This window comes from Pseudomonas sp. AM4(2022) (assembly GCF_036346515.1).
Taxonomy (GTDB): domain Bacteria; phylum Pseudomonadota; class Gammaproteobacteria; order Pseudomonadales; family Pseudomonadaceae; genus Aquipseudomonas; species Aquipseudomonas paracarnis.
Map to the genome: position 1 here is coordinate 225,913 of NZ_JAOTNW010000004.1, position 167,661 is coordinate 393,573.

Below are 167,661 nucleotides of genomic sequence, written 5' to 3' on the forward strand. Positions count from 1 at the left end.
AGCGGCCCGCTCTGTAAATAGAGCGGGCCGTTGTCGTTTCTGCGGTTTAATTGTTGAAACGTTTTGCATAAACCCCGCAAAATTGAGTGACCTGTGAGTCATAAAGCGCATCTTCACTGTATCGTGTGAAAAGGATAAGCCGTCACAGGGCCTTCATTGGGCGGCTTTCAGCGGGATTTTTATGGGGTTATCCCCTTTATTGTCAGCACTTCCGGCGCAGCCCGAGGGGTGTTCTCCAGCTATTTAGTATTGGGAAGCCACAATGATTGGCATAAAAAGCATCGCCAGTTACGTGCCGGCGGATGGGATCGATAACTACGCCCAGGGTGCCAAGTTCGCCAAGGATGAAGAGTTCATCATCGGCAAGATCGGCTCGGCGTTCCTGCCGCGCAAGGAAGCTGCACAGGAGACGTCCGATCTGTGCGTCGAAGCAGTCAACGCATTGTTTGCCAATAACCCGGATTTGAAGCGCGAGTCCATCGACGCGCTGATCGTCGTCACCCAGAACGGCGATGAAGAGGGCTTGCCCCACACCGCTGCAATCGTCCAGGACAAACTGGGCCTGCCCACTCACGTGGCCGCCTTCGACATTTCCCTGGGCTGCTCCGGCTACGTTTACGGCATCTACGCGATGAAGGGCTTCATGGAAGCCGCTGGCCTGAAAAACGGCCTGTTGATCACCGCCGACCCGTATTCGAAAATCGTCGACCCGGAAGACCGCAACACCACCATGCTGTTCGGCGATGCCGCCACCGCCACCTGGATGGGCGAAGACGCACCGTGGCTGCTGGGTAAATCCAAGTTCGGCACCGACGGCTCTGGCGCACCGCACCTGAAGGTCAGTGACGGCGTGTTCTTCATGAACGGCCGCCAAGTGTTCAACTTCGCTTTGCTCAAAGTGCCGGCGCACTTGCACGAGCTGCTCAAAGAGTCGGACCTCAAGGCCGATGACATCGACGCCTTCTGCATCCACCAGGGCAGCGCGGCCATCGTCGACGCCGTGGCGCGCCGCTTTGAAGAAGCGCCGGTGGACAAGTTCATCAAGGACATGGTCGAGACCGGCAACACCGTGTCGTCGAGCATCCCGCTGCTGCTCGAGAAGCACGTGATGGACGCCACCTGGAAGCGCGTGGCCATCAGCGGCTTTGGCGTGGGCCTGTCATGGGGCTCGGCGATTCTCTATCGTCCGTGATGCTTTAGCAGCTGTACAAAAAAACGCCGATGATCCCACGATCATCGGCGTTTTTTTTGCGCCAGTAACCCGTGATTACTGGCGTTTCACGCCGCTATAAGGCCTTGAAATACAAGGGCTGGCACAGGGCTACTAAAAAAAATCAAAAAAATCCTCAAGCAACCGGCTACCACGACGATAACTATTACGTAGGTTCTCTAGGCCACACCCGGCGGTCGCCAGGGCCGGAAGCCGCAGTATCCAAACCACGAGGATTTCGTCATGGCATTATCAGTAAACACCAACATCACCTCCCTGGGTGTCCAGAAGAACCTGAACAAAGCTTCCGACGCTCTGAGCCAGTCGATGAACCGTCTGTCCTCCGGCCTGAAAATCAACAGCGCCAAAGACGACGCTGCCGGCATGCAGATCGCTAACCGTCTGAACAACCAGGTCAAAGGCCTGAACGTTGCCATCGCCAACGCCAACAACGGCGTGTCGATTGCCCAGACCGCTGAAGGCGCGATGCAAGAATCCACCAACACCCTGCAGCGTCTGCGTGAACTCGCCCTGCAAGCTTCCAACGGTGATAAAAGCGACGCTGACCGTGTTTCCCTGCAACAGGAATTCACCGCTAAAGTGGGCGAACTGAACCGTATCGCCAGCACCACCACCTTCGGTGGTCGTAACCTGCTGGACGGCTCGTTCAGCAACGTAGCCTTCCAGATCGGCGCCAACGCCAACGAGACTATCTCGTTCGGTATGACCGACATCAGCTCGACTGCGCTGAAGGGTAACTACAGAGAAGCTGCTGTAAACGGTACTGCAATGACTGGCCTGGCTGCTACTGCCACTGGTTCGGTTGTGACTGATAAAGCTGTTACCACGGGTACTGCTGCTGCTGGTGTTCTGGCTGGTGAAGCCATCAACATCAACGGCACCGATATTACTCTCGGTTCGGGTGCTGCTGGTACCGCTGCAGCTACCTCTGCTGTCGCTGCCATCAACGCACAAACTGCAACCACGGGCGTAACCGCCAGTGCCGATGCTACCGGTAAAGTCAGCCTAGTTTCCGACAAGGCGATCGTTCTTGCAGCACCGACTGCCGGTACTGACGGTCTGACCGCTCTTGGGTTGACTGCGGGTACTAAGGCTGTCTCCACTGACATGACCTCTGCCGGTTCGATCACTGTAAACGGCAACGCTGTAGCTTGGGGTGTTGGCGATACCAAGGCTTCCCTGCTGACCAAACTCGAAACCGCAGCGGGTGGTACCGCCACCGGTGCTTCCGCCACTTTCGGTGCAGACGGTCGCTTCAAGGTAACTTCGGGTAACGGTGCTGACATCAAGCTGGCTAACACCTCCGCCGGTTCCCTGTCCCAACTGGGCCTGTCGGCTGGTACTACCCAAGCCAAACTGACCGCTGACACCTCCATCGATGTGAACGGCGTTGAAGTCAAGTTCAAGAAAGGTGACACCGCTGACGCGATCGTTTCTTCGATCAACAGCGCCAGCACCGGTGTTCAAGCCAGCAAAAACGCTGACGGCACCCTGAACCTGTTCGCTGACAAAGACATCACCATCAAGGATGGTAGCGCCGGTACTGGCCTGGCTGCACTGGGTCTGACCACCGTTGCTGCTGCCGGTACTAAAACTGCTGTCACCATGGAAACCAGCGTTTCCGACCTGAACATCCTGACTGCCGCTGCTTCGCAGCAGGCTACCCAGGCTCTGGACGATGCCATGCAGCAGATCGACAGCCAGCGTTCGCAGCTGGGTGCCGTACAAAACCGCTTCACCAGCACCGTCGCCAACCTGCAGAGCATTTCGCAGAACTCCTCCGCTGCCAAAGGCCGCGTAGAAGACGCTGACTTCGCTTCTGAAGCGGCTGAGCTGACCAAGCAACAAACCCTGCAACAGGCTTCCACTGCGATCCTGTCCCAGGCCAACCAACTGCCATCCGCTGTACTGAAGCTGCTTCAGTAATAGCGCTAGCGGTTAAATAACGGGAGGGTGCGTTTAACGACGTGCCCTTCCGTTTTTTCAGTTTGGAGGTGGTGACATGGACATGAGCATCAAGCTGACCTCGTCTTACCCCGCGGCCACGGCGCAGGCCAACCTGGGCGCAGTGGTGACCCAGGCCAAACCTGCGGCCAGCAATGAGCCGACCAAGAGTGAAGAGCCTCAGCGCGTGGCGCTGGAAAAGGCTGTTACCGATATGCGTGAGTTTGTGCAGGCTTCACAGCGCAACCTGGATTTTTCCATCGATGACTCCACCGGCAAGGTAGTGGTCAAGGTGATCGCCACTGACAGTGGTGAAGTGATTCGACAGATTCCATCGGAGACCGCGCTGAAATTGGCGCAGAACCTGAGCGATGCCGGCAGCCTGTTGTTTGATAGCAAGGCTTGAGTTGGCACGAAACATGTTTCTGATTGCGGTCTAGGCGTTTAAGCGCCAAAAAAACGGCCGCCGCAGGACAAGGAGAATGAAAAATGGCTAGTTCAACGATTTCCGGCCCTGGTTCGGGCTACGACACGCAAGCTATCGTCAAGGCGTTGGTGGGGGCTGAACAAGCGCCTAAACAACAGCAGATCACCAACGAGCAGAAAACTGCCACCGTCCAGTTGTCGGCAGTTGGTTCGATCAAGACGGCGTTGGAGGCCTATCAGGCGGCGATCACCAAGTTGAATAACCCCTCCGCGTTCAATGGGTTGGCGGCAAGTTCTTCGGAAGAGAAAAACGCCAAGGTGACTTTGGGTGACGGAGCATCCAGTGGCAAGTACGTGTTGCAAGTCGATAACCTGGCAACCGCTTCAAAAGTTACCACTGCGGTGAATGCTGAGGGTGCCTCGGGCAAGGCCAACACTACAGACGAAGACCAGACGCTGACCATCAACCAGTCGGGTAAAAGCTTCGATGTGGTGATTCCAGGTGGCGCGACCCTGCAACAGGTGCGAGAGTCAATCAATACCCAGCTTTCGTCCCAGGGTATCAGTGCCAACGTATTGAGCGACTCCAATGGTGCGCGACTGGTACTGACCTCGACCAATATGGGCGAAGGCACCGACATCACCCTCAGCGGTGATTCGCAACTGGCCAGCGGGTATGACAAAGGCACGCCGCCGACCAACGCCAAGTACTCCATCGACGGCATTGCAATGTCATCCAGCAGCAACAAAATCACGTCGGCGATCAGTGGCGTCACGTTGGAGCTGTTGGACACCATTGATGTGAAAAAGCCGACGACCATTACCGTGGCCAGTAACACTGACACGTTGAAAACCTCGGTACAGTCCTTCGTCAGTGCGTACAACACGCTGATGACCGCCATCAATACCCAGACCAAAGTTACTGCAACCGGTGACGCGTCGACTACCACTGCCGGTGCGTTGACCGGCGATGCATCAATGCGTCAATTGGTGAACAGCCTGCGTTCCGAACTGGTCAGCGGCTCCGGCGCGGGCACCATGACCAGCCTGGCCCAGATGGGTATCACCACCGATCAGAAAACCGGCCTGCTGAGCCTGGATGACAAGACGTGGGACAAGGCGGTAGTCAAAGGCGCTGGCGATATTGCCAAGCTGTTCACCGGCGACACTGGTTTGATCACGCGCATGAACAAGGCGACGAAGAGCTACGTGGGCACCACCGGTACCCTGGCAACCCGGGCGACGGATCTCAACAACAAGTTGACCGACTTGACCAAAGAGACGGCCGACCTGACACGACGTATGGACGCCTTGCAAAAATCCCTGACCGCCAAGTACACGGCCATGGACACCATGATCGCGCAGATCAACGCCAGCAGCTCCAGCATCCTGACCACCCTCAACTCGCTGAACAATCCGAAATCGAACTGATGGGCGGCGCGCTTTCAGGCCCTGATTCAGGGCCTTGGCGTATGGTTGGGGATTAAAGTTTTCGTCGCCACGGTCGAAAAACTGGTTAAGCAAACCTATTCGATTGTCGCCAGTAACGAGGTAGCAACATGAACCCGATGAGAGCCCTTCGCCAATACCAGAAGGTCAGTTCCCATGCCCAGGTCTCCGAAGCTAGCCCGCACCGCCTGGTGCAGATGCTGATGGAAGGAGGCCTGGATCGCATGGCGCAGGCCAAGGGCGCATTGAACCGTGGGGATATTGCCCAGAAAGGGCTGATGCTGGGAAAGGCGATTGAAATTATCTCTGGCCTGCGTGACGGCCTGGAGCCAGAAAAGGCCGAAGATCCGGCAGCAGTGCACCAGTTGGACGCCTTGTATGGCTATATGAGCAATCGTTTGGTCGAGGCCAACCAAGTCAATGACGCCGAGATAATCGACGAAGTCGCCCGCCTGCTGATCACCGTCAAGACCGGCTGGGATGCCATCGCTCCACAATAAGGCCGATCGCCTTGAGGTACACATCATGAGCCACGCACTGCAACGCATCGACGAAACCCGCGAAGCCCTGATCGGCGCGCTGGCCGAGCGCAACTGGGAAGCCGTTGGCGAGTTGGACCTGGGGTGCCGGGCGGTGATTGATGAGGTGCTCAGCGAGGCGCCGGTAGATGAGGATGCATTGCGCGAGAAGCTTGAAAGTTTGTTGGTGGTGTATCGGCAGTTGCTGGAGGTGACGACCGGCGAGCGCCAGGCGATTTTCGAAGAGATGTCGCAGATCAACCAAGCGAAAAATGCGTCAAAGGTTTACCATCTGTTCGGTTGAACGGGCGCAGTTAATCCGAACGGCGCGTCATATATTTGACTGTGCCAGCATTTTTGACTTAACTAGTGCTGTTTTCAGATTTCAGACGTCTAGAAGGTAAGAAATCTTACAGACGTCTAGATTGCCCTCATTCCGGGGCAGGAAGTTTTACTAGGGAAGTTGCTATTGCATGTGGCGTGAAACCAAAATTCTGCTGATCGATGACGATAGCGTCCGCCGCCGCGATTTAGCGGTGATTTTAAATTTTCTCGGTGAAGAAAATTTACCCTGCGGCAGCCACGATTGGCAGCAGGCGGTCAGCTCGTTGTCGTCGAGCCGTGAAGTCATTTGTGTATTGATCGGGACGGTAAACGCTCCTGGCGCAGTTCTGGGCCTGTTAAAGACACTGTCTACCTGGGATGAGTTCCTTCCGGTGTTGCTAATGGGCGATATTTCTTCCGTGGACCTGCCGGAAGACCAGCGCCGCCGTGTGTTGTCCAACCTGGAAATGCCGCCCAGCTACAGCAAATTGCTCGATTCCCTGCACCGCGCCCAGGTCTATCGCGAGATGTACGACCAGGCCCGCGAGCGCGGCCGTCACCGTGAGCCCAACCTGTTTCGCAGCCTCGTCGGCACCAGCCGTGCCATCCAGCACGTGCGCCAGATGATGCAGCAAGTGGCCGACACCGACGCCAGCGTGCTGATCCTTGGCGAGTCAGGTACCGGCAAGGAAGTGGTCGCGCGCAACCTGCACTATCACTCCAAGCGTCGCGACGGGCCCTTCGTGCCGGTCAACTGCGGGGCGATCCCGGCAGAGCTGCTGGAAAGCGAATTGTTCGGCCACGAGAAGGGCGCCTTTACCGGGGCGATCACCAGCCGTGCCGGGCGCTTTGAGCTGGCCAATGGCGGCACCCTGTTCCTCGACGAAATCGGCGACATGCCGTTGCCGATGCAGGTCAAGCTGCTGCGCGTATTGCAGGAGCGCACCTTCGAGCGCGTGGGCAGCAACAAGACCCAGAGCGTGGACGTGCGCATCATTGCCGCCACCCACAAGAACCTCGAAAGCATGATCGAGGTCGGCAGCTTCCGCGAAGACCTGTACTACCGCCTCAACGTATTCCCAATCGAGATGGCCCCGCTGCGCGAGCGCGTGGAAGACATCCCGTTGCTGATGAACGAACTGATCTCGCGCATGGAACACGAAAAGCGCGGCTCCATTCGTTTCAACTCTGCGGCAATCATGTCCCTGTGCCGCCACGGCTGGCCGGGCAACGTGCGTGAGCTGGCCAACCTGGTGGAGCGCATGGCGATCATGCATCCGTACGGGGTGATCGGCGTGGTCGAGTTGCCGAAGAAATTCCGCTACGTCGACGACGAAGACGAACAGATGGACAGCCTGCGCAGCGACATGGAAGAGCGCGTGGCGATCAACGGCCATACTCCGGACTTCGGCGCCACCGCGATGTTGCCGCCCGAAGGCCTGGACCTTAAGGACTACCTCGGCAACCTGGAACAAGGGTTGATCCAGCAGGCCCTGGACGATGCCCACGGCATCGTGGCCCGCGCCGCCGAGCGCCTGCGTATCCGTCGCACCACCCTGGTGGAAAAGATGCGCAAGTACGGTATGAGCCGCAAAGAAGGTGATGAACAGGCGGATGATTGACGCCTGTTTTTCAACTACTTGATTTATAGGTAGATTTTTTTCGGCACGGGTATTGCTACAGCCCTCGCAACGTTCCGTTTAACTGACGGTCAGCCAAGCGAGAGAGCATCATGCCCCACGCCGCCCAACTATCTTCGGCCCCTGCCATCCAGGGGCTGGTTTCGCCTGTAGAACCGCCGACCCGCCAGGGCCTGGAACAGGCGTTCTCGCAGTTCAACCAGATGTCGAGCCAGCTGACCGACTCCTACAGCCTGCTTGAGGCCCGGGTTTCCGAGCTTAAAGGCGAACTGGCGGTGGTCAGCGCCCAGCGTATGCAAGAGCTGGCCGAGAAAGAACGCCTGGCTAACCGTCTGCAAAACCTGCTGGACCTGTTGCCCGGTGGCGTGATCGTCATCGACGACCAGGGCCGCGTGCGCGAAGCCAACCCGGCGGCCTGCGACCTGCTCGGCCTGCCGCTGGAAGGCGAGCTGTGGCGTGAAGTCATCACCCGCTGTTTTGCCCCCCGTGAAGACGACGGTCACGAAGTCTCCCTCAAGGATGGGCGCCGGCTGTCTATCGCGACCCGTTCCCTGGACGCCGAGCCGGGCCAGCTTGTGCTGCTCAATGACCTGACAGAAACCCGGCACCTGCAAGATCAGTTGGCTCGCCATGAGCGGCTGTCGTCCCTGGGCCGGATGGTCGCTTCCTTGGCCCATCAGATTCGTACGCCGTTGTCGGCGGCATTGATCTACGCCAGTCATTTGACTGACGAGCAATTACCGGCGGCCACCCACCAACGCTTTGCCGGGCGCCTCAAGGAGCGCCTGCATGAGTTGGAGCACCAAGTGCGCGACATGCTGGTGTTTGCCCGTGGCGAACTGCCGCTGACGGATCGCGTTACCCCTGCCGGCTTGATGCAGTCCCTGCAAGCGGCAGCGGCGGCCCATGTGCAGGAGGCCAACCTGCGTTGGCAGTGCGACAGCCACCAGGGCGAATTGCTGTGCAATCGCGACACCCTGGTGGGTGCGCTGCTCAACCTGATCGAAAACGCCACCCAGGCCAGTGGCTCCGGGGCGCGGCTGAAAGTGCACCTGTACACCCGCGGGCAAACCCTGCGCCTGTGCGTCAGCGACAGCGGTAGCGGTATCGCCCCGCAAGTGCTGCAACGCCTGGGCGAGCCGTTTTTTACCACCAAGACCAACGGCACTGGCCTGGGCCTGACCGTGGTCAAGGCAGTGGCCCGTGCCCATCAGGGACAATTGCAGCTGCGTTCCCGCCTGGGGCGTGGCACCTGTGCATTGATGACCTTGCCGCTGTTTTCCAGCGCGGCAAGCGCGGAGTAAGAGGATGATGGCTATCAAGGTTTTATTGGTGGAAGACGATCGCGCCCTGCGTGAAGCATTGGCTGACACGCTGCTGTTAGCAGGCCATGACTACCGTGCGGTCGGCTCTGCCGAGGAAGCCTTGGAGGCGGTCGAACAGGAGTCCTTCAGCCTGGTGGTCAGCGACGTCAACATGCCCGGCATGGACGGCCACCAATTGCTCGGCCTGCTGCGGGTGCGCCAGCCGCAACTGCCGGTGCTGCTGATGACCGCCCATGGCGCGGTGGAGCGGGCGGTGGATGCCATGCGTCAGGGCGCGGCGGATTACCTGGTCAAGCCGTTCGAACCCAAGGCGTTGATCGAACTGGTTGCTCGGCATGCCCTAGGTGTGATGCCGGCAGCCGAGGGTGATGGCCCGATTGCCTTTGAGCCGGCCAGCGCGCAATTGCTGGAGCTGGCGGCGCGGGTGGCGCGCAGTGATTCCACTGTGCTGATTTCCGGCGAGTCCGGCACCGGTAAAGAAGTGCTGGCGCGGTATATCCACCAGCAATCGGGCCGCGCCAAGCAACCGTTCATTGCGATCAACTGCGCGGCGATCCCCGACAACATGCTCGAGGCCACCTTGTTTGGCCATGAAAAGGGCTCGTTCACCGGCGCCATCGCGGCCCAGGCCGGCAAGTTCGAACAGGCCGACGGCGGCACCATCCTGCTCGACGAAATCTCGGAAATGCCCCTGGGCCTGCAAGCCAAGTTGCTGCGGGTATTGCAGGAGCGTGAGGTGGAGCGCGTGGGCGCACGCAAGCCGATCCAGCTGGATATCCGCGTGGTCGCCACCACCAACCGCGACCTGGCGGGCGAAGTGGCAGCGGGGCGCTTCCGTGAAGACCTGTTCTACCGACTGTCGGTGTTCCCGCTGGCCTGGCGCCCATTGCGTGAGCGCCCGGCGGATATCATCCCCTTGGCTGAGCGCCTGCTGAACAACCACGTCAAAAAAATGAAGCATGCCCAGGCGCGTTTATCGCCCGAGGCCCAGGCCTGCCTGGTCAGTTACCCATGGCCGGGCAACGTGCGCGAGCTGGACAACGCGATCCAGCGAGCGTTGATTTTGCAGCAGGGCGGCTTGATCCAGCCCCAGGATTTTTGCCTGGCCATGGGCAATGGTGCTGCGCCGTTGCCCAGCCTGGCGCCAGCGCCGGTGGTTGCCGAGGCAGAATCGGCCGGTGCCCTGGGCGATGACCTGCGCCGCCGTGAATTCCAGATGATCATCGACACCCTGCGCGCCGAGCGTGGCCGCCGCAAAGAAGCGGCCGAGCGCCTGGGCATCAGCCCGCGCACCTTGCGCTACAAGCTGGCGCAGATGCGCGACGCCGGTATGGATGTGGAAGCCTATCTTTTCGCCACATGACCGCGCGCCAATACCGTTTGTTTGCAGGAGCGAGCTGGCTCGCGAAAAACGTCAACGATAACGCGTGCTTCCTGGATGCTCGCGGCGCCCATGAGTTCTTCGCGAGCAAGCTCGCTCCTACAAAAAAACGTGCGGTAACAAGTTCGACAAGCTTTGTCGCCTTTTCTTACGAGTTGCTCCAGAGCTGGCACCCTTGTTGCTACCACCCCTAGTAACCGCTGCGTAGTGTCAAAAAATTGCGGGTCGTCGGAGAGAGAAGGTCATGAGCCAGGGTATTGAGTTCAATCGGTTGATGTTGGATATGCGCGCCATGCAAATGGATGCCATGGCTCAACCGAAATCCGTCGCGCCAGCGCCGGAATTGGGCCAAAGCAATTTTGCCGACATGCTCGGTCAGGCAATCAATAAAGTCAGCGATACCCAGCAGGCGTCCAGCCAGTTGGCGACGGCTTTCGAGATCGGTAAAAGCGGCGTGGACCTCACCGATGTGATGGTCGCCTCGCAAAAGGCCAGTGTGTCCTTCCAAGCCTTGACCCAAGTGCGTAACAAGCTGGTTCAGGCGTATCAAGACATCATGCAGATGCCGGTTTAAGGACGAGATTTAAGTCATGGCAGAAGCACTCTCCGACAACCTCCCCGCCAAGGCAGACGGCAAGCCGCCGTTGTTTGGCCTGTCGTTCCTGGAAAACCTCTCGCAAATGACCATGCTGCGTCAGGTGGGCCTGATGGTGGGCCTGGCAGCCAGCGTGGCGATTGGTTTTGCCGTGGTGCTGTGGTCGCAGCAACCCGATTACCGCCCCCTGTACGGCAGCCTGTCGGGCATGGATTCCAAGCAGATCATGGAAACCCTCGCCGCCGCCGACATCGCCTACACCGTGGAACCCAACTCCGGCGCGTTGCTGGTCAAGGCCGATGACGTAGCCCGCGCACGGATGAAACTGGCCGCCGCTGGCGTGGCGCCGTCCGACAGCAATATCGGTTTTGAGATCCTCGACAAAGACCAAGGCCTGGGCACCAGCCAGTTCATGGAAGCCACCCGCTATCGTCGTGGCCTGGAAGGTGAGCTGGCGCGCACCATTTCCAGCCTCAATAACGTCAAGGCCGCCCGTGTGCACCTGGCGATTCCGAAAAGCTCGGTGTTCGTGCGTGACGAACGCAAGCCCAGCGCCTCGGTCTTGGTCGAGTTGTTTGCTGGCCGCTCCCTGGAGCCTGGCCAGGTACTGGCGATCGTCAACCTGGTGGCCACCAGTGTTCCCGAATTGAGCAAGTCGCAAATCACCGTGGTGGACCAGAAGGGTAACCTGCTGTCCGACATGGCCGAAAACTCCGCACTGACCCAGGCCGGCAAGCAGTTCGACTACAGCCGCCGCATGGAAAGCATGCTCACCCAGCGCGTGCACAACATCCTGCAACCGGTATTGGGTAACGACCGCTACAAGGCTGAAGTGTCGGCCGATGTGGACTTCAGCGCTGTCGAGTCCACCTCCGAGCAGTTCAACCCCGACCAGCCGGCCCTGCGCAGCGAGCAGTCCACCAGCGAACAACGCACCGCCAGCAATGGCCCCCAAGGTGTGCCGGGCGCCCTGAGCAATCAGCCACCCGCGCCGGCCTCCGCACCGCAAACCACCGGTGGCGCCGCCGCTACCGCTGGCGCGATCCAGCCCGGCCAACCATTGCTGGACGCCAACGGCCAGCAGATCATGGACCCGGCCACCGGCCAGCCGATGCTTGCGCCATACCCTGCGGACAAGCGTAACCAGTCCACCAAGAATTTCGAGCTCGACCGATCCATCAGCCACACCAAGCAGCAACAGGGCAAGATCAATCGCCTGTCGGTGTCGGTGGTGGTCGATGACCAGGTCAAGGTCAACCCAGCGGACGGCGCCGTCACTCGCGCACCGTGGACGGCTGACGAACTGGCACGTTTCACCCGCCTGGTGCAGGACGCCGTTGGCTTCGACGCCAGCCGTGGCGACAGCGTCAGCGTGATCAACATGCCGTTCTCCGCCGAGCGCGGTGAAGTGATCGCTGACCCTGCGTTCTACACCCAGCCGTGGTTCTGGGACATCGTCAAGCAAGTGCTGGGGGTGTTGTTCATCCTGGTGCTGGTGTTTGGTGTACTGCGCCCGGTGCTCAACAACATCACCGGTGGCGGCAAGAAGCAACTGGCGCTGGCCGGTGGCGACGTCGAGTTGGGTGGCATGGGCGGCCTGGACGGTGAACTGGCCAACGACCGCGTCAGCCTTGGCGGCCCGCAAAGCATCCTGTTGCCAAGCCCGAGCGAAGGCTATGACGCTCAGTTGAACGCAATCAAGAGTCTGGTGGCAGAAGACCCGGGCCGTGTGGCTCAGGTCGTGAAAGAGTGGATTAACGCAGATGAATGATCGAGCCGCTGTGGCCAAGCTGTCCCGGGTCGACAAAGCCGCCGTGCTGCTGCTGTCCCTGGGTGAAACCGACGCTGCCCAAGTGCTGCGCCACATGGGCCCTAAAGAGGTCCAGCGAGTGGGCGTGGCCATGGCGCAGATGCGCAATGTGCACCGTGAGCAAGTCGAGCAGGTGATGAGCGAGTTCGTCGAAATCGTCGGCGACCAGACCAGCCTGGGCGTCGGCTCCGACAGCTACATTCGCAAGATGCTCACCTCGGCCCTGGGCGAAGACAAGGCCAACGGCCTGATCGACCGCATCCTGCTGGGTGGCAACACCAGCGGCCTGGACAGCCTCAAGTGGATGGAACCGCGGGCAGTGGCCGACGTGATCCGCTACGAGCACCCGCAGATCCAGGCGATCGTGGTGGCCTATCTGGACCCAGACCAGGCCGGCGAAGTGCTTGGTCACTTCGACCATAAAGTGCGCTTGGACATCATCCTGCGTGTGTCATCGCTCAACACTGTGCAACCGGCGGCGCTCAAAGAACTCAACACTATTCTGGAGAAGCAGTTCTCCGGCAATTCCAACGCCTCGCGCACCACCCTGGGTGGCATCAAGCGCGCGGCCGACATCATGAACTTCCTCGACAGCTCGGTCGAAGGCCAGTTGATGGACTCGATCCGCGAGATCGACGACACCCTGTCCGGCCAGATCGAAGACCTGATGTTCGTGTTCAACAACCTGGCCGATGTCGACGACCGTGGCATCCAGGCGCTGCTGCGCGAAGTGTCCTCGGACGTGCTGGTGCTGGCGCTCAAGGGCTCGGACGAAAACGTCAAAGAAAAGATCTTCAAGAACATGTCCAAACGCGCCTCGGAGCTGTTGCGCGACGACCTGGAAGCCAAGGGGCCGGTGCGCGTCAGCGACGTGGAAACCGCCCAGAAAGAAATCCTCACCATTGCCCGCCGTATGGCCGAAGCCGGAGAAATCGTTCTCGGCGGGAAGGGCGGCGAAGAAATGATCTAAGGCGCCTTGCATGTCGAATAAAGATGAGGCGCCCAGCGATCTGATTCGCGCGCGGGATGTCGGCGGCTTCGACATCTGGTCGCTGCCCAGCTTCGACCCCCATGTGCCGCAGCCCGAGCCTGAACCGGTGGAGGAACCGCCGGCGGAAATGGAAGAAGTGCCGCTGGATGAAGTCCAGCCACTGACCCTCGAAGAGTTGGAAACCATTCGCCAGGAGGCCTACAACGAAGGCTTTGCGGCGGGGGAAAAAGACGGTTTTCGCAGCACCACCCTCAAGGTTCGCCAGGAGGCCGAAGCGGCGCTGGCCACCAAGCTGGGTAGCCTGGAGCGCCTGATGGGCAACCTGTTCGACCCTATCGCCGAACAGGACTCGCAGCTGGAAAAATCCATGGTTGGCCTGGTGCAGCACATCGCGCGCCAGGTGATCCAGCGCGAGCTGGTGCTCGATTCCAGCCAGATCGAAGGCGTGATGCGTGAAGCCCTCAAGCTGCTGCCCCTGGGCGTCGGCAATGTGCGGCTGTACATCAACCCGCAGGATTTCGAACAGGTCAAAGCCCTGCGCGAGCGCCATGAAGAAACCTGGCGCATCGTCGAAGACGCTTCGTTGCAGCCCGGTGGTTGCCGTGTCGAAACCGAGCACAGCCGCATCGATGCAACGGTAGAAACCCGTATCAGCCAGATCATGGCCAAGTTGTTCGATCAACTGCATGAACAAGCCCTGCACCCCGCCGAGCCGGACCTGAGCGTTGACCTGGACGCCACCGATGCGCCTTGATCGCACCAGCTTCGCCAAGCGCCTGGGCAGCTACGCCGAGGCCACCGAATTGCCCGGCCAGCCGATCCTCGAAGGGCGCCTGTTGCGCATGGTCGGCCTGACCCTCGAAGCCGAGGGCCTGCGCGCCGCCATGGGCAGCCGCTGCCTGGTGATCAACGACGACAGCTACCACCCGGTGCAAGTCGAAGCCGAGGTGATGGGCTTTTCGGGCAGCAAGATTTTTCTGATGCCGGTCGGCAGCCTCGCCGGCATTGCACCCGGCGCCCGCGTGGTGCCGCTGGCCGACACTGGCCGCCTGCCCATGGGCATGAGCATGCTGGGCCGCGTACTCGACGGGGCCGGCCGTGCGCTGGACGGCAAGGGCGGCATGAAGGCCGAAGACTGGGTGCCGATGGACGGCCCCACCATCAACCCGCTCAAGCGCAACCCCATCAGCGTGCCACTGGACGTGGGTATTCGCAGCATCAACGGTTTATTGACGGTCGGTCGCGGTCAGCGCCTGGGCCTGTTCGCCGGTACTGGCGTGGGTAAGTCGGTGTTGCTGGGCATGATGACGCGCTTTACTGAGGCCGACATCATCGTGGTGGGGCTGATCGGCGAGCGGGGCCGCGAAGTGAAGGAGTTCATCGAGCACAGCCTCGGTGAAGAAGGGCTCAAACGTTCGGTGGTGGTGGCGTCACCTGCGGACGATGCGCCCTTGATGCGTCTGCGTGCGGCGATGTACTGCACACGCATCGCCGAATATTTTCGCGACAAGGGCAAGAACGTCCTGTTGCTGATGGACTCGCTCACGCGTTTCGCCCAGGCCCAGCGCGAGATCGCCCTGGCCATCGGTGAACCGCCCGCGACCAAGGGTTATCCGCCATCGGTGTTCGCCAAGCTGCCCAAACTGGTGGAGCGTGCCGGTAATGCCGAAGCCGGCGGCGGCTCGATCACCGCGTTCTACACCGTGCTGTCCGAAGGCGACGACCAACAGGACCCGATTGCCGACTCGGCGCGAGGTGTGCTCGACGGCCACATCGTGCTGTCGCGCCGCCTGGCCGAAGAAGGGCACTATCCGGCCATCGACATCGAAGCGTCCATCAGCCGGGTGATGCCGGCGGTGGTCACGCCGGAGCATATGGCCCGTGCCCAGCAGTTCAAACAGTTGTGGTCGCGTTACCAGCAAAGTCGCGACCTGATCAGCGTCGGCGCCTATGTGGCCGGTGGCGACCGCGACACCGACCTGGCCATCGCCCTGCAACCGCAACTGGTGACCTACCTGCGCCAGGGTCTCAACGACAAGATCACCATGGGCGAGAGCCAGTCGCACTTGCAGTCTATCTTCGCCCCGGCGCCGGGCGGCTAAGCCATGGCCAACAGCCGCGCCGCCCGCCTGGCCCCGGTGGTGGACATGGCCGAAAAGGCCGAGAAAGCCGCCGTGCAGCGCCTGGGCTACTTCCAGGGCCAGGTGCGCCTGGCCCAAAGCAAACTGGGCGACCTGGAGCGCTTTCGGGGCGAGTACCAGCAACAGTGGATCGAGCGCGGCAGCCAGGGTGTATCCGGCCAGTGGCTGATGGGGTACCAGGGCTTTCTCAATCAGCTTGAAACCGCCGTTGGTCAGCAACGCCAGAGCCTGGCCTGGCACGAGGCCAACCTCGACAAAGCCCGCGAGGCCTGGCAACAGGCGTTTGCCCGGGTCGAGGGGCTGCGCAAACTGGTGCAGCGCTACATCGACGAAGCGCGAGCCATCGAAGACAAGCGCGAGCAAAAACTGCTCGATGAACTCTCCCAGCGCCTTCCCCGCCCAGAACAGTTCTAACGCACCAATGTCATCGTCTTCTGTAGGAGCGAGCTTGCTCGCGAAAATCGTCAACGGTAACGCGTGCTTCCTGGGTGAACGCGGCGCCTGTGAGTTTTTCGCGAGCGAGCTCGCTCCTACAAAGGGTATTTGCTGTGTTGCTTGGATGCGGTTCAACTGCTACACCTTGTGTCTAGTGCAATGACAAGGAAGCAGTCACATGTCAGTCGAGTCAGAAGTATCCCTGGATGGGAAGAAGTTGACGATCGCAATCAAGGGCCGGTTCGATTTCGGCAGCCACCAGGCGTTTCGGGATGCCTACGAGCGTTACTACAAGGTGCCTGAGACCTATATCGTCGACCTCAAGGAAGCCACCTACATGGACAGTTCAGCCCTCGGCATGCTGCTGTTGCTACGGGATCATGCCGGCGGTGATGACGCCGAGGTCCGCGTGATGAACAGCAATTGCGACGTGCGCAAGATCCTCGCCATCTCCAACTTCGACAAGCTGTTCGACATCAGTTGAGCGCCTTGGCCCCGGTCCTTGAAGCGCTGACCATCCTGATCGCCGAAGACAGCGCCGCCGACAGCCTGTTGCTGGCGAGCATCATCCGCCGTCAGGGCCATCAGGTGCTGACTGTCAGCAATGGCGCCGAAGCGATTGAGGTGTTTGCCCGCGAGCGTCCGCAACTGGTGTTGATGGACGCGCTGATGCCGGTGATGGACGGCTTCGAAGCCGCGCGGCAGATCAAGCAACTGGCGGGGGAGGCGCTGGTGCCGATCATCTTCCTCACGTCGCTGCGCGAAAGCGAAGCCCTGGCCCAGTGCCTGGACGCCGGTGGCGATGACTTCCTGCCCAAACCTTATAACCCCTTGATCCTGGCGGCGAAGATCAACGCCATGGACCGCCTGCGCCGCCTGCAGGCCACGGTTATGCAACAACGTGACCTGATCGCCAGGCACCACGAGCACCTGATGCATGAACAGCGGGCGGCGAAGGCGGTGTTCGACAAGGTCGCCCATTCCGGTTGTATCAACGCCGCGCCGAATATCCGCTACCTGCAATCGCCTTATGCGCTGTTCAACGGTGACCTGTTGCTGGCGGCTTACACACCGTCCGGCGATATGCACGTGCTGCTAGGGGATTTCACCGGCCATGGCCTGCCGGCTGCCATCGGTGCCATGCCACTGGCTGAGGTGTTCTACGGCATGACCGCCAAGGGCTATGGCCTCACGCAGACCCTGCGGGAAATGAACGCCAAGCTCAAGCGCATCCTGCCGGTGGACATGTTCTGCTGTGCCACCTTGCTGTGCCTGAGCGCCCAGCGGCGGGCGGTGGAAGTGTGGAACGGCGGCATGCCCGAAGGCTATGTGCATGAAGTCGCCACGGGCAGGCGTACGCCGTTGATGTCGCGGCACCTGCCCTTGGGGGTGTTGGCGGCAGAGGCGTTCGATGACAGCACCGAGGTCTGGCCCATGGCGCTGGGCGACCGGGTATTCCTGCTCTCAGATGGTGTGCTGGACACCGCTGACGCCAACGATCAACTGTTCGGCGCCGAACGCTTGCAGCAGGTGTTCGCCGCCAACCGCGAGCCCGACCGCCTGTTCGCGGACATCGAGCAGGCCCTGGCGGCCTTTCGCGGCCAGGCGCGCGATGACGTCAGCATGGTCGAGATTACCTTGCAGGCGGGCCAACCCTTGCGGGCGGCCGAACCGATGTATGCCGACAGCGGCCAGTCGTGCCCGCTGGATTGGTCGGTGAGTTTCGAATTTCGCGCCCAGACCCTCAGGACCTACAACCCGCTGCCATACCTGCTGCAACTGCTGTTGGAGATCCACGGCCTGCGGGAGCAGAGCGGGGCGCTTTACAGTGTGATGGCCGAGTTGTATTCCAATGCGCTGGAGCATGGCGTGCTGGGCCTGGACTCACGGCTCAAGCGCGATGCCCAGGGATTTGCGCAATATTATCGCCAGCGTCATGAGCGCCTGGCGCAGTTGGACAGTGGTTATGTGCGCGTGCATGTACAGGTGGTGCCCACCGACAAGGGCGGCAAATTGAGCTTGCGCCTCGAAGACAGCGGGCAGGGTTTTGATGTGGAGCAGGAGCTGGCACGCCCCGTGGACATCGACCGTCTGTCTGGTCGGGGCCTGAGCCTGGTGCGTCAACTGAGCAACGCGGTACGCTGGTCTGATGGTGGGCGCAGTGTCTGCGTGGAGTTTTGTTGGGAGGCTCTGGCATAATCCGCCGATTCTTGATCAAGGAGCGAGCAAGTGGCTGAGCATCATTTGGACACCAAGGTATTATCGGATTTACAGGAAGTCATGGAGGGCGAGTACCCCATGCTGCTGGACACCTTTCTGAATGACTCTGAAGAACGCGTCAACGCGTTGCGCAAGGCGCGGGACGACGCCAAGGCGTTGGGGCAGATAGCGCATAGTTTCAAGGGCAGCAGCTGCAATCTCGGGGCGGTACGGTTGGCGAAGTTGTGTCAGCGCTTGGAGACAGCGTCCATCAAGCATGCTTCGGACTTGGGGGCGTTGGTGGATCAGATTGATCATGAGTTTGCGCTGGTGCGCCCGCTGTATGAGCATGAGCGGGAGCGGTTTTCTGGGGTTTGATATTTTATCGGCCTGACTTGGCCCGACTCTTGCTCTAACTCCACAGACTGCATCCCCGACCCCATGCAGTGGAGACCCTTACTTATGCCAGTCGCCCCCAATTCGCTCCTTCAGGCTGCCACCGCGGCCAAGCCTCAAGCGCCGGCCGCCACGCCTGCGGTAGCGCCAGCGGCCCCGCGGGACAAGGGCGCTGGCTTCGCTCAAGTGTTTGCCAAGCAAGCTACCAAGCCGCAGGCCAAGAGCGACGACGCGCCGGCCAAACCGGTGCGCGACAAGGCGTCTGATGCCAGCGCCAAACCGGCCACCGGTAGCGATAAACCTGCCGCCAGCGCGCCCGCCGTTGCCGATAGCGGCAATCCCTTGCCTGCCAAGCCGGCCAAGAGCGATGACCACGCTGACAGTGAGGGTGAGCAACCTGCCGCCCCGTCCCTGGCGCAGCAACCGGTGGCCGACCCGGCGCTGGTCGCCGCCGTGACGCCCGTGGCGGTCCCTGTGCCCGTACAAGCGCCTGCCGTTACTGTCGCAGATGACAACGCCCAGCCGCTCATCGCGGTAACCGAGGAGCCCAAGCAGCCGGCCTTCGACCCGCAGGCTGATCCCCTGGATTCGATGCCGGCCGTGCGCCTGGCGATGGAGCAGGGCGGTCACGTCTCGGCCAGCAGCCAGGCGCCGCAGAAAGCCGCGCCCACCACCCAGGACCAGCCGACTGCCGCGCAGAGCTTTGCCGCCGGCCTGGCCAACATGGTTGACCAGCAAGCCACCAAGGACAGCACCGACCAGGGGGGCGACAAGGCCTTCGGCGCGCTGATTGATGACGGCCTCAAGGACCTCAAGAACGCCAGCAGCGACACCCGTGTGGATGACTTCGCCAACCGCCTGGCTGCGCTGACCCAGGCGGCCACGCCGAAAACCGCGAATGCTTTGCCACCTGTCGCCAACGCGCCCCTGGCCATGCACCAGAGCGGCTGGACCGAAGAGGTGGTCAACCGCGTGATGTACCTGTCCAGCGCCAACCTCAAGTCGGCCGAGATCCAGTTGCAGCCCGCTGAACTGGGGCGCTTGGATATCAAGGTCAATATGACGGCGGACCAGCAAGCCCAGGTCAACTTCATGAGCGGCCATGCGGTGGTGCGTGAAGCGCTGGAAAGCCAGTCTGGGCGCTTGCGGGAGATGTTTGCCCAGCAGGGCATGGGGCAGGTGGATGTGAACGTGTCCGACCAGTCACGGGGCCAGGAGCAGCAGCAACAGCAGGGCCAGGCGCGGGGCGTCAGTGGCAGCGGCAGGCGTACTGACAGCGGCGACGCCGGTGGCCCTGTGGACGTGGCCGAGGTGGCGGCGCCAGTGAGCCAGAGCGTGATCGGCTCCAGCGCGGTCGACTACTACGCCTGACTTCCTGCTCAAACCCGCTCAGTGTGGGAGCTGGCTTGCCTGCGATGGCGGTGGAACAGTGACACACATGTGCACTGACCCACCGCCATCGCAGGCAAGCCAGCTCCCACATTTGATTTCGGTTGTCTTGGCCTAAGCCAACTCTGGCATAACACTTGCTCTTGCCTTGCCATAGATCTACGAATCCCCGAATAGTGACGGATTATTGGCATGGCGAAGAGTGACGACGCAGCAACTCCCCCCGCAGGCAAAGGCAAGCTCAAGCTGATCCTGTTGATTGTACTGGGCCTGCTTCTGGCCATCGGTGCCTCGGTGGGCGGCACCTGGTACATCATGCACAGCAGTGCGAGCAAACCGGCGCCCGCCGCCGAAACCGCCGCGAACGTCAAGCAACCGGCAATCTTCGAACAGATGCTTCCGGCCTTTGTCGCCAATTACAACCAGAATGGTCGTCAACGCTACCTGCAGGTGAGCATCACCTTGCTGGCGCGCAACCAGGCGGACCTGGATGCCCTCAAGGTGCATATGCCGGTGATCCGCAACAACCTGGTGATGCTGTTCTCCGGGCAGAGCTTCGACAGCCTGGCCACGCCAGTCGGCCAGGAAATGCTGCGCCAGAAGGTCACTGCCAGCGTGCAGGAAGTGGCCCAGAAAGAACTCGGCAAAGTCGTGGTCGAGCAGGCGCTCTTCACTAACTTCGTATTGCAGTAGGATCACGACATGGCCGTGCAAGACCTGCTGTCCCAGGATGAAATCGACGCGCTGTTGCATGGCGTGGACGATGGTCTGGTACAGACCGAAATGGCTGCCGAACCCGGCAGCGTCAAAAGTTACGACCTGACCAGCCAGGATCGCATCGTGCGGGGACGCATGCCGACCCTGGAGATGATCAACGAACGCTTTGCCCGCTACACCCGCATCAGCATGTTCAACATGCTGCGCCGCTCGGCGGACGTGGCCGTGGGCGGTGTGCAGGTGATGAAGTTCGGTGAATACGTGCACTCGTTGTACGTGCCCACCAGCCTCAACCTGGTCAAGATCAAGCCGTTGCGCGGTACTGCGCTGTTCATCCTCGACGCCAAGCTGGTGTTCAAGCTGGTGGACAACTTCTTCGGTGGCGACGGCCGTCACGCCAAGATCGAAGGGCGTGAATTCACCCCCACCGAACTGCGGGTGGTACGCATGGTGCTGGAGCAGGCCTTCATCGACTTGAAGGAAGCCTGGCAGGCGATCATGGAAGTCAACTTCGAGTACATCAACTCGGAAGTGAACCCGGCCATGGCCAACATCGTCGGCCCCAGCGAAGCCATTGTGGTGTCGACCTTCCACATCGAACTCGATGGCGGTGGCGGCGACCTGCACGTGACCATGCCGTATTCGATGATCGAACCGGTGCGCGAAATGCTCGACGCCGGTTTCCAGTCTGACCTCGACGACCAGGACGAACGCTGGGTCAAGGCCTTGCGCGAAGACCTGCTGGACGTCGACGTGCCGTTGAGCGCCACCGTGGCCCGCCGCCAGTTGCGCCTGCGGGATATTTTGCACATGGCGCCTGGGGACATCATCCCCGTCGACTTGCCGCAAGAGTTGATCATGCGCGCCAACGGCGTGCCGTCATTCAAGGTCAAGCTCGGTTCCCACAAGGGCAACCTGGCGCTGCAAGTGGTTGAGCCGATCAACCGCCGCTGATTCAACCCTAATTCATGATTGTTTGCTGCGCCGAGGACATGTAATGGCTACCGAACACGAAAACACTTCCGCCGAAGACCAGGCCCTGGCTGACGAGTGGGCTGCGGCCCTGGAAGAAACCGGCGATGTTGGCCAGGACGACATCGACGCGCTGCTGGCCGCCGACGCCGCCACCGCGCCGGCCGGCAACCGCCTGGCCATGGAAGAATTCGGCAGCGTGCCGAAGAACAACGACCCGGTGAGCCTCGATGGCCCGAACCTGGATGTGATCCTCGACATCCCGGTGTCGATTTCCATGGAAGTGGGCAGCACCGAAATCAACATCCGCAACCTGTTGCAGCTCAACCAGGGCTCGGTGATCGAGCTGGACCGCCTGGCCGGCGAGCCGTTGGACGTGCTGGTCAACGGCACCCTGATTGCCCATGGTGAGGTGGTGGTGGTCAACGAGAAGTTCGGCATCCGTCTGACCGACGTGATCAGCCCGAGCGAACGCATCAAGAAGTTACGCTGAGATGAAGTACTCGATGGCGGGACTGTTGCTGGCGCTGCCATTGAGCGCCCTGGCGGCGGAGCCGGTGGCGCAGGTGGCTACGGCGCCAGCGGTCGGCAGCGTCGGCGGGCAGTTGACGCAACTGGTGCTGGGCCTGTTGCTGGTGATCGGCCTGATCTTCGTGCTGGCCTGGTTGATGCGCCGCGTGCAGCGCATCGGCCCGGGCAACGGCCAGGTGATCGAGCTGGTGGGCTCGCGCGCCCTCGGCCCGCGTGACCGGCTGGTGCTGGTGCAGGTGGGCGAGGAGCAGATCCTGCTCGGCATCACCCCCGGCCGCATCACCCCGCTGCATGTACTCAAGACCCCGGTGGACGCGGTCAAGACCGAAGCCGCCACGCCAGAATTCGCCCAGCGCCTGATGGAGTTGCTGGGCAAGGATCAGAAGGATAAGAAGTAATGCGCGTTTTGTTGACGCTCATGCTGTTGCTGGCCGCGCCGATGGCCCTGGGCGCCGACCCGTTGTCGATCCCGGCGATCACCCTGGGCACCAATGCGGCGGGCGCGCAGGAATATTCGGTCAGCCTGCAGATCCTGCTGATCATGACGGCGCTGAGTTTTATCCCGGCGTTCGTCATGCTGATGACCAGCTTTACGCGGATCATCATCGTCTTCTCGATCCTGCGCCAGGCCCTGGGCCTGCAGCAGACGCCGTCGAACCAGATCCTCACCGGCATGGCGCTGTTTTTGACGCTGTTCATCATGGCGCCGGTGTTCGACAAGGTGAACCAGCAAGCCCTGCAACCTTATCTGGCGGAAAAGCTCACGGCCCAGGATGCGATCGATAAGGCCCAGGGCCCGATCAAGGACTTCATGCTGTCGCAAACCCGCTCCAGCGACCTTGAGCTATTCATGCGCCTGTCCAAGCGCACCGACATCGCCACCCCGGACCAGGCGCCGCTGACTATTCTGGTGCCGGCGTTTGTCACCTCCGAACTGAAGACCGCGTTCCAGATCGGCTTCATGATCTTTATCCCGTTCCTGATCATCGACCTGGTGGTGGCGAGCGTGTTGATGGCCATGGGCATGATGATGCTGTCGCCGTTGATCATCTCGCTGCCGTTCAAGATCATGCTGTTTGTGCTGGTGGACGGCTGGGCGCTGATTATTGGCACGTTGGCCGGCAGTTTCGGAGGGGTATAGCGCTATGACGCCAGAAGTCGCTGTCGACCTGTTCCGTGAAGCGCTGTGGCTGACCACCCTGATGGTCGCCGTGCTGGTGGTGCCGAGCCTGTTGGTGGGCCTGCTGGTGGCGATGTTCCAGGCCGCCACCCAGATCAACGAACAGACCTTAAGCTTCCTGCCGCGCCTGCTGGTGATGCTGGTGACCCTGATTGTCGCCGGCCCGTGGCTGGTGCAAACCTTCATGGAATACATCCTGCAGTTGTACGGCAGTATTCCGCAGTTGATCGGCTGAGCCGATGCAATCCTTGCTGGCCTTGACCGACACCCAGATCAGTACCTGGGTGGCCTCGTTCATCCTGCCGCTGTTTCGCGTCACGGCCATGCTGATGGCCATGCCGGTGTTTGGCACCACCTTGGTACCGCGTCGTGTGCGCCTGTATTTCGCGGTGGCGATCACCGTGGTGATCGTGCCTGGCCTGCCGCCGATGCCGCCGGTGAACGCCCTCGACCTGAGCGCCTTGCTGCTGATCGCCGAACAGATTCTGATCGGCGCCATGCTGGGGTTTTCCCTGACCCTGTTTTTCCAGGCTTTCGTGGTCGCCGGGCAAATTATTTCGATCCAGATGGGCATGGGCTTCGCGTCCATGGTCGACCCCACCAACGGCGTGTCGGCGGCGGTGATCGGGCAGTTCCTGACCATGCTGGTGACCTTGCTGTTTCTGGCCATGAACGGTCACCTGGTGGCGTTCGAAGTCTTGACCGAAAGCTTCACCACCTTGCCGGTGGGCTCGGGGTTGGTGGTCAACCATTTCTGGGAGCTGGTGGGGCGCCTCGGTTGGGTGTTGGGCGCAGCGCTGTTGCTGGTGCTGCCGGCGATCACGGCGCTGCTGGTGGTCAATATTGCCTTTGGCGTGATGACCCGTGCGGCGCCGCAACTGAACATCTTCTCGATTGGTTTCCCGCTGACCCTGGTGTTGGGGATGGGGATTTTCTGGGTCGGCCTGGCTGACATTCTCAATCAGTATCAACCGCTGGCGACCGACGCCTTGCAGTTCTTACGTGACCTGGCACGGGCGCGCTGAGCCATGGCCGAGAGCGAGAGTGGTCAGGACAAAACAGAAGATCCCACGGAGAAACGTAAAAAGGACTCCAGGGAAAAGGGCGAGATCGCGCGCTCCAAAGAGCTCAACACCTTTGCCACCATGATCGCCGGCGCAGGCGCCTTGCTGATCTACGGCGGTGGCCTAGCGCTGGACCTGCTGGAGATGATGAAGCACAACTTCAGCTTGCCGCGCGAAGTGTTGCTCAACCCCGATGCCATGGCCCAGTACCTGCTGCACTCGGGCAAAATCGCGCTGCTGGCGGTGCAGCCGATCTTGATCACCTTGCTGCTGGCCGCGCTGATCGGCCCGGTCGCCCTTGGTGGCTGGTTGTTTGCCGCGGGCAGCATGGCGCCCAAGTTCAGCCGCATGAACCCGGGCGCGGGGCTCAAGCGCATGTTCTCTGCCAAGGCCCTGATTGAATTGCTCAAGGCCCTGGCCAAGTTTTTCCTGATTCTGTTCGTGGCCTTGGCGGTGTTGTCGTCCGACATCGACGATTTGCTGCGCATCGCTCATGAGCCGCTGGAATCAGCGATCATCCACAGCGTGCAAGTGGTGGGCTGGAGTGCGCTGTGGATGGCCCTCGGACTGATCCTCATCGCCGCCGTGGATGCGCCGATTCAGTTGTGGGAAAGCCACAAGAAACTGCTGATGACCAAGCAGGAAGTGCGCGACGAGCACAAGGACCAGGAAGGCCGTCCCGAGGTCAAGCAACGCATCCGCCAACTGCAGCGGGAAATGTCCCAGCGCAAGATGATGGCCTCGGTGCCCGACGCCGACGTGATCATCACCAACCCGACCCACTACGCCGTGGCCCTCAAGTACGACCCCGAGAAGGGCGGCGCGCCGATGCTGCTGGCCAAGGGCAGCGACTTTACCGCGTTGAAAATCCGCGAAATCGCGGTGGCCAACGACATTCTGTTATTGGAGTCGCCAGCATTGGCGCGCTCGATTTTCTACTCCACCGATCTGGACCAGGAAATCCCGGCCGGCTTGTACCTGGCCGTTGCCCAGGTACTGGCCTACGTTTACCAGATCCGCCAATACCGCGCCGGCAAGGGCAAGCGGCCTGATCCGCTCAAAGACCTGCCGATTCCGCCGGACCTGCGTCGCGATTCCTGACGCCGCACCGCTTTTGTGGCGAGGGAGCTTGCTCCCGCTCGGGTGCGCAGCGCCCGCCGCTTTTTTGGGGCCGCTTCGCAGCCCAGCGGGAGCAAGCTCCCTCGCCACTGATGTCTTTGCACCAGGTGTGACCTGTTATCGGCAACCGCCTTTACCTGTCAACTTTGACAGTAGCCATTACGCCGCCTTCACTGTCTGATACAGCGATGAGGCGCGCAACCGTGCGCGGCTCGGGAGGCGGTGATGGATAGGGGTTCGGTCAGGTGGTTCGATGCGGTCAAAGGCATCGGATTTATTGCCCGGGATCGCGATGGCAACGCGGTTGCTGTTCAGTCGGCAGGCATGCAATGCAGTGAAGTGCTACCCACCCCTCCCAAGCCGCGAAAACCCCGCAAGCGCAAAAAATCATCGGATACATGATCCTCCTGTTGCGCCAGCCTTAGCACCTCTCGGCAAGGTGCGTCTACCTGTCAACTCTGACAGTAGCCAAAGCACATTTCCCGTTGTTCTATGACTGAACCAAACACTGCACGTATGTAGTTAACGAGAGGCAGGGAGAGCGGGATTGAAGGTGGCCACAGGGATTGTCAAATCCTATGACTGGATCAGGGGCGATTGGCTGATCGAATTGGATGAAGGGACTGAAGAGGTCTTCATCAATCGCAAGGATTGGCGATGGACGGCGCTTTGGCGGGGGAGGCGCATGAGGTTCCAAATGGTCCACCGGCCCAAGGGCATCTACGCGTTGCCGATCAGGGTGCATCACCGAGGTGGGTTGGGTTCTGAGTAAGGGTAAGGAGAGCTGCAATGGCAACGGGTACTGTGGAGTGGTTTAACGAGGCGAAGGGGTTTGGTTTTATTAAGCCCGACGATGGAAGTGAGCACATTTTTGCCCATTTTTCGGAAATTCAGTCGGACGGGTTCAAAAGCCTGAATGAAGGTCAGAAAGTAGAATACGAAGTTAAGGCAGGGACAAAAGGCCCGCAGGCCGTGAATATACGTGCTGTTTGATCGTTCCCACGCTCCCGCGTGGGAACGCATCGCGTGACGCTCTGCGTCACCCTTGCAGAGTGCTCAAGTCGTGCGCCTGGCTCGGGACGCGGAGCGTCCCAGGCGGCATTCCCACGCGGGAGCGTGGGAACGATCGGCATCGCAAGGATTGGCGCTGCACCGCGCTGTCGGTGGGTAAGCGTCTGAGGTTTCAAATGGTCCATCGGCCCAAGGGCATCTATGCGTTGCCCGTCAGGGTGCATCACCGGGGTGGGTTGGGTTCTGAGTAAATGTAAGGAGAGCGGCAATGGCAACGGTAACGGGTACTGTGAAATGGTTTAACACGGAGAAGGGGTTTGGTTTTATTGCTCCGGATGATGGGAGTGCGGACGTGTTCGTCCATTACTCGGCTATTCAGACGAGCGGGTACAAGAGCCTGGATGAGAACCAAAAAGTAGAGTTTGAAGTCACACAAGGTCCAAAAGGCCCACAGGCTGAGAATATACGACCTGTTTAAAGCGCACCCAATCATCCCCAGACAGAACACAGACCAAATGTGGGAGGGGCTTGCCCCCCGATAGCAGTGGCTCAGTCAATGAATCTATTGCCGATACACCGCCATCGCGAGCAAGCCCCTCCCACAGGTGGGCCGTCACCCGAATACATCCTCGTCAGAAATTTCTCTTTTTACCGCTACCTAGCCGAACGGTCAGTTGTTTGGCCTTGCACGATTGCGCAGCATCCCCAGACGTTTATAGCGTGCAAGGAAATGTGTCATGTGGGAGCGGCTTATCCGTCCTCGAGATCGTGAGCGGTTAAACATTGGCTTTGAAAAAATTGAATCACCTTTTTTTGCCAAATCTTATGTGCGCCAATCCCTAGAGGGATACGGCGGCCCGTTCGGGCTGGATGAGCTTAAAGCCGAGTTTGGCTGCTACGGCCGCGATACGCACAACCTCAGCGAACCCCAAAAGCGGAAGATGCTTGAAGCGGTAGAGCGCGGGGATTGGTTACTGGTGCTGGATGAACCCTTCAGCCCTTTAAGTCGCGACGCTTCCAACCGGTATGGTGCCATCACGGGAAAACGCGTACTGGAGAGTATTTACCAGTCTCCACAAGCCTTGGAGAAACCGCTGCAGTCGCGTGTTGAAAATGTGCAGGCACCGCGCAACCCCGTCGCCGAAAAGCAACTGCACTGTACATTTACCAAGCCTCGCACATTGCCTGACGGCACGATTGATTACACCGACTCCGGTAGCCCCATTCCCACCTGCGCTGTAGGCGATTACGGCACCTTCGCCCTGTTGGGCGGCAATGAAACAGACAGCGCGGGCAACGTCGTTCTCAAGCAGATCCGGGGCGAACGACTGCCTGCCGCGCTCGGTACGCTGGCGCTGGGTGGGGCTGCGGTGGCGGCTGGCGCATCCTGTGGTGGTCTTTGCACGGCGGGTGCAGTAACGGCGGGTATCGCTGGCAGCACATTGGCCGGTCTTGTCGCATTGCTGTGGCCGTCGAGCCTGGGCGACAGCAGCCTTTACACCGAAGAGCAGCTCAACACGTTGAAGCAAGGTCGTACGCGAGTTCGCTTGCATGTAGAGCAGCAAGCCGATGGCGCGTTGAAGGGGTATGGCTACAACACCCAAAAGCGCCCCGACTGGGAAATGATTCCGGTGGTGCAGTTCCGGGCGCGTGGCGCTCAGCAAGTGGCGGATTTTGGCGACGGCGTCACCCTGATCTGGACGCCGGCGGTTGAGCCATCCCGCACCTCAACCATCCCACCCCTGGAGGGCGCGCCGCAAGCGCCGCAAATCTGGATTTACCCGCCGACCGAGCGTGCGGATAGTATCCTCGTCAGCCCGATTTACCCGCCGGGGTACAAGGATTTTATCCTCGTGTTTCCGGCGGGGTCGGGGGTGAAGCCGCTGTATATCGTGTTGAATGTGCGTAAAACCTCGGGCCGTGTCACAGGCCAAGGCGAAGACTTGGACGGTAACTGGTTAATTGGTGCAGGTTCTGGGGAGGGGGTGCCCGTTCCAAAAGATGTAGCGGATGCACTGAGAGGGCGAGAATTCAAAAGCTTTGATTCATTTAGGGTTGAGTTTTGGAAAGCTGCCTCGATGTCAGCGATTAAAAACCAATTCATCAGTCAAAATCTTGGCCGAATGCGTAAAGGACGGGCTCCACGCGTACACAAAACTCAGCGCGTCGGCGGCAGGCTATCTTATGAGCTACACCACCTTGTAAAAGTATCGGAGGGCGGGGCCGTCTACGATCTGGATAATATTCGGGTAAATACTCCTAGAAATCATATTGATCTTCATCGGAACGAATAGGGAAAAAATGACTGACAGACTATTGAAAAAGAGCTTCTCCGATTACACGGAGTCCGAGTTCGTTGAGTTATTGGAAGCGCTAGCCAGGGAAGATCTGGAGGCTGAAAATGATGACCGGGCTGACCTGCTTTTGCTTCACTTTGAGAAGGTTAGTGAGCACCCGGCGGGATCCGATTTGATCTATTACCCAGAGCCTGGAGTCGATAACTCCCCCAAAGGTGTAACGCAGACCGTGAAGGCATGGCGTATTGCTCACGGGCTGCCGGTCTTCAAGGACGATTAGGCCGAATTTATTCAGTTCTTAGGTGTTTAAGATGAGGCCGTTTAAAAACAACTTGTCCGAATACACAGAAAGCGAGTTTCTGGAGCTTATCCAAGAGATATGCGGCGTAGTCGGCACAGAGGAATATCAGGATGAGCTATTGGAGCATTTCATCGAAGTAACGGGGTGCGCTGCTGCTTCTGACTGGATTTATTACCCGCAAGACGATGCTGATGATTCCGCCGAAGGTATAGTCCAAACGGTCAAGGCATGGCGTGCAGCCAATCGTTTGCCGGGCTTCAAAGATGGCTGACGCCTGGAAGTATTCGCATGTGTGGGAGGGGGGCTTGCCCCAATGCCAGTCAGTTAAAGCATTTTGTAGGAGCGAGCTTGCTCGCGAAAAACTTGCAGGCGCCGCGTTTATTCAGGAAGCCCGTGTTATCGTTGGCGTTTTTCGCGAGCAAGCTCGCTCCTACAGAGGGCAATGCCACATTTGGACCGTGTTATCCGCTGCTTGCGGCGCTCGTTATTCCGGCGCCAAGGTGCAGGCTATCAGCCAGTAACTGCGCCAGTTCGATCAACTGCGCAACACCGAGCAATTCCTCTCGTTTCGAACCTTCCAGGTCAAAGGCCAGGTCGCAGCTCAAGGCATTGGCCGAAGCGAGTGTTTCACTGAGGTTGACCAGCAGGTCTTCGCTGCTGATGCCGTCGGCTACGGTAAACAGCCGGATGAGGGGATTTGGGGTGGGTTTGATCACTGTGAAGCTCCTGATGAAAGTGGAGCCGCCACTGATCGCCGCGACGCGATTGAAGGTGGCAGCTGTACGCAGGTTCGCGGACCGGTGAAGGAGCAACCCGGCATACCCGAAGGTATCCCGTGCACAGCCGCCATAGCGCCGCACAGTGGACGATAAAAAACCGCTTACTGAAAGGGAGATGGTGCTCAAGCCGTGCACCAGCCTCCGGGACGCAGAGCGTCCCAGGCGGCATTCCCACGCAGAGCGTGGGAACGATCAGCGTGGGGGGGGCAGTTTAGGGGTTACCCGGCCTGGCCTCGGGTGACGGCGCTCTGTCATCCAATACCCGCTCGGCCAACAATCGCCCTACCTCAATCAACTGCGCAAACCCCACAGCTATCGGGTTCAAGCCTCCTCCCACGTTTGACCTGATTTCAACTTCAACAAGCGCAGTTGATGGTCGAGCGCGTTACGCCTACTTCGATCGTCGGAATCATCAGCAACCTGTCAAGGTTGACAGTAGTCAGCTGCCACTTTTCGCAGTGTTATGGGTGGGCAGCAACTTTATCTGAGCAAGTCGATAGAATGTGAGGAGAACGGTAATGGCAATGGGCACTGTGAAGTGGTTTAACGAGGAGAAGGGGATTGGTTTTATTGAACAGGATGGGGGGGGGCCAGATGTTTTTGCTCGTTCCTCGGCAATTGCGGGGGGGGGCAGAAGCCTGGCTGAAGGTCAACGAGTGGAATTTGACGTAGTAGAAGGGCAAAAAGGTCCTCAGGCCGCGAATATACGACCTGCTTAAAGGCTCAAATGTGGGAGGGGCTTGGTTGATCGTTCCCACGCTCCTGCGTGGGAATGCATCCCGTGACGCTCAAGCCGTGCAGACTAGAGAGCGGGTTTCCTAGGGGCAACCCCAAATCCGTGTCAGAAAATTCCTCGATGGCACCTGCTGTACACCCTTCCCACATTTGATGTGCTGTGTTGCTGAGATCCGTCTTCGGAATCCGTCACTGACCTGTCAACGTTGACAGTAGCCACCTTCGCGTCTTGGAGGTTTGATAGGGAACGCCTGTGCGTTTCGTACGGGCCTGGAATCAAGACATTGGGAGAACTGTCATGGCAACAGGTATCGTCAAATGGTTTAACTCGGATAAAGGATTTGGCTGGATCGAGCAGGAGGGGGGTGGGCCGGATGTGTTTGCCCATTATTCCAATATTAACGCCAATGGCTTCAAAGACCTCAAGGAAGGACAAAAAGTGGAGTTCGATGTCACTCAAGGTCAAAAAGGGCCGCAAGCTGAAAACATCCGGCTAATGTAATCCTGACAAAACTCCCGCCGGTATCCCTCAAGCAAAAGTTGGAAGGCTTCTTGCAACCCCGCCTCCAAGTCGCCCTCCAGCGTCAAAACTTTGCTTCAAGGACCCGAGGAATACCGGTGGTAGATCGCTCTCAAATGCTCAACACGGCCCGTGGCACCCTGACTGACCTGTCGCGGGGCAATCTGGGTGTGCCGTTGTTGTTGCTGGTGATGCTGGCAATGATGATGTTGCCGATGCCGCCGTTCCTGCTCGATGTGTTCTTTACCTTCAACATTGCCCTGTCCGTCGTCGTGCTGCTGGTGTGCGTGTACGCGCTGCGGCCGCTGGATTTCGCGGTATTCCCGACCATTCTGCTGGTGGCGACCCTGCTGCGCCTGGCGCTGAACGTGGCGTCCACGCGGGTGGTGATGCTCCACGGCCAGGACGGCCACGCCGCCGCCGGTAAGGTGATCCAGGCGTTCGGTGAGGTGGTGATCGGCGGTAACTACGTGGTCGGTATCGTGGTGTTCGCGATCCTGATGATCATCAACTTTGTGGTGGTGACCAAGGGCGCCGGGCGGATTTCCGAGGTGAGCGCGCGGTTTACTCTCGACGCCATGCCCGGTAAGCAGATGGCCATCGACGCCGACCTCAACGCCGGCCTGATCGACCAGAACCAGGCCAAGTCGCGCCGTGCGGAAGTCGCCCAGGAAGCCGAGTTCTACGGCTCCATGGACGGTGCCAGCAAATTTGTGCGCGGCGACGCCATCGCCGGCCTGTTGATTCTGTTTATCAACCTGATTGGCGGCATGGCGGTCGGTATCTTCCAGCACGGCATGACCTTCGGCGATGCCGGTAAGGTGTACGCCTTGCTGACCATCGGTGACGGTTTAGTGGCGCAATTGCCATCACTGTTGTTATCTACAGCGGCGGCCATCATGGTCACCCGTGCTTCGGGCTCCGAAGACATGGGCAAGCAGATCAGCCGGCAGATGTTCGCTTCGCCCAAGGCCCTGGCCGTGGCGGCGGGCATCATGGCGATCATGGGTATCGTGCCGGGCATGCCGCACTTCTCGTTCCTGAGCATGGCGGCCCTGGCCGGCGGCGCAGCTTACCTGTTCTGGAAAAAGCAGAATCAGGTCAAGGTCCAGGCCGAGCAGGAGATTGCCCGTCAGCAGGATCTGCTGCCATCCCCGGCTCGTGCCCAGGAAACCAAGGAACTGGGCTGGGATGACGTTACGCCCATCGACATGATCGGCCTGGAAGTCGGCTACCGCCTGATCCCACTGGTCGACCGCAACCAGGGCGGGCAACTGCTGGCGCGAATCAAGGGCGTGCGCAAGAAGCTGTCCCAGGACCTGGGTTTCCTGATGCCCACCGTGCATATCCGCGACAACCTCGACCTGGCCCCTAGCGCCTATCGCCTGACCCTGATGGGGGTGATCCTGGCCGAAGCCGAGATCTACCCGGACCGCGAACTGGCGATCAACCCCGGCCAAGTGTTCGGTACGCTCAACGGCATTACCGCCAAAGATCCGGCTTTCGGCCTGGAAGCGGTGTGGATCGAAGTCAGCCAGCGCAGCCAGGCGCAGTCCCTCGGTTACACCGTGGTGGATGCCAGCACCGTGGTCGCCACGCACCTCAACCAGATTCTCTACAAGCACTCCCACGAGCTGATCGGCCACGAGGAAGTCCAGCAATTGATGGGCTTGCTGGCCAAATCGTCGCCAAAACTGGCCGAAGAACTGGTGCCGGGCGTGCTGTCGCTGTCGCAGTTGCTCAAGGTGTTGCAAGCGCTCTTGGCCGAACAGGTGCCCGTGCGCGACATTCGCAGCATTGCCGAGGCCATCGCCAACAATGCCGCCAAGAGTCAAGATACTGCCGCTCTGGTGGCGGCGGTGCGTGTCGGCGTGTCCCGCGCAATCGTGCAAAGCATTGTAGGGACTGAGTCCGAGCTGCCTGTGATCACCTTGGAACCCAGGTTGGAACAAATATTGCTCAATAGTATTCAGAAGGCAGGGCAAGGCCAGGAAGAGGGCGTTTTACTGGAGCCAAGCATGGCTGAAAAGCTGCAGCGTTCGTTGATCGACGCCGCACAGCGCCAGGAAATGCAGGGCAACCCGGTGATCCTGCTGGTGGCTGGCCCGGTTCGCGCGATGTTGTCGCGGTTTGGACGCCTGGCTGTACCGAATTTGCACGTATTGGCTTACCAGGAAATTCCTGACAATAAGCAAGTGACTATCGTCGCGACAGTTGGGCCCAATGGCTGAGGTAGTGGGTTATGCAAGTTAAGCGTTTTTTCGCCGCCGATATGCGTCAGGCCATGAAGTTGGTCCGCGATGAGCTGGGCGCCGATGCCGCGATTATCGGCAACCGTCGGATTGCCGGCGGTGTCGAGCTGACGGCTGCCCTGGATTACACGCCCCAGGCGCTGGCCCCGCGCGTGCCGAACATGGAACTCGAAGACGAGCTGCGCAAGACTGCCTCGCGCATTGTGTCGGCCCAGGCTGAACTGAGCATGCGCGGTGACAGTGATGCCAGCACCAATCGCCAGTTGTTCGCCGGCCTGCCGCTGACCGCCGCCGAGCCTCTGGTTGAACCCACCTTTGTCGAACCGCCGCGTCCTGCAGCGCCTGCCCCGGCCGCCGCAGTGGACCAGCGTGTGATCGACTCGATGCGTTTTGAACTCAACGGCCTGCGTGAATTGCTCGAAGTGCAGCTGGGCTCGCTGGCCTGGACTCAGTTGCAAGGCAGCAAGCCCCAGCAAGCCAACCTGTGGCGTCGCCTGCAGCGCATCGGCCTGTCCGGCCCGTTGTCCCGCGACCTGCTGGCCCTGACCGCCGAAGTCGAAGAACCCCGCCAGGCCTGGCGCATGTTGCTGGCGCATTTGGCGCGCATGATCGCCACGCCGGAAATCGAACCTTTGGAAGAGGGCGGTGTGATCGCCATGGTCGGCCCCGCCGGCATGGGCAAGACCACCACCCTGGCTAAGCTGGCCGCCCGTTATGTGCTTAAGTACGGCGCACAGAATATCGCGTTGGTGAGCATGGACAGCTACCGCATCGGCGCCCAGGAGCAGCTCAAGACCCTGGGCCGCATCCTCAACGTGCCGGTAACCCATGTCGACCCGGGCCAGTCCCTGGCCAATGCCCTCGAGCCGTTGCTGCGCAAGCGCGTGGTGCTGATCGACACCGCCGGCCTGCAAGCCAGCGACCCAGCGCTGCGCATGCAGCTCGAAAGCCTGGCCGGGCGTGGCATCAAGTCGAAAAATTACCTGGTGCTTGCAACCACCAGCCAGAAACAGGTTCTTACCGCTGCCTATCACAGCTACAAGCGTTGCGGCCTGGCCGGCTGCATCCTCACCAAGCTCGACGAAACCGCGAGCCTGGGCGAGGTATTGAGCCTGGCCATCAGCCATGAATTACCGGTTGCCTACCTCACCGACGGGCCGCGGATCCCGGATGATCTGCATCTGCCGCGCCGTCATCAGTTGGTCAGCCGTGCCGTGAGTGTGCAAATGCAAGACGAGCCTAGCGAGGAAGCGATGGCCGATATGTTCGCCGACCTTTACCACCACCCGGCTAAACGGGTGGGTTGAGGCAGGATGAACACCGTGAAATGTACCTACATCGATGGTCTGCAAGCGATTCACGCGGCCAAGCCATGTAGCCTGCGTCTAAGCAAGACAAGGTAAAGAAATAAAATGGGCAGCATGCATCCCGTACAGGTGATCGCGGTGACCGGCGGCAAAGGTGGCGTCGGGAAAACTAACGTGTCAGTGAATTTGTCCCTGGCCCTGGCAGAGCTTGGCCGTCGCGTCATGCTGCTGGATGCTGACCTGGGCTTGGCGAACGTGGACGTTCTCCTGGGGCTGACACCCAAACATACCCTGGCCGATGTGATCGAGGGCCGCTGTGAGCTGCGCGATGTGCTGCTCCAGGGCCCCGGTGGCATCCGCATCGTGCCGGCGGCCTCGGGTACCCAGAGCATGGTGCACCTGAGCCCCGCGCAACATGCCGGGCTGATCCAGGCCTTCAGTGATATCGGCGACAACCTCGACGTGCTGGTGATCGACACCGCCGCCGGCATCGGCGAGTCGGTGGTCAGCTTTGTGCGCGCCGCGCAGGAGGTGCTGCTGGTGGTGTGCGACGAACCCACTTCCATCACCGACGCCTACGCGCTGATCAAACTGCTTAACCGTGACTACGGCATGAACCGCTTTCGCGTGTTGGCCAACATGGCCCAGAGCCCGCAGGAAGGGCGCAACCTGTTCGCCAAGTTGACCAAGGTCACGGATCGCTTCCTCGATGTGGCTTTACAATACGTCGGCGCAGTTCCCTATGACGAGTGTGTGCGCAAGGCCGTGCAAAAGCAGCGTGCGGTCTATGAAGCATTCCCTCGTTCGAAATGCGCACTGGCGTTCAAAGCCATTGCCCAGAAGGTCGATACCTGGCCGCTGCCCGCCAACCCGCGGGGGCATCTGGAGTTTTTCGTCGAGCGTTTGGTGCATCAGACGAGCGCAGGACCGGTGCTATGACATCCAGCGGCTACAACCTTTACAAAAAGTCGGCACGTGACAGCCAGGGCGAATTGATCGAGCGCTATGCGCCGTTGGTCAAACGCATTGCCTATCACCTGTTGGCGCGCCTGCCCGCGAGTGTGCAGGTTGAAGACTTGATCCAGGCCGGCATGATCGGCCTGCTTGAAGTCTCGACCAAATACGACGCCAGCAAGGGTGCCAGTTTCGAAACGTATGCGGGTATCCGTATCCGTGGCGCGATGCTCGATGAAGTGCGTAAAGGCGATTGGGCGCCGCGTTCGGTACACCGCAATACGCGCATGGTCAGTGATGCAATTCGTGCAATTGAAGCAAAAACCGGTCGTGACGCTAAAGATCATGAAGTTGCGGCCGAACTCCAATTGAGTCTCGACGATTACTACGGGATTTTGAACGATACCTTGGGCAGCCGCCTGTTCAGTTTCGACGACCTTTTACAGGACGGCGAACACGAAGGGCTGCACGAGGACGGCGCGAGCGCGCATACGGAGCCGTCGCGCGACCTGGAAGATGAACGTTTCCAGGGCGCGTTGGCCGATGCAATCGCCAATTTGCCGGAGCGTGAGCGGCTGGTGCTGGCGCTGTACTACGACGAGGAGCTGAACCTCAAGGAAATCGGTGAGGTCCTGGGGGTCAGCGAATCGCGTGTCAGCCAGTTGCATAGCCAGTGCGCAGCCCGCTTGCGGGGGCGATTGGCCGAGTGGCGCGCGCGCTGACAGGCAGTGTGGGGGCACTGCAGATGCTGCCGTGAGATCGCAAGGTTTCGCGGCTGTGTGCCGTGGTGCCCTGGGCAGTCCTTTTTGTGTAACGCCTGTTGATTGAAATGGCGCGTCCAGGTGCTGGGCGCGTTTAAGACTGCTTGGAGGTCGAATTGGACAAGAACATGAAAATCCTCATCGTTGATGACTTCTCAACGATGCGGCGGATCATTAAAAACCTGTTGCGTGACCTTGGGTTCACCAACACGGTCGAGGCGGATGACGGCCTGACGGCCATTCCGATTCTCAACAGCGGGAGCATCGACTTTCTGGTAACCGACTGGAACATGCCGGGCATGACCGGTATCGACCTGCTGCGCCACGTGCGCGCCGATGAAAAACTGCGCAGCCTGCCTGTGCTGATGGTGACCGCCGAAGCCAAGCGTGAACAGATCATCGAAGCCGCCCAAGCCGGGGTCAACGGTTACGTGGTCAAGCCATTCACGGCACTGGCCTTGAAAGAGAAGATCGAGAAAATCTTCGAACGCATCCACGGCTAATGCCATCGCGGGGGAGCTATGGAGCATAACGAAACGTCACAGGGCGACTTTGAGTCGACCCTGAAAAAACATGCTCACCAGTTGGTCGACAGCCTGGAAAAAGGCCAGTTCGCCGATGCGGTGCAGTTGATCCATGAGCTTAACCAGACCCGTGACCGCGGCCTGTACCAGGAAGTGGGCAAGCTCACACGCGAGCTGCACAGTGCGATCGTCAATTTCCAGATTGACCCGCGCATGCCCCAGGCCGAAGAAATTTCCCAGATCACTGATGCCACTGAGCGCCTGTCCTATGTGGTCAGGCTGACTGAGGCGGCGGCCAACCGCACCATGGACCTGGTGGAAAACGCCACGCCCCTGGTCAATGGCATGGCCACCGAAGCCCAGGCCTTGAGCCAGGACTGGGGCCGCTTCATGCGCCGTGAAGTCGGTGCTGAAGAATTTCGTGAATTGGCGCGTCGCGTTGACGGGTTCCTGTCGCGCAGCGAACAGGAAAACCGCACGGTGGCCAGCAACCTCAACGACATCCTGCTGGCCCAGGATTACCAGGACCTCACCGGCCAGGTGATCAAGCGCGTGACCCAGTTGGTTACCGAAGTGGAAAGCAACTTGCTCAAATTGGTGCTGATGGCCGGCCAGGTCGATCGTTTTGCCGGCATCGAACATGACCGTGAAGCGATCCTCTCGGAAAAAGATCCACAAAAACATCTCGCCAAGGGTGAAGGTCCGCAGATTCATGCCGATAAACGTGAAGACGTTGTGTCAGGTCAGGATGACGTAGATGACCTGTTATCCAGTTTAGGCTTCTAAGGAGCACCCACATGAGCTTCGGCGCCGATGAAGAAATCCTTCAGGATTTCCTTGTAGAGGCCGGCGAAATTCTAGAGCAACTGTCCGAACAACTGGTCGAGCTGGAAAGCCGACCGGATGATGCGAACCTGCTCAATGCAATTTTTCGCGGTTTTCACACTGTAAAAGGGGGCGCCGGCTTCCTCCAGCTCCATGAGCTGGTGGAGTGCTGCCACATCGCCGAGAACGTCTTCGACATCCTGCGCAAGGGTGAGCGTCACGTTGACTCGGAATTGATGGACGTGATTCTCGAAGCACTGGATGCGGTCAACGGCATGTTCAGCCAGGTGCGTGAACGTGCACCGATCACGGCGGCTACCCCGGAACTGCTGGCCGCCCTGGCGCGCCTGGCCGAACCTGCCGACACCGCGGCTGCGCCGATGGTCGAGGCCGCGCCGGAGCCGGTGGTGCAAGCCGAGCCGGACGTGACCGACAGCGAGTTCGAACAACTGCTCAACTCCCTCAGCGCGGTCAAGGCCGAAGCTGAGGCGCCGGTGCAGCCCGCCGTGACGCCGAGCAGCGAAGACATCACCGACGCCGAATTCGAGTCGTTGCTCGACCAGTTGCACGGCAAAGGCCAGTTCGCGGCGGATGCCGTGGCCCCGCCTGCCGCAGCGTCAGAAGCACCCGCTGGCAACGCCAGCACCGACATTACCGACGACGAATTCGAGGCACTGCTCGACCAACTGCATGGCAAAGGCACCTTTGTGGCCGAAGCCCTGCCCGAGGTGGCGGCCACTGCCGCTGCTGCGCCAGCGGCCAGTGCCGCACCGGCCGGCGACGGGCTGATCTCGGATCACGAATTCGAAGCCCTACTCGACGAGCTGCACGGCAAAGGCAAGTTCAGCGAAGTGGCCCCGGCCGCTGCAGCCCAGGTTGCAGCACCAGCCGCTGCGGCACCGGTTGCTGCCAAACCTGCGCCGGCTGCCAAGCCAGCACCTGCCGCCGCCCCGGCCCCTGCGCGGGCAGCGGCCCCGGCAGCTGCGGAAAAACCCGCCAGCGAAGCCGAAACCACTGTGCGTGTGGACACCGCGCGCCTGGACGACATCATGAACATGGTGGGCGAACTGGTGCTGGTGCGTAACCGCCTGGTGCGCCTGGGCCTGAACAGCGGCGACGAAGCCATGCAGAAGGCCGTGTCGAACCTCGACGTGGTCACCGCCGACCTGCAAACCGCGGTGATGAAAACGCGGATGCAGCCGATCAAGAAAGTCTTCGGCCGTTTCCCGCGCCTGGTTCGCGACCTGGCGCGCCAGCTCAAGAAAGAAATCAACCTGGAACTGGTGGGCGAAGAAACCGACCTGGACAAAAACCTCGTCGAGGCCCTGGCCGACCCGCTGGTCCACTTGGTGCGCAACGCGGTCGACCATGGGGTAGAAACCCCGGAAGAACGCGAAGCCGCCGGCAAGTCCCGCAACGGCAAGGTGATCCTGGCTGCAGAGCAAGAGGGCGACCACATCCTGCTGTCGATCACCGATGACGGCAAAGGCATGGACCCGACCATCTTGCGCAATATCGCGGTCAAGCGCGGCGTGATGGACAAGGACGCCGCCGACCGCCTGACCGACACCGAGTGCTACAACCTGATCTTTGCCCCGGGCTTTTCGACCAAGACCGAGATCTCCGACGTGTCCGGGCGTGGCGTGGGCATGGACGTGGTGAAGACCAAGATCAGCCAGCTCAACGGCTCGATCAATATCTACTCGACCAAGGGCCAGGGCTCCAAGATCGTCATCAAGGTGCCGTTGACCCTGGCGATCATGCCGACCCTGATGGTGATGCTGGGCAACCAAGCGTTCGCCTTCCCGCTGGTCAACGTCAACGAGATCTTCCACCTCGACCTGTCGCGCACCAACGTGGTGGACGGCCAGGAAGTGGTGATCGTGCGCGACAAAGCGTTGCCGTTGTTCTATCTCAAGCGTTGGCTGGTGGCCTCGGCCGCCCATGAAGAACAACGCGAAGGCCATGTGGTGATTCTGTCCGTGGGTACCCAGCGCATCGGCTTTGTGGTCGACCAGCTGGTGGGCCAGGAAGAAGTGGTGATCAAGCCCTTGGGCAAGATGCTGCAGGGCACCCCGGGCATGTCGGGCGCAACCATTACTGGTGACGGTCGCATCGCACTGATTCTCGATGTTCCGAGCATGCTCAAGCGTTACGCCGCACGGCGTATTTGATTCTGGTGGGGCAGGGCGGTCCTGCCCGCCCCGCCTAACGGAGTGTTTATGGCAGTCAAGGTCCTGGTGGTGGACGATTCGGGTTTCTTCCGCCGCCGCGTCTCGGAAATTCTTTCCGCTGATCCAACGATCCAGGTGGTCGGCACGGCCACCAACGGCAAAGAGGCGATCGATCAAGCCATTGCCTTGAAGCCGGACGTGATCACCATGGACTACGAGATGCCGATGATGGATGGCATCACGGCCGTGCGCCACATCATGCAACGCTGCCCCACACCGGTATTGATGTTCTCGTCGCTGACTCACGAAGGCGCGCGGGTGACCCTCGACGCCTTGGATGCCGGCGCGGTGGATTTTTTGCCGAAGAATTTCGAAGACATCTCGCGCAACCCCGACAAGGTCAAACAGATGCTGTGCGAGAAGGTGCACAGCATCTCACGCAGTAACCGTCGCAGTCTGTTCAGTACACCTGCGCCAGCCCCTACGCCTGCGCCCGCAGCGGCGGCGCCCAGTTCGTCGTTTGCGCGCCCGGCGCCTGCGCCCGTGGCCCGGCCGGCGGTAGCACCGGTGCGTGCCGCCGCAGCGCCGAGTGCGCATTCGCCAGCGCCCAAGCGCAAGGCTTACAAGCTGGTTGCCATCGGTACCTCCACCGGCGGCCCGGTGGCCTTGCAGCGTGTACTGACCCAACTGCCGGCCAACTTCCCGGCGCCGATTGTGCTGGTGCAACACATGCCGGCGGCGTTCACCAAAGCCTTCGCCGAGCGCCTGGACAAGCTGTGCCGGATCACCGTCAAGGAAGCCGAGGATGGCGACATCCTGCGTCCTGGCCTGGCACTGCTGGCGCCGGGCGGCAAGCAGATGATGGTGGACGGGCGTGGCGCGATCAAAATCCTGCCGGGCGATGAGCGCCTGAACTACAAACCGTGCGTGGATATCACCTTCGGTTCGGCGGCCAAGTCCTACGGCGACAAAGTTCTGGCGGTGGTGCTCACCGGCATGGGCGCCGATGGCCGTGAAGGTGCGCGCCTGCTCAAGCAGGGCGGCAGCGCGATCTGGGCCCAGGACGAAGCCAGCTGTGTGATCTATGGCATGCCCATGGCCATCGTCAAGGCTGACTTGGCCGATGCGGTCTACAGCCTGGACGACATCGGCAAGCACCTGGTGGAGGCCTGCCTCTGATGGATGTCTTGAGCCTGATCGGCATCACCATGGCATTTGTCGCCATCATTGGTGGCAACTACCTGGAAGGCGGCCACCTCGGCGCCTTGGCCAACGGCCCGGCAGCGCTGATCGTGATCGGTGGCACCGTGGGCGCGGCATTGTTGCAGTCGCCCCTGAGCTCGTTCAAGCGTGCCATGCAGATTTTGGTGTGGATCATTTTTCCGCCACGGGTCGACCTGGCAGGCGGTATCGACCGTGTGGTCAATTGGAGCCTCACTGCCCGCAAGGAAGGCCTGCTGGGCCTGGAAGGCGTGGCCGATGCCGAGCCTGACAGCTACGCGCGCAAAGGCCTGCAACTGTTGGTCGATGGCGCCGAACCGGAAGCGATCCGCAGCATCCTCGAAGTGGATTTCTACACCCAGGAAAGCCGTGACATCAACGCGGCCAAAGTCTTTGAAAGCATGGGCGGCTACGCGCCGACCATTGGCATTATCGGGGCGGTGATGGGCCTGATCCACGTGATGGGCAACCTGGCCGACCCTTCGCAACTGGGCAGCGGCATTGCCGTGGCGTTTGTGGCGACCATCTACGGCGTGGCCAGTGCCAACCTGGTGTTGCTGCCGGTGGCCAGCAAGCTCAAGTCGATTGCCATGCGCCAGTCGCGTTATCGCGAAATGCTGCTCGAAGGCATCCTGTCGATTGCCGAGGGCGAAAACCCGCGCTCCATCGAATTGAAGCTTCAGGGCTTCATGGATTGATGCACATGCACATTGACCTGTGGCCAGTGAGCTTTATGTGGCGAGCGAGCTTGCTCGCGCTGGGCTGCGAAGCAGCCCCAAAACCAGGCACCGCAATCTGTCTGAACACACGCGTTGCCTGGATGGGGGCCGCTTCGCGCCCCAGCGCGAGCAAGCTCGCTCGCCACAGTAAAGCGGCCAATATGGGGCAGGGAGGTAACCGCCTGTGAGCCGTCGCCGTCGCGAGCCTGAAGAACATGTCAACCACGAGCGCTGGCTGGTGTCCTACGCGGACTTCATCACCTTGCTGTTTGCGTTTTTCGTGGTGATGTATTCGATTTCGTCGGTCAACGAAGGCAAGTACAAGATCATTTCCCAGGCACTGGTGGGCGTGTTCAACGATACCGAGCGTGCGCTCAAGCCGATCCCCATCGGCGAAGAACGGCCCAAGACCGTCACCCCGGCCAAGCCTCTGGTCAATGACAGTGATGAAACCGCCGCAGGCATCGGCGGCACCAGCGACCCGCTCAAAAGTATCGCCGACGATATCAGTGCCGCCTTTGGCGACCTGATCAGTTCCAATCAGATGACCGTACGCGGCAACGAGTTGTGGGTGGAGATCGAACTCAACTCCAGCCTGTTGTTCGCCAGTGCCGATGCATTGCCCAGTGACCAGGCGTTCACCATCATCGACAAGGTCGCTTTGATCCTCAAACCGTTTGAAAACCCGATCCACGTGGAAGGCTTCACCGACAATTTCCCCATCAGCACTGCGCAGTACCCGACCAACTGGGAACTGTCCTCGGCCCGCGCGTCGAGCATCGTGCGCATGTTGGCGATGCAGGGTGTGAACCCCCAGCGTCTGGCGTCGGTGGGCTACGGTGAATTCCAGCCGGTGGCCAATAACGCCACGGTCGAAGGCCGTGCCCGTAACCGCCGGGTGGTGCTGGTGGTCTCGCGCAACCTGGATGTGCGTCGCAGCCTGACCGGTACCGGCACCGCCAATGCCACCCCGGATGCGGCGTTGAAGCGTGCTGGCACACAAACTGCACCGCCCGTTGTCAAACCGCCGGTCCGACCGAGTAACGTCAATTCTCCGTCGCTGGCTCAATAACCGTATGCAATGTCTCGGTCGCGCCTGTGCCCGCCGGGAGGAACCAACCGAATGAGAGTCTGGGCAGTTGCCAATCAAAAGGGTGGAGTCGGCAAGACCACCACTTCCATCGCCTTGGCCGGCTTGCTGGCCGAAGCGGGCAAGCGTGTGGTCGTGGTCGACCTGGACCCCCACGGTTCCATGACCAGCTATTTCGGCTACGACCCGGATGCGCTGGAACATAGTTGCTATGACCTGTTTTTGCACAAGGGCAGCGTGCCGGCGGATCTGCCTGGGCAACTGCTGTTGCCCACCAGCAACGACAGTATTTCCCTGCTGCCGTCGAGCACCGCCCTGGCCACGCTGGAGCGCCAGTCGCCAGGCCAGAGCGGCCTGGGCCTGGTGATCGCCAAGACCCTGGCGCAGCTGTGGCAGGACTTCGATTACGCGATCATCGACAGCCCGCCGTTGCTCGGCGTGCTGATGGTCAATGCGTTGGCGGCCAGCCAGCAATTGGTGATCCCGGTGCAGACCGAGCACTTGGCGGTCAAGGGCCTGGAGCGCATGGTCAGCACCCTGGCGATGATCAACCGCTCGCGCAAGCAGGCGCTGCCGTTCAGCATCGTGCCCACTTTGTTCGACCGTCGCACCCAGGCATCCCTCGGCACCTTACGCGTGTTGCGCGATGCCTATCCGGACACCATCTGGAACGGCTACATCCCGGTGGACACGCGCCTGCGTGACGCCAGCCGTGCCGGGCTCACACCGTCGCAGTTCGACGGCAAGAGCCGTGGCGTGCTGGCCTACCGTGCGTTGCTCAAGCACCTGCTGTCGCAACAGCTTGTGGCGCAGGTGGCGTGATGAACCGTCCTGTCGAATTCAAGACTCGCCCGCAACTGGCACTGGAATCCTACCTGGATGCCTTGCTGCAGGATGCGACGGCCGAGGAACTGCCAGAACCGATTCTGGTACTTGAGCCTGCTGTCGAACCCGAAAGCCCGCTGGATGAATTCCAGCAGGCGGTGATGGAAGAACAGGCGCGGGATGCGCAGGTGGTGGAGGCGCCCGTGGTGGTGCCGAGTGCCCCGGCAGTGGTGGCGCCCCCGGTGGTCGAACCGCTGGTGGACGTGCACCTGCCGCCCAGCATCACACCGCCACCGGTGACGGGCGACGGTCGCCCCTCCTGGGCCGCCGAGCCGTTCGAGTGCCTGCTGTTCGACGTCGCCGGGTTGACCCTGGCGGTGCCGCTGGTGTGCCTGGGCTCGATCTATTCTCTGGAAGGCCAGGAGCTGACGCCGCTGTTCGGGCAGCCGGAGTGGTTCCTCGGCATCCTGCCCAGCCAGGCCGGCAACCTCAAGGTGCTGGACACGGCGCGCTGGGTGATGCCCGACCGCTACCGCGATGATTTCCGTCAGGGCCTGCAATACGTGATCTCGGTGCAGGGCTACGAGTGGGGGCTGGCGGTGCATCAAGTCAGCCGCTCGCTGCGCCTGGACCCCAATGAAATCAAATGGCGCAGCCACCGCGGCCAGCGGCCGTGGCTGGCGGGCACGGTGATCGAACACATGTGCGCGTTGCTGGATGTCGCCGAACTGGCCGAGTTGATCGCCAGCGGTGCGGTGAAGGCAATGCCACAGAACAAACGCAGTTGATTGAACAATAAGGGCCGTGCGGTTGCGCGGCCCACTTGCACACACGCCGTCGATAGCGGCATTTGAAGGGGTCAGATGAATGAACAAGTCAGCGTCCGCACAAGGTTTGGATGATCCGATCCTGCAATGGGTGACCTTCAAGCTGGACAACGAAACCTACGGCATTAACGTGATGCGCGTGCAGGAAGTGCTGCGCTACACCGAGATCGCCCCGGTTCCAGGCGCGCCAAGCTACGTGCTGGGCATCATCAACCTGCGCGGCAACGTGGTGACGGTGATCGACACCCGCCAGCGGTTCGGCCTGGACACGGTTGAAGTCAGCGACAACACCCGTATCGTGATCATCGAAGCCGACAAGCAAGTGGTCGGCATCCTGGTCGACAGCGTGGCTGAGGTGGTCTACCTGCGCCAATCGGAAGTGGAAACCGCACCGAACGTGGGTAACGAAGAGTCGGCCAAGTTCATCCAGGGCGTGTGCAACAAGAACGGCGAATTGCTGATTCTGGTTGAGCTGGACAAGATGATGAGCGAAGAAGAGTGGTCGGAACTGGAGAGCATCTGATTGTTCCTTGAGGCAGCGGTGATTGTCCTGGCCCTGTTGTGGGCCGGGACCTTGGCGTTTGTGCTGCGCTATCTGCGCCAGCAACGGGAGTTGGCCTTGCAACAGGCCGAGCGCGATGCAGTGCGTGACCGGCGCATCCTGGAACTGGTCAAGCGCGTTGATCATTTCCAGCAAAGTGCGGTGCGGGTTGGGGATGAAGTGCATGAACTGCGCGCGATTCTCGCGCCGTTGCCCGACAGGTTGGTGCAGTTGGAGCAGCGGGATCCGTCGAACCTGTCGTTTGCCCAGGCGGCCAAGCTGGTCGGCATGGGCGCGACGGTGGATGAGTTGACCCAGTCGTGCGGGCTGACCCAGGCCGAGGCGCAGTTGATGAGCAAGTTGCACAAGAGCTGATTCTCGATAGCGGCCTGGCCGCCGCAGCAATCAACTGTGGGAGCTGGCTTGCCTGCGATGACGGCTTGCCAGCCGACACTTCTCTACCTGACACCCCACCATCCAACTGTGGGAGCGGGCTTGCTCGCGAAGGCGGCCTGGCAGTCAACACTGTTGGATTGTGTACATATCCATTTCTGCGGTAACGGCCACTTAGGGTTCCGCTTTTACAGCGGGTCACTTTGGAAAAGAGCCCCAAAGTAACCAAAGGGCTCTTGCCCCACCACTCGGCACCTCGCTTGGGCTCGGTGTGCCCGAACACAGGCTTGAATCCGTAGCCACGAATTCAAGCCTGCGTTCGGCCAGCGTGGTTTAACGGGGCGCCTAAGAGCAAGAGCAAGATCAAGATCAAGAGCAAGATCAAGAGCGACTCGCTTCGCATCGTGGTTACCTTTGGGCGGCAGATTGGACATCTCTGTCGATTGAACTGCCGCCATCGCAGGCAAGCCAGCTCCCACAGTTTGAGTTGCGTACATCAATCAATTTACTCCAGCCACAGACTTTTCCTCTTCCCCAAAGGTCAACATCCTTCAAGCACCTTTGTCCCAGGAGATACCCCCAAATGACCGCCCCCAAAGTCCTGTTGATCCTCCACGGCAAACAAGCCCTCAACGAGGATGTGCGCGCTGCCGTGCTGGCCCGGCGTGAGCAGGGTGGGGAGCTGGCCGTGCGGGTGACGTGGGAGGGCGGTGATGCCCGGCGACTGGTCAATGAAGCCCTGGCCCAGGGGTACACTCATATCATTGCCGGCGGCGGCGACGGCACCCTGCGCGATGTGGCCGAAGCCATGGCCCATGCCAACACTGACGCCAGCCTGGTGCTGATGCCCCTGGGCACCGCCAATGATTTCGCCAAGGCCGCCGGCGTGCCGTTGGAGCCGGCTGGCGCCCTGGCCTTGCTGGATGTGCCGCCCAAGGCGATTGACCTGGGCCAGGTCGGTGGGCAAATCTTCCTGAACATGGCCACCGGTGGTTTTGGCAGCCAGGTCACGGCCAACACGTCCGAAGATCTGAAGAAGGTCCTGGGCGGTGCCGCGTACCTGTTCACCGGTTTAACCCGCTTCAGTGAATTGAAAGCCGCCTACGGTGAATTGGAAGGCCCGGATTTCCATTGGAAAGGCGAGTTGCTCGCGCTGGGCATCGGTAACGGTCGCCAGGCTGGTGGCGGGCATGTGCTGTGCCCCGGTGCATTGGCTGATGACGGGCTGTTGGATGTCAGCATCCTGCCGGCGCCCCAGGAAGTGGTCGGCACGCTGCGTGAATTGATGAACAACGGCTGGGGCCTGGACACCATGTTCGTGCGCGCACGCCTGCCGTGGGTGAAGATCAAAGTCGCACAAGGCTTGTACATCAACCTCGACGGCGAGCCGCTGGAAGGCGACGACCTGCACTTCGAGGCGCTGCCCAAGGCCCTGCGCGTGCACTTGCCGCTGGGTTCGCCGTTAGTCGTCCAGGCTGATGATCTGCTCACGCACGGCAAATAACACCAGGCCCGCCACGTCAAAAATCTGCAAGCGCTTCATGATCTGCGAGCGATGGGCTTCGACAGTCTTGATGCTCAGGCCCAGGCCGTGGGCAATTTCCCGGGTGGATTTGCCGCGCACGATCAAACGCAGGATTTCCAGTTGACGCGCCGTCAGGCTGTGGCTGTGGGCGACAGGCGCGCTGGGGACCTGGTTACGGATCAGCGCCTGGTTGATCACTGTGTGGGCGATGGCGGGGCTCAGGTAGCGTTCGTTGTTACGCAGGGCCAGCAGGGCATGTTCCAGCTCGTTGGCGGTGGTGTCCTTGAGCAGGTAGCCGTGGGCGCCGGACTCCAGTGCGCGCATGATCAGGTCCGGCTCGGTGTGCATCGACAGAATCAGCACCTTGCACGTGGGGTAAAAACGCTTGAGTTGCTGCAAGGCATCCAGCCCGCCGGTGTGCTTCATCGACAGATCGAGCAGCACGATATCTGGCTGCAAGACACTGTATTGCTCCAGCAGTTGCGCGCCATCGCTGGCTTCGCCAATGACGCTGTAGCCGGGAATATCCAGAATCAGCGCACGCACGCCGGCGCGGATCAAGGCATGGTCATCGACCAGGAGCAGATTGCAGGTCACTGGAGAACCTTATGGGCACTGGCCCGTTCGAGGGCGCGGGGTGCCCAGGGGAAAAGTGCGTGGATGCGTGTGCCTTTGCCCGACTGGCTGCTGACGGACACGGTGCCGCCCAACTGGTGTGCCCGTTCGCACATGCCGGCCATGCCCCGTTGGCCTTCCTTGCCGGGGTCGGCGGCAGGTGCGAAGCCCTGGCCGTCATCGCAGATCGTCAGTGACAGCCCTTCCGGCAAGCGTTGCAGGCGCACCAGCAGGTTGTGCGCGTTCGCATGGCGCAGCATGTTGGTGACCGCTTCCTGGGTGATGCGAAAGGCCGCCACGGCCATTTCTTCGGGAATGCCGGTGAGCCGTTGCTGGCACTCCAGGCTCCAGCACACCTGGGTATTTTCCAGGGTTTTAAGCAGGTGCGCGCGCAGGCTGGCTTCCAGCCCCAGGCTTGCCAGTTGGCGAGGGTTGAGAATGGCGGACACGTCGCGCACCTTGGCCAGGGTTTCGTTGAGCGTGTTACACAGCACCGAGCAATGACTTTGCAGGTCTTGGGGCAGGCGACGCTGCAGCCATTCGCTTTGCAGCTTGGCGGCGGTCAGCAGTTGGCCGATGTCATCGTGCAGCTCGCGGCTGAGGCGGTGGCGTTCGTTTTCCTGGACTTGCAGCAGGCGGTCGGCCAGTTCCTGGGGCTCGAACTTGATGGCTTTGCGCGAATTCCACTGTTGCAGCCCCACCACCACCAGCGTGGCGAAGTTGAGCAGCAGGATCAGCAACGGCAGCGGCGCATCCTGCAGATAGGCCCACAGGCTGGCCAGCAATGAGCACAGGCACAGCGCAAGGGTGAGGCGGCGCACATGGCTGCGGGACACGGACCTGGCGATAAGTGACTTGAAACTGGCGTACATAGCGGATGGAGCCAATGAGGGTTCACTGCGGTGAGACCGGTTGACCGGGCTCTGTTTGGAGTGCGCTGCCAAATCGTCTTTAAGCATGTTGAAGTTAAATCACTTCGAGCGGGGCATAGTACCACCCCGCTTACCGTTGGTCGCCTGATTGGTTTATGGCCCACACAAATACTCTGGGCGTTAATCCCAGAGTTGAAAGCGCAAAGTTGTATTAACGAAGTTGGTTTGTATAATTATTGCGTTGGTGGCTAATTGATATTTATTGCGCGCGTCGATCATGCTGCGGATTGTATTGGTGGTCTTTTTGCGGGATCTGCAAGCTGACCGCCTCAATCAACGACGATTGCTCATCTTCATCCAGGCTCAGCTTGCCAGTACGGATATCGATCAGTTCCAGTTGCCAGGCCAGTAGCGTCAGGCAGGCATGCAAGGCATCCAGTGCCTGGTCATGCAATTGCATCGGGCTCACAGCATTGGCAATCAGGTATTGAATCTGCCGGGAGAACTCGCTGATGGCCTGCAATGCAAGGCAGTCTGCGCTCTCGGCGAGCTTGCTCAGGCTGGCTTTCATGCAGTCGATAGCGTCACTGTCGTTTCGAATCAAATGCAGATGGTTCAAGCACTCTTCTGACCTGATCAGCAGCTTTTCAGCCTCGTGCAGGAACTCGGGAAGTGCAATTTGCCACTCGTTACCGTCGTTCATCATGCAAGTCTCCGCAACGTAAGGTCGGGTGATGAGATGTCGCACCGGGTGAATGGCTTAAAACTAGCGCTGAAACACGACTGGGGTGTGTAGGTTGCTTCCGATAATCCAGTAGGACGTTTATTGAAAAGCTCACGAATGCCGCCTTTAGCCGCTGTTATGCGGGATGACGCAACTTTAGTTGCCGATACGTGAGTGCCTGAAAGGCCCGTAGACCAAGGGCTTGGGTTGGCAAACAAAAGCCTGACTCCATTCATGCAATGAGAATGGCGTCACATTAATGGCTATTAGATATCGCGAATATCAGGTTGGGCCTGATTGCGTATAGGGGAATCCCTTACGGCGTGGAACCGCGCGCCGATTCGAGTGTCGTGCACGGTCGTTGTAAGTATTCGGAAGAGGTGAACGCAGTAAAGCATGATGTCAGTGTGACATCAATGTGTTTGCGTGGCATTTTAGCGGGGTCAAGGTTTGGCGCTTGCCGCCGATAACCGCCTATACGAACCGCATACCCCTTTCAGCGCATACCTGCGTGTACACCAGGAGCTTTCAATGGCCGGCATTCTCGACACGGTAGATCAACGCACGCAATTGGTGGGTGAGAATCGCCTGGAAATTCTCATGTTCCGCCTCTTCGGACGGCAGTTGTTCGCGATCAACGTGTTCAAAGTGCAGGAAGTGCTGCAGTTGCCCAAGCTGACCCTGATGCCCCAGCGTCACCCGTTCGTGTGCGGGGTGGTCAACCTGCGTGGCCAGACCCTGCCGGTGATCGACCTGTCCCAGGCCATCGGCATGCGCCCTTTGGTGCCGGGCCCCAACAGCACCATTATCGTCACCGAATATAATCGCTCGGTGCAGGCGTTCCTGGTGGGCGGCGTCGACCGCATCGTCAACATGAACTGGGAAGCCATCCTGCCGCCGCCGACCAGCGCCGGTCGTCAGCACTACCTCACGGCCATCAGCAAGGTCGATGAGCAACTGGTGGAAATCATCGACGTGGAAAAAGTCCTCGCCGAGATCGTGCCCTACAGCGCCAAGGTCTCCCGGGAAAAACTCGAAGACCCGGTGCTTGAGCGTGCCCGTGGCCGTGAAGTGCTGCTGGTGGATGACTCCAACGTGGCTTTGTCGCAGCTGCGTGACACCCTGGGCCAGTTGGGCGTGAAGATGCACGTCGCCAGCGATGGCCTCAAGGCACTGAACATGCTCAAGGCCTGGGCCGACAGCGGCCAGGTGATGACCGATAAACTGCTGATGATCTTCACCGACGCCGAAATGCCCGAGATGGACGGTTACCGTCTCACCACCGAGATCCGCAACGACCCGCGCCTGCGTGGCCTCTACGTGGTACTGCATACCTCGCTGTCGGGCAGCTTCAACGACTCGATGGTGAAGAAGGTCGGCTGCGACAATTTCCTCTCCAAATTCCAGCCGGACAAGCTGGTGGACGTGGTGCGCCAGCGACTGATGTTGGACGAAATGCCCGCCTGACTTTAGGATGACACTTTGTTTCCTAGAAAGGCAGGCCCATGCTGCATCTCAGCGCGTTGTACCGTTACCCCTTGAAGTCCGGCAAGGCCGAAGCCTTACAGCAGATTGGCCTGGATAAACTCGGGTTGGACGGGGATCGACGCTGGATGCTGGTGGATGAAGCCAGCGGACGGTTCTTGACGCAGCGCGCCGTGGCGAAGATGAGCCAGCTCTCGGCGTTGTGGAACAGCAGCGGGGGCCTCACCCTGAGTTCGCCGGGCTACGCGCCGTTGCACGTGGCAATGCCGGGCAGCGCCAGCGAACTGCGCGGTGTGACGATCTGGCGTGACACCCTGCGCGTGCCGGATGCTGGCAATGAGGCCGCGGCCTGGGTCAGCGAATTCATCGGCAAGCCGACGCGCCTGGTGCAACTGCCCCTGGAACGTGCGCGCACCACCGAAGCCGGTTATGGCAAGGATGACGACAAGGTCGGCTTCGCCGACGGCTACCCGTTGCTGTTGATCGGCCAGGGTTCCCTCGACGACTTGTGTGAAAAGATCGGCCGCCCGATGGAGATGCTGCGTTTTCGTCCCAACCTGGTCATCGAAGGCGCCGAGGCCTTCGCCGAGGACGGCTGGAAGCGCTTGCGCATCGGCGACGTGGAGTTCCGGGTGGTCAAGCCGTGCTCGCGGTGCATCCTCACCACCATCGACCCCCAGACCGGCGAACGCAGCCCCGACCGCGAGCCCTTCGCGACGCTGGAAACCTACCGCAAGACCGAAAAGGGCGCGATGTTCGGCCAGAACCTGGTCAACGATGGCATTGGGCGCCTGGAAGTCGGCATGCCGGTAACGGTGCTGGAATAAAAAAAGCCCGTCTCGTGGGAGACGGGCTTTCTTGTGTGCCGGGTACCGCTTAGCCGCGGTATTCACACAGGTAGGCGGTGTCCACCGCAACTTTCAACTGGAACTTGCTGTTGGCCGGTACGTTGAACTGGCTGCCGGCAGCGAAGGTTTCCCAGTCGCTGCTGTCAGGCAGCTTCACGGTCAGGGCGCCGGAGACCACGTGCATGATTTCACGTTGGGCGGTGCCGAATTCGTATTCACCCGGAGCCATCACGCCGATGGTCGCCGGCCCTTCTGCGGTGCCGAAAGCGATCGACTTGACGGTGCCGTCGAAGTACTCGTTGACTTTGAACATGGGTGGATCCTCGGAAAAGATGGATGTTTACGCTCATCACTGCAGGCGCGGGCTTCTGTGGCGAGGGAGCTTGCTCCCGTTGACTGCGTAGCAGTCCCCGTTTTTTGGGGGCGCTTCGCACCCCAGCGCAAGCAAGCTTGCTCGCCACAGGATTTCGTTGGTGCAGGTAGGTAGCATCAAAGGAAATTGGCTGGCCAGTATGCCCAAGGCTGTGGACGCTGCCTAGACCGGCAAAATCAGTGGCAGCAGGCGCGCGGTGTTGCGTGCATCCTCCAGGGCGCGATGCTGCTGGCCATTGAACTGCATTCCGGCCAATTGCAGCGCACCATTGAGCCCCAGCGGCTTGTCCAGGCGCCGGGCCTTGGCAAAGCGTTGCTTGAGGTTCACATGCGGGGTGTCGCCCAAGGCGCTGGCGAGGCCATGGCGCTGCCACTCCAGCTCAAGCTGCACGCGATCATAGTCACCCCAGCTTGCCCAGCCTTCCAGGCGTGGCTGATGTTGGCCCAGCCAGCGCTCGAACAGCGGCCACACCTCGGTGATCGGCGCGGCCATGTCGATATTGGCCTGGGTGATATGGGTGAGTTTGCGGCAAAAGGGTGTCAGCAATGGCCGCCGCAAGGGCCGCACAAAGCGCTGGAAGTGGTCCAGTTCGCGGCCCTGGCGGTTGACCAGGCTGGCGCCGATCTCGATGACTTCCATCTCCGTCACGGGCCAGCCGCCGTCATCCGTTGTGGCTTCAAGGTCAATAATCAGCCAATGAGGCATGGTGCAGGTTCCCGTACTCGTCCCTTCCTGATGGGGATAGAGCGTAGCCCGGCCCTGTAGTTCCGCCTAGGGGCGTTATTCGATCTCGAGCAAAACCTGACGGTTGCGCACCTGATCGCCCGTCATGACGCGCATCTCCTTGACCGTGCCATCGATACCGGCCTTCAACGGGTGCTCCATTTTCATCGCTTCGAGCACCAGCAAAAGCTGGCCTTTACTGACGCTCTCACCGACACGCACACGTATATCGACGATGGCGCCGTCCATGGGCGCCTGGACCGTGCCACTGCTGGCGTCGGCCGGGCGGCTGGCGACTTGCTGGGTGCGGTCGGTGACGGTCAGCCCTGGTAGCCATAGCCGGTTGCCGTCCAGGTGATAGGCAATGCGGCGGCGGATACCCTTAATGACCAGGCTGGCGTGGCGGCCGTCGGTGCTGAGTTGCAGGTCGTCAACGCTGACGCTGTGGAGTTGGCCGTTCACCTCCAGGCGGTACGTTACGGGGACACTCGCCGTATTGCGCCAGCGCGCGAGTGTTTGGGTGTGCTGGTTGGCGCTGTGTTGATAAAACAGCGCGGCGGCCAGCTTGAGCTGTTCAGCGGTCGCCGTCTGCGGTGGGATGACGCTGAAGTGTTCGGCGATCAATCCCGTGCTGAAGTCGCCGTTAATAAAGTCGGGGTGCTTGAGCAGGTCGATGAGCAAGCGCTGATTGGTCGCCACGCCCAGCAATGTGGTGTCTTCCACGGCCCGCAGCAGTTTTCGCCGAGCTTCTTCGCGGCTGGCGCCGTGGGCGATGATCTTGCCCAACATCGGGTCGTAGAACGGGCTGACGGTTTGGCCTTCACGCAAGCCATGGTCGATACGTACGCCAGGCGCGGGTTCCCAACGCAACACGTCACCGGTTTGCGGCAGGAAGCCCTGGGCCGGGTCTTCGGCGTACAGGCGCACTTCCATGGCGTGGCCGGTCAGGGTCACCTGTGATTGGGTGAGTGGCAGCGGTTGGCCGGCGGCGATCTGCAATTGCCAGTCCACCAGGTCGAGGCCGGTAATCATCTCGGTGACGGGGTGTTCGACTTGCAGGCGCGTGTTCATTTCCAGGAAATAAAACTGGCCGTTGCGGTCGAGCAGAAACTCCACGGTGCCGGCACCCACATAGTTCACCGCCCGCCCGGCTTTGAGCGCGGCTTCGCCCATGGCCTGGCGCAGCTCGGGCGTCATCACGGGGCAGGGTGCTTCTTCAATGACTTTCTGATGGCGGCGCTGGATCGAACAGTCGCGTTCGCCGAGGTAGATGAGGTTGCCATGGCTGTCGCCGAACAGTTGCACTTCTACGTGGCGCGGTTCGATCAGCGCCTGTTCGAGGATCAGTTCGTCGCTGCCGAACGCATTCATGGCTTCCGAGCGTGCGGTGCGCAGTTGCTCCAGCAGCTGTTCGCGCTGGTACACCAGACGCATGCCACGCCCACCGCCACCGGCGCTGGCCTTGATCATCAGCGGGAAACCGATGCGTTCGGCTTCCTGTTGCAGCGTGGCATCGTCCTGGGCACTGCCTTGGTAGCCGGCGATGCAGGGTACGCCGGCGTCGAGCATGGCGAGTTTGGACAGGCGTTTGCTGCCCATCAGTTCGATCGCCTCGGCGCTGGGGCCGATGAAGGTGAGAGTGGCCTGCTGGCAGGCGCGGGCGAAGTCGGGGTTTTCCGAGAGGAAGCCGTAGCCGGGGTGAATGGCGTCGGCGCCGGTCAGTTGGGCGGCGGCGAGGATGGCCTCTGTGTTCAGGTAGGACTGGTGTACGGGAGCCGGGCCGATGTGTACGGCTTCGTCGGCCATCTGCACGTGCAGGGCATCGGTATCCGCGTCGCTGTACACGGCCACGGTGCGGTAGCCCAGGGCCTGGGCGGTGCGCTGGAGGCGGCAGGCGATTTCGCCGCGGTTGGCGATCAGGATCTTGCTGAATGCGGGCATTGGGTTATCCCTTGGCTGATGGGGTGTTTGTTCTGGCCTCTTCGCGAGCAAGCCCGCTCCCACAGGTTGGAATGCATTTCAAATGTGGGAGCGGGCTTGCTCGCGAAGGCGTCATTTGCACCAACTCGGCTTTCGCTTTTGCACAAACGCCTGCGTCCCCTCGACTCCTTCTTCACTCCTCACCGCCTCGGCAAACCACTGCGCCCCGCGATCCAGCACGGTCTCAAGGGGCTCATCCACACTGGCCAGCAACAGCGCTTTAGTCCGCGCGTTCGCCCCCGGCGCGCACTGCAACACCTGCCCCAACACCTCATCCACCCGCTGCGCCAACGCCTGCGAGTCGTGCTCGACAAAATGCACCGCCCCCAGCCGCCCAGCCTCCACCCCATCAAACCGCGCCGCCGTCAGCGCCAGGCGCCGCGTGTGGGTAAGGCCAATACGCTTGACCACAAACGGCGCAATCTGCGCTGGCAACAAGCCCAGGCGGGTCTCGGGCAAGCCGAACTGCGCCTGGCCCTGTGCAATCGCAATATCACTCACGCACGCCAGCCCGAACCCACCGCCCAGCACCGCGCCTTGCAGTACCACGATCACCACTGGTGCCAGCGCCTGCACCTCTTGCAGCAAGGTGCCAAACGCGCGGTTCAACGCTTGCAGTTGATCCCCCGCGCCGACCAGATCCTTCACATCGGCCCCCGCACAAAAATGCCCGCCTGCGCCGCTGATCACCACGGCGCGCACCTGGCTGTCCAACTGCGCCAGTACCGCACGCAGTTCATTGACCATTTCAAGGCTCATCGCATTGCGGCATTCAGGCCGGTTGAGGGTGACGTGCAGCACGCCGTTGTGGGCTTCGAGCAGCAAGGTGTTCATGGCTTTTTACCGGGCAGGGTGCCCATCAGTTTGCAGATGATGCCCAGCATGATTTCGTCGGCACCGCCGCCAATCGACACCAGGCGCACGTCGCGATAGGCGCGGGCCACCGGGTTGTCCCACATGAAGCCCATGCCGCCCCAATATTGCAGGCAACTGTCGCTGACCTCACGGCCCAGGCGCCCGGCCTTGAGCTTGGCCATGGAGGCCAGCCGCGTGACGTCCTGGCCTTTGATGTATTGCTCGGTAGCCTGGTAGACCAAGGCGCGCAGGCATTCGATCTCGGTGGCCAGTTCCGCCAGGCGGAAGTGAATCACCTGGTTGTCGATCAAGGCCTTGCCGAAGGTCTGGCGCTCTTTGCAGTATTCAATGGTGCTGTCGATGCAGTGCTCCAGGCCCTTGATCATATTCGCTGCGCCAAACAGGCGCTCTTCCTGGAACTGCAACATCTGCATCATGAAACCCGCGCCTTCGTGGCCGATGCGGTTGCGTTGCGGTACACGCACGCCGTCAAAAAACACCTGGGCGGTCTCGGAGCTGTGCATGCCAAGTTTTTCCAGCGGCGGGCTGACGCTGATGCCGGGGCTGTTCATCGGCACCATGATCAGAGATTTGTTGATGTGCGGCTTGTCGTCGGACGTGTTGGCGAGCAGGCAGATGAAGTCAGCGCTGGGCGAATTGGTGATCCACATCTTGCTGCCATTGATCACGTAGTCATCGCCATCCTTGCGCGCATAGGTCTTGAGCCCGGCCACGTCGGAGCCGGCACCGGTTTCCGAGACGCCGATGCAGCCGACCTGTTCGCCGCTGATGGCCGGGCGCAGGAACTCCTCGCGCAGTTCATCGGAGCCGAAGCGCGCCAGGGCCGGGGTGCACATATCGGTCTGCACGCCGATGGACATGGGAATGCCGCCGCAACGGATGGTGCCGAACTCTTCAGCAGCGACAATGGAGTAGCTGTAGTCCAGGCCCATGCCGCCGAAGTGTTCCGGTTTGGAAATACCCAGCAGGCCGAGGTCGCCGGCCTTGCGGAAGATCTCGTGAATGGGAAAGCGCCCGGCTTTTTCCCATTCATCCACGTGCGGGTTGATCTCGCGGTCGACGAAGGCGCGCACGGTGCGGCGCAGTTCCTGGTGTTCCTGGGTGAAGATCATTTTTATTGTTCTCCCTGTTGGGACGCGGAGCGTCCTGGTCTGCATTCCCACGCGGAGCGTGGGAACGATCAGCGCGCTACGCCGAAGGTGTTCGGTTGCAGTTGCCGCAGTTCGGCTTCGTGACAGATATCCAGCAAAAGACCGAGCAAGGTGCGGGTGTCCCGTGGATCAATCAGCCCGTCGTCCCACAGGTTGGCGCTGCCGTAGAGGGCGGTGGACTGGCTGTCGAGCTTCTGCGCGGTGACCTGTTCGAGCATGTCGAGAACCTTGGGGTCGGGCACCAGGCCGTCCTTGAGTTGCTTGGCCTCGGTGACAATGCGCAGCACCTTGCCCGCTTGTGCGCCGCCCATCACCGCGGTGCGGCTGTTAGGCCAAGCGAAGATAAAGCGCGGGTCCAGGCCGCGGCCGCACATTGCGTAGTTGCCGGCACCGTAAGAACCACCGACCACGATGGTGAGCTTAGGCACACGGGCATTGGCCACCGCCTGGATCATCTTCGCGCCGTGCTTGATCACCCCTTGCTGTTCCGACTCGGTGCCCACCATGAAACCGGTGGTGTTATGCAAGAACAGCAGCGGCGTGCGGCTTTGGTCGCACAGCTGGATAAACTGGGCGGCCTTGCTCGCGCCCTTTGGGGTGATGGGGCCGTTATTACCGATCACTCCCACGGCGCGCCCTTGGATATGCAGATGGGCGCAGACGGTGTGGGGGTCGAACTCGCCCTTGAATTCCAGCAGGTTGGAACCGTCGGCCAGGCGCGCCAGGATTTCGCGCACGTCGTAGGGTTTTTTCGGGTCATCGGGAATCAGCCCCAACAGCTCTTCAATCGGGTACAGCGGTTCGCGATAGGCGCGTTGTTGCGTGTGCGGCAAGCGATCATTCCAGGGCAGCAGGCCCACAATTTCACGCACGATGCGCACGCCGTCGGCATCGTCCTGGGCCAAGTACTCAGCGGTGCCGGCGGTTTGCGCGTGCATCTGCGCACCGCCCAGTTCTTCATCGGTGGCGACTTCGCCGGTGGCGGCCTTGAGCAACGGTGGCCCGGCGAGGAACAGCTTGGCCTTGCCGCGCACCACCACCACGTAGTCCGACAAGCCCGGCTGATACGCACCGCCGGCGGTGGCCGAGCCGTGCACCACGGTAATCTGCGGCAAGCCCATGGCTGACATGCGTGCCTGGTTGGCAAAGCTGCGCGCGCCTTCGACGAAAATCTCGGCGGCATAGTTGAGGTTGGCGCCGCCGCTTTCGGCGAGGGTCACCACCGGCAATTTGTTCTCCATGGCGATCTGTTGCAGGCGCAGGGATTTCTTCAGCCCGGAGGGGGAAATGGTGCCGCCCTTGATCGCGCTGTTGTTGGCCACCACCAACATACGCACGCCGCTGACATAGCCGATGCCGGCGATCAGCCCGCCACCGGCGGCGCTGCCGTCCTTGTCGTCGTGGAGTTTGTAGCCGGCCAGGCTGGCCAGTTCCAGGAACGGCGCGCCGGGGTCCAGCAGCAGGTTGAGGCGCTCACGGGGCAGCAATTGGCCGCGCTTGTCGAACTTGGGCTTGGCTTCCTGGGCCTTGGCCAGCAGGGTGTGTTCCAGCTGGCGCAACTGGGCGATGGACGCCAGCATGGCTTCGCGGTTTTGCGCGAACGCTGGGCTGTTGGGGTCGATCAGGGTTTCAATGGTTGGCATGGCGTTATTGCTCCGCCTTGAGCACATCCGGCAGGTAGGCGCGGTGGAATCCATTGAACGGCTCGCTCGGCGCCTGCGCCTTGTGCAGCGGCCATGCGCGGCTGCCCAGGCTGGCGGCACCGTCGATGCGCAGGGTGCTGCCGCTGATAAAGGCCGCAGCCGGGCTGAGCAGGAAGACGATGGCCGCGCTGACTTCCGACTCCGTGCCGATGCGCTTGAGCGGCACATGCTCACGCAGGGTGGGAATCACCGCCTTGAACGCGCCTTCGTAGGTGTCCATGCCGCTGGAGGCAATCCAGCCAGGCGCCACGGCGTTGACGCGCACCCCGGCATAGCCCCACTCAAACGCGGCGGTCTTGGTGAAATTGTCCATCCCTGAACGCGCCGCGCCGGAGTGGCCCATGCCGGGCATGCCGCCCCACATGTCGGCGAGCATGTTGACGATCGCGCCCCCGTGCTTGCTCATCGACTGGTTGAACACTTCCCGCGCCATCAGGAAACCGCCCACCAGGTTGGTGCGCAGTACGGTTTCAAAGCCCTTCTGATTGATCGCGGCCAGTGGCGACGGGTATTGGCCGCCGGCGTTATTCACCAGGCCATGGATGGGGCCGTGGTCGTGCAGAACTTGCGTGACCAGCGCCTTCACCGCCTCTTCATCGCGAATATCACAGGCCAGCCAATGGGCGACGCCGCCGTCTTGGGTAATTTCCTTGGCTACCTGCTGCAACTTGTCTGGCTTGCGCCCCACCAGGATCACGCGGGCGCCAAGGGCCGCCAGTTCATGGGCGGTGCAGCGGCCAATGCCACTGCCGCCGCCGGTGACGATCAGGGTTTGCCCCTGGAACAGGTCGGCTTTGAAGATCGAGTCGAAGGCCACGGCGACGGTCCTTTAGGTGAGTTGATCGGCAATGTGTTGCGGTACGGCGATGGGGATTTCCAGCAGTTGCTGGGCGAAGGCCTTGCCTTGGGGATCGATGCGCAGGCTGGCGATGCCGCCGCCGCCCAGGGCGTTTTCCAGCAGGAAGTTGAGGCTGTGGCTGCCGGGCAAGTACCAGCGTTCGACGCGGCCATGGATCGGGTCGAGCACGTGGTCCATCCAGTCGACGATCACCTCCGGGGTCAGGGCTTCGGCGATCCACGGCAGGTAGTCGGGGTGGCGGGCGATCACGCCGATATTGCTGTGGTTGCCCTTGTCACCAGAGCGCGCGACGGCGAGTTTCACCAGCGGCACACTGGCATCGGCACGGCCCTGGGGCTTGGCCGGCTCGATGGGCGCAGCGGGCGCGAGCAGTGGCGTCAAGACGGGCAGCTCAACGGCATAACGTTGGCCTTGGTACTCGATGGCGACGCTACACAATGATTTGTCGACCAGGAACGAAAACAGCCGGATCAGCGGATACACCGTCGGCCGCCCGCCGACAATGCCGGTCAGCCCCGGTGCCATGCCGGTGGCCGCCTGGGCGATTTCGCGGGCGAACAGCACCAGCGCCTGCTTGCTCGGGTGCCGCACCGCCAGCTTCACCACCACTTCACGGCAATCCGCACGCCGGGCGTGGGCGCCGTAGGTGGCTTCGCTGCCGAGCAGTTCGATGTTGACGTCGGTGTAGGGCGCCCAGCCGCGCTGGCTGAACAGCTCCGAAGTCTTGTTGATGAGCGCCTGGCTGACCCGCTCGGCCTTGGCCACCGCGTCGATGCCAGCGAGCAGGCAACTGGCGGTGCAGCGAAAGCCATCGGGGTAGGTGGCGCTGACCTTGTACTGGTCGGTGGGTGGCAGGCCCTTGGCGCCGTGCAGGCGCACAGTGTGCTTGCCTTGTTGCTGCAGTTTGACCTGGCTGAAATCGCAGATCACATCCGGCAGCACATAGGCGCGCGGGTCACCGATTTCATACAGCAATTGTTCGGCCACGCTGAGTTCGCTGATCAGCCCGCCGCTGCCCTCGACCTTGTTGACGGTGAACTGGCCGTCAGCGCTGACTTCGACGATGGGGAAGCCGATGTGTTCGTAGTCGGGCACGTCACGCCAGTCGGTGAAGTTACCGCCGGTGCACTGGGCGCCGCACTCGATGATATGCCCGGCCAGGGCGGCCTGGGCCAGATGATCGTAGTCCTGCCATGACCAGTTGAATTCATGCACCAGTGCCGCGCTGACCACCGCGCTGTCGACCACCCGACCGGTAATGACGATATCGGCGCCGAGCCCCAACGCCTGGGCAATGCCCGGTGCGCCGAGGTAGGCGTTGGCGGACACGCACAGGGGCGGTAGTAGGGCGCCGTTGTACAGGTCGGTGACAGGCGGCAGGTGTTTGAGTTGAGGGTGCAGGTCATCGCCGAGCAACACGGCGATTTTCAGCGGGATGTGCGCGTTATCGCAGGCCGCTTGCAGGGCGGCGGCGCAGGCCTGGGGGTTGATACCGCCGGCATTGCTGATCACCCGGATGCCCTGGCGCTGGATATCCGCCAGCAGGGGTGTCAGCACCTCGACAAAATCCGTGGCGTAACCGGCCTTGGGGTCTTTCAGGCGGGCACCGGCGAGGATCGACAGGGTGACTTCCGCCAGGTAATCGAACACCAGGTAATCCAGGGCTCCGCCCTGCACCAATTGGGCGGCGGCGGTGCAAGTGTCGCCCCAGAAGGCGCTGGCGCAGCCGATACGTACCGTCTTGCTCATGAGAAATCCTTCCTCCAAGGGCTGGCGTCGAGACTACCAAGCAAGCGCTTGGTTTGTAAACTCCAGTCACAAGTTTTACCCAAGCGCTTGCTTGGGTGGCAGTCACGGCCTAAATTGCCGGCCAAGACGACAGTAGACGTGAAGGAGAGCAGCATGGATGAGCACAAAGCCCTGGGGGTGATGCGCACCATGGTCGATGGTGGCCAATTGACCGACCCCGAGAGCGCCCGCGGCAAGTTGCTGCAAACCGCAGCTCATCTGTTTCGCAACAAGGGGTTCGAGCGCACCACCGTGCGAGATCTGGCCAGCGCCGTGGGCATCCAGTCCGGCAGCATCTTCCATCACTTCAAGAGCAAGGATGAGATCCTGCGCGCGGTGATGGAGGAAACCATCCATTACAACACCGCGATGATGCGCGCTTCACTGGAGGAGGCGAGCACGGTGCGCGAGCGCGTGCTGGCGCTGATCCGCTGCGAGTTGCAGTCGATCATGGGCGGCAGTGGCGAGGCCATGGCGGTGCTGGTCTACGAATGGCGCTCGCTGTCGGCCGAAGGCCAGGCGCACGTGCTGGCCCTGCGTGACGTGTATGAGCAGATCTGGTTGCAGGTGCTGGGCGAGGCCAAGGCCGCTGGCTACATCCGGGGCGATGTGTTTATCACCCGGCGCTTCCTGACCGGCGCCTTGTCCTGGACCACCACCTGGTTTCGCGCCCAAGGCAGCCTGACCCTTGAAGAGCTGGCCGAAGAGGCTTTGTTGATGGTGCTGAAGTCGGACTGAGGCGCAAGTTATTAATTTGCTGGCGAAAGTTGTCTCCCCAAGTAAAAACGCCTAGCTTATTGGCATTGAACTCTTCAACGGTGTGTGCCTCGATGTTTTCGCCATGGCGGCTGGCTGCAGGACTTACTTTATGGGCACTGGGCACCGCCGCGTGGACGCAGGCCGGTGCCGCGCAGTTGGTGAGAATCGGCGCGGCGCATTTTCCGCCCTATACCGTGCGGCCTGAACAAGGCGCCGACACCGGGTTGCTGCCGCAATTGGTGGAGGCGTTGAACGCTGCGCAAACCGACTACCAGTTTGTGGTGGTGCCTACCTCGATACCCCGGCGTTTTCGTGACTTCGAGCAAGGCCGGGTCGACATGGCTATCTTCGAAAACCCCTCTTGGGGCTGGCAGAATATTGTCCATACCAGTGTTGATATGGGCCTGGAAGATGCAGAAATATTCGTCGCCCAGCGCCAACCCGGGCGCGACCAGAGCTACTTCGCCGACCTCACCGGCAAGCGTCTGGCGGTATTCAGCGGGTATCACTATGCCTTTGCTGACTTCAATCCCGATCCCAAGAACATGGCCGAGCGTTTCAACGCGACGTTGACCTATTCCCATGACAGTAATCTGCTGATGGTTGCTCGTGGGCGTGCAGATATTGCGCTGGTTACCCGCTCGTACCTGAGTGATTTCATGGTGCGCAACGCGGACATGGCGGGGCAGTTTTTGGTGTCGGAGCGTATTGATCAGGTGTATCACCACTACGCGTTGTTGCGGCCAAAGGCACCGATCACGGGGGAGGCGTTTTCGGCGTTGCTCAAGGGGCTGCGCAGCAGTGGGCAGATGCTGAAGATTTTTGAGCCGTATCGTATTGATGTGACGCCGCTGCCCTAGAGCGCAGTAAATAAAATCCTTCGGGCCCAGCGGGATCAAATGTGGGAGCTGGCTTGCCTGCGATAGCGGCCTGCTAGCCGACGCTTATCTACCTGACACCCCACGATCAAACTGTGGGAGCGGGCTTGCTCGCGAATGGGGGCTGACAGTCGACGCAGTTATACCGAGTACATATCCATTCCTGCGGTAACGGCCACTTAGGGTTCCGCTTTTACAGCGGGTCACTTTTGGAAGGACCCAAAAGTAACCAAAAGGTCCTCGCCCCACCACTCGGCACCTCGCCTAGGCTCGGTGTGCCCGTAATCCGCCAGTGATTTGGGGGGCCGCCGCCACGCGCCATCCATGGCGCGGGGCGGCTAAACCGGCATCCCTGCCGGTTTGCCCCCCAATCACTGTCGAATTCCGGCCAGCGTGGTTTAACGGGGCGCCTGAGATCAAAAGCAGATCAAGATCAAGAGCGGCTCGCTTCGCATCGTGGTTACCGTTGGAAGCTGCTGCCCATACATTCCTCGCTGCGCTCAAACCCGCCGCGCAAACGTATCGCTATGACTGCCCGACACCTTGCGGCAATGCACCAGCGCGTCGCGAATCATAAAGTTCACCAACGTCGGCGACACCCCGAGTTCCTTGGCGATGTCTTTTTGCGGCACGCCATGCAAGCGGTACATCTCGAACGCGTAGCGGGTGCGCTGGGGCAGTTGCGTCAGGGCGTCGGCGATGTTTTCCAGGGTGTTGAAATTGATGTGCGAGGTTTCCGGTGAAGCGCCGTGAATAACCACATTCAAGCCTTCCTCTTCGGTCCCGGAGTATTTGAGCTCCAGAGCCTGCTTGCGGTAATGATCGATCGCCAGGTTGCGCACGATCTGGAACAGATAGCTCAGTTGGGCCTTGAACGATGAGGTGATCGTCGGCGCCGACTGCAGCCGGAAGTAGGCGTCCTGCACCACGTCTTCGGCGCGGGAGCGGCACCCGGTGATACGGGCCGCGATCTTCACCAAAATCAGTCGATTGTCGACGAACGCCTGGAGAAGGGGTGAATCACACCTGCCTGTGGATACTGGTTCCGTCATGGAAATCACCTTGCTGCTAATAGGTTAGGGGAGGGCGTCCCTGCTGAGGCCTCTTACACATCGGGCAACAAATTATGCTGAATGATAATGATTGTCAAATGAGAAGGCGAACTAATCTTATGCCTTGGGCAAAGGTGTGAACCACGTCTCGCTCGCCCCCGGCGACTAATTATTTGAAGGCTCCGTCCGTTCTCATGGGTGACAGGTTCGTTAGTACAACGGCCAAGGATCAGCACCCGCAGGAGGACCAGATGGGTTTTTATCGTGCATTCAGCGTGTTTCAGTTTGGAGTCCTCGCGGGATGAGTACACCCCTGCGGATGCGCCTGTTTTGCCTGCCCCATTCAGGCGCCAGCGCCTCGGTCTACGCTCGCTGGCGCCGGGTTCTGCCGGACTGGCTGCAGGTATGCCCGCTGGAATTGCCGGGCCGCGGCATGCGCATGGATGAGCCATTGCAGCGCGATATCAAGGCCTTGGCCGCGCAGCTTGCTGAAGAGATCAGCCGTGATCTGGATGGCCCCTATGCCTTGTTCGGCCACAGCCTTGGCGGGCTGCTGGCGTTTGAATTGGCCCACGCTTTAAACGCGCGCAATCTGCCTGCGCCCCTGGCGTTGTTCGCGTCCGGCACGGCGGGCCCGGCGCGTCGTGATGTGAGCGAGTACGCCGTTGAAAAGACCGATGCCCAACTCATTGCCCGCCTGCGCGAATTACAGGGCACCGCCGAAGAAGCCCTGGCCAACCCCGAGCTGATGCAACTGATGTTGCCGATCCTGCGCGCCGATTTTCTGCTGTGCGGCAGTTTCACCTATGGCGAGCGGCAGCCCCTGGCGCTGCCGATCCATGTGTTCGGTGGCAAGCAGGACAGCGTGCGTGCCGACCAGTTGCTCGACTGGCAACTCGACGCCGCCAGTGGGTTTTCCCTGGACATGTTTGACGGCCACCACTTCTTCCTCGTGCAGCACGAAAGCGCGGTGCTGCGCTGCGTGCGTCGCTATGCCGACGAACACTTGGCGCGCTGGCGCATTGGCGCGGCGCGGCAACTCGCTGCCGGCTGAGCCCCCGACTTCCCGAATTTCCCGTAAGCCGATTTCAGGCAGGAACCCCATGATGGACGCCTTCGAACTCCCCCGCACCCTGGTCCAGTCCCTTCAACAGCGTGCTGCGCAGACGCCGGACCAGGTGGCGTTGCGCTTCCTCGCCGAGAGCGCCGAGCACAGTGTGGTGCTCAGTTATCGCGACCTCGACCAACGCGCCCGCACCATCGCCGCCGCCCTGCAAGCCAACGCTGGCCTGGGCGAGCGTGCGGTGTTGCTGTTCCCCAGTGGGCCGGACTATGTGGCGGCGTTCTTTGGTTGCCTGTACGCCGGGGTGATCGCGGTGCCGGCGTATCCGCCGGAATCCACGCGTCGTCATCACCAGGAGCGCCTGCTGTCGATCATCAGCGATGCCGAGCCGCGCCTGCTGTTGACCATTGCCAGCCTCAGCGAGGGCCTGGCCCAGATTGAAAACGCGCCCAAGGTGTTGAGCGTCGACACCTTGGATGCGCAGCAGGCTGACCAGTGGGTCGCGCCCGACCTTACGGCCGACGACATCGCGTTCTTGCAATACACCTCCGGCTCCACCGCATTGCCCAAGGGCGTGCAAGTCAGCCACGGCAACCTGGTGGCCAACGAAGTACTGATCCGCCGTGGTTTTGGCATCGACCTCAACCCCGACGACGTGATCGTCAGCTGGTTGCCGCTGTACCACGACATGGGCTTGATCGGCGGCCTGCTGCAACCGATTTTCAGTGGCGTGCCTTGCGTGTTGATGTCGCCGGCCTACTTCCTTGGCCGACCGTTGCGCTGGCTGGAGGCGATCAGCGAATACGGCGGCACCATCAGCGGTGGCCCGGATTTCGCCTACCGCCTGTGCTGCGAACGGGTCAGTGAATCGGCCCTGGAGCGCCTGGACTTGAGTCGCTGGCGCGTGGCCTATTCGGGCTCCGAACCGATCCGCCTCGACACCCTGGAACGCTTCGCGGAAAAATTCGCGGGCTGTGGTTTCACCCCGAATAATTTCTTCGCTTCCTACGGCCTGGCCGAAGCCACCCTGTTTGTCGCCGGCGGCACCCGTGGCCGTGGCATTCCCGCCATGCGCCTGGACGAACAGGCGCTGGCCGCCAACCGTGCTGAACCGGGGCAGGGCCCTGCGATCATGAGTTGCGGCACCAGCCAGCCGGACCACGCCGTGTTGATCGCCGACCCGCACACCCTCACCGAGCTGCCCGACCAGTGCGTCGGCGAACTCTGGGCCACGGGCCCGAGCATCGCCCACGGCTACTGGCGCAACCCGCAAGCCAGCGCCAAGACCTTCGTCCAGCACGCTGGCCGCACCTGGTTACGCACCGGTGACCTGGGCTTTATCCGCGACGGTGAGGTGTACATCACCGGGCGCCTCAAAGACCTGCTGATCGTGCGCGGCCATAACCTCTACCCCCAGGACATCGAACAGACCATCGAGCGCGAAGTGGAAGTGGTGCGCAAGGGCCGGGTCGCCGCGTTTGCGGTCAATGACCAGGGCCTGGAAGGCATCGGCATCGCTGCGGAAATCAGCCGCAGCGTGCAGAAAATCCTGCCGCCCGAAGCGCTGATCAAGGCGATCCGCCAAGCCGTGGCCGAGGCCTGCCAGCAAGCCCCGAGCGTGGTGGTGCTGCTCAACCCCGGCGCCTTGCCGAAGACCTCCAGCGGCAAAGTGCAGCGTGCGGCCTGTGCGATTCGGCATGCCGATGGCAGCCTCGACAGCTACGCGCAGTTCCCGGGGCAGCAGGGGCTGGCGAGCGAAGTGGCGCTGCAATCGGACCTGCAACAGCAGATCGCGGCGATCTGGTGCGAGCAACTGCAACTGGCTCATGTGGCGGGCGACGATCACTTTTTCCTGCTGGGGGGCAACTCCATCACCGCGACCCAAGTGGTCGCCCGCCTGCGCGAAAGCCTGGGGCTGGAGCTGAACCTGCGCCTGCTGTTCGAAGCGCCGACACTCGCGGCTTTTGCTGCGGCTGTGGCGCACCTGCAACAGGACGGCGGCGTGGCCCAAGGCGCAATGCACGCGCTGTCACGTCAAGAAGACCTGCGCCAATCCCTGGCACAGAACCGCCTGTGGATCACCTGGCAATTGGACCCCCACAGCAGCGCCTACACCATTCCCGGCGCCTTGCACCTGCGCGGCGAGCTGGATGAAGACGCACTGCGTCACAGCTTCCAGCAACTGATCCAGCGTCACGAAGCCCTGCGCACACGCTTCTACGAGCGCGACGGCCAGGCGTTTCAGCGTGTCGAGGCTACGGCGGATTTCGAACTGCCGATCATCGACCTCAGCGACCTGCCCAACACCGAACGCGAAGCCCGTGCGCAACGGGTCCGCGAAGACCAGGCACGCAGTCCGTTCGACCTGGAAAAAGGCCCGTTGCTGCGGGTTACCCTGGTGCGCCTGGGCGATGAAGAGCACCAACTGCTGGTGACGTTGCACCACATCATTGGTGACGGCTGGTCGCTGAATATCCTGATCGACGAGTTCTCGCGCCTGTACGCTGCTGCCGCCCAAGGCCAGTCCCTGGAGCTGCCGCCGTTGGCCTTGCAATACGCCGACTACGGCAGCTGGCAGCGCCAATGGCTGGCCGAAGGCGAGGGCCAGCGACAGCTGACGTACTGGAAAGCGCAGTTGGGTGACGAGCATCCGGCCCTGAACCTGGCCACCGATCACCCGCGTGCCGCCCAGCATCGGCACAGCGCCGCGCGCCATAGCCAGCGCCTGGATGCGCGCCTTAGTGCGGCGATCCGCCAGACCGCCCAGGCCCATGACTCGACGCCGTTCATGCTGCTGCTGGCGACGTTCCAGACCTTGCTCTATCGCTACAGCGGCCAGCGCGATATCCGTATCGGCGTGCCCAACGCCAACCGCCCACGCCATGAAACCCAGGGCCTGATCGGCTTCTTTATCAACACCTTGGTGCTGCGCGCCGAGCTGGACGGGCGCCTGCCGTTCAACCAGCTGTTGGCCGCCACTCGCGAGACCACATTGGCCGCCCAGGCCCATCAGGACCTGCCCTTCGAACAACTGCTGGAAGCCTTCCCCCAAGCCCGCGAACAGGGCTTGTTCCAGGTCATGTTCAACCACCAGCAACGTGACCTCAGTGCCTTGCGCCGCCTGCCGGGCCTGCTGGCCGATGAGTTGCCCTGGCACAGCCGCGAAGCCAAGTTCGACCTGCAACTGCACAGCGAAGAAGACCGCAATGGGCGCTTGAGCCTGTCGTTCGACTACGCCGACGAGCTGTTCGATTGCGCGACCATCCAGCGTCTGGCCGAGCAGTTCATCCATCTACTTCACGCTGTGTGCGCGCAACCACAACACGCCATCGGCGACCTGCCGTTGATGCAGGCTGACGAACAGCAACCCTGGAGCGAAGCCCCCTGCGCGCCGGCCCGGCACTGGCTGCCCGAGCTGCTCAACCAACAAACGTGCGACGCCACCGCGCTGGTCTGGCAGGACGGCAGCCTGACCTTCGCCCAACTGCACACCCAGGCCAACCGCCTGGCCCATTACCTACGCGACAAAGGCGTCGGCCCGGACGTGTGCGTGGCCATCGCCGCCGAGCGTTCGCCGCAACTGCTGATTGGCCTGCTCGCCATCATCAAGGCCGGTGGCGCCTACGTGCCGCTGGACCCGGATTACCCCGCCGAGCGCCTGGCCTACATGCTCAAGGACAGCGGCGTGCAACTGCTGCTCACCCAGACCGCCTTGCTCCCCCAACTGCCCAGCGCCGAAGGCGTGTGCGTGATAGCCATGGACAGCCTGCACCTCGACAGCTGGCCGACCCAGGCGCCAGGCTTGCACCTGCACGGCGATAACCTCGCCTACGTGATCTACACCTCCGGTTCCACCGGCCAACCCAAAGGCGTGGGCAACACCCACGGCGCCCTGGCCGAGCGTTTGCAGTGGATGCAGGCCACCTATCAACTGAACGAAACTGATGTGCTGATGCAAAAGGCGCCGATCAGTTTCGACGTGTCGGTATGGGAATGCTTCTGGCCATTGATTACCGGCTGCCGCCTGGTATTGGCCGGGCCGGGCGAACATCGCGACCCGCACCGTATCGCGCAGCTTGTGCAGGAACATGGGGTGACCACGCTGCACTTCGTGCCACCGTTGTTACAGCTGTTTATCGATGAACCGCTGGTGGCCGAATGCACCAGCTTGCGTCGGCTGTTTTCCGGCGGCGAAGCCTTGCCTGCCGAGTCGCGTAACCGCGTACTGGCGCGCTTGCCAGCGGTGCAATTACACAACCGCTATGGCCCGACCGAGACCGCAATCAACGTCACTCACTGGCAGTGCAGTGCCGCGGATGGCGAGCGCTCACCGATTGGCCGGCCATTGGGCAATGTGATCTGCCGCGTACTGGACGAGCAACTCAACCCGCTGCCGGCCGGTGTGCCGGGCGAACTGTGCATCGGCGGTATCGGCCTGGCGCGGGGTTACCTGGGCCGTGCCGGGCTGACGGCCGAACGTTTTGTCGCCGACCCGCTGGGCGCGGCGGGCACCCGCCTGTATCGCACCGGTGACCGTGCGCGCTGGAACGCCGATGGCGTCCTCGAATACCTCGGGCGCCTCGATCAGCAGGTCAAGCTGCGGGGTTTTCGGGTGGAGCCGGAAGAAATCGAAGCGCGCCTGCTGGCCCTGGACGGCATCGCCCAGGCCGTGGTGCTGGTGCGTGATGCACAGTTGATCGGCTACTACACAGCGCATGCCAAACTGGATGAACAGAGCGTCAAAATCGCCCTGGCCGCCGAGTTGCCGGAGTACATGGTGCCCGCGCTGCTGATTCGCCTGGACGCCATGCCCCTGAGCCCCAGCGGCAAGCTCGACCGGCGTGCCTTGCCAGAGCCGGTATGGCAAACCCGCGAACACGTCGAACCGCACACACCTTTGCAACTGCAAATCGCCGCGATCTGGCGCGAGGTGCTTGGCCTGCCACGCATCGGCCTGCGCGATGACTTTTTCGCACTCGGCGGGCACTCGTTGCTGGCCACGCAAATCATCTCCCGCACCCGCCAGGCCTGTGACGTCGAACTGCCGCTGCGCACCCTGTTCGAAGCCAGCGAGCTGGGCGATTTTGCCGAGCAGGTCGGGCTGATCCAGGCGGCGGGCCAGCGCAACCAACAGACGGCCATCGCCAAGGCCGACCGCAGCCAGCCGGTACCGTTGTCCTATTCCCAGCAGCGCATGTGGTTCCTCTGGCAGATGGAACCGGACAGCCCGGCCTACAACGTCGGCGGCATGGCGCGCCTGCGCGGCGTGCTGGATGTGGGGCGTTTCGAGGCGGCCTTGCAAGCCTTGATCATGCGTCATGAAACCCTGCGCACCACCTTCCCCAGTGTCGATGGCGTGGCTTGCCAGAAGGTCTCAGCGCAGACCACTGTGCGCATGGGCTGGCAGGATTTCTCGGCGCTGGATGAGCCGCAACGCCAGCAGCGTTTACAGCAACTGGCCGATGTCGAGGCGCACACGCCGTTCAACCTGGAAACCGGGCCGCTGTTGCGCGCCTGCCTGGTCAAGGCCGGCGAGCAGGAACATTACCTGGTGCTGACCCTGCACCATATCGTCACCGAAGGCTGGGCCATGGACATCTTTGCCCGTGAACTCAGCGCCTTGTATGAAGCCTTTATCGACGAGCGCGAGTCACCGCTGCCAGCGTTGCCGGTGCAGTACCTCGACTACAGCCTGTGGCAACGCCAGTGGATGCAAGCTGGTGAGCGCCAGCGCCAGCTGGACTACTGGACCGCCCAACTGGGTAACGAACACCCGTTGCTGGAACTGCCCGGCGACCGTCCACGGCCACCCGTGCAAAGCCACCGGGGCGAGCTGTACCGCTTTGATTTGAGCGATGAGCTGGCTGCCCGCGTGCGTGCCTTCAACGCGCAACACGGCCTCACGCTGTTCATGACCATGACCGCGACCCTGGCGGTGTTGCTCTACCGCTACAGCGGCCAGACCGACCTGCGCATCGGCGCGCCAGTGGCCAACCGTATCCGCCCGGAAAGCGAAGGCTTGATTGGCGCGTTCCTCAATACCCAGGTGCTGCGTTGCCAGCTCAATGGGCAGATGCAGGTCAGCGAGCTGTTCGAGCAGGTGCGTCATACCGTGATCGAGGGCCAGTCCCATCAGGACCTGCCGTTCGACCATCTGGTGGAAGCCCTGCAACCGCCGCGCAGCGCGGCGTACAACCCATTGTTCCAGGTGATGTGCAACGTGCAGCGCTGGGAATTCCAGCAAAGCCGCCAACTGGCTGGCATGACCGTGGAGTACCTGGCCAACGATGCGCGGGCGACCAAGTTCGACCTCAACCTGGAAGTCACCGACCTCGACCATCGCCTGGGTTGCTGCCTGACCTACAGCACCGACCTGTTCGATGAACCGCGCATTGCACGCATGGCCGCGCATTGGCGCAACCTGCTCGAAGCGTTGGTCGCCGATCCCGGTCAGCGCCTCAGCGAATTGTCGTTGCTGAGCGCGGATGAACAACGCGCCTTGCAAGACAGCCTGGGGGTGGAGAAGGGCGCGCATCGCCTCGACCAGTGCATCCATCAGCTGTTCAGCCAGCAGGCGAGCCAGCGGCCGGATGCCCCGGCGCTGACCTTTGCCGGTGTGACCCTCACTTTTGCGCAACTGGATGAGCGCGCCAACCGCCTGGCCTGGATGCTGCGCGAGCGTGGCGTGGGCCCGCAGGTGCGCGTGGGCCTGGCGCTGCCGCGTTCGCTGGAAATGGTCATCGGCCTGCTGGCGATCCTCAAGACCGGCGGCGCCTACGTGCCGCTGGACCCGGAATACCCGCTGGACCGCCTGCACTACATGATCGAAGACAGTGACATCGGCCTGCTGCTCAGTGATGCGGCGCTGTTCGAAGCCCTTGGCCAATTGCCGTCGACGGTGGCGTGCTGGTGCCTGGAGGATGACTCGCCGGTGCTGGCGAATTACCCCGCCGAGGCGCTGCCGTTTGTGAGCCTGGCACAACACCAGGCGTACCTCATCTACACCTCGGGCTCCACGGGCAAGCCCAAAGGCGTGGTGGTGTCCCACGGTGAGATCGCCATGCATTGCCAGGCGGTGATCGAGCGCTTTGATATGCGCCCGGATGACTGCGAGCTGCACTTTTATTCGATCAACTTTGACGCTGCCACCGAGCGTTTGCTGGTGCCACTGCTGTGCGGGGCGCGGGTGGTATTGCGCGCTCAGGGCCAGTGGGATGCCGAAGAAATCTGCGCGCTGATCCGTACCCATCGCATCAATGTGCTCGGTTTTACCCCGAGCTACGGCAGCCAATTGGCGCAGTGGCTGGCGACCCAGCAACAGACGCTGCCGGTGCGTATGTGCATCACCGGTGGCGAAGCCTTGACCGGCGAACACCTGCAACGCATCCGCGCGGCGTTTACGCCCCAGCTGTTCTTCAACGCCTACGGCCCCACCGAAACCGTGGTGATGCCCCTGGCCAGCCTGGCGCCCGAGCAGTTGGAGGAGGGCGCTGGCAGTGTGCCGATCGGCAGCATCGTCGGCGAGCGCGTGGCCTACATTCTCGACGCCGACCTGGCGCTGGTGCCCCAGGGCGCCAGCGGTGAGCTGTATATCGGTGGCGCCGGCCTGGCCCAGGGTTATCACCAGCGGCCGGGGATGACGGCGGAGCGTTTTGTCGCAGACCCGTTTGCTGGCAAGGGCGGGCGCCTGTACCGCACCGGCGACCTGGTACGCCAACGCGCCGATGGCCTGGTGGAGTACCTGGGGCGTATCGACTATCAGGTGAAGATCCGCGGTTTCCGTATCGAACTGGGTGAAATCGAAACGCGCTTGCTCGAACACGAGGCCGTGCGTGAAGCGGTGGTGCTGGCACTGGAGGCGCCGAGCGGCAAACAGCTGGTGGCGTACCTGGTCAGCGATGCCGAGCACGCCGCCTTGCGCGACGCGTTGAAGGCGCACCTCAAGGCCCAACTACCGGACTACATGGTGCCCGCGCATCTGATCGTGCTTCAGAGCATGCCGCTGACCGCCAACGGCAAGCTCGACCGCCGCGCTTTGCCTGAACCGGACCCAGAGGCCAGTCGCCAAGCCTACGTGGCGCCCCGCAGTGAGCTGGAACATAACCTGGCCGCCATCTGGTGCGCGGTGCTGAACGTGGAGCAAGTTGGCCTCGACGATAACTTCTTTGAACTGGGCGGCGACTCGATTTTGTCGATCCAGGTGGTGAGCCGTGCGCGCCAGGCCGGGATTCATTTCAGCCCCCGCGACCTGTTCCAGCACCAGACGGTACAGAGCCTGGCCGCCGTGGCGACCCGCTCGGAGCTCGTCACCGCCGAGCAAGGGTTGCTGGCCGGCCCCTCAGGCCTCACGCCGATTCAGCACTGGTTCTTCGACACCGACATCCCGGCGCGCCAGCACTGGAACCAGGCGTTGGTGCTCAAGCCACTGCAACTGCTAGACCCTCACCGCCTGGAGCAAGCGTTGCTGGCGGTGTTGGAACACCACGACGCGCTGCGTTTGAGCTTCACCCGGCGCGATGCGCAATGGCATGCCGAACACCTGGGCGTGCCGGAAGGCGGCGTGCTGCTGCAGGCGCAGGTGCGCGACATGCAGGCGTGCACGGCGTTGTTCACTGACACCCAGCGCAGCCTCGACCTGGCACAGGGGCCGCTGTTGCGCGCCTTGCTGGTGGACGGGCCGCAAGGCCAGCAACGCTTGCTGATCGCCATCCATCACCTGGTGGTGGACGGCGTGTCGTGGCGCGTCCTGCTGGAAGACCTGCAAAACGTTTATCGCCAACTGAGTGAAGGCCAGTCCGTCAGCCTACCGGCCAAGACCAGCGCGCTGCGTGATTGGGCGGCGCGCTTGCAAGCCTATGCCCACAGTGAGTCACTGCGCGAAGAGCTGAGCCTGTGGCAAGCGCAATTGGCTGGCCCCGCCGTGGCCTTGCCGGTGCAGCGCCCACAAGGACCATTGCGAAACTGCGATGCAGAAACGGTCAGCGTGCGCCTGGATGCCGAGCGCACCCGGCAGTTGCTGCAACAGGCGCCGAGTGCCTATCGCACCCAGGTCAACGACCTGCTGCTGACCGCCCTGGCCCGTGTGCTGTGCCGCTGGAGCGGGCAGGCCTCGGCACTGATCCAGCTGGAAGGCCATGGCCGCGAAACCTTGTTCGATGACATCGACCTGACCCGCAGCGTGGGCTGGTTCACCAGTGCCTATCCGTTGCGCCTGACGCCGCAGGCCGAGCAGGGCGACTCGATCAAGGCGATCAAGGAGCAACTGCGGGGCGTGCCGCATAAAGGTTTGGGGTATGGCGTGCTGCGTTACCTGGCCGATGACCTCTGCAAGCAGAGCATGGCCGCCTTGCCGAGCGCGCAGATCACCTTCAACTACCTGGGCCAGTTCGACCAGAGCTTTGGCACTGACGCGTTGTTCCATCCGCTGGAAGAATCCGCCGGCCTGGCCCATGACCCGGATGCGCCGTTGCCCAATGAACTGAGCATTGACAGCCAGGTCTACGGCGGCGAGCTGGTACTGCGCTGGACGTTCAGCCGTGAGCGTCATGATCAGCAGGTGATTCGCGATCTGGCCGAAGCTTACCTGGGCGAATTGCACAGCCTGATCGGCCATTGCCTGCAGGACGATGCCGGCGGCCTCACACCGTCCGACTTCCCCCTGGCGCACCTGACCCAGGTGCAACTGGACGCCTTGCCGGTCCCGGCCAGCGCCATCGAAGACGTCTACCCGCTGACCCCGATGCAAGAAGGCCTGCTGCTGCACACCCTGCTGGAGCCTGGCACGGGCCTGTATTACATGCAGGATCGCTACCGCATCAACAGCGCCCTGGACCCGGAGCGTTTCGCCCAGGCCTGGCAAGCGGTGATCGCCCGCCATGAAGCCTTGCGCGCCTCGTTCTGCTGGAACGTCGGCGAAGACATGCTGCAAGTGATCCACAAGCCAGGTAGTACGCCGATTGAGTACCTGGACTGGAGCGCCGACCCGCAGGATGAGCAGGAGCCGCGTCTGCAAGCCTTGCTCAAGGCCGAGCGCGAAGCCGGCTTTGACCTGCTCAACCAGGCGCCTTTCCACTTGCGCCTGATCCGCGTGGGCGAGGCGCGCTACTGGTTCATGATGAGCAACCACCACATTCTGATCGATGCCTGGTGCCGTTCGCTGCTGATGAATGACTTCTTCGATATCTACACAGCCCTGGGCGAAGGCCGCGACGCGCAATTGGCGACGCCGCCGCGCTATCGCGACTACATTGCCTGGCTGCAACGCCAGGACCTCAACGAAGCGCGCCAGTGGTGGCAGCGCAACTTGCAAGGCTTCGAGCGCACCACGCCGATCCCGAGCGACCGCCCGTTCCTGCGCGAACACGCTGGTGGCAGCGGCGGCATGGTGGTGGGCGACTGCTACACCCGCCTGGATGCCCGCGACGGTGCGCAACTGCGCGAACTGGCCCAGGCGCACCAGCTCACCGTCAACACCTTCGCCCAGGCGGCATGGGCCCTGGTGCTGCGCCGTTTGAGTGGTGATCGCGACGTGCTGTTCGGCGTCACGGTGGCCGGGCGCCCCGTGGACATGCCCGAGATGCAACGCACCGTTGGCCTGTTTATCAACAGTATCGCGCTGCGGGTGACACTGCCCGATGACGGCCAGACGTGCAGTGTGCGCCAGTGGTTGAGCGCTTTGCTCGACAGCAATATGCAACTGCGCGAGTACGAATACCTGCCGCTGGTGACGATCCAGGAACACAGCGAATTGCCCAAGGGCCAGCCGCTATTCGACAGCCTGTTCGTGTTTGAGAACGCGCCGGTGGAAGTCTCGGTGCTGGACCGTGCGCAAAGCCTGAATGCCACCTCGGATTCCGGGCGTACCCACACCAACTTCCCACTGACAGCCGTGTGTTATCCGGGCGATGACCTCGGTTTGCACCTGTCCTACGACCAGCGTTATTTCGACGAAAGCACCGTGCAAGGCATGCTCGCTGAGTTCAAGCGCCTGCTGCTGGCGCTGGTGCAGGGCTTCCATGGCGACATGGCTGAGCTGCCGCTGATGGGCGAGCAGGAGCGTGAATTCCTCGTGGAAGGCTGTAACCAGAGCGCACATACCTATCCGCTGGAACGCAGCTACATCGAGTTGTTCGAGGAGCAGGTTGCGCAGCATCCGCAGCGTATCGCCGCCAGTTGTCTTGACCAGCAATGGAGCTACGAGGATCTGAATCGCCGCAGCAATGGCCTCGGCCACGCGCTGATTGCGGCGGGTGTCGGCCTGGACCAACCGGTGGCGTTGTTGGCTGAACGTGGTCTGGATTTGCTCGGCATGATCATCGGCAGCTTCAAGGCCGGCGCCGGCTACCTGCCGCTGGATCCGGGCCTGCCGGGCCAGCGCCTGAGCCGCATCATCGACCTGAGCCGCACGCCGTTGCTGGTATGCACCGAGGCGTGTCGCGAACAGGCCATCGAGTTGCTCGAAGGGGTCGATTGCCAGTTGCTGGTGTGGGAGGAAATCCCTGCCCGTGGCGAAAACCCGGGTATCTACAGCGCCCCGGACAACCTTGCCTACGTGATCTATACCTCGGGTTCCACCGGCTTGCCCAAGGGCGTGATGGTCGAACAGCGGGGCATGCTCAACAACCAGTTGAGCAAGGTGCCGTACCTGAACTTGAGCGACGCCGATGTGATTGCCCAGACCGCGTCGCAAAGCTTCGATATTTCTGTGTGGCAGTTCCTCGCCGCGCCGCTATTTGGCGCGCGGGTGGACATCGTACCGCCTGCCATTGCCCATGATCCGCAAGGGCTTTTGGTCCACGTTCAAGCACAGGGCATCACCGTGCTGGAGAGTGTGCCATCACTGATCCAGGGCATGCTGGCCCAGGAGCGTATCAGCCTCGACGGCCTGCGCTGGATGTTGCCGACTGGGGAGGCCATGCCGCCGGAGTTGGCGCATCAGTGGTTGCTGCGTTACCCGCAGATTGGCCTGGTGAATGCCTACGGCCCGGCGGAATGCTCCGATGATGTGGCGTTCTTCCGCGTCGATTTGGCCTCCACCCGTGGCACTTACCTGCCGATTGGTACGCCGACCGACAACAACCGCTTGTACCTGCTCGATGGCGCCTTGGAGTTGGTGCCACAAGGCGCTGTCGGCGAATTGTGCGTCGCCGGCACCGGTGTCGGTCGCGGCTACGTCAGCGATCCGCTGCGCACCGCCCAGGCGTTTGTACCCAACCCCTTTGGCGCGCCCGGCGAGCGCCTCTACCGTACCGGCGACCTGGCGCGGCGCCGCAGCGATGGCGTGCTGGAGTATGTCGGGCGTATTGACCACCAGGTGAAGATTCGCGGCTACCGCATCGAACTGGGTGAAATCGAAGCGCGCCTGCACGAACAACCGCAGGTGCGTGATGCGGCGGTGGGTGTGCAAGAGGGGGCCAATGGCAAGCACCTGGTCGGCTACCTGGTGGCTGCCGACGCCACGCTGGACCCGAGCGAACACTTGGAGCGCATCAAGCAACGCCTGCGTGCCGAACTGCCGGAGTACATGGTGCCGCTGCAGTGGCTATGGCTTGATCGCCTGCCCCTGAATGCCAACGGCAAACTCGACCGCAAGGCCCTGCCAGACCTGGAGATTGGCCAGTTGCACAGCCAGGACTATGTGGCGCCTCGCAATGAACTGGAAACCACCCTGGCCGGAATTTGGGCCGAGGTGTTGAAGGTGGAGCGGGTAGGGGTGCAGGACAACTTCTTCGAACTGGGCGGGCACTCGTTGCTGGCTACGCAGATCGCTTCGCGGGTGCAGAAAACGTTGCAGCGCGACGTGCCGCTGCGGGCGATGTTCGAGTGCAGCACGGTGGCGGAGTTGGCCGGGTATATCGAGGGGTTGGCGGGCAATGAGATCAGTGCCGAGAAGGTGGATCGGTTGAGTGATTTGATGGCGGAGTTGGAGGGGCTTTAGGGTGCGAAGGGCGCTGTCCGTTGGTCGGGCAGCGCCGTTTTTTCAGCTCGAACTGTCAATTCTGACAGTAGGCGGGGGCGAAAAAATAGGACTCACTTAAGGGAGTGCCTTGGCCGGACTGGGCTGGTCAAGGATATCTACCTCTCTTGAACACGGAGTTCTGAAAATGGCCAAGCACACATCCACTCCTGAAACCTCCTCAAGTACCGACAACGCGCTAACGCCACAAAGTCATGAAGCCATAACAACACAACCTAAAGCGTTGGAAGTTGATGCGCCAATCATCTCCAGTGAGCAGCACGGTACGATTACTACGGAAGCTATGAAGAAAGACTCATACCTGACTGTCGATTCGCGCATGGACAGATCGGACATCACCGTAACGTTCAAGATAGAAGGCGAGCCAGAAATAAAATTTGAACCTATTGTTGACTCTAGCGGGGTGTCGGGCGCCAGAAAAATTCCGATCCCTTTGCAATACCTGACCAGGTCCATGAGGTTCACCTTGGTCATATCGTACGAGGGAACGGTGGGCGGCAAGCCAGCTGTTTCACTGGGAAAGTACGTAACGGTGAACTTTTACCCTGCAGAACAGAGCAAAGCGTTAGCGCCTAAGTTGCGAGATGAAAAAATAGAAAACCAGACAGAAACCTACGACATGCACGATCACAAAGGGGATGAGAAGGTTGATATACCGATTCCAAATCTTGCTCAGGAGGGAGATAAAGCTTACTGCAGTGTCGTGACGAAGCAATTCAATAAGAAGCCCGCTTACTATCTCGTGGTTTACGGATATGCATTAACGCCCGAAGATATAAAAGCAGGCAAACTTGAATTTTCCATTCCTCGTGGTTGGCTGGCGCGTCAAAAACCAGTCGAAGAAGCGATGACTTTACACCAGGGCTGGATTACCAGTGGCTTGGCGGACGAACCGCCGCTGGACACTGAAAATCCTGATGAGAAGACCTTTCTTCCAGCGAATGCGCTTGATATCCAATTTCGTCGTACCGCTCAATTTATTGGGGATCAAGGCCTGGAAAACTTGCAGCCGCCCCATTTGCGACAGTCTGCGTTTTTCGACGATAAGTGGTGCCTTAACCCGGAACTCACCAAAAACGGGGGCGATGTGGACGCGCCGCAGCTGGACACTTATGCAGGTGATCAGGTCTGCTTCTATGTCAGCGGGCCCGGCTATGGATCGAAGCGACTGGGTTGTGTGGATATTGAAAGCGATGGGGAGCAGGCCACCATCGAGTTGCCGCAATGTGTGATTGCCTGTTTCTTTAATAAATCGATGACGCTCAGCTATACCGTTCAGTTTCCTAACCTGATGGGTCCAGAGCCTCAGTCGCCGGAGCGGGTGGTCGATGTGCTGAAGCCTAGACTTTCCAAGTCGGAAATTGCAGAGGCCACTCACGGCAAGGTTAACCTCAATATTTTCGATGAGGACGCATCGGCGTTTGTTCATATTGGCGACTATGCCACATGCTCAACGTTCTGCTGGATGTGGATCACCGGCGAACATGAGGACGGAAGTAGCTACCAATCGGAAATTTTGACGAAGGCGCCTGTTACCCAGGACTGGAAAAATAAAGGTGTTGAGACGTTTATCTCGAGAGACAAACTGCTACCACTGGCTGATTGCAGTGATTTTGAACTGCATTTTGCCGTGAGTTTCTGCGAAGCCTCTGATCGATCAGAAGCTATCGAGGCTCCGGCGGCGACTTTCCATATCGTCCAAGAAAAGCTAGTGCTGCCTGCGCCCAAAGTTGCGCAGGCGGAGGGGGACGAATTGGAGCCGTGGAATGCTCGACATGGCTTAGAAGTAATCGTCAATTATCTGCGTATGAGTGAAAAGCATGAGATCAGTGTTTGCTGGAAAAGACCCAACGACCTCTGCTGGGAATTGAAATCTGAAGCTGGCAATCGTGACGGCATTGTCAAGTTTTCCCTGCCTGCTGATGCGGCGATAGAGAGCATGGGCGAAACGGTGGAAATCACTTACACCGTGGTCACCAAATGTAGTGAAGCACAGACTTCAGCGCCGTTGAATTTGAAGATCAACCTGCCCACGCGTCTGGAAACGCCAAACGTGCTGGAGGCGACGCCGCCCGGGGTAGATCGTGGCGTTGTGGATTTGAGAGTCATTGACGGGAATGCTAACTCCTTCGAAAGTTCAATGTGGTTTTTGCGCAAAGGTCACATATGCTGGCTGCGCGCCACGGGCATAGATGAAAACGGCAATCCGTACACGTTTGTTGTGTATGAGAACAGAGTCATTACGGATGAGGAGGTGACTAAAGGGGTGGCGGGCCCCGTGCTGCGAGCCGCCCTAGATAAGTTAAAAGACGACACCGACTTTATCCTCACTTTCAGCGTGTCCACGCAGGGCAGTTTGAAGGAGAACGTAGTATGCCCATCGCGGGTTTTGAAAGTGCGTGTTCCACCTAAGGTTCGCTATGAGAACTTCACTGGGCAGCCGACCCGACTGATTTCTGCAGGCGGAAGCATTAGCATCCCGACGATGAACATACGTTTTCTGTCTGGGCCAGGAACAATGGGTATCTCAACATATCCATCGACGCCAGGGATGCTAGAGGGGCAGGCACTTGTTTTTGCGGATGGGTTAGGCCAGACGCCGAGTCATCAAAGAGTGCGCCTTGATTTAACCTTTACATGTAAGCGTGTAAAGTGTGCATATACCTGGAATCACTATCCTACGACAGTGAGTTTTTACAGTCCGTCTGGCGGATATTTAGGTGCAGTACATTTAAGTGGGAGTCCTGTGCATAGTTGGATCGATTTTTCTGCACCGGTAGGTTCGGTAATAGGTTACATAGAGATATCGTCTGGCGATTGGATGTACTTTGATTTCTTTACCTTCTGGTTGTAGCTTCAGTCAGCTTGACTAAACGCCCACCTGCTTAGGGTGGGCGCTTTATGCACCTCGTTTTTTATCGACTTACTTCGGCCCAAGAATCTTCACCAACTTCTCCGGCGAAGGCGCCCCTTGCTGCTGCTGCAACCCACCCTTGTCATCCAGATAGAAAATCGCCGGCGTCGCCGACAACTCCAGTTCATCCATCAGCTTCATATTGGCATCAAGCTTGGCCTCGACCTCGGCCGGGATCTTTTCCAGCGCCTTGAGCTTGCTGCCTTTGCCGGCCGCTTCGTGCTCTTGCAGGGCTTTTTGCGGGTCTTTGGCGGCGAGCAGGGCCGCGGATTTGCCAGGGCTGTCTTCGCGGATGATGCCGACCATGATGTGGCGCAACTGCACCTTGCCGGCCTTGACCCACGGGCGGGCCTGTTCCCAGAACATGTTGCAGTACGGGCAGTTGGGGTCGCTGAACAGGTACACGGTGCGAGGGGCGTTTTTATCGCCGTCCTGGATCCAGCTGCTGTTTTCCATCTTGGCCCAGACTTCCTTGGCCATCGGCGCGTACACCAGTTTTTCCAGGGGCGCGGTGCTCAGGTCGTTGCCCTGGGCGTCGTACAGGTTGCCCGCGATCACGTGCTTGCCGTCGGCGGTCAAGTACAAGGCCATGCCCCGGTTCTGGTACTGGGCGGCGTAGCCGGTGAGGCCGCTGGGGGCATCGAATTTGCCGATGATCTTGGCACCTTTGGCTTCGATCTGTTTGATCGGGGCCGGCAGGTCTTCGGCCTGGGCCAGCGTAGCGGCTAGCGTCAAAGGCAGCAGGGTCAGCAGGTGGCGGAGGCGAGGCATGTCGGTTTCCTTGTCGTGGTGTTGTCGAAGGGTTCCATGGCACGGGCCAGGCTGGCTTCGGAGAGTTCGCCCAGGTGGCTGTTGATCAGGCGCCCATCGGCTTGGTAGAACAGCGTAGTCGGCAAGGCCATGGAACCCACGGCCTGGCCGAGGCGGCCGCTGGCGTCGAATAGCACGTTGTCGAGGTTCAGGCCCTGGGTAGCCAGGTAGGTGCTGACGCTTTGCATGCTTTCGGCCTGGTTGACGAACAGGAAGGTCACGTCGGGGCGCATGCGCTGGGCGTTTTCCAGCACCGGCATTTCGCGTCGGCACGGCGGGCACCAGGTGGCCCAGAGGTTGATCACCAACGGGCCGCCTTGATAATCCGCCAGTTGCACCACCTCGCCATTGGCATTGCGCAGGGTGATATCCGGCAGGCGCGTGCCTTTTTCGTACAGACTAAGGGACAGGCCGGTCATGCCCCAGAACAACAGGCCGGTGATTACCCCGGCGCTGAGCGGCTTGCGCAGGGCAGGGCGACGCCAGCCGTAGACCAGCGCGCCGAGGATCAGCGCGATGATCCCGGGCCAGGCGAGAAAGCCGCCGTCACGCAGGTCGACCATTTCCACCCAGTCGTTGCTGTAATAACTCCAGTACATCAGCACAAAACTGACGCGGGCAGCGAGCAGGCCCAGCAGGAACAGGCTGAACAGCACCGACTCCGGGTTCTCGCCGCCGCGCTTGGCCACGCGCCAGCCCACCAGGGTGGCGAGAATCAGCGCGCTGATCAGCAGCAGGTGATTCAGGGCGATGGCGAAGGTGCCGATGGTGAGGGTCAGCATCAGAGGGCATCCCGCGTCTGGGTCCAGCGTTGCAGGAAGGCGGCGGCGTCTACTTCGCCGGTGATGCGTTGGGCGCGGCGTTCTTCACCGTTCGGGCCGATCCACACGAAGCTCGGGGGGCCCGGTACTTTGTAGCGGCCCAGCAGCTCGCGGCTGGCGGCGTTGTCGGCGGTGACGTCCAGGCGCAGCAGGCGCACGTCTTTGAGCGCGTCCATCACCTCGGGTTTGCCGAACACCTGTTTTTCCATGATTTTGCACGACACGCACCAGTCGGCGTAATAGTCCAACAGCACCCACTGGCCCTGGGCCTTGGCGCTGTCGAGTTGGCTTTGCAGTACAGTCGGGTCGCTTACCGTGGTGAAGGCATCGTGAGCGCTGGGTGCAGCGGCGAGCCGCGAGCCGCTGTAGACCTTCAACGGTTGCCACAGCTCATCGCTGCCACCGGCCGCACCCACCACCAGCACCGCGCCCCACAGGCCCAGTACCAGGGAACCGGCGCCGAACACCTTGGCCGCCAGGCCGAACTCACGGGCCAGCGCCCAGCCACAGTACGCCATCACCAGCGCCAAGGCGCCCCACAGACCGATCCACAGGCTGTCGCCGACCACCGGGCGAATCATCAGCACCGCAGTGCCCAGGAACAGGAAGCCGAAGATGCCCTTGAGCACGTTCATCCAGGTGCCCGGCTTGGGCAGGAAGCGATTGCCCACGGTGACCAGCAGCAACAGGGGAATGCCGATACCGATGCCCATGGCGAACAGGATCAGCCCCCCGTGCAGCGCATTGCCGCTCTGGGCGATGTACAGCAGGGCGCCAGCCAGGGGCGCGGTCATGCACGGCCCCACCAGCAGGCCGGACAATGCGCCGAGCACACCGGCGCCCACCAGGCTGCCACCGCTTTGCTGGCGGCTGACGTTATCGAGGCGGTCGCGCAGGAAGGCGGGCAGTTGCAGTTCAAAGAAGCCGAACATCGGCAGGGCGAGCAGTACGAACAACGCCGCAAAGCTGCCGAGGATCCACGGCGTTTGCAGCAGCGCCGCCAGGTTGGCGCCGAGCAATGCGGCCATCACCCCCAGGGCGGCATACACCAGCGCCATGCACACCACGTAGCTGCCGGCCAGGGCAAAGCCACGGCGCGGGCTGGCGCCACTGCCCACCACCAGGCCGGCGAGGATCGGCAGCATCGGCAACGAGCAGGGCGCAAACGCCAACAGCAGGCCCAGGCCGAAGAACACCAGCAGGCTCCACCCCAGGCTGCGCTGCTGCAGGCCGCTGGCCAGGCTTTGATCCTGGGCTTGCGCGGTCGCGGCGACGGCCGGGTTGCCGCCCAGGTCCACGGTGATCGACTGCGGCGGATAGCACAGGCCCGCATCGGCGCAGCCCTGCCAGCCGAGCTTGACCTGGCCGGTGGTGCCAGCGGGGATCTTCACTTCCAGGCCCTGGCGATACACCTGTTGTTCGCCAAAGAACTCATCGCTATGGGCTTCACCTTCGGGCAGCACGGGTTTTTCGGCCAGGCCGTCGAACTTCATGCGCTGCTGGTACAGATAATAACCGTCGGCAATCTGCCAAAACAGCTGGGTTTCGCCGCTTTCAAGACGTTCGGAGGTAAAGGCGAAGGCTTTGCCCACCGGGAGGAAGTCGGGTTTGGTTTCGAAGGGGCTGCCCGGCGCTGCCTGGGCGAATCCCGCGAACAACACCAGCAGAAAGGTAAACAGATGCCGCATGGTCAAGCCTTAGTTCGATGCAAGTGAGGCACACAATGTGTGGCGTTGATTAACCGATGATTAACCACCGCTATTCTAGAGCGTAGGGATTATCCGGTGTTGCGAACTTTAGCGGCATAATGCGCGCTTAATCCGTGGCTTTTCTAATCGCGCCATCTTTCATGAAGGGTTAACCATGCACGTACTGGTCTGTGAAGACGACGAACTGATCGCCAGTGGCATCGTAGCCGGCCTGACCGCCCAGGGCTTTACCGTGGAGCGCGTGGCCACGGCCTCGGCTGCGCGGGCGATGCTCAAGGCCGCGGCCTTCGACATCATGGTGCTCGACCTCGGCCTGCCCGACGAAGACGGCCTCAAGCTGCTGCAACAACAGCGCAGCCAGGGGTTGGACATTCCGGTGCTGATCCTCACCGCGCGGGACTCGGTGACCAATCGCGTCGACGGCCTGCAAGCCGGCGCCGACGATTACCTGCTCAAGCCTTTCGACTTGCGTGAACTCGCCGCTCGCCTGCAAACCCTGCTGCGCCGTGTGGCGGGGCGCAGCGTCAACCTGATCGAACATGGCCGCCTGGCCTACGACCCCAGCAGCCGCGAAACCTTCCTCGGCGGCCAGCCGGTGGACCTGTCCCGGCGTGAACAGGCGTTGTTGCAGGCGCTGTTGCACAACAAGGGCCGCGTACTGTCCAGCGAACAGCTCAAGGACAGCGTCTACGGTTTCAGCGACGAACTGGAAAGCAACGCGCTCAACGTGCATATCCACCACTTGCGGCGCAAGTTGGGCAACGGCATCGTCGAAACCGTCAGGGGGCTGGGCTATCGCCTGGGCACCGCTGATGGGGGAGAAAACACGCCGTGATGAGCTTGCGCCTGCGCCTGACGTTCAAGCTGGGCGCCGCTTTTGTACTGATCTGGGTGCTGGCGGCCGCCTGGATGCTCAACGATTTGCGCAACCAGATGATGTTTTCCCTCGACCAGCGCCTGGTGGCTTCAGCACGCATGGTGGCCGGGCTCACCGAGCAGATGCCGGGCCTGGCCAGCGTCAGCGGTGGCGCGCATTTGCGTACCGAACAATTGAATGTGCCGGGCGGCATGGCCTGCCAGGTCAGTTCGTTGCGCGGCGAGATCCTGGCGCGCAGCCATACCACGCCGGAGGAAGGGCTGGAGTCGCGCCGCAGCGGTTTTCGCGACCAGATCATCGACGGCGTGGGCTGGCGCAGCTTTACCCTGTCCCGTGGCGACTTGCTGATCACCACCGCCGACCGCCAGGTGGAGCGTGAAGCCCTCAACCTGTCGATCCTGCTGGCGGCGTCGGTGCCGGTTGGTGTGGCATTGCTGGGCTGCCTGTGCCTGCTGTGGCTGGGCATTGGCCAGAGCCTGGTGCCGCTCAACCGTATGCGTGATGCCCTGATGCGGCGCAGTGTCGACTCCCTCGAACCCTTGCAGATTCACCCGCTGCCCAGTGAACTCAAGCCGTTGCTCGACACCCAGAACCAACTGCTGCAGCGCATTGCCAAGACCATCGAGCGCGAACGTCGCCTGACCGGTGACGCCGCCCATGAACTGCGCAGCCCATTGACCGCGATCAAGACCCACCTGCAAGTCGCGCGCATGACCGAGGGCGCGGCCCGCGACCAGTCCCTGGCGCACGCCGAGGAGGGCGCCGACCGCTTGCATCGCACCCTGGAGCAACTGTTGTTGCTGGCGCGGGTGGAAGGCAGCCTGTCGTTTGATGATGGCCTGCAATCCAGTGCCGAGGAAGTCGCCCGGTTGGCGATCCAGGATGCCAACGCCGGTGACAATTCCCGTATCGATCTGATCCTGGCGCCGGCGCTTTCCCCTGTTCCAGTGGCAATGCCCGTGGGCCTTGCCGTCGCGGCCTTGCGTAACCTGCTGGACAACGCCCTGCGCCATACCCCCGCCGATACCCGCGTGGAACTGCAGGTGTTTTCTACCCCGGATAACGTGGTGTTCCGCGTGCGTGACCATGGCCAGCAGATCTCCAGCGAAGACCTGCAATACCTCACCCAACGCTTCTGGCGCACTGGCAGCAGCGAAGGCTGTGGCCTGGGCTTGGCGATTGTCCAAGCGATTGTGCAGCGTTGCTCCTGCTCGCTGCACTTCGACAGCCAGCCCGATGGTATGCGGGTTGATCTGGGGATGCCGTTGCGGCGCTGAGCTGCCCTTTTCACGTGGCAAATAATTACCGCTCGCCTGAGGCTCAAGCCTTCAGGATGGCGGTAATTTTTTTGCGCTTGAACGGGCCGAATGAGTCGGCCTGAATTGAAAAGGACTGTTCTTATGTTGGTGATCGACACCAGTTTCCCTGCCAGGGATTTCAACGACCGCCGCGGCGAATCCGTGCAGCAGGTGATTGTGCACTACACCGCAGCGCCCTTTGCTTCATCGCTACGCACCCTCACTCAAGATGGCGTCAGCGCCCACTACCTGCTGCCCGACCCCGATGAACCCAGCTACCGCGCTGCCGGTTATGAAGAGCTGCGCGTGTTTCGCCTGGTGGACGAGGGCCAGCGCGCCTGGCACGCCGGCGTGAGTTATTGGGCGGGGAAGGCCGATCTCAATAGCCGCTCGATGGGCATTGAAATCGTCAACCTGGCGCGCGATGACGCGGGCGTCTTTACCTTCCCGGAGTACGCACCGGCACAGATTGACGTACTGATTGCATTGCTTCGCGACCTGCTGGAGCGCTATCCGCAGGTCGGCCCCACTGACTGGCTCGGGCATTCGGATGTGGCCTACTGGCGCAAGAGCGACCCTGGGCCTCGGCTGCCCTGGCGTGTGCTGCATGAGGCCGGCATCGGGGCCTGGTTTGATGAATCGACCCGGGCGATGTACCAGCGCCGCTTTTGTCTCGGCTTGCCGCCGGAGGTCGAAGTGGAGCGGGCGTTTCAGCGTTATGGCTACAAGCCAGCGCAGAATCGCCTGGCCTTTGAGCAGCGCACCCGGGCGTTCCAGATGCACTTTCGGCCACGGGATTATTGTGGGTTCCTGGATGCAGAGACTTGCGCGATTCTTTATGCGCTGAATGAAAAATACCGCGGGCTTCGGAGCTGAGCACTGTTCAATTGTAGGAGCGAGCTTGCTCGCGAAAAACGTCAACGATACCGCGGGCTTTCTGGATAAACGCTGCGCCGGGGAGTTTTTCGCGAGCAAGCTCGCTCCTACAATTGGATCTTCATTCATCAGTTAACAACCCTCGTCCCCTAAATCCTTTTCTCGCTGAAGCGTCTCCACAACAGGAAATCCGTGCGCATGCCCTTGGGCCAGACGCCAACGGATCGGCAGTTTGGTCACCATCATCAGCGTATTGAGGGATCGAGAGATGTCAGTCGCTACCAGCCGTATCGAAGACGCCCCGGTGCAGGCCGCGGAAACGCTTTATCAGTTTGACGAAAGCCCGCTGCTGGCCCGCCAGCGCCAGCAGGAGTCCAACGCCCGCAGCTACCCACGGCGCATTCCCCTGGCGCTCAAGCGCGCCAAGGGCATTTATGTGGAAGACGTCGAGGGGCGCCGGTTCATCGATTGCCTGGCCGGCGCCGGAACCCTGGCGCTGGGGCATAACCACCCGGTGGTGATCCAGGCCATCCAGCAAGTACTGAGCGATGAACTGCCCCTGCACACCCTGGACCTGACCACGCCGGTCAAGGATCAATTCGTGCAGGACCTGTTCGGTTTGCTGCCTTCGGAGCTGGCGCGAGAAGCGAAAATCCAGTTCTGCGGCCCCACCGGCACCGATGCGGTGGAGGCCGCGTTGAAGCTGGTGCGCACCGCCACCGGGCGCAGCACTGTGCTGTCGTTCCAGGGCGGTTATCACGGCATGAGCCAGGGCGCGCTGAGTTTGATGGGCAGCCTGGGGCCGAAGAAACCCTTGGGCGCCTTGCTCGGCAATGGCGTGCAATTCCTGCCATTCCCGTACGACTACCGTTGCCCATTCGGGCTGGGTGGCGCCGAAGGTGTGCGGGTCAACCTGCATTACCTGGAAAACCTGCTCAACGATCCGGAAGCCGGCGTGTTGCTGCCAGCGGCGGTGATTGTCGAAGTGGTCCAGGGTGAGGGCGGTGTGATCCCGGCGGACCTCGACTGGCTGCGTGGCCTGCGCCGTATCACCGCGCAAGCGGGGGTGGCGCTGATCGTCGATGAAATCCAGAGTGGCTTTGGGCGTACCGGCAGAATGTTTGCCTTCGAACACGCCGGCATCATCCCGGATGTAGTGGTGATGTCCAAGGCGATTGGCGGCAGCCTGCCCCTGGCGGTGGTGGTGTATCGCGACTGGCTCGACACCTGGCTGCCGGGCGCCCATGCCGGGACCTTCCGCGGCAACCAGATGGCGATGGCGGCGGGCTCGGCGGTGATGCGCTACCTCAAGGATCACGACCTGGCAGGCCATGCGGCGGCCATGGGCGAGCGCCTGGACGAACACTTGCGCATCCTGCAGCGCGATTTCCCGCACCTGGGGGATATCCGTGGGCGTGGGCTGATGCTGGGGGTGGAGCTGGTAGACCCGACTGGCACGCCTGATAGCCAGGGCCACCCACCGGTGCATCGCCAGTTGGCGCCGCTGGTGCAGCGCGAATGCCTCAAGCGCGGGCTGATCCTGGAACTGGGCGGGCGCCATGGCAGTGTGGTGCGTTTCCTGCCACCGCTGGTGATCACCGCTGGCGAAGTCGACCAGGTGGCCGAGATTTTCGGGCGCGCCTTGGCGGCGGCCGTGGCCAGCGTCTAATTTTCCAGGCCCTTGGTACGTTTCTACAGATATCAGTGCTGCGCGTGGTGCGCAGCCAGCCTTTGAGCGACGGAGAACAGCAATGACCTCAGTATTTGACCGCGACGACATCCTCTTTCAGGTAGTGGTCAACCACGAAGAGCAATATTCGATCTGGCCCGATTACAAGGCCGTGCCGGAAGGCTGGCGCACCGTGGGCAAGAGCGGCATGAAGAAGGAGTGCCTGGCGTATATCGAGGAAGTGTGGACGGATATGCGTCCGTTGAGCCTGCGCCAGAAAATGGATGGCGCGGCCCTCGCCAACTGATTCACCCCAATACCCTGTGTAGGAGCGAGCTTGCTCGCGAAGAACGCAAGAACGCCGCGTTTACCCTGAATAAACGCGGCGTTCTGAAGTTTTTCGCGAGCAAGCTCGCTCCTACAGGGGGGTGTGGGTGTAGAGGTAATCCGTCGCCAACGACGCCAGCGTCCTCACGCCCACCACCAACGCCGACTCATCCACGAAGAACCCAGGGTTGTGATTCGGCGCCGCCTTGCTCATGTCCTGGTCCCTAGGGGTTACCCCCAGGAAGACAAACAGCCCCGGCGCCTCCTTGGCATAGAACGAGAAGTCTTCGGCGCCACCCACCAACGGCCCTTGCACCACATCATCCTGCGCCGCCCAGCGCAGGCTCGGCAGCATTTTTTCGGTCAGCGCCGGGTTGTTGATGGTGGGGTCGTACTTCTCGATGATTGTCACCTCGGCCTTGGCGCCGCCGCTCTCGGCGATTTTCTCTACGGTCTGGCGCACGTCGGCATGCAGCTTCTGGCGAATGCCGTAGTCGTAGGAACGAATGGTGCCGCTCATGTCCACCGACTCGGGGATGATGTTGTAGCGGGTGCCACCGTTGATGGTGCCGATGCTCACCACCGAAGGGAATGACGATATATCGGTACGCCGGCTGACCACGGTTTGCAGGCCGACAATGGTCTGGGCGCCAACGGTGATCGGGTCGATACCGTCCCAAGGCCGGCCGGCGTGGGTCTGTTTGCCGAGGATCTTGATGCGCAGGTCATCGGAACTGGCCAGGGTCGGGCCCGGGCGGTAGGCGATTTGCCCGGCAGGCACACCGGCCCACACATGCAGGCCGAACACCGCGTCAGGCTTGGGCGCTTTCATCACGCCTTCCTGCACCATCATCTTCGCGCCCCAGGTGTTCTTGCCGTCGGGGATAAAGTCGCTGGGGCCTTCTTCGGCCGGTTGGAAATAAAACACCACGGTACCGGGCAGGCGCTCGCGCATCCCGGTAAGAATCTTCGCAGTGCTCAGCAGGATAGCGGTATGGGCGTCGTGGCCGCAGGCGTGCATCACGTCGACTTCTTTGCCCAGGTAGGTGCCCTTGGCTTTGGAGGCGAAGGGCAGGTCGGCCACTTCCTTGACCGGCAGCGCATCCATGTCGGCGCGCAGGGCCACGGTCGGGCCGGGCAGGGCGCCTTTCAAGATCGCGACGACGCCGGTGCGGGCTACGCCGGTCTTCACCTCAAGGCCGAGTTCGCGCAACTGTTTGGCGACCAATTCGGCGGTGCGGGTTTCGGTATTGCCCAGTTCAGGATGGGCGTGGATATCGCGGCGGGTTTCCAACAGGCTGGGTTCGAGGATTTTTGCCTGGGCGGCAATGGTTTCCCGAGCACTGTCCTGGCCGCTGCTGGCGGCGATCACTGCACTGCTCGCGACCGCGCCGAGCAGACCCAAAACCCATTGGTGTGTCAGACCGTTCATTCGCATACCAACCTCTCCTTGCTTATTGTTGTGGATCTTTCTCCAGCACGCTGCCGGCGGTCAGCACCTGCACGCTCAAGCGCGGTGTCGCCAGGTCAAGCCCAGCTTCATCCAGGTGCCGCTTGAGCGACAGGTTGAACGCCCGCGACACTTCCCACTGCTTGATCGGCGCGGTCTTGAAGCGTGCGCGCAGGATTGCGCTGCCGGACTCGAAACTTTCCACGCCTTGGATCTCCAGCGGCGACCAGATATTGCGGCGTTGCAGCGGGTCGTTGCGCATGGCATGGCCGACCTCGCGCATCAGTTTGATCGCGTCGTCGATTTCCATGTTGTAGGGGATCGCCACGCGGAAGATCGCGTAGCCGAACTCCCGGGAGTAGTTCTTGATGCTCTTGATTTCGCTGAACGGGATGGTGTGCACGATGCCGTCGATATCGCGCAGGCGCACGGTACGGATGGTCAGGCCTTCCACCGTGCCGAGGTGGCCGCCCACATCCACGTAGTCGTCGATGGCCAGGGAGTCTTCGATGATGATGAACAGGCCGGTGATCAAGTCGGCTACCAGCGATTGCGCACCAAAGCCGATGGCGATACCGATCACACCCGCACCGGCCAGCAAGGGCGTGACGTTCATGCCCATGTTCGCCAGGGCGACGATAGCGGCGATGATGAAAATAGTCACGAACAGCACGTTGCGGATCAACGGCATCATGGTTTGCGCGCGGGCGTTGGCCAAGCCTTTGCGCGAGCGCGTCAGGGCGTGGTGAATGGCCGTGTCGCTGAGGATCCAGATCAGCCAGGCAAACAGCAACGTGCCCGCGAGGCCAAACAGCTTCACGGCTATTTCATGACCGTCACCTTCGGTAAAGCGAATCATCGACAGGCCCCACACCCGCAGCCCCAACTCAATAAACACCAGCCACACCACCAGGTGCACCAGGGTGTAGACAAAGCCTTTGAGGCGTTCGGAGTACAGCGCATGGCGCTTGTGCCCGCGGTGCGGCTTGAGGGCGTGGCGGCGCACCAGGCCGTTGATCACCATGCACAACACCAGCAGCACCGTGCACAGCAGCGACTGGCGCAGGGCGGTGCTGGTGTCGCCGGCCGACAGGAAGGTGGCGAACAGTGAAATGCCCACCAGCAGAAGAGCCGGGATGTACCAGAAGGTGCCGATGATCGACAGAGTATCGGTGAGGGCGCGGCGGGTCAGTCGGCGCGACAGCGGCTGGTTGCGGATCAGGTGCGCAATCGGCCGGCGGAACCGCAGGATAAACACCCCGGTGGACAACGCCGCCATGACATTGGCCACGGTCGCGGCGGTGTGGGCCAGATGCTGGCCGAGCGCGGCAACCAGGCGCGGGTCGCTCAAGGCTTCACCGAAGGCGGCAAAGCTGCCGATCCACCACAGCGGGCGGAACGCCTGATGGCGCAGGATATACAGGGCCCGGTGGCGGTGCGGGCCGTCGAGTACGGAGAAGGCAATCACGCAGATGGCCGAGAAACAGGTGCCGACCACCAAGGCATAGGCCAGCACCATGGCCAGGGATTTGCCCAGGGAGGAAGGCAGGGCGTAGCTCAGGTAAACCGTGATCACCAGGGCGATCAACCAGGGGCCCAGCTTGCGCAGGGCGAAGCGCAGCATGTCCCAGGTGCGCGGGTGCTGCGGCAGCTCTTCGGGCAGGCCGAAGCGCTCGCGCACTCGGTGGCTGAGCCAGATCAGCGCAGCGGCCAGCAGGCTCCACACGGCCAGGATCACGGCAAAACCGAAGATGATCGGCAGCCACTCGCTGGCCGGCAGCATCAGGGCGCCCAGTTCATCCTTGGCCAGGTCAACTTCATTGGACCAGCGCCCCAGCGGGCTGTCGGCGCCGGAAAACTGCTGCTCAAAGCCCGACAGCGTACTGCCGATCAACCCGAGTACGCCGAGTTCGGCGGCGGGCTGGGCCTTTTGCGTGGCGGCGCGCAGTTTCTTCAGGTCACTGAGCAACTGGGTGCGTTGCTGGTCGTTTTCCAGGGTTTTGATGACTTCGTCCAGCGACTGCCCCAGGGGCACTTCCGCCTGGGGTTGGGTCTTGCTGGAGCCGCCCAGCATCCCGGGCAAGCCCACGGCTTGGGCGGGCGTCACTGGCAGCAGCGTGAGCAGGGCGATCAGCAGGTAGCAGGGCAGGGCAAACAGACGGGAGAACACGAGGCGGTCAACCTTGAAAACGACGAATTGACCGAGTGTACGAGGCCGCTATGCCCAATGCGAGCGCATTTGTCACTGCGCCAGTTTGGCGAGGATCTTGTAGAGCACGGTGCCGAGGATCAACAGCATGCCGATCCACATGCCGAACACGCCCAGGGGCTTGTCACGAAAGTTGAAGCCAACCGCGAGCATGATCATGCCGATCACGATGGGGATCAGCATGGCGTGGAAGGAGGACATTGAGATCATGGCGGGGGTGGCCTTGTCGGACTGGAAGTTCTGACAAGTCTAGGCCGGATTATAAAAGTTGCAGATGATTCAGGTCAGGTGTACTCAGCGTTAAATGTGGGAGCGGGCTTGCTCGCGAATGCGGTGTGCCAGTCACTGGATCTGTTGGCTGATGTACCGCCTTCGCGAGCAAGCCCGCTCCCACAGTGCGCAATCAGGGTAAATCGCGGCTGGCGTAGAACGCCCCGAGCACCTTGACCAGATGCGCCAGGTCATGGCCGCCGCACAACTCGCGGATCGAATGCATGGCAAAGGTCGGCAAGCCGATGTCCACCGTGCGCACGCCCAGGTGGCTGGCGGTTATGGGACCGATGGTCGAGCCGCAGCCCATGTCGCTGCGCACCACGAAGCTTTGCACCGGCACTTCCTGGGCCATGCACAGGTGGCGGAAGAACCCGGCGGTTTCGCTGTTGGTGGCGTAGCGCTGGTTGCTGTTGACCTTGATCACCGGGCCGGCGTTGAGTTTCGGGCCGTGGTTGGCGTCGTGTTTCTCGGCGTAGTTAGGGTGCACGCCGTGGGCGTTGTCTGCCGACACCAGCAGGGATTTCTGAATGGTGCGTACGAATTCTTCACCTTCGGGCAGCAGGCGACGCAGGGTCTGTTCCAGCATCGGGCCATCGGCGCCGCAGGCCGAGCAGGAGCCGACTTCTTCGTGGTCGTTGCACACCAGCACGCAGGTTTCATCGGTGTCGCTGGTGAGCAAGGCTTGTAAACCGGCGTAGCACGACAGCAGGTTGTCCAGGCGCGCACCGGCGATGAAATCGCCATTGAGGCCGATGACCGCCGCGCTTTGGGTGTCGTAGAAGCTCAGCTCGTAGTCGAGCACCACGTCAGCGTTCAGCCCATGCTCGCGGGCCAACTGCTCGGTGAGCACGGCGCGAAAGTCCACGCGTTCGTCACCGGCAAATTGCGCAAGGATCGGCGGCAGCTCGGTCTGGGCATTGATCGCCCAACCCTGGTTGGCCTCACGGTTCAGGTGAATGGCCAGGTTGGGAATGATGGCGATCGGTAACTTGAAGTCGATCAGTTGGCTCTCGACCTTGCCATCGCGGCGGAAGGTGACACGCCCGGCCAGGGACAGGTCGCGGTCGAACCAGGGCGCCAGCAGCGCGCCGCCGTAGACTTCCACACCCAGTTGCCAGAAGCCGTGGCGTTGCAGCTCCGGCTGGGGCTTGACCCGCAGGCATGGGCTATCGGTGTGGGCGCCGACCATGCGGATACCGTCCTGCAGCGGCGATTGGCGGCCGAGCTTGAAGGCGATGATCGAGGAATCGTTGCGGGTCACGTAGTAGCGACCGTTGGCCTCGGTGGCCCAGGTGTCGCGCTCGTCGAGACGCTGGTAGCCGGCGGCTTCCAGGCGCTGGGCGAGGGCGGCAGTGGCATGAAAAGGAGTAGGGGAGGCCTTGAGGAAGTCGATCAGGCCTTGATTCAACGCTTCGCGCATAAATAGCTCCAGACAGCAATGCGCGGAGTTTACCGTATTGGCCCCGCCGATTCATTGTAGGAGCGAGCTTGCTCGCGAAAAACTCAACGGCACCGCAGTCATTCAGGTTATACGCGGTGTTCTCAGGTTCTTCGCGAGCAAGCTCGCTCCTACAGGTAAGCGTCTGTGCCTTAAAAAGGGGCTGGGCACTCGAAGCGCAGGCGCTCGCCGCTTTGCGGATGGGTGAAGCTGAGCATGCTTGCGTGCAGGCACAGGCGCGGCCAGGCGGCCAGGGCTTGTTCATGGGCGTACAAGCCATCACCCAGCAAAGGATGCCCGATGGACAGCATATGCACGCGCAACTGGTGCGAGCGCCCGGTGATGGGTGTCAGCTCTACGCGGCACCAGTCGCCGCAACGCTCCAGCACTTTCCAGAAGGTCAGTGCATGTTTGCCGAACTCATGGTCGACCACATGGCGAGGCTTGGTCGGCGGGTCGTAGCGCAGCGGCAGGTCGATGCTGCCGCTGTCCAGTGCCGGTTGGCCCCAGGCCAGGGCGGTGTAGGCCTTTTCGGTCTCGCGGTCGTGAAACTGGCGGGACAGTTCACGGTGGGTGTCGGCGTCCCGGGCCAGCAGGATGATCCCCGACGTTTCCCAGTCCAGGCGATGGACGATGCGGGCTTCGGGGTAGCCGTTTTCCTGCAGGCGGGTGATCAGGCAGTCCTTGTTGTCGTCGGCGCGACCAGGCACCGAGAGCAGCAGGGTCGGCTTGTTCACCACCAGGACAGCGTCGTCCTGATGCAGGATATGGATATTGGACAGCGGCATTAAACAGCCTCGTAACAAACGCCAACGGCGGCTCCACTGACTGCCCCCTCACCCTGTAGGAGCGAGCTTGTGTGGCGAGGGAGCTTGCTCCCGCTGGAGTGCGTAGCACTCCCAAACCGCTCACCGAGTTGCAACTGATGTAACTCGAGCGTTCAGTATGGGGCCGCTTCGCAGCCCAGCGGGAGCAAGCTCCCTCGCCACACAAGCCGCTCCTGCAGGACGTGGGCCGTCAGGGGAGCCGCCGTGGCGACCGCCCGTTCGATCAACGATCGGGCAGGGTGATATTGAGTTCCAGAATCGAGCAGCTGCCGTCATTTTCCAGGGCGACATGCACGTCATCGTTGCCGATATTGACGTACTTGCGGATCACCTCCACCAGCTCCTTCTGCAAGGCTGGCAGGTAGTCCGGCGTGCTGCGTTGGCCGCGTTCGTGCGCCACGATGATCTGTAGACGCTCTTTCGCTACCGACGCGGTACTTGGCTTTTTGTTGGCGCGAAAGAAGTCGAGAAATTTCATTGTTTAGTTGCCTCCAAAGATACGCTCGAAGAATCCCTTCTTCTTGACATCGAGGAAGCGGTGTTCCACGGTCTTGCCCAGCAAGCGATCAACTGCATCGCTGTACGCCTGGCCGGCGTCGCTCTGGTCGTCGAGAATCACCGGTACGCCCTGGTTGGATGCCTTCAGCACGGCCTGGGATTCCGGAATCACGCCCAGCAGGGTCACGGCGAGGATTTCTTTCACGTCTTCAACACCGAGCATTTCGCCGTTGTTGACGCGCTCCGGGTTGTAGCGGGTGAGCAGCAGGTGCTCCTTGATCGGGTCCTGGCCTTCTTCGGCGCGCTTGGACTTGCTGGCCAACAGGCCGAGCATGCGGTCCGAGTCACGTACCGAGGAGACTTCCGGGTTGGTTACCACGATGGCTTCGTCGGCGAAGTACATCGCCAGGTGAGCACCGGTTTCGATACCGGCCGGAGAATCGCAGACCACGTATTCGAAGGTTTCTTTGAGCTCGGCGAGGACTTTGCCGACGCCTTCTTTGGTCAGCGCGTCTTTGTCACGGGTCTGGCTGGCGGCCAGCACGTACAGGTTCTCAAGGCGCTTGTCCTTGATCAGGGCCTGTTGCAGGTTGGCTTCGCCGTTCACCACGTTGACGAAGTCATACACCACGCGACGCTCGCAGCCCATGATCAGGTCAAGGTTACGCAGACCGACGTCGAAGTCGACGATGACTGTCTTGTGGCCGCGCAGAGCGAGGCCGGTACCGATAGCGGCGCTGGTGGTGGTCTTACCCACACCACCCTTGCCGGATGTAACCACGAGAATCTTGGCCAAGGTGTTTCACCCCTAAGGAAAAAGGACTTTCGGTCCCTGAAAAACATCTCTTGGAACTCGCCGCAGGCGGACAGCCTTTGCAGGAAAAAGACGGGGTTTCCATGGGGAAACACCAACTTCCAAAACGTCCTACACAAGTCTTGCCGGTTTCGCTTTGCTATCAGAGTCTAGAGATGCTTGGAAAATGCGGCAGTATCCGTTAAAGACGGATGATGTTCAACACATCGCCCGACAGGTTGACCTGTACCGAAGCGCCCCACAATGGATCGCGGCGCAAATCTTCGGAAACCTTGTACTGACCCGCGATGGAAACCAGCTCAGCGGTCAACTGCTGGCAAAAAATACGCGCCTTGGTATCACCCTTGATGCCGGCCAGGGCGCGTCCGCGCATCGGGCCGTATACATGGATGTTGCCATCGGCAAGAAGTTCCGCCCCGGGGCTGACCGAGGAGACCACCACAAGGTCGCCGCCTTGGGCGTAAATCTGCTGCCCGCCGCGTACCGGCGAGGTGATGATCTTTGTAGGCCTGATCGCAGGCTCCGGTGGTTTTTCCGGTTTTTTCTTTTCTTCGCCGACCAATGGTTCCAGAGGGCGCTCACGGGCGCCGGACGGTGGCAGTACTGGCAGTTCAATGGCGATGGCGGCGGCGATGTCTTCGATGCGGCTGGCGCGAATGGCCAGGGTGCGCAGGCCATGGGAACGGCATACGCGCATCAGGCCGGGCAAATCAATCACGCCCTGGCCAGCCGGCAGCTTGTCCAGCGCCAGCACCAGCGGGGCGTTGTTGAAGAAGTTCGGCGCCAGGGCGACCTTGGCGGCCAGTTGGCGGTCCAGGGCGTCGAGGTCATTGCGGGCCAGTTCCAGCACGGTAATGGCGAGCATGCTGCCTTTTAGCTGGAACACGGGATCTTGGTCTAGCGGTTCGGTTTGGCTCATGGTCGGCGAAAGCGGCTTGTCACGAAAAGTGTCGAGACTTATAACGAGAACACTCACTCGCCGCAAGCCGAGTCGAACCGTTGTAGAATGCGCGGCCCTTGTCTTTACCGGAATCTGTAATGGATCGCCCGCGTTTTCGAGCTGTATTTCTTCACCCGCGTTTTTGGCTGCTATGGCTGGGGCTCGGCCTGCTGTGGCTGGTCACTCAATTGCCGTATCGGGCGCTGTTGACCATTGGTCGCCTGCTGGGCGCGGGCATGTACCGCGTGGCGGGCGATCGTCGCCGTATTGCGGCGCGCAACCTTGAGCTGTGCTTCCCGGAAAAATCCGCCAAGGAACGCAAACGCCTGCTCAAGGAAAACTTCGCTTCCACCGGCATCGCCTTCTTTGAAATGGCCATGAGCTGGTGGTGGCCCAAGCCGCGCCTGGCGCGCCTGGCCCATGTCGAAGGGCTGGAGCACCTCACGCAGGCGCAGTTGGACGGCAAGGGCGTTATCCTCATGGCGCTGCACTTCACCACCCTGGAAATCGGCGCGGCGCTGCTGGGGCAAAAGCACACCATTGACGGCATGTACCGCGAACACGGCAACCCGTTGTTCGACTTTATCCAGCGCCGTGGCCGTGAACGCCACAACCTCGATTCCCTGGCCGTGGAGCGCGACGACGTGCGCGGCATGCTCAAACTGCTGCGTGCCGGCCGGGCCATCTGGTACGCGCCAGACCAGGACTACGGCGCCAAGCAAAGCATCTTCGTGCCGTTGTTCGGCATCCAGGCTGCTACCGTTACCGCTACCAGCAAGTTCGCCCGCCTGGGTAAGGCGCTGGTGGTGCCGTTTACCCAGGAGCGCCTGGCTGACGGTAGCGGGTACCGCCTGGTGATCCATCCGCCGCTGACGGACTTCCCGGGTGAAACCGACGAGATCGACTGCCTGCGCATCAACCAGTGGGTCGAAGCCTCGGTACGCGAATGCCCCGAGCAATACCTGTGGACCCATCGCCGCTTCAAGAGCCGACCGCCGGGTGAGCCCAAGTTGTACGAAAAGCGCCGTCGATAAGCCCAACCCTTTCTCACATGGATTGACGCAATGCGCCCAGCTGAACCGGTCACAGGCTTGATTCTTTCTGGCGGCGGGGCGCGCGCGGCGTATCAGGTGGGCGTGTTGGCGGCGATTGCCGAGTTGCTGCCTGCGGGGGCGGCGAATCCTTTTCCGGTGATCGTCGGCACCTCGGCTGGTGCGATCAATGCGGTGAGCCTGGCCAGTGGCGCCAGCGATTTTTCGGCAGCCATCCAACGGCTGACCGCCTTCTGGCAGGGCTTTCGCAGCCATCAGGTGCTGCGCAGTGACTGGCCGGGGGTGATGCGCCAGGCCAGTCGTTTCCTGATCCATAGCCTGTTAGGCCTGGGCAGCCAGGTGCCGGTGGCGTTGCTCAACAGCTCGCCGCTGCGGGATCTGTTGCAGGAGCGCTTGAACCTGGACGGCATCGACGAGGCGATCCGTCGCCAGCATTTGCAGGCGGTGGCGGTGACGGCGTTTGGCTACGAGTCCGGGCAAGCGGTGACCTTCTATCAGGGCGGCGGCACCATCGATGCCTGGCTGCGCCATCGGCGTATCGGCGTGCCCACCCAATTGACGGTGGAGCACCTGCTGGCCAGTTCGGCGATTCCGCTGCTGTTTGCCCCGGTCAAGCTCGGCCAGGAGTACTTCGGCGACGGTGCGGTGCGCCAGTCCGCGCCCATCAGCCCGGCCTTGCACCTGGGCGCCAGTCGCGTGTTGGTGGTGGGGGTGAGTGGCAACCCACGGGGCAATGAACCTTCGGTGCAACGCACCTACACCGGCCAGCAACCGACCCTGGCGCAAATCGGCGGGCATATGCTCAACAGCACGTTCATTGACAGCCTGGAAAGCGATATCGAGTTGCTGGAGCGTCTGAACCAGTTCAGCCGTGTGGTGCCTGTGGATGCGGCGGTGCAGGGCCTGGCACCGGTAGAGGTGTTGGTGATTGCCCCCAGCCAGCCCATCGATGAAATCGCCGCGCGACATCGCCAGGAATTGCCGGCGGCGTTGCGTGTATTCCTGCGTGGGCCGGGGGCGACCAAGACCAGCGGGGCTGGGGTGTTGAGTTATCTGTTGTTCGAGGCGGGGTATTGCAGCGAGTTGATCGAACTGGGGCGCAAGGATGCCTTGGCCAAGCGCGAAGAAATCACCCGTTTCCTCGGCCTGGCGCCGAACTGAATGTGGGAGCTGGCTTGCCTGCGATAGCGGTATGCCAGCCAACACTGCTGGCACAGACACACCGCGATCGCAGGCAAGCCAGCTCCCACAGGGAACCGCGATCAACCTTTAGAAGTGGTACTTGACCAGGAAGCTTGCCGTGTCCTGAGTCGTCTTGAAGGCGCCGCTGTCTTCAATCCCGTATTTGTTCTTCCAATAGTCGTATTCAAAACCCACATACAGCTGCTTGTCGCCCCAATGCAAGGCTTTGCCCAAGTCGTATTTGACCTGTGGGTTGAAGTGCAGGTTGGCGTGGTAAGTGCCGCGGGCGTTCTTGTCGTTATCCACCACCCAGTCCATGAAACCGTCGATCAGCACGTCGGAATTACCCACGGGAATGGTGTACGACCACACCGGTGTGATCTGCCACACGCCGTCACCCGGGCGATTGCCTTCAGTCTGGCGCTGGTAGAAGTTCAGCTGGAAGTAGTCGAAACCGGGAATGTTCAAATCGAATGCCGGGCCCAGCAAGTAGGACTCGTTGTCGCCTTCGCCGAACTCGTAGGTGAAGGCCAGCAACACATCCTTGATCGGGCCGAACGACAGGTCCTTGTCCAGGATCTTGCCGAACGACAAACGCGGGCTGAACTCGCCGTAGTAAGTATTCGGGCCGACATTGCCGTCTTCCTTGCCGTTGTAAAAGATGCGGTCGAGGAAGAAGAAGTTGTCGCCATACTTCCACGCGTCGGCATGTTCGAAGGTGACGGTTTGCTGGATCTGCGGGTTGACGGTAAAGCTCTTGCCCCACAGATAAGTCAGGCTGTTGTTTTGCCACTGCAACAAGTCACCGGCTACGGCTTGGCCACCGGCCAACAGTGATCCTGCCAGCATCAGGCCTTTGAACATAGGTTTCATTCGGTTGCTCCCGAGTTAAAATTTTATGGTTTTTCTTCTACGCAGGCGCTCTGGTGTGGCGCCTTTTGGTTCGCTGCAAAAATCGTCTGTTCGGTCAGCTTTGATGCTTTTAGCAAGAGCTGCGCCAAGGTGTTCAAAAAGCCAAAAAATCCCCGTCGGCTGCAGCGGATGCAGTCGAATTCAGGGGACTTTTGTGCACTTTGGCAGCAAACATCAGGCCGGGATAAGTTGGCCTTGAGGTCAGCTTTTACATTCGCTGTTTTTTTTTGAGTCGATTCGAGCGGGCGCGGAGAATACTGGCTCCCAGGCCTGGGCTCAAGTGCGCTGTAACAGAGCGCGAGGGGCAAGAATGGGGCGCGGCGTGTGGCCGGCCCCATGTCAAGGTTGTGCATGTGGGTGTTCCCTGTTTGTTGTTATTTTTGTACTAACAAAGGAATCAATGCGTATGTGCGACTTCGGGGCGCTCAGCGCCGCCGAGAATGTTGAACAGGATGTTCAGCGACAGCGCGCTGAGGGTGGCCATGGCGATGCCGCTGTGGGTAATCGGGCTCATCCACAACGGCAACTGTGCGAAGAACTCCGGGCGTACCACGGGGATCAGGCCCATACCGATGCTTACCGCCACCAGCAACTGGTTACGGCGGTCGGCGATGTCGGCTTCCTGCAGAATCTTGATCCCGGTTGCTGCCACCATGCCGAACATCGCAATCGCCGCGCCACCGAGTACCGCAGGTGGAATCGACGCCACCAGATAGGCCGCCTTTGGCAGCAGGCTGAGCACGATCAAGAACGCGCCGGCCATGAGCGTGACCGAGCGGCAGCGCACGCCGGTCATCTGCACCAGGCCGATATTCTGCGCGAAGGAGGAGTGGGTAAAGGTGTTGAAGAAACCGGCAAAGAACGACGCGCCGGCATCACACAGCAGGCCGCGTCGCAGCATTTTCGGCGTGACCTCCTGGCCGGTGATCTTGCCCAGGGCGAGGAACATGCCCGTGGACTCGACAAAAATGATCACCACCACCAGGCACATCGACAGGATCGGCGCCAACTCGAACTTGGGCATGCCAAAGTGTAACGGCGTCACCACCTGCACCCACGGCGCCTGCGCCAGGCCACTGAGGTCGACCATGCCGATCACACCACACAGCGCGTAACCCAGGCCCATGCCGATCAGCACCGAGATGTTCACCCAGAAGCCGCGCATGAAGCGGTTGATCAGCAAGATAGTGCCCAGCACCAGGGCGGCAATCGCCAGGTAGACCGGCGAGCCAAACGTGGCTGCGGCGCTGCCCCCGCCGGCCCAGTTCACCGCCACGGGAAACAGCGAAAGGCCGATGGCGGTGATCACCGTGCCGGTCACCAGCGGCGGGAAAAAGCGCACCACCTTGGACATGAACGGTGCGATGAGCATGCCGAAGAACCCGGCGGCGATGGTCGCGCCGAAGATGCCCTGCAAACCGATGCCGGGCATGCCGGCCATGGCGACCATGCTGCCGACGGCGGCAAAACTGGCGCCCATCATCACCGGCATGCGGATGCCCATCGGGCCGATGCCGAACGACTGCACCATGGTGGCGATACCGGCCACCAGCAGGTCGGCGTTGATCAGAAAGGCGATTTCTTCACGGCTCAAGCCGGCGGCCTGGCCAATGATCAGAGGTACGGCAACGGCACCACCGTACATCAGCAAGACGTGTTGCAGGCCTACCAGAATCAGTTGCAAGAGGGGCAGCCGCACCATGGCGGGCGCGGCAGGAGTCTGCGTTTCTAACTGGGACATGCAACACCTCGAATCTTTTTATTTTTGTGTTGTTTGGCATTCAATTGCCATTTGGAGCTCGATCTCAAAATCACCGCCGATCCCCTGTGGGAGCGGGCTTGCTCGCGAAAGCGGTGTGTCAGCCACTCAATGTGCCGACTGATCCGCCGCATTCGCGAGCAAGCCCGCTCCCACATTTTGGATTTGCGTCAGGCTGTCAGTTGGTGCGGGCTCCTTGGTTGATCCAGGTGCCGATCAGGTCTCTTTCCTGCTGGGTCATCTGGGTAATGTTGCCCAACGGCATGATCTGGCTCGCCACGGCCTGCGCTTGAATACGCGCCGCCTGCTGCTGGATCTGTGCCGGTGTGTCGAACATCACCCCAGCCGGTGCGGTGCTGAACAGCGGGCTGGTGGGCTTGGCCGAATGGCACACCGTGCAGCGTTGCTCGATCACGTGGTGCACTTGGCCGAAGTCCGTGGTGGCCTGGGCCGGTGCCGGTTCAGCGGCGGGTGCGGCAGGTGCGGCGGGTTTCAAGCCACCGCCCAAGGCGGTTTCCGGCAGGGGTTGGTACTCGATGGCAGCCGGTGCCTTGGCAATCGGTTCAGCCGGCTTGGGCCCGGTCACGTAGGCCAGGCTGATCATCGCCAAGGCGCCTACGGGCAAGGTCCACGCATACTTCTGGCTGTCATGCCGGGTGTTGAAATAGTGCCTTACCAGCACCGCCGCCACCGCGATACCGGCCAGGATCAGCCAGTTGTATTGGCTGCCATAGGTGCTCGGGAAGTGGTTGCTGATCATGATGAACAGCACCGGCAAGGTGAAGTAGTTGTTGTGCCGTGAACGCAGCAAGCCCTTGGCCGGCAGCGCCGGATCCGGCGTGCGGTTCTCGGCGATGGCCGCCACCAGCGCGCGTTGGGCCGGCATGATGATGCGGAACACGTTACCCACCATGATCGTACCGATCACCGCACCCACGTGCAGGTAGGCGCCACGGCCGCTGAACACCTTGCTGAAGCCATAGGCCGCCGCAATCAGCAGCACGAACAGGATCAAACCGAGCAGGGCAGGGCGTTTGCCCAGGGCCGAGTCGCACAGGAAGGAGTAGATGAACCAGCCGGCGAACAGTGAGCCGATGCCCAGCAATACGCCTTCGGTACCGCTGAGGCTGCTGCCGGGGGCGAGCAGGTACAGCGTCGGGTTGAGGTAGAACACCACGCACAGCAGCGCGACGCCCGACATCCAGGTGAAATAGGCTTCCCATTTGAACCAGTGCAGGTTGTCCGGCATGGTCGGCGGAGCCAGTTTGTATTTTTCCAGGTGGTAGATACCGCCACCGTGGATCGCCCACAAATCACCGGCCAGGCCGTTCTTGGGGTTGACGCGATTAAGGTTGTTTTCCAGCCAGACGAAGTAGAAAGAAGCGCCGATCCAGGCGACGCCAGTGATCATGTGAACCCAGCGCACGCTCAGGTTCAGCCATTCCAACAGATGTGCTTCCACAGTCTTTACCTCTCGCCTGTCACCCTTGTTGTCGGGTGATCAGACCTTCTCTTATTGGTGGGGGGCGAGGATCAAACGCTCATCCTCTTTGAAAAAATGCTCATCGCAGTTATTGCCTGTGCCACTGCGATCAACCACCAGGAAGTCATCCCGCTTTTCGATCGTCAGCACCGGGTGGTGCCAGACGCCGCGATGGTAATTAATGCCCTGCCTGCCGTTGGTGACGAAGGCGCGGACCAAGCCTGATACAGGTTCATCGCCAAGTGGCGCGACCACGATCAGAAAGGGGTTGCCGAGCAGCGGAATGAACGCCTGGCTGCCCAGCGGGTGTCTCTCCAGCATGCACACGGTCAGCGGCATATCCTGCGCGTCGGCGCGGAAGATGCTGATGATGGCGTGGTCTTCCGGTTTCGCGGTGTCGACCGTGGCCAGTTTGTGAAAGCGCATGGTCGACCCGTTGTTGATCATGAAGTGATCGCTGCCATCGGTTTCGATAACGTCTCCGAAAGGGGCGAAGGCTTCTTTGGTCAGGGGTTCGATCATCAATGTGCGCATGGCTGTCTTCTTAATCTTGAGTTGTTATTGGATCTGTGTAGGAGCGAGCTTGCTCGCGAAAAACTCAAGGACACCGCGTGTATCCAGGATGGGCGCGTTATCGTTGACGATCTTCGCGAGCAAGCTCGCTCCTACAGTCTCAGCATTACTTCGATACCTTGCCCAATACGCGCAGGCGACTCACACCACCATCCGGGAACACATTCAAGCGGATGTGGGTAATCGGCCCCAGCGCCTTGATCTGCTCGGCGAAGGTGTGTTCGGCGTGCATTTCCAACTTCTGCGCCGGCAGCAGTTCGCGCCAGAACAGCGACTGGGTTTCGATCTGGCTGTCGGTGCCGCCTTTTACGAAGGCGCCCTGGATCGAGCAGGTGTCCGGGTAGTTGCCCTTGAAGTGCAGGGTGTCGACCACGATTTTCTCGATCTCGCCCGGGTGGCCCAGGGCGACGATCACCCAGTCATTGCCTGGCGTGCGACGACGTGCGGTTTCCCAGCCATCGCCCATGTTGATGCCACGGCCCGGGTTGAGGATGTTGCTCATGCGGCCGAAGTGTTCATCGGAGCAGGCCAGGGCACGGCCGCCATTGAGCGCGGCAGCCAGGTCGACCTGTTCGTTGTCGCCCACCGAAGACCAATCGCGGAACGGCACGCCGTACACACGCAGACGGGCAACGCCGCCATCCGGGTAGATGTTGAAGCGCAGGTGGCTGAACGCCTGGTCGTTGTTGATCTCGTGGTAGTGGTGGCTGTTGCCTTGCAGCTCGACGGCTGACAGTACTTCCACCCACTGGGTGTTGGCATCCGGCTCGCCCGAGGCCAGGAAGCAGGCTTCCAGGGAGGCCGACGGCGGGAAGTTGCCGGTGAAGAATGACGTGTCGATGTCTACGCCTTTGATCGAGCCCGGTACGCCCAGGCGGATCACTGCACTGTCGTAGCCTTCGAAGCGCTTGCGGCGTGACTCCCAGCCGTCCATCCACTTGCCGTTGTCATCGAAAACGCCCTCCTTCCACACGGCCGGGGTCGGCTGGAACAGGCGGTTGGCGTCAGCGAACCAGTCATCGGTCACCGAGATGATCTTGGTGCCCAGGCGGGCGTCGGCCAGGTTGACGAACTTCTCGAAAGGTACGGCGTAAGCTTTCATTCTTCTTGTCTGCCTTAGATAGAGTGGCTGGGGATGGACTGCTAGAGGGGCAGTAAGCGGAACAACGCGATCTTGTTGATCTCGTCCAGCGCGCACTTGAACTCAGCGTCTGCAGAGTTGTGGATGCGCGTTTCGAACGCGGCGAGGATCTGATGCCGGTTGCTGCCTTTTACCGCCATGATGAAGGGAAACTTGAACTTGGCTTTGTAGGCCTCATTCAGCTCGGTGAAGCGAGAAAACTCTTCGGCCGTGCATTGGTGAATACCCGCGCCTGCTTGTTCATCGGTGCTGGCTTGGGTCAGTTGGCCCTGGACGGCCGCACGGCCTGCCAGGTCCGGGTGAGCGTTGATCAGGGCCAGTTGACTGGCATGATCGGCGCTCAACAGGATATCGCTCATGCGCTGGTGCAGGGTTTCGATCTGGTCGATCGACGCGTCCTGGCCCAGGTCGAAGGCCTTTTCGGCCACCCATGGCGAATGTTCGTAGATATCGGCAAAGGCCTGGACGAAGGCGTCGCGGCTCAAGGTCGAAGGTTTCAGGGTCTGGAACGCAGTCATTTCGCCGCTCCCGGGAAAGGGTGGGTTTGGTGCCAGTGCCGGGCGATGTCCACGCGGCGGGTGAACCACACCTGGTCATGGCCTTTGACGTATTCAATGAAGCGCTTGAGCGAGGCCAGGCGTGCCGGGCGACCGATCAGACGGCAATGCAGGCCGATCGATAACATCTTCGGCGCTTCGGCGCCTTCGGCATACAGCACGTCGAAGGCATCCTTGAGGTACTCGAAAAAGTCATCGCCCTTGTTGAAACCCTGCACCTGGGTGAAGCGCATGTCGTTGGTGTCCAGGGTATAGGGGATCACCAGGTGCGGCTTGCCGTTGGGGGTGTTGGGTTCCCAGTAGGGCAGGTCGTCGTCGTACGTGTCGCAGTCGTACAGGAAGCCACCTTCCTCCATCACCAGGCGACGGGTGTTGGGGCCGGTGCGGCCGGTGTACCAGCCCAGCGGGCGTTCACCGGTGAGTTCGGTGAGGATGCGGATGGCTTCGAGCATGTGCTCGCGCTCCTGGGCCTCGTCCATGTACTGGTAGTCGATCCAGCGGTAGCCGTGGCTGCAGATCTCGTGGCCGGCGGCGACCATGGCGCGGATTACATCCGGATGACGCTGGGCAGCCATGGCCACGGCGAAGATGGTCAGCGGGATGTCGAATTCTTTGAACAACTTGAGGATGCGCCACACCCCGGCACGGCTGCCGTATTCGTACAGCGACTCCATGCTCATGTTGCGCTCGCCTTGTAGCGGCTGGGCCGAGACCATTTCCGAAAGGAAGGCTTCAGACTCTTTGTCGCCATGCAAAATGTTGCGCTCGCCGCCTTCTTCGTAGTTGAGGACGAACGATAGCGCAATGCGTGCGTTGCCCGGCCAGTGGGGGTGAGGAGGGTTACTGCCGTAACCGATCAGGTCGCGTGGGTAGTCAGCGCTCACTGCAGTCTTCCTTCTTGTTCGTGGTAGCTAGGTGTGTGGCGGCCGGGCAGTGGAAAGACTGGGTGGCGTCACAGCGATGAGTGATTGTATACAACTTATCGCAAACTTTGTAAGCCTGCATTTCTGCATTTTTTCTGAACGGTCTCTCTAAAGGTCACTGCAAGAAACTTGCCTGAGTGGTCAGGTTAAAATGAAAAAGCCCACTGTAGGAGCGAGCTTGCTCGCGAAAACCCTGAGGGCGCCACTTTTCATTCTGAGAGCCTGCGTCATCGTTGGCGTTTTTCGCGAGCCAGCTCGCTCCTACAGGGGGTTGAAGCGCTGTGAAATTTATTGTGTACAATTTTTTATAAAAGTGTCTTAATCAGCCATCGCCGGCTTTTTCAGTGCCCTGAAAGAGTGCGGGTTTCTCTATGACTGACTTCGGGAGGCGCATAAAAGCCATGGGACGTTTGACCACACACGTTTTGGACGCCGCGCACGGCTGCCCTGGCAGCGCTATCAAGGTTGAGCTGTACCGCGTCGAAGGCGCGCAGCTTGAGCTTGTCGCTACCGCCACCACCAACAGCGATGGCCGTTGCGACGCACCGCTGCTGCAAGGCGACGACTACCGCAGCGGTGTGTACCAACTGCAGTTCAGCGCCGGTGATTACTACCGTGCCCGTGGCGTGCAGTTGCCAGAGCCGGCTTTTCTGGACGTAGTGGTACTGCGCTTTGGCATCAGTGCCGAACAGGACCATTACCATGTGCCCCTGCTGATCTCGCCTTACAGCTACTCCACTTATCGCGGTAGCTGAGTCGTCACCTCGCTTCATACCCCCAAATGCTCTTCGTTGGTTTCGCCCGCGCACACTGCGGGCTTTTTTTCGACCTTCAACTATGTAATCCCAACGGATTCCTCCAGCGGCCTAGTATTTCTTTTCAGAAAAAATGGACCTGGATATGGGACCCGAACCCTTGCTATCGGCTGATGCTCAACTGCGCAGCACCTTCTTGCTTGACCGCCTCAACGCTACCGTCACATCCAGCCGCCAACTCAATGAGCTTTACCTCGCCCACGCACGGTGCGAAAAGCAAGTGCATTTGCTGAAACGGATGCAGGTTCGCGCGCCACGTATCAGTCGCCTGATTCGCCAGACCTTGCGCGACACCTTTCAGATGGACCCCGATTCTTTGTTGCTCAATGTGCCCTTGTCCCCTGACGCACCACCCTGGCGCCTCAGCCTGACCGATACGGTGATGCGTTTGCTGGCTGAGCGCGCCTGCGTACACGAGGGCAGGCTGAGTGCACAGACGTGTGAGTCCGGGCAACTGGCCGACGAGGCTTTGAGCCGGGTGCTGAAGGTGGATCTATTGGCGCGCATTAAGTCTTCGGCACCGGCGTTCTGGCAAGTGTTGGCTGCAGATCGATTCGGAACGCGCGAGGATTACTGGTGCGAGTTGTACCACGCGTCAATCGGCGATCAGGCGCTGCTCGCTCACGGACTCAACCAGTTATCCGATGATGGACTAGCAATGGTCATGACGATGGTCGAGGCGCCGACTGCCGAGAAGCGTGCACGGGCGGGAGGCCGGCGTGCCGGCCTGCGGGTGGCGCAAGTGGTGTGCCCTGGCCAGTCCGGAGCCAAGATTCCCTTCAGTGGCGCGCTGCATTTGTACTACGAAGCGGACTCTGCTCACACCCAACAGGTGCTGTTCTTGCCGGGCTTGGAACCGCTGTTTTATGAGTTCGACACGCAACGGGCCTGGCAGAGCCGCTTCCCTGAACTGGTGGCTGCGCAGGCGAACTCATTGTGGCCGTTGCTGGCTGTGCGCAGGCGACATGAATTACCCACCATCACCGCATCCTCCTCGCTGCCCATGGCGGCAGGGCAGTTGGGCCCGCTGATCGATTGCCATGCGCTCGAGCACAGCGCCAAGGCGCTCTTGCACGTGCAGTGGGACAACGAAATGGCAACCTTGCTGGATATCAACACTGCTTATCTGTTTCCGAGCGATGCGATCAAAGGCGGTCACATGCGACCGGTAGAGCGTCTATTGCAGGTGGAGCAGGCACGGGGGCTGCTGCGTGTGCCGACAGGGTTGAATTCGGTGCTGGCGCAATTGTTGACTCGCGACCAACACGAGCGGCATTCGCAAATCAGCTTCGCCAGCCTGTCCCACAGCCTGCCATTACGTACTCGCGAGCAGAAACAGCGGCAGTATGAACGGGCGCTGGTACGTTTGCTCGACGACAAGAAACCGAGTGAGGAAAGTGCGGACTATAAGGCGGTCGCTGCCTTGCACAAGCAATGGTTGGAGCAACGTCAGCGGTGCTCGACCTTGCTCGAAGGTCATGAACATCGATTGGATGATGAGGCGTTTTGGGTGGGCCCTGTCAACGGTGTGCCGAACCGTCAGGCACGCTTGCTGGCGGCGCGTGGTGCGGCCTTGATCAGCGAGGCGCAGCTGATGCACCGGCTTGAGTTCATTGACGAGAAGCTGTTGGCGCGTGTCAGCGCGATAGTGGAGAAACCGCTGCAAGCGCGTGGCCCTGAGGAGGGCAGAGTGTTGTCTGTGGTGCTGGGAGGGGGGGCGCAACCAATCTTCCCGTTGCTGGGCGCGTTCGTGGTGACGAGTGCCCAAACCCAGGCCCATGGGGCGGTGTTGTTCTACATGCCGGGCCCAGAGGGTGGGCTGCAACGTTTCAGATCCCTGGCGGTTCTGACGCGGTGTTTGCAGGCCAGTTTCCTGGCGCGTGAATTGAGCCCGCTGTGGCAATGCATCGGGCGTGCCGAGCGTAATGCCGCGCGCAGTTGGGTCCGTTGCCTGCCACAAGGTCAGCCACTCACACTGTGCTTCGCGGAGATCAGTGGCGATGTGCTATTGGCCGGCCTCAAGGAGCAGCTCAAGGGTTTCGCTGCTGCACGACAGAAGATTGTGGCGGGCGAGCGGGTGTTTACCGAGGTCAGCGACGCCACATTGGCAACGAATCTCTTGGTGGCCGAGGTTGCCCAAAGCCTGCAGGTCCCGGCTCACGATGTCAGGGAGGTGGCCTTGAACAACCTGCAAATGGTCATGGCGAGCGCCAAGCTGGCAGCCAAAATGCCGGCCTGGTACGCCCAGGTGCCGGCATCAAGCAGCAGGCAGCACGCGCTGCTGGTCAATCGCCAGCATCGCAGTGTGCTGAACCTGCAGCGCCAACTGGTGGGTGCCCTTGGGAATGTGGAGCACTTCGCCCGTCCACTGCTGAACCAGCAGTTGACCCTGGATGGTTTCTACCCTGAGTTGGATATCGACCAGCCACTGTTCGACATTCCTGATGATGTGAGCAGCGTCTGGGTCGGCCATCCAGAGCGTTCTGTGGGTGAGTCAGGACCGAAAACCGTGGTCAGTAAAGAGCGCACTACTTTCAGCTTTTTGCAGCTCGCGCTGACTAACCTCGACCCCGAAGCGCCCTGGACCGCCTGGCGTCTGAAACGCATGCGGCTGCTCGTCCCTGCCTGGAAAACGCGTTTGAGCGTGGACTATCTGATCAAGACTATCGCGGCCCTGGATATTGGAGGCCAGTATGATCGAAAAATCCTCAGCGTTTGCTACGGTGAGGGCGATATCGCGCATGCTGCCACCGAATCGCCCTTGCACCATGAGCTGTTGCGCAGGCCTGTACGACACCAGGCTAAAATAGACCTGATCGGCGCCCAACAGCTCAAGCTGAGCGAGTGGGGGCAAAAGCTGTTCAGACGCGCAATGGCGACACAGCTTGGCGCACCCTCGCCACTGCGCCTGTGTTTCCTCAGGATCGAGGCGGTGACCGTGCCTTGGGCGCGTCATGTTGCCGGGATGGTGGTGATTCAGGACCCTCAGGTGCAGCGCTGTGTTTTTTACTGGCCCGCTGCAATGGGTTACCCGACACTCTCGGAGCACGTCAGCCCCGACGCCTTGCTTGATGCATTGACGAAGCACTGGCAGGCGCAAGAGAACATTGCTGAGCTTGCGCAATGCATTGCTCCCGGGTCAGAGACGCAAGCACTCGCCAGTTACCCAGGCGGGATCGTCCCCGTGATAACGCCCAAAACGCTCTGGCGCAGTATGTTGGAGCAACTGGGGAGGTTTGTCTTGACGGAGGTTATTGAGCCTAAGGGGGTGTCCATTGCCCGGTATCTGTATCGCTGGTTTAAAACCAAGCGGGTATTTCCGGCCACGGCCTCCAGCGAAATTGAATTGGAGATCCGTGAACAACAGGAGTCTATGCCTGCGCAATGGTTGGGTATCACGCAAACTGATGCATCCAGTATGCTCACAGCGCTGGCCCACGCACAGGTGCTGCGAGTGCAGCGTCAGGGGCACGCCGAGTCGAATTCCCAGGCGTCTCTGGAGGTTTATCGTCTATGGCGACATGCCGAGCAAAAGACTCAAACGATCAAAGGGCTGTTGTCCATGGTCCCCTTCGTGTCCATAGGCGTACTGCTGCATGATGTTCTGCTGACCGCGCGACGCTTCTATCAAAGTGGCGAGGCTGACGATGGCCTTGACCTGGCGATTGCCATTCATCAGTTGGTGCTGGATGTAGCCCTGACGTTCGCTCCGTTCAAGGGCGGATCAATCGCTAAACCGGTGAAGCACGTCACCGTAAAACCGATGAGTGTGGCCTTCAAACAATTGCATCGACGCCAGCATGTTCACAGCAAGTTGTCGTTGCGGCCGCCTTCATCCCCCATGACCTTCAAGGGCCTGGAATCTTACAAACTATCTGGGCTGGCAAGTGATGCGATTGAATTGAAAGGGCCGGTCAACAAAGGCTCTTTGCTTAAAAGCGGCGAACAGTTCATTACCGACGCCAAGGGCGAACGCTACCCGGTGTATCAGCGCGATGGCGAACGGCAACTGCGCTTCAAGAACTCGAAAACACCTGGGGAAAATGAACTGATTTTGAACATCGAGGAGCCGCGCCAGTGGCTGTTGGGGGCCGATGCTCCCGAGCCACAGCCGGGGCCAAGCTCAAGGGTCACGCCATTCTGGCAGCAAACACTGCCCCCCTCGAAGGTTCCGGTCAGTTGGATGCCGCCGCCCGTTGCGTCGGCAGAGCAACTGGGCAGGCGTGCGCACAATCTGACGAGCGCCTGGCGGGACTGGGGCCAACCGCAGGGTTCGCGCAAGGCGGTGGAGATTGCGCCGCACCGCAAAGTGTTTACGATCGAAGAGGTCAGCCAGCCGGCCCTTAAAGTGGGCGAGCGGTTTTATGAAACCCTGCCCAGTGGCTCGCAGGCTCATCCCGACGCGGTTTTTCTCAAGCCGCCAGGATCCCTGATCGACAGTATCGACAGTATCGTTATGCGGCTGGGGGACGATACCACGCCTCAACCCGTGTTGTTCACCTATGGTGAGGACCTGCGCTGGACCGCCAGAGAATCGCTGTTCAGTGAGCCATTGTCAGCCTCGATCAGCGCCAGGTTCCCGGACCTCACACCTTCCAGCGCAAGGTATGCGGCGCGCAGGTTGGTCGAATTGGCTGATCCCGGTGAACCCGCACTGACGAGCACGCGCTTGTTGAGGCTTCGCGCAACCCTGGACGAGTGGAGGCTTGAGGGGCCAGGGCAAACAGCTCGAACGGATGACTTGATGAGAATGTTGCGACCTATGCGGCCGCGTAAACTGACCAGTCTGTATGCGGGCGTAGACGGGCAGGTTGGCGGTTTCGAGCGCATGGATTTCAACCTCCCGTCAACGTTTGACCGTTCACTGTTCGTCAAACACAAAGGTCAGAAGGCGGTAACCACACAACGGGTGATCGCTAGCCTCGACGAGGTCAGCCGGATTCTGCAGCTACAAGGGTTTGACGTAGAACGCTTGAATCTTGCCTATGCGCCTCGTTACCCCCACCTTTTAGCGACACATCCAGCCTCCAATAAGCTCTATTACGTCGCGCCCCGATGGCTGGACGGAAAAAGCATACCTATGAAGTTGGGCAGTGAGCGGCTGCTTTCCAACGACTGGTTCTTGAATAAAAGCCAGGTGTATCCAGCGTTATATCGGCGAGTCATGGAGGCGTCGAACGAGGGCCGGTTGGTCAAGCTGATCGCGGGCGTCCAGAACGTTAATCCGCCCACGATCTACTTCATCAGGCCAGGGGAGCTTTGATTAATGATGCAATGCCGGCACCGCCGAACAGTGCGGCGCTGATGCGGTTGAACCAGCTCTGGCCCGAACCGCTGCGCAAATACCGTGCGGCGCCATGGGCCCCCGAGCCATAGGCCAATTTGCACAGCAGGTCGAGTACCGTCCAAGTGGCAATCATGATCAGCAATTGCGGCAGGAACGGCTGTTGGCTGCTGAGAAATTGCGGCAGGAAGGCGGCGAAGAACAGGATGTCCTTGGGATTACTGGCACCCAGTACGAATGCTCGCCCAAACAACGCGCGAAAGCGCGGTACAGGCGGCGTTTTTGGGACTTCGGTGCCTTCGCTCGGCAGGCGCGATTGCTGCCAGCTCTGCCAGGCGAGGTAAAACAGGTAGGCCGCGCCGACGATTTTCAGGGCACTGAACAGCTGTTCCGAGGCCAGCAACACGGCCCCCAGACCCAAGGCCGAAGCACTCAACAGGCAGAGCGACGCAAACACTCCGCCCAAAAACGCCGGGTACGAGCGGCGCAGGCCGTAGTTGAGGCTGTTGCTGATCATCAGCAGCGACAGTGGCCCTGGAATCAGGATCACGATCAATGCAGTCCCACTGAACAGCAGCCAGGTATCCAGGTTCATCATTTGCTCCTTTTATAAAAATATGAATTTCGCAATGAAAATCGCGCACAACACCCACAGGCTGACAGAAATCTCGCGGTACTTGCCGGTGCCGGCCTTGAGCGCCACATAGGTGATAAAGCCCAGAGCGATCCCGTCGGCGACCGAGAACGTCAGCGGCATCATGATGGCAGTGACGATCGCCGGAATGCTGTCGGTAGCTTCATCCCAATTGATATGGGCCATGCTCGCCATCATCAGCATCGCTACATAAATCAGCGCGCCCGCCGTTGCGTAGGCGGGAATCATGCCGGCCAGCGGCGCAAAAAACATCGCCGCCACGAACAGCACGCCCACGGTCACAGCAGTCAAACCCGTACGACCGCCCGCAGCCACACCGGCGGCACTTTCTACATAGCTGGTCACCGGCGGTACACCGACCATGGCGCCGAACACACTGGACGCACTGTCAGCCTTCAATGCGCGAGACAGGTTGTCGATCTTGCCATCGGCATTCACCAGTCCTGCGCGTTGCGCAACGCCCATCAGTGTACCGGCAGTGTCGAACATGTGTACAAAAAGAAAGGCAAATACCACGCTGATCATGCTCACATTGAACACACCCATCACGTCCATTGCCATCCAGGTCGGTGCCAGGCTCGGTGGGGTGGCAAGAATGCCGTTGTAGTGCACCAGGCCCAGGCCCCAGCCGGCCAGGGTCACGGCGATGATGCTGATCAGGATGGCGCCGAAGACGCGGTGATAGCTGAGGATGGCGATCAACAGGAAACACACGGCCGCCAGCAGCGGTGCCGGCTCGTGCAGAGAACCGAGTTTTATCAGCGTGGCCGGGCTGTCGACGATGATGCCGGCGGTTTTCAGGCCGATCACCCCCAGGAACAAGCCCACGCCGGCGCCCATGGCGTGGCGCAGGCTGACCGGAATGCTGTTGAGCAGCCATTCGCGGATGCGCGACAGCGTCAGGATCATGAACAGCACGCCGGAAATAAAAACCGCGCCGAGGGCGGTTTCCCAGGTGTAACCCATGGTGCCGACCACGGTGTAGGTGAAAAACGCATTCAAGCCCATGCCCGGCGCCAGGCCCACCGGCCAGTTGGCGTACAGGCCCATCAGCAGGCAACCCAGCGCCGCCGCGATGCAGGTGGCGACGAAGGCCGCGCCGTGATCGATACCGGCATCGGCCATGATGTTGGGGTTGACGAAGATGATGTAGGCCATGGTGATAAAGGTGGTGAGGCCGGCGATCAGCTCGGTCTTCACTGTGGTGCCATGCAAGCGTAGTTTGAACAGGCGTTCCAGCCAACCGCCTCGGGGCGCGGCCAGGTCCAACGTAGGGGCTTCGGTTTTGCGGCTATCCACAGCGAGTACTCCTCAATCGTTTTATTGTTATTTCCAGCGCCGGTCACATGAGTGGGCAACAGCGCTTTGAGGTACTGGCGGGTTTGTTGACCAAAAGGTCAGGAACTCGCACGAAGCGAATTATGCTTTTGTATACAAATAAAGCAAATAATGTTTTCGATTGTCTCGGCGAAAAGGGATGAATGGCCCAGGCCAAGGGATTTATTCTGCGCGACGCCTTGAAACAAGCCTTCGATACCCGCACCTTGTGGGCGCAAGCATTCGGTCAGCGCGGCGAAAAGGGGAGCCCCATGTACAAGGTTTATGGCGATTACAAGTCGGGCAATTGCTACAAGGTCAAATTGATGCTCAATCTGTTGGGCATTCCGTATGAATGGATCGATATCGATATCCTCAAGGGCGATACCCAGACCCCGGCGTTCCTGGCCAAGAACCCCAATGGCAAGGTCCCGGTATTGGAGCTCGAAGACGGCACCTGCCTGTGGGAGTCCAACGCGATTCTCAACTTCCTCGCCGATGGCAGCGAATTCCTGCCGACCGAACCGCGCCTGCGTACCCAGGTATTGCAGTGGCAGTTTTTCGAGCAGTACAGCCATGAGCCTTACATTGCGGTGGCGCGGTTTATTCAGTTTTACCTGAACATGCCCGAGGATCGGCTGGAAGAATACAAGACCACCCACAAAGGCGGTTACAAGGCCTTGAGAGTGATGGAGCGTCAGCTTCAAGCCACGCCTTATTTAGTGGGCGAGCAGTTTTCCATTGCCGATATTGCGTTGTATGCCTACACCCATGTGGCCCATGAAGGCGGCTTTGACCTGACGCCGTATCCGGCGGTGCAGGCGTGGTTGCAGCGCGTGGCCAGTTATCCTGGGCATGTGCCGATGCTCGACTGACTCCCACATTTAGCGCGGCGGCGTGTCAGGCAGTGCTTTGTTGAGCAGTTCAAAGCAGCGCTGCGCCGCCGGGCTCAAGCCCATCCCGCTACGGCTGATCAGCCCGATCTCCCGATTCACCCCGGGATGATCGATGCTGATCCGCTGCAAACCCTCCAGGCTATCCGCCGCTGACTCCGGCAGCACACTGACGCCCAATCCCTGGCGCACCAAGGCCAACACGGTCGACATGTAATTGGCCTCCATGCCGGCGTTCAGCGTCAGCCGGGTCTCATCGAACAGCGTATCGACTTGCTCGCGCACACTGCTGTCGCGTCCGGTCAGGATAATCGGCTGGTCTGCCAGTTGCTCCAAAGTCAACTGACGATGGCGGGCGAGCGCATGACCCGATGGCACAAACGCGCACAAACGATCATTCAGTACGGGGACGAAGTCCAGGCCGTGGCTCAGGCGGGCGCGCACGCCGATGCCGAAATCCACATCGCCGTTGCGGACCTTTGCATGAATGCGCTGGGCCACCAGGTCATGCAGGCGCACTTCGATGCCGGCGAAGCGTTCGCGAAACAGGCGCAAGGCCGGGGGCAGGGCGCCTGCGCAGACTGAGGGCAGGGCGGCGATGGTTACCACGCCGCGGCGCAAGGCGGCGAGGTCGCGTGAGCCGGTGACGATGTTGTCCAGGTCCAGCAGCAGTTTTTCCATGGGCCCACGCGCATCCTGGCCTGCGGCGGTAATGCTTACGTGGCGAGGGCTGCGGTCGAGCAAGGCGACGCCGAGCCAGTCTTCCAGTTGCTGCACCTGCACCGTGAGCGCCGACGGCGATAGATGCAACTCGTTGGCCGCCTTGGTGAAGCTGCCCGTACGGACGACAGCGAGGAAGGCTTGAATGTGCTGGATGCTGTTTTTCATGAGCGTCGCTTCATTTTGTTTTTCCGAACACTGGTGGCTGAATATTGCAATTTACAAAGCCTAGCGCGATTCCAATACTCCAGGGAAAACAATAACCGGCCAACCAGGCCGCCCTGGAGTAACCCATGCTCGCAACCCTGGGTGTCATCACCATCCTGTGCCTGCTCGCTGCCGTCATGAGCAAACGCCTCTCGCCGCTGGTGGCCTTGATCGCCTTGCCGATCATTGCCGCGCTGATCGGTGGATTCGGCCTGCAAACCAGCGCCTTCATCATTACCGGTATCAAGAACGTCGCCCCTGTGGTTGGCATGTTTGTGTTCGCGATCCTGTTTTTCGGGATCATGACCGATGCGGGCATGCTCGATCCCATCATTGATCGCATCCTGCGTACGGTCGGGACGCGTCCTACACGGATTGTGGTGGGTACCGCGACCCTGGCGTTGCTGGTGCATCTGGACGGCTCTGGCGCGGTGACCTTTCTGGTGACGGTGCCGGCGATGCTGCCGCTGTATACGCGGTTGGGCATCGATAAACGCATCCTCGCCTGCGTGTGTGCGATGGCCGCCGGGGTCAACTTCCTGCCCTGGACCGGCCCGGTGCTGCGCTCGTCGGCGGCGCTGCATGTGCCGGTGGCCGACCTGTTCCAGCCATTGATCCCGGTGCAGATCGTCGGGCTGATCTTTGTCTTCGCCTGCGCCTGGTGGCTGGGCCATCGCGAAGAAAAGCGCCTGGGCCTGGGCGCCGGTTCCAGCGTGGAGGCGGTGCCGCAACGAGTGCTCAGCGATGACGACATCACGCTGCGTCGTCCACGGTTGTTCTGGGTCAACCTGATGCTGACCGTGCTGGTGATGGTGGTGATGATCGCCGGCTGGGTCGACCCGGTGGTGATGTTCATGCTCGGCACCGTGGTTGCGTTGTGCATCAACTACCCCAACGTGGACGCCCAGCGTGCGCGCATCGACGCCCATGCGAAAACCGCGCTGACCATGGCCAGTATCCTGCTCGCCGCCGGGGTGTTCACCGGCATCATGCAAGGCACCGGCATGCTCAAGGCCATCGCCGAAGTGGCGGTGGCGCAGATACCGGCGGGCCACGGCAAGTTGATCCCGGCCGTCGTGGGCTTTTTGTCCATGCCCATGAGCATGTTGTTTGACCCCGATTCCTACTATTTCGGCGTGATGCCGGTGATCGCCGAAGTCGGCAAGGCCCTGGGCGTCGACCCGCTTCAGGTGGCCCAGGCTTCGTTGCTGGGCGTGCATACCACCGGCTTCCCGGTCAGCCCGCTGACCCCTGCGACCTTCCTGCTGGTGGGCCTGTGCAAGATCGAACTGGCCGATCACCAGCGCTTCACCATTCCTTTCCTGTTTGCCGCCTCGGTATTGATGACCCTGACGGCGTTGCTCCTGGGAGTGATTTGACATGAACACCTTGCGCATCGGGTCCGGCGCCGGCTACTCCGGCGACCGTATAGAACCTGCCGTGGAACTGGCCGAACACGGCGACCTGGATTACCTGGTCTTCGAATGCCTGGCCGAACGCACCATCGCCCTGGCGCAACAGGCGCGTATCAGCGACCCGCAAGGCGGTTATGACCCGCTGCTGGCTGAGCGCATGCATCGTGTCTTGCCTTTTGTAGGGCAGGGTGCGGGGCGTCGCCGCCTGCGCGTGATCACCAACATGGGCGCGGCCAACCCGCTGGCGGCGGCCAGTGAAGTACGGCGCATTGCCGGCGAGCTGGGCCTGGGCCTCAAGGTCGTGGCGGTGGTCGGGGATGACGTGCTGCATACCTTGTCTGCCGAGCAGTTGCTGGATAACGGCCAGACCGTAGGCGCATTGGGTGAGCGGCTGATTTCTGCCAATGCCTACTTGGGCGTGGAGGGCATTGTTCAAGCGTTGCGCGCCGACGCCGATGTGGTGATCACCGGGCGCGTGGCCGACCCTTCGCTGTTCCTGGCGCCGCAGATGTTCGAGTTTGGCTGGGCCTTCGATGATTGGCAACGATTGGGCCGGGGCACGTTGGTGGGGCATTTGCTTGAGTGCGCGGGGCAGGTCAGTGGCGGTTATTTCGCCGATCCAGGCTTCAAGGATGTGGAGGACTTGGCGCGCCTGGGCTTTCCCCTGGCAGAGATCGACGCCGACGGCAATGCAGTGATCACCAAGGTGGCAGGCTCGGGTGGGCGGGTCAGCCGCGCGACCTGCGCCGAACAACTGATTTATGAAGTTCACGACCCGGCAGCCTATTTGACCCCGGATGTGACGGCCGATTTTTCCCAGGTGGGGTTTGTCGAGGAGGGCGTGGACCGGGTGCGCGCTGAGGGGGCGAGCGGGCGTGCTCGGCCTGAACAACTGAAGGTCAGCGTCGGTTATCTGGACGGTTGGATTGGTGAAGGGCAGATGTCTTACGGCGGTCCCGGTGCTGTCGCACGGGCTGAGTTGGCGCGGGAAGTGGTACTCAAGCGTCTGGCGTTGATCGGCGTCAACATGCAGGACCTGCGTGCCGAGTTGATCGGCATGGATTCATTGCACGGCCTACGCAGCAGCGTCGAGCCTTGGGAAGTGCGCCTGCGGGTTGCCGCCCGTTGTGACGAGCGCAGCGACGCCGTGCGGGTTGGCAATGAAGTGGAGACCCTCTACACCAACGGCCCGGCCGGCGGCGGTGGGGCGAGCAAGAGCGTGCGTCAAGTGGTGGCGGTGGCGTCGTTGTTGTTGCCCCGTGAAGCGGTCAAACCGAGGATTGAAGAATGAAACTGCACAGGCTGGCCCATTCCCGCACCGGGGATAAGGGCGACACGTCGAACATCTCGATCATTGCCTATCGCGCGCAAGACTACCCATTGCTGTGCGAACAGCTGACGGCCGAGCGCGTCACGGAATTTTTCAAGGATTTGCTCGAACCGCTGGCGGCCCCGGTTCGGCGTTACGAATTGCCGAACGTGCAGGCACTTAACTTCGTGTTGCCGGGCATTTTGCGTGGCGGCGTGACCCGCTCGCTGGCGCTGGATGCCCATGGCAAGTGCCTGGGCTCGGCACTGCTGGATCTCGACCTGACAACACCGACCTGATTTCTGTAGGAGCGAGCTTGCTCGCGAAAAACGTCAACGATAACGCGGGCGGCCTGAATAAACGCGGTGCCTGTGAGTTTTTCGCGAGCAAGCTCGCTCCTACAGTAAGGCAAGCCAGCTCCTACATTGACCGCAGCGGGCTTCAGATTGCGGCGAAGCGCTTGTCCAGGTAGTCGATGATCACCTTGGAGTCATACATCCAGGTGGTCTGGCCGTTCTCTTCGATGCGCAGGCACGGCACTTTGATCTTGCCACCTTGCTCCAGCAGGGTCTGGCGGTCCTGTTCGTTGTTCTTCGCGTCCTTCAAGGCGACCGGCACATTCAGGCGGTGCAGGGTACGGCGGGTCTTCACGCAGAACGGGCAGGCGTGGAACTGATACAGGGTCAGGTCCCTGGCCGCAGCATTGACCTTGGCCTGTTGCTCGGCCGAGCGTTGTTTTTTACGTGGGCGGGTAAGAAAGTCGCCCGCGATGATGACGTGGCCGAGGCCCACTCGAAGTGCTTTGACGAACATGGCTGAAACCTCTTGCCCATGACTGAGGGGCCGCAGCTTACCTGATTTCTGCAGGCGAAAAAAAACCGGCGATGAACGCCGGTTTTTTCCTGCCTGGCCGGTTACTTGATCAGGCTGAGAAATTCGCTGCGGGTGGCCGCGTTCTCGCGGAACTCACCCAGCATCACCGAGGTGATCATCGACGAATTCTGTTTCTCGACACCGCGCATCATCATGCACATGTGCTTGGCCTCGATCACCACGGCCACGCCCAGGGCGCCTGTCACTTCCAACACGGCATCGGCGATCTGGCGGCTGAGGTTTTCCTGGATCTGCAGGCGGCGCGCATACATATCGACAATGCGTGCGACCTTCGACAGGCCCAGCACTTTGCCGCTCGGGATATACGCCACGTGGGCCTTGCCGATAAACGGCAACAGGTGGTGCTCGCACAACGAGTACAGCTCGATGTCCTTGACCAGCACCATTTCGCTGTTGTCAGAGCTGAACAAGGCACCGTTGGTGACTTCTTCGAGTGTCTGTTCATAACCGCGGCAGAGGTACTGCATTGCCTTGGCGGCACGCTTTGGCGTGTCGAGCAGGCCCTCGCGGGACACGTCCTCGCCGAGTTGGCCGAGAATCTCTGTGTAATTCTGTTCCAGGGACATGAAACTACCTGTGGGATTTTCGCAAAGCGCAAGGTTACGGTGGCGGACACATCGCTGCAAGCCTGGCGATGGCACTTGTTACTCGTCGCGCCCTTCCATCATGGTGCGCTTGAGCATCACATACACCGCGCCGGCACCGCCGTGGCGGGCCTGGCAGGAGGTAAAACCGAGCACCTGGGCATGCTGGCGCAGCCAGGTATTGACGTGACTCTTGATCATCGGCCGCTTGCCGTCCAACCGCACGGCCTTGCCGTGGGTGACGCGTACGCAGCGGATTTCGAATTTAGTCGCTTCGGCCAGGAAGGCCCAGAGGGTTTCCCGGGCTTTTTCCACGGTCATGCCGTGCAGGTCGAGGCTGCCCTCGAACGGGATCTGGCCGGCCTTGAGCTTGCGCATCTGGCTTTCCTGCACGCCGTCGCGGGCCCACATCAGTTCATCTTCGGGGCCGACGTCGATCACGAACTGGTCCGACAGGCCATCCACGGTGGTGGCATCGGTGCGCACGGTCGCGGCCTGGCGCAGTTTGGCGATCTGCGCCCGGTCAGTCTTGGGTTTGCCGGTGTCGGCGCGGTCGTGCTTGATCGGCTTGACGCCGCGCAGCTCGTTTTTGAACAGGAAAAAATCATCGTCTTGCATGTCAGCCTCCGCGAAGGGCGGGCAGTTTACCTAAATCGCGGCGGCCAGGGCGCAGGAAACGCTATCCAAGCGCCATCAGTCGTGCTTTTTCATCAGGTGAGAGGCGATATTCAACGACAGCGGCTGGCGCATTTTCCGGCGGCTGCGACGCCACAGCCACACGCCCAGCCACAGCACCAGCAAGCCGATGCCCAGCAGGAGTGCCGAGCCGCCCGGGCTGGCATTCAGTTCGCCGAGTGCCGGCGAATGCCCAAACAGGCCGGCGCCACCAGCGCCCGCCAACAACAAGCCTACTATCGCCAGCAACGCGGCAATGCACGCTACCAGGCGCAGACGCCAATTGCTCGGGCCCTTGGGGCGCAAGCGACGAGCATCAAAACCATCGGATATCTTCATTCCGACCTTTCCTCCAGGGTATCGGCCCTTCGACCGGAAGATACACAGGTTGTTCCGGGGGGAGAGGTAAATGCGCCAAATGAAAGGGCTTTGCGGATGAGCGGAGCAATAAACACACCGCTCACCGCCAGCAGGATCAGATCAAGTCTTTGGCCAGCGCCAGGGTGGCGAAGTTGTCTGCCATGATGGCCATTTCGGTTTGCTGCACATGCTCGGCGCTCAGGATACCGCCCTTGTAGGGCAGGTCGCGGGTGGCGCAGGCGTCTTCCACCAGGGTGCAGCGAAAGCCCAGGTTCTTGGCCGCGCGCACGGTGGTGCTGACGCTGGAGTGGCTCATGAAACCGCAGACGATCAGGTCCAGGGAGCCGAGGTCTTGCAGGTGTTTTTCCAGGCCGGTGCCATGGAAGGCGCTGGGCAGTAGTTTGCCGATGATGGTTTCGTCACCCTCAGGCTCAAGGCCCGGAATGAATTCGCCGCGCTCGCCCTGAGGGTCAAACAGGCCGCCCACGGTGCCCAGGTGGCGCACATGCACAATCGGGCGCCCGGCGCTGCGCGCTGCGGTCACAAGCTGCTTGATGTTCTCTACCGCCGCGTCCATGCCCGAGAGGGCGAGCGGGCCGCTGAGGTATTCTTTCTGGGCGTCGATGATCACCAGGGTCGCATGATTGAGGTTGGCTGCTGCGTAACCGCGACCGCTGAGTTGAAACATCGTCTTTGGAACGGACATTCTGGGGCTCCTGTGAGTGGGGCTTTTGCGACATTGTCCACTGGCTGAGCGCTTCTGTGAATCGCTACCATCGTAAGGTACGCCGTTGCTGGCGTGCAGCCATGTCAAGAGGCAGGCCTGTTTAACACAATGCGGGCAAATTGGATGAAAACCGACGTACGGCGCCAGGTTTTTCGTACATCGTCGGTACAGGTGAAGGCTGTTAGAATCGCCAGTCGTTTTTTCCAGGAGCTTGCCCCCGTGATCACTTCCCGCCTGCGCACCTTGCGCGACCATATCCGTTGGGCTGTCAGCCGTTTCCATGGGGAAGACCTGTTTTTTGGCCATGGCACCGACAATGCCTGGGACGAAGCCCGGCAATTGGTGCTGGGCGCCTTGCACCTACCGTGGGAAATCGCCGACAGCTATTTGGATTGCAACCTGGAAGAAGAGGAAATCTCCCACGTGCAGCGCTTGCTGCATCGCCGTATCCATGAGCGAGTGCCCACGGCCTACCTGTTGAACGAGGCCTGGTTTTGCGGCATGTCGTTTATCGTCGATGAGCGCGTGTTGATCCCGCGTTCACCCATCGGCGAGCTGATCGAAGACCGCTTCGAACCCTGGTTGGCCCAGCCGCCGGCACGCATCCTCGACCTGTGCACCGGCTCCGGTTGCATCGGCATCGCCTGTGCCTACGAATTCCCGGAGGCCGAAGTGGTGCTGGGAGACCTGTCGTTCGAAGCCCTGGAAGTGGCGAACCAGAATATCGAGCGCCATGGCGTCGACGAACGGGTCTACACCGTGCAGGGCGATGGTTTTGACGGGCTACCCGGCCAGCGTTTCGACCTCATTGTGTCGAACCCGCCCTACGTGGATGCCGAAGATTTCGCCGACATGCCCGACGAATACCAGCACGAACCGGAACTGGGCCTGGCCTGCGGTGACGACGGCCTGAACCTGGTACGCCGGATGCTGGCTGAAGCGGCGGACCACCTGACCGAGAAGGGCTTGCTGATTGTCGAAGTGGGCAACAGCCAGGTGCATGTCGAGGCGCTGTACCCAGAAGTGGACTTCGCCTGGCTGGACTTCAAGCGCGGTGGGCATGGGGTGTTCATGTTGACGGCTGAACAGTGCCGTGCGCATCAGGCAGTATTTGCCGCCCGGGTCTAACTGCACAAGCGCGGTCAATGTGGGAGCTGGCTTGCCTGCGAAGGTATCGACTCGGTGTGCCTGAATCACCGCGTTGACTGGATCGCAGGCAAGCCAGCTCCCACATTGGAGCGTATTTCACTCTGTTAACGGTGCGTGGCAATCCAGATCAACAACCCCGCCTGAAACACCGTAAACGCCACCAGGCAGGTGATGGTAAAGCGCAGCCCGCTGTCCTCACGCTTGAACTTGGTGACTTTCTCCTCTTCCTTGCGCAGCTTCACTTCCTGCTCCGCCAGGTTCTGCTCGGCCTGTTGCAGCATCTGCGCGGCTTCCAGGATCTCTACGAACTGCACTTTCTCAGTGTTCCAACTGTCCAGCACGTCGCTGACCTTGCCGGGTTGCACATTGCCCTTGAGGTGCTGCACATCGGCGTAGGCCACGTCGAAACCCTGGATACGCAGGAAGTGATCGCGGCGCAGGCGCGTGGCTTCGTTGAGGGCGTCCTTGTTGGCCAGGTCCACCCCGTCGACGCGGTAGTGGGACCACTTCTTCTTCGCCCAGGCGGCGCCTTGGGCCACCAGGAAGCGCCCGATACCGCGGTTGGCCGGCTCGATTTCCAAGCTGTTGCCGGGCCCGAAGTGCACGCGGTGTTTATCGTGATCGACCCAGATATCCAGGTGGTTCTGCTCGCGCCGTACTCGCTGGCCCGGTAACTGGATGACCATGCGCAACAGGCTGTGGTGTTTGTCATGACGCTCGGCATAGCCGAACTGCACAAAGCGCAATGGCCGTGCGCCGGTCGCGCGGTCGGTGGCCAGCGGGGCCAGGCGTAGCATCTTGAAATGTTCGGCGTGAACGTCGGCCCACGGCAGGGCCGCTGCGGCGCCAACTTCGGTTGCAGCCGGGGTCTCGGCGGTAGATTCGGGTGTTGTTTCGGTGGTTGTCATGCGGCGCGATCCTGTCCAAGCCCTGCGAGCCGACAGTCTTTTTACTGTCGACTCTGGACTTATCGGCCGTTTTTCCCAGGACTGGAGGCCAATTGCCGCTTAACGGGGTTGAAGTCCTTCGATAAAGCTGACGATACGTTGGCCCAGCTCCGCAGCCAGCGGCAGTTTCGGGTCATTGTAGGAGGCCAGTTGCTGCTTCACGTTATTGGGTACGATGCGCATCACGTGGTTCATGCCTTCGATCACCGTCAACTGCGCGTCGGGCTTGGCCTGCTTCAGTTGCCGGGCATCACCTACGCCAACCTGGATATCGTTGGTGCCCTGGATAATCAGCGCAGGCATGCCCAAGCGCGCAAAGGCGGCCGACGGATCGGCGCGGAACAGGCTGATCAGATACGGCTGCACGCTGGGCCGGAAAATACCCTCCAGTGGGCGCGGCACGTCGGCGTCCACCTGGCCGGCCTTGAGATGATCGAGTATTTCATTGCTGCGCAGCAGCAGGGCAGGGGGCAAGTGATCGGCCAGTTGCTGACGGATCACCTGGTCCACTGGGCGGGCGCTGCCAGACAAGGAAATGACCCCGGCCGGTTCAAGTTGCGGCGCGGCGAGGGCCGCGACCAGCGCGCCCTCACTGTGGCCCAGCACGATCAGCGGGCCCATGCGCGTGTCGGCCTTGAGCAACTTGCCCCAGGCCACGGCGTCGGCCACATAGGCCTCCAGGGTCAGGTTGCGCTCATCCGGCGTGGCCGCCAGGCTTGCGGCCACGCCGCGCTTGTCGTAGCGCACGCTGGCGATGTTATGCCGGGCCAGTACCCAGGCCAGGCGCTTGAGGCTGTCATTGCGCGCGCCGTCGGCGCTGTTGCCGTTGCGGTCGGTGGGGCCGGAGCCGGCGATGATCAGCACCACCGGCACCGGTTTATCCGATTGCGGCAACAGCAGAGAGCCAAAGAGTTGGCCGCTGCCGGTGTCCAGGCTGATCGGGCGTTGCAAGACGACAGGGGAGGCGGCCTGGGCCACGGCGGTGAATAGGGTGAGGGTGAACAGCAGAACTCGCAGCATCATAGCGCCATCATTGGAGAGGTGCCGGTTGGACCAACGTCTACCGGTAAGGTTTCGAGGATGAACTAGTCGGTTAGCCTGCGTATACTGGCCGCCTTAAGTTATTACGGTTGACTTGATTCAACTGATTTCACGGAGCGCCCTGCATGTCCGGCAATACCTTCGGCAAGCTGTTCACTGTCACCACCGCGGGCGAAAGCCATGGCCCGGCGTTGGTCGCCATTGTCGACGGCTGCCCGCCAGGCCTGGAGCTGAGCCTGGACGACCTGCAGCGCGACCTCGACCGCCGCAAGCCCGGCACCAGCCGCCACACCACCCAGCGCCAGGAACCGGACGAAGTCGAAATCCTCTCCGGAGTGTTCGAAGGCCGCACCACGGGCTGTGCCATTGGCCTGTTGATTCGCAACACCGACCAGAAGTCCAAGGACTACTCGGCGATCAAGGACCTGTTCCGCCCGGCCCATGCCGACTACACCTACCACCACAAATACGGCGAACGCGACTACCGTGGCGGTGGCCGCAGCTCGGCGCGTGAAACCGCCATGCGCGTGGCCGCCGGCGCCATCGCCAAGAAATACCTGGCCACCCAGGGCATCGTCATCCGTGGCTACATGAGCCAGTTGGGCCCGATTGAAATCCCGTTCAAGACCTGGGACAGCGTCGAAGACAACGCCTTCTTCTGCCCCGACCCGGATAAGGTGCCGGAACTGGAAGCCTACATGGACCAGTTGCGCCGCGACCAGGACTCGGTCGGCGCGAAGATCACCGTCGTGGCCGAAGGCGTGAAGCCGGGCCTGGGCGAGCCGATCTTTGATCGCCTCGACGCCGAACTGGCCCATGCGCTGATGAGCATCAACGCGGTGAAAGGCGTGGAAATCGGCGCCGGGTTCGCCTGCGTATCCCAACGCGGTACCGAGCATCGCGATGAGATGACCCCTGAAGGTTTCCTCAGCAACAACGCGGGCGGCATCCTCGGCGGTATTTCTTCCGGCCAGCCGATCGTGGCGCACCTGGCGCTCAAGGCCACGTCGAGCATCACCACGCCAGGCCGTTCGATCGATGTGCACGGCAACCCGGTGGACGTGATCACCAAGGGCCGCCACGACCCGTGCGTCGGCATCCGTGCCACACCGATTGCCGAAGCCATGATGGCCATCGTGCTGATGGACCACCTGCTGCGCAACCGCGGGCAGAATGCCGATGTGCGCGTGATCACACCGGTACTGGGCCAGCTGTGATCGCCGCCGGCAAGCGAGCGAGCTTGTTGTGGCGAGCGAGCTTGCTCGCGCTGGGCTGCGAAGCAGCCCCAATAAAATGACCCCCGTGCTCCCATACTGGCGCCTCTCCAGCTTCTACCTCTTTTACTTCGCCCTGCTGGGGGCGACCGCGCCGTTCCTGGCGCTGTACTTCGATCACCTCGGTTTCTCCAGCGCGCGCATCGGCGAGCTGGTGGCCATACCCATGCTGATGCGCTGCGTGGCCCCCAACCTGTGGGGCTGGATCGGCGACTACACTGGCCGGCGCCTGGCCATTGTGCGATTCGGCGCGGTGTGCACCCTGGCCAGCTTCTGCCTGATTTTTGTCAGCAAGACCTACGCCTGGCTAGCGCTGGTGATGGCCCTGCACGCGTTCTTCTGGCACGCGGTGCTGCCGCAGTTCGAAGTCATCACCCTGGCCCACCTGCACAAGCAAACCTCGCGCTACAGCCAGATCCGTCTGTGGGGCTCCATTGGTTTTATCCTCACCGTGGTGATCATGGGGCGCCTGTTCGATTGGCTGAGTCTGGATATTTACCCGGTGGCGGTCGTGGTAATCATGGCCGGCATCATCGGCGCCAGCCTTTGGGTACCGAACGCGCAGCCGGCCCGCCACGGCAACCGCCTGGTCGGCGATGGCTTTCTCAAGCAATTGCGCAGCCCCGGCGTGCTGGCGTTTTATGCCTGCGTGGCGCTGATGCAAATGAGCCATGGCCCGTATTACACCTTTCTCACCCTGCACCTGGAGCATTTGGGCTACAGCCGTGGCGTAATTGGCCTGCTGTGGGCGCTGGGGGTGGTGGCGGAAGTGCTGATGTTCCTGGCCATGAGCCGTATTCTTACGCGCTTTTCGGTGCGCCGGGTGCTGCTCGCCAGTTTCCTGCTGGCGGCGCTACGCTGGTGGCTGCTGGGTTCATTTGCCGAAGTTTTCTGGCTGCTGCTGGTGGCGCAGTTGATGCACGCCGCCACGTTCGGCAGCTTCCACGCGGCGGCGATTGCCTTTGTGCAACGCAGCTTCGGTGACCGCCAGCAAGGCCAGGGCCAGGCCCTTTATGCTGCGCTGGCCGGCACCGGCGGCGCGCTCGGCGCCCTGTATTCCGGTTACAGCTGGAACCTGCTGGGGCCAACCTTCACGTTCAGTATCGCCAGCCTCGCGGCCCTGGCCGCCGCCATTATCATTGGCCTTCGATTGCAAGAGCCGAACCAAGGAACCGTGCAATGAGCTATGTAGCCGTATACTCCATCGCCACCCCGGACACTCCGAATAAAGTGTTGACCCATGCCGACGACATCCAGTCGACCCTGGCCGAGCACGGTGTGCGTTTTGAACGCTGGCAGCCCAGCCCGATAGAAAAGGGCGCCACTGATGCTGAAATGATTGCCGCCTACCAGGCTCAGATCGAAGCCCTCGGCTACGCCGCTGTGGAAGTGGTCAGCGTGACCCACGACCATCCACAGAAAGACGAGTTACGCGCACAGTTCCTCGACGAACGTACCTACAGTGAAGACGAGGTGCGTTTCTTCATCGCAGGCCAGGGGCTGTTTACGCTGCACATAGGCGACTCTGTCTACAGCCTGCGCTGTGAGAAGAATGACTTGCTGATCATCCCGGCCGGTGTACCGCACTGGTTCGACATGGGCGAAAACCCGCACTGTGTGACACTACGCTTGTTCAACACGGCCCAAGGCGTTGTGCCTTCTTTTACCGGCGATGCGATTGCCACAGGCTTTCCAGGGCTGGATGACTAAGCATAGATAACTGAATGTTCAACCCCGGCAAGTTGGAAGTTGCTGTGGGAAGAAACTTAATTATTTGTAGGGCAAAGCTGTTTGTTCTGTGCTGTGCGCTTTGATTCCACTCTTTATGTAACTCTCTGTTCAGCGTCAATGTTTATGCCATCTGTCAATGGGAGGAATCCGAAAGATGGCAGTGCATCAGCAGATATAAGGAGAGAACAATGAGTGGCCCCGAGGAGACGCATCGCCCGTTGGTTATCGTGCCGACGGCTATCAGAAAACGCATGAGCTTGTCCGGCAAGCCCCTGACTTCCACGGAGCTGGAAATTCTGCGATGGGCCTCCGAGGGCAAGACCGTCTGGGAAATCAGCCAGATTCGCGCCACCTCTGAAGCCACGGTGAAATTTCATCTGCGCAACATCTACGGCAAGCTGGATGTCACCAACCGTGTGCAGGCAAAGAATGAGGCCACCCGCCAGGGCTTATGTTAACGGCATGAAAAAGGGCCGCGACGCTGAGTAGCGTCGCGGCCCTTTTTCAGATTTCCAGCTTAGGCCGAATGATAGGTCGGCAGTGCAAAGCGGTTCTGGCTTTGCAGCATCGAAATCTGCGGCAGTTCGCTGGCTTGTTCAGCCAAGTCACGGCGAATGGCGCTGATGACCCAGGTCAGTTGGTCGGCAGTGTGCAGCTGCTGATAAGAGATCGAGCGCTTGACCTGCTTACCTTCGCTGTTACGCAGGGTCAACAGGATACCGCCGTCCGGACGTGGCTGGGTGGTGACGTCGTAGTTGGAGAATACTGAAGCGAATTTATCTTGGATCAGGCTCATGTCTATCAGCTCCGTTGGCTCAAGTTGGCAAGCATGGAGTGGTAGGTGCAGTGATTGTGCCAGTATTGGATTTTTTAGAAAATCGTTATAAATCAGTAGTTTATAAATTTATAAGATTTTCATTTTCGTGCAATTTGCATGAAGGGCCATCGTGCATCCTGCATTTTGCGCTGTCTGCCCGGTGATTTTTCCGGGAGGAGGGGGAGGGCTGTAATGATACTGACCGTCTTTTGCTCGGAAAAATCCGGTCGGCTGGCAGGCCGTCATCGCAGCGATGCGGCGACCCGACAAGCCAGCTCCCACATTTGGAGGGTGGAGTGTGATGGAGATAAGCCTCGGCCGGCCGCCACGGGATACAAAACTTTTCAAATCCCGCGTGTACAGCCAAAGAACCGCTGACGTATTTTCCGCTACACCAGTCGATGTACCTGGACCAGATCAAGAATAAGAAAAGGGACGTCCCGCCATGACTCATCAGCAAATCGACATGATCACCTGGCGCATGATGCTGCGTAAGGTGCCTGCCATCGTTCGGGCCCTCCCACGGGTGGTGCGCGGCATGCGCGCGGCCAACGTCACCGACCCCAGCCAACCCTGCGGCCTGGGCTGGCATTTCGAACAAGCCACCTTGCGTAACCCGGACGGTGCTGCCCTGCTTTATGGGGACAGCGTGATCAGCTACCGCGACGCCAATCAGCGCGCCAATCGCATTGCCCATCACTTGCAGGCCCAGGGCATCCGCAAGGGTGACGTGGTGGCGCTGTTTATCGAAAATCGCCCCGAGTTGCTGCTCAACGTGCTGGCTGTGGCCAAGCTGGGCGGCATCTGCGCCATGCTCAACACGGCGCAAACTCAAGGGGCGCTGGTACACAGCCTGACCCTGGTCAAGCCGGTTGCCATCGTGGTCGGTGCCGAATTGCTGGGCCCTTACGCAGCAGTGCGCGATCAAGTCCAGATCCCGGCCGAGCGCACCTGGTTCGTGGCCGATCAGCCCGGCAGTAGGGGCCCCGACGGCTACATCGACCTGATGGCCGCCAGTGCCGAAAGCCCGGTGGACAACCCGGCGAGTTCCGCGCAGGTGTTCTTCCACGATCCCTGCTTCTATATCTACACCTCCGGCACCACCGGCTTGCCCAAGGCCGGCATCATGAAGCACGGGCGCTGGACCAAAACCGCCGTGAGCTTCGGCAGTATCGCCCTGGACATGGGGCCGCAGGACGTCCTCTATTGCACCTTGCCGCTGTACCACGCCACCGGCCTGTGCGTGTGCTGGGGGGCGGCGATTATCGGCGCGTCGGGGTTTGCCATTCGGCGCAAATTCAGCGCCAGCCAGTTCTGGGACGATGCGCGCAAGTTCAAGGCGACCACTCTGGGCTATGTCGGTGAGCTGTGCCGCTATCTGCTCGACCAGCCCGCAAGTGCGCAGGACCGCGATAACCACGTGACCAAGATGGTCGGCAACGGCTTGCGCCCTGGTGTGTGGGCGCAGTTCAAGCAGCGTTATGGCGTGGAGCATATCTGCGAACTGTATGCCGCCAGCGACGGCAACATCGGCTTTACCAACGTGCTGAACTTTGACAACACCATCGGCTTTTGCCTGCAGCATTGGGCGCTGGTGGACTACGCCCATGACATCGGTGAACCACTGCGCGGCAGCAATGGGTTTATGGTCAAGGTGCCCACCGGCGGGCAGGGCCTGTTATTGGCGCGCATTGATGAAAAGTCGCCCTTCGACGGCTATACCGACCCGGAAAAGAACCGCAAGGTGGTACTGACCGATGTATTCGAAAAAGGCGACCGCTATTTCAACACCGGCGACTTGGTGCGCAGCATCGGTTTCGGCCACGCGCAATTTGTCGATCGTCTGGGGGATACCTATCGCTGGAAGGGCGAAAACGTCTCGACCACCGAGGTGGAAAACGTCTTGCTGAAACACCCGCAGATCGCTGAAGTGGTGGCCTATGGCGTCGAGATCGACAACACCAACGGCCGCGCCGGCATGGTCGCCATCACCCCCAGCGAATCCCTGGCCAGCCTGGACATGCGCGAACTGCTGCAATTCGCCCACGGCCAGTTGCCCTCTTATGCGGTGCCGTTGTTTTTGCGGATCAAGGTGAAGATGGAAACCACCGGCACGTTCAAGTACCAGAAAGTGAAGCTCAAGGAGCAAGGGTTCGACCCGGACAAGGCTGGCAATGACCCGGTTTACGCCTGGTTGCCGGGTTCGGACAGCTATGTGCCGGTGACCGGGCAATTGCTGGCGCAGATCCAGGGCGGCCAATTCCGTTATTGATTCTGGCTATGGCGGCTTTTGACAAAAAAGCCATGACACCGGGGAACTCCATCGCGACACTGGGCGCCTTAAACAGTTATGTCAGTCGCCTCAGCAAGGAGCCCCCATGTCAGATCAGCCTAAACAAATGACCGAAGACGAAGCCGCCGAGTTTGCCGAGCAAGTTTTCGACGTGGCCCGTCGCGGCGACGCCGCCATGCTTGCCGCACTGTTGGCGAAGGGCCTGCCGGCCAACTTTCGTAATCACAATGGCGACACGCTGTTGATGCTTGCGGCGTACCACGGCCATGCCGAGGCGGTCAAAGTGCTGCTGGAGTTCAAGGCCGACCCCTTGATCGCCAACGACAAGAACCAGCTGCCGATTGCCGGGGCGGCGTTCAAAGGCAACCTGCCGGTGGTCCGGGCGTTGATCGAAGGCGGCACGCCGGTTGAGGCGGCCTCCTCGGACGGGCGTACGGCCTTGATGATGGCGGCGATGTTCAACCGCGTTGAAATGGTTGAGTACCTGCTTGGTAAAGGCGCAAATCCCAAGGCCACCGATGCACAAGGCGCGACGGCACTGGCCGCGGCGCAGACCATGGGCGCGGTGGATACGGCGGCGCAGTTGCAGAAACTGGTGTAGGCTACGCGCCCTTCAAAACTTGCCCGTTACAGGATCGCCCCATGCAAACCGCCCTCGTCGAACTCATCAGTAAAATCAGCGCCGGCGTCATGGGTGAGGACGAAGTAGCGCGTATCGCCGACGAAGCGGCCCAGGCCTACGCGGACCCGGCGGCGTTCCTGGCGGCCAATCCGGATATCAACTACGACGACAGTTTCCCGATCCCGCTGGGAGAGTGGGTGGTGGTCGGTAGCCTGCCGGACACGGTGTTGTTCCAGGCCGATACCTATGGCGACCTGTTTGCCCAGATCGTCGCGTCGTTCGGTCCGGGCGTGGCGTTCAACCTCAAGCCCAAGCAACTGGCCAAGACCGAAGATCTGACCGCGCTCAACCGCATCCAGATCCAGATGAGCGCCCTGAGCCCGGAAGACGGCGGTTATGTGCTGATGAACTTCAGCCAGTTGCTGGACGACGAGATCCAGGCAGTGCTGGTGTTCGGCAACGACCTGGCGCGAGTACTGGAACTGTGTGCCGAAGTCGGCATCAAGGCCGAGCCCTCGCTTGAAGCCTTGAAGATTGCTGTACACGTCTGAAATAAAACGGAACCCGCGCCAAGGCTGACTATCCTACAAGTGCATGCCCTCACTTAGGAGCGACACCATGGGTTCCACGTTTAATAGTCTGATTGGCCTGATCATCCTCGCGCTGGATATCTGGGCGATCATCAACGTGTTCAAAAGCGGCGCCAGCACCGGCGCCAAAGTGCTGTGGATCCTGTTGATCCTGCTGTTGCCAGTGCTGGGCCTGATCATCTGGGCCATCGCCGGGCCGCGCGGTAACGTGCGGATCTGAGCCCTAATGTAGGGGCGAGCTTGCTCGCGAAAAACGTCAACGATAACGCGTGCTTTCTGGATTAAGCGCGGTGCTTGTGAGTTTTTCGCGAGCAAGCTCGCTCCCACAAAAAGCAGATTTGTGTGTCGAAACTATTCGCCGCACGAAATTTTCACATCCCATCCAAGACAATTCGCCGGCTTTATCCGGCTGCCAGGGCTCTATCTCCAGTGCCCTTAAAGGCAGGGCCGTGGCATACGTTCAGTAATTAATAGCCTTGCCGGCCTTGATCGGGCACCATTTGTGCCACCGCGTTAACCGCCTACCCCAGCCAGCCTGGGCGAGGGACGGACGCCACTGCATTATTTCGCAACTTAAACTTCCAATGGGTCCTAAAACGACATGGCAAACCCGGACGCCCTGAATCAGCAGCGAGCTTCAAATCGCCTGCTGCAACCGACCGTCAAATCCCATCTGGCGTACACGCTGCTCTGCGCACTGGTCATGATGGTGATGTTTTCCCTGCTGCGCCTGGCGTTGCTGGTCTACAACCGCGAGATGATCCTCGATACGCCGGCCTCCACGTTCCTCGAAGCGTTCGCCAACGGCCTGCGCCTGGACATTCGCCTGGTGATGTACCTGCTGATTCCGCTGCTGTTGGCGCTGTTCAGCGTGCGGGCCATGGCGGCGCGCGGGTTCTTCCGTTTGTGGCTGACCGTCGCGTCCAGCATCGCCTTGTTCCTGGGCCTGATGGAGATGGACTTCTACCGCGAGTTCCACCAGCGCCTCAACGGCCTGGTCTTCCAGTATGTGAAGGAAGACCCGAAAACCGTGATGAGCATGCTCTGGTACGGTTTCCCGGTAGTGCGCTACCTGCTGGCCTGGGCCGTGGGTACGCTGATCCTGAGCATGGCCTTCAAGGGCGCTGACCGCGCAACGCGCCCACGGGGCCCGTTCAGCGGCGGCACGATCAGCACGCGCCAGGTGGCGCCGTGGTACAGCCGCATCGCGGTATTTATGGTTTGCCTGCTGGTTGCCGTGGTCGCCATCCGTGGCACCCTGCGCCAGGGGCCACCGCTGCGTTGGGGTGACGTCTATACCACTGACTCGAACTTCGCCAACCAGTTGGGCCTCAATGGCACCTTGTCGCTGATCGCGGCGGCCAAGGCGCGCTTCGGTGAAGACCGCGCCAATATCTGGAAGGCGACGCTGGAACAACCACTGGCCACCCAGACCGTGCGCGACATGCTGGTGCTGCCGCAAGAGAAGCTGGTCGATACCGACACCGCTGCCGTGCGCCGTGACTTCACGCCACCGGCCGAGAAAACCCTGCCGATCAAGAACGTCGTGGTCATCCTGATGGAAAGCTTCGCCGGTCACTCGGTGGGCGCATTGGGACGTCCGGGCAATATCACCCCGTACTTCGACAAGTTGACCCAGGAGGGCTTGCTGTTCGACCGCTTCTTCTCCAACGGCACCCACACCCACCAGGGTATGTTCGCCACCATGGCCTGCTTCCCGAACCTGCCGGGCTTCGAATACCTGATGCAGACCCCGGAAGGCAGCCACAAGCTGTCGGGCCTGCCGCAGTTGCTCAGTGCGCGTGATTTCGACGATGTGTATGTCTACAACGGCGATTTCGCCTGGGACAACCAGTCGGGCTTCTTCAGCAACCAGGGCATGACCAACTTCATCGGCCGCAATGACTTCGTCGACCCGGTGTTCTCCGACCCGACGTGGGGCGTGTCCGACCAGGACATGTTCAACCGTGGCCTGGAAGAACTGAAGGCGCGCGAAGGCGGCAAGCCGTTCTACGCACTGCTGCAAACCCTGTCCAACCACACGCCGTACGCGTTGCCGACCCCATTGCCGGTTGAGAAAGTCACCGACCGTGGCAGCCTCAACGAGCATTTGACGGCCATGCGCTATTCCGACTGGGCCTTGGGCCAGTTCTTTGAAAAGGCCCGCAAAGAGCCGTACTTCAAGGAAACCCTGTTTGTGATCGTCGGTGACCACGGCTTCGGCAACGAGCAGCAGATCACCGAGATGGACCTGGGCCGCTTCAACGTGCCGATGCTGATGATCGCACCGGGCATGCGCGAGAAGTTCGGTGAGCGTGACCACACTGTGGGCACCCAGATCGACATCGTGCCGACCATCATGGGCCGCCTGGGCGGCGACACCTTGCACCAGTGCTGGGGCCGTGACCTGCTGAACCTGCCGGAAGGTGACAAGGGTTTCGGCGTGATCAAGCCATCGGGCAGCGACCAGACCGTGGCCTTGCTCACCGGCGATCGCGTACTGGTATTGCCCAAGGAAATGCCACCCAAGTTGTGGGAATACACACTGGGCGCCGAGCCGACTGGCAAGGTGATTCCTGAATCGCCGGACGAAGCTGCACTCAAGCAGAAACTCGAGTCGTTCCTGCAGACCGCGACCAAGAGCCTGCTGGATAACACCGCAGGTGTGGTGGACGGTAAGCCGGACTAACTGACCGGCAATAAAAAAGAGGCCTTCTAGAAGGCCTCTTTTTTTTGCTTTCTTACTTGTAGGAGCGAGCTTGCTCGCGAAGAACGTCAACGATAACGCGCGCGTCCTGAATGAACGCGGCGCCTGTAAGTTTTTCGCGAGCAAGCTCGCTCCTACAAAAAGCGGGGCGCGGTGTTTATATCTTGCCGAGCAACAACAGCACCAGCAGAACAACCAGTACCACCCCCAGGATACCCGACGGTCCATAACCCCAGTTACGCGAGTGCGGGAACACCGGCAGGCCACCGACCAGCAGGAGGATCAGGATAATAATCAGAATGAGGCTCATGGTTTTATTCCTTATAGGTTTTTTGCAAAAACCGGCTGTTTAACCGTTGGTTCGTCCATGTACAGTGGGACGCCTTACCCATTCCGACTCTGCCACTTCGTAGAAAATTCATTGTTTTTATAAAACATTTTGATGTGTCGCTTATTTCTTTTAACGCGTGCACAACTTGAACTAATCAGTTGAAAAAAATTGAACTTAGTCTATAGGCACGCCTGCGACCGAGCCCACGGTTTGCCCGGGGCATTCATCACCCTGATGGTGCGTGGGTCGAGCAAAAACCTTCGCTACACTGCCGGTCACTTCTTTCGTGAACCACAAGGCTACCTCCTATGCAAAACCGCATGATGATCACTGGCGCCGGGTCTGGCCTGGGTCGCGAAATCGCTCTGCGCTGGGCCCGTGAAGGCTGGCAGTTGGCGTTGTCCGATGTCAGCGAGCCCGGTTTGCAGGAAACCCTCAAGCAGGTTCGCGAGGCGGGCGGCGAGGGCTTTACCCAGCGCTGTGACGTGCGTGACTACAGCCAGCTCACGGCCTTTGCCCAGGCCTGTGAGGTGAAGCTCGGGGGCATCGATGTGATCGTCAACAACGCCGGCGTGGCCTCGGGCGGGTTCTTCGCTGAACTGTCCTTGGAGGATTGGGACTGGCAGATCGCAATCAACCTGATGGGCGTCGTCAAAGGCTGCAAGGCGTTCCTGCCGCTGCTGGAAAAGAGCAAGGGGCGCATCATCAACATCGCGTCAATGGCAGCGTTGATGCAAGGCCCGGCCATGAGCAACTACAACGTGGCCAAGGCGGGCGTGGTGGCGTTGTCCGAGAGCCTGTTGGTGGAGCTCAAGCAACAGGAAGTGGGCGTGCATGTGGTGTGCCCGTCGTTTTTCCAGACCAACCTGCTCGACTCGTTCCGTGGGCCAACCCCAGCCATGAAGGCTCAAGTGGGCAAGTTGCTTGAGAGTTCGCCCATCTCGGCGGCGGATATTGCCGACTATATCTACCAGCGCGTGGCCGCAGGTGAATTCATGATCCTGCCTCACGAGCAAGGCCGTATGGCCTGGGCGTTGAAGCAAAAAAATCCGCAGTTGCTGTATGACGAAATGACACTGATGGCCGACAAGATGCGCGCCAAGGCGCAGGTTGTTAAGGGCTGATTTGGCTTGGGTCTGTCAGGCAAATTACCTATCCGTGTAGGAAATGCCTGATTTGCCCGCAAGCCATTGCCGGCCCAGCGCCAAGGGGGCATGGTCGAGGTCCTGTTACTGGAAAAGGACAACCGCCATGCTGGTCTTAAGCCGTACCCTAGGCGAAGCCATCGCCATTGGCGATGACATCACCGTGCATATCCTTGAAGTGAACGGTACTCACGTGAAATTCGGCATCGAGGCGCCGGTGGGCGTCAACGTGTACCGTGCCGAGGTGTACCGCAAAATTCTCAAAGGCGAGAGCCAGGCTACCCATCCCGTGCCGGTGCCCAACCCTTAGGCAGGTTTCAGTCGAACAGATGCTTGGGCACATCGTGCTTGAGCATCAACTGGCATTGCTCGCTCTCGGGGTCGAAGACAATCAGCGCCTGGCCTTTGGTCAGCGCCTGGCGCACGCGCAGCACGCGGGTTTCCAGAGGCGTGTCGTCGCCATTGTCGGTGCCGTCGCGGGTGACGAAGTCTTCGATGAGGCGGGTCAGGGTGTCGACTTCAAGTGCATCGTAGGGAATCAGCATACAAGCCTCAGGTGTCAGGTCCCGGCGATGCTACTGTGCCGGGACCTTTGTTGCCAGTATCCACTCACCCCGCGTCAGGACTTCTGGCCGACCAGGCTGTCCACCGACGGCACGCGGGTGTCGCTCTCCATTTGCGTTTCATGCTCGATCTGATGACTGAACCGATCCAGTGAGCCCTGGGCCGGTTGCGCATCGCTGGCAAACACCGGCGGGCTGAGGATATAGGCGCCCAACAAGCGGCTCAGGGCGGCGAGGCTGTCGATATGGGTACGCTCGTAGCCATGGGTGGCGTCACAACCGAAGGCCAGCAGCGCGGTGCGAATATCATGGCCGGCGGTGACCGCCGAGTGCGCATCGCTGAAGTAATAGCGGAACAGATCGCGGCGTACCGGCAGGTCGTTGTCCGACGCCAGGCGCAGCAAGTGGCGGGACAGGTGATAGTCATAGGGCCCGCCAGAGTCCTGCATGGCCACGCTCACCGCATGTTCGCTGGACTGCTGGCCGGGAGCGACCGGGGCGATATCGATGCCGACAAACTCACTCACATCCCAGGGCAGGGCGGCCGCTGCGCCACTGCCGGTTTCCTCGGTGATGGTGAACAGTGGGTGGCAGTCGATCAGCAGGGGTTCGCCACTGTCGACGATGGCCTTGAGCGCGGCGAGCAGGGCGGCGACGCCGGCCTTGTCGTCCAGGTGGCGAGCGCTGATATGCCCGCTCTCGGTGAACTCGGGCAGTGGGTCGAAAGCCACGTAGTCACCCACACTGATTCCCAGGGAATCGCAGTCGGCACGCGTGGCGCAGTAGGCGTCCAGGCGCAGCTCGACATGGTCCCAGCTCACCGGCATTTCATCCACGGCGGTGTTGAATGCGTGCCCGGAGGCCATCAACGGCAATACGCTGCCGCGAATCACGCCGTTGTCGGTGAACAGGCTGACGCGGCTGCCCTCGGCAAAGCGGCTCGACCAGCAGCCCACCGGCGCCAGGGTCAGGCGCCCGTTGTCCTTGATCGCGCGAACGGCGGCGCCGATGGTGTCCAGGTGCGCGGAGACGGCGCGGTCAGGGCTGTTTTTCTGGCCCTTGAGGGTGGCGCGAATGGTGCCGCGCCGGGTCATTTCAAACGGGATGCCGAGTTCTTCCAGGCGCTCGGCGACGTAGCGCACGATGGTGTCGGTAAAACCGGTGGGGCTGGGAATGGCGAGCATTTCCAGCAGCACTTTTTGCAGGTACGCGAGATCGGGTTCGGGAATGGTTCGGGTCATGGAAACTCCTGATGAGTTGAGGGCGATCGTTCCCACGCTCTGCGTGGGAATGCCTCAAGGGACGCTTTGCATCCGCTGTGGTGACGCAGAGCGTCACAGGCTGCATTCCCACGCGGAGCGTGGGAACGCTCGGTAGTCAGGTAGCCGGCTGACTGTGTGGAAACAACAAATCCACAAACTTCTCAGCCGTGGGTTGCGGTTCATGGTTGGCCAGGCCGGCCCGTTCGTTGGCTTCGATAAACACATACTCTGGCTGGTCGGCCGCAGGCACCATCAGGTCCAGGCCGACCATGGGAATATCCAGGGCACGGGCCGCACGCACGGCCGCGTCCACCAGCGTGGGGTGCAGGATCGCCGTGACATCTTCCAGGCAACCCCCGGTGTGCAGGTTGGCGGTGCGTCGCACGGCCAGTTGCACGCCACGGGGCAGGGTGCTGTTGTAGTCGTAACCTGCGGCTTTGAGGGTGCGCTCGGTTTCTGCATCCAGCGGGATTTTGCTCTCGCCGTCGGTGGCCGCCTGGCGGCGACGGCTTTGCGCCTGGATTAACGCGCGAATCGAATGTTGACCGTCGCCGATCACTTCGGCGGGGCGACGAATCGCCGCCGCGACCACTTCAAAACCGATCACCAGAATGCGCAGGTCCAGGCCTTCGTGGAAACTTTCCAGCAACACGCGGCTGTCGAACTGGCGCGCCGCTTCAACCGCCTGCTGCACCTCTTCGATGCTGCGCAGATCCACGGCGACGCCATGGCCTTGCTCGCCGTCCAGCGGCTTGACCACGATGCGCTGGTGTTCGTCGAGAAACTCCAGGTTGTCATCGGCACTGCCCGCCAACTGTTGCACCGGCACATGCAGGCCCGCAGCCTTGAGCACCTTGTGGGTCAGGCTCTTGTCCTGGCACAGAGTCATGCTGATGGCACTGGTCAGGTCGCTCAGGGACTCACGGCAACGCACGCGGCGCCCGCCGTGGCTAAGGGTGAACAGGCCCGCATCGGCATCGTCCACTTGCACATCAATGCCGCGGCGGTGGGCTTCTTCGACAATGATGCGCGCGTAAGGGTTGAACTCCGCCTGGGGTCCCGGGCCCAGAAACAGCGGTTGATTGATGCCGTTCTTGCGCTTGATCGCAAAGGTGGTCAACGCCCGAAAGCCCAGCTTGGCGTAAAGGCTCTTGGCCTGGCGGTTATCGTGCAACACCGACAAGTCCAGGTAGCTCAAGCCTCGGCTCATGAAGTGCTCCACCAAGTGGCGCACCAACACTTCACCGACACCAGGACGCGTGCATTGCGGGTCGACGGCCAGGCACCAGAGGCTGCAACCGTTCTCCGGGTCATGGAAGGCTTTGTGATGGTTGAGGCCCATCACGCTGCCAATCACCGCGCCGCTGTCTTCATCTTCGGCCAGCCAGTACACCGGGCCGCCTTGATGACGTGGGGTAAGGCGCTCCGGGTCGACGGGCAGCATCCCGCGGCCCTGGTACAAATGGTTCACCGCTTGCCAGTCGGCCTCGCTCTGCACCCGGCGAATGCGAAAGCCGCGAAACACCCGGGTGGCCGGGCGGTAGTCGGTGAACCACAGGCGCAGGGTGTCGGACGGGTCGAGAAACAGTTGCTGCGGGTCAATGCCCAGGATTTGCTGGGGCGCGGCCACATACAGTGCGATATCGCGCTCGCCGGGCTGTTCGTTGAGCAGTTCCTGAGCCAGGCTTGCCGGGTCGGGAAAGGTGTGGCCGATCAACAACCGGCCCCAGCCGCAATGCACGGCAATCGGGTCGGCGGCCAGTGCGCTGCCATCTTCGGCCAGGCGCGCTTGCAGGCGCTCATAGGTCGGCGCCTGGCCCTTGAGTAAGCGTTGGCTATAAGCCGCGGCATTCGGTTTCATGGATCAGATTCCTTGTTCGCTGAGCCACAGGTTCAGCGCCGCCAATTGCCACAGCTTGGAGCCGCGCAGTGGGGTCAGTTGGCCTTGAGGGTCGGTGAGCAGGCGGTCGAGCATGGCCGGGTTGAACAGCCCGCGGTCCTGGCTCGGGTCCAGCAGCAACTCGCGCACCCAATTCAAGGTATCGCCCTGCAGGTGCTTGAGGCCGGGCACGGGGAAGTAGCCTTTCTTGCGGTCGATGACTTCGCTGGGGATCACCCGGCGCGCCGCTTCCTTGAGCACCTGTTTGCCACCGTCGGGCAGCTTGAACTGGGCCGGCACACGGGCCGACAGCTCTACCAGGCGGTAGTCGAGGAACGGCGTGCGCGCCTCAAGGCCCCAGGCCATGGTCATGTTGTCCACGCGTTTGACCGGGTCGTCTACCAGCATCACCGTGCTGTCCAGGCGCAGGGCCTTGTCCACCGCCGCGTCGGCGCCAGGCATCGCGAAATGCTCGCGCACGAAGTCGCCGGCAGCGTCGTTGGCGGTCAGCCATTTGGGCGTGACGGTCGCCGCATAGTCATCGTAGCTGCGGTCGAAAAACGCCTCGCGATAGGCCGCATACGGGTCGCTGGCACCGTCCACTTGCGGGTACCAGTGGTAACCGGCGAACAACTCGTCGGCGCCCTGGCCGCTCTGCACCACTTTGCAATGCTTGGCCACTTCCCGCGACAGCAGGTAGAAGGCAATGCAGTCATGGCTGACCATCGGTTCGCTCATGGCGCGGAAGGCTGCCGGCAGTTGCTCGATGATCTCGCTTTCGGCGATGCGCAGTTGGTGGTGATGGGTGCCGTAGTGTTTGGCGATCAGGTCTGAGTACTGGAACTCATCGCCACGTTCGCCGCCGGCATCTTCAAAGCCGATGGAGAAGGTCGACAAATCCTCCACGCCCACTTCGCGCAGCAGGCCGACGAGCATGCTCGAATCGACGCCGCCAGACAGCAGCACACCCACATCCACCGCCGCACGTTGGCGGATGGCCACGGCTTCGCGGGTACTGTCGAGCACGCGGTCGGTCCAGTCTTCCAGGGCCAGGTGTTTTTCGTCCTCATGGGGCCCGTAGGGCAGGGTCCACCAGGTTTTCTGTTCGGTCTTGCCGCTGGCGTCGATGCGCATCCAGCTGGCGGGCGGCAGTTTTTCAATACCCGCCAGCAGTGTGCGCGGCGCGGGCACCACGGCGTGGAAATTCAGGTAATGGTTGAGCGCCACCGGATCGAGGATCGGGTTGATGTCGCCGCCCTTGAGCAACGCGGGTAACGCCGAGGCAAAGCGCAGGCGTTGGCCGGTGCGCGACAGGTACAGAGGCTTCACGCCGAGACGGTCGCGGGCGATGAACAGGCGCTGCGCATCACGCTCCCAAATGGCAAAGGCGAACATGCCGTTGAGCTTGGGCAGCAGCGCTTCGCCCCAGGCGTGATAACCCTTGAGCAACACTTCGGTGTCGCCGCCGGAATAGAACGCGTAACCCAGGGCTTCCAATTCTTGGCGCAGCTCCGGGAAGTTATAGATGGCGCCATTGAAGGCCAGGGACAGCCCCAGGTGGGCGTCGACCATCGGCTGGGCGGAGCCGTCCGACAGGTCCATGATCTTCAGGCGGCGGTGGCCCAGGGCAATCGGCCCTTGGGCATGAAAACCCCAGGCGTCGGGGCCTCGGGGGGCGAGGTGATGGGTGATGCGTTCTACGGCTGCCAGGTCGGCAGGTTGATGATCAAAGCGTAACTCGCCAGCTAGTCCACACATAAGTTCCTTACCGGTTTTTCCGTTGGGGAGGGGTCAACACTCAATACGCCCAAACGGGCGCGTACCCAGAAACTGACCCAGTGCTATGCGTGGAGTTTTAGACCGATAAGTTATAAGGCAGATAGCCGCCTTGCCTTTAATCCGGCTTTTTTTGTGCAGCGGCCTGGCCTCGCACCAGCGCGCGCAGGGCAAATCGATTGGGGTGGCAAGCCTCGGCCACGCTGGTGGGCACGGGCAGGGGCTCATCACTCAGCCACGCAGCCAGAAGTTCGCCGCACAACGGCGCAGTGATCAATCCACGCGAGCCATGGCCGCTATTCAGAAACAACCCCGGCAGCCACGGGCAGGGCGTTTGCGGCACTTGCCGGGCGTCTTTGCCCAGTACCGCATAAGCCTGCTGAAACGCCGCATGGTCGGCCAGTGGCCCAACGATGGGCAGGTAGTCGGGGCTGGTACAACGAAACGCGGCACGGCCTTCCAGGTGTTCGACCGCCAGGCGGTCGGCACCCAGGCGCTGTAGCAGGTCGGTAGATATCTCGCGCAGCATCTGCAGGTTGCCGCTGTGTTCGGCGGGCGTGGGCGTGAGGTCTTGATTGTTGAAGTCAAAACTGGCGCCCAGGGTGTGTTCGCCAAGCCGGGCCGGCGCGACATAGCCCTCGGCACAGACCACCGTGGCCAGCGCTTTACTCGCGCAGGTTTGCGCCAGCCGAGTGATCTGCCCACGGATGCGCTTGAGCGGTATGTCAGCACTGAAGGGGAAACGCTTGATCTCTGCAGCCCCGGCGAGCACCACGACACCGGCGCTGGCCAGTACGCGGTCACCGGCGCGGGCTTGCCATTGGTCGTCGAGCCGGTGCAGTTCCAGTGCCTCGTGGTGGGTGAGCACTTCAATCAGTGGATGTTTCGCCTGCCACTGGCACAGCGCGGGTGGATGCACCCAACCGCCCTGTGGAAAAAACAACCCGCCGTGGGCCAGTTCGATTCCCGCCTTTTGCTGCGCCTGCTCGCGGTCCAGCAGCTGCAGCAGGTCCGGAGCAAAGGCGTTTGCCAATTGGGCCTGCCGCTGGCTTTCTTTGGCATCAAACGCCAGTTGCAACACGCCACAGCCGTCCCAATCGACACCTCGGTGCAAGTGTTCCAGCAGGCGTCGGGTGTGGCCAAAACCGCTGAGTATCAGCTGGGACAAGGCTGTGCCATGGGCCGAAAGCTTGAGGTACAACACACCCTGTGGGTTGCCCGAAGCTTCCTGTGCCAGGCCGGCGTGGCGCTCCAGCAGGCTGACACGCCAACCCCGGGCGGCTAGGCTGGCGGCGGTCGCGCAACCGGCCAGGCCACCGCCGATGACCAGGGCGTGACGTTCACCCTCGATGGCGGGTGGCCGGGTGAACCAGGGTTTACGTGGGGGCGGCGCGGGTGAGTCGGTGGGCCAACCGACAAACTCCCCACGCAGGATCTCCCACTTATGCCCGATACCGGGCGTGCGTTTCATTTTGAACCCTGCGGCATTGATCAACCGCCTTACCCAGCCGGTGCTGGTGAAGGTGCTGATGGTCGAGCCCGGTGCCGCCAGGCGCGCCAGTTGGGCGAACAGCTCGGCGGTCCACATGTCGGGGTTTTTCGCCGGGGCGAACCCGTCGAGAAACCAGGCATCGACCTGGGCATCCAGTTGTGGCAACTGTTCCAGCGCGTCGCCGATCAACAGGGTCAGGGTCACGCGGCCATTGTCCAATACCAGGCGCTGGAAACCCTGGTGGATGGCAATGTATTGCCCCAGCAGTTGCTCGGCCAAGGGGTGCAGTTCGGGCCAGAGGGCGAGGGCGCGTTGCAGGTCCGCATGGCTCAGCGGGTATTTTTCCACGCTGACAAAGTGCAGTCGCGCACCGGCCACCGCGTGCTGTTCGAACAACTGCCAGGCGCAGAGGAAGTTCAAACCGGTGCCGAAGCCGGTCTCACCAATCACCAGGCGCCCACCTGTTGGCAAGGCGGCGAAGCGTTCCCGCAAGCGGTTCTGCTCCAGGAACACGTAGCGGGTTTCTTCCAGGCCCGACTGGTCGGAAAAATACACGTCGTCGAATACCCGCGAATGCGGGCGGCCTTGATCATCCCAGTCGAGCTGGGCGTGGGTGATGGGGTTCATGGCGGCTCATAAAATGAAAGCGGGCAAAGACAAGGGGGCCATTCTAGCCGATCACGAGGCAGAGGGCTGATCAGGGTGGTAGGCCTGTAGTTTTTGCATGGAAAAGACTGCTGCACGCACCTTCCAACCCATCAACAATCAGCGTTAATCCTGTACTGGGTGCTGCGGTATCGTCATTCCCTGGTTAATAGGCAATCAAGGACATTGCTGATGCGAATCCAGGATGATTTGAACAACAAGCTGAACCAGTTGACCCAGCGCCAGCTGCAAGCGGCCTTGCTGGAAATAACTGGCGATCTGGACAAGGCCCAGGTGCTGCAAAAGCAACTGCCGGGATGGATGGTCAACGCACCTCCTGGCGTACTGGATGCATTGACCAACGATGCGACACAGGTTGCAGCAGCCCAGGCCGCCGTCGCTGAGCGATTGAAGCCGTTGCAGGGGCTGGATGAGTTTTGCAGTGAGCGGCTCAAGCATTACTGCCTGACACGATGGCAACTGGCTGTGGATCCCTGGAAGGATCTTTTTATTCGGGCTGTAATCGAATATGAGAAAGAAGTCGTGCCATTGAAGTATGTAAAAACGGTGAGGTTGGTGCAGGACAGCCTGCTGCATGTGGCGATGCAGAATTTTTCAGAGGATGAAGTCCGGGCACAACACTATCCAGAGGGGTCGCTGTTGCAGTCAGGGGCCGCCATGCATGAGGCCATTGACCTGACGCCCGTTGAGTTTGCCCAGGGCTGCCGTGACCTGGACCTTGGCCGCTTGTACCAGCAGCACATCAGTGATGTGTTCCAACTGCAGAGTGACCCGACAGGGGATAAGCCCTACCTCAATCATGTCGCCACCGATATCGGCCGGATGAAAATCCTGGATGTAAAAGTCGACGCCCATATTGCCTGTATGCGAGGGGATATTTCCCAAGGTACTTACCAGACGCTGTGCACCTTGCTGGAGCGCAAACTGACCCCCTCACAGGCCCAGGCTGCAGGGCTGGTGTTTCAAGGGCGACCGGTCATTTGGCAAGGGCTCAATACACAGGGAGCCTGCCTTTGGAGCGTCCTGGTGTTGTCTGGCCGCTCGATTGCGCAATACCCGCAAGAGCCCTGTGTGGTGTATATGCCCAACGAGCCGGAGCGACCGTTGTTCGAGTACGCCTCGTTTGAAGACTTTCAGGTTTACCTCAAGGGCAAACTCAAAGTGGCTGCGTATCGCACCTTCTTCAGCCGTTACCTGAGCCAGGGTGACCGGGTCGGTTTTTTCAGCCGTTTCGATCGAACCAATGACATGGGGATGCTGGAGGCCAACCTGAGCGGGGTCAGCCTGGCGCGGCATTTTTTCGAGACTTACGCGGGCAAGCTGCAGGCCGACGCGCGGGCCTTGGCGGTGCCGGTGGCCGATGTGGACGCGGCGGCCCGCGAGCAGCGCTTGCAGGCATATCAGGACGCCGGGTTGACGCTGCTCAACCTCGCCGGCTTTGTCATTCCGGAGTTGGGGTTATTGATGACCGCAGTGGCGGTGGGGCAGATGCTCGGTGAGCTCTATGAGGGCATCGAGGACTGGCGTCGTGGGCAGCACGAAGAGGCGTTCGAGCAGTTGACGGCGGTGGCGCAAAACATCACATCAATGGTGCTGTTCGCTGCGGGCACCCAAGTAGTAGGTTCGGCGCTCAAACGCAGTGGTCTGAGCCTGGGCAGTTTTTTCCGCAAATTTGAGGTGGTACGCCCCACTCATGGCAACCTGCGGCTGTGGCGCCCGGATGCCACGCGATACATCCATGACCGCAGCGTTGGCGACGACGAAACCGCGGACGCTTCGGGCATCTACAAGGTGGGTGGCCATTCCTACGTCAAGGTCAATGATTGCGTGCACCGGGTTGCATTTGACGCCAAACGGGATCGATGGCGGGCCATCCATCCGCTGCGACCCACGGCTTATCGCCCTGAGCTTGTGCATAACGGTGAAGGCCGTTGGCGTTTTGAGTTCGAAAGGCCGCACGAGTGGGAAGATCAGGAGTATCTCTTTTCACGGCTGCAGCCAGCGGGCCCTGGTGTTTCGCTGCATCCCAGGAAACTGGTACAGATCAAGGCCATCATGAATATGCCCCATGATTGGGGGACCTATCAGGCCCAGGAGTGTTTGCCCTTTCCGGCACGCTTTCGCGATTTGTACGAACGCTTCAGGCTGGACCAGTCCATTCGTGATTTGATCTGGCAGTTGGAAAGCGCGGCTTTCCCGAGCGTCGAAGATTCGACCCTGCAGATGCATGCCTTGCCCCTGCTGCAAGGCTGGCCCGCAGGCCGCTATTTTGAGGTGCTGGATGCACAGCGCAGCATCAAGGCACGCTATCCGTCCAGCGGGCCTTTCGACAACGTCGGCCTGCGCCTGGCGCTCACCGAGCAGATGCTGCGTGAGGGCAAAGTGTTTGAGGTGCTCTTGTCCGGGCTGGATGAGCAACAAAAGATCGGTCTGCTGGGAGAAGAGGTTCCCGCCAATCAGGAGCACGCGGTGCTCGGGCGTCAGTTGCTCGCGCACCTCAAGATGGATCGCAGGCCATTGTTTGAACAGCTTTATCAGGCCTATGACGGGCCGGCACCGTCCGAAGGGGCGTTGCTCAGGCGCACCTATGGGCAAATGCCTTGCACGCTGATACGCGAATTGATGGCCCGCACCTCAACCGTACAGCGTGAGTCCCTGCGCGATAATCAACGTATTCCCATGGCATTGGCCGAGTCAGCGCAGCGTGCCCTTGGCGAGCAACGCCTGGATCGTGCCTTGATGGGGTTTGAGCAGCCAGAGCTGGCCAGCCTGGACACCGCGCGCGTTGCCGTTCGGTCAATGCCCCATCTGGCGGGGTGGGGCAGGGCGGTGCGCCTGGAGTTGCGCCAGGATTCGCCACAGGGCGACTTATTGGCAGTGGGGGCGTTCAAAGACGCTGATGTGCGGCGAGTACTGGTCAGCTCGAGCGCCGGGTTTGAAGCGTTCGATGACAACGGCCTGAGTCTGGGCGGGCCTTATTCCGGGCCGGACGGTTTGTTCGAGGCGATCGACTCAGCATTGACGGACACTCAGCGCGTGGCAATGGGACTACCCCTCAAAGACGCCAGTAACCTCTGGCGCCTGCGATATATGAGTGCCAAGCAGGCGCAGGGAGAACGGGAACTGGCTGGCGAGGCTTTCTCCAGCAGGGGCTGCGAGCACCTGCTGGAGGCGGTTCCCTGCGAAATGGCTGATTCGCCGACCGGGCCACTGGCGCATCCATCGGAGTTGGTACGCAAGGTGAAGCATTTGTATCCGTTGTTCAGCGATGCGCAAGTGTCTTCGCTGCTGATGAATTTGGGGGCTGACCATCTTTCCAGGGCCCGGGCGGTCAAGCGTTTGCAGGCAGAGCTTACGCATCTGCGTGCGCTGCTCAAACTGTGGAAGAGTGATATCCAGGGCATGGATAAGCAGCCAGGCCTGAGCGACATCCGCAATAGCCGCGAGCAAGTGGCGCAACGCATTGAGGCCTGCTGGCGACATCAGAGCTTTACCCTGGATGAGCACCATGCGTCGGTTGCCAGTCTGAACCTGGATGGCATGCGGGTTGGGTCGCTGCCGTCACTGCCCGCCGAAGTTCGTTTTGACCACGTTCGGCAGGTCTCACTCAAAAACATGCGGTTGGGTGACGACGTGGTGTATTTCTTGAAGTGTTTTAAAGGGGTTCGGCATCTGGAGCTGGGACGTAACCGCCTGACCCGTTTGCCAGAAATATTCTCGCGAATGCTTGATCTTGAAAGTTTGTCGATGCCCCGTAACCGTCTTGCGCTGACGGATTACACCCGCCTGAAACTGGCCGACCTGAATACCTTGCGTCTACTGGACCTGAGTCACAACCCTTTGGGTAAGTTGATAGATGTCAGCAATATGCGTGACTTGCACACCCTGCTATTGCAAGACAGCAAACTCGTCGATCTGCCTGCGGGGCTCGGGCGGTTGGCCAACCTGGAGCAGGTGGATCTGCGCGATAACTTGATCACCGTGTTACCTGAGTGGTTGTTCACGGTGCCACGCAGTTTCAGTCAGTCGATTGATCTGGGGGGCAACCCGCTGTCCGAGACGACGGTAACCGAGCTCGAACGCTATCGCGCCGAAGTCGGCATTGGCATGGGGTATGTCGACGACGATGAGCCCCGCATGACCGAACTGAAGGCGCGGGCGCTGTGGTTGCCGGAAGAGGTATCCGTTCGCGCTGCCCACAAGCGCACGGTGTGGGCCAACCTGCGGGACGACCCGGAATCGAGCGCGTTGTTTTTGTTGCTGGCCGAGTTGTCCGGTACCGCCGACAGCCGTCATGTGCACGAGGATATGACGCAGCGGGTCTGGGACGTGTTGCAGGCGACCCACGACAGTGTCGGGCTGCGCGAGCAGGTCTTTGAACTGGCGGCTCATCCGACTAACTGTGCAGATGGTGCTGCGCAGATGTTCAGCCAGATGGAGGTCATGAAAGAGGTCGAGAAGGCCACGCAGCAGGCCGGTCGTGCGCAGGGCAACTCCGGGGCGCTGTTGGACTTGAGCCGAGGTTTGTTCCGCCTCAGCGAACTGGAGAAAATCGCCGCGACCTACGCTGTCGAAAACGCCTCCACGGACCCGCTGGAAGTCAGCCTGGCATTTCGAGTCGGGTTGGCCAAAGACCTGCAACTGCCGGGGCAGCCCAAACAAATGCAATATGGCTCCTTTGCCGGGGTGACCCGTGAGGGTTTGGAGCTCGCGCATTCGCAGGTTCGCACGGCAGAGCTTTCCCCGGCATTCTTGCGCTTTATTACCCAGTTGGCTTTCTGGAGAACCCATCTCAAACGGCAATTCCCCGCTGCATTCCTGACGGCTACCGCGCCTTTTGATGCGCAGCAGCAAACGCTTTTTGAAAGCAGTCAGAACCTTACCGACGGCGAGTACTTCAAACAAATGGAAGCCCTGCGCGCGCCGCGCCGACAGGCAGTCACCGCAGTGATAGAGCGCCTGACGCAGCAGATCTTGAGGCATCAAGACTTGGGCATTTGCCAGGTTCCCGGCCATTGACCACCCAACCCGCAGATTGATCCACGGCAAGCCGGTTGAAATTCCTTGCCTGCCGTGGCTGCCAATCCGCTAGTCTTGAGCCATCTTGAAACGGAGCTGCCCATGTTCGAATCCGCCGAAATCGGTCACGCCATCGACAAAGACACCTACGACGCCGAAGTGCCGGCCCTGCGTGAAGCCTTGCTGGAAGTTCAGTACGAGCTGCAACAGCAGAAGCGCTTCCCGGTGATCATCCTGATCAACGGCATCGAGGGCGCGGGCAAGGGTGAAACCGTCAAGCTGCTCAATGAATGGATGGACCCGCGCCTGATCGAAGTGCGCACTTTCGACCAGCAAACCGACGAAGAACTGGCGCGCCCACCGGCATGGCGCTACTGGCGGCAACTGCCGGCCAAGGGCCGCATGGGCATTTTCTTCGGCAACTGGTACAGCCAGATGCTGCAAGGCCGCGTGCATGGGCAGATCAAGGATGCGCGGCTGGACCAGGCCATCGCTGGCGCCGAACGCCTGGAAAAGATGCTGTGTGATGAAGGTGCGCTGATCTTCAAGTTCTGGTTCCACCTGTCCAAAAAACAGATGAAGGCGCGCCTCAAGGCCCTGGCCGACGACCCGCTGCACAGCTGGCGCATCAGCCCATTGGACTGGCAGCAGTCCAAGACCTACGACAAGTTCGTGCATTTTGGTGAGCGTGTGCTGCGCCGCACCAGCCGCGATTACGCGCCGTGGCATGTGATCGAAGGCGTCGACCCCCATTACCGTGGGCTGACCGTGGGCAAGATCCTGCTGGATGGGCTGCAAAGTGCCTTGAAGCAGGCCAAGGTCAAGGCCAGCGGCATGAACCCGGCGCCGTTGCTTGCCTCGGTGGACCGCAAGAGCCTGCTCGACAGCCTGGACATGACCCTGCGCCTGGACAAGGACGATTACGAAGAACAACTGATTACCGAACAGGCACGCTTCTCTGGCCTGATGCGCGACAAACGCATGCGCAAGCACGCCCTGGTGAGCGTGTTCGAGGGCAACGACGCGGCGGGCAAGGGTGGGGCGATCCGTCGGGTGGCAGCCGCACTGGACCCGCGTCAGTACCACATCGTGCCGATTGCCGCGCCGAGCGAAGACGAACGGGCCCAGCCTTATCTATGGCGGTTCTGGCAGAAGATCCCGGCGCGCGGCATGTTCACCGTGTTTGACCGCTCCTGGTACGGCCGCGTGCTGGTGGAGCGCATCGAAGGCTTCTGTACCCCCGCGGACTGGATGCGCGCCTATGGCGAGATCAATGACTTCGAAGAGCAACTGCGCGATGCGGGGGTGATTGTGGTCAAGTTCTGGCTGGCCATCGACAAGGAGACGCAGCTGGAGCGCTTCCAGGCCCGTGAAGAAATCCCCTTCAAACGCTTCAAGATCACCGAAGACGACTGGCGCAATCGCGACAAGTGGGACGACTACCGCGCGGCAGTGGGCGACATGGTTGACCGCACCAGCACCGAGGTGGCGCCCTGGACCCTGGTGGAAGCCAACGACAAGCGCTGGGCACGGGTCAAGGTGCTGCGCACCATCAACCGTGCGCTGGAAGAGGCATTTGATAAAAGCGACAAGCACGACAAGAAGAAAAAGAAATAGCCTGAGGGGGCTTGCCCTCTCCCACTGTAGGAGCGAGCTTGCTCGCGAAAAACTCATAGGCGCCGCGTTTAGTCAGGAAGCACGCGTTATCGTTGACGTTTTTCGCGAGCAAGCTCGCTCCTACAGTGGGTCCATGCTTTTGCATCCACGCAGTGAATGATCATCGCGGTCGGCCCGGCCCAGCTCTATCCTCGATCCACACCCCCAAGATCGAGGTAGCCCATGCGTGAAGTAGTGATCGTCGACAGCGTACGAACCGGCCTGGCCAAATCCTTTCGCGGCAAGTTCAACCAGACCCGTCCCGATGACATGGCGGCCCATTGTGTCAATGCGCTGCTGGCCCGCAACGGTATCGACCCGGCGACGGTGGAAGACTGCATCGTCGGTGCCGGCTCCAACGAAGGCGCCCAGGGCTATAACATCGGGCGCAATGTGGCGGTGCTCTCGCAACTGGGCACCGGTACGGCGGGCATGACCCTCAACCGTTTCTGTTCGTCGGGTTTGCAGGCGATTGCCATTGCCGCCAACCAGATCGCTTCGGGCTGCAGCGACATCATTGTTGCCGGTGGCGTGGAGTCCATCAGCCTGACCATGAAGAGCGTCAACACCGATAACCTGATCAACCCGCTGCTTAAAGAACAGGTGCCGGGCATTTACTTCCCCATGGGCCAGACCGCCGAAATCGTTGCGCGGCGCTATCACGTCAGCCGCGAAGACCAGGACCTTTACGCGCTGCAAAGCCAGCAGCGCACCGCCCAGGCCCAGGCTGATGGCTTGTTCAACGATGAAATCGTGCCGATGGCGGTCAAGTACAAGGTCGAGGATAAGAACACTGGCGCGGTGCAGATCCTGGACGGCGTGGTCGACCGGGATGATTGCAACCGCCCGGACACCACCCTGGCCAGCCTCAGCGGCTTGAAACCGGTGTTTGCCGAGGATGGCTCGGTGACGGCAGGTAACTCCTCGCAGCTTTCCGACGGTGCGTCGATGACCCTGGTGATGAGCCTGGAGAAAGCCTTGGAACTGGGGCTTAAGCCCAAGGCGTTTTTCCGGGGCTTTACCGTGGCCGGTTGCGAGCCGGATGAAATGGGCATTGGCCCGGTGTTCTCGGTGCCCAAGTTGCTCAAGGCCAAGGGCTTGCAGGTGGCGGATATCGACCTGTGGGAACTCAATGAGGCCTTTGCTTCCCAATGCCTTTACGCGCGCAATCGCCTGGAGATCGATAATGCCAAATACAATGTCAACGGCGGCTCGATTTCCATCGGGCACCCGTTCGGCATGACCGGCTCGCGGCAGGTGGGGCACCTGGTGCGCGAGCTGCAACGACGCAACCTGCGTTATGGGATCGTCACCATGTGCGTGGGGGGCGGGATGGGCGCCACCGGGCTCTTCGAAGCCGTGCGCTGAATCAGGTTGGAATACGGCCAATGTGGGAGTTGGCTTGCCTGCGATAGCGGTGGGTCAGCGACAGAGTGGGCACAGATAAATCGCCATCGCAGGCAAGCCAGCTCCCATATTCAAGACTGTGACGTATCCGAACTCGGTGACTTGCCCCTAGAATGCCTGCTCCACTTCCTCTGGCATCCGGGGCACTCATGCACATCTCTTCCGGCCGCTGGGTCTACGGTTTCTTCCTGACCCTGCTGACCGCGTTTCTGTGGGGCATTCTTCCGATCAAGCTCAAGCAAGTGTTGCAGGTGATGGATCCGATCACCGTGACGTGGTTTCGCCTCATGGTAGCGGGCACTTGCCTGTTCGTTTACCTGGCCGCCACCAAGCGCCTGCCCAGCCGCAAGGTGCTTGGCCCCAAAGGTGGCTGGCTGGTGGGCATGGCGGTGTGTGGCCTGGTGGGCAACTACGTGCTGTACCTGGTGGGCCTGAAAATGCTCAGCCCAGGCACGGCGCAGTTGGTGGTGCAGATGGGCCCGATCTTTCTGATGGTAGCCAGTGTGTTTGTGTTCAAGGAGCGCTTCAGCCTGGGGCAGGGGGTGGGGCTGATGGTGCTGATCGCAGGCTTTGGCTTGTTCTTCAACCAACGCCTGGTGGAGTTGCTGACGTCCATGGGCACTTACACCGCCGGTGTGCTGACGATCCTGCTCGCCACCACCATCTGGGTGTTCTATGCCCTGGGGCAGAAGCAGTTGCTGACGGTGTGGAATTCATTGCAGGTGATGATGGTGATCTACCTGTCGTGCGCGCTGTTGCTCACGCCGTGGGCGCACCCGCTGGAGGCGTTGCAGTTGAGCCCGTTGCAAGGGTGGCTGCTGCTGGCGTGCTGCATGAATACGCTGGTGGCCTACGGCGCATTTGCCGAAGCCCTGGCGCATTGGGAAGCCTCGCGGGTCAGTGCGACGCTGGCGTTGACGCCGTTGGTGACCTTTGTGGCGGTGGCAGTGGCGGCCTGGCGGTGGCCGGAGTATGTGCAGGCAGAACAGATCAATGCCGTGGGGTATGTGGGGGCGTTGGTGGTGGTGACGGGCTCGGCGATGGTGGCGCTGGCGCCGTCGCTGCTCGCCGGGCTCAGGGCCCGGCGGCTGCGGATGTCGGTTTAAGCGCCGAGCATGTTTTCCGGACGCACCCACTGGTCAAACTCGGCATCGGTAAGGTAGCCCAGCTCCAGTGCAGCCTCACGCAGTGTCAGCCCTTCGGCGTAAGCCTTCTTGGCGATTTCGGCTGACTTGTCGTAGCCGATATGCGGGTTGAGTGCAGTGACCAGCATCAGCCCGCGTTCCAGGTGCTGGGCCATTTGCTCGGCGTCGGGTTCGAGGCCGGCAATGCAATGCTCCTGGAAGTTGTTGCAGCCATCGGCCAGCAGGCGGATCGACTCCAGCAGGTTGTGGATGATCACCGGTTTGTACACGTTCAACTGCAAGTGCCCCTGGCTGGCGGCCATGCCGATGGTCACGTCGTTGCCCAGCACCTGGCAGGCCAGCATCGACAGCGCTTCGCATTGGGTGGGGTTGACCTTGCCCGGCATGATCGAACTGCCCGGTTCGTTGGCCGGCAACTTGACTTCGGCCAACCCGGCGCGAGGGCCGGAACCCAGCAGGCGCAGGTCGTTGGCGATTTTCATCAATGCCACGGCCAGGGTTTTCAGCGCACCGTGCAAGGTAACCAGCGGCTCATGGCCGGAGAGGGCGGCGAATTTGTTTGGCGCGGTCACAAAAGGCAAGCCTGACAATGCGGCCAGTTCGGAGGCAATCGCCTCGCCAAAACCATGGGGCGCATTGAGGCCAGTGCCGACGGCGGTACCGCCCTGGGCCAGTTCGCACACGGCGGGCAGGGCGCTGCGGATCGCACGCTCGGCGTAATCGAGCTGGGCGATAAACGCCGACAGCTCCTGGCCGAAGGTGATCGGCGTGGCGTCCATCATGTGGGTACGGCCGGTCTTGACCAGCTTCATATGCCGTGCAGCCAATTCCGCCAGGCCCCCGGACAAGGTGGCGATCGCCGGCAGCAGTTGCTTGTTCACGGCTTGCACCGCGGCAATGCTCATGGCGGTGGGGAAGCAGTCGTTGGAACTCTGGGAACGGTTGACGTGATCGTTAGGGTGCACCGGGCTCTTGCCGCCGCGGTTGTTGCCGGCCAGTTCGTTGGCGCGGCCGGCGATCACTTCGTTGGCGTTCATGTTGCTCTGGGTGCCACTGCCGGTCTGCCAGACCACCAGCGGGAACTGGTCGTCGTGCTGGCCGTCCAGGACTTCGTCGGCAGCCTGCTCGATCAGGCGGGCGATGTCGGCGGGCAGGTCGCCGTTGCGGTCGTTGACCCGCGCCGCGGCCTTCTTGATCAAGGCCAGGGCATGCAATACCGCCAGCGGCATGCGCTGCTCGCCAATCGCGAAATTGACCAGCGAACGTTGGGTTTGCGCGCCCCAATAGGCGTCATCAGGGACCTGTACTTCCCCCAGGCTGTCGGTTTCGATACGGCTCATCGGTCACCCTCCTTATCCAGTCGTGATTGGTCAGTTTAGGCCCTGGCGGCCAGCGTGGGTTCCCTAAATGCGCATCTGTGCCCTCGCGCCCCGTGAAACCGGGGCTTACCAAGGGGTGGGGTTGAGCCGCGAGGTTTTTTAGGCGCAGAATGGTCGCCCTTGGGGTCTTACCTCGCCTGCTAGAAAAGGAAACTCGATGACTCGTCTTCGTGCCATCTGTACCGCGGTTGCTCTGGTTTGCGCCAGCGGCCAGGTTCTTGCCGATACCGCCAGCCACAACGCCAGTGCCGAAGCCTTCCTTACCCTGGCCCATGCTGACAAGCTGGGGACCCCGGTGTACATGCAAGTGCAGCAAATGTTCGCCCAGCGTTTCGAACAGACCAAGGCGCCTGCCGCCAAGCAGTCCGTACTGGACAGCTACCAGGCCAAGGCCAACGCCGCTCTGGACCAGGCCATCGGCTGGCCGAAGCTCAAGCCAGACATGGTCAAGCTCTATACCACCAACTTCAGCGAATCGGAGCTAAAGGACCTGGTAGCGTTCTACCAGTCGCCACTTGGCAAGAAGGTCCTGGAAAAAATGCCCCAGCTGACTCAGCAATCGGCCCAGATGACCCAGGCCAAGCTGGAAAGCGCCGTACCGGTGGTGAACAAGCTGTTGGAAGACATGACCAACGAGCTGGCGCCAAAAGCCGCCGCACCGGCCAAGAAGAAGTAAGCAGGAATGACCATGCAACAGCGTATCGAAACGGCCCTTGCCGCCCTGGCCCCGGAACATTTGAGCGTGCTGGATGAAAGCCACATGCACAGCCGTGGGTTGCAGACCCACTTCAAGGCCGTGCTGGTCAGCCAGCAGTTCGAGGGGCTTAACCGCGTCAAGCGCCACCAGAAGGTCTACGCCACCCTGGGTGACCTGATGAGCGAATTTCACGCGCTGGCGCTGCATACCTATACGCCCGAAGAATGGGCGACAATCGACGCAGCCCCGGCCTCGCCGACCTGCGCCGGCGGACATTGATGGGGTAACCCTGATAGAATCCGCAACGCGCCGCTTAGCCGGCGCGTTTTTTTTGCATCCGGTTCACCCCTTACGAGGGTAGCCACCTGGAGAGAACACCCATGACTCAACCGATTGTCGTGGCGGCACTGTATAAGTTCGTCACCCTCGAAGATTACGTCGCCCTGCGCGAGCCCCTGTTGCAGGCGATGGTCGATAACGGTATCAAAGGCACCTTGCTGATCGCCGAAGAAGGCATCAACGGCACCGTTTCCGGCAGCCGCGAAGGCATTGACGGCCTGATGGCCTGGCTGAAAAAAGACCCGCGCATGGTCGACATCGACCACAAGGAATCCTACTGCGACGACCAGCCGTTCTATCGCACCAAGGTCAAGCTCAAGAAAGAGATCGTGACCCTGGGCGTCGAAGGCGTCGACCCGAATAAAAAGGTTGGTACCTACGTCGACCCACAGGATTGGAACGCGCTGATCAGTGACCCGGAAGTGTTGTTAATCGACACCCGTAACGACTACGAAGTGTCGATTGGTACGTTCGAAGGCGCAATCGACCCGAAAACCACCAGTTTTCGCGAATTTCCCGACTACATCAAAGCCAACTTCGACCCGGCCAAGCACAAGAAGGTCGCCATGTTCTGCACCGGCGGCATTCGCTGTGAGAAAGCGTCGAGCTACATGCTCAGCGAAGGCTTCGATGAGGTCTACCACCTCAAGGGCGGTATCCTGAAGTACCTCGAAGAGGTGCCCCAGGAAGAAACCAAATGGCAGGGCGACTGCTTTGTGTTCGACAATCGCGTGACCGTGCGCCACGACTTGAGCGAAGGCGACTACGATCAATGTCATGCCTGCCGCACACCCGTGAGCGTAGAAGACCGCGCCTCCGAGCATTACGTGGCGGGCATCAGTTGCCCCCATTGTTGGGATAAGCTGCCGGAGAAGACCCGTCGCAGTGCGATCGACCGCCAGAAGCAGATCGAACTGGCCAAGGCCCGCAACATGCCGCACCCGATTGGTTACAACTACAAGCAAACCCCTTCCGAGGCCTGAGCCATGTCTGCGCGCCTGCTCTATGTAATGGACCCGATGTGTTCCTGGTGCTGGGGCTTTGCCCCGGTGGCACAAGCGCTGGTTGAGCAGGCCCAGGCGGCCGGCGTGGACGTGCACCTGGTGGTGGGCGGCTTGCGCACCGGCAGCGGCGCGGCGTTGGAGCCGACTACCCGGCGTTACATCCTTGAGCACTGGCAGGCCGTCACCGATGCCACCGGCCAGCCGTTCAAGCGTGAAGGCGCGCTGCCCGACGGTTTTGTCTACGACACGGAGCCGGCGTGCCGCGCTATCGTCACCGCACGCAGCCTGGCGCCGGACTGCGCCTGGAAGCTGCTGGGGCTGATCCAGCGTGCGTTCTATGTCGAAGGACGGGATGTGACCCTCGCCCCTGTGCTGGTGGAGCTGGCCGAACAGGCCGGCATTCCACGTATCGAGTTTGCCGGCGAGTTCGACCGTGCCGATCAACACGCGGCCACGGCGGCTGATTTCACCTGGGTGCAGGATCTGGGGATCGCCGGTTTCCCGACGTTGCTCGCAGAGCGCAATGGCCAGTTGGCCTTGTTGACCAATGGTTACCAGCCGCTGTCCGAGCTGTCGCCGTTATTGGGTCGATGGCTGGAGCGAGCTGCCTGTGTATGAGCAATCTCAACGCACTGACCGCCTGACCTGGGCAGAGATTCGCCGTCTGGCGCTGCGTCACAAGAAAGCCCTGTGGATCGCCAATGGCGTGGCCGTGCTGGCGACGCTGTGCAGTGTGCCGATCCCGCTGCTGTTGCCATTGCTGGTGGACGAAGTGCTGCTGGGCCACGGCGATGCCGCGCTCAAGGTGATGAACCACGCGTTGCCCCTGGGTTGGCAGAAAGCCGCCGGCTACATCGGCCTGATGCTATTGGTAACGCTGGCCCTGCGCTGCGGCGCGCTGGTGTTCAACGTGGTGCAGGCGCGGCTGTTTGCGCGCTTGGCCAAGGACATCGTGTACCGCATCCGCGTGCGCCTGATCGAGCGTCTCAAGCGTATCTCCCTGGGTGAGTACGAAAGCCTGGGCAGCGGTACGGTCACCACCCACCTGGTGACCGACCTGGACACCCTGGACAAATTCGTCGGCGAAACCCTCAGCCGCTTCCTGGTGGCGATGCTGACCCTGGTCGGCACCTCGGCGATCCTGGTGTGGATGCATTGGCAACTGGCGTTGTTGATCCTGTTGTTCAACCCGTTGGTGATCTACGCCACGGTGCAGTTGGGCAAGCGCGTCAAGCACCTCAAGAAGCTGGAAAACGACAGCACCTCACGCTTTACCCAGGCGCTGACAGAAACCCTGGATGCCATCCAGGAAGTGCGCGCCGGCAACCGCCAGGGCTTTTTCCTCGGGCGCTTGGGCCTGCGTGCTCAGGAAGTGCGTGACTACGCCATTCATTCCCAGTGGAAAACCGACGCTTCGAGCCGCGCCAGTGGCTTGCTGTTCCAGTTCGGTATCGACATCTTCCGCGCTGCGGCCATGCTCACCGTGCTGTTTTCCGACCTGTCCATCGGCCAGATGCTCGCGGTGTTCAGTTACCTGTGGTTCATGATCGGCCCGGTGGAACAACTGCTGAACCTGCAATACGCCTATTACGCGGCGGGCGGCGCGCTGTCGCGCATCAACGAGCTGCTGGCGCGTGCCGATGAGCCGCAATACCCCGGCGGCGCAGACCCGTTCAGCGGGCGCGAGACCGTAGGCATCGAAGTGCGTGGCCTCGACTTTGGCTACGGCGAAGACCTGGTGCTCAACCAGTTGAACCTGGCCATCGCACCGGGTGAGAAGGTGGCGATTGTCGGCGCCAGCGGCGGCGGTAAAAGCACCCTCGTGCAACTGTTGCTGGGGCTCTATACGCCGCAGGCCGGCAGTATACGTTTTGGCGCTGCCACCCAGCAGGAGATCGGCCTGGAGACCATCCGCGAGAACGTCGCGGTGGTGCTGCAACACCCGGCGCTGTTCAACGACACTGTGCGCGCCAACCTGACCATGGGCCGTACCCGCACCGATCAAGCCTGCTGGCAGGCGCTGGAAATCGCCCAGCTGGATGCTACCGTCAAAGCACTGCCTTTGGGCCTGGACAGCGTGGTTGGGCGTTCGGGCGTGCGCTTTTCCGGTGGTCAGCGGCAACGCCTGGCCATTGCCCGCATGGTGCTTGCCGAGCCTAAAGTGGTGATTCTGGACGAGGCCACCTCCGCATTGGATGCGGCGACCGAGTACAACCTGCACCAGGCACTGGCGCGGTTTCTCAGCGGGCGTACTACACTGATCATCGCCCACCGGCTGTCTGCGGTGAAGCAGGCTGACCGAGTGTTGGTGTTCGATGGCGGGCACATTGCCGAGGATGGCGATCACCAGCAGTTGATTGCCGATGGTGGGTTGTACGCCAAACTGTACGGACACTTGCAACAAGTGCGTTGATTTAGCTTAGGCTGTGCTATCGGGAGCGGATTTTCGCGTGCGTATCAAGCTGTGCATGTGTAAGGGACTTCATGAAGCAAAAGCGGACTCTCGGAACGCCACGCCTGCTGGGTATTGTCTGGCCCTTTATCGCCGTCGTGTTGTTCCAGGCATTGTTAGGCTGCGTCAGTCTCTACGTGCTTTCGGCAGTGCGGGGCTATGTGGCGGGCGAAAGCCTGTGGTCCAAGGGCCAGAAAGACGCCATTTACTACCTGACCCTCTACGCCGATAACCGCAACGACGCCACCTACCTCAAATACCAGCAGGCCATTGCCGTGCCCCAGGGTGGGCATGAGTTGCGCATTGCCCTGGACCGTCCCACCCCCGATACGGACGCCGCACGCCTGGGCATTCTCAAGGGCGGCAATCATCCGGACGACGTTTCCAGCCTGATCTGGCTGTACCTCAACTTCCGTCATTTCAGCTACCTGGAAAAAGCCATTGAGCTGTGGACGGTGGGCGACGGCTACCTGGTGCAGTTGGATGAGCTGGCGCAGGAGATGCACGGCGCCATTACCTCCGGCCACGTCAGCAGTGACGATGTGCATAGTTGGAAGGCGCGCATCACTGCCATCAATGAGGGGGTGACGCCCGCCGCCAAGGCGTTCAGCGATGCCCTGGGCGAAGGTTCGCGGATGATCCTGCGCCTGTTGTTGATCACCAACCTGGCGACCGCCCTGGGCCTGATCGTGTTGGCGCTGCTGCGCACCCACAAGCTGCTGGCCCAGCGTCATGCCTTTGCCGATGCGCTGCAGGCGGAGAAGGAGCGGGCGCAGATCACATTGGAGTCGATTGGCGACGGGGTGATTACCACCGACGTCGACGGGGCCATTGCCTATATGAACCCTGCAGCCGAAGCTTTGACCCACTGGCGCTCGGAGCAAGCCCAGGGCCTGCCGCTGGCGGCGCTGTTCAAGCTTTTGGATGAAAACGCCGAGCCCGACGGCTTCACCCTGATTGAACACATCGTCAAGGGCCAGTTCAGCGGCGGCAGCGAGCATTCCAAGCTGATCCAGCGCCTGGACGGCAGTACCGTCTCGGTGACCCTGGTGGGCGCGCCGATCCGCAGCGCCGGCAAGATCAGCGGTGCGGTGCTGGTGTTGCACGACATGACCCAGGAACGCCAGTACATCGCCAACCTTTCCTGGCAGGCCACCCACGACGCGTTGACCGGCCTGGCTAACCGTCGCGAGTTCGAGTTCCGCCTTGAACAAGTGCTGCAACAGGTCGCGCGCCAGCAGAGTGGGCGACATGCCTTGATGTTCCTCGATCTCGACCAGTTCAAGCTGGTCAATGACACCTGTGGCCACGCGGCGGGCGATGAATTGCTGCGTCACATCTGCGCGCTGCTGCAGTCGGACCTGCGTGAAGGCGACACCTTGGCTCGGTTGGGCGGCGACGAGTTTGGCATCCTGCTGGAAAACTGCCCGGCGCCGGTGGCGGAAAAAATCGCCGAGAGCCTGCGCCATACCGTGCAGAGCTTGCACTTCGTGTGGAAGGGGCGGCCCTTCATGACCACTGTCAGCATCGGCCTGGTGCATATCTCGCAAACCCCGACCACCCTGGAAACCTCCCTGCGCGCCGCCGACATGGCGTGCTACATGGCCAAGGAAAAAGGGCGGAACCGGGTGCAGGTCTACCATGTCGACGACTCGGAGTTGTCTCTGCGGTTTGGCGAGATGGCCTGGGTACAGCGGCTGCATATCGCTCTTGAGGAAGACCGCTTTTGCCTCTACGCCCAGGAAATTGCGCCTTTGGGCCCTACCGACGCCGGCAATGGGCACATCGAAATTCTCTTGCGCCTGCATGACGAAGCGGGGCGGATCATTTTGCCCAACAGTTTTATTCCGGCGGCCGAACGTTACGGGTTGATGACGTCCCTGGATCGTTGGGTAGTGGAAAACGTATTCAAGATTATTGCCCGCTGCATGCATGAGCGTCCGGGCCGACCCATGGCCATGTGTGCGATTAATCTGTCAGGCATAACCATTGGCGACGATGACTTTTTAGGATTTTTACGTCAGAAATTCGATACTTACAACATTCCACCGGAAATGATTTGTTTTGAAATAACTGAAACCAGCGCTATAGCCAATTTGGGCAGTGCGATTCGATTTATTAATGAACTCAAAGCGTTAGGGTGCCATTTTTCACTCGATGACTTTTGCGCCGGAATGTCCTCATTCGCATATTTGAAACATTTACCTGTAGACTTCCTGAAGATCGATGGAAGTTTCGTAAAGGATATGCTGGACGACCCGATTAACCGCGCCATGGTCGAAGTGATCAACCACATCGGCCACGTCATGGGTAAGCGCACAATTGCCGAGTTTGTTGAAACACCCCAGATCGAACAGGCTTTACTTGAGATAGGTGTGGATTACGCTCAGGGCTACCTGATTGAACGCCCGCAATTGTTTACCTTTGATAGCTTGCAGTGCCGACCTGAGCGGCCGCAGCCACTGTTATTCAAGGCGCCCGGCACTTTCCGCTGAAACATTTGCTGGTCTGTACAATCACACTTGAAAAGGAGCCCCACAGTGATCGACACATTCAACAGAACCGGCCCGCTTATGGAAGCCTCGAGTTACCCCGCCTGGGCGCAGCAATTGATCCGGGACTGTAGCGAGAGCAAGCGTCGGGTTGTCGAGCACGAACTGTACCAGCGCATGCGCGACAACGCCCTCAGCGCCAAGACCATGCGCCACTACCTGATTGGTGGTTGGCCGGTGGTGGAACAGTTTGCCTTGTACATGGCGCAGAACCTGACCAAGACCAAGTTTGCCCGCCATCCTGGGGAGGATATGGCGCGCCGTTGGCTGATGCGCAACATTCGCGTGGAGCTCAACCATGCCGACTATTGGGTCAATTGGGCGCGGGCTCACGGCGTCAGCCTTGAAGAACTGCAAGCGCAGGAGGTGCCGCCCGAGTTGCACGCACTGAGCCATTGGTGCTGGCATACCAGCTCGGCGGATGCGTTGATCGTCGCGATTGCCGCCACCAACTACGCGATCGAGGGAGCGACGGGGGAGTGGTCCGCCGTGGTCTGCTCTACCGGTGTGTATGCCGCCGCCTTCCCGGAGGAAGATCGCAAGCGGGCGATGAAGTGGCTGAAGATGCATGCCCAGTACGACGACGCCCACCCTTGGGAAGCTCTGGAAATCATCTGCACTTTGGCCGGGACCAACCCGAGCAAGGCCCTGCAGGAAGAGTTGCGCCAGGCGGTATGCAAGAGCTACGACTACATGCACTTGTTCCTGGAAAGCTGCATGCGTCTAGAGAATACTGAGAAAGACAAGGCACCAGCCGTTCGCGAGCGCCCTGTGCGCATCGCCAGCGAGGCGTGATGTAACTGTTCTGATGGTACTTGTGGCGAGGGAGCAAGCTCCCTCGCCACAACTGACCTTACCCCGCCATCGCCAAGCGGTTACGACCTTCGCGCTTAGCCACATACAACGCATTGTCGGCCCGGCGCAGCAGGCTTTCAGCCGACTCGGCCGCCAGCAGCGTCGAGCAACCGAGGCTCACGGTCAGTTCGATTCGCGTGCCCTCCACCCAGTAATCCTGGGCTTGTGCCGCCTGGCGCAGGCGCTCTCCCACCATCCTCGCGGCATCGCGACCGGTGTTGGACAGCAGGATCAAAAACTCTTCCCCGCCAAACCGGAACACCATGTCTACGTTGCGCAGCTGGCGTTTGATCGCCCCGGCCACGGCGCGCAGCACGCTGTCGCCTGCGGCATGCCCATGGGTGTCGTTGATTTTCTTGAAGTGGTCGATGTCCAGCATTAACAACGACAGCGGATGCAGGTGCCGGCGTGCCATGTCGATTTCTCGCTGCAGCGTCTGGTCCATGGCCACACGGTTGCCGGTTTCGGTCAACGGATCACGCAGGGCGCTGCGGGTGGCGGCGCGGTAGAGCAGGGCGTTGCGCATCGGATAAAGCAAGGTCACCAGCAGCAGTTCAAGCTGGCTCAGTTCCTCTTCAAGCAACCGCTGGTTGCGACGAAAGACCAGTTCCCCCAGGTGCTCGCCTTCATGGCTCAGGGTGTAGCTGACGGAGTGATGACCTCGGTGGCCAAACTCCAGGCGCAGGTCGCTGGCGGCGTGGCGGTATTGCAGCGCGTCCAGCGGCACCAGGCGCTGAACCTCACGAAAGAACAGGCCCAGGATGCGCTCCGGCTCCAGGCTGGTCTGCAACTGCTGGTTCAGTTGCTGGCGAAGTTCGGCGAGGGTGGCGGGGCGGCGTGGGCGTAAGGATGGCTGGCCAAATCCCAGGCGTTGCAATTTGGCACTGTCAAAGTCAATTGCGTTGGTCTGGGTGGGGGTTTTCATAAGCGGGTGGCCTCTAAGCACTGGGCTGTCTTACAGGCGGGATGAGAGTGGCAAGTGCCAAGCGTCTTACTGATCCGTCAGTTCCGTAAAACATTGGAAACAGTTTAAACCGCTTTTCCGTGGGTTATAACCCCGGGGCACTGCCGCACGTCTTGTCATCGCCGAACCTGCTTGAACAGTACTAGAGCGAGATTCATGCCAAGTAGGTTTAGTTAGCAAAACTGCTTATGAATCAATTAACTGTTTTAGATGTAAGAAAAATCCGTTAACGCATGGCGCCAGTTATTTGGCTGATTTAGGCCAGCGTTGCCGCCGGCCCGGTTGACGTTACTGTTTCAGTGGTGCGAGTTGTTTGTCGCAAATAAACCACGCATCGGTTATTCGCAAACAAAGTACACCGTACCTATCAGCATTAGACTAGGGTGGTACGGTCGATCTGCGCGATGGAGGTGACCCCGGTCAGGGTCATGGCCACGCGCATTTCCTTGGCGAAGATGTCCAGCAGGTTCTCCACCCCATACTGGCCCTCGGCGGCCAGCGCATAGGCGGTGGCACGCCCCAGCAGGCACGCCTTGGCGCCCAGGGCGAGCATGCGCACCACGTCGAGCCCGGAGCGAATGCCGGAGTCCACCAGCACGGTCAGGTCATCGCCCACCGCTTCGGCAATCGGCGGCAACGCCTTGGCCGTGGAGAGCACCCCGTCGAGCTGGCGGCCGCCATGGTTCGAGACCACGATGCCGTCGGCACCGAAACTCACCGCGTCCTTGGCATCCTGCGGGTCAAGGATGCCCTTGATGATCATCGGGCCTTTCCAGAACTCGCGGATCCACTCCAGGTCTTTCCAACTGATCGACGGGTCGAAGTTGTTGGCCAGCCAACCAATGTAGTCCTCCAAGTGGGTAGGTTTGCCCAGGTATTTGGAGATATTGCCCAGGTCGTGAGGGCGACCCATCAAGCCCACATCGAAGGCCCACTGCGGCTTGGTCACCGCCTGCAACATGCGTCGCTGCGCCGCGTAGGGGCCGGACATGCCCGAGTGAGCGTCACGGTAGCGTGCGCCCGGTGTCGGCATGTCAACGGTGAACACCAAGGTGGTCACCCCGGCGGCCTGCGCCCGCTCCAGAGCATTGCGCATGAAGCCGCGATCCTTGAGCACATACAGCTGGAACCAGATCGACTGCGGGCTTTGCGAGGCCACTTCCTCAATCGAACACACCGACACCGTCGACAGGCAAAAGGGGATGTGTTTGTTGGCCGCCGCCTTGGCCGCTTGCACTTCACCGCGTCGCGCATACATACCGGTCAGGCCGACCGGGCTAAGGATGACCGGCATCGCCAGTTCCGTGCCGAACAAGTGGGTGCTCAGGCTCAGGTTGTCGACATTGCGCAGGATGCGTTGGCGCAGGCTGATCTCGGCTAGGTCCGAACTGTTGGCCCGCAGCGTGTGCTCGGCGTAGGCGCCGCCGTCGATGTAATCGAACAGAAAGCGCGGCAACTTGCGCTTGGCCGCAGCGCGGTAGTCGGAAGCGGACGAGATGATCATCGACGGTGTCTCCACAGGGCAAAGTGCTACACCATAAGCAAAGTTGTGACATGATAAAAACAACTTTTATCACTACTATCCAGTCGCCTAAGGAATACTGATGAACCTGCGAACCTTGCGTGCGTTTGTCGAAGTGGTGCGCCAGGGTGGGTTCTCCCAGGCGGCCGAAGTGGTTGCCCTGACCCAGTCCACCGTCAGCAAAGCGGTCAAGACCCTTGAGGACGAATTAGGCATGCCGCTGCTCAATCGCCTTGGCCACAAGAACGAACTCACCGCAGCCGGCGAAATTGCCTACCGCCGCGCCCTGGTAATGCTCGCCGAACGCACCGACCTGATGGCTGAAATCAACGACCTGCGCGGCCTCAAGCGCGGCGTGCTGCGCATCGGCCTGCCGCCGGTAGGGTGCGGCGTGTTGTTTGCGGCGATGTTCGCCACTTACCGCAGCCGTTACCCTGGCATCGACATCGAACTGACCGAGTACGGCAGCAAAAGGCTGCGCGAATGCCTGGAAGCGGGGGAGGTTGACCTCGCCGCCTTGCTGCTGCCAGTTGATGAAGGTTTTGACTACCAACCGGTGCGCAACGAGCCATTGATCGCCGTATTGCCCATGGGTCACCCACTGGCCCAGCGCGAGCGCATCGACTTCACCGACCTGGCGGACTCGCCGTTCATCCTGTTCGAAGCGGGTTTTGCCCTCAACGCGAAGATCCTCAGTGCGTGCGAGCGTAAAGGCGTAACCCCCAAAGTCACTGCTCGCAGCGGGCAGATCGACTTTATCGTCGATCTGGTCACCGCCGGTCTGGGCGTCGCCTTCCTGCCGCGGATGCTGGCGCACAAGCACCAACACCCCGGCATCGCCCTGATCCCCCTGGACGAACCCCACACCGACTGGCACATTGCCCTGGCCTGGCGCGCCAGCGCCCACCTGCCACCGGCGGCACGGGCCTGGTTGGAACTTGCCAAGGAACCGTCGTATTCAAGCGAGCAGGGGGGCGATTTACGGAAAGTGTCAGAGGATGCTTGACTTCTTCTTTTTAATCAGTAACATACGGCGCATTCCGCGATAGCTCAGTTGGTAGAGCAAATGACTGTTAATCATTGGGTCCCTGGTTCGAGTCCAGGTCGTGGAGCCA

Annotated in this window: 145 protein-coding genes and 1 tRNA gene; 94 read left to right on the forward strand and 52 right to left on the reverse strand. The window is 61.0% G+C overall.

The genetic code is table 11. The annotated features are described in order from the left end of the window. Positions 1-262 precede the first annotated feature (262 nt). The 32 genes from ODQ19_RS07720 to ODQ19_RS07875 all read left to right on the forward strand — a co-directional run bounded on the left by ODQ19_RS07720 (position 263) and on the right by ODQ19_RS07875 (position 29,657). Positions 263-1,192, forward strand: a complete 930-nt coding sequence (locus ODQ19_RS07720; protein WP_032895938.1) for a ketoacyl-ACP synthase III — start codon at positions 263-265, stop codon at positions 1,190-1,192. A gap of 261 nt (positions 1,193-1,453) precedes the next feature. After that, the gene (locus ODQ19_RS07725; protein ID WP_330209725.1) at positions 1,454-3,157 is read left to right on the forward strand and encodes a flagellin N-terminal helical domain-containing protein; all 1,704 of its coding nucleotides are present in this window, start codon (positions 1,454-1,456) and stop codon (positions 3,155-3,157) included. A gap of 76 nt (positions 3,158-3,233) precedes the next feature. Beyond that, positions 3,234-3,581, forward strand: coding sequence for a flagellar protein FlaG (locus ODQ19_RS07730; protein WP_116666969.1), 348 nt, complete (start codon positions 3,234-3,236; stop codon positions 3,579-3,581). A gap of 83 nt (positions 3,582-3,664) precedes the next feature. After that, positions 3,665-5,032 (forward strand): flagellar filament capping protein FliD, encoded by a 1,368-nt coding sequence (gene fliD / locus ODQ19_RS07735; protein WP_005790092.1) that lies wholly within the window; start codon positions 3,665-3,667, stop codon positions 5,030-5,032. 128 nt (positions 5,033-5,160) lie between these two features. Next, the gene (gene fliS / locus ODQ19_RS07740; protein WP_005790090.1) at positions 5,161-5,550 is read left to right on the forward strand and encodes a flagellar export chaperone FliS; all 390 of its coding nucleotides are present in this window, start codon (positions 5,161-5,163) and stop codon (positions 5,548-5,550) included. A gap of 25 nt (positions 5,551-5,575) precedes the next feature. Beyond that, positions 5,576-5,872 (forward strand): hypothetical protein, encoded by a 297-nt coding sequence (locus ODQ19_RS07745; protein ID WP_003192968.1) that lies wholly within the window; start codon positions 5,576-5,578, stop codon positions 5,870-5,872. Positions 5,873-6,041: 169 nt separating this feature from the next. After that, entirely contained in the window at positions 6,042-7,514 is a 1,473-nt protein-coding gene (locus tag ODQ19_RS07750; RefSeq protein WP_003192966.1) for a sigma-54 dependent transcriptional regulator, read from the forward strand. A gap of 110 nt (positions 7,515-7,624) precedes the next feature. Further along, positions 7,625-8,836: a sensor histidine kinase gene (locus ODQ19_RS07755; RefSeq protein ID WP_330209726.1), complete on the forward strand. Its 1,212-nt coding sequence runs from the start codon at positions 7,625-7,627 to the stop codon at positions 8,834-8,836. Positions 8,837-8,843: 7 nt separating this feature from the next. After that, on the forward strand, positions 8,844-10,220 hold the full coding sequence (locus tag ODQ19_RS07760; protein WP_330209783.1) for a sigma-54-dependent transcriptional regulator: 1,377 nt from the start codon (positions 8,844-8,846) through the stop codon (positions 10,218-10,220). A gap of 262 nt (positions 10,221-10,482) precedes the next feature. After that, complete coding sequence (fliE, locus tag ODQ19_RS07765; protein WP_003192959.1) at positions 10,483-10,812, forward strand: flagellar hook-basal body complex protein FliE; 330 nt, start codon at positions 10,483-10,485, stop codon at positions 10,810-10,812. A 16-nt stretch (positions 10,813-10,828) separates the two neighbouring features. Beyond that, complete coding sequence (gene fliF, locus ODQ19_RS07770) at positions 10,829-12,604, forward strand: flagellar basal-body MS-ring/collar protein FliF (RefSeq protein WP_330209727.1); 1,776 nt, start codon at positions 10,829-10,831, stop codon at positions 12,602-12,604. Continuing rightward, complete coding sequence (gene fliG / locus ODQ19_RS07775; protein WP_003192957.1) at positions 12,597-13,613, forward strand: flagellar motor switch protein FliG; 1,017 nt, start codon at positions 12,597-12,599, stop codon at positions 13,611-13,613. The genes fliF and fliG overlap by 8 nt, the downstream gene beginning before the upstream one ends. Positions 13,614-13,623: 10 nt before the next feature. Then, positions 13,624-14,388, forward strand: coding sequence for a flagellar assembly protein FliH (gene fliH / locus ODQ19_RS07780; protein WP_116666965.1), 765 nt, complete (start codon positions 13,624-13,626; stop codon positions 14,386-14,388). Then, positions 14,378-15,736: a flagellar protein export ATPase FliI gene (fliI, locus tag ODQ19_RS07785; RefSeq protein ID WP_003192955.1), complete on the forward strand. Its 1,359-nt coding sequence runs from the start codon at positions 14,378-14,380 to the stop codon at positions 15,734-15,736. The genes fliH and fliI overlap by 11 nt, the downstream gene beginning before the upstream one ends. 3 nt (positions 15,737-15,739) lie before the next feature. Continuing rightward, a complete protein-coding gene (gene fliJ / locus ODQ19_RS07790) occupies positions 15,740-16,189 on the forward strand; it encodes a flagellar export protein FliJ (RefSeq protein ID WP_003192954.1) in 450 nt (149 codons plus the stop codon). Positions 16,190-16,388: 199 nt separating this feature from the next. Further along, on the forward strand, positions 16,389-16,694 hold the full coding sequence (locus tag ODQ19_RS07795; RefSeq protein WP_330209728.1) for an STAS domain-containing protein: 306 nt from the start codon (positions 16,389-16,391) through the stop codon (positions 16,692-16,694). Next, entirely contained in the window at positions 16,691-18,409 is a 1,719-nt protein-coding gene (locus ODQ19_RS07800) for an ATP-binding SpoIIE family protein phosphatase (protein ID WP_330209729.1), read from the forward strand. The genes ODQ19_RS07795 and ODQ19_RS07800 overlap by 4 nt, the downstream gene beginning before the upstream one ends. A gap of 30 nt (positions 18,410-18,439) precedes the next feature. Next, on the forward strand, positions 18,440-18,787 hold the full coding sequence (locus ODQ19_RS07805) for an Hpt domain-containing protein (RefSeq protein WP_330209730.1): 348 nt from the start codon (positions 18,440-18,442) through the stop codon (positions 18,785-18,787). 84 nt (positions 18,788-18,871) lie between these two features. Further along, positions 18,872-20,176 carry a flagellar hook-length control protein FliK gene (locus tag ODQ19_RS07810; RefSeq protein WP_330209731.1) on the forward strand — a complete coding sequence of 435 codons (1,305 nt, stop codon included), beginning with the start codon at positions 18,872-18,874 and terminating at the stop codon, positions 20,174-20,176. 210 nt (positions 20,177-20,386) lie between these two features. Then, positions 20,387-20,887 carry a flagellar basal body-associated protein FliL gene (gene fliL, locus ODQ19_RS07815; RefSeq protein ID WP_116666960.1) on the forward strand — a complete coding sequence of 167 codons (501 nt, stop codon included), beginning with the start codon at positions 20,387-20,389 and terminating at the stop codon, positions 20,885-20,887. A 9-nt stretch (positions 20,888-20,896) separates the two neighbouring features. Further along, complete coding sequence (gene fliM, locus ODQ19_RS07820) at positions 20,897-21,865, forward strand: flagellar motor switch protein FliM (protein ID WP_003192943.1); 969 nt, start codon at positions 20,897-20,899, stop codon at positions 21,863-21,865. Between the two features lie 43 nt (positions 21,866-21,908). Then, a complete protein-coding gene (gene fliN / locus ODQ19_RS07825; RefSeq protein ID WP_003192941.1) occupies positions 21,909-22,376 on the forward strand; it encodes a flagellar motor switch protein FliN in 468 nt (155 codons plus the stop codon). Between the two features lies 1 nt (position 22,377). Then, the gene (gene fliO / locus ODQ19_RS07830; protein WP_003192938.1) at positions 22,378-22,812 is read left to right on the forward strand and encodes a flagellar biosynthetic protein FliO; all 435 of its coding nucleotides are present in this window, start codon (positions 22,378-22,380) and stop codon (positions 22,810-22,812) included. Then, the gene (fliP, locus tag ODQ19_RS07835; protein ID WP_003192937.1) at positions 22,812-23,555 is read left to right on the forward strand and encodes a flagellar type III secretion system pore protein FliP; all 744 of its coding nucleotides are present in this window, start codon (positions 22,812-22,814) and stop codon (positions 23,553-23,555) included. The genes fliO and fliP overlap by 1 nt, the downstream gene beginning before the upstream one ends. 4 nt (positions 23,556-23,559) lie before the next feature. Further along, entirely contained in the window at positions 23,560-23,829 is a 270-nt protein-coding gene (fliQ, locus tag ODQ19_RS07840) for a flagellar biosynthesis protein FliQ (protein WP_003192936.1), read from the forward strand. A gap of 4 nt (positions 23,830-23,833) precedes the next feature. After that, positions 23,834-24,619: a flagellar biosynthetic protein FliR gene (gene fliR, locus ODQ19_RS07845; protein ID WP_057700899.1), complete on the forward strand. Its 786-nt coding sequence runs from the start codon at positions 23,834-23,836 to the stop codon at positions 24,617-24,619. A gap of 3 nt (positions 24,620-24,622) precedes the next feature. Further along, complete coding sequence (flhB, locus tag ODQ19_RS07850) at positions 24,623-25,759, forward strand: flagellar biosynthesis protein FlhB (RefSeq protein WP_019818363.1); 1,137 nt, start codon at positions 24,623-24,625, stop codon at positions 25,757-25,759. An 807-nt stretch (positions 25,760-26,566) separates the two neighbouring features. Then, positions 26,567-26,770 carry a cold-shock protein gene (locus tag ODQ19_RS07855; RefSeq protein ID WP_330209732.1) on the forward strand — a complete coding sequence of 68 codons (204 nt, stop codon included), beginning with the start codon at positions 26,567-26,569 and terminating at the stop codon, positions 26,768-26,770. Positions 26,771-27,056: 286 nt separating this feature from the next. Then, positions 27,057-27,266: a transcription antiterminator/RNA stability regulator CspE gene (gene cspE, locus ODQ19_RS07860; RefSeq protein WP_330209733.1), complete on the forward strand. Its 210-nt coding sequence runs from the start codon at positions 27,057-27,059 to the stop codon at positions 27,264-27,266. 259 nt (positions 27,267-27,525) lie between these two features. Then, positions 27,526-29,082 carry an S-type pyocin domain-containing protein gene (locus ODQ19_RS07865; protein ID WP_330209734.1) on the forward strand — a complete coding sequence of 519 codons (1,557 nt, stop codon included), beginning with the start codon at positions 27,526-27,528 and terminating at the stop codon, positions 29,080-29,082. A gap of 7 nt (positions 29,083-29,089) precedes the next feature. Next, complete coding sequence (locus ODQ19_RS07870) at positions 29,090-29,365, forward strand: bacteriocin immunity protein (protein ID WP_032900801.1); 276 nt, start codon at positions 29,090-29,092, stop codon at positions 29,363-29,365. Positions 29,366-29,396: 31 nt separating this feature from the next. Beyond that, the gene (locus ODQ19_RS07875; protein ID WP_330209735.1) at positions 29,397-29,657 is read left to right on the forward strand and encodes a bacteriocin immunity protein; all 261 of its coding nucleotides are present in this window, start codon (positions 29,397-29,399) and stop codon (positions 29,655-29,657) included. Between the two features lie 190 nt (positions 29,658-29,847). On the opposite strand, the gene ODQ19_RS07880 is transcribed toward ODQ19_RS07875, so the two are convergent. Next, positions 29,848-30,102 (reverse strand): DUF6124 family protein, encoded by a 255-nt coding sequence (locus ODQ19_RS07880; RefSeq protein ID WP_330209784.1) that lies wholly within the window; start codon positions 30,100-30,102, stop codon positions 29,848-29,850. Positions 30,103-30,689: 587 nt separating this feature from the next. Here ODQ19_RS07880 and ODQ19_RS07885 point away from each other — a divergent pair. The 17 genes from ODQ19_RS07885 to yegS all read left to right on the forward strand — a co-directional run bounded on the left by ODQ19_RS07885 (position 30,690) and on the right by yegS (position 47,337). Further along, positions 30,690-30,884, forward strand: coding sequence for a cold-shock protein (locus ODQ19_RS07885; protein ID WP_442962731.1), 195 nt, complete (start codon positions 30,690-30,692; stop codon positions 30,882-30,884). Between the two features lie 314 nt (positions 30,885-31,198). Further along, the gene (locus tag ODQ19_RS07890) at positions 31,199-31,402 is read left to right on the forward strand and encodes a cold-shock protein (RefSeq protein WP_330209737.1); all 204 of its coding nucleotides are present in this window, start codon (positions 31,199-31,201) and stop codon (positions 31,400-31,402) included. 134 nt (positions 31,403-31,536) lie between these two features. Continuing rightward, positions 31,537-33,651 (forward strand): flagellar biosynthesis protein FlhA, encoded by a 2,115-nt coding sequence (gene flhA, locus ODQ19_RS07895; protein ID WP_019818353.1) that lies wholly within the window; start codon positions 31,537-31,539, stop codon positions 33,649-33,651. An 11-nt stretch (positions 33,652-33,662) separates the two neighbouring features. Beyond that, a complete protein-coding gene (gene flhF, locus ODQ19_RS07900) occupies positions 33,663-34,979 on the forward strand; it encodes a flagellar biosynthesis protein FlhF (RefSeq protein ID WP_019818351.1) in 1,317 nt (438 codons plus the stop codon). A 105-nt stretch (positions 34,980-35,084) separates the two neighbouring features. Beyond that, complete coding sequence (gene fleN / locus ODQ19_RS07905) at positions 35,085-35,918, forward strand: flagellar synthesis regulator FleN (protein WP_003192912.1); 834 nt, start codon at positions 35,085-35,087, stop codon at positions 35,916-35,918. Further along, on the forward strand, positions 35,915-36,655 hold the full coding sequence (fliA, locus tag ODQ19_RS07910) for an RNA polymerase sigma factor FliA (RefSeq protein WP_003192909.1): 741 nt from the start codon (positions 35,915-35,917) through the stop codon (positions 36,653-36,655). Before fleN ends, fliA begins: the two co-directional genes overlap by 4 nt. 167 nt (positions 36,656-36,822) lie before the next feature. Then, positions 36,823-37,197, forward strand: a complete 375-nt coding sequence (locus ODQ19_RS07915; protein WP_003192908.1) for a chemotaxis response regulator CheY — start codon at positions 36,823-36,825, stop codon at positions 37,195-37,197. Between the two features lie 18 nt (positions 37,198-37,215). Then, the gene (locus ODQ19_RS07920; protein WP_003192906.1) at positions 37,216-38,004 is read left to right on the forward strand and encodes a protein phosphatase CheZ; all 789 of its coding nucleotides are present in this window, start codon (positions 37,216-37,218) and stop codon (positions 38,002-38,004) included. 11 nt (positions 38,005-38,015) lie between these two features. Then, a complete protein-coding gene (locus tag ODQ19_RS07925; RefSeq protein ID WP_330209738.1) occupies positions 38,016-40,217 on the forward strand; it encodes a chemotaxis protein CheA in 2,202 nt (733 codons plus the stop codon). A 48-nt stretch (positions 40,218-40,265) separates the two neighbouring features. Next, the gene (locus ODQ19_RS07930; RefSeq protein WP_003192904.1) at positions 40,266-41,396 is read left to right on the forward strand and encodes a protein-glutamate methylesterase/protein-glutamine glutaminase; all 1,131 of its coding nucleotides are present in this window, start codon (positions 40,266-40,268) and stop codon (positions 41,394-41,396) included. Further along, complete coding sequence (locus ODQ19_RS07935) at positions 41,396-42,136, forward strand: flagellar motor protein (protein ID WP_003192902.1); 741 nt, start codon at positions 41,396-41,398, stop codon at positions 42,134-42,136. The genes ODQ19_RS07930 and ODQ19_RS07935 overlap by 1 nt, the downstream gene beginning before the upstream one ends. Before the next feature lie 205 nt (positions 42,137-42,341). After that, complete coding sequence (gene motD / locus ODQ19_RS07940) at positions 42,342-43,229, forward strand: flagellar motor protein MotD (RefSeq protein WP_116666951.1); 888 nt, start codon at positions 42,342-42,344, stop codon at positions 43,227-43,229. Positions 43,230-43,280: 51 nt separating this feature from the next. Continuing rightward, a complete protein-coding gene (locus ODQ19_RS07945; protein WP_003192898.1) occupies positions 43,281-44,069 on the forward strand; it encodes a ParA family protein in 789 nt (262 codons plus the stop codon). Then, positions 44,069-44,860: a CheW domain-containing protein gene (locus tag ODQ19_RS07950; RefSeq protein ID WP_096143459.1), complete on the forward strand. Its 792-nt coding sequence runs from the start codon at positions 44,069-44,071 to the stop codon at positions 44,858-44,860. Before ODQ19_RS07945 ends, ODQ19_RS07950 begins: the two co-directional genes overlap by 1 nt. A 79-nt stretch (positions 44,861-44,939) precedes the next feature. Next, a complete protein-coding gene (locus tag ODQ19_RS07955; RefSeq protein WP_003192896.1) occupies positions 44,940-45,422 on the forward strand; it encodes a chemotaxis protein CheW in 483 nt (160 codons plus the stop codon). Then, positions 45,423-45,815 carry a DUF2802 domain-containing protein gene (locus ODQ19_RS07960; RefSeq protein WP_098950739.1) on the forward strand — a complete coding sequence of 131 codons (393 nt, stop codon included), beginning with the start codon at positions 45,423-45,425 and terminating at the stop codon, positions 45,813-45,815. A 601-nt stretch (positions 45,816-46,416) separates the two neighbouring features. Continuing rightward, entirely contained in the window at positions 46,417-47,337 is a 921-nt protein-coding gene (yegS, locus tag ODQ19_RS07965) for a lipid kinase YegS (RefSeq protein ID WP_330209739.1), read from the forward strand. Here yegS and ODQ19_RS07970 read toward each other — a convergent pair. The 3 genes from ODQ19_RS07970 to ODQ19_RS07980 all read right to left on the reverse strand — a co-directional run bounded on the left by ODQ19_RS07970 (position 47,296) and on the right by ODQ19_RS07980 (position 49,551). Then, positions 47,296-47,955: a response regulator transcription factor gene (locus ODQ19_RS07970; RefSeq protein WP_330209740.1), complete on the reverse strand. Its 660-nt coding sequence runs from the start codon at positions 47,953-47,955 to the stop codon at positions 47,296-47,298. The genes yegS and ODQ19_RS07970 overlap by 42 nt on opposite strands. Further along, on the reverse strand, positions 47,952-48,845 hold the full coding sequence (locus ODQ19_RS07975) for a sensor histidine kinase (RefSeq protein ID WP_330209785.1): 894 nt from the start codon (positions 48,843-48,845) through the stop codon (positions 47,952-47,954). Before ODQ19_RS07975 ends, ODQ19_RS07970 begins: the two co-directional genes overlap by 4 nt. Positions 48,846-49,104: 259 nt before the next feature. Then, positions 49,105-49,551 (reverse strand): hypothetical protein, encoded by a 447-nt coding sequence (locus tag ODQ19_RS07980; protein ID WP_330209741.1) that lies wholly within the window; start codon positions 49,549-49,551, stop codon positions 49,105-49,107. A gap of 549 nt (positions 49,552-50,100) precedes the next feature. Between ODQ19_RS07980 and ODQ19_RS07985 the strand changes: the two genes are divergently transcribed. Beyond that, positions 50,101-51,036 (forward strand): chemotaxis protein CheV, encoded by a 936-nt coding sequence (locus ODQ19_RS07985; RefSeq protein ID WP_330209742.1) that lies wholly within the window; start codon positions 50,101-50,103, stop codon positions 51,034-51,036. Positions 51,037-51,074: 38 nt separating this feature from the next. Then, the gene (locus tag ODQ19_RS07990) at positions 51,075-51,881 is read left to right on the forward strand and encodes an MOSC domain-containing protein (protein WP_330209743.1); all 807 of its coding nucleotides are present in this window, start codon (positions 51,075-51,077) and stop codon (positions 51,879-51,881) included. A 49-nt stretch (positions 51,882-51,930) separates the two neighbouring features. On the opposite strand, the gene ppnP is transcribed toward ODQ19_RS07990, so the two are convergent. The 8 genes from ppnP to ODQ19_RS08030 all read right to left on the reverse strand — a co-directional run bounded on the left by ppnP (position 51,931) and on the right by ODQ19_RS08030 (position 61,316). Next, positions 51,931-52,215 (reverse strand): pyrimidine/purine nucleoside phosphorylase, encoded by a 285-nt coding sequence (gene ppnP, locus ODQ19_RS07995; protein ID WP_003226701.1) that lies wholly within the window; start codon positions 52,213-52,215, stop codon positions 51,931-51,933. Between the two features lie 222 nt (positions 52,216-52,437). Then, entirely contained in the window at positions 52,438-52,980 is a 543-nt protein-coding gene (locus ODQ19_RS08000; RefSeq protein ID WP_019818536.1) for an exonuclease domain-containing protein, read from the reverse strand. A gap of 75 nt (positions 52,981-53,055) precedes the next feature. Continuing rightward, positions 53,056-54,939: an acetyl/propionyl/methylcrotonyl-CoA carboxylase subunit alpha gene (locus tag ODQ19_RS08005; protein ID WP_330209744.1), complete on the reverse strand. Its 1,884-nt coding sequence runs from the start codon at positions 54,937-54,939 to the stop codon at positions 53,056-53,058. A gap of 111 nt (positions 54,940-55,050) precedes the next feature. Then, positions 55,051-55,812 (reverse strand): enoyl-CoA hydratase/isomerase family protein, encoded by a 762-nt coding sequence (locus tag ODQ19_RS08010; protein WP_330209745.1) that lies wholly within the window; start codon positions 55,810-55,812, stop codon positions 55,051-55,053. Then, positions 55,809-56,966, reverse strand: a complete 1,158-nt coding sequence (atuD, locus tag ODQ19_RS08015; RefSeq protein WP_330209746.1) for a citronellyl-CoA dehydrogenase — start codon at positions 56,964-56,966, stop codon at positions 55,809-55,811. The genes ODQ19_RS08010 and atuD overlap by 4 nt, the downstream gene beginning before the upstream one ends. 68 nt (positions 56,967-57,034) lie before the next feature. After that, positions 57,035-58,648 (reverse strand): geranyl-CoA carboxylase subunit beta, encoded by a 1,614-nt coding sequence (gene atuC / locus ODQ19_RS08020; RefSeq protein WP_330209747.1) that lies wholly within the window; start codon positions 58,646-58,648, stop codon positions 57,035-57,037. A 4-nt stretch (positions 58,649-58,652) separates the two neighbouring features. Further along, on the reverse strand, positions 58,653-59,525 hold the full coding sequence (locus ODQ19_RS08025; RefSeq protein ID WP_330209748.1) for an SDR family oxidoreductase: 873 nt from the start codon (positions 59,523-59,525) through the stop codon (positions 58,653-58,655). 12 nt (positions 59,526-59,537) lie between these two features. Then, positions 59,538-61,316, reverse strand: coding sequence for an acyclic terpene utilization AtuA family protein (locus ODQ19_RS08030; protein WP_330209749.1), 1,779 nt, complete (start codon positions 61,314-61,316; stop codon positions 59,538-59,540). Between the two features lie 153 nt (positions 61,317-61,469). Here ODQ19_RS08030 and ODQ19_RS08035 point away from each other — a divergent pair, with 153 nt between their 5' ends. Together ODQ19_RS08035 and ODQ19_RS08040 are read left to right on the forward strand one after the other, a co-directional pair. Beyond that, entirely contained in the window at positions 61,470-62,093 is a 624-nt protein-coding gene (locus ODQ19_RS08035; RefSeq protein ID WP_034126813.1) for a TetR/AcrR family transcriptional regulator, read from the forward strand. 92 nt (positions 62,094-62,185) lie between these two features. Continuing rightward, positions 62,186-62,974: a substrate-binding periplasmic protein gene (locus tag ODQ19_RS08040; RefSeq protein WP_330209750.1), complete on the forward strand. Its 789-nt coding sequence runs from the start codon at positions 62,186-62,188 to the stop codon at positions 62,972-62,974. Positions 62,975-63,492: 518 nt separating this feature from the next. Here the strand turns inward: ODQ19_RS08040 and ODQ19_RS08045 are convergent. Continuing rightward, positions 63,493-64,044 carry an RNA polymerase factor sigma-70 gene (locus ODQ19_RS08045; protein WP_014719314.1) on the reverse strand — a complete coding sequence of 184 codons (552 nt, stop codon included), beginning with the start codon at positions 64,042-64,044 and terminating at the stop codon, positions 63,493-63,495. 301 nt (positions 64,045-64,345) lie between these two features. Between ODQ19_RS08045 and ODQ19_RS08050 the strand changes: the two genes are divergently transcribed. The 3 genes from ODQ19_RS08050 (at position 64,346) to ODQ19_RS08060 (ending at position 80,937) form a co-directional block, all read left to right on the forward strand. Further along, the gene (locus tag ODQ19_RS08050; RefSeq protein WP_330209751.1) at positions 64,346-65,098 is read left to right on the forward strand and encodes a thioesterase II family protein; all 753 of its coding nucleotides are present in this window, start codon (positions 64,346-64,348) and stop codon (positions 65,096-65,098) included. A 49-nt stretch (positions 65,099-65,147) separates the two neighbouring features. Further along, complete coding sequence (locus ODQ19_RS08055; protein WP_330209752.1) at positions 65,148-78,044, forward strand: non-ribosomal peptide synthetase; 12,897 nt, start codon at positions 65,148-65,150, stop codon at positions 78,042-78,044. A 166-nt stretch (positions 78,045-78,210) separates the two neighbouring features. After that, positions 78,211-80,937, forward strand: a complete 2,727-nt coding sequence (locus ODQ19_RS08060; RefSeq protein WP_330209753.1) for a hypothetical protein — start codon at positions 78,211-78,213, stop codon at positions 80,935-80,937. Positions 80,938-81,006: 69 nt separating this feature from the next. Here the strand turns inward: ODQ19_RS08060 and dsbG are convergent, their stop codons facing one another. The 3 genes from dsbG to dsbD are packed head-to-tail and all read right to left on the reverse strand — an operon-like array spanning position 81,007 to position 84,316. Next, entirely contained in the window at positions 81,007-81,768 is a 762-nt protein-coding gene (gene dsbG / locus ODQ19_RS08065; protein WP_014719310.1) for a thiol:disulfide interchange protein DsbG, read from the reverse strand. Next, positions 81,744-82,589 (reverse strand): TlpA disulfide reductase family protein, encoded by an 846-nt coding sequence (locus tag ODQ19_RS08070; protein ID WP_330209754.1) that lies wholly within the window; start codon positions 82,587-82,589, stop codon positions 81,744-81,746. Before ODQ19_RS08070 ends, dsbG begins: the two co-directional genes overlap by 25 nt. Continuing rightward, positions 82,589-84,316, reverse strand: coding sequence for a protein-disulfide reductase DsbD (dsbD, locus tag ODQ19_RS08075; protein ID WP_330209755.1), 1,728 nt, complete (start codon positions 84,314-84,316; stop codon positions 82,589-82,591). The genes ODQ19_RS08070 and dsbD overlap by 1 nt, the downstream gene beginning before the upstream one ends. A gap of 175 nt (positions 84,317-84,491) precedes the next feature. On the opposite strand from dsbD, the gene ODQ19_RS08080 reads away from it, so the two are divergent. The 5 genes from ODQ19_RS08080 to ODQ19_RS08100 all read left to right on the forward strand — a co-directional run bounded on the left by ODQ19_RS08080 (position 84,492) and on the right by ODQ19_RS08100 (position 89,364). Continuing rightward, entirely contained in the window at positions 84,492-85,172 is a 681-nt protein-coding gene (locus ODQ19_RS08080; RefSeq protein WP_014719307.1) for a response regulator, read from the forward strand. Beyond that, positions 85,172-86,491: an ATP-binding protein gene (locus tag ODQ19_RS08085; RefSeq protein WP_330209756.1), complete on the forward strand. Its 1,320-nt coding sequence runs from the start codon at positions 85,172-85,174 to the stop codon at positions 86,489-86,491. The genes ODQ19_RS08080 and ODQ19_RS08085 overlap by 1 nt, the downstream gene beginning before the upstream one ends. Before the next feature lie 123 nt (positions 86,492-86,614). After that, positions 86,615-87,388 carry an N-acetylmuramoyl-L-alanine amidase gene (locus tag ODQ19_RS08090; protein WP_116667573.1) on the forward strand — a complete coding sequence of 258 codons (774 nt, stop codon included), beginning with the start codon at positions 86,615-86,617 and terminating at the stop codon, positions 87,386-87,388. A gap of 268 nt (positions 87,389-87,656) precedes the next feature. Next, positions 87,657-89,057 carry an aspartate aminotransferase family protein gene (locus ODQ19_RS08095; protein WP_330209757.1) on the forward strand — a complete coding sequence of 467 codons (1,401 nt, stop codon included), beginning with the start codon at positions 87,657-87,659 and terminating at the stop codon, positions 89,055-89,057. 82 nt (positions 89,058-89,139) lie between these two features. Beyond that, a complete protein-coding gene (locus ODQ19_RS08100) occupies positions 89,140-89,364 on the forward strand; it encodes an MbtH family protein (RefSeq protein ID WP_003192847.1) in 225 nt (74 codons plus the stop codon). Positions 89,365-89,475: 111 nt separating this feature from the next. Here the strand turns inward: ODQ19_RS08100 and ODQ19_RS08105 are convergent, their stop codons facing one another. From ODQ19_RS08105 to minC, 8 genes are all read right to left on the reverse strand, one after another. Next, positions 89,476-90,822: an amidohydrolase gene (locus tag ODQ19_RS08105; protein WP_330209758.1), complete on the reverse strand. Its 1,347-nt coding sequence runs from the start codon at positions 90,820-90,822 to the stop codon at positions 89,476-89,478. 16 nt (positions 90,823-90,838) lie between these two features. Then, the gene (locus ODQ19_RS08110) at positions 90,839-93,004 is read right to left on the reverse strand and encodes a mechanosensitive ion channel family protein (protein WP_330209759.1); all 2,166 of its coding nucleotides are present in this window, start codon (positions 93,002-93,004) and stop codon (positions 90,839-90,841) included. 72 nt (positions 93,005-93,076) lie between these two features. After that, positions 93,077-93,253: a hypothetical protein gene (locus ODQ19_RS08115; protein WP_164692207.1), complete on the reverse strand. Its 177-nt coding sequence runs from the start codon at positions 93,251-93,253 to the stop codon at positions 93,077-93,079. Positions 93,254-93,446: 193 nt separating this feature from the next. Further along, complete coding sequence (locus ODQ19_RS08120; protein WP_330209760.1) at positions 93,447-94,736, reverse strand: M18 family aminopeptidase; 1,290 nt, start codon at positions 94,734-94,736, stop codon at positions 93,447-93,449. 170 nt (positions 94,737-94,906) lie between these two features. Then, on the reverse strand, positions 94,907-95,542 hold the full coding sequence (locus ODQ19_RS08125) for an RluA family pseudouridine synthase (RefSeq protein WP_003192838.1): 636 nt from the start codon (positions 95,540-95,542) through the stop codon (positions 94,907-94,909). Between the two features lie 262 nt (positions 95,543-95,804). Continuing rightward, complete coding sequence (minE, locus tag ODQ19_RS08130) at positions 95,805-96,059, reverse strand: cell division topological specificity factor MinE (protein WP_003175252.1); 255 nt, start codon at positions 96,057-96,059, stop codon at positions 95,805-95,807. Positions 96,060-96,062: 3 nt separating this feature from the next. Continuing rightward, positions 96,063-96,875 (reverse strand): septum site-determining protein MinD, encoded by an 813-nt coding sequence (minD, locus tag ODQ19_RS08135; protein WP_003192835.1) that lies wholly within the window; start codon positions 96,873-96,875, stop codon positions 96,063-96,065. 199 nt (positions 96,876-97,074) lie between these two features. After that, entirely contained in the window at positions 97,075-97,812 is a 738-nt protein-coding gene (gene minC, locus ODQ19_RS08140) for a septum site-determining protein MinC (protein ID WP_014719299.1), read from the reverse strand. 119 nt (positions 97,813-97,931) lie between these two features. On the opposite strand from minC, the gene ODQ19_RS08145 reads away from it, so the two are divergent. Together ODQ19_RS08145 and ODQ19_RS08150 are read left to right on the forward strand one after the other, a co-directional pair. After that, the gene (locus ODQ19_RS08145) at positions 97,932-98,867 is read left to right on the forward strand and encodes a lipid A biosynthesis lauroyl acyltransferase (RefSeq protein ID WP_116667578.1); all 936 of its coding nucleotides are present in this window, start codon (positions 97,932-97,934) and stop codon (positions 98,865-98,867) included. A gap of 30 nt (positions 98,868-98,897) precedes the next feature. Then, a complete protein-coding gene (locus ODQ19_RS08150; RefSeq protein WP_116667579.1) occupies positions 98,898-100,046 on the forward strand; it encodes a patatin-like phospholipase family protein in 1,149 nt (382 codons plus the stop codon). Between the two features lie 108 nt (positions 100,047-100,154). On the opposite strand, the gene ODQ19_RS08155 is transcribed toward ODQ19_RS08150, so the two are convergent. The 8 genes from ODQ19_RS08155 to puuE form a co-directional block, all read right to left on the reverse strand. Continuing rightward, complete coding sequence (locus ODQ19_RS08155) at positions 100,155-100,940, reverse strand: outer membrane protein OmpK (protein ID WP_003192827.1); 786 nt, start codon at positions 100,938-100,940, stop codon at positions 100,155-100,157. A gap of 23 nt (positions 100,941-100,963) precedes the next feature. Continuing rightward, positions 100,964-101,332: a hypothetical protein gene (locus ODQ19_RS08160; protein ID WP_137204238.1), complete on the reverse strand. Its 369-nt coding sequence runs from the start codon at positions 101,330-101,332 to the stop codon at positions 100,964-100,966. A gap of 44 nt (positions 101,333-101,376) precedes the next feature. After that, complete coding sequence (locus ODQ19_RS08165; protein ID WP_003192826.1) at positions 101,377-102,720, reverse strand: nucleobase:cation symporter-2 family protein; 1,344 nt, start codon at positions 102,718-102,720, stop codon at positions 101,377-101,379. 196 nt (positions 102,721-102,916) lie between these two features. Beyond that, positions 102,917-104,200: a urate hydroxylase PuuD gene (locus tag ODQ19_RS08170; RefSeq protein WP_003192825.1), complete on the reverse strand. Its 1,284-nt coding sequence runs from the start codon at positions 104,198-104,200 to the stop codon at positions 102,917-102,919. 51 nt (positions 104,201-104,251) lie between these two features. Then, complete coding sequence (locus ODQ19_RS08175) at positions 104,252-104,755, reverse strand: ureidoglycolate lyase (RefSeq protein WP_014719295.1); 504 nt, start codon at positions 104,753-104,755, stop codon at positions 104,252-104,254. Positions 104,756-104,900: 145 nt separating this feature from the next. Beyond that, the gene (alc, locus tag ODQ19_RS08180; RefSeq protein WP_014719294.1) at positions 104,901-105,896 is read right to left on the reverse strand and encodes an allantoicase; all 996 of its coding nucleotides are present in this window, start codon (positions 105,894-105,896) and stop codon (positions 104,901-104,903) included. A 41-nt stretch (positions 105,897-105,937) separates the two neighbouring features. After that, positions 105,938-106,453, reverse strand: coding sequence for a 2-oxo-4-hydroxy-4-carboxy-5-ureidoimidazoline decarboxylase (uraD, locus tag ODQ19_RS08185; RefSeq protein ID WP_330209761.1), 516 nt, complete (start codon positions 106,451-106,453; stop codon positions 105,938-105,940). Further along, entirely contained in the window at positions 106,450-107,376 is a 927-nt protein-coding gene (puuE, locus tag ODQ19_RS08190) for an allantoinase PuuE (protein ID WP_116667582.1), read from the reverse strand. The genes uraD and puuE overlap by 4 nt, the downstream gene beginning before the upstream one ends. A 440-nt stretch (positions 107,377-107,816) precedes the next feature. On the opposite strand from puuE, the gene uraH reads away from it, so the two are divergent. Further along, complete coding sequence (gene uraH, locus ODQ19_RS08195; protein WP_032896006.1) at positions 107,817-108,170, forward strand: hydroxyisourate hydrolase; 354 nt, start codon at positions 107,817-107,819, stop codon at positions 108,168-108,170. Positions 108,171-108,303: 133 nt separating this feature from the next. Continuing rightward, entirely contained in the window at positions 108,304-113,493 is a 5,190-nt protein-coding gene (locus ODQ19_RS08200) for a dermonecrotic toxin domain-containing protein (protein ID WP_330209762.1), read from the forward strand. Here ODQ19_RS08200 and ODQ19_RS08205 read toward each other — a convergent pair. Next, positions 113,474-114,109 (reverse strand): LysE family translocator, encoded by a 636-nt coding sequence (locus ODQ19_RS08205; RefSeq protein ID WP_330209763.1) that lies wholly within the window; start codon positions 114,107-114,109, stop codon positions 113,474-113,476. The two genes, ODQ19_RS08200 and ODQ19_RS08205, sit on opposite strands and share 20 nt — an antisense overlap. A 12-nt stretch (positions 114,110-114,121) precedes the next feature. Continuing rightward, a complete protein-coding gene (locus tag ODQ19_RS08210) occupies positions 114,122-115,468 on the reverse strand; it encodes an NCS2 family permease (RefSeq protein ID WP_116667586.1) in 1,347 nt (448 codons plus the stop codon). 290 nt (positions 115,469-115,758) lie between these two features. Here ODQ19_RS08210 and ODQ19_RS08215 point away from each other — a divergent pair, with 290 nt between their 5' ends. Further along, a complete protein-coding gene (locus ODQ19_RS08215) occupies positions 115,759-116,361 on the forward strand; it encodes a glutathione S-transferase family protein (protein ID WP_116667610.1) in 603 nt (200 codons plus the stop codon). 9 nt (positions 116,362-116,370) lie between these two features. On the opposite strand, the gene ODQ19_RS08220 is transcribed toward ODQ19_RS08215, so the two are convergent. Then, complete coding sequence (locus ODQ19_RS08220; RefSeq protein WP_116667587.1) at positions 116,371-117,267, reverse strand: LysR family transcriptional regulator; 897 nt, start codon at positions 117,265-117,267, stop codon at positions 116,371-116,373. A 125-nt stretch (positions 117,268-117,392) separates the two neighbouring features. Between ODQ19_RS08220 and ODQ19_RS08225 the strand changes: the two genes are divergently transcribed. Genes ODQ19_RS08225 through ODQ19_RS08235 form a run of 3 tightly spaced genes read left to right on the forward strand, consistent with a single transcriptional unit; the run spans position 117,393 to position 120,329 of the window. Beyond that, on the forward strand, positions 117,393-118,685 hold the full coding sequence (locus ODQ19_RS08225; protein ID WP_330209764.1) for a CitMHS family transporter: 1,293 nt from the start codon (positions 117,393-117,395) through the stop codon (positions 118,683-118,685). A gap of 1 nt (position 118,686) precedes the next feature. Then, the gene (locus ODQ19_RS08230; protein ID WP_330209765.1) at positions 118,687-120,012 is read left to right on the forward strand and encodes an acyclic terpene utilization AtuA family protein; all 1,326 of its coding nucleotides are present in this window, start codon (positions 118,687-118,689) and stop codon (positions 120,010-120,012) included. Then, positions 120,009-120,329, forward strand: coding sequence for an AtuA-related protein (locus tag ODQ19_RS08235; RefSeq protein ID WP_330209766.1), 321 nt, complete (start codon positions 120,009-120,011; stop codon positions 120,327-120,329). Before ODQ19_RS08230 ends, ODQ19_RS08235 begins: the two co-directional genes overlap by 4 nt. Positions 120,330-120,471: 142 nt before the next feature. Here the strand turns inward: ODQ19_RS08235 and ODQ19_RS08240 are convergent, their stop codons facing one another. The 5 genes from ODQ19_RS08240 to ODQ19_RS08260 form a co-directional block, all read right to left on the reverse strand. Continuing rightward, entirely contained in the window at positions 120,472-120,843 is a 372-nt protein-coding gene (locus tag ODQ19_RS08240; RefSeq protein ID WP_116667591.1) for a glutathione S-transferase N-terminal domain-containing protein, read from the reverse strand. A gap of 101 nt (positions 120,844-120,944) precedes the next feature. Then, the gene (gene folE / locus ODQ19_RS08245; RefSeq protein WP_003192797.1) at positions 120,945-121,490 is read right to left on the reverse strand and encodes a GTP cyclohydrolase I FolE; all 546 of its coding nucleotides are present in this window, start codon (positions 121,488-121,490) and stop codon (positions 120,945-120,947) included. A gap of 78 nt (positions 121,491-121,568) precedes the next feature. Continuing rightward, positions 121,569-122,126, reverse strand: a complete 558-nt coding sequence (locus tag ODQ19_RS08250; protein ID WP_252949804.1) for a Smr/MutS family protein — start codon at positions 122,124-122,126, stop codon at positions 121,569-121,571. Between the two features lie 75 nt (positions 122,127-122,201). Next, the gene (locus tag ODQ19_RS08255; protein ID WP_020302242.1) at positions 122,202-122,522 is read right to left on the reverse strand and encodes a hypothetical protein; all 321 of its coding nucleotides are present in this window, start codon (positions 122,520-122,522) and stop codon (positions 122,202-122,204) included. A 136-nt stretch (positions 122,523-122,658) separates the two neighbouring features. After that, entirely contained in the window at positions 122,659-123,249 is a 591-nt protein-coding gene (locus ODQ19_RS08260) for a cysteine hydrolase family protein (RefSeq protein ID WP_014719280.1), read from the reverse strand. 240 nt (positions 123,250-123,489) lie between these two features. Here ODQ19_RS08260 and prmB point away from each other — a divergent pair, with 240 nt between their 5' ends. Next, positions 123,490-124,398 carry a 50S ribosomal protein L3 N(5)-glutamine methyltransferase gene (gene prmB, locus ODQ19_RS08265; RefSeq protein ID WP_047711471.1) on the forward strand — a complete coding sequence of 303 codons (909 nt, stop codon included), beginning with the start codon at positions 123,490-123,492 and terminating at the stop codon, positions 124,396-124,398. Between the two features lie 125 nt (positions 124,399-124,523). Here the strand turns inward: prmB and ODQ19_RS08270 are convergent, their stop codons facing one another. Both ODQ19_RS08270 and ODQ19_RS08275 read right to left on the reverse strand, forming a co-directional pair. Continuing rightward, on the reverse strand, positions 124,524-125,327 hold the full coding sequence (locus tag ODQ19_RS08270; RefSeq protein ID WP_116667593.1) for a hypothetical protein: 804 nt from the start codon (positions 125,325-125,327) through the stop codon (positions 124,524-124,526). Between the two features lie 99 nt (positions 125,328-125,426). Beyond that, positions 125,427-126,389: an alpha/beta hydrolase gene (locus tag ODQ19_RS08275; RefSeq protein WP_116667594.1), complete on the reverse strand. Its 963-nt coding sequence runs from the start codon at positions 126,387-126,389 to the stop codon at positions 125,427-125,429. A gap of 143 nt (positions 126,390-126,532) precedes the next feature. On the opposite strand from ODQ19_RS08275, the gene aroC reads away from it, so the two are divergent. The 4 genes from aroC (at position 126,533) to ODQ19_RS08295 (ending at position 129,870) form a co-directional block, all read left to right on the forward strand. After that, complete coding sequence (aroC, locus tag ODQ19_RS08280; protein WP_330209767.1) at positions 126,533-127,624, forward strand: chorismate synthase; 1,092 nt, start codon at positions 126,533-126,535, stop codon at positions 127,622-127,624. Positions 127,625-127,700: 76 nt separating this feature from the next. After that, on the forward strand, positions 127,701-128,864 hold the full coding sequence (locus ODQ19_RS08285) for an MFS transporter (protein ID WP_330209768.1): 1,164 nt from the start codon (positions 127,701-127,703) through the stop codon (positions 128,862-128,864). After that, positions 128,861-129,391 carry a 1,2-dihydroxy-3-keto-5-methylthiopentene dioxygenase gene (locus tag ODQ19_RS08290; RefSeq protein ID WP_330209769.1) on the forward strand — a complete coding sequence of 177 codons (531 nt, stop codon included), beginning with the start codon at positions 128,861-128,863 and terminating at the stop codon, positions 129,389-129,391. The genes ODQ19_RS08285 and ODQ19_RS08290 overlap by 4 nt, the downstream gene beginning before the upstream one ends. 209 nt (positions 129,392-129,600) lie before the next feature. Continuing rightward, positions 129,601-129,870 carry a response regulator transcription factor gene (locus ODQ19_RS08295; protein WP_116667598.1) on the forward strand — a complete coding sequence of 90 codons (270 nt, stop codon included), beginning with the start codon at positions 129,601-129,603 and terminating at the stop codon, positions 129,868-129,870. Positions 129,871-129,929: 59 nt separating this feature from the next. Here the strand turns inward: ODQ19_RS08295 and ODQ19_RS08300 are convergent, their stop codons facing one another. Next, positions 129,930-130,208 carry a DUF3509 domain-containing protein gene (locus tag ODQ19_RS08300; protein ID WP_003172952.1) on the reverse strand — a complete coding sequence of 93 codons (279 nt, stop codon included), beginning with the start codon at positions 130,206-130,208 and terminating at the stop codon, positions 129,930-129,932. Positions 130,209-130,674: 466 nt separating this feature from the next. Here ODQ19_RS08300 and ODQ19_RS08305 point away from each other — a divergent pair, with 466 nt between their 5' ends. The 5 genes from ODQ19_RS08305 (at position 130,675) to ODQ19_RS08325 (ending at position 136,423) form a co-directional block, all read left to right on the forward strand. After that, the gene (locus ODQ19_RS08305; protein ID WP_116667599.1) at positions 130,675-132,501 is read left to right on the forward strand and encodes a long-chain-acyl-CoA synthetase; all 1,827 of its coding nucleotides are present in this window, start codon (positions 130,675-130,677) and stop codon (positions 132,499-132,501) included. Between the two features lie 106 nt (positions 132,502-132,607). Continuing rightward, positions 132,608-133,123, forward strand: a complete 516-nt coding sequence (locus tag ODQ19_RS08310; protein ID WP_116667600.1) for an ankyrin repeat domain-containing protein — start codon at positions 132,608-132,610, stop codon at positions 133,121-133,123. A 41-nt stretch (positions 133,124-133,164) separates the two neighbouring features. Continuing rightward, positions 133,165-133,695: a hypothetical protein gene (locus ODQ19_RS08315; protein ID WP_073527034.1), complete on the forward strand. Its 531-nt coding sequence runs from the start codon at positions 133,165-133,167 to the stop codon at positions 133,693-133,695. Between the two features lie 67 nt (positions 133,696-133,762). Beyond that, positions 133,763-133,954, forward strand: coding sequence for a PLDc N-terminal domain-containing protein (locus ODQ19_RS08320; protein WP_003192770.1), 192 nt, complete (start codon positions 133,763-133,765; stop codon positions 133,952-133,954). A gap of 381 nt (positions 133,955-134,335) precedes the next feature. After that, positions 134,336-136,423, forward strand: coding sequence for an LTA synthase family protein (locus ODQ19_RS08325; RefSeq protein WP_330209770.1), 2,088 nt, complete (start codon positions 134,336-134,338; stop codon positions 136,421-136,423). Between the two features lie 175 nt (positions 136,424-136,598). Here ODQ19_RS08325 and ODQ19_RS08330 read toward each other — a convergent pair whose 3' ends face one another. Next, positions 136,599-136,751, reverse strand: a complete 153-nt coding sequence (locus tag ODQ19_RS08330) for a DUF3309 family protein (RefSeq protein WP_003192767.1) — start codon at positions 136,749-136,751, stop codon at positions 136,599-136,601. A 329-nt stretch (positions 136,752-137,080) separates the two neighbouring features. On the opposite strand from ODQ19_RS08330, the gene ODQ19_RS08335 reads away from it, so the two are divergent. Next, entirely contained in the window at positions 137,081-137,896 is an 816-nt protein-coding gene (locus ODQ19_RS08335; RefSeq protein WP_330209771.1) for an SDR family oxidoreductase, read from the forward strand. Positions 137,897-138,023: 127 nt separating this feature from the next. Continuing rightward, positions 138,024-138,227: a carbon storage regulator CsrA gene (csrA, locus tag ODQ19_RS08340; RefSeq protein ID WP_116667604.1), complete on the forward strand. Its 204-nt coding sequence runs from the start codon at positions 138,024-138,026 to the stop codon at positions 138,225-138,227. Between the two features lie 7 nt (positions 138,228-138,234). Here the strand turns inward: csrA and ODQ19_RS08345 are convergent, their stop codons facing one another. The 5 genes from ODQ19_RS08345 to mnmC all read right to left on the reverse strand — a co-directional run bounded on the left by ODQ19_RS08345 (position 138,235) and on the right by mnmC (position 145,516). Continuing rightward, on the reverse strand, positions 138,235-138,462 hold the full coding sequence (locus ODQ19_RS08345) for a YheU family protein (RefSeq protein ID WP_003192759.1): 228 nt from the start codon (positions 138,460-138,462) through the stop codon (positions 138,235-138,237). Between the two features lie 74 nt (positions 138,463-138,536). After that, the gene (locus tag ODQ19_RS08350) at positions 138,537-139,721 is read right to left on the reverse strand and encodes an osmoprotectant NAGGN system M42 family peptidase (RefSeq protein WP_330209772.1); all 1,185 of its coding nucleotides are present in this window, start codon (positions 139,719-139,721) and stop codon (positions 138,537-138,539) included. Between the two features lie 136 nt (positions 139,722-139,857). Beyond that, the gene (ngg, locus tag ODQ19_RS08355) at positions 139,858-141,603 is read right to left on the reverse strand and encodes an N-acetylglutaminylglutamine synthetase (RefSeq protein WP_330209773.1); all 1,746 of its coding nucleotides are present in this window, start codon (positions 141,601-141,603) and stop codon (positions 139,858-139,860) included. A 3-nt stretch (positions 141,604-141,606) separates the two neighbouring features. Next, a complete protein-coding gene (locus tag ODQ19_RS08360; protein ID WP_116667607.1) occupies positions 141,607-143,379 on the reverse strand; it encodes an N-acetylglutaminylglutamine amidotransferase in 1,773 nt (590 codons plus the stop codon). Positions 143,380-143,515: 136 nt separating this feature from the next. Next, entirely contained in the window at positions 143,516-145,516 is a 2,001-nt protein-coding gene (gene mnmC / locus ODQ19_RS08365; protein ID WP_330209774.1) for a bifunctional tRNA (5-methylaminomethyl-2-thiouridine)(34)-methyltransferase MnmD/FAD-dependent 5-carboxymethylaminomethyl-2-thiouridine(34) oxidoreductase MnmC, read from the reverse strand. Positions 145,517-145,726: 210 nt separating this feature from the next. Here mnmC and ODQ19_RS08370 point away from each other — a divergent pair, with 210 nt between their 5' ends. From ODQ19_RS08370 to ODQ19_RS08385, 4 genes are all read left to right on the forward strand, one after another. Continuing rightward, entirely contained in the window at positions 145,727-150,574 is a 4,848-nt protein-coding gene (locus tag ODQ19_RS08370; RefSeq protein WP_330209775.1) for an NEL-type E3 ubiquitin ligase domain-containing protein, read from the forward strand. Positions 150,575-150,676: 102 nt separating this feature from the next. Then, positions 150,677-152,191: a polyphosphate:AMP phosphotransferase gene (gene pap / locus ODQ19_RS08375; RefSeq protein WP_032896033.1), complete on the forward strand. Its 1,515-nt coding sequence runs from the start codon at positions 150,677-150,679 to the stop codon at positions 152,189-152,191. A 222-nt stretch (positions 152,192-152,413) separates the two neighbouring features. Continuing rightward, positions 152,414-153,598, forward strand: coding sequence for a thiolase family protein (locus ODQ19_RS08380; RefSeq protein WP_003192745.1), 1,185 nt, complete (start codon positions 152,414-152,416; stop codon positions 153,596-153,598). Between the two features lie 188 nt (positions 153,599-153,786). Continuing rightward, positions 153,787-154,743 (forward strand): DMT family transporter, encoded by a 957-nt coding sequence (locus ODQ19_RS08385; protein ID WP_330209776.1) that lies wholly within the window; start codon positions 153,787-153,789, stop codon positions 154,741-154,743. Here ODQ19_RS08385 and ODQ19_RS08390 read toward each other — a convergent pair. After that, positions 154,740-156,122 carry a class II fumarate hydratase gene (locus ODQ19_RS08390; protein ID WP_014719259.1) on the reverse strand — a complete coding sequence of 461 codons (1,383 nt, stop codon included), beginning with the start codon at positions 156,120-156,122 and terminating at the stop codon, positions 154,740-154,742. The genes ODQ19_RS08385 and ODQ19_RS08390 overlap by 4 nt on opposite strands. 196 nt (positions 156,123-156,318) lie before the next feature. Between ODQ19_RS08390 and ODQ19_RS08395 the strand changes: the two genes are divergently transcribed. From ODQ19_RS08395 to ODQ19_RS08425, 7 genes are all read left to right on the forward strand, one after another. Then, a complete protein-coding gene (locus ODQ19_RS08395; RefSeq protein WP_014719258.1) occupies positions 156,319-156,837 on the forward strand; it encodes a DUF2059 domain-containing protein in 519 nt (172 codons plus the stop codon). A 6-nt stretch (positions 156,838-156,843) separates the two neighbouring features. Beyond that, complete coding sequence (locus ODQ19_RS08400) at positions 156,844-157,137, forward strand: BolA family protein (protein WP_116665741.1); 294 nt, start codon at positions 156,844-156,846, stop codon at positions 157,135-157,137. A gap of 101 nt (positions 157,138-157,238) precedes the next feature. Further along, positions 157,239-158,180, forward strand: a complete 942-nt coding sequence (gene trhO / locus ODQ19_RS08405; protein ID WP_014719256.1) for an oxygen-dependent tRNA uridine(34) hydroxylase TrhO — start codon at positions 157,239-157,241, stop codon at positions 158,178-158,180. Positions 158,181-158,183: 3 nt separating this feature from the next. Further along, on the forward strand, positions 158,184-158,819 hold the full coding sequence (locus ODQ19_RS08410) for a DsbA family protein (protein WP_032896046.1): 636 nt from the start codon (positions 158,184-158,186) through the stop codon (positions 158,817-158,819). After that, entirely contained in the window at positions 158,812-160,614 is a 1,803-nt protein-coding gene (locus ODQ19_RS08415) for an ABC transporter ATP-binding protein (RefSeq protein ID WP_330209777.1), read from the forward strand. Before ODQ19_RS08410 ends, ODQ19_RS08415 begins: the two co-directional genes overlap by 8 nt. Before the next feature lie 71 nt (positions 160,615-160,685). Next, positions 160,686-163,148 carry an EAL domain-containing protein gene (locus ODQ19_RS08420; protein ID WP_330209778.1) on the forward strand — a complete coding sequence of 821 codons (2,463 nt, stop codon included), beginning with the start codon at positions 160,686-160,688 and terminating at the stop codon, positions 163,146-163,148. 78 nt (positions 163,149-163,226) lie between these two features. Further along, a complete protein-coding gene (locus tag ODQ19_RS08425) occupies positions 163,227-164,000 on the forward strand; it encodes a TenA family transcriptional regulator (RefSeq protein WP_371921537.1) in 774 nt (257 codons plus the stop codon). Positions 164,001-164,058: 58 nt separating this feature from the next. On the opposite strand, the gene ODQ19_RS08430 is transcribed toward ODQ19_RS08425, so the two are convergent. Together ODQ19_RS08430 and lldD are read right to left on the reverse strand one after the other, a co-directional pair. After that, complete coding sequence (locus ODQ19_RS08430) at positions 164,059-164,985, reverse strand: GGDEF domain-containing protein (protein WP_014719251.1); 927 nt, start codon at positions 164,983-164,985, stop codon at positions 164,059-164,061. Positions 164,986-165,397: 412 nt separating this feature from the next. Beyond that, positions 165,398-166,528: an FMN-dependent L-lactate dehydrogenase LldD gene (gene lldD / locus ODQ19_RS08435; protein WP_330209779.1), complete on the reverse strand. Its 1,131-nt coding sequence runs from the start codon at positions 166,526-166,528 to the stop codon at positions 165,398-165,400. A gap of 100 nt (positions 166,529-166,628) precedes the next feature. Between lldD and ODQ19_RS08440 the strand changes: the two genes are divergently transcribed. Beyond that, complete coding sequence (locus tag ODQ19_RS08440) at positions 166,629-167,552, forward strand: LysR family transcriptional regulator (RefSeq protein WP_330209780.1); 924 nt, start codon at positions 166,629-166,631, stop codon at positions 167,550-167,552. Positions 167,553-167,585: 33 nt separating this feature from the next. Further along, positions 167,586-167,661: transfer RNA gene (locus ODQ19_RS08445), tRNA-Asn, on the forward strand.

Excerpts from the sequence above, each read along its gene's own strand:
- ODQ19_RS07720 (WP_032895938.1), top strand. The coding sequence starts at position 263 with ATGATTGGCATAAAAAGCATCGCCAGTTACGTGCCGGCGGATGGGATC.
- ODQ19_RS07725 (WP_330209725.1), top strand. The coding sequence starts at position 1,454 with ATGGCATTATCAGTAAACACCAACATCACCTCCCTGGGTGTCCAGAAG.
- ODQ19_RS07730 (WP_116666969.1), top strand. The coding sequence starts at position 3,234 with ATGGACATGAGCATCAAGCTGACCTCGTCTTACCCCGCGGCCACGGCG.
- fliD (WP_005790092.1), top strand. The coding sequence starts at position 3,665 with ATGGCTAGTTCAACGATTTCCGGCCCTGGTTCGGGCTACGACACGCAA.
- fliS (WP_005790090.1), top strand. The coding sequence starts at position 5,161 with ATGAACCCGATGAGAGCCCTTCGCCAATACCAGAAGGTCAGTTCCCAT.
- ODQ19_RS07745 (WP_003192968.1), top strand. The coding sequence starts at position 5,576 with ATGAGCCACGCACTGCAACGCATCGACGAAACCCGCGAAGCCCTGATC.
- ODQ19_RS07750 (WP_003192966.1), top strand. The coding sequence starts at position 6,042 with ATGTGGCGTGAAACCAAAATTCTGCTGATCGATGACGATAGCGTCCGC.
- ODQ19_RS07755 (WP_330209726.1), top strand. The coding sequence starts at position 7,625 with ATGCCCCACGCCGCCCAACTATCTTCGGCCCCTGCCATCCAGGGGCTG.
- ODQ19_RS07760 (WP_330209783.1), top strand. The coding sequence starts at position 8,844 with ATGGCTATCAAGGTTTTATTGGTGGAAGACGATCGCGCCCTGCGTGAA.
- fliE (WP_003192959.1), top strand. The coding sequence starts at position 10,483 with ATGAGCCAGGGTATTGAGTTCAATCGGTTGATGTTGGATATGCGCGCC.
- fliF (WP_330209727.1), top strand. The coding sequence starts at position 10,829 with ATGGCAGAAGCACTCTCCGACAACCTCCCCGCCAAGGCAGACGGCAAG.
- fliG (WP_003192957.1), top strand. The coding sequence starts at position 12,597 with ATGAATGATCGAGCCGCTGTGGCCAAGCTGTCCCGGGTCGACAAAGCC.
- fliH (WP_116666965.1), top strand. The coding sequence starts at position 13,624 with ATGTCGAATAAAGATGAGGCGCCCAGCGATCTGATTCGCGCGCGGGAT.
- fliI (WP_003192955.1), top strand. The coding sequence starts at position 14,378 with ATGCGCCTTGATCGCACCAGCTTCGCCAAGCGCCTGGGCAGCTACGCC.
- fliJ (WP_003192954.1), top strand. The coding sequence starts at position 15,740 with ATGGCCAACAGCCGCGCCGCCCGCCTGGCCCCGGTGGTGGACATGGCC.
- ODQ19_RS07795 (WP_330209728.1), top strand. The coding sequence starts at position 16,389 with ATGTCAGTCGAGTCAGAAGTATCCCTGGATGGGAAGAAGTTGACGATC.
- ODQ19_RS07810 (WP_330209731.1), top strand. The coding sequence starts at position 18,872 with ATGCCAGTCGCCCCCAATTCGCTCCTTCAGGCTGCCACCGCGGCCAAG.
- fliL (WP_116666960.1), top strand. The coding sequence starts at position 20,387 with ATGGCGAAGAGTGACGACGCAGCAACTCCCCCCGCAGGCAAAGGCAAG.
- fliM (WP_003192943.1), top strand. The coding sequence starts at position 20,897 with ATGGCCGTGCAAGACCTGCTGTCCCAGGATGAAATCGACGCGCTGTTG.
- fliN (WP_003192941.1), top strand. The coding sequence starts at position 21,909 with ATGGCTACCGAACACGAAAACACTTCCGCCGAAGACCAGGCCCTGGCT.
- fliO (WP_003192938.1), top strand. The coding sequence starts at position 22,378 with ATGAAGTACTCGATGGCGGGACTGTTGCTGGCGCTGCCATTGAGCGCC.
- fliP (WP_003192937.1), top strand. The coding sequence starts at position 22,812 with ATGCGCGTTTTGTTGACGCTCATGCTGTTGCTGGCCGCGCCGATGGCC.
- fliQ (WP_003192936.1), top strand. The coding sequence starts at position 23,560 with ATGACGCCAGAAGTCGCTGTCGACCTGTTCCGTGAAGCGCTGTGGCTG.
- fliR (WP_057700899.1), top strand. The coding sequence starts at position 23,834 with ATGCAATCCTTGCTGGCCTTGACCGACACCCAGATCAGTACCTGGGTG.
- flhB (WP_019818363.1), top strand. The coding sequence starts at position 24,623 with ATGGCCGAGAGCGAGAGTGGTCAGGACAAAACAGAAGATCCCACGGAG.
- ODQ19_RS07855 (WP_330209732.1), top strand. The coding sequence starts at position 26,567 with ATGGCAACGGGTACTGTGGAGTGGTTTAACGAGGCGAAGGGGTTTGGT.
- cspE (WP_330209733.1), top strand. The coding sequence starts at position 27,057 with ATGGCAACGGTAACGGGTACTGTGAAATGGTTTAACACGGAGAAGGGG.
- ODQ19_RS07865 (WP_330209734.1), top strand. The coding sequence starts at position 27,526 with ATGTGGGAGCGGCTTATCCGTCCTCGAGATCGTGAGCGGTTAAACATT.
- ODQ19_RS07870 (WP_032900801.1), top strand. The coding sequence starts at position 29,090 with ATGACTGACAGACTATTGAAAAAGAGCTTCTCCGATTACACGGAGTCC.
- ODQ19_RS07875 (WP_330209735.1), top strand. The coding sequence starts at position 29,397 with ATGAGGCCGTTTAAAAACAACTTGTCCGAATACACAGAAAGCGAGTTT.
- ODQ19_RS07885 (WP_442962731.1), top strand. The coding sequence starts at position 30,690 with ATGGGCACTGTGAAGTGGTTTAACGAGGAGAAGGGGATTGGTTTTATT.
- ODQ19_RS07890 (WP_330209737.1), top strand. The coding sequence starts at position 31,199 with ATGGCAACAGGTATCGTCAAATGGTTTAACTCGGATAAAGGATTTGGC.
- flhA (WP_019818353.1), top strand. The coding sequence starts at position 31,537 with ATGCTCAACACGGCCCGTGGCACCCTGACTGACCTGTCGCGGGGCAAT.
- flhF (WP_019818351.1), top strand. The coding sequence starts at position 33,663 with ATGCAAGTTAAGCGTTTTTTCGCCGCCGATATGCGTCAGGCCATGAAG.
- fleN (WP_003192912.1), top strand. The coding sequence starts at position 35,085 with ATGGGCAGCATGCATCCCGTACAGGTGATCGCGGTGACCGGCGGCAAA.
- fliA (WP_003192909.1), top strand. The coding sequence starts at position 35,915 with ATGACATCCAGCGGCTACAACCTTTACAAAAAGTCGGCACGTGACAGC.
- ODQ19_RS07915 (WP_003192908.1), top strand. The coding sequence starts at position 36,823 with ATGAAAATCCTCATCGTTGATGACTTCTCAACGATGCGGCGGATCATT.
- ODQ19_RS07920 (WP_003192906.1), top strand. The coding sequence starts at position 37,216 with ATGGAGCATAACGAAACGTCACAGGGCGACTTTGAGTCGACCCTGAAA.
- ODQ19_RS07925 (WP_330209738.1), top strand. The coding sequence starts at position 38,016 with ATGAGCTTCGGCGCCGATGAAGAAATCCTTCAGGATTTCCTTGTAGAG.
- ODQ19_RS07930 (WP_003192904.1), top strand. The coding sequence starts at position 40,266 with ATGGCAGTCAAGGTCCTGGTGGTGGACGATTCGGGTTTCTTCCGCCGC.
- ODQ19_RS07935 (WP_003192902.1), top strand. The coding sequence starts at position 41,396 with ATGGATGTCTTGAGCCTGATCGGCATCACCATGGCATTTGTCGCCATC.
- ODQ19_RS07945 (WP_003192898.1), top strand. The coding sequence starts at position 43,281 with ATGAGAGTCTGGGCAGTTGCCAATCAAAAGGGTGGAGTCGGCAAGACC.
- ODQ19_RS07950 (WP_096143459.1), top strand. The coding sequence starts at position 44,069 with ATGAACCGTCCTGTCGAATTCAAGACTCGCCCGCAACTGGCACTGGAA.
- ODQ19_RS07955 (WP_003192896.1), top strand. The coding sequence starts at position 44,940 with ATGAACAAGTCAGCGTCCGCACAAGGTTTGGATGATCCGATCCTGCAA.
- yegS (WP_330209739.1), top strand. The coding sequence starts at position 46,417 with ATGACCGCCCCCAAAGTCCTGTTGATCCTCCACGGCAAACAAGCCCTC.
- ODQ19_RS07975 (WP_330209785.1), bottom strand. The coding sequence starts at position 48,845 with ATGTACGCCAGTTTCAAGTCACTTATCGCCAGGTCCGTGTCCCGCAGC.
- ODQ19_RS07980 (WP_330209741.1), bottom strand. The coding sequence starts at position 49,551 with ATGATGAACGACGGTAACGAGTGGCAAATTGCACTTCCCGAGTTCCTG.
- ODQ19_RS07985 (WP_330209742.1), top strand. The coding sequence starts at position 50,101 with ATGGCCGGCATTCTCGACACGGTAGATCAACGCACGCAATTGGTGGGT.
- ODQ19_RS07990 (WP_330209743.1), top strand. The coding sequence starts at position 51,075 with ATGCTGCATCTCAGCGCGTTGTACCGTTACCCCTTGAAGTCCGGCAAG.
- ppnP (WP_003226701.1), bottom strand. The coding sequence starts at position 52,215 with ATGTTCAAAGTCAACGAGTACTTCGACGGCACCGTCAAGTCGATCGCT.
- ODQ19_RS08000 (WP_019818536.1), bottom strand. The coding sequence starts at position 52,980 with ATGCCTCATTGGCTGATTATTGACCTTGAAGCCACAACGGATGACGGC.
- ODQ19_RS08005 (WP_330209744.1), bottom strand. The coding sequence starts at position 54,939 with ATGCCCGCATTCAGCAAGATCCTGATCGCCAACCGCGGCGAAATCGCC.
- ODQ19_RS08010 (WP_330209745.1), bottom strand. The coding sequence starts at position 55,812 with ATGAACACCTTGCTGCTCGAAGCCCACAACGGCGTGCTGCACGTCACC.
- atuD (WP_330209746.1), bottom strand. The coding sequence starts at position 56,966 with ATGATCTTCACCCAGGAACACCAGGAACTGCGCCGCACCGTGCGCGCC.
- atuC (WP_330209747.1), bottom strand. The coding sequence starts at position 58,648 with ATGCCAACCATTGAAACCCTGATCGACCCCAACAGCCCAGCGTTCGCG.
- ODQ19_RS08030 (WP_330209749.1), bottom strand. The coding sequence starts at position 61,316 with ATGAGCAAGACGGTACGTATCGGCTGCGCCAGCGCCTTCTGGGGCGAC.
- ODQ19_RS08035 (WP_034126813.1), top strand. The coding sequence starts at position 61,470 with ATGGATGAGCACAAAGCCCTGGGGGTGATGCGCACCATGGTCGATGGT.
- ODQ19_RS08040 (WP_330209750.1), top strand. The coding sequence starts at position 62,186 with ATGTTTTCGCCATGGCGGCTGGCTGCAGGACTTACTTTATGGGCACTG.
- ODQ19_RS08045 (WP_014719314.1), bottom strand. The coding sequence starts at position 64,044 with ATGACGGAACCAGTATCCACAGGCAGGTGTGATTCACCCCTTCTCCAG.
- ODQ19_RS08050 (WP_330209751.1), top strand. The coding sequence starts at position 64,346 with ATGAGTACACCCCTGCGGATGCGCCTGTTTTGCCTGCCCCATTCAGGC.
- ODQ19_RS08055 (WP_330209752.1), top strand. The coding sequence starts at position 65,148 with ATGATGGACGCCTTCGAACTCCCCCGCACCCTGGTCCAGTCCCTTCAA.
- ODQ19_RS08060 (WP_330209753.1), top strand. The coding sequence starts at position 78,211 with ATGGCCAAGCACACATCCACTCCTGAAACCTCCTCAAGTACCGACAAC.
- dsbG (WP_014719310.1), bottom strand. The coding sequence starts at position 81,768 with ATGCCTCGCCTCCGCCACCTGCTGACCCTGCTGCCTTTGACGCTAGCC.
- ODQ19_RS08070 (WP_330209754.1), bottom strand. The coding sequence starts at position 82,589 with ATGCTGACCCTCACCATCGGCACCTTCGCCATCGCCCTGAATCACCTG.
- dsbD (WP_330209755.1), bottom strand. The coding sequence starts at position 84,316 with ATGCGGCATCTGTTTACCTTTCTGCTGGTGTTGTTCGCGGGATTCGCC.
- ODQ19_RS08080 (WP_014719307.1), top strand. The coding sequence starts at position 84,492 with ATGCACGTACTGGTCTGTGAAGACGACGAACTGATCGCCAGTGGCATC.
- ODQ19_RS08085 (WP_330209756.1), top strand. The coding sequence starts at position 85,172 with ATGAGCTTGCGCCTGCGCCTGACGTTCAAGCTGGGCGCCGCTTTTGTA.
- ODQ19_RS08090 (WP_116667573.1), top strand. The coding sequence starts at position 86,615 with ATGTTGGTGATCGACACCAGTTTCCCTGCCAGGGATTTCAACGACCGC.
- ODQ19_RS08095 (WP_330209757.1), top strand. The coding sequence starts at position 87,657 with ATGTCAGTCGCTACCAGCCGTATCGAAGACGCCCCGGTGCAGGCCGCG.
- ODQ19_RS08100 (WP_003192847.1), top strand. The coding sequence starts at position 89,140 with ATGACCTCAGTATTTGACCGCGACGACATCCTCTTTCAGGTAGTGGTC.
- ODQ19_RS08105 (WP_330209758.1), bottom strand. The coding sequence starts at position 90,822 with ATGCGAATGAACGGTCTGACACACCAATGGGTTTTGGGTCTGCTCGGC.
- ODQ19_RS08115 (WP_164692207.1), bottom strand. The coding sequence starts at position 93,253 with ATGATCTCAATGTCCTCCTTCCACGCCATGCTGATCCCCATCGTGATC.
- ODQ19_RS08120 (WP_330209760.1), bottom strand. The coding sequence starts at position 94,736 with ATGCGCGAAGCGTTGAATCAAGGCCTGATCGACTTCCTCAAGGCCTCC.
- ODQ19_RS08125 (WP_003192838.1), bottom strand. The coding sequence starts at position 95,542 with ATGCCGCTGTCCAATATCCATATCCTGCATCAGGACGACGCTGTCCTG.
- minE (WP_003175252.1), bottom strand. The coding sequence starts at position 96,059 with ATGAAATTTCTCGACTTCTTTCGCGCCAACAAAAAGCCAAGTACCGCG.
- minC (WP_014719299.1), bottom strand. The coding sequence starts at position 97,812 with ATGAGCCAAACCGAACCGCTAGACCAAGATCCCGTGTTCCAGCTAAAA.
- ODQ19_RS08145 (WP_116667578.1), top strand. The coding sequence starts at position 97,932 with ATGGATCGCCCGCGTTTTCGAGCTGTATTTCTTCACCCGCGTTTTTGG.
- ODQ19_RS08150 (WP_116667579.1), top strand. The coding sequence starts at position 98,898 with ATGCGCCCAGCTGAACCGGTCACAGGCTTGATTCTTTCTGGCGGCGGG.
- ODQ19_RS08155 (WP_003192827.1), bottom strand. The coding sequence starts at position 100,940 with ATGAAACCTATGTTCAAAGGCCTGATGCTGGCAGGATCACTGTTGGCC.
- ODQ19_RS08160 (WP_137204238.1), bottom strand. The coding sequence starts at position 101,332 with ATGCACAACCTTGACATGGGGCCGGCCACACGCCGCGCCCCATTCTTG.
- ODQ19_RS08165 (WP_003192826.1), bottom strand. The coding sequence starts at position 102,720 with ATGTCCCAGTTAGAAACGCAGACTCCTGCCGCGCCCGCCATGGTGCGG.
- ODQ19_RS08175 (WP_014719295.1), bottom strand. The coding sequence starts at position 104,755 with ATGCGCACATTGATGATCGAACCCCTGACCAAAGAAGCCTTCGCCCCT.
- alc (WP_014719294.1), bottom strand. The coding sequence starts at position 105,896 with ATGAAAGCTTACGCCGTACCTTTCGAGAAGTTCGTCAACCTGGCCGAC.
- uraD (WP_330209761.1), bottom strand. The coding sequence starts at position 106,453 with ATGACTGCGTTCCAGACCCTGAAACCTTCGACCTTGAGCCGCGACGCC.
- uraH (WP_032896006.1), top strand. The coding sequence starts at position 107,817 with ATGGGACGTTTGACCACACACGTTTTGGACGCCGCGCACGGCTGCCCT.
- ODQ19_RS08200 (WP_330209762.1), top strand. The coding sequence starts at position 108,304 with ATGGACCTGGATATGGGACCCGAACCCTTGCTATCGGCTGATGCTCAA.
- ODQ19_RS08205 (WP_330209763.1), bottom strand. The coding sequence starts at position 114,109 with ATGAACCTGGATACCTGGCTGCTGTTCAGTGGGACTGCATTGATCGTG.
- ODQ19_RS08215 (WP_116667610.1), top strand. The coding sequence starts at position 115,759 with ATGTACAAGGTTTATGGCGATTACAAGTCGGGCAATTGCTACAAGGTC.
- ODQ19_RS08220 (WP_116667587.1), bottom strand. The coding sequence starts at position 117,267 with ATGAAAAACAGCATCCAGCACATTCAAGCCTTCCTCGCTGTCGTCCGT.
- ODQ19_RS08225 (WP_330209764.1), top strand. The coding sequence starts at position 117,393 with ATGCTCGCAACCCTGGGTGTCATCACCATCCTGTGCCTGCTCGCTGCC.
- ODQ19_RS08230 (WP_330209765.1), top strand. The coding sequence starts at position 118,687 with ATGAACACCTTGCGCATCGGGTCCGGCGCCGGCTACTCCGGCGACCGT.
- ODQ19_RS08235 (WP_330209766.1), top strand. The coding sequence starts at position 120,009 with ATGAAACTGCACAGGCTGGCCCATTCCCGCACCGGGGATAAGGGCGAC.
- ODQ19_RS08240 (WP_116667591.1), bottom strand. The coding sequence starts at position 120,843 with ATGTTCGTCAAAGCACTTCGAGTGGGCCTCGGCCACGTCATCATCGCG.
- folE (WP_003192797.1), bottom strand. The coding sequence starts at position 121,490 with ATGTCCCTGGAACAGAATTACACAGAGATTCTCGGCCAACTCGGCGAG.
- ODQ19_RS08250 (WP_252949804.1), bottom strand. The coding sequence starts at position 122,126 with ATGCAAGACGATGATTTTTTCCTGTTCAAAAACGAGCTGCGCGGCGTC.
- ODQ19_RS08255 (WP_020302242.1), bottom strand. The coding sequence starts at position 122,522 with ATGAAGATATCCGATGGTTTTGATGCTCGTCGCTTGCGCCCCAAGGGC.
- ODQ19_RS08260 (WP_014719280.1), bottom strand. The coding sequence starts at position 123,249 with ATGTCCGTTCCAAAGACGATGTTTCAACTCAGCGGTCGCGGTTACGCA.
- ODQ19_RS08270 (WP_116667593.1), bottom strand. The coding sequence starts at position 125,327 with ATGACAACCACCGAAACAACACCCGAATCTACCGCCGAGACCCCGGCT.
- ODQ19_RS08275 (WP_116667594.1), bottom strand. The coding sequence starts at position 126,389 with ATGATGCTGCGAGTTCTGCTGTTCACCCTCACCCTATTCACCGCCGTG.
- aroC (WP_330209767.1), top strand. The coding sequence starts at position 126,533 with ATGTCCGGCAATACCTTCGGCAAGCTGTTCACTGTCACCACCGCGGGC.
- ODQ19_RS08285 (WP_330209768.1), top strand. The coding sequence starts at position 127,701 with ATGACCCCCGTGCTCCCATACTGGCGCCTCTCCAGCTTCTACCTCTTT.
- ODQ19_RS08290 (WP_330209769.1), top strand. The coding sequence starts at position 128,861 with ATGAGCTATGTAGCCGTATACTCCATCGCCACCCCGGACACTCCGAAT.
- ODQ19_RS08295 (WP_116667598.1), top strand. The coding sequence starts at position 129,601 with ATGAGTGGCCCCGAGGAGACGCATCGCCCGTTGGTTATCGTGCCGACG.
- ODQ19_RS08300 (WP_003172952.1), bottom strand. The coding sequence starts at position 130,208 with ATGAGCCTGATCCAAGATAAATTCGCTTCAGTATTCTCCAACTACGAC.
- ODQ19_RS08305 (WP_116667599.1), top strand. The coding sequence starts at position 130,675 with ATGACTCATCAGCAAATCGACATGATCACCTGGCGCATGATGCTGCGT.
- ODQ19_RS08310 (WP_116667600.1), top strand. The coding sequence starts at position 132,608 with ATGTCAGATCAGCCTAAACAAATGACCGAAGACGAAGCCGCCGAGTTT.
- ODQ19_RS08315 (WP_073527034.1), top strand. The coding sequence starts at position 133,165 with ATGCAAACCGCCCTCGTCGAACTCATCAGTAAAATCAGCGCCGGCGTC.
- ODQ19_RS08320 (WP_003192770.1), top strand. The coding sequence starts at position 133,763 with ATGGGTTCCACGTTTAATAGTCTGATTGGCCTGATCATCCTCGCGCTG.
- ODQ19_RS08325 (WP_330209770.1), top strand. The coding sequence starts at position 134,336 with ATGGCAAACCCGGACGCCCTGAATCAGCAGCGAGCTTCAAATCGCCTG.
- ODQ19_RS08330 (WP_003192767.1), bottom strand. The coding sequence starts at position 136,751 with ATGAGCCTCATTCTGATTATTATCCTGATCCTCCTGCTGGTCGGTGGC.
- ODQ19_RS08335 (WP_330209771.1), top strand. The coding sequence starts at position 137,081 with ATGCAAAACCGCATGATGATCACTGGCGCCGGGTCTGGCCTGGGTCGC.
- csrA (WP_116667604.1), top strand. The coding sequence starts at position 138,024 with ATGCTGGTCTTAAGCCGTACCCTAGGCGAAGCCATCGCCATTGGCGAT.
- ODQ19_RS08345 (WP_003192759.1), bottom strand. The coding sequence starts at position 138,462 with ATGCTGATTCCCTACGATGCACTTGAAGTCGACACCCTGACCCGCCTC.
- ODQ19_RS08350 (WP_330209772.1), bottom strand. The coding sequence starts at position 139,721 with ATGACCCGAACCATTCCCGAACCCGATCTCGCGTACCTGCAAAAAGTG.
- ngg (WP_330209773.1), bottom strand. The coding sequence starts at position 141,603 with ATGAAACCGAATGCCGCGGCTTATAGCCAACGCTTACTCAAGGGCCAG.
- ODQ19_RS08360 (WP_116667607.1), bottom strand. The coding sequence starts at position 143,379 with ATGTGTGGACTAGCTGGCGAGTTACGCTTTGATCATCAACCTGCCGAC.
- mnmC (WP_330209774.1), bottom strand. The coding sequence starts at position 145,516 with ATGAACCCCATCACCCACGCCCAGCTCGACTGGGATGATCAAGGCCGC.
- ODQ19_RS08370 (WP_330209775.1), top strand. The coding sequence starts at position 145,727 with ATGCGAATCCAGGATGATTTGAACAACAAGCTGAACCAGTTGACCCAG.
- pap (WP_032896033.1), top strand. The coding sequence starts at position 150,677 with ATGTTCGAATCCGCCGAAATCGGTCACGCCATCGACAAAGACACCTAC.
- ODQ19_RS08380 (WP_003192745.1), top strand. The coding sequence starts at position 152,414 with ATGCGTGAAGTAGTGATCGTCGACAGCGTACGAACCGGCCTGGCCAAA.
- ODQ19_RS08385 (WP_330209776.1), top strand. The coding sequence starts at position 153,787 with ATGCACATCTCTTCCGGCCGCTGGGTCTACGGTTTCTTCCTGACCCTG.
- ODQ19_RS08390 (WP_014719259.1), bottom strand. The coding sequence starts at position 156,122 with ATGAGCCGTATCGAAACCGACAGCCTGGGGGAAGTACAGGTCCCTGAT.
- ODQ19_RS08395 (WP_014719258.1), top strand. The coding sequence starts at position 156,319 with ATGACTCGTCTTCGTGCCATCTGTACCGCGGTTGCTCTGGTTTGCGCC.
- ODQ19_RS08400 (WP_116665741.1), top strand. The coding sequence starts at position 156,844 with ATGACCATGCAACAGCGTATCGAAACGGCCCTTGCCGCCCTGGCCCCG.
- trhO (WP_014719256.1), top strand. The coding sequence starts at position 157,239 with ATGACTCAACCGATTGTCGTGGCGGCACTGTATAAGTTCGTCACCCTC.
- ODQ19_RS08410 (WP_032896046.1), top strand. The coding sequence starts at position 158,184 with ATGTCTGCGCGCCTGCTCTATGTAATGGACCCGATGTGTTCCTGGTGC.
- ODQ19_RS08420 (WP_330209778.1), top strand. The coding sequence starts at position 160,686 with ATGAAGCAAAAGCGGACTCTCGGAACGCCACGCCTGCTGGGTATTGTC.
- ODQ19_RS08425 (WP_371921537.1), top strand. The coding sequence starts at position 163,227 with ATGGAAGCCTCGAGTTACCCCGCCTGGGCGCAGCAATTGATCCGGGAC.
- ODQ19_RS08430 (WP_014719251.1), bottom strand. The coding sequence starts at position 164,985 with ATGAAAACCCCCACCCAGACCAACGCAATTGACTTTGACAGTGCCAAA.
- lldD (WP_330209779.1), bottom strand. The coding sequence starts at position 166,528 with ATGATCATCTCGTCCGCTTCCGACTACCGCGCTGCGGCCAAGCGCAAG.
- ODQ19_RS08440 (WP_330209780.1), top strand. The coding sequence starts at position 166,629 with ATGAACCTGCGAACCTTGCGTGCGTTTGTCGAAGTGGTGCGCCAGGGT.